This is a genomic window from Streptomyces sp. NPDC041968 (assembly GCF_055589025.1).
The window spans coordinates 1-163,417 of sequence record NZ_JBVJCB010000016.1 but is presented as its reverse complement, the minus strand read 5'-3'; the positions used below and the strand labels follow the sequence as shown (position 1 = coordinate 163,417).

The 163,417-nt window shown below is 70.0% G+C and carries 146 protein-coding genes and 13 pseudogenes; 73 read left to right on the top strand and 86 right to left on the bottom strand.

The genetic code is table 11. The features are described 5' to 3' along the window. Window positions 1-383: 383 nt before the first annotated feature. Window positions 384-780: pseudogene (locus ACZ6EG_RS31485) on the top strand (fic family toxin-antitoxin system, toxin component). Between the two features lie 209 nt (window positions 781-989). Here ACZ6EG_RS31485 and ACZ6EG_RS31480 read toward each other — a convergent pair. The 3 genes from ACZ6EG_RS31480 to ACZ6EG_RS31470 form a co-directional block, all read right to left on the bottom strand. Continuing rightward, a complete protein-coding gene (locus tag ACZ6EG_RS31480) occupies window positions 990-1,184 on the bottom strand; it encodes a hypothetical protein (protein ID WP_391971385.1) in 195 nt (64 codons plus the stop codon). Next, complete coding sequence (locus tag ACZ6EG_RS31475; protein ID WP_469609750.1) at window positions 1,168-2,295, bottom strand: hypothetical protein; 1,128 nt, start codon at window positions 2,293-2,295, stop codon at window positions 1,168-1,170. The genes ACZ6EG_RS31480 and ACZ6EG_RS31475 overlap by 17 nt, the downstream gene beginning before the upstream one ends. A 684-nt stretch (window positions 2,296-2,979) precedes the next feature. Next, window positions 2,980-3,591: a ScbR family autoregulator-binding transcription factor gene (locus ACZ6EG_RS31470; protein WP_391971387.1), complete on the bottom strand. Its 612-nt coding sequence runs from the start codon at window positions 3,589-3,591 to the stop codon at window positions 2,980-2,982. A 394-nt stretch (window positions 3,592-3,985) separates the two neighbouring features. On the opposite strand from ACZ6EG_RS31470, the gene ACZ6EG_RS31465 reads away from it, so the two are divergent. Then, window positions 3,986-4,696 (top strand): HAD family hydrolase, encoded by a 711-nt coding sequence (locus ACZ6EG_RS31465; RefSeq protein ID WP_391971388.1) that lies wholly within the window; start codon window positions 3,986-3,988, stop codon window positions 4,694-4,696. A 98-nt stretch (window positions 4,697-4,794) separates the two neighbouring features. On the opposite strand, the gene ACZ6EG_RS31460 is transcribed toward ACZ6EG_RS31465, so the two are convergent. Together ACZ6EG_RS31460 and ACZ6EG_RS31455 are read right to left on the bottom strand one after the other, a co-directional pair. Then, on the bottom strand, window positions 4,795-4,965 hold the full coding sequence (locus ACZ6EG_RS31460; protein ID WP_391971611.1) for a hypothetical protein: 171 nt from the start codon (window positions 4,963-4,965) through the stop codon (window positions 4,795-4,797). A gap of 640 nt (window positions 4,966-5,605) precedes the next feature. Further along, on the bottom strand, window positions 5,606-6,478 hold the full coding sequence (locus ACZ6EG_RS31455) for an alpha/beta fold hydrolase (RefSeq protein WP_391971389.1): 873 nt from the start codon (window positions 6,476-6,478) through the stop codon (window positions 5,606-5,608). 79 nt (window positions 6,479-6,557) lie between these two features. Here ACZ6EG_RS31455 and ACZ6EG_RS31450 point away from each other — a divergent pair, with 79 nt between their 5' ends. Next, the gene (locus ACZ6EG_RS31450) at window positions 6,558-7,115 is read left to right on the top strand and encodes a CGNR zinc finger domain-containing protein (protein WP_469609745.1); all 558 of its coding nucleotides are present in this window, start codon (window positions 6,558-6,560) and stop codon (window positions 7,113-7,115) included. 115 nt (window positions 7,116-7,230) lie between these two features. On the opposite strand, the gene ACZ6EG_RS31445 is transcribed toward ACZ6EG_RS31450, so the two are convergent. Then, window positions 7,231-7,740 (bottom strand): phosphotransferase, encoded by a 510-nt coding sequence (locus ACZ6EG_RS31445; RefSeq protein ID WP_391971601.1) that lies wholly within the window; start codon window positions 7,738-7,740, stop codon window positions 7,231-7,233. A gap of 342 nt (window positions 7,741-8,082) precedes the next feature. Here ACZ6EG_RS31445 and ACZ6EG_RS31440 point away from each other — a divergent pair, with 342 nt between their 5' ends. Both ACZ6EG_RS31440 and ACZ6EG_RS31435 read left to right on the top strand, forming a co-directional pair. Beyond that, window positions 8,083-8,346: a hypothetical protein gene (locus tag ACZ6EG_RS31440; protein ID WP_356609856.1), complete on the top strand. Its 264-nt coding sequence runs from the start codon at window positions 8,083-8,085 to the stop codon at window positions 8,344-8,346. A gap of 387 nt (window positions 8,347-8,733) precedes the next feature. Then, window positions 8,734-9,177: an excalibur calcium-binding domain-containing protein gene (locus ACZ6EG_RS31435; RefSeq protein WP_469609741.1), complete on the top strand. Its 444-nt coding sequence runs from the start codon at window positions 8,734-8,736 to the stop codon at window positions 9,175-9,177. A 160-nt stretch (window positions 9,178-9,337) separates the two neighbouring features. Here ACZ6EG_RS31435 and ACZ6EG_RS31430 read toward each other — a convergent pair whose 3' ends face one another. The 6 genes from ACZ6EG_RS31430 to ACZ6EG_RS31405 form a co-directional block, all read right to left on the bottom strand. Then, entirely contained in the window at window positions 9,338-10,612 is a 1,275-nt protein-coding gene (locus tag ACZ6EG_RS31430) for an FAD-dependent monooxygenase (RefSeq protein ID WP_469609738.1), read from the bottom strand. Then, window positions 10,609-12,006 carry an MFS transporter gene (locus ACZ6EG_RS31425; protein WP_391971393.1) on the bottom strand — a complete coding sequence of 466 codons (1,398 nt, stop codon included), beginning with the start codon at window positions 12,004-12,006 and terminating at the stop codon, window positions 10,609-10,611. The genes ACZ6EG_RS31430 and ACZ6EG_RS31425 overlap by 4 nt, the downstream gene beginning before the upstream one ends. A 215-nt stretch (window positions 12,007-12,221) precedes the next feature. After that, window positions 12,222-14,735, bottom strand: a complete 2,514-nt coding sequence (locus ACZ6EG_RS31420; RefSeq protein WP_469609733.1) for an FtsX-like permease family protein — start codon at window positions 14,733-14,735, stop codon at window positions 12,222-12,224. Continuing rightward, complete coding sequence (locus ACZ6EG_RS31415) at window positions 14,732-15,577, bottom strand: ABC transporter ATP-binding protein (RefSeq protein WP_391971395.1); 846 nt, start codon at window positions 15,575-15,577, stop codon at window positions 14,732-14,734. The genes ACZ6EG_RS31420 and ACZ6EG_RS31415 overlap by 4 nt, the downstream gene beginning before the upstream one ends. A 139-nt stretch (window positions 15,578-15,716) precedes the next feature. Then, on the bottom strand, window positions 15,717-16,391 hold the full coding sequence (locus ACZ6EG_RS31410; RefSeq protein WP_469609730.1) for a response regulator: 675 nt from the start codon (window positions 16,389-16,391) through the stop codon (window positions 15,717-15,719). After that, window positions 16,388-17,626, bottom strand: a complete 1,239-nt coding sequence (locus ACZ6EG_RS31405) for a sensor histidine kinase (RefSeq protein ID WP_391971397.1) — start codon at window positions 17,624-17,626, stop codon at window positions 16,388-16,390. Before ACZ6EG_RS31405 ends, ACZ6EG_RS31410 begins: the two co-directional genes overlap by 4 nt. A 1,242-nt stretch (window positions 17,627-18,868) precedes the next feature. Between ACZ6EG_RS31405 and ACZ6EG_RS31400 the strand changes: the two genes are divergently transcribed. The 7 genes from ACZ6EG_RS31400 (at window position 18,869) to ACZ6EG_RS31370 (ending at window position 26,706) form a co-directional block, all read left to right on the top strand. After that, window positions 18,869-19,531: an urease subunit gamma gene (locus tag ACZ6EG_RS31400; RefSeq protein WP_469609727.1), complete on the top strand. Its 663-nt coding sequence runs from the start codon at window positions 18,869-18,871 to the stop codon at window positions 19,529-19,531. Next, window positions 19,515-21,353: an urease subunit alpha gene (locus ACZ6EG_RS31395; protein ID WP_469609724.1), complete on the top strand. Its 1,839-nt coding sequence runs from the start codon at window positions 19,515-19,517 to the stop codon at window positions 21,351-21,353. The genes ACZ6EG_RS31400 and ACZ6EG_RS31395 overlap by 17 nt, the downstream gene beginning before the upstream one ends. A gap of 76 nt (window positions 21,354-21,429) precedes the next feature. Then, window positions 21,430-22,104 carry an urease accessory protein UreF gene (locus tag ACZ6EG_RS31390; RefSeq protein ID WP_469609721.1) on the top strand — a complete coding sequence of 225 codons (675 nt, stop codon included), beginning with the start codon at window positions 21,430-21,432 and terminating at the stop codon, window positions 22,102-22,104. A 28-nt stretch (window positions 22,105-22,132) separates the two neighbouring features. After that, the gene (gene ureG / locus ACZ6EG_RS31385) at window positions 22,133-22,831 is read left to right on the top strand and encodes an urease accessory protein UreG (RefSeq protein WP_356612821.1); all 699 of its coding nucleotides are present in this window, start codon (window positions 22,133-22,135) and stop codon (window positions 22,829-22,831) included. Window positions 22,832-23,088: 257 nt separating this feature from the next. Beyond that, window positions 23,089-23,760, top strand: coding sequence for an urease accessory protein UreD (locus ACZ6EG_RS31380; protein ID WP_469609719.1), 672 nt, complete (start codon window positions 23,089-23,091; stop codon window positions 23,758-23,760). A gap of 1,433 nt (window positions 23,761-25,193) precedes the next feature. Next, window positions 25,194-25,541: a hypothetical protein gene (locus tag ACZ6EG_RS31375; protein WP_391971398.1), complete on the top strand. Its 348-nt coding sequence runs from the start codon at window positions 25,194-25,196 to the stop codon at window positions 25,539-25,541. A 649-nt stretch (window positions 25,542-26,190) separates the two neighbouring features. After that, window positions 26,191-26,706 (top strand): ATP-binding protein, encoded by a 516-nt coding sequence (locus tag ACZ6EG_RS31370; RefSeq protein WP_469609716.1) that lies wholly within the window; start codon window positions 26,191-26,193, stop codon window positions 26,704-26,706. Here the strand turns inward: ACZ6EG_RS31370 and ACZ6EG_RS31365 are convergent. From ACZ6EG_RS31365 to ACZ6EG_RS31355, 3 genes are all read right to left on the bottom strand, one after another. Continuing rightward, window positions 26,670-27,533, bottom strand: coding sequence for a GAF and ANTAR domain-containing protein (locus ACZ6EG_RS31365; protein WP_469609713.1), 864 nt, complete (start codon window positions 27,531-27,533; stop codon window positions 26,670-26,672). The two genes, ACZ6EG_RS31370 and ACZ6EG_RS31365, sit on opposite strands and share 37 nt — an antisense overlap. Before the next feature lie 259 nt (window positions 27,534-27,792). Next, on the bottom strand, window positions 27,793-28,035 hold the full coding sequence (locus ACZ6EG_RS31360; RefSeq protein WP_469609710.1) for a DUF5133 domain-containing protein: 243 nt from the start codon (window positions 28,033-28,035) through the stop codon (window positions 27,793-27,795). Between the two features lie 143 nt (window positions 28,036-28,178). Next, a complete protein-coding gene (locus ACZ6EG_RS31355) occupies window positions 28,179-28,481 on the bottom strand; it encodes an STAS domain-containing protein (RefSeq protein ID WP_469609764.1) in 303 nt (100 codons plus the stop codon). 186 nt (window positions 28,482-28,667) lie between these two features. On the opposite strand from ACZ6EG_RS31355, the pseudogene ACZ6EG_RS31350 reads away from it, so the two are divergent. Continuing rightward, window positions 28,668-28,985 (top strand): annotated as a pseudogene (locus ACZ6EG_RS31350) (helix-turn-helix transcriptional regulator); the annotation flags it as partial. A gap of 624 nt (window positions 28,986-29,609) precedes the next feature. Here ACZ6EG_RS31350 and ACZ6EG_RS31345 read toward each other — a convergent pair. After that, window positions 29,610-30,709 (bottom strand): annotated as a pseudogene (locus ACZ6EG_RS31345) (IS701 family transposase); the annotation flags it as partial. A 1,141-nt stretch (window positions 30,710-31,850) separates the two neighbouring features. Between ACZ6EG_RS31345 and ACZ6EG_RS31340 the strand changes: the two are divergent. After that, window positions 31,851-32,372, top strand: coding sequence for a hypothetical protein (locus ACZ6EG_RS31340; RefSeq protein WP_391971407.1), 522 nt, complete (start codon window positions 31,851-31,853; stop codon window positions 32,370-32,372). 281 nt (window positions 32,373-32,653) lie between these two features. Then, window positions 32,654-32,758 (top strand): annotated as a pseudogene (locus tag ACZ6EG_RS31335) (IS21-like element helper ATPase IstB); the annotation flags it as partial. Between the two features lie 305 nt (window positions 32,759-33,063). Here the strand turns inward: ACZ6EG_RS31335 and ACZ6EG_RS31330 are convergent. From ACZ6EG_RS31330 to ACZ6EG_RS31320, 3 genes and pseudogenes are all read right to left on the bottom strand, one after another. Further along, entirely contained in the window at window positions 33,064-33,534 is a 471-nt protein-coding gene (locus tag ACZ6EG_RS31330) for a nitroreductase family deazaflavin-dependent oxidoreductase (protein WP_469609707.1), read from the bottom strand. Window positions 33,535-33,650: 116 nt separating this feature from the next. Next, window positions 33,651-35,108, bottom strand: a pseudogene (locus ACZ6EG_RS31325) (GMC oxidoreductase); the annotation flags it as partial. A gap of 9 nt (window positions 35,109-35,117) precedes the next feature. Beyond that, on the bottom strand, window positions 35,118-35,447 hold the full coding sequence (locus tag ACZ6EG_RS31320; RefSeq protein WP_469609704.1) for a hypothetical protein: 330 nt from the start codon (window positions 35,445-35,447) through the stop codon (window positions 35,118-35,120). 221 nt (window positions 35,448-35,668) lie between these two features. On the opposite strand from ACZ6EG_RS31320, the gene ACZ6EG_RS31315 reads away from it, so the two are divergent. Further along, window positions 35,669-37,051, top strand: coding sequence for a cytochrome P450 (locus tag ACZ6EG_RS31315; RefSeq protein WP_469609701.1), 1,383 nt, complete (start codon window positions 35,669-35,671; stop codon window positions 37,049-37,051). A 301-nt stretch (window positions 37,052-37,352) separates the two neighbouring features. Here ACZ6EG_RS31315 and ACZ6EG_RS31310 read toward each other — a convergent pair whose 3' ends face one another. From ACZ6EG_RS31310 to ACZ6EG_RS31280, 7 genes and pseudogenes are all read right to left on the bottom strand, one after another. Next, window positions 37,353-37,952: a hypothetical protein gene (locus tag ACZ6EG_RS31310; RefSeq protein WP_391971410.1), complete on the bottom strand. Its 600-nt coding sequence runs from the start codon at window positions 37,950-37,952 to the stop codon at window positions 37,353-37,355. Between the two features lie 213 nt (window positions 37,953-38,165). Beyond that, window positions 38,166-39,965 (bottom strand): polyprenyl diphosphate synthase, encoded by a 1,800-nt coding sequence (uppS, locus tag ACZ6EG_RS31305; RefSeq protein WP_469609698.1) that lies wholly within the window; start codon window positions 39,963-39,965, stop codon window positions 38,166-38,168. After that, window positions 39,917-40,711, bottom strand: coding sequence for an ABC transporter permease (locus ACZ6EG_RS31300; RefSeq protein ID WP_391971412.1), 795 nt, complete (start codon window positions 40,709-40,711; stop codon window positions 39,917-39,919). The genes uppS and ACZ6EG_RS31300 overlap by 49 nt, the downstream gene beginning before the upstream one ends. A 47-nt stretch (window positions 40,712-40,758) precedes the next feature. Next, window positions 40,759-41,364, bottom strand: coding sequence for an ABC transporter ATP-binding protein (locus ACZ6EG_RS31295; protein WP_391971413.1), 606 nt, complete (start codon window positions 41,362-41,364; stop codon window positions 40,759-40,761). A gap of 392 nt (window positions 41,365-41,756) precedes the next feature. Next, window positions 41,757-42,569: pseudogene (locus ACZ6EG_RS31290) on the bottom strand (IS5 family transposase). Window positions 42,570-42,724: 155 nt separating this feature from the next. Continuing rightward, complete coding sequence (locus tag ACZ6EG_RS31285; RefSeq protein WP_469609693.1) at window positions 42,725-43,033, bottom strand: CPCC family cysteine-rich protein; 309 nt, start codon at window positions 43,031-43,033, stop codon at window positions 42,725-42,727. A 126-nt stretch (window positions 43,034-43,159) separates the two neighbouring features. Continuing rightward, entirely contained in the window at window positions 43,160-43,297 is a 138-nt protein-coding gene (locus ACZ6EG_RS31280) for a hypothetical protein (RefSeq protein ID WP_391971415.1), read from the bottom strand. Between the two features lie 286 nt (window positions 43,298-43,583). Between ACZ6EG_RS31280 and ACZ6EG_RS31275 the strand changes: the two genes are divergently transcribed. From ACZ6EG_RS31275 to ACZ6EG_RS31265, 3 genes and pseudogenes are all read left to right on the top strand, one after another. Then, on the top strand, window positions 43,584-45,896 hold the full coding sequence (locus ACZ6EG_RS31275; protein ID WP_469609690.1) for a molybdopterin-dependent oxidoreductase: 2,313 nt from the start codon (window positions 43,584-43,586) through the stop codon (window positions 45,894-45,896). A gap of 134 nt (window positions 45,897-46,030) precedes the next feature. Beyond that, window positions 46,031-46,582 (top strand): EF-hand domain-containing protein, encoded by a 552-nt coding sequence (locus ACZ6EG_RS31270; RefSeq protein WP_469609687.1) that lies wholly within the window; start codon window positions 46,031-46,033, stop codon window positions 46,580-46,582. Window positions 46,583-46,828: 246 nt separating this feature from the next. Then, window positions 46,829-47,032, top strand: a pseudogene (locus ACZ6EG_RS31265) (IS256 family transposase); the annotation flags it as partial. A gap of 46 nt (window positions 47,033-47,078) precedes the next feature. Here ACZ6EG_RS31265 and ACZ6EG_RS31260 read toward each other — a convergent pair. Further along, window positions 47,079-47,507, bottom strand: a complete 429-nt coding sequence (locus ACZ6EG_RS31260) for a hypothetical protein (protein ID WP_469609770.1) — start codon at window positions 47,505-47,507, stop codon at window positions 47,079-47,081. Between the two features lie 953 nt (window positions 47,508-48,460). Between ACZ6EG_RS31260 and ACZ6EG_RS31255 the strand changes: the two genes are divergently transcribed. Beyond that, a complete protein-coding gene (locus ACZ6EG_RS31255) occupies window positions 48,461-49,615 on the top strand; it encodes a cytochrome P450 (RefSeq protein ID WP_469609684.1) in 1,155 nt (384 codons plus the stop codon). Between the two features lie 220 nt (window positions 49,616-49,835). Here ACZ6EG_RS31255 and ACZ6EG_RS31250 read toward each other — a convergent pair whose 3' ends face one another. After that, window positions 49,836-50,645 carry a leucine-rich repeat domain-containing protein gene (locus ACZ6EG_RS31250; RefSeq protein ID WP_469609681.1) on the bottom strand — a complete coding sequence of 270 codons (810 nt, stop codon included), beginning with the start codon at window positions 50,643-50,645 and terminating at the stop codon, window positions 49,836-49,838. A 42-nt stretch (window positions 50,646-50,687) separates the two neighbouring features. On the opposite strand from ACZ6EG_RS31250, the gene ACZ6EG_RS31245 reads away from it, so the two are divergent. Together ACZ6EG_RS31245 and ACZ6EG_RS31240 are read left to right on the top strand one after the other, a co-directional pair. Beyond that, window positions 50,688-51,221, top strand: coding sequence for a diguanylate cyclase domain-containing protein (locus ACZ6EG_RS31245; RefSeq protein WP_469609678.1), 534 nt, complete (start codon window positions 50,688-50,690; stop codon window positions 51,219-51,221). 11 nt (window positions 51,222-51,232) lie between these two features. Continuing rightward, window positions 51,233-51,511: pseudogene (locus ACZ6EG_RS31240) on the top strand (hypothetical protein); the annotation flags it as partial. Window positions 51,512-51,595: 84 nt separating this feature from the next. On the opposite strand, the gene ACZ6EG_RS31235 reads toward ACZ6EG_RS31240, so the two are convergent. From ACZ6EG_RS31235 to ACZ6EG_RS31215, 5 genes and pseudogenes are all read right to left on the bottom strand, one after another. Then, complete coding sequence (locus ACZ6EG_RS31235; protein WP_469609675.1) at window positions 51,596-52,294, bottom strand: cation efflux transmembrane domain-containing protein; 699 nt, start codon at window positions 52,292-52,294, stop codon at window positions 51,596-51,598. Continuing rightward, window positions 52,295-52,630 (bottom strand): ArsR/SmtB family transcription factor, encoded by a 336-nt coding sequence (locus ACZ6EG_RS31230; protein ID WP_391971422.1) that lies wholly within the window; start codon window positions 52,628-52,630, stop codon window positions 52,295-52,297. A gap of 27 nt (window positions 52,631-52,657) precedes the next feature. Then, window positions 52,658-52,828, bottom strand: a complete 171-nt coding sequence (locus tag ACZ6EG_RS31225; protein ID WP_391971423.1) for a hypothetical protein — start codon at window positions 52,826-52,828, stop codon at window positions 52,658-52,660. 328 nt (window positions 52,829-53,156) lie between these two features. Next, on the bottom strand, window positions 53,157-53,999 hold the full coding sequence (locus ACZ6EG_RS31220) for a MerR family transcriptional regulator (RefSeq protein ID WP_469609671.1): 843 nt from the start codon (window positions 53,997-53,999) through the stop codon (window positions 53,157-53,159). 190 nt (window positions 54,000-54,189) lie between these two features. Beyond that, window positions 54,190-54,414, bottom strand: a pseudogene (locus tag ACZ6EG_RS31215) (hypothetical protein); the annotation flags it as partial. Window positions 54,415-54,470: 56 nt separating this feature from the next. On the opposite strand from ACZ6EG_RS31215, the pseudogene ACZ6EG_RS31210 reads away from it, so the two are divergent. The 3 genes and pseudogenes from ACZ6EG_RS31210 to ACZ6EG_RS31200 form a co-directional block, all read left to right on the top strand. Continuing rightward, window positions 54,471-54,713: pseudogene (locus ACZ6EG_RS31210) on the top strand (alpha/beta hydrolase); the annotation flags it as partial. Between the two features lie 106 nt (window positions 54,714-54,819). Beyond that, complete coding sequence (gene sigJ / locus ACZ6EG_RS31205) at window positions 54,820-55,776, top strand: RNA polymerase sigma factor SigJ (protein ID WP_469609668.1); 957 nt, start codon at window positions 54,820-54,822, stop codon at window positions 55,774-55,776. A gap of 135 nt (window positions 55,777-55,911) precedes the next feature. Next, complete coding sequence (locus ACZ6EG_RS31200) at window positions 55,912-57,111, top strand: NAD(P)/FAD-dependent oxidoreductase (RefSeq protein ID WP_469609665.1); 1,200 nt, start codon at window positions 55,912-55,914, stop codon at window positions 57,109-57,111. Between the two features lie 16 nt (window positions 57,112-57,127). Here the strand turns inward: ACZ6EG_RS31200 and ACZ6EG_RS31195 are convergent, their stop codons facing one another. Together ACZ6EG_RS31195 and ACZ6EG_RS31190 are read right to left on the bottom strand one after the other, a co-directional pair. Further along, window positions 57,128-57,484, bottom strand: coding sequence for a hypothetical protein (locus ACZ6EG_RS31195; protein ID WP_469609661.1), 357 nt, complete (start codon window positions 57,482-57,484; stop codon window positions 57,128-57,130). Window positions 57,485-57,529: 45 nt separating this feature from the next. Next, on the bottom strand, window positions 57,530-57,871 hold the full coding sequence (locus ACZ6EG_RS31190) for a DUF5713 family protein (protein WP_469609762.1): 342 nt from the start codon (window positions 57,869-57,871) through the stop codon (window positions 57,530-57,532). A 191-nt stretch (window positions 57,872-58,062) separates the two neighbouring features. Here ACZ6EG_RS31190 and ACZ6EG_RS31185 point away from each other — a divergent pair, with 191 nt between their 5' ends. Then, entirely contained in the window at window positions 58,063-58,587 is a 525-nt protein-coding gene (locus tag ACZ6EG_RS31185) for a helix-turn-helix domain-containing protein (RefSeq protein WP_469609658.1), read from the top strand. A gap of 38 nt (window positions 58,588-58,625) precedes the next feature. Here ACZ6EG_RS31185 and ACZ6EG_RS31180 read toward each other — a convergent pair whose 3' ends face one another. Further along, window positions 58,626-60,434, bottom strand: coding sequence for a flavin-containing monooxygenase (locus ACZ6EG_RS31180; protein WP_391971429.1), 1,809 nt, complete (start codon window positions 60,432-60,434; stop codon window positions 58,626-58,628). Between the two features lie 174 nt (window positions 60,435-60,608). Here ACZ6EG_RS31180 and ACZ6EG_RS31175 point away from each other — a divergent pair, with 174 nt between their 5' ends. Then, window positions 60,609-61,622, top strand: coding sequence for an SMP-30/gluconolactonase/LRE family protein (locus ACZ6EG_RS31175; protein ID WP_391971430.1), 1,014 nt, complete (start codon window positions 60,609-60,611; stop codon window positions 61,620-61,622). 6 nt (window positions 61,623-61,628) lie between these two features. On the opposite strand, the gene ACZ6EG_RS31170 is transcribed toward ACZ6EG_RS31175, so the two are convergent. Continuing rightward, window positions 61,629-62,219, bottom strand: a complete 591-nt coding sequence (locus tag ACZ6EG_RS31170; protein WP_391971431.1) for a TetR/AcrR family transcriptional regulator — start codon at window positions 62,217-62,219, stop codon at window positions 61,629-61,631. Between the two features lie 559 nt (window positions 62,220-62,778). Here ACZ6EG_RS31170 and ACZ6EG_RS31165 point away from each other — a divergent pair. Then, a complete protein-coding gene (locus tag ACZ6EG_RS31165; protein WP_391971432.1) occupies window positions 62,779-62,985 on the top strand; it encodes a hypothetical protein in 207 nt (68 codons plus the stop codon). A 1,280-nt stretch (window positions 62,986-64,265) separates the two neighbouring features. Here ACZ6EG_RS31165 and ACZ6EG_RS31160 read toward each other — a convergent pair. The 6 genes from ACZ6EG_RS31160 to ACZ6EG_RS31135 all read right to left on the bottom strand — a co-directional run bounded on the left by ACZ6EG_RS31160 (window position 64,266) and on the right by ACZ6EG_RS31135 (window position 73,061). Further along, window positions 64,266-64,943: a response regulator transcription factor gene (locus tag ACZ6EG_RS31160; protein WP_359977235.1), complete on the bottom strand. Its 678-nt coding sequence runs from the start codon at window positions 64,941-64,943 to the stop codon at window positions 64,266-64,268. After that, complete coding sequence (locus tag ACZ6EG_RS31155; protein ID WP_469609759.1) at window positions 64,940-66,124, bottom strand: sensor histidine kinase; 1,185 nt, start codon at window positions 66,122-66,124, stop codon at window positions 64,940-64,942. Before ACZ6EG_RS31155 ends, ACZ6EG_RS31160 begins: the two co-directional genes overlap by 4 nt. A 94-nt stretch (window positions 66,125-66,218) precedes the next feature. Next, the gene (locus tag ACZ6EG_RS31150) at window positions 66,219-68,456 is read right to left on the bottom strand and encodes an MMPL family transporter (protein WP_469609651.1); all 2,238 of its coding nucleotides are present in this window, start codon (window positions 68,454-68,456) and stop codon (window positions 66,219-66,221) included. Between the two features lie 903 nt (window positions 68,457-69,359). Further along, on the bottom strand, window positions 69,360-70,922 hold the full coding sequence (locus tag ACZ6EG_RS31145) for a hypothetical protein (RefSeq protein WP_469609648.1): 1,563 nt from the start codon (window positions 70,920-70,922) through the stop codon (window positions 69,360-69,362). 503 nt (window positions 70,923-71,425) lie between these two features. Then, complete coding sequence (locus ACZ6EG_RS31140) at window positions 71,426-71,755, bottom strand: hypothetical protein (protein ID WP_426598067.1); 330 nt, start codon at window positions 71,753-71,755, stop codon at window positions 71,426-71,428. Between the two features lie 19 nt (window positions 71,756-71,774). After that, a complete protein-coding gene (locus tag ACZ6EG_RS31135; RefSeq protein WP_469609644.1) occupies window positions 71,775-73,061 on the bottom strand; it encodes an aromatic ring-hydroxylating oxygenase subunit alpha in 1,287 nt (428 codons plus the stop codon). Window positions 73,062-73,275: 214 nt separating this feature from the next. On the opposite strand from ACZ6EG_RS31135, the gene ACZ6EG_RS31130 reads away from it, so the two are divergent. From ACZ6EG_RS31130 to ACZ6EG_RS31120, 3 genes are read left to right on the top strand one after another with little or no spacing between them, the layout of a single operon-like run. Further along, window positions 73,276-74,586: a cytochrome P450 gene (locus ACZ6EG_RS31130; protein WP_469609641.1), complete on the top strand. Its 1,311-nt coding sequence runs from the start codon at window positions 73,276-73,278 to the stop codon at window positions 74,584-74,586. After that, window positions 74,583-74,774, top strand: coding sequence for a ferredoxin (locus ACZ6EG_RS31125; RefSeq protein WP_191887590.1), 192 nt, complete (start codon window positions 74,583-74,585; stop codon window positions 74,772-74,774). Before ACZ6EG_RS31130 ends, ACZ6EG_RS31125 begins: the two co-directional genes overlap by 4 nt. A gap of 25 nt (window positions 74,775-74,799) precedes the next feature. Then, complete coding sequence (locus tag ACZ6EG_RS31120; RefSeq protein WP_469609638.1) at window positions 74,800-75,105, top strand: DUF1330 domain-containing protein; 306 nt, start codon at window positions 74,800-74,802, stop codon at window positions 75,103-75,105. A 63-nt stretch (window positions 75,106-75,168) separates the two neighbouring features. On the opposite strand, the gene ACZ6EG_RS31115 is transcribed toward ACZ6EG_RS31120, so the two are convergent. After that, window positions 75,169-76,620 (bottom strand): MFS transporter, encoded by a 1,452-nt coding sequence (locus ACZ6EG_RS31115; RefSeq protein WP_469609636.1) that lies wholly within the window; start codon window positions 76,618-76,620, stop codon window positions 75,169-75,171. A gap of 199 nt (window positions 76,621-76,819) precedes the next feature. On the opposite strand from ACZ6EG_RS31115, the gene ACZ6EG_RS31110 reads away from it, so the two are divergent. Next, window positions 76,820-77,251 (top strand): MarR family winged helix-turn-helix transcriptional regulator, encoded by a 432-nt coding sequence (locus ACZ6EG_RS31110; protein WP_469609756.1) that lies wholly within the window; start codon window positions 76,820-76,822, stop codon window positions 77,249-77,251. Window positions 77,252-77,353: 102 nt separating this feature from the next. On the opposite strand, the gene ACZ6EG_RS31105 is transcribed toward ACZ6EG_RS31110, so the two are convergent. The 6 genes from ACZ6EG_RS31105 to ACZ6EG_RS31080 are packed head-to-tail and all read right to left on the bottom strand — an operon-like array spanning window position 77,354 to window position 82,905. Then, window positions 77,354-78,655 carry an amidohydrolase family protein gene (locus ACZ6EG_RS31105; RefSeq protein ID WP_469609632.1) on the bottom strand — a complete coding sequence of 434 codons (1,302 nt, stop codon included), beginning with the start codon at window positions 78,653-78,655 and terminating at the stop codon, window positions 77,354-77,356. Between the two features lie 29 nt (window positions 78,656-78,684). Continuing rightward, on the bottom strand, window positions 78,685-79,002 hold the full coding sequence (locus ACZ6EG_RS31100; protein ID WP_191887586.1) for a hypothetical protein: 318 nt from the start codon (window positions 79,000-79,002) through the stop codon (window positions 78,685-78,687). Beyond that, the gene (locus ACZ6EG_RS31095; protein WP_229830812.1) at window positions 78,968-79,387 is read right to left on the bottom strand and encodes a hypothetical protein; all 420 of its coding nucleotides are present in this window, start codon (window positions 79,385-79,387) and stop codon (window positions 78,968-78,970) included. The genes ACZ6EG_RS31100 and ACZ6EG_RS31095 overlap by 35 nt, the downstream gene beginning before the upstream one ends. After that, on the bottom strand, window positions 79,384-80,109 hold the full coding sequence (locus tag ACZ6EG_RS31090) for an ABC transporter ATP-binding protein (RefSeq protein WP_469609628.1): 726 nt from the start codon (window positions 80,107-80,109) through the stop codon (window positions 79,384-79,386). Before ACZ6EG_RS31090 ends, ACZ6EG_RS31095 begins: the two co-directional genes overlap by 4 nt. Further along, the gene (locus ACZ6EG_RS31085; RefSeq protein ID WP_469609625.1) at window positions 80,106-80,816 is read right to left on the bottom strand and encodes an ABC transporter ATP-binding protein; all 711 of its coding nucleotides are present in this window, start codon (window positions 80,814-80,816) and stop codon (window positions 80,106-80,108) included. The genes ACZ6EG_RS31090 and ACZ6EG_RS31085 overlap by 4 nt, the downstream gene beginning before the upstream one ends. Next, window positions 80,797-82,905, bottom strand: a complete 2,109-nt coding sequence (locus ACZ6EG_RS31080; protein ID WP_469609622.1) for a branched-chain amino acid ABC transporter permease — start codon at window positions 82,903-82,905, stop codon at window positions 80,797-80,799. Before ACZ6EG_RS31080 ends, ACZ6EG_RS31085 begins: the two co-directional genes overlap by 20 nt. A gap of 107 nt (window positions 82,906-83,012) precedes the next feature. Between ACZ6EG_RS31080 and ACZ6EG_RS31075 the strand changes: the two genes are divergently transcribed. From ACZ6EG_RS31075 to ACZ6EG_RS31060, 4 genes are read left to right on the top strand one after another with little or no spacing between them, the layout of a single operon-like run. Beyond that, window positions 83,013-83,429, top strand: a complete 417-nt coding sequence (locus ACZ6EG_RS31075) for a nuclear transport factor 2 family protein (protein WP_469609619.1) — start codon at window positions 83,013-83,015, stop codon at window positions 83,427-83,429. After that, on the top strand, window positions 83,426-84,520 hold the full coding sequence (locus ACZ6EG_RS31070) for an acyl-CoA dehydrogenase family protein (protein ID WP_469609616.1): 1,095 nt from the start codon (window positions 83,426-83,428) through the stop codon (window positions 84,518-84,520). Before ACZ6EG_RS31075 ends, ACZ6EG_RS31070 begins: the two co-directional genes overlap by 4 nt. A 6-nt stretch (window positions 84,521-84,526) precedes the next feature. Then, window positions 84,527-85,315, top strand: a complete 789-nt coding sequence (locus ACZ6EG_RS31065; RefSeq protein ID WP_469609613.1) for an acyl-CoA dehydrogenase family protein — start codon at window positions 84,527-84,529, stop codon at window positions 85,313-85,315. Window positions 85,316-85,325: 10 nt separating this feature from the next. Further along, entirely contained in the window at window positions 85,326-86,123 is a 798-nt protein-coding gene (locus ACZ6EG_RS31060) for an acyl-CoA thioesterase (RefSeq protein ID WP_469609611.1), read from the top strand. A gap of 327 nt (window positions 86,124-86,450) precedes the next feature. Here the strand turns inward: ACZ6EG_RS31060 and ACZ6EG_RS31055 are convergent. From ACZ6EG_RS31055 to ACZ6EG_RS31040, 4 genes and pseudogenes are all read right to left on the bottom strand, one after another. Further along, window positions 86,451-86,771: pseudogene (locus tag ACZ6EG_RS31055) on the bottom strand (protein kinase domain-containing protein); the annotation flags it as partial. Beyond that, on the bottom strand, window positions 86,668-86,943 hold the full coding sequence (locus ACZ6EG_RS31050) for a hypothetical protein (RefSeq protein ID WP_469609609.1): 276 nt from the start codon (window positions 86,941-86,943) through the stop codon (window positions 86,668-86,670). The gene ACZ6EG_RS31050 and the pseudogene ACZ6EG_RS31055, both read right to left, overlap by 104 nt. Before the next feature lie 290 nt (window positions 86,944-87,233). Next, window positions 87,234-88,367: a thiolase family protein gene (locus tag ACZ6EG_RS31045; RefSeq protein WP_469609606.1), complete on the bottom strand. Its 1,134-nt coding sequence runs from the start codon at window positions 88,365-88,367 to the stop codon at window positions 87,234-87,236. Then, a complete protein-coding gene (locus tag ACZ6EG_RS31040) occupies window positions 88,360-89,802 on the bottom strand; it encodes a class I adenylate-forming enzyme family protein (RefSeq protein WP_469609603.1) in 1,443 nt (480 codons plus the stop codon). The genes ACZ6EG_RS31045 and ACZ6EG_RS31040 overlap by 8 nt, the downstream gene beginning before the upstream one ends. Before the next feature lie 53 nt (window positions 89,803-89,855). Between ACZ6EG_RS31040 and ACZ6EG_RS31035 the strand changes: the two genes are divergently transcribed. Continuing rightward, complete coding sequence (locus tag ACZ6EG_RS31035) at window positions 89,856-90,623, top strand: SDR family oxidoreductase (protein ID WP_469609600.1); 768 nt, start codon at window positions 89,856-89,858, stop codon at window positions 90,621-90,623. A 251-nt stretch (window positions 90,624-90,874) separates the two neighbouring features. Here ACZ6EG_RS31035 and ACZ6EG_RS31030 read toward each other — a convergent pair whose 3' ends face one another. Genes ACZ6EG_RS31030 through ACZ6EG_RS31000 form a run of 7 tightly spaced genes read right to left on the bottom strand, consistent with a single transcriptional unit; the run spans window position 90,875 to window position 99,142 of the window. After that, window positions 90,875-91,918: a CaiB/BaiF CoA transferase family protein gene (locus ACZ6EG_RS31030; RefSeq protein ID WP_469609597.1), complete on the bottom strand. Its 1,044-nt coding sequence runs from the start codon at window positions 91,916-91,918 to the stop codon at window positions 90,875-90,877. Then, window positions 91,915-92,871, bottom strand: a complete 957-nt coding sequence (locus tag ACZ6EG_RS31025) for a TIGR03564 family F420-dependent LLM class oxidoreductase (RefSeq protein ID WP_469609594.1) — start codon at window positions 92,869-92,871, stop codon at window positions 91,915-91,917. Before ACZ6EG_RS31025 ends, ACZ6EG_RS31030 begins: the two co-directional genes overlap by 4 nt. A gap of 1 nt (window position 92,872) precedes the next feature. Further along, complete coding sequence (locus ACZ6EG_RS31020) at window positions 92,873-93,295, bottom strand: cobalamin B12-binding domain-containing protein (RefSeq protein WP_469609591.1); 423 nt, start codon at window positions 93,293-93,295, stop codon at window positions 92,873-92,875. Beyond that, a complete protein-coding gene (locus ACZ6EG_RS31015) occupies window positions 93,295-94,872 on the bottom strand; it encodes a methylmalonyl-CoA mutase family protein (RefSeq protein WP_469609588.1) in 1,578 nt (525 codons plus the stop codon). Before ACZ6EG_RS31015 ends, ACZ6EG_RS31020 begins: the two co-directional genes overlap by 1 nt. Window positions 94,873-94,923: 51 nt before the next feature. Then, window positions 94,924-96,369 carry a FadD3 family acyl-CoA ligase gene (locus tag ACZ6EG_RS31010; protein WP_469609585.1) on the bottom strand — a complete coding sequence of 482 codons (1,446 nt, stop codon included), beginning with the start codon at window positions 96,367-96,369 and terminating at the stop codon, window positions 94,924-94,926. Then, the gene (locus ACZ6EG_RS31005) at window positions 96,366-97,544 is read right to left on the bottom strand and encodes an amidohydrolase family protein (RefSeq protein WP_469609582.1); all 1,179 of its coding nucleotides are present in this window, start codon (window positions 97,542-97,544) and stop codon (window positions 96,366-96,368) included. The genes ACZ6EG_RS31010 and ACZ6EG_RS31005 overlap by 4 nt, the downstream gene beginning before the upstream one ends. Before the next feature lie 35 nt (window positions 97,545-97,579). Beyond that, window positions 97,580-99,142, bottom strand: coding sequence for an AMP-binding protein (locus ACZ6EG_RS31000; protein WP_469609579.1), 1,563 nt, complete (start codon window positions 99,140-99,142; stop codon window positions 97,580-97,582). A gap of 76 nt (window positions 99,143-99,218) precedes the next feature. On the opposite strand from ACZ6EG_RS31000, the gene ACZ6EG_RS30995 reads away from it, so the two are divergent. The 3 genes from ACZ6EG_RS30995 to ACZ6EG_RS30985 are packed head-to-tail and all read left to right on the top strand — an operon-like array spanning window position 99,219 to window position 101,707. Next, complete coding sequence (locus tag ACZ6EG_RS30995) at window positions 99,219-100,232, top strand: 2Fe-2S iron-sulfur cluster-binding protein (protein WP_469609577.1); 1,014 nt, start codon at window positions 99,219-99,221, stop codon at window positions 100,230-100,232. A 31-nt stretch (window positions 100,233-100,263) separates the two neighbouring features. Further along, window positions 100,264-100,983 carry an enoyl-CoA hydratase/isomerase family protein gene (locus ACZ6EG_RS30990; protein WP_469609574.1) on the top strand — a complete coding sequence of 240 codons (720 nt, stop codon included), beginning with the start codon at window positions 100,264-100,266 and terminating at the stop codon, window positions 100,981-100,983. Then, window positions 100,973-101,707, top strand: a complete 735-nt coding sequence (locus ACZ6EG_RS30985) for an alpha/beta hydrolase fold domain-containing protein (RefSeq protein ID WP_469609571.1) — start codon at window positions 100,973-100,975, stop codon at window positions 101,705-101,707. Before ACZ6EG_RS30990 ends, ACZ6EG_RS30985 begins: the two co-directional genes overlap by 11 nt. A gap of 48 nt (window positions 101,708-101,755) precedes the next feature. Here ACZ6EG_RS30985 and ACZ6EG_RS30980 read toward each other — a convergent pair whose 3' ends face one another. From ACZ6EG_RS30980 to ACZ6EG_RS30970, 3 genes are all read right to left on the bottom strand, one after another. After that, the gene (locus tag ACZ6EG_RS30980; RefSeq protein WP_469609568.1) at window positions 101,756-103,360 is read right to left on the bottom strand and encodes a GMC family oxidoreductase; all 1,605 of its coding nucleotides are present in this window, start codon (window positions 103,358-103,360) and stop codon (window positions 101,756-101,758) included. Between the two features lie 211 nt (window positions 103,361-103,571). Then, window positions 103,572-104,837: a metal-dependent hydrolase family protein gene (locus ACZ6EG_RS30975; protein WP_469609565.1), complete on the bottom strand. Its 1,266-nt coding sequence runs from the start codon at window positions 104,835-104,837 to the stop codon at window positions 103,572-103,574. A gap of 318 nt (window positions 104,838-105,155) precedes the next feature. Further along, the gene (locus ACZ6EG_RS30970; protein ID WP_469609562.1) at window positions 105,156-105,956 is read right to left on the bottom strand and encodes an NAD(P)-dependent oxidoreductase; all 801 of its coding nucleotides are present in this window, start codon (window positions 105,954-105,956) and stop codon (window positions 105,156-105,158) included. A 129-nt stretch (window positions 105,957-106,085) separates the two neighbouring features. On the opposite strand from ACZ6EG_RS30970, the gene ACZ6EG_RS30965 reads away from it, so the two are divergent. Further along, window positions 106,086-106,457, top strand: coding sequence for a carboxymuconolactone decarboxylase family protein (locus tag ACZ6EG_RS30965; RefSeq protein WP_469609558.1), 372 nt, complete (start codon window positions 106,086-106,088; stop codon window positions 106,455-106,457). Then, window positions 106,454-107,320, top strand: a complete 867-nt coding sequence (locus ACZ6EG_RS30960; protein ID WP_469609555.1) for an NAD(P)-dependent oxidoreductase — start codon at window positions 106,454-106,456, stop codon at window positions 107,318-107,320. The genes ACZ6EG_RS30965 and ACZ6EG_RS30960 overlap by 4 nt, the downstream gene beginning before the upstream one ends. Here the strand turns inward: ACZ6EG_RS30960 and ACZ6EG_RS30955 are convergent. The 11 genes from ACZ6EG_RS30955 to ACZ6EG_RS30905 form a co-directional block, all read right to left on the bottom strand. Next, complete coding sequence (locus ACZ6EG_RS30955; RefSeq protein WP_469609553.1) at window positions 107,296-107,934, bottom strand: TetR/AcrR family transcriptional regulator; 639 nt, start codon at window positions 107,932-107,934, stop codon at window positions 107,296-107,298. The two genes, ACZ6EG_RS30960 and ACZ6EG_RS30955, sit on opposite strands and share 25 nt — an antisense overlap. A gap of 102 nt (window positions 107,935-108,036) precedes the next feature. After that, the gene (locus ACZ6EG_RS30950; protein WP_469609550.1) at window positions 108,037-108,879 is read right to left on the bottom strand and encodes an NAD(P)-dependent oxidoreductase; all 843 of its coding nucleotides are present in this window, start codon (window positions 108,877-108,879) and stop codon (window positions 108,037-108,039) included. Next, window positions 108,876-109,376: a DoxX family protein gene (locus ACZ6EG_RS30945; RefSeq protein ID WP_469609547.1), complete on the bottom strand. Its 501-nt coding sequence runs from the start codon at window positions 109,374-109,376 to the stop codon at window positions 108,876-108,878. Before ACZ6EG_RS30945 ends, ACZ6EG_RS30950 begins: the two co-directional genes overlap by 4 nt. Further along, window positions 109,369-110,283, bottom strand: coding sequence for an alpha/beta hydrolase (locus ACZ6EG_RS30940; protein WP_469609544.1), 915 nt, complete (start codon window positions 110,281-110,283; stop codon window positions 109,369-109,371). Before ACZ6EG_RS30940 ends, ACZ6EG_RS30945 begins: the two co-directional genes overlap by 8 nt. Next, window positions 110,280-111,950 (bottom strand): thiolase C-terminal domain-containing protein, encoded by a 1,671-nt coding sequence (locus ACZ6EG_RS30935; protein ID WP_469609542.1) that lies wholly within the window; start codon window positions 111,948-111,950, stop codon window positions 110,280-110,282. The genes ACZ6EG_RS30940 and ACZ6EG_RS30935 overlap by 4 nt, the downstream gene beginning before the upstream one ends. Continuing rightward, the gene (locus ACZ6EG_RS30930; protein ID WP_469609539.1) at window positions 111,947-113,314 is read right to left on the bottom strand and encodes a cytochrome P450; all 1,368 of its coding nucleotides are present in this window, start codon (window positions 113,312-113,314) and stop codon (window positions 111,947-111,949) included. The genes ACZ6EG_RS30935 and ACZ6EG_RS30930 overlap by 4 nt, the downstream gene beginning before the upstream one ends. A gap of 31 nt (window positions 113,315-113,345) precedes the next feature. Beyond that, window positions 113,346-113,537 (bottom strand): ferredoxin, encoded by a 192-nt coding sequence (locus ACZ6EG_RS30925; RefSeq protein ID WP_191887561.1) that lies wholly within the window; start codon window positions 113,535-113,537, stop codon window positions 113,346-113,348. Window positions 113,538-113,574: 37 nt separating this feature from the next. Beyond that, the gene (locus ACZ6EG_RS30920) at window positions 113,575-114,957 is read right to left on the bottom strand and encodes an ABC transporter substrate-binding protein (RefSeq protein ID WP_469609534.1); all 1,383 of its coding nucleotides are present in this window, start codon (window positions 114,955-114,957) and stop codon (window positions 113,575-113,577) included. Between the two features lie 58 nt (window positions 114,958-115,015). Then, window positions 115,016-116,221 carry a CaiB/BaiF CoA transferase family protein gene (locus ACZ6EG_RS30915; protein ID WP_469609531.1) on the bottom strand — a complete coding sequence of 402 codons (1,206 nt, stop codon included), beginning with the start codon at window positions 116,219-116,221 and terminating at the stop codon, window positions 115,016-115,018. Next, window positions 116,218-117,684 carry an aldehyde dehydrogenase family protein gene (locus tag ACZ6EG_RS30910; protein ID WP_469609529.1) on the bottom strand — a complete coding sequence of 489 codons (1,467 nt, stop codon included), beginning with the start codon at window positions 117,682-117,684 and terminating at the stop codon, window positions 116,218-116,220. Before ACZ6EG_RS30910 ends, ACZ6EG_RS30915 begins: the two co-directional genes overlap by 4 nt. Then, window positions 117,681-118,412: an SDR family oxidoreductase gene (locus ACZ6EG_RS30905; protein ID WP_469609526.1), complete on the bottom strand. Its 732-nt coding sequence runs from the start codon at window positions 118,410-118,412 to the stop codon at window positions 117,681-117,683. The genes ACZ6EG_RS30910 and ACZ6EG_RS30905 overlap by 4 nt, the downstream gene beginning before the upstream one ends. Before the next feature lie 194 nt (window positions 118,413-118,606). Here ACZ6EG_RS30905 and ACZ6EG_RS30900 point away from each other — a divergent pair, with 194 nt between their 5' ends. Genes ACZ6EG_RS30900 through ACZ6EG_RS30890 form a run of 3 tightly spaced genes read left to right on the top strand, consistent with a single transcriptional unit; the run spans window position 118,607 to window position 120,641 of the window. Continuing rightward, window positions 118,607-119,413, top strand: coding sequence for a TauD/TfdA dioxygenase family protein (locus ACZ6EG_RS30900; RefSeq protein WP_469609523.1), 807 nt, complete (start codon window positions 118,607-118,609; stop codon window positions 119,411-119,413). Further along, window positions 119,410-120,123 carry an SDR family oxidoreductase gene (locus ACZ6EG_RS30895; protein ID WP_469609520.1) on the top strand — a complete coding sequence of 238 codons (714 nt, stop codon included), beginning with the start codon at window positions 119,410-119,412 and terminating at the stop codon, window positions 120,121-120,123. The genes ACZ6EG_RS30900 and ACZ6EG_RS30895 overlap by 4 nt, the downstream gene beginning before the upstream one ends. Beyond that, the gene (locus tag ACZ6EG_RS30890; RefSeq protein WP_469609517.1) at window positions 120,120-120,641 is read left to right on the top strand and encodes a carboxymuconolactone decarboxylase family protein; all 522 of its coding nucleotides are present in this window, start codon (window positions 120,120-120,122) and stop codon (window positions 120,639-120,641) included. Before ACZ6EG_RS30895 ends, ACZ6EG_RS30890 begins: the two co-directional genes overlap by 4 nt. Before the next feature lie 56 nt (window positions 120,642-120,697). Here the strand turns inward: ACZ6EG_RS30890 and ACZ6EG_RS30885 are convergent, their stop codons facing one another. The 4 genes from ACZ6EG_RS30885 to ACZ6EG_RS30870 form a co-directional block, all read right to left on the bottom strand. Then, the gene (locus ACZ6EG_RS30885; protein WP_469609514.1) at window positions 120,698-121,807 is read right to left on the bottom strand and encodes a hypothetical protein; all 1,110 of its coding nucleotides are present in this window, start codon (window positions 121,805-121,807) and stop codon (window positions 120,698-120,700) included. Window positions 121,808-121,997: 190 nt separating this feature from the next. Then, window positions 121,998-122,789: an enoyl-CoA hydratase gene (locus ACZ6EG_RS30880; RefSeq protein WP_469609511.1), complete on the bottom strand. Its 792-nt coding sequence runs from the start codon at window positions 122,787-122,789 to the stop codon at window positions 121,998-122,000. A gap of 10 nt (window positions 122,790-122,799) precedes the next feature. After that, on the bottom strand, window positions 122,800-123,957 hold the full coding sequence (locus ACZ6EG_RS30875; protein WP_469609508.1) for an acyl-CoA dehydrogenase family protein: 1,158 nt from the start codon (window positions 123,955-123,957) through the stop codon (window positions 122,800-122,802). Beyond that, the gene (locus ACZ6EG_RS30870; protein WP_469609506.1) at window positions 123,954-124,808 is read right to left on the bottom strand and encodes an acyl-CoA dehydrogenase family protein; all 855 of its coding nucleotides are present in this window, start codon (window positions 124,806-124,808) and stop codon (window positions 123,954-123,956) included. The genes ACZ6EG_RS30875 and ACZ6EG_RS30870 overlap by 4 nt, the downstream gene beginning before the upstream one ends. A gap of 165 nt (window positions 124,809-124,973) precedes the next feature. Between ACZ6EG_RS30870 and ACZ6EG_RS30865 the strand changes: the two genes are divergently transcribed. From ACZ6EG_RS30865 to ACZ6EG_RS30805, 13 genes are all read left to right on the top strand, one after another. After that, window positions 124,974-125,762, top strand: a complete 789-nt coding sequence (locus tag ACZ6EG_RS30865) for a TetR/AcrR family transcriptional regulator (protein WP_469609503.1) — start codon at window positions 124,974-124,976, stop codon at window positions 125,760-125,762. Between the two features lie 172 nt (window positions 125,763-125,934). Further along, complete coding sequence (locus ACZ6EG_RS30860; RefSeq protein WP_469609500.1) at window positions 125,935-127,101, top strand: acyl-CoA dehydrogenase family protein; 1,167 nt, start codon at window positions 125,935-125,937, stop codon at window positions 127,099-127,101. Window positions 127,102-127,130: 29 nt separating this feature from the next. After that, on the top strand, window positions 127,131-127,898 hold the full coding sequence (locus ACZ6EG_RS30855; RefSeq protein WP_469609497.1) for an SDR family oxidoreductase: 768 nt from the start codon (window positions 127,131-127,133) through the stop codon (window positions 127,896-127,898). A 65-nt stretch (window positions 127,899-127,963) separates the two neighbouring features. Beyond that, window positions 127,964-128,731: a FadR/GntR family transcriptional regulator gene (locus ACZ6EG_RS30850; protein WP_469609494.1), complete on the top strand. Its 768-nt coding sequence runs from the start codon at window positions 127,964-127,966 to the stop codon at window positions 128,729-128,731. 130 nt (window positions 128,732-128,861) lie between these two features. Then, the gene (locus ACZ6EG_RS30845) at window positions 128,862-129,662 is read left to right on the top strand and encodes an enoyl-CoA hydratase/isomerase family protein (RefSeq protein WP_469609491.1); all 801 of its coding nucleotides are present in this window, start codon (window positions 128,862-128,864) and stop codon (window positions 129,660-129,662) included. Between the two features lie 2 nt (window positions 129,663-129,664). After that, window positions 129,665-130,696 (top strand): acyl-CoA dehydrogenase family protein, encoded by a 1,032-nt coding sequence (locus ACZ6EG_RS30840; RefSeq protein WP_469609488.1) that lies wholly within the window; start codon window positions 129,665-129,667, stop codon window positions 130,694-130,696. Further along, window positions 130,693-131,841 carry an acyl-CoA dehydrogenase family protein gene (locus ACZ6EG_RS30835; RefSeq protein ID WP_469609485.1) on the top strand — a complete coding sequence of 383 codons (1,149 nt, stop codon included), beginning with the start codon at window positions 130,693-130,695 and terminating at the stop codon, window positions 131,839-131,841. Before ACZ6EG_RS30840 ends, ACZ6EG_RS30835 begins: the two co-directional genes overlap by 4 nt. A gap of 13 nt (window positions 131,842-131,854) precedes the next feature. Next, a complete protein-coding gene (locus ACZ6EG_RS30830) occupies window positions 131,855-133,441 on the top strand; it encodes a FadD3 family acyl-CoA ligase (protein WP_469609482.1) in 1,587 nt (528 codons plus the stop codon). Continuing rightward, window positions 133,438-134,625, top strand: a complete 1,188-nt coding sequence (locus tag ACZ6EG_RS30825; protein WP_469609479.1) for a CaiB/BaiF CoA transferase family protein — start codon at window positions 133,438-133,440, stop codon at window positions 134,623-134,625. The genes ACZ6EG_RS30830 and ACZ6EG_RS30825 overlap by 4 nt, the downstream gene beginning before the upstream one ends. Then, on the top strand, window positions 134,622-135,434 hold the full coding sequence (locus tag ACZ6EG_RS30820; RefSeq protein ID WP_469609476.1) for an enoyl-CoA hydratase/isomerase family protein: 813 nt from the start codon (window positions 134,622-134,624) through the stop codon (window positions 135,432-135,434). The genes ACZ6EG_RS30825 and ACZ6EG_RS30820 overlap by 4 nt, the downstream gene beginning before the upstream one ends. After that, window positions 135,431-136,567, top strand: a complete 1,137-nt coding sequence (locus ACZ6EG_RS30815; protein WP_469609473.1) for a thiolase family protein — start codon at window positions 135,431-135,433, stop codon at window positions 136,565-136,567. Before ACZ6EG_RS30820 ends, ACZ6EG_RS30815 begins: the two co-directional genes overlap by 4 nt. A 14-nt stretch (window positions 136,568-136,581) precedes the next feature. Further along, on the top strand, window positions 136,582-137,730 hold the full coding sequence (locus tag ACZ6EG_RS30810; RefSeq protein ID WP_469609470.1) for an acyl-CoA dehydrogenase family protein: 1,149 nt from the start codon (window positions 136,582-136,584) through the stop codon (window positions 137,728-137,730). A 4-nt stretch (window positions 137,731-137,734) separates the two neighbouring features. Then, on the top strand, window positions 137,735-138,505 hold the full coding sequence (locus ACZ6EG_RS30805; protein ID WP_469609468.1) for an SDR family NAD(P)-dependent oxidoreductase: 771 nt from the start codon (window positions 137,735-137,737) through the stop codon (window positions 138,503-138,505). A 12-nt stretch (window positions 138,506-138,517) separates the two neighbouring features. On the opposite strand, the gene ACZ6EG_RS30800 is transcribed toward ACZ6EG_RS30805, so the two are convergent. Both ACZ6EG_RS30800 and ACZ6EG_RS30795 read right to left on the bottom strand, forming a co-directional pair. Then, complete coding sequence (locus ACZ6EG_RS30800; protein ID WP_469609465.1) at window positions 138,518-139,762, bottom strand: amidohydrolase family protein; 1,245 nt, start codon at window positions 139,760-139,762, stop codon at window positions 138,518-138,520. Further along, window positions 139,756-140,781, bottom strand: coding sequence for a CoA transferase (locus ACZ6EG_RS30795; RefSeq protein ID WP_469609461.1), 1,026 nt, complete (start codon window positions 140,779-140,781; stop codon window positions 139,756-139,758). The genes ACZ6EG_RS30800 and ACZ6EG_RS30795 overlap by 7 nt, the downstream gene beginning before the upstream one ends. A gap of 48 nt (window positions 140,782-140,829) precedes the next feature. On the opposite strand from ACZ6EG_RS30795, the gene ACZ6EG_RS30790 reads away from it, so the two are divergent. Next, window positions 140,830-141,768, top strand: a complete 939-nt coding sequence (locus ACZ6EG_RS30790) for an enoyl-CoA hydratase/isomerase family protein (protein ID WP_469609458.1) — start codon at window positions 140,830-140,832, stop codon at window positions 141,766-141,768. Between the two features lie 228 nt (window positions 141,769-141,996). After that, window positions 141,997-142,851, top strand: a complete 855-nt coding sequence (locus ACZ6EG_RS30785; protein ID WP_469609455.1) for a hypothetical protein — start codon at window positions 141,997-141,999, stop codon at window positions 142,849-142,851. Window positions 142,852-142,870: 19 nt separating this feature from the next. On the opposite strand, the pseudogene ACZ6EG_RS30780 reads toward ACZ6EG_RS30785, so the two are convergent. The 3 genes and pseudogenes from ACZ6EG_RS30780 to ACZ6EG_RS30770 all read right to left on the bottom strand — a co-directional run. Further along, a pseudogene (locus ACZ6EG_RS30780) lies at window positions 142,871-143,029 on the bottom strand (LuxR C-terminal-related transcriptional regulator); the annotation flags it as partial. A gap of 53 nt (window positions 143,030-143,082) precedes the next feature. Continuing rightward, window positions 143,083-143,688 carry a TetR family transcriptional regulator gene (locus tag ACZ6EG_RS30775; RefSeq protein ID WP_469609452.1) on the bottom strand — a complete coding sequence of 202 codons (606 nt, stop codon included), beginning with the start codon at window positions 143,686-143,688 and terminating at the stop codon, window positions 143,083-143,085. Between the two features lie 288 nt (window positions 143,689-143,976). Beyond that, window positions 143,977-144,105: a hypothetical protein gene (locus tag ACZ6EG_RS30770; protein ID WP_469609449.1), complete on the bottom strand. Its 129-nt coding sequence runs from the start codon at window positions 144,103-144,105 to the stop codon at window positions 143,977-143,979. Between ACZ6EG_RS30770 and ACZ6EG_RS30765 the strand changes: the two genes are divergently transcribed. The 12 genes from ACZ6EG_RS30765 (at window position 144,104) to ACZ6EG_RS30710 (ending at window position 159,897) form a co-directional block, all read left to right on the top strand. Then, entirely contained in the window at window positions 144,104-145,657 is a 1,554-nt protein-coding gene (locus ACZ6EG_RS30765; protein WP_469609447.1) for an ABC transporter substrate-binding protein, read from the top strand. The genes ACZ6EG_RS30770 and ACZ6EG_RS30765 overlap by 2 nt on opposite strands. A 16-nt stretch (window positions 145,658-145,673) precedes the next feature. Beyond that, window positions 145,674-146,615: an ABC transporter permease gene (locus tag ACZ6EG_RS30760; RefSeq protein ID WP_469609444.1), complete on the top strand. Its 942-nt coding sequence runs from the start codon at window positions 145,674-145,676 to the stop codon at window positions 146,613-146,615. Between the two features lie 80 nt (window positions 146,616-146,695). Beyond that, window positions 146,696-148,441, top strand: a complete 1,746-nt coding sequence (locus ACZ6EG_RS30755; RefSeq protein ID WP_469609441.1) for an ATP-binding cassette domain-containing protein — start codon at window positions 146,696-146,698, stop codon at window positions 148,439-148,441. Then, window positions 148,438-149,289, top strand: coding sequence for an ATP-binding cassette domain-containing protein (locus tag ACZ6EG_RS30750; RefSeq protein WP_469609438.1), 852 nt, complete (start codon window positions 148,438-148,440; stop codon window positions 149,287-149,289). Before ACZ6EG_RS30755 ends, ACZ6EG_RS30750 begins: the two co-directional genes overlap by 4 nt. Before the next feature lie 2 nt (window positions 149,290-149,291). Continuing rightward, complete coding sequence (locus tag ACZ6EG_RS30745) at window positions 149,292-150,488, top strand: glycoside hydrolase family 1 protein (RefSeq protein ID WP_469609435.1); 1,197 nt, start codon at window positions 149,292-149,294, stop codon at window positions 150,486-150,488. Between the two features lie 5 nt (window positions 150,489-150,493). Then, entirely contained in the window at window positions 150,494-151,843 is a 1,350-nt protein-coding gene (locus tag ACZ6EG_RS30740) for an MFS transporter (RefSeq protein ID WP_469609432.1), read from the top strand. 61 nt (window positions 151,844-151,904) lie between these two features. Then, on the top strand, window positions 151,905-152,771 hold the full coding sequence (locus tag ACZ6EG_RS30735) for a hypothetical protein (protein WP_469609767.1): 867 nt from the start codon (window positions 151,905-151,907) through the stop codon (window positions 152,769-152,771). Beyond that, entirely contained in the window at window positions 152,675-153,121 is a 447-nt protein-coding gene (locus ACZ6EG_RS30730; RefSeq protein ID WP_469609753.1) for a DUF4982 domain-containing protein, read from the top strand. The genes ACZ6EG_RS30735 and ACZ6EG_RS30730 overlap by 97 nt, the downstream gene beginning before the upstream one ends. A 104-nt stretch (window positions 153,122-153,225) precedes the next feature. After that, a complete protein-coding gene (locus ACZ6EG_RS30725) occupies window positions 153,226-155,583 on the top strand; it encodes a glycoside hydrolase family 3 N-terminal domain-containing protein (protein WP_469609430.1) in 2,358 nt (785 codons plus the stop codon). A 139-nt stretch (window positions 155,584-155,722) separates the two neighbouring features. Beyond that, on the top strand, window positions 155,723-157,516 hold the full coding sequence (uidA, locus tag ACZ6EG_RS30720) for a beta-glucuronidase (protein WP_469609427.1): 1,794 nt from the start codon (window positions 155,723-155,725) through the stop codon (window positions 157,514-157,516). A 46-nt stretch (window positions 157,517-157,562) separates the two neighbouring features. Beyond that, on the top strand, window positions 157,563-158,498 hold the full coding sequence (gene kdgD, locus ACZ6EG_RS30715; protein ID WP_469609424.1) for a 5-dehydro-4-deoxyglucarate dehydratase: 936 nt from the start codon (window positions 157,563-157,565) through the stop codon (window positions 158,496-158,498). A 58-nt stretch (window positions 158,499-158,556) separates the two neighbouring features. Then, complete coding sequence (locus ACZ6EG_RS30710) at window positions 158,557-159,897, top strand: enolase C-terminal domain-like protein (RefSeq protein WP_469609421.1); 1,341 nt, start codon at window positions 158,557-158,559, stop codon at window positions 159,895-159,897. A 1,603-nt stretch (window positions 159,898-161,500) separates the two neighbouring features. Here ACZ6EG_RS30710 and ACZ6EG_RS30705 read toward each other — a convergent pair. After that, window positions 161,501-161,893 (bottom strand): IS5 family transposase, encoded by a 393-nt coding sequence (locus ACZ6EG_RS30705; protein WP_469609418.1) that lies wholly within the window; start codon window positions 161,891-161,893, stop codon window positions 161,501-161,503. A 43-nt stretch (window positions 161,894-161,936) separates the two neighbouring features. Continuing rightward, window positions 161,937-162,131, bottom strand: coding sequence for a hypothetical protein (locus ACZ6EG_RS30700; RefSeq protein WP_469609415.1), 195 nt, complete (start codon window positions 162,129-162,131; stop codon window positions 161,937-161,939). A gap of 217 nt (window positions 162,132-162,348) precedes the next feature. Between ACZ6EG_RS30700 and ACZ6EG_RS30695 the strand changes: the two are divergent. Continuing rightward, window positions 162,349-162,934, top strand: a pseudogene (locus tag ACZ6EG_RS30695) (polyprenyl synthetase family protein). Window positions 162,935-163,417: the final 483 nt, after the last annotated feature.

Below are 163,417 nucleotides of genomic sequence, written 5' to 3'. Positions count from 1 at the left end.
GAATACCACACCCCCCTCCACATCCACATCACCCCCCACCCCACCACCCCCACCACCACCCACCACCCCACCACCCACACCATCACCGGCACCCAGAACAACACCACCATCTTCACCACCACCCACACCACCACACCCACCCAACCCACCACCCAACCCACCACATAACCCCACCCCCCGCACCACCCACACCCCCAGCCCACGGACACCTTCGCCTACGACCGGGCGACGGCGGTGGAGCAGCGGTTCCTGGAGGGCTTCAAGGCGTCCATGGCCCGCAGCGGTGCGGCGTTCGCGGCCGAGCCCAGCAGCGCCGATCCTGGCGCGGAGCAGCGGGCGAGCGAGCGGGAGGCGCTCGGAGAGCTTCAGCAGCAGGACCGGGGCTGCGCCGCGCGAGCGAGCAGGAAGCGCTCCACCCGCTCGACGTCACGTTCCTGTTGCACGCCGCCGAGTTGCTCGACGGTGATCCGCAGGTCGACGACCTGGGGCCGCTCTATGCGGCCGTCGCCCCGGGTCAACGCCAGAGCCTTGGAGCGGGGCGTCTACGGATCGCTGCACCTCAGGGCCGCCGCCCTCCTGCAGACCCTGGCGAAGCTGCCGTGCCTGGAACACTCGAACGAGGCGTTCGCCTGGCACGCGACCGAGGCCTACCTGATCCTCAACGCGCACGCCCTGGACTATCCGCCCAAGGCGGCCGTCGCGCTGGTATGCGACGCATCCTCCGGCGTGCTCGGCGTCGCCCGGATCGCCCGGCAACTGCGCGACTGGGCTGCCACCTGACCCAGCCCATCTGACCCGGCAGCCGACTCCCGGTGAGTACGGAAACCGGCCACGGTCTGCAACGCACCTGTCCTCGGCTTCGCTGGGCGCAGCCCACACGCCGCGAGACTCCTCCCCGGCAGCCATGCCGGGCATCCTCGGCTCCCGGCCAGGCGGGGACTGCCCCAGGGCCGTGAAGGCGGCGACACGGAGCCGCGGCCGGTGTTGGCTCACATCCGCTGACACGCGGACCGGATCTCTTCCAAAAGGGTTCGGTAGTCCTCACCGTAGGTGGCCACGGCCGCGTACACCGCGTCCAAGGCCGCCTGGAGCGGGTCGGGTTCGGCGGCGCCGAGCAGCGCGGGCAGTGCCATGTGGGGCTGGGACATCCGCAGGGAGGGGTCCGGCTCACCGAACGTGACCATCACTGCGTAGGGCGCCGCTTCCCCGGGCTGTGGTGCCGGTGGTGCGGCACCATCCGGCGGCACCACCTGGGCGGCCGCGGGACCTGCGATCCTCGGGAGCGGCATCGGCTCTGGAGCCGGTGTGTGCGTGCCGTTGCGGGGGGGGCGGCTCGAAGGGGGGTCGCCCGGGCGGAACGGCCCGGCCGACGGTTCTGTCGGGGACGCGTGGGTCCGTTTCCAGTGCCCGCCACACCTGGTCCGAGTCGTCGAAGGGCGGCGGCAGCGGTCGGCCCTCGGCCAGGGCGGTGAGGCCTGCGGCGATCCAGTCGAGGTCGGTGAGTCCGGCCGCCTCACAGGCGTGGCGCGCGGCCAGCAGCGCTGTCGCCCGCTGGACCTGGGGCGTGGCGGCGTCGATGGCGTGGACGAGGTCGGGGTCGAAGGCGAGCAGACCGCGCACATTGCCGCCGACCTCGCGCAGGGCATGGCTCGGCTGTCGGCCGCCCCATTGCCACCGTTCGTGAGCGAGCCGGCGTTCTTGTTCGGCTTTCTCCTGCGCGAGGCGGGCCTGACGCTCGGCTTCGGCGCGTTCGGCCGCTGTGGGTGGGGCCGGCTGACGGCGGGCGTAGTCGTGCCAGTACCCGGCCGCCGCCGACGTCTGTTTCAGGATGCGGTCCGGTGCGGGCGGAGCGGGCCAGAACTGCAGCAGGTAGCGGTCCAGTTGCGGCTCGTCGTCGAGCCGCGTGTCCTGGCGGTGCGCCTCGTCCATGCCCTGGGCGCAGTAGCGCACCCGGTAGTCCGTCTCTTCCAGGTCCAGGGCCCAGGAGGCCTCCCCCGCCCACTGCACGAGAGCGCTGGCAGCCGAGACGGGTCGGAAGGACACCTCCACCACGTCCTCCCACGCCGGATCCAGCGGCGGGGCATGGTCGTGCACCTCGACGGTGAAGGCGACACTGCCCGTGTGCAGCCCGGTCGACAGCCACAGCGCGCCGGGTACCGCAGCCCCGCACAGCCCGGCGCTCTGCCCAGCGAAAGACTCCTGGAGGTCCAGGCCGAAGCTGCCTGGATCACTCTCGACATAGATTTGGCCGTAGTGAACGCGGACTACATCCTCAACAGGCCTGCGCACCCTCATCCCCCCTCACCGGGAACACGTGATTTCAGGCAACCTACGGCACGGCACTGACAGGGTGCCGCGCTGCTCCCGACCTCGCCAAGCACCCAGCCCGGTACCTCAGCACCCATGCCCGGCCCCACGACGCAGAGGCGCGTAATGCGCCTGCTCGAGTACGCCCTACTCAACCTCTCGTTGCCAGCCACGACCTGACGGTTCACGGCGTCGGCGGGCCTGCACGGTCCGACGGCGCCCGTCGCGGACGGACGGCGGGCATCGGGCCCAGCAGTTGCGCGGGCGGCGGTGAGGCAGTCGGCTTCACCGCGGATCGGGGGAACGTCGCCAGACTCGGCGACGAAGCGGTCGTAGGCAGGCGTCTCCTCACGGGGGAGATGAAGCACGGCTGCCTCACCTGCACGTCGTGTCGCCGCTGCCCGGACAGTCCGACCGGCACCCTGCGGGTGTCAGGCGTGCGCAACTTCCTGCTCTTCTCCAGGCCGCGTGGCGCTCTCCGATACTCGGCCTGTCAGGCGAAGCAGTCACGGTCACTGGTGGGCGGTGCCAGTATGACCCTTGCACTCACACCGGCGGCGCACTCGGCGAACCACTGATCGCGGCCCTCCTCCGGCCGCTACCAACGGCCTGGGGCCGGTAGACGTTCACACCGTCGAAGTCCATGCTGCGGTGAGGGTGCGTCGCCATGCGTCACCGGCCTGCCGGGAGGTTTCCGCGGGCCGGTTGCGGCCGGAGGGATGGCAGGGTCAGGTGCCACCAGTCGGTCAGGCGGTCGTCGAGGACGGTCGTACCCTCAAGGGCCTCAGTGAGGGTGCACAGGCCGAAGAACGCGCGCACCAGGGTCCGGGCCGTGCGGGCGGGGCGGACGCGCTCGTTGATATGCCCTGCTAGGCGAGCCTGCGCGAGCAGTCGCGTGGCGGCGGCGGTCCACAGCGCGAAGGGGTCGGGAACGGGAGCCGTGATGAATGTGCGCTCGGCCCACAGACGGGCACCGGCGCGCGTCACGGGATCACGGGCGAGGTCATGGGCGATTTCATAGCTGAGGGCAACGAGCCGTTCGAGCGGGGGGACCGTCTCGTCTCCGTAGCGTGCAGCGAGCTGAGACCAGGTGGCGAACCGGTCCTCGACGACGGCGACGGCGATGCCCTCCTTGCCGGTGTAGTGGAAGTAGACCGCGCCGCTGGTCCGGCCCGACCTTGCACTTATGTCGTTGACGCTGGTGGCCGCGTATCCCTGTTCAGCGAACAGTTGGGCAGCCGCTTCCAGCAGTGACCTGCGGGTTGCCTTCGCCCGTTCTTGCAACGTTCCATCCGCCCTCGCTCTGTTCTGATACCGGCCACGAATTTAGTGCGCCAGCGTACGCCCGGAGCCCAAACAGGCACTTTGATGGGGCAATTACGCAGTTCTTTCGAGCGCGAACACTTGCGAGTGGTAATGGACGCAAGGCGCTCCGGGCCCGGCGCGGCCAAGCACGCGTGTCAACTGATGGGCGAGCATGCGGTATTGACGGTCTCGGCAGCTGCGTCACGGCTGTCGCCGCGCCCCGGCCATACGCCCGTTTCCAACGCCCGTCGAGTCACCAAAAAGGGTTATTGCCCGATTTGCCTGGACGGAAATAACGTAGCGGAAACTATCTTTCCGCTTCTGTCGACACGGAAATACCGCATGCGTGCATGCGAAGGCATGGGAGGCCCCAGTGACCACCTCGGACCACGATCTGCTCGACTGGACGCCCGAAGCCGTCGTCTTCGACTGCGACGGCACCCTGATGGACAGCGAACGCCACTGGCAGGAGGCTCGCAGCCGGGCCTTCCGGGAGCACGGACTCCAGCCACCGCCCGGGTTCGCGGAGCAGGCCCTTGGCCTGCACTACGAGGACTGCGGCCGGCTCATGGCGCAGTCCGTGCACAAACCCGAACTGACCGAGGACCTGACAGCCGCGCTTCTCGACCACTTCCTGGCACTCGTCACCGACGAACCGGTGACGATGCCAGGTGCGGTCCGGCTCGTACGACTGCTCTCCGGCCGCCTGCCGCTGGCGGTGGCCAGCAACTGCCCGAGGGTCGTGGTCGAAGGCAGCCTGGAACGGGCCGGGCTGCTCGCGCACTTCCAGCACCTCGTCGTCCCCGACACCGGGGACCGCGTGCGCCCCAAGCCGCACCCCGACGTGTACGCCGTAGCGGCCCAGCTCTGCGGTGTCCCCCCGCACCGGGCGCTGGCGGTGGAGGACTCCCTGACCGGTATGGAAGCGGCCCGCCGGGCCGGCCTGCGGGTCTTGGGCGTCGGTCCCCGGCCACAGGGCGACGGCACCACCCGGGCCGACAGGTGGTTACCGGCGCTCGACGCTCCCGAACTACTGGCCTGGGCCCACGCGCTTGGCGGCCCGCGGGGGACGCGAGAGCCTTGACAGCCCGCCGAGATGCGGCAACGCCGAGCGCTCGCACTCCCCGGTGGCACGCTGGTGCGGCGGGAAGCACCTGATGCGGTGGGCCGGGCCAGGGCGCGTCACGGGTACCCGGGTTTCCGGCCCTCGCCCCGGGGCCGCGCGCCGGAGCTTGCCCAGGTCGCCTTGACCGTGGCCTTGATCGATGAGACGACGATCGCCAGCTCCGGGTCGCGGTCCTTGCAGTCGTCCATCGCGGCGAGGAAGTCGTCCGGGGTGAGGTCGACGCCCAAGGTCGGCCATCGCGCCGGATCATATACCCGTCTGGGGTATACATCAGGGTCTGGGGTGGTGCGGTGTCATCGAGTGTCCCGCTCCCGCCCGGAGCCGCCGATCGGCATCGGGTGGGAGCGGACACTCGCCTTGCCCGCTTCGAAGACGACGGAGCCTGGCGAGCCGCAGACCGGCCCCGAGATGCCTGCTGTGCGCGCCGGCCGCACGAGCGGTTGTTCCCCGACCTGCAGCGCGGCATGGCCTTGCGTTAGGCGGCGGCCGCGATCACGGCCACCGCCAGATGTATGAGCATCGCCGCGGCGACTCCGACGGTCCCGCCTTCGTCGAACAGCAGGAGATCGGGGATCCAGGAGACCGCCACGACGGCCGGAACGAGCTGTCTGAGCAGTGCTTCCTGCTCGTTCGATCATCTGCGCACCGCGGCCCAGCCGACAGCGCCCAGCGCGATGCCGACCGCGGCCGGAAAGAGGAAGGAGAGAGGGTTCAGCGGCCGGAAGCCGTCGGGTGCGTTCGCCGCGAGGGCACATGCTGCGAGGACCGCGTTGACCGCCCCGCCGGAGACACCGCCGCGAGCAGACTGCCCGCAACGGCCCGGGTGTGACCGCCGTACGGCGGTCACATAACGGTGGGCGGGCACGCTCACTTCCAGGTGCGGTCGAGGAAATCGGCGATCAGCGGAGCGATCTCCGGCAGGTGGGTTTCCAGGGCGAAGTGCCCGGTGTCGAGAAGGTGGAGCTCGGCGTCGGGCAGATCCCGGAGGTAGGCGTGGGCTCCGGGTGCGATGAAGAAGGGGTCGTGGGCTCCCCAGGTGATCAGGGCGGGCGGCATCTGCCGGCGCAGCCACGCCTGCCAGCGACCGTAGCTGCCGATGTTCGTTCGGTAGTCGAAGAAGAGCGCCAGTTGGGCTTCCTTGCGGCCCGGCTGGTCCAGGAAGTGCTGGTCGAGGGTCCAGCCGTCCGGGGGGATGAGCTCGGGGTCGGTGACGCCAGCCTCGTACTGATAGCGGGTGCCGGGCAGGGTGAGAAGGTCGCCGAGCGCGGCCTCGGTGCCGGGCTCCTGGGGGTCCGCGAGGAGCACGCCGCGGGCCGCGTCCGACAGCCCGTCCTCGTAGGCGTTGCCGTTCTGCACGACGAGGCCCGCGATCCACTCGGGGTGGCGTTCGGCGAGCCGGAAGCCGACCGGTGCGCCGAAGTCGAACACGTACATCACGAACCGGTCGAGGCCGAGCTGCCGGGCGAACCCCTCGGTGATGTCGGCGAGCCGGTCGAACGAGTAGGTGAAGCCGTCCGGGACCTGGGTGTGACCGAAGCCCGGGTAGTCCGGCGCGATCAGCCGGTAGCGGGAGCCCAGCACGTCGATGAGACGGCGGAACTGATGCGACCCGGACGGGAAACCGTGCAGAAGCAGCAGCACGGGAGCGTCGGCCCGGTCGGGCAGGGACTCGCGGTAGAAGACCCGGACCCCGTCGACCTCCACGTGGCGGTGGACGGTGCTGGCGACTGAAGCAGACACATCTAACCCCTTTATTGGCGGTGAATGCGTTAGGCACAGCCAGACTAACGGGTCATCGCATAGATGTAGAATTAGCTGCATGAGCGCGCCTGTACCTCCGACCGGAGAACCGCTGGCCCTGGACCTGGTCAACACCCGCCCGACCATCGGCGACCTGCTTGCCACCCCCGACGACCTGCGCGCATGGTGGGCCCTCCAGGCCGAGCGCCTCCCGGACGCAGCGCCCGAACAGGTCACGGCCGCGGATCTGGCCGCCGTCCGGGCCGTACGCGGACACACCGCCCGCGCCCTCGCCCACGTACGCCGGGGCGAGAAGCCCACGACTGTCGACCTGGCGGCCCTCAATGAGGTGCAACGCTCCGCACCCGCGATCAGCGAGCTGGCGTGGGACGGATCGGCGGTGACCGCCACGCGCAGACGCGACGGAACACCAGGCCAGCGCCTGGCCGCCTGGCTCGCGGAGGCTGCCGCCGACCTTCTGGCCGATCCGGCGGTCACCAAGATCCGGGAGTGCGAGGCACACGACTGCGTGCTGCTCTTCCTGCCCGCCCACCCCCGCCGCCGCTGGTGCTCGGCCGCCCGCTGCGGCAACCGCGTGCGCGTCGCCCGCCACTACCAGCGGCACAAGAACGGATAGCCCCCGCCCCTACCCTTGCGTGCGCACCAGAGCTGAAGCAGGACAGGTCCGTCATCCGGTGCCGCCCCTGACGGCGACCAATGAGGTCTTCTCACCGACCTTCTGTCGGGCTCTCTCAGCTGACGATGCGAGCCGTGGCGAGGTCAGCGTGGACCTGATCCACGGTTTGGTGGGGTGTCTGGTCCGACGTGTCCAGCCAGAGCCCGCGGGGCGGGGTGTCACGGCGTAGGACGTCGTCCAGGATGTCGACCGTCCAGGGGCCGCCGTAGCCGTTCTTGTGGCGGCCGGCCTCACGCGCTGCGACTGCCGGCGAGGGGGCAAGGACGACCAGATACAGGGGCCTCGCGGTCACGGCATCAAGGTAGGCATCCAAGTGCTCGCCGAGAACGACGTCTTGGACGACGACGGTCCATCCCGCCTGCGCGTACAGGTCTGCGACCGCAGCGGAGGCCTGGTAGCGCAGTCGCAGCTGAGCCGTTGCCTCGACGGTCGGCGGCAGCGTGAACTCCTCGCAACCGGACACGATCATCCGCCGGAAGCTGTCGCCACGCAGGTGCACGGAGCGTGGGAGCCGCTCGGCCAGCAGCGCCCGTCTGCCGGCCGTGCGACGACGCCGGATCGGCACTCCGCGCGACTCGCGGGCGCTCGGGCGCTCGGGCCGTTCCGGCAGGCCGTGCTGGTGCAGCGCTGGTTCCGGAAGCGTGACTGCGTGCACTGCCCTGCCCGGGACGCCAGGTTTCACATCGTCGAAGGCGCACCGAGCGAGCAAACGGCCGGATCTGCGGACTCAAGGCCACAGCACCAGGTATATGCCGTGCGGGCCACCGGCGCCCGTCGGACGCGCCCGATTCATGGCCCTGTGCCCCTGCCGACGAGATCACCAGTCGCATAACATGACAGAGCAGACGAATACCGGCACACGCCGAGGGCACTCCGTCCCCGACCCCCACAGGAATGGAGCCACCCAATGATCGTCAAGAAGATGCACGACATGGGCGTCAAGAGCGAGCACGCCTACCTGGCCGCATTCGCCTCCATCGGCCTCACCGTCGTGGCCTGGGCCGCCAGCCTCAAGGTCGAGCCCGGCGTCAACGTCGACCGCGCCGACCGCTGGGGCCTCTTCGTCGGCGAATGGGCGCCCACCTTCTTCGGCCTCGGCCTCGCTCTGTCCCACTACGAGCAGCACGACGGCACCCTCACCGACAGCGGCGTCCACGTGCGCGAAGTCTGACAAGCCGGCGAGACCGCAGCACCGCGGCAGCACCCGCGTACAGCGGGCGCTGCCGCGTTCGCATGCCGGCCTGTCAGTGCCACCAGCCAGTAGGAGCTACTCGCAGACCTGGACCGACGCCAAGGGCGTCCCCCGCGTGTCCGCCGCCGCCTGCGACAGGACGTCCGCCGGCCGACGGGAGGCCGAGCTGGAGAAGGTCGGCGCCACGGACACCGGGATTCCCGAGGTGAAGCCGGGGAGCTGCCGGCGCGACGATGAGGGCGGCGGCTCAGGACCGCCGCCCTACTGGCCTCATCCGTCACGGACGGACGACTTCTCCCCCGCGTCTTCACATTTCCTCCACACTGCCGCTACCGTCAACGCTTCAACAATCACCTCGGGGGGATCATGGCCAACCCATTCACACCGCCGACATCAGGACGACCCGCACCGAAGTGGGCGAAGAAGCGCTACGTCGTACCCGCGCTCGCCCTCGCCTTCTTCCTCGGCATCGGAGCCGGCGCCGGCGACACCCCACCGAAAGACGACGCCAAGACCGTCGCCGCCAAGCCTCGACCCACCGTGACCGTCACAGAAACCGCCAGCGCTGAACCCGAGCCGGCCCCCACCGTGACGGAAACCGTCGAGGTCGAAGTCGAAGTCACCCAGACCGTCACCGCCGCCCCCACCTACGACAACGGCGACAGCGACAGCGACAGCGACAGCAGCGTCTATTACGAAAACTGTGCAGCCGCCCGCGCCGCCGGAGCAGCACCCGTTCAAGCGGGAGAGCCCGGTTACGGCCGCCACCTCGACCGCGACGGCGACGGCACCGGCTGCGACTGGGGCTGACAGACAATGGCCCGCCGAGACGGGGGATGCTCGGCGGGCCTGCGGTCGGTTCGGCACGGTTCATGACAGGACGGGGGCCTCCGCATACCGTGATCGAGCGGTCGCCGAGTTCGCAACCACCTCCGGGGCAGGCTCTTCGGGATGCACCGCGACCGCACCTCTATGTACGGGGAGGGAGGGTACTGCGGTGCAGCGGCTCTTGGACCTGGTCGCATGCCATGGGCGGGACTTCGGGCAGGGTGAGGGCCGAATGGGCCGGTCGGGGCTCCGCCGAGGGCAGGGCGCTGAGCTTGCGCAGCCTGTCGTTGCGCTGTTTCAGGGCCTCTGGCGTGGTGGGGAAGAGCGTGGCATCGCCCTCGCCGACCAACTCCTGGTTCAGCGTCACGAACTCCCGGGTGTCGCGTTCGTAGGCGGCGAAGCCCGCGGCATGGTCTCCGGAGGCTGCGGCCAGGGAACTGGCGAGCATGTACGCGCCGACCAGCGCGAGGCTGGTGCCCTGCCCGGTCAGGAACGAGGGCGCGTATGCGGCGTCACCGACCAGCGCGACCCGACCGCTGGACCAGCGGGGCATGCGGATCTGGCTGACCGCGTCGAAGAACACGTCCTCGGTCTCGCGCAGGGCGGCAAGCAGGCCCGGGACCTCCCATCCGCCGTCGGCGAACACATCCGTGAGCAGCTGTCGTTGGGATCCCTCGTCGCGGAGCGCGTCGAACGGCGGTTGCGGATGGGCGAAGTTCAAGAACGCATGCACCTCGTCGGTCTCTCCCACGGCGTAGAGGGCCGCGGCCCTGCCCGGGGTGTTCCACATGACGGTCTCGTGGGAGAGCCCGAACGTGTTGCGCAGGGGGAAGATGGCGAAGCAGTAACCGAGATAGCGGTGGAACGGATCCTCGGCGCCGAACGCCAGCTCGCGTGTATGGGAGTGCGCCCCGTCCGCGCCGATCACCATGTCGAACGTGCGCGTGCCGCCGCCGCGGAAGGTGACGTCGACTCCGTGCCCGGGCTGGTCGAGGGTTGCGACGGAGTCGTGGAACATGAACTCCACATCGTCGCGGACCGCCGCGTACAGGGCGTCGGTCAGGTCTCCGCGCCGCACCTCCAGGTCTTGTCCTGCCACGCCGCCGGAGACGGCGTGCGGGTGGAGCGAGGCCACCGTGTCGCCGTCGCCCTCGAGGAACGTCAGCCGCCGCAGGTCGATGTGCGCCTCCCTCAGGTACGGCAGGAGGCCCATCCTCCTGACGACCTCGAGCGCGGTGCCGCGCACGTCGATGGGATAGCCGCCTCGGCGCAGCGTGGCCGCCTTCTCGACGACGGTGACCGCGAACCCGGCGCGGTTCAGCCAGAACGCGAGAGCGGGGCCCGCAATGCTGGCCCCGGAGATCAGAACCGTGCGCCTTTGCTTGCTGCGGATTTCTGTCGGGTCGATACGGGTCATTCCTTGACTCCTTTGCTCATGGTGCGGGTGATCAACAAGGCCAGGGCGGTGACTGCGCCGGCGATGACGAAACCGGTGAAGAAGGCCGACTCGGAGGGGACGTCCGCCCCGGAAGGGGTCGCAGCGGTGAGGAGGGCGCCACCGAGCTGTGCCCCCACGGCGTAACCGACCACGCGCGTCACCAGGACCAGGCTGGTGGCGATGCCGGTGTCGCTTTGATCGACGGAGGTGGCGGTGCTGGTCATCATCGCCGTGACACACAGGCCGTTGGCCAGCGCGATCAGCGCCTTGCCGAAGACGAGGTGCCAGGGCTCGGTGTGCACGGCCGCAAGGGCGGTCAGGGCGGCAACCATGGTCACGACGCCCACGGTGACCACGAGGCGCGAGCCGAACCGCCGCGTCCCGATCCCGCCGAGCGGCCCGGCCAGTGACGCGGCAACGGCGCCGGGAAGCAGGAAGAAGCCGATCTCGGTGGCACTGGCCCCGAAGCCGTATGCGTCAGTGGGCACCGCGAACAGCTGAGGGACGAGATAGACCGCCATGGACGTTCCGACGCAGATCACGAACGTCAGCACGCACGCCTTCCAGATCGCCGGCCGTGCGAGCATGCGCAGATCGACCATGGGCGAGGCCGCGCGGCGTTCCACGGCTGTCCATCCGGCCCCGAAGGCGGCCAACACCACGACGAGGGCGCCGAGCACGAGGGGCTGCGAGGTTGCGTCGGGAGCCAGCGCGAGCACGAGCATGAGCGTGGTCAGCGCCCCGCTCAGGAGGAACAGACCGGCCCAGTCCATGCGGACCCGGCCGGACCGGGCCGGCGGATCGTGCGGCAGCAACTTGCTCACTAGGAGGGTGGACCCGATGACGGCGCAGGTCGGCAGCGCGAACATCCAGTGGCGGGACAGCGTCTCCGCCACGGGCCCGGCCGACAGCGTCCCCGCCATCCCGCCCCCGACGAACAGGCCGCTGACCACCCCGATGGCCACCTTCGCCTCTCCCTGGGGGAGGTGTTTGCGGACGACGATGAACGACAGCGGCAGCGCGCCCACCATCGCCCCCTGCAGCACCTGGCCGAGCAGCAGAACGGGCAGATTCGGCGCCAGGGCGGACACCAGTCCACCGGCCGAGACCACCGCCATCAGCCGGGTCAGGACGCGTTTCCCGCCGTAGCGGTCGCCGAACTTTCCGGCGACCGGAGTGACGAGGGCGCCGGTGATGAGGAGCACGATGCTGAGCAGCGCCCCCTGCGCCGGAGTCATGTCGAGCTCGCGCTGCAGCAGCGGGAGCGTCGGCGTCACCACCGACTCCAGTGCGCCGGTGGCGAGCGCCAACAAGCCCACGGCTCCGACAGCGGCCTTCCCGATATGGACCGGGGGATCCAGGGTTGCGGTCATGAGTGTCCTCTCCGTCATGGCAGGTCGTCGGAGGCTTCGTGCGCGGCGCTGCCGCCTGGGGCAGGAGTGCGCGCCGCGGTCGGTAGGGATTGCGAGGGCGCGGTAGCGGCTCCCCCCGTTCAGGAGCCGTGCGTCCTGTGCCGCCATCGCGAGGGGCGGGATCCCGGCGTGGTGCTCGGTTCCCGCCCCGTAGCGGTGTGCGGTATCGAGGCGCGCTATGACCAGCGGCGCAGGGCTCGACGTGCCGGCAGCGTGACCGCGAGCAGCGTCAGCCCGCCGGCGGCTGCCGCAAAGGAGCCGTACACCAGCGGGGGCGCGTATGGCGCCTCCCCGGTCATGCCGCTCATCATCGGGAACAGCGTGGCCGCGGCGATCGCGGTGCCGAGGAGCACGCCGGAGGTCGACACCAGCAGGCTCTCCCAGCCGAGCATCCGCACGACCTGGCGGCGGGTGGAGCCGACCAGGCGCAGGGTGCCCAGCTCACGGCGGCGGTCGAGGACGGTCATCACCAGGGTGTTGGCGGCGGCGACGGCAGCGAAGCCGCCGAGAACCGCGGCCATGGTGTTGTTCATCCAGGCGCCCGTCCTGGCGTCGAGACTCTGCTCGGCGGCGTAGCCGGAGGCATCGGTGACCTCGCCCAGGGCGGCGAGCGACGCCTGCGTGCCGCCGCGTACGAGCAGCGTGCTGTCGAAGCCGGAGGTGGTGTGCCCGGCCAGGGAGGCGCGGTCCATGGTCACTGCCGGGAGGCCGAGGCCTCGGTCGTAGACCGCGACGACCTCCGGGCGAGTCCTGGTGCCGTCGGGAAGGTACAGCGGAAGCCGGTCCCCGATGCCGACGTCCGCCGTGTCCGCCAGGTTCTTTCCGATGGCGACGCGGCCGGTGCCGATACGCTCCAGGCTGCCCTGCGTCACGCCCAGGTCCTGCACCTCGGCGAGGTCGGCCGCCGACCCGGCGACGCCCTGGGCCGCCGCGCCCTGCAGTGCCTTGAACTCGCCGGAACCGGTCGGCACCAGCAGCTGTGTGTTCAACAGGCCGACGGCCGCGTCCACGCCGGGCACATGGGCCGCCCGCTGCACCGCGTCCACCGGGAGCCCGGCCGGGCCGGTGACCACGTGGTCCGCGGTGATGCCCGCGCGCAGCTGTTTGTCAGCGACGTGTCGCTCGCTCGTGTTCATGAACACGAGCGTCGAGGCGAAGGCCACGGCCAGCGCGATCGGGGTGATCGCGGAGGCGAGACGGCGGGAGTTGGTACGGGAGTTGGCGGCCGCGAGCCAGGCGGTGGGCCCGCTACCGCGCAGCGGCAGGCTGAACAGGGCCGTGCACAGCCGCGCGATCAGCGGGCCGAGCAGTCCGACGGCGAGCATGAAGGACATGACGACACCGAGGGCGGCGCCGGCGGCGCCGTCACCGGTGGAGCCGGCCGCGACGCCGGTGAGCGTCGCGCCACCGGCCAGGGCGACCACACCGAGGACGGTACGGACGACACCCGGCCGCAGCCGCTCCACCGATGCCTCGGCGAGCGCCTGCCCCGGCTTGGTCTTCGCCGGCCGGCGACCGGCGACCCAGCCGGCGCCGAGTGCGGTCAGGAGCCCGGCACCGACGGCGACAAGGAGGGGAATGCCGGAGACGTGCAGTTGTACGGCCCCGGGGACCGCGCCGCGGTCCTGCAGCTGCCCCAGCCACCAGCCGGCGAGCCCGATGCCGGGCAGTGCGCCGAGGATTCCGGCCAGTGGCGCGACGAGCAGGGCTTCGAACGCGACCGCGCGGCGGATCTGCCGCGGGGTGGCTCCGATGGCGCGCAGCAGGGCGAATTCGTGGGCGCGCTGTCCGACCGACAGCGCCACCGTCCCGGCCGCGGTGAAGATCGCGACGAGGGCGGCGATCCCGCCGAACGGGCCGCCGATACCGAAGAGGGTGTCCTTGGCGTAGGCGAGACCTGGATCCTCGATGGCGCCGCGGTCGTCGCCGGTGTGCACCTGTGCGCCGGATCCTGTCAGGGCCTGCTTGACGGAGCCGGCGAGGGCGTCGGCATCGGTTCCGGGCTTCGCGAGCACGGCGATGGCGTCCGCCTTGCCGGGATGGCCGGCGAGCGCGGAGGCCTGGCTGTCGGCGAACCAGGCGAGGGGCCCGGCCTCCTTGCTGCTGTCCGCCGGTCCGGCCGTGGCGATGCCCGCGACGCGAAAGTCCCGCTGCCCGGCGGCGGTCTGCAGCACGACGGTGTCTCCGACCCCGGCCTTCGCGGCGCGGGCCGTGTCGGTGTCGAGCACGACCTCGCCCTCGGCCGGCGCGCCTCCCTCGGTCAGCGCGGAGCCGGTGAAGGCGTGCGAGCCCCACCCGTGCGCGGTCAGCACGCCGCCCTCGACGGGCAGCTCACCTGTCGCCCGCACCGGGAAGGTGAAGTCGGGCACCGCCGCCTGCACCCCGTCCGCGCGAGCGGCCTTGTCCGCGAGAGCGGCGTCCACGCGTGCCGTGTCCGGCAGCGGCACCGCTTCCTTCTCGCGGTCCTCGCCGCTCCCTGTGACGACGTACTTGTACTGGTCGGCCGCCGCGACGACCGGCGCCTTCGCATAGCGTTCCGCCGGCACCGACGCGCGCAGGCCGGTCTCCAGCAGGATGCCGCAGGCCGAGACGATCAGTGCGGAGATCATCAGCACGACGAAGGTCCCCGCGAAGGAGGCGGGCTTGAAGCGGACGGCCGCGCGGGCGAGCCCGTTGGGCTTCAGTTTCACGCTGCCGCCCCCGCCATGGCACCCACGGGAGCGGTACGGGCGGTGAGCGCCGTCATCCGCGCCGCGATCTGCTGTGCGGAACCGCGTTCGAGACGGTCGGCAAAGCGGCCGTCGGCGAGGAAGAGCACTCGGTCGGCCCAGGCGGCCGCGGCCGGGTCGTGGGTGACCATCACGACGGTGGCACCGAGCTGGTCGACGGCGTTCCGGAGCAAGCCGAGGACCTCGGCGGCGGTGCCGGTGTCCAGGGCGCCCGTCGGCTCGTCCGCAAAGATCACGTCCGGAGACGTGACCAGCGCTCGGGCGACGGCCACGCGCTGCTGCTGGCCGCCGGAGAGCTCCCCGGGCCGGCGCCCCGCCTTGTCGGCCAGTCCGACCTGCGCGAGCACCGCGGCCGCCCGGCGGTGGTCCTGGTGCTGCCCGGCGAGACGCATCGGCAGCAGCACATTCTGCTCCACGGTCAGCGACGGCAGCAGGTTGAACGCCTGGAAGACGAACCCCAGGCGGCTGCGGCGCAGCTCGGTCAGCTCGTCCTCGCTCATGCCGGTGATCTCCGTGCCGCCCAGGAACACGGATCCCGCGGTCGGCCGGTCGAGCCCGGCGGCACACTGCAGGAAGGTGGACTTGCCGGACCCGGACGGTCCCATGACCGCAGTGAACGTGCTGCGCGGCAGGGCGAGGTCGACGCCTGAGAGGGCGTGCACCGTGCCCGCCCCGCGACCGTACTGCCGCCGGACGTCACGCAGCTCGACGGCGAGACCGGGCGTGGCTGCCGAAACCCCGGGCCGGTCGTCGACCTCCGGCCGGTTGTCCGCCTTCTGCGGTTTGCCCTTGCGTAGCCTCATGTCCCGTCTCCCTCTTACGCGCGCCTTCTGTGACGGGTGAAGAGTGCGGGGACGGCCGTGCGCCGGGCGTCATACCGAGGAGCCAAAGTGGAAGTGCTACCCCGGTAGGGGGTGAAGGAGGGCCGGGGGCGGGGCGGTCCTACTCGCCCGGGGTCACCAGCCCCGACTCGTAGGCGAAGACCACCGCCTGGGCGCGGTCGCGCAGGTCGAGCTTGGTGAGGATGCGACTGACGTGCGTCTTCACCGTCTGCTCTGCCAGCACGAGGGTCTGGGCGATCTCCGTGTTGGACTGACCGCGGGCGACCAGGGTGAGAACCTCGGTCTCGCGTTCCGTCAGCCCTTTGAGCCGCAGCGCCGGCCTGCCCCGTGTGCTGGGACGCTGCTTGGCGAAGTCTGCGATGAGGCGCCGCGTCACCGAGGGAGCGAGCAGCGCGTCGCCCGAGGCCACCACTCGGACCGCCGCGATCAGGTCGGCCGGCGGCGCGTCCTTGAGCAGGAACCCGCTCGCGCCCGCCCGGAGCGCCTCGTAGACGTAGTCGTCGACGTCGAAGGTGGTGAGCATCAGGACGCGCGGCCGGTGTGTGACGCCCGCCGGCGGGTCCAGGAGGCGGCGCGCGGCCTCCAGGCCGTCCATCTCCGGCATCCGGACGTCCATCAGCACGACGTCGGGATGGGTACGCCGGCTCAGTTCGACACCCTTGGCGCCGTCGGGGGCCTCCCCCACCACGTCGATGTCGCTCTGGGCGGCCAGCAGCGCGGCGAAGCCGGCCCGGACCATGGCCTGGTCGTCGACGACGATGACACGCGTTGTCACGTCAGGTCTCTTTCGGTCAGGGGAAACTGGGCGGCAACACGGAAGCCGCCGTCCGGGAGCGGACCCGTGTCGAGGGTGCCGCCGATGATCCGTACCCGCTCGCGCATGCCGACAAGGCCGTGCCCGGTGCCGCTTGCTTCGAGGGGCTCGGCGGGCGGCTCCGGCGGTGGCCCATTGACGACCAGGAGGGTGAGCCGCGCGCCCTGCTCCGGATCGGGCTCCGTCACCGACAGGGACACCTGTGTGCGGGCACCGGGCGCGTGCCGCACGACGTTCGCCAGGGCTTCCTGGGCGATCCGGTACGCGGACAGCCCGACCGCCTCGGGCACCTCGACGTCGCAGGGGGTGAACTCCACTGGCCCGCGGGCCCGCGCCGTCGCCTCCACCAGCTGCCCGATCTGCGCCAGGCCCGGCTGGGGCACCAGCTCGCCGTGTGCCTCCTCGTTGCGCAGCACGCCGAGGAGGCGCCGCATCTCGCCGAGCGACCCACGCGCGGTCGCCGCGATGGAGGTGAACTCCTCCCGCACATCCTGCGACAGCGTGCCGAGGCGGTACTCCGCGGTGTCCGCCTGCACCGTGATGACGGACATGTGGTGGGCCACCACATCATGCAGCTCGCGGGCGATCCGGGCGCGCTCCTCCAGCAGCGTCCGACGGCCCCGCTCAGCCTCGCTGATCGTCTCCTGCTCGACCAGCCTGCGCTGCACCTCGGACCGCTCGCGCAGCACCCCGCCGAGCAGCAGCGCCACGCCCCCGAGGATGGTGAGCAGCAGGCCCTTGGCGCTGAAACCGTGCGGCGCGGCGAAGCCCAGGGCCACGTTCGCTCCCGCTGTGGCCAGCCACACCAGCAGCAGCGCCCGGCGCGGCTCGCGCAGGCCGAGGGCGAGGCAGAGGCCGACGTACCCGACGATCTCCATGGGCGGGAACGGCCACAGCAGCCGCTCCTGGAAGTCGACGGTGAGCAGGACGAGCGAGCCCGCCACATCCGCGGTGAAGACCACGTACCAGGCCTGCAGCGGCCGTACGACGGCGAGCAGCAGCGGCGCGGCCTGCGCGACGGCCAGCCCTGCGGCGACTCCCCCGTTCAGGCCGTAGTCGGCGGTAAGGACCACGATGGTCGTGGGCAGCAGGGCGACGCACAGCACGAACGCCACCGCCCATGGCAGCAGCCGCACCCACCGACGCGAGGCCCCCGCGAGCGGCGCGCGCGGGCGTTCCTCCTCCACTGGGATCATGCGCACCAGCCTATGTGCGCGCGACGCGTTCGAAGAGGCGCAAGGCGATGGCTCCTCAGATGTCGGCACGCGGCGGTTCCGTCGATGCCCGGTCGCGATGGGCCGGGGTCCGATCGTCGACCCTGGCGGCGCGCCTCGAGAGCTTGCTGAGGGGCGTCATCGCGCGTCACCTGCCAGTGGTGTGATCAGTACGGCAGCGGTCCGGGTCATGCTGAAGCACCGCATTCGCTCGTCCCCCTCCGTCTTGGCCTCCTGAGGAAAGAGCGTAAAGAGCAGTGGACAGTTGGACGTCACTCCAGGGGGCCAAGTCGAGGGGGGTACCCCGGTAGGGGGTGGGTGAGGACCACGTCAGCGACAGGCAGGAGTTCGCCACGGTCAGGCGGCACTTCAGTCGCTGCGTCCCAGTAGCGGGTTCGGCAGATCTGGGGCAGAGATCCGCTGGGCTGGACGGCGGGCCGGGTGATGAGCTTCAACGCAGGTCTGTCGGCAAGCTCGGAGTGATCGCGGAGGCGAGACGGCGGGAGTCGGTACGGGAGTTGGCGGCCGCGAGCCAGGCGGTGGGCCCGCTACCGCGCAGCGGCAGGCTGAACAGGGCCGTGCACAGCCGCGCGATCAGCGGGCCGAGCAGGCCGGTTCTCAGGAATCGACCAAGGCGAAGCTGCCTCGGCAGGGGCGGACCCGGTTGACGACGTGGGCCTCTCTCAGCTCGCGGAAGCGGGGTACGCGCCCGGTCTCGGTGCTCAGCCCGGTCGTGGGCGGGCCCGTCGCAGTCCGGCGGCCGCTGCCGCGGAGCCGCCTTTCGAAGACCTCGCCCGTTGCTGGGCGGCCCTCGGCCTTACGGTCCCGGCCGCCCGGCCCCCGGTTGGGGCCACCTCACCATGTACCGGCTCTGGACACAACGGGCCCTCAAGGGCGGTCGGCGGAGGGTGGGCCGGGAGCCGGCCCAGGAGGGCCACGATGCTTCCCCCGGGGCGGGGCAGAGGTGTCCGCCATCGAGATGCGGTGGGCGTATCCGCGCGGGCATCCTCGGACGGGTCGGTCGTACACGGGGCAGGGCGTTGCGCCCCGTATGCACCCTGTGCCCCCGGTTCACTCCATCAGGGTTGACCTGTGCGTTTCCGGGCCCATGGGTTCTCTCCTCCCCGAGGATCGGTCTGCGGCAGGTACGGCGGGCGGCATCTTCCTTGCGCTTCGTGGTGCTTGCCGCATGGGTGTAGCGACGAACAGGAGAGGGGGATCGGCGTGCATCTGACTCCGCACGAGCAGGAGCGTCTGTTGGTCCACGTGGCGGCTGACGTCGCCCAGCGGCGGCGTGAGCGCGGTCTGCTGTTGAACTATCCCGAGGTCATGGCGCTGTTGACGGCACACGTCTACGAGGAGGCGCGGGCCGGGGCGACGGTCGATTCGGTGATGGAGTCCGGGCGCCACGTGCTGCAGCGCAGCGAGGTCATGGACGGTGTGCCGGAGATGGTCGACAACGTCCAGGTCGAGGCGACGTTCCCGGACGGGACGAAGCTGGTGACCATCAGCGATCCGTTCGATGAGGCGTCTGCCGAGGTGGGCGTGCATCCGGGCAAGCAAGAGTTGCTGCCGGACGAGGACGAGCACCGGGTGATTTTCAACGAGGGTGCGACGGCGGTGCCGCTGGTGGTGCGCAATCCCAAGGACCGTCCGGTCCAGGTGGGATCCCACTTCCACTTCGCCGAGGCCAACGAAGGGCTCAAGTTCCGCCGCGAGGCGGCCCACGGAATGCGGCTGAACATCCCGTCCGGTACCTCCGAGCGGTTCGAGCCGGGCGACAAGCGCACCGTGATGCTGGTGCCGATCGCCGGCGAGCGGATCGTCCACGGGCTTCAGGCCGACAAGAGCGAAGAGGAGAAGCACCTCGATGCCGGACAGGACTGAGAAGGACAAGCCCTGGGACCCGTTGCCGCGTTCCCGCTACGCCGACCTGTACGGGCCGACCGCCGGCGACCGGGTCCGGCTCGCCGACACCAATCTCGTGCTGCGCATCGACGCCGACTGGTGCGGTGGCCCGGGGCGCAGCGGCGACGAGATGGTCTTCGGCGGCGGCAAGGTGATCCGTGAGTCGATGGGCCAGTCGCACATCCCCCGCGACGACCCCCGTGAGCCGGTGGACACCGTGATCACCGGTGCGCTGATTCTGGACCACTGGGGAGTGGTCAAGGCCGACGTCGGACTGCGCGACGGCCGCATCCGTGCCATCGGCAAGGCGTACAACCCGGAAACCATGACGCCGCCCGACAACGACGACCCCCGCGCGTCGGCCTTCGTCGTGGGCCCGGAGACAGAAGTGATCTCTGGCAAGGGCCGCATCCTGACCGCGGGCGGCGTCGACACCCACGTGCATTTTCTGTGTCCGGAGCAGATCCACGAGGCGGTCGCGTCAGGTGTGACGACGCTGATCGGCGGAGGTACCGGCCCGGCCGAGGGCAGCACGGCCACCACCGTGACGCCCGGCAAGTGGCACATCCAGCGGACCTTCGAGGCGCTGGACGCCTTTCCGGTGAACATCGGTCTGCTCGCCAAGGGCAGCACCGTCTCGAAGAAGGCGCTGCACGACCAGATCGCGGCCGGTGCCCTCGGCTTCAAGATCCACGAGGACTGGGGTGCCACTCCGGCGGTGATCGACGCCGCGCTGAGCGTGTGCGAGGAGACCGGTGTCCAGGTCGCGCTGCACGCCGACTCGCTGAACGAGGCCGGCTTCGTCCAGAGCACCTACGCCGCGACCAAGAAGGACCGCCGGGCCAAGAAGGCAAAGTACCGCAGCCTGCACATCTTCCACATCGAGGGCGCTGGCGGCGGCCACGCCCCCGACATGATCAGCCTTGCCGGCAAGCCCAACGTGCTGCCCGCGTCGACGAACCCGACCCGGCCCTTCACGGTCAACACCGTCAAGGAGCACGTCGACATGATGATCGTGTGCCATCACCTCAATCCGGAGGTCGAAGCGGACATGGCGTTCGCCGACTCCCGGATCCGGCCCTCCACCATGGCTGCCGAGGACCTGCTGCACGACATGGGCGCCATCTCGATGATGTCCTCGGACGCCCAGGCCATGGGCCGCATCGGTGAGATGATCATGCGGACCTGGCAGACGGCGCACGTCATGAAGTCCCGCTACGGCCACCTGCGCGAGGACGACGCGCACGCGGACAACTTCCGTGCCCGTCGTTACGTCGCCAAGTACACGATCAACCCGGCCATCACCCACGGCATCGACCACGAGGTCGGTTCCGTCGAGACAGGCAAACTCGCCGACCTGGTGCTGTGGGAGCCGAAGTTCTTCGGCGTCAAGCCGCACATGGTCATCAAGGGTGGCCAGATCTCCTACGCCCAGATCGGCGACGCCAACGCCTCCATCCCCACCCCGCAGCCATACCTCCCACGGCCCGTCTGGGGCTTTGAGGGCCGGGCTCCGGCGGCGAACTCCCTCAACTTCGTGGCCGAGGCCGCCCTGGACGGTGAACTCGCCGAGATCGGGCTGCTCAAGCCCCTGCGCACGATCCGCTCTACCCGTGAGATCACCAAGGCCGACATGGTCCATAACAACAGTGTCCCGAAGATCGACATTGATCCCGATACTTTCGACGTCACCATTGGCGGGGCCACCACCTCCGATGTCCGCACCACGGTCGACGGGCAGGAAGTGGGACGAAATTACGCCACCGAGCTGCCTTTGGCGCAGCGGTACTTCCTGTTCTGACCCTCGCGGCCGGGTCGTGGCGCGCCCACGCGCGGTCGGCTCGGCTTCTCCTTGCGAAAGGTTGTCCCGTCACCCCATGAGCCGTACCGCTCTGCTCGTTCTGGCCGACGGCCGTTTCCCTGCCGGCGGGCACGCCCACTCCGGCGGGATGGAGGCCGCCGTCGCGTCCGGCCGGGTTCACGACACCGCGAGCCTGGAGTCGTTCTGCCGGGGGCGGCTGCACACCGCCGGACTGGTCGCGGCCGGTCTCGCCGCGGCCGCCGCCGACGGTTACGACGCCCTCGCCCTGGACGATGCCGCCGACATCCGCACCCCCGTACCGGCGCTGCGCCATATCGCACGCCGTCTGGGACGGCAGCTGATGCGCGCGGCCCGGGCCACTTGGCCCAGCGCCGACCTCGACCACCTCGCCCGGCACCGCCCCCAGGGCGCCCATCAGCCGGTCGTGCTCGGCGTCACCGCCCGCGCCGCCGGGCTCACCCCGCTCGACGCCGCCCAGGCCGCCGTCTACGAGAGCGTCGGCGGTCCGGCGACCGCGGCCGTGCGGCTGCTGAGCCTGGACCCGTTCGACGCGACCGGCGTCCTGGCGCGGCTCGCCGCCGAACTCGACACCGTCGCCGACGCCGCGGCCGACGCGGCGGTGCAGGCTGTGGCGCAGGGGGTCGCCGCCCTGCCCGCCGCGTCGGCTCCCCTGCTGGACATCACCAGTGAGCAGCACGCCGCCTGGACCGTTCGGCTCTTCGCTTCCTGACCAGCCCTGACCGTTTCCTGGAGCACCTGTGCATCTCGACCACCCCGTGACCATGCCGCACCGCCACACCCACAGCGCCGAACCGCTGCTCGCCGACGGCAGCCGCCGCGCGCTGCGCATCGGCCTCGGCGGTCCTGTCGGTTCGGGCAAGACCGCGACCGTGGCCGCCCTGTGCCGCGCCCTGCGCGACCGGCTCTCCATTGCCGTGGTCACCAACGACATCTACACCCAGGAAGACGCCGCCTTCTTGCGCCGCGAGGCCGTACTGCCACCGGAGCGGATCACCGCCGTGGAGACCGGAGCCTGCCCGCACACCGCGATCCGCGACGACATCTCCGCCAACCTCGAAGCCGTCGAGCACCTCGAACAGACCCTGCACCCGCTCGACCTGATCCTCATCGAGTCCGGCGGGGACAATCTGACCGCGACCTTCTCCCGTGGACTTGTCGACACCCAGGTCTTCGTCATCGACGTGGCCAGCGGTGACGACATCCCCCGCAAGGGCGGCCCCGGCATCACCACCGCCGACCTCCTCGTCGTCAACAAGACCGACCTGGCCCCCTACGTCGGCGTCGACCTGGACACCATGAGGGCCGACACTCGCAAGCAGCGCAAGGGTCTCCCCTATGCCTTCACCAGCCTCACCGCACCTGACGGCGTCCAACCGGTCGCCGACTGGGTCACCGGCTGCCTCACCTCCTGGCACGCCAACGGATCCACCCGGTGAGCCACACCACCGCGCAGACGCCGGCCGTGATCCCGACGCCGGCCGGCGGAACTCCCAAAGCCGACAGTGGGCCACGCGGCCGGCGCTCTGCCGAATCCGCCCCGATACACCCGTCCGGCGTCGTCGCCGCCGCCCGGATCCAGGCCACCCACAACGGCCGCACCACCATGGTCCCGCTGCTGCACAGTGACGGCCCCTTCCACCTGCGCCGGTTACGGGCCCGCGGAGAACAGGCGCATGTCTGCGTACTCGGCGCAATGAGCGCGCCGCTCGGCGGAGACAGGCTCGCCCTGGACATCACCGCCGAAACAGGCGCCCGGCTGGAGGTGACCAGTTCAGCTGCCACCATCGCCCTGCGCGGCCCCACCGTCGCACCGGCCACCTACGACGCGAGGGTCAGGGTGGGCGATCACGCAACCCTGCACTGGCTCCCCGAGCCCTTGATCAGTACCCGGGGCAGCACCCTGCACCAGACGTTCACCGTCGACCTCGCTGCCACCGCCCACCTGCTCATGCGAGAAGAACAGCTCCTGGGCCGCTCCGGCGAGGCGTCGGGCCACCTCACCACCCGTCTGACCGTCCGCCGCGGGGGGCGGCCACTTTTCGACCAGTACACCGCCTACGGCGACCCGGCACCGGCGTGGGACGGCCCCGCCGTCCTCGGAACCCACCGCGCCACCGGACAGCTCCTCCTGGTCGACCCCACCCTGCGCACTCCCCGGGGACCACACGTCATCGGCAACGACCCGGCCGAGGGACACGCGGTACTGACTCCCCTGGCCGATCCCCAGGTCCTCATCGCCACCGCCGTCGCCCCGACCCCGGCCCGACTGCGCCATCTCCTGGACACCGCGCTGGCCTACGCCTACGAGCCGCCAAGACCGGAATCCGAAGGCGAGTTGGGTGACATGGAGCCAACATCGCCGTAAAAGTACGCCACCCAGTCGAAAACGGGGTGAAATGTCACCGCACCCCGCCCGCGGCAGCGAGGAGTGCCAGCATCACGGGGAGCTGGACGAGACAGAACGGGGTCGGCGTGCAGCCGCTGAGGAGGGGCTGTCGCGGCCGACGGGGGATCCACGAGAGGCCGGACACGGACCGCCCCGTAGGCCCGAAGCGGTCGCCGCCCGCGTCCGGCCATCGCGTCGGTGTCATACTGCGGTTGCCCCGCCTGCACCAGGCTCGGGAGCAGCACTCGTTTCGATTCTCCTCGAATGCAGCAGGGCGGCTCAGGTCTCCCTTCTAGTCTCCAAAGTGCGAAGGCCAACCTGATACGGGCTGGTCGACCGACGACATCGGAGACTGCTGTGAGGGCGAAGAAACTACTGGTGACCAGCGCCGTGCTGGTCGGAACCGCCGTGGCGGGGGCCGTTGCTGTCTCGGTGCCGGCGCACGCCGCTGTCGCCTCGGCGTCTGGGCATGGCGCGCGGGCCGAAGTCCTGGACGGTGGCCCTCCCGGATGGGGTTACGTGCAGACCTTCACCAGCCCGCGGATCTGCCAGGGCACCGGGGACGAGGGTATCGCCGAGGGCAGGTGGACGGACTTCGTGTGCGTGTGGCGAAGCGGCGGCCCGGGCCACCAGGTGTGGGACCTGTATGTCCCGTAGGCCGGTTGGGGCGGTGTGCTGATCTGTGCCGCCGTACAGGGCGGGTTCCTCCGTGGCAGCGGCACTGCCACGGAGGAACCCGCAGGACTGGTGGTCGCGCATGGCCGCGCTGTTCGAGCCGGACGGCGTGTTCGCCTCATGCGACGGACCGTTTCGGCCGGCCGGTCCGGCTGGGGGGAGCCGGCCGCGCGGTGCGCACCGTTCCTCCAGAGTGACGAGAGGCCGTCCCCTCACGGGACGGGATGCAGTGGTCGGGCACGGAGCTGCAGGGGACGGAGTGGTTCATCTGCGGTGCGCAGTTCCCGATCGTAAGGCGCGTGACGATGGGCGTCCGCCGCTACGTCGGTCGTCCATCGACCGTCTCGTCCTGCCGTCCGCGGAGCGGGAGCAGGCGTTCCACCAGGTCGGGCAGGTACTGCCGGACAGGGGCATGATGGCCGCCGGCCGCCGACCTCATCTGCCGTCTCCTGCGTCGGCGCCATGGAGGCTGATGGCGACACCTCGCGCACCGAGACCGCGCTGGCAGGAGGCGGTAGCCGGGCAGCCTCTCCGGGACTGCAACTCTCCGTTCACGGGGTTCGTTGACAGGGAAGGTCACCGGGCGTTGACTGGCGGGGGACGGTGGAGGCCGGCCAGACGGGCCACGGGTGTCAAGGGCCCGCTCGTTTCGGGTCAGGCCCCGCGGGTCGGCTTGTTCCGGGTGAGGGTCCCGGTGGCACCCGGCCGACGCGACGCGACAGGGAAGTGGCCCACGAATGATGTATGACCAGGCACGTGCCCAGCAGCCTCCGGGCAAGGGTGTCGGATCGACCGCACGCCCGGCCCGGGGGCCGGAGCCGCTGCTGCCCGCCGATGACCGGGAAAGGGTTTCCCAGCGCCTGCGGCAGGCCCTCCTCGACTTCGCCGACACTCCGCGTGAGGCGCTGGAGGCGGCCGAGAGTGCCTTCGACGAGGCCACAGCGGAACTCGCGAAGGCGCTCGCCGAACGGCGACGCGTCCTGCGTGCGCAGTGGCAGGATCAGGACTCCGAGGAGCAGGCGGAGGATTTCCGACACGCGCTCCGGCAGTACCGGGAGATCACGGAGCGCATGCTGCGGCTGTAGCCGGGGAGCGGCGGCATCGGCTGCCGTAGGAGGCGGCCGCCGAGCGTAGTGCGCCTGCGGCACGGCACACCTCGTGTTCGCCGGCGCGGACGTCTTCTTGGGGCCGCGGTTCTGTATCGGCCTGACCGGAGCGAGTGTGGTGGTCGGCCCTTGACGGGGTCGGCCGACAGCGCCGGCTCCGGGCCGAGGTGTCGGTGCAGCGGTTGGCTTCCGCTCCCGGTCGGTGTGTTCGTGACGGGACATGCGTGGGCGAACGCCGGGGATTCGGGGGCGCCGGATGCGGCACTCACCACGCACGGGCAGGCGGACCGGTGGCCTGGACGCTCGGCGGCGAACCGGCCATGGCGCTGGGCTCCGCTCGTGCGCGATGCCCGGCACGGAGGTGTGCTCGTCACCGGGGCCGGGTGTGACCATCCCCCTTACCGGCCGAGGGCCGGCAACGGGAGCAGTCCGACGCCCGCGGCACACGTTCCGGACCACAGTCCCCTGGTGGACACCGGCCCCCCAGGGAACTGCCGGTCACCGCCTGCCACCCCGGTGCCCGGGCGATGGCTTCCATAACGCCGGGCGGAGTGGGTAGACGGTGCTCAGCCCGCGAGAGACGGGTCCTCAAAGGCACAGACATTTACGACTGAGAGTGACGATCTCCGTGTCTCAACCGCTTATGCAGCAGGCGGACGGGCAGGGACCGGACCACACTCTGCGTCGGCACCTGGCCTGGAGCGGTTTCCCGCCTCCGGCCGCCCGGGCACGGGCCCAAGCCGACGCACTGCTGTCCGCCCTGCACCGCACCCGCCGGATCACCGTGTCCCCCCGCGCCGCCGATGACGTCCGCCTCGTGGTCAGCGAGCTGATCGCCAACGCCGCACGGCACGCGCCCGGCCCCGGCCGCCTGGAGGTCCGGGCGGCCGAAGGCGGCCGGATCGTGCGGATCACCGTGTCGGACACCTCCCCGGCCATGCCCCGGCCCCGGCCGGCCGACCCCCATCGCGTCGGCGGACACGGTCTGGAGATCGTCACAGCCCTCAGCAGCCGTTTGATCGTCGAGCACGCCGGTGAAGGCAAGCAAATCAGCGCCGACGTTCCCCTTCACCAGGCTCGTTCCCCCGACACTCCTCCCGGCCAGTACTACGTCCACGGAGCGCCCGACGGGACTCTGGAGTAGAGGCCGTACGGCCGCGGATTCGGCCACACCGGACGTACCCGCGGGCACGACATCCGCAGGGCACGGCTGTTGCCCCGGTCAGCGTCGATGCTGGTCAGGGGAGGTCGTGCTCGGAGCGGAGCCTCTGCGCCACCTCGGGGAGTTGAGGTTGTGGTGCTGGAGAGGCGGCGCAGCACGTTGAAGGCGACGTCTTCGCTCATGCGGTGGCGTTCCATGAGGATGCCCATGGCTTCGCCGATGGCGTGGCGGGTTTCCATGGCGTGTTCGAGCTGGTCGATGGTGCGGGCGCCGGCCAGGGCGACGGCGGCGTGGGACGCGAGCATCCAGCCGGCGGTCTCGATGTCTTGGGTGAAGGTGCCGGGACGGCGGGCGTACAGGTTGAGGGCGCCGAAGTCTTCCTCGTCGGTGTAGAGGAGGATGCCGGTCATGCTGCCGATGCCGAGCTCGCGGGCCGCGTCCGCGGAGGCGGGGCAGCCCGTCTGGGGCTGGGTCATATCGGTGATCCGGTAGGTGCGCTCACCGTTCTCGCGGCGGGCGAGGTCGTAGCACGGCCCTTCACCGAGATCGCCCTGGATGCGGTCGGAGGCTTCGACCATCTCTCCGCACGAGGGCAGCGTGATCGCCCGGCCCTTGCGCACCGCCAGGATCCCGGCCGCATCACAGCCCTCCACCAGATCCACCGCTGCCACCGAGATCGCGTCCAGCGTCTCCCGGACCGACTTCTTCTCCAGCAGATCCCGCGCCGGCACAGCCATCTGCTCAGCGAACCTCTGCCACTGCGTTGCGCCACCACCCGCCTCGGCGTGCCCGTTGAGCCGTTCGCTCACCCCAACGTTCCAGGGCACGTCCACCGTCGAATGCGCAACCTGAACCGGGGCGGGAGGCAGTGCGCGCCCTCCACGCCGCCACTCGCCGGGACAGCGGGACGGAGCGCCATTGGGACGGGCAGGCAGTACGACGGGGAGGCAGTGGCACGGGAGGCGGTGAGGCAGCCGGCAGGACCTCCGCGCGTGGGCAACCGGCCCATCTCAGCAACGAGTCGCCTCTGGTGGGAGCCGGGAGCAGGGGTTTCCCGCCGCTCTGCGTTCAGGCGGCGAGAGTTTCGTCCTCGCGCGAGTCGCTGGTGCGGTGGGTGTACTGCTCCAGCAAGGTGTCCGCCGTGAGCAGGGCCTGTTCGGCGATGCGGGACCCGGTCATCACACACAGCATGTATGTGGCGTCTTCGAGCGCCCTGCTGGTGAAGCCGGTGGGACACACATCGTGGTCGATGCGCGCCTGGGCGAACCGGGCCAGAGTCGCCCGCAGCTCCTTCTCCGCCGGAAGGATCATGGTGACTCTCTTCCTCGAGCAAACGTCGAATGCTTCGCCTCGGCAAGGGCCCGGGGCGCTTCCCTGCCTGTGCGTAGGGCGTCTTTGTGCCCGGCTGATGGCAGTCGGGCAGGAGAGCCGCACCGTGGTGGGTGCGGGACGTTCTAGCAGGCAGCAGCCTCTTCCACCGTCTCCCCTATCTTCAGGACGGTGTCGACCGCGGTGAGCTGCAGCAGCCTTTTCAGTTGCTGCTCGGGGGCGGCCACGCGGAAGTCGGCCGCCTGGTGGGTGAGGATCAGCAGGTTCAGCAGCGCGGAGTCCGCGAAGGTGATGCCGGAGGCGTCCAGGACCACCTTCGGATGCTCCTTGACCGCGGTGTCCAGCGCGTCCGCCAGCGGCGTGACCGTAGACATGTCATAGGGGCCACGCGCGCTGACCACCCAGGCGCCGCAGCGTTCGTACTGCACCACCGTGGCCTCGTCCGTCCCCTGCAGCCGGCTCCCGTCGGCGCCCCTCGACCGCCTTGCTACCGCTTCGTCCACAGACACCTTGGGCCCCTCCTCTGGCTGTCCCGAACGGATCACGTCATCTGTTGCGCGAAAAGTATGTCATGTATCGAGTGTCACGCAAAGACGGTCCTTAGAATGCTGTTCATGGTTGAAGTGCCTGGCTCTCACAGGGGATGGACGTTCGTCACCAATCACGCGCGTGTGCTAGCGGCCATCGCCGACAATCCGAACATCCGGATCCGCGACATCGCCGCTCACTGCCGCCTCACCGAGCGCGCCGTCCAGCGGATCATCTCCGACCTCGAGCAGGACGGTTACCTCTCCCACACCCGCGACGGCCGCACCAACACCTACCGGATCCAGCCCGACAAGGTCCTGCGCCACCCCGCGGAAGCGGGCCTGCCCGTGGCCGCACTGCTCTCGCTGCTCGTGCAGGACGAAACCGACCACACGCGCGAGCCCGGCAGCCACACCTCCCACCTGACCAGTACCGGCGGCATGCGATGGCGAGAGGCCCCGGGCGCCGGCCGCGGCACCCGCCCGGCGACGCCCAAAGGGTGCGGCAGAGTGATCCAATCCCTCCGGGGTCCCGCGGCCGACGAGCGCGAGTTGCCCAGGCCGATGTGAACACCGAGATGCCGAAGCCGAGCAACCGCGCATCCCACGAAGGGCCCCACCCCGGCCACGGCTTCCGCCGCCCCCGACCATGGACTCGACCACCGCAGGTCACAGCATCGCGTGGCCTCAACAGCCCGGTGCAGCGCGGGGTGTCTGCGGGGTCACGGCGTCCGAGCAGCAGCATGCGGGGACGGTGACGGCGCCGGCGGTGGCGCGGCCCTTGTACTCGCCCCACCGCCGCACTCCCGGCTGTTGCGAACAAGGTCGCCGGGGCGGCCCGGCGGTGGGAGCAGAGCCAGGCCGTGAGGTGTGCGCCGTCCAGGTGCAGGACGTCGAACACGACCGGGTGCGCCGACCAGGTACCCGTGGCCGCGAGCGCTCCGGTGCCGAGACGGCGGGCCAGGCGCCGCTGGAGCCGGTCGAACGCGAGGGGGCCCGCCTCTTAATACTCCAGTGCGACTTCGTGATCTATCCGGTCACGGGGGCGGCGAGTCGTTGCTGGTAGTGGCTGCGCCGGGCTGTGGCCTGGTGGTTTCTGCGCCAGTTGACCAGTGCAGCGGCCCGCGCGGGGAAGTGTTCGGTGGGCTCAGCAGGGTGCCGAGCAGGTGGCGGATCTCGGGGACGGTCAGGGCGATGGGGTCGAGGCTGCGGGCGGGCCGGTTCGGCTGTGCGGTCCTGACTGGTGTCGCGTCGGTGGCGAGGTCGGCCAGGAATGCCAGGGCGAGCATGGCCAGGGTGATGTGCCGGTGCCAGGCGGTCCAGTGGCGGACCTGGTAGTGATCCAGTCCGACCTGGCTTATCGCGGCCTGGAAGCACTCCTCGATGCACCACCGGGTCCCGGCCACTCTGACCAGCTCGGACAGCGGCATCCGTTGTGGGGACCAGCACAGGTAGAAGGCGAGTTCGCCGCTGCTCGGGTTGCGGCGGATCAGCAGGTGCCGGTGGCCGTGGGCGCCGATCTCGATCCAGACCCAGTCGTAGCAGCGTGCCCCCTTCGCTCCGGCTCCTGCGCTCTGCCGGTACCAGGCCGAGGCGGGCAGGCGGTCGGCAACGGCATCCACCCGGGCAGCGGTTCGCCCCTGGTTGATCCGCACCCCGGTGCTGCAGGCGACGGCCAGGACGTAACCAGTCCGGCGAGACTCCAACAGCGCACGCAGGCCGGGGTCTTGGCCGTATGCCTCATCGCCGGTCACCCAGGATGCGCCGATGCCGGCGTCCAGCGCGGCCGCGATCACCTGCCCGGCCAGCGTGGGCTTGGTCGCGAACTCCACCTGGTCGGGCACCCCGGCACGGGTGCGGCGCTCGGCGTCCCGGGACCAGGACGTATCGGGCAGGTAGAGCCGGCGGTCGATCAATGCCCGTCCTCTGTTGGAGGCGTAGGCGAGGAAGACACCGACCTGGCTGTTCTCGATCCGCCCCGCGGTGCCGGTGTACTGCCGCTGCACGCCCGCCGAGGTGGCGCCCTTCTCAAGGAAGCCTGTCTCGTCGACGGTCAGCACGCCATCGTCGGCGCCGAGGTGCTCGTGGACGTAGGCGCGCACGTCGTCACGGAGGGCGTCGGCGTCCCAGTCGACGCCCTGGGCGGGGGGGTGGATGCCTTGCGCCAACGGGTTCAGGATGACCGCGCGTCCGTCCATCCGGCCCTCACCTCCACAACACGCCTGGCTGCCTACCCCGCAAGGTCATCGAACCAGATCACGAAGTCGCACTGGAGGGTTGGGCGCCTCCCCCGCAAAGGCGCCCCCCGGTCGGCCGCGGTACCCGATATCGACCAACGACCGACCGCCCCTCTTCGGTCTCGGAGTCCTAGAGCCCGGCCCGCTCGGCCTCTGGCGACCCCGGACGTGTATGCCCGCGTTCAGGCTTGTCAGGGCTGGCCACCCAGCACGACAAAGGGGTCTACACCCGAACGTGCAGAGCCCTTTCGCTCATCAGGGGGCTTTTATGCCTACTTCGGCAATACCGGTCCTTCGTAATGGTGGTGGTGCTGCCAGCGCCAACCTTGTCGGGGTCGTATCCGACACCGGCGTTGGAATCGATGACGACGTATTCCCGTCAAAGCGGGCCGTGACAGAGCTGGAGTAGCTCGGACCCTCGTGGATCATGAACATCTCGGTACGCATGCGGCCCATGCCGTGGTCCCTTTCGTTGATCTTGCGCTGTGCGGGCAGTACCTCGCGCACAGCCCAGGACCATCAGCCCGAACGCCGCCGCCACCGGCCGTTTCCAGATGATCTCGGCAGACGGGCCAGCAAGATCAACGGTCAGACAGTACACGCACCACACAAGTTGGACCAGAACCACAACCCGCTCGATAAAGCCAGCCGGCGTCAGTTCTCCGACAGGATCCGGACAACGATCGCTTTCGCCAGACGGTCCGCCTCCCGCGACATCGGCCCGCCCTCCTGCGAAAGGGGTTTTACTTGCCCCCACGCCCTGGCTCCGGCGCGGGCCGCCGACGCACGGTGCGCCCCCCGTACGCCAGGGCAGGCGCACCTGCGTCGAAATCCCCTGCTGGCCGGCAACACCACGCCCTGACACCATCGGGTGACGCGGCTCAACCATGGGAGTGACGGCGGCCGTCACCGCCCGCTCCCAGGTGATCAGGCGATCCAGGATCGGAGTCGCCGTCGTCTCCGGCGGACTGTGCATCGACCACGTCTGTGCCGTGCGATCGGTTCGACCACGGCTGATCGAGGAGCCCCCGCCATGCGTTCTCGCTTCCTGTCCGTCCTGGCCGCCGCCGTCGCAGCCACCTCGGCACTCGCGCAACCCGCCCACGCCGCCCCGCTCGTCGACGGGGTCTACCGCTTCGCGGCTCTCCAGGACGGCAAGTGCCTGGTCTGGCCCAAGACGCACGCGAACATCGGTGTGGTGTCCCTGGGCGCCTGCACTGAAAGCGCGTCGACCTCGGCAAACTGGCAGGTACGGCAACGCCCCAACGGAACCATGGAAGTCTCCACACCGGGCTCGGATCCTCGCACCTGTCTGATGGTGACATCGCAGCACACCGTGTCGGTGAACAACTGCAACGACAAGTACGCCGAGTGGACCGTCTCCTACGGCTCCGCCGGACCTGGCAGCGTGGTGTGGGCCGACATCGAGCACACGCCCGCCGACCGGTCCGGCTCGTACGGGAAGCTGGTGGACGATCCCGGTGTGAACACCCGGATCGTGGTGCGGCAGGCCCCCATCGAGCCCCACTACTGGGAACTGCAACCGGTCGGCTGACGAACTTATGCACGGGAAGAGGGGAGAAGTCGAGCCTGGATGGTCGATCATGGGAACTCGACGCGTGCGGTGATCATCAGCAATCGGCGGGCCACTGGTCTGACGGCCTCAGTGATTGCTGAACTCATCGAGAACGTCGACCTGTTGTGGCAGGAGCGTCACCAAACGAGATCGCCGCTCGACCGAGGAAGCGGGCCGTGGGAGCCTGCGCGAAGCACCGGCTGTTGTTCGTCGTCCGGCTCCTGGCCACGCTCTTCCATCTTCGTCACGGGGTCACCCATTACCGCGGCTTCCTCACTGAACTGCTGATGGCCGAGTGCGACGACCAGGCCCGCCGCCGCTCGGAGCGGCGGATCAAGGCGGCCGGCTTCCCGAGGGAGAAGTCTGCACCACCAGCCCGGTACCCTCCTTCCGCGCGGTGATGACAAATTCGCGGCCGGCACGGTGCCGGACCGGCCGGGGCCCAACCATGGCCGACCGATCCGGCGCCCGGCCTACGACCCCGCCGCGACCGTAGAAGGCTCGATCCACCCCCGCCTCAGCGCAACGCTGGCCTGCGTGCGATTGGCGTTGGTACGGAGCTTCCGTAGCCGCAGCCCGGACGCTCGACGGCGGACCACAAGGTCGGGCTTGGAAGAGGAGGCGGGAGACGCGTTCGGCGTGGTCGCACCATCTTGGACGAGAGGGCCCGTTAAGGCCGGGGTGTGAGGTGGAAGACGCGGATGTCGCGGGTGGTGCGGGCGGCGTAGGCGTCGTAGACGGGCAGGGCGGCGAGGATGCGGTGGCGGTGGGATGCCTTTTCCTCTGGGCTCAGCAGCCGGGCGGTCACGTCGTGGGAATGCCTGCCGGTGGTGATCCTGGCGGTGGGGGTGTGGAGGAGGTTGGTGCTCCAGGCGGGGTGGTGTGCTCTGCCGAAGTTGCTGGCGATGACGAGCCAGCTGCCGTCGGGGCTGTGGTGGGCGCACAGGGGGGTGCTGCGGGCTGTGCCGGTGCGGTGGCCGGTGGTGTGGAGGATGACGGTGGTGATGAACAGGCGGCTGGGGAGCAGGCGGCCGCGGGTGAGGCGGTGGACGGCGAGGTCGCAGGCCGGCAGGAGGTGGGGGGCGATGCGGGTGAAGAGGCGGGTGCGGCCGAGACGGACGATGAACGGGTGGTTTGGCACGGGACGGTCGGTGCTTTCAGTGGGGGCAGGGGTTGGTAGGGCTCGCCCTGGTGCGGTCGGGGGTCGCGGGCGCCGGCCGGGGGCCAAGCGGCGAGGGCCCGTTCGGCCATGGCGGTGATGGTCAGCGACGGGTTGTGCCCCAGGTTTCCCGGGATCGCGGAGGCGTCGGTGACGTGCAGGGTCGGGTAGCCGTGCACGCGGTGGTAGGGGTCGATGACGCTGCGAGCGGGATCGGCGCCGAGGGGGCATCCGCCCATCAGGTGCGCGGTGATCGGCACCCGGAGCAGTGTCGTCCACAGGCGGCGGGCACGGCCTCGGATGGCCGCCGCGTACGTGCGCGTGACGGTTTCCGCAGTGGGGCTGCGGACGGGTTCCGGCCGGGTGGTGCTGGGGCGGAAGACGAGCCGTCTACCGAAGGGCCTGGGCCGGTAATGGCTGGTGAGGGCGGAGTTGCGCAGTTCCATGGTGAACAGCAGTGCGGTGCGTCGGCCGAAACTACGGAACGGCAGGGGGAAGGGCCGGATCGCTGCGGCGAGGGGGTGTGTGCCGGGGCCGACGCGGCACAGCTGCAGGAGGGTGGTGGGGGTGGGGCGGATGGCGGAGGTGATGGCGGGGCCGGGGCCGGTGTCGAGGCCGGGTGCGGTGGCGGCGGTGATCACTTCGCGGTTGGTGCAGGTCCTGGTGCCCAGGGCTGGCGAGAGTAGGGGCAGGTGAGGCCGGGAGCGGTGGAGGAGTTCGGTGGTGCCCCAGGCGCCGGCGGCCAGTACCACCTGACCGGCTGTCAGGACCTCGCGTCTGCGGCGCGGGATTCCGTGGTCGAGCACGGTACGCAGGGTCTCGACCTGCCAGGTTCCGTCCGGCTGCGGGTGCAGGGCGACGGCGGTGGTCAGCGGGCGGATTTTGACGCCCGCGCGTTCGGCCAGGTGGAGATAGTTCTTGGTCAGGGTGTTCTTCGCACCGGTGGGGCAGCCGCTGGTGCACTGCCCGCACTGGGTGCAGCCCTTCCTGGCGGGCCCCTGTCCGGCGAAGTAGGGGTCACCGGTCGACTGACCGGGCGGTCCGAAGTGGATGCCGACCCGGGTGGGGTGGAAGGTCGCTCCCACGCCGAGCTCGACGGCGGTCTGTCGCAGCAGCAGGTCTCCCTCCGACGTCCCGGGGACGGTCGTTGTTCCGAGCATGCGCTCGGCCTCGTCGTAGTGCGGGGCCAGTTCGGCGGCCCAGTCGACCGCCGGATCCCAGCCCTCCGCACCGAATGCCTGAGGGGTGGGGCGGTAGTGGACTGCGGCGTAAGCCAGTGATCCTCCGCCGACTCCCACCCCGGTCAGCGCCAGGAGCCGGCGCCGCAGATGAATCCGCATGATGCCGCGCAGCCCCAACCGGGGAGCCCACAGCAGACGCCGGATTTGCCAGGGTGAGGTGGCCAAGTCCTCATCGGCGAAGCGGCATCCGGCCTCGATGACAGTGACGCCGTAACCCCTCTCGGCCAGGCGCAGAGCTGCAACGCTGCCGCCGAAACCCGAGCCGACCACCAGAACGTCCAGTGCGGCAACTGCGGTGGTCGAGGCCTTGGGCATGTTGAAGCCCTATCCGGTAGGGGAATCGTGACGGCTGCACCGCTCTGCCGGCCGCTCGTCGCAAGGGACGCTGCGTGGGCCGGTGCCGGGCCGGGATCCGGTGGCGAGGACAGCTAGGCCGGGGCCGCCCACGCTGCCGTCTTGCAGGCGATACATGCGGTCCAGGCGGGAGGCATCGTAGGCGAGGTGGTACACGACCAGCGCTGAGGAGCCGCGGTCCCGCAGGTTCTGGGCCAGGCAGAAGCGCAGGTAGGTTCCCCAGTCGAAGTCGGTGCTTCTACCCGCGCCGTTCTCGCCGCCGATGCCCGCCAGTTGCCCCGGGCGCAGATCGGATTTCACCCCTTCGAGTACCCGGCGGTGCCGGCAACTCCTGAGCACGTCCCGTAGGCATGGCACCGGTTCGCTCCCGCTCATCCCTGTTCTTGCAGGCCCGCGAGGGCGTAACGCCGCAGCGCAGCGGGCGGCAAGGTTGACGGGGCAGGACAAGGAAGGTTCATCACGCAGGGCACACTAAGCGTAACCTTCTGTGATAGTCCATTTGGCGTCAACGACGAGGACCCATGACCAGCCCAGTCACCACCCACCCCGTTCCCACAGCTCCGGGCGCGCTGCCGTTGATCGGCCACGGACACCACATGCTGTTCAGACCGCTGGCCTTCACCGCCTCGCTCTACGAACACGGCCCCGTCGTACGCATGCTGAGCCCCGGGCCCGATACCTACATGGTCACCTCGCCCGAACTGATCCACCGCGTCCTGGTGACCGAAACGCGCGACTACGCCAAGGGCCGCATGACGCAAGGGATCGGGTCACAGTTCGGTCTCAGCGTGGGGATGGACATGCAGTTCGAGGGACTGACGCTCTTCGAGTCCCACCGCCGCCACCGCCGCACCGTCCAGTCCGGATTCCACCGGCACCGCATCGCAGCTCAGATCCCCGCCGTCCGCGAAACAACCGAAGAGCAGACCGCATGCTGGCAGCCCGGGCAGAGCGTGCGAGTGGACCAGGAACTGGGACGGCTGGCCTGCACGGTCAACGCCCGCACCCTCTGCGGCGAGGGACCGACCGCCCAGGCGGTGGCCGACGCTCTGGCCGACCTCCTCCCGCAGGTCACCCGCGGGCTGTACTGGCGCCTGGCCCTGCCCCGCGTGGCCACCCTCCCCCATGTGCCGGGCACCGGGTCCTTCAACAGGGCCAGAGCCCGCCTGCAGAAGGCGATCACCGCTGCGATCGAGGCCCGCCGCCCCTCCGGTGACCAGGAGACCCCCGACGTCCTGTCCCAGCTCCTGACCGCCCGCTACGCCGACACCGACGAGCCCTTGGAGGACGTCCAGGTCGTCCGGGAGGTCATCTTCTATCTCTTCGCCGCAGTCCACGGCATCAGTGACGCCCTGCCCCACGCCTTCCACGAACTGGCCCTCAACCCTCATGTCGAGCAGCGCCTCCATGGCGAGCTCGACACTGTCCTTGACGGGCGCCCCGTCCAGCCCCAGGATCTGCCCCGCCTGGACTACGCGCGGCGTGTCCTGCAGGAAGTGCTGCGCCTGTACCCGCCGGTGTGGATCTTCGCGCGCCGCACCCTCGTCCCCGTCCAGCTCGGCGACGCCCACCTGCCGGCCGGCGCGGAAATCGCCATCAGCGCCTACCAACTGCAGCGCAACCCGCAGGTGTTCGCCGACCCGGAGGTCTTCGACCCCGACCGCTGGCTGCCCGAGCGAGCCAGAACCCTTCCCCCCTCCTCCTACCTCGCTCTGGGAGCCGGGCCGCGCAAATGCATCGGCGACAACCTCGCCATGACGCACTTGCTGGCCGCCCTGGCCACCATCAGCGCCCAATGGCGGCTGCGCCCCCGGCCCGGTCGACGAATTCGCCGGCCGACGCCCCGCATCTTCCTCTCCCCCGGCCCCCTGCCGATGACCCTGGAGCAGCGCAGCCGACCATGACTCGACGCAACGACCAGGTCACTTCCTCTTCCCGCACGATCGTGGCCGCGCCGGACCTCACGGCAGAGCTCCTGGCCCTCACCGACCGGCAGCCACCGGAAGGCGAGGGCCGGTGTGCGGTGCCGCCGACGGTCCGCACCCGCTCATCCCGGCCGGACTCCCGGCCGGGATGAGCGGGTGCGAGCGCCGACCTGCTGCGGCTGATGCGCCTGTTCGGCATCAACGAGCAGGCCGCCGTGCGTGGCACAGGTGTTTCCACGCCGGCGGCCAGCCCTTCGCCAGGTCTCGCTTCCCTGGGCGTTTACCAGCCTGCCTTGGCGGTGTTGTAGGACGTGCGGCAGGCGGGGTCGGCGGCCGTGGTGGAGAGCTTGGTCATGACGTCCTTCCAGACCTTCTTGGCCAGGGTCTGCTGTGCCGCGTACGCGGCGGGGAACTCCGGGGCGTGCTTCTTGATTGTCGCGAGGGTGGATACGGCCCACTTGTTGCAGGCCGGAGCGGCGGCGTTGCGGTAGCGGTTGTCGAGTTCGGTGGTCACAGCGGGGCCGTTGGCGACGGCCCACTTGTTCCAGGCCGCGCACGCGGGCTCGGTGAGCAGGGCCTGCTCTTCCTCGCTCAGGTTGCCCAGGGCGGCCAGAGTGGCGTTCCACGGCTCGTCGGGCATGGCGTAGTGGGTGGTGGGGAACTTGTCTCCAGTCTTGAAGATCGCCTCCTGGCAGGCGGGCGGCAGCGGGGCCGCCTGCAGGCGCGCGTCCTTGGCCAGGAACTGAGAGGTGTCCAGAACATGCGCGGACTGGGCGCTCGCCTGCATGGGGGTCATGGCGAGAGAGCATGCGCCCAGGAGGGCCGCGGAGAGGACCGTTGCGGCAACGGCGGGACGCTTGAGGATACGGGTGGGGTTCATAGCGGTCAGTAGGCTCCTTTTTGGGAAGGACTGGGCGAGCGCCGGCCCGGTACAGGCCACTGCTCGATAGAAGAACGGCCACGGTCCTTCACAGGACACGAAAGACCGCCCGGAAGAGGAAGGCTCGGTCACTGCGGGTGCGCGCTGGACAGCCCCGTCGCGCGGTCGCGGCGGGCACGGGCACTTGTACGTGCAGCCATATGCGGGATACGGCTAGGGGTGGCTTGCGATGCGGGCGTCCTGGTCGTGTTCCGCGGGCTGCGGCGCAGGGACCGCGCCGTAGCGGCGGGCGCGGTGGGTGTACTGGGTCATGGCCTGCCACAGGTCGCGGCGGTCGACGTCCGGCCAGAGTGTGTCCGAGAAGAGGATCTCGGCGTAGGCGGTGTGCCAGGGCAGGAAGTTTGAGATGCGGTGCTCACCGCCGGTACGCCACAGCAGGTCGACGTCGGGCAGGTCACTCAGGGACAGGTGGGAGCGCAGCAGATGTTCCGAGACCCTGGTTGCGTCGAGGTGGCCGGCGCGTGCGTCGCTGACCAGGGAGTCGGCGCCTTGGGTGAGTTCGCTGCGGCCGCCGTAGTTGAGGCAGACCGTCAGGCTGAGACCGGTGCGGTCCTTGGTGGCCTGCTCGTTGCTGCGCATCAGGTCGACGAACTCGCCCGGCAGGCCGTCAGGGGCTCCGGCCCAACGAATCCGCACGTCGTGGCGGAGGAGTTCCCCGGACAGTAGCTGTTCCCGTGCGCATGTCAGCACGTGGTCGACTTCCTCCCGCGGGCGCTTCTCCAGGTTCTCGGTGGACAGCACATACACGGTCAGGTGAGGCAGTCCGATCTCCAGCGCGCCGTGCACGACATCGACCAGCATGTCTCCGCCGGTCTTGTGACCGTCGCTGCGCGTGAGGCCGCGCGCGGTGGCCCAGCGGCCGTTGCCGTCCATGATGATCGCGACATGGTGAGGCATCCGCTCGGCACGGAGCTGTGGAGGGCGGGCTCCACTGTGATGGGGTCGAGGTGGCAGGAGTTCGGAGGATGCCGCTCGGTGTGCCGGGAGGATCGCGGGGGCGGGCGGGGCCGTGGTAGGGAATGCGGGGAGAGGGAAGAGGCGCCAGGCCGCGGCCGCCAGAATTCGGGCCTGGCCGGCGGTGCGCCAACGTGCGAGCTGGGACGGGCGCATCACGGTGTGGTGCAGGAGCGCGGGTCCGGCCTTTTCAGCGGCGCGCAGGCGGGCCTGGTAGAGGCTGCAGCCCGTACGCAGCATGACGGCGGGGCCGGGGGGCAGGCTGCCCCAGATCTGGGGTTGGTTCAGCCAGCTTCGGGCTTGGCGGAGGTGGCTGTTGATCAGCGCCTGGACTTGCGGGGTCCAGCGGCGCTGCAGGAGGTCTTCCTCGGTTACGCCGAAGCGCTGCAGTTCTTCTGCGGGGAACCTGATGTCGTTCTGGTCGAGGTCCTCGGCGAGGTCGGTCAGTGAGTCGGTGAGGAACAGGCCGTCGGACAGGCGCTGGTAGGCGTCCATGCGGGTGAGGTGGAGAGGGACGTCGAGGCCGGCGTGCCGCATCATCGTCAGGCACTGCTCGAGGAAGGGCAGGTAGTTGTTCCTGCTCCTGGTCCGCCACTCCTGCCACGGCGCCGCGATCGGGGCGGATCGCAAGGCGTCCAGGTGGTAGGCCGCGAAGGTGGCGTCCAGCTTGCGCATGTCGAGGTTCCAGTGGCGGGCGGCGTGGACCAGCGCCTGGCGGGCCGGGTCCTTGCTGGTGCCGCGCAGCAGATCGATCGCCAGGGCGTCCTGCCACGCTTGCAGGCGCTCGGAACCGTTGCCCTCGCTGATATCCACCAAGTCATCGGTGATGCTGATAGCGGCCAGCACGGCCCAGCACGCCGGGCGCAGCATCGAGGGCATCAACAGCGAGGCCAGGAAGTCATCGGCCCTGGTCGACCGCACATAGTCTCGGCAGACCGCGTAGGCGGACTTCAGTTCCGGATCGTCGATTCCGGCCCGCGCGCAGTCGGCAGCGAACACGGTGCTCCTTGGGTAGGGGACGGAGGCTGGCCGGTCACCGCGGACCGGGTTCGCCGGCGAAAGGCGAGGAGACTGAAGGCAGCGGCGCCGGTGAACCACGTCAACTGCACGCCCAGGCAGCTGAGGGGCATGGAGTGGGAGAAGCCGGCGGCCGAGGCGGACTGCATGGCGCCGTAGGAGGGCAACAGGCGCACCATGGCGCTGCCGGCCCCCTTGCTGGCGATGGGGTTCTGCAGGGTGAGGTCGATGACGCTGATCATCACGATGAGGAAGGCGCCCTCCAGCTCCCGGCGCACCACCGTGCCCAGGACCACGCCGACGGCTCCGTAGGTCATCGCGGCGCTGAACAGAGAAAGGGCCAGCACGCCGGGCTGACGGGGCGACCAGTACACGCACATGACGGCCGTGGCGTAGCCGCTGACAACGGCCGAGGCCAGAATCAGGGAGGCGACCTTCGCCAGCAGGAGCTGGGGGCGGGGGTAGCCGGCCATGGCCAGTCGCCGGTCGAAGGTGCCCGAGCTGAAGGTGGCCGAGAACATCGCGAAGCCGACGATCAGCGTCACGGCGTTCAACGCGCCGCTGATCTGCGTGAGCTCGTTGCCGGCCGCGATGACACTCTGGCCGGTGGCCCAGAGCCTGAACGACACCCGCACATCCACGATCATGAACTGCCCCAGCGAGATCCACAGGGGCACGAACAGGATCACCAGCGCCATCGCGAGCTGGTTGCGCACCTGCTCGATCACCGCGAACCGTGTGGCAAGGACGAACTGCGCCAGAGAGGGGGAGGGGCTCACGGCGCCACCACCGCCCCGGCGCGCAGCACGCCTTCCTCCAGACGCCACAGGACGTCCAACCGATCGACGTCGTAGGCGAGATGTGATACCACCAGCACGGACTGACCAGCACCACGCAACTGGGCGGCCAACTCCCAAAAGCGCAGATAAGTCTCCCAGTCGAAGCCCTGGTAGGGCTCGTCCAGCAGCAACACGTCCGGATCGTGCATCAGCGCCAGGGCCAGGTTGAGCTTCTGCCGAGTCCCTCCGCTGAGCACCCCGACCCGCTCCCCAGCGAACTCGCGAAAGCGCAGCGCCTCCATGATTTCCTCGGCCCGGCGCAGGTCGGGCAGCGAGTAGGCGGCCTTGAACAGCTCAAGATGCTGGTAAACGGTGAACGCATCGTTGAGCACCACCTGCTGCGGGCAGTACCCGAACCGTCCCTCGTGCCGCACCACCCCACGGTCGGGCCGCAGCTCACCGGCGAGGATCTTCAACAGCGTGGACTTCCCCGCACCGTTCTCCCCCACGATGCCGACCAGCGCGCCCCGCGGCAGCTCGACGTCTACCCCACACAACACCGCCCGGCTGCCGTAGGCGTGATGGATACCTGCCACCTTCATCAACGCCCCCTGTGATCAAACCCGTCTCCCACCAAGAACGCCGCAGACAGCCAATGGTCACGCCGGACGGCAGATACACGGTCGGAACAGGCGGCGCGAACCCACACGTCACCGCACTCAAGCAGCAGAACGTCCCCTGGCGGCGTTTGGCACCCGAAACGTCCGCCACCGCGTTGGTCCCATGGGAAGCCAAAGGAGGTGCGGGCGGACCCAGTGATGGTCTGGGATGTGGGTGCCCTTGGGCAGGTGCTGCACCAACTCTCCTGAGTGATCGCAGGCGTACGCATCCGGCCGTGTCAGGCCGGTGCGATGTCCAGGTCGCGCTCTGACGTCACGTCGGCGCGTCCGCATCATTGGGGGGTGATGGCGTCCTGGTCCCCCAACTGATCATTTCAGGATGACGTTCGCAGTCGTCGCAAGCAGATGATGCTGCAGGCGAGTTGCAACAGGCCGAGATGGAAGTCGGCGCGTATCTCGTAGCGGATCCGCAGTCGTTTGAACTGGTGGAGCCAGGCGAAGGTGCGCTCGACGACCCAGCGGGTCTTTCCCGGGCCGGAGCCGTGGGCGGTGCCTTTGCGGGCGATCTTCGGTGTGATGCCCCGGGCCCGGAGGAGGCTTCGGTACTTGTCGTAGTCGTAGCCGCGGTCTGCGAACAGCCGGCGCGGACGATGACGCGGGCGACCGCGCCGCCCGCGGATGCGGGGGATCGCGTTCAGCAGAGGCATCAGCAGCGTGACGTCGTGACGGTGTCCGCCGGTCAGGGACACCGCAAGGGGTGTTCCGTTCCGGTCGGTGATCAGGTGGTGCTTGCTGCCCGGGCAGGCGCGGTCGACCGGCGAAGGTCCGGTGTGAGCCCCCCTTTGAGGGCCCGGACGTGTGAGCCATCGATCGCCGCGTCGTCCATCTCCAGCAGCCCCGCCTTGCGCAGCTCGGCCAGGAGGAGCTCGTGCAGACGGGGCCAGACTCCGGCCTCGGTCCAGTCAGTCCCGCAGCTGCCGCCAGGCCGTCACGCCGCCGCAACCGATCCGCTCCGTGGGTACATCGGCCCAGCTCACGCCCTTGCGTAGCACGTAGACGATCCCGCGCAGGGCGGCCCGGTCGTCCACCGGCAGCCGCCCCGGATACCGGCGACGACGCGGCGGGCGAGGAGGGAGCAACGGGGATACGCGGTCCCACAGGTCATCAGGCACAAGATCATCCGACACCCGCAGAAGTCTGCCGCTGGCTCAGTCCACAACCAAGCCCTGGGCCAGCCTCATGGCTCTGTACACAGCTACAGCGCCCACAACGGCTGTTCCGTTCGGCATAGCGCGGTGCCGGAAAGGCTGAGGAGATTGCCGGTGTGGACCAATCCCTGTACTCAGATGCGACGACGGTTCGGGCGCGAACGCCACCTGCCTGGGCCGCCGTTGGCTGCCGATCTCGGATCTGTTGCCCTCGTTGTTGTGACGTACTGTTCGTAGCGACGACGCGCGTCGGTCAGGCTCTCCGCTCCGTTGGGGCCGCCCCAGACCTCGTCGGCGTTCGGGTCGTCCTGGCCATCGTCCTCCCAGCTGCACTTGGCACAGATCTGGAATTGTCCGCGGGCTTCCAGCGTCAAGAGCTTGCAGCAGCGACAGGCATACGGACCGGGCGCACTGGCTCTGGGCCGTTCTCCGGGCGGCGTCACGCGTCGAGTGTTGCATGATCGGCGAGGAAGCACTGGGCTGGTCACTCGTTCTGAAACGATCAGTTACTGACCGCTTCAGAACGAGCTGGACGTGGGATGCGACATCACTCCTGCTCGTAAGAGCCGTCAGCGGAACTTGGCGGTGCGGCCGGGCTCGTAGGGCGGCACGTTCTCGACGACGCGGGTGTCACTACCGATGGAATCGAAGCGGTAGATCCGGGTCTTGATCCAGCCGACGGCGAGATACACCTCGCCCTGGGCCATGAAGGGGACGTCCTTCCACGAGAGACCGAGGGACCATCCATGACTTGCGCACTCCCACCCGCACTACAAGTACTCTCTATGCTCGTTTCACCACAACGAGTCACCCCCAGCGAGTCGGCTCGGACGGCGCTTCTGTGCGGCCGTTGGAAGGCTCGTGCACCTACAGGGTTGGGCACCGGTCCGCAGGGGGAGTCTGTGTCCTGCGGACCGTCGACTGAAATGGAGCCCTTGTGACGTAAGTGGCCGCTGTCGGGGAGCCGGGGAGCTTCGGAGACGGAGTTGGTGCATGGTGGAACGACGTATGTCGGTTGCGACGCACTGGGGCAGTTTTGTCGCGGTGGTTGATGCCGGTCGGTTGGTGCGCATCGAGCCGAGGGGCGATGACCCCGCGCCGTCGCCTATCGGACCCGGAATGGTGACAGCCGCCGACGACAGCGCCCGCGTGTTGCGCCCCGCGGTGCGCAAGGGCTGGCTGAACGGCCTGCCACGCGCCCACGACACGGCCAGGGGCACGGACGCCTTCGTGGAGGTGAGCTGGGACGACGCGATCACCCTGGTGAGCGACGAACTGCGCCGAGTGCGTTCACAGCACGGGAACAGCGCCGTGTTCGGCGGCTCCTACGGCTGGGCGAGCGCGGGCGCGTTCCACAACGCGCAGGGTCAGCTCCACCGGTTCCTGGCGTTGGGCGGGGGATACACCGACTCCCGCAACACATACAGCACCGCAGCCTTGGAGGTCATTCTCCCCCATGTGATCGGCGGAGCTCCGTGGAGCTACCAGTCCCGGATGCCGATGTGGGACGAGATCGCCGAGAACTGTGAGCTTGTGGTGGCGTTCGGCGGGCTGGCCCTCAAGAACAGCCAGATCAACCCCGGCGGACTGGCCAGACACCAGACGCAGGATCTGCAGCGCAGGTGCCGTGCGGCCGGGGTGCGGTTCGTGAACGTCAGCCCCATCCGCAGCGACACCGCCGGCTTCCTCGACGCCGAGTGGCTGCCCGTCACCCCCAACACCGACACCGCCGCGATGCTCGGCATCGCCCACACCATGCTGGTCAACGGCTGGCACGACGAGGACTTCCTGCGCCGGTGCTGCGTCGGGTTCGAACGCTTCACCTCCTACCTGACCGGCGAGTTCGACGGCATTGCCAAGGATGCTGCCTGGGCGGCGAGGATCACGGGCATCAGCCGGGACACGATCACCGAACTGGCTCGCCGTCTGTCCACGCAACGTTCCCTCATCATGGTCAACTACGCGATACAACGGGAGGACCACGGCGAACAGCCGATCTGGATGTCGGTCGTGCTGGCTGCCATGACGGGCTCCATGGGGCGGCCCGGCTGCGGCTGGGGTGCGGGCTACGCGACGATGGACGCGACCGGCGTCGCCCCGGGCCGGCCCTCCGTGGCGTCGGTTCCTCGGGTTCCCAACCCTGTTGCGGATTTCATCCCCGTCGCACGGATCGCCGACACCCTGCTGCATCCGGGCAGGACCATCGACTACGACGGCCAGCGCCTGACCTTGCCCGAACTCCGCCTGATCTACTGGTGCGGAGGGAACCCGTTCCACCACCACCAAGATCTCCACCGGTTGACCCGCGCCTGGCAGACCCCTGACACGGTGGTGGTTCACGAAGCCTGGTGGAACACCACGGCCAAGTTCGCCGACATCGTCCTTCCCGTCGCCACCAGCCTGGAGCGCGACGACTTCGCCGCCGGATTCTCCGACCCCCACCTCGTCGCGATGCCGAAAGTCCGTGAGTCGGCGGGCGAGTCACGCACCGACCACCACATCTTCACCGCCCTGGCTTCCCGGCTCGGATACGAGTGCGAGTTCACGCAGTCGCGCTCCGAGATCGAATGGGTCCGGCACCTCTACGAGCAGACGAGAGCCAACCTCGGTGACGAGGGGGCCCTGCCGAGCTTCGACGACTTCTGGCGAAGCTCCTCGGCTGAGCTGCCGGCGCTGAGCGGACCGTTTCCCGGCAGCTTCGAGGCGCTCCGCGCAGATCCGCAGCGTTTCCCCCTGACGACCCCGTCGGGCCGGATCGAGATCTTCTCCGAGGAGATCGACTCCTTCGGCTACGACGACTGCACCGGGCATCCGGCGTGGTTCGAACCAGTGGAGTGGCTCCGTGCCGGCCTGTCGGAGCGGTTCCCGCTGCACTTGATCTCGAATCAGCCCGCCTCACGCTTGCACAGCCAGTATGACAACGGCGGCCACAGCCTCAAGTCGAAGATCCATGGCCGTGAGCCCGTGACGATCAATCCGCTGGACGCCGCGTCCCGTGGCATCGAGAGCGGCATGATCGTACGCGTCCACAACGACCGCGGCAGTTGCCTGGCGGGCGCAGTCCTGTCGGACGACGTCATGCCAGGCGTCATCCAACTGTCCACCGGGGCATGGTGGGACCCGGCCCAGCCAGGCCAGAGCGGCAGCTTGGACCGCCACGGCAATCCGAACACGCTCACGGCCGACCGGGGGTGCTCGCGCCTGTCCCAGGGACCGAGCGCCCACAGTGTGCTCGTCGACGTCGAGCTCTACGACGGACCCCTTCCGGATGTGCTCGCCTTCGCACCACCGCACCTCGAACACTGACACGCAAGCTGCCTGCTTCTTCGGACAGGTCCTTCATGATCACCGTCGTCAAGCGCGCAGCGGGCCGTCCCGGCCGCCAGAGGCTCCGCTCCTCGTTTTGCGATTGCGTAATCAACTGAATACTGTGCGCAGTCATGACTGCACTTCAAGACCTCAAGTACGGCCAGTGGTTCAGGGGCGCCGACGTCGACGGCGACGGGTTCATCACCCAACGGGACGTCCGCGCGATGAGCGAGCGCTACATCGCCGCCCGAGACACCGCGCCGGACTCCGCGACCGCCCGCCGACTCATCGAGGGAATGGACGGGTTCTGGACGAATGTGATCGCCCCGATGGACCAGGACGGTGACGGGAAGGTCGACCTGCGGGAGATGACCGAGGGCTTCCGGAGCGTTCTGACCGACCCCACCCTCTATCCCCAGCAGATCGCGCCGGTCACCAACTGCTTCTTCGACCTCGTCGACCTCAACGCGGACGGCAAGATCGACCAGGCCGAGTTCCAGCAGATGTTCGACTCGGTCGCCGGTGTACCCGGCGAGGACTGCGCCACGGTCTTCGCCGCTCTGGACAGGGACGGCTCCGGTGGGCTGAACCGCGCCGAATTCCACCAGGCCCTCACCGAGTTCTTCTACGGCAACGACCCGGATGCTCCTGCCAACCATCTCTTCGGCAGGGTCACCGCCTGACAGCCCGGGATGCGACCGCCCACACCACTGCTGTGTGGGCGGTCGGCTTCGAGGCACCCGGCCAGGTAGTCCCTGACGCGCCCCGTCGGTCGGCAGCCGACTCGTCGTACTCGTCCGGCTCCGTCGCGTCCGGGTCACGTAGGGGCGCAGGGCACCGGCGGCCGGGGGCGAGGCGGTGAAGCTGTAGCGGTCGAGCAGGTTCAGGTCAGATGCTTGAGCGGGGACAGCCGGGCGAAGGTCTGTACGGTGAGCGGTGCAAATCCCGCGCTGGAAGCGACAGCTGATGACGGGCTGGTCGCCGAGCTGGTGGCCCGGGCCCCCAGGCCGGCGGGGGTGAAGCTCACCGGGGAGGGTGGCCTGCTGCAGCAGCTGACCAAGCGGGTACTGGAGTCCGCCCTGGAGGGCGAGCTCACTGATCATCTGGGGCACGAGAGGGGCGAGCGGGTCGAGGGCGGTGGGGAGGACCACCGCAACGGGCACCGGTCCAAGACGGTGATCACCGAGTCGGGGCCGACTCCAGCAGTGGGTGAGCGGCGAAGCAGTTGCGTGCGGCCGCGTCGACCGAGAGGGTCAGAAACCGGTTCTCCCCATCGAGCGGGATGGGCTTCACCGTATCCAGCTCGACCTTGCTGGCCCCCGGATTGCCTTCGGTATAGGCAGCGACGGCATGGTTGGTGACCGGGTCGCCACCGGACCACTGTCCGAGTGCGCTTGCCATGGATTCCAGCGGTCCCCAGAGCGGGCCGCAACCGCTTCCGGGCGGGCCGCTGTCGAGATTGAGGGGAGAGACGATCCACCCGTTGCACCCGGTCAGCCACGCCGGGTCGACGGTGTACGTCTGGGAAAGCGGGGATGTTCCGGTGTAATGGGTGATCAGCCGAGGGACAGCGTCCTGCTCGTGCTCGAAGTCTTCTTCGAAGACCACAGCGGGCGCCTGCGGAACCCCGGGACTGCCCGGCGCCGTCTCCCGCGCCTGGGCAACGGTGGCCGGGCCAGAGAGAACCGCTCCCACGGCCAACGCCAGGACGGCTATGAAACCGGCGCCGTGCAGTGCGCGTCCGCGCGACCCGCTTCCTGTCGCAGCTCTTCTTGACGGTAATCGCCGGTACATCTGTGTGTCCCTTCGTCGCGTGGCCGGCTGTCTTCACGACGGGCGGATGCCGTGCCCTGTCGATGCCGGACAGGTGCGTACCCGAACACCCGGCACGATGCCGTCTCCGGGAAGATCTCAGATCCATGATCTGATCGGGATCGGGCACACTTGGCCATCGGTGTACCGGAGCCTGCCTGTGGTCGGGACAGTCTGGAGCTGTTCGAACACTGCCCGCAGGGACGCGCGCACAAGCGCAGGGTGCACATCCGGCGCGCGAACGTTCACACTCCGGCGCGCCCCTCAGCATCACGGGTTTGGCCGGTTTCGCCGGTTCACCCGGTTCCGGCGGGTGTATAGCGTCATGGCTCTGGCCGATCGAATTCATATCATCGGGCTGATCATGTGCTGCGACGTACGATGGCGGGCCGAAAGGCCGAGCCGAGTCGGGCAGCGGAGATCACCAACCGGGAGGAAGCCATCATGTTCTGGATCACCACCGGCCTTCGGGCGTTCAGCGGTGAAATGCGCGCACGCTGGCACGGATACTTCCTCGGATACGGGCAGCAGGACTGACGCGGACCGGACTGGACACCGCAGAGACTGCGTTGCAGGAGGACATCTATGGCGTGGCTCATGAAATGCGTGCAGACACTCAATGGTGAAATGCGCGCTCTTCACAACCAGTACGGGGGCAGATACGGGCGCAAGGCCTGAAAATGCCGCCGCGTCGGAAGGGGTCAGCCGGAGTCGCGGATCCCTTCCCCTCTCAGATCGCAGAGGACTTCGTGTTCCTGGACAGACAGAGCCTTTGGCATCACCTCCGCAAGTGGGAGAGCCTGGCGGCGAAAGCCGACGGACCGTTCAGGCTCCGCTTCGGGACCCTGTTCGTCGCCGATGCGGACGCGGCCCGGAACGTGCTGGTCCATTCAGCTGAAAATTACGTGCCGCAGTCCGGATTCTTCCGCCTGGGGCCGGCGCCTCTGTCCCAGGCGTTGCGAGCCGAGGCGTCACACGAGCTGCTCAAGATCCTGGCCGGTCACGATCTCAGCGCGTCGTTCGACATCGACTCCGCCATCCGCGAGGCAGGTGACAGGTGCGGCCGCCTGCGGCACCAGCGCTGGGGAGTCCAAGTAGTCCGGCGGTATTTCGCACCCGTGATAGCACACCGGCGGCACAGCGAAATCAACTCGCTCGTCGATGCTTACGTGACGTCGAGCATCGTCGCCGACGACATCGTCGGTCACGCGGTGAGGAGTGCTCACCGTTCGGTACCCGTCATCCGTGCCGGAATCACCGAGCAACTGGCACTGCTACCCGCAAAGAACGCCGAAGCCCAGGACCTCGTCGACATGGTGATGCGCCTGCCCGGGCAGCTTTCCCTCACGGATCGCGCGCAGCTGCTGCAGCGGCTCGTCCTTGCCACCGTCGGCTTCACCGGCGTGACCCTCGAATGGGTGGTAATGCTCGGTGTTCAGCACGGGTACAACGACCCAGCGTTACGACCGGAACAGGTCCGCCCCCTGGTCAAGGAGGCGTTACGTATCTACCCGACGGCGTGGCGTCTGGCCAGGGTGGCTGCCACTGATCATGAGGTAGCCGGCGTTCCGGTGCGGGCAGGCGAACACATCCTGATCGGCACCCACGCGATCCATCGGTCGGCGACCGTGTGGGACCAGCCGCTGGACTTCCGTCCAACGCGTTGGGAGAGACCAACCCGCGATCAGAAGCGGTCCTACCTTCCCTTCGGGAAGGGAGAGGAGATGTGCCCGGCGAACGGATTCGCGGTCCAGGCTCTCGAGCACCTCAGCTACCTCGCCCTTCGCAACTACCAAGGGACCGTAAGGCTGCGGAGGCAAAAGCCTCACGCCCGCACGCTCCTGGCTCCACCGGCGGGCTGGACCCGCCTCACCAGAAGAGCACAGGCGGATCGGCAGAACTGAACCGCTCCGGGTTCGGTAGGGACTCCGGAGTGTCCTGAGTTTGGTGGAAACGTGGCACGCCCCTGTGACTCACCTCGTTACCAGGGAGCACACCGAGACAGCCGATACACACGACGTCCAAGCTGATGCGGCTCTTCGGAATCACCGCGCAGACCGCCATGCGTTACGTCGCTGCAGCGTATCCAGAGCGGACAGCCCGGCTGCCCCGCTGACCGTCCGATTAATCCCAGTCGGACGGCGGCTGCTCGACCCTGCCGCCTGTATGCGGCAGCTGCACGTAGCCCTCGGCGCCGGAGGGCAGGGCGGAAACGCAAGCTGCTGAGCAGGCATTGACCAGGAGAGGCAGGACATCGGTGGCCACCCGCAGCGAGATCCACACTTGGTGGAGCCCACCCTGATTGATCGGCCGATCACAGACACTGCACCCTCGGATGGCCGTGGTACCCCAGCGCCGGGCATCAAGCGCTGACAGGTCGAGATCAGCAACTGGATCTCGCGGTGGCTGTAGTCGAGGGAAGGGAAGACGGAGCTTGCAGTTCCCGAACAGTGCGCGGGTGCTCACCGTGCTGCGGACCAGCTTTGAGCACGTGGTGATCTCGTAGGGGAACCAGTGCAGCCGGTACGAGGTGTAGGGGGTGAGCTCCTCCAGGCTGGTCATTGCACCGATCCCGGGCGGTATTCGGACCAGGTTGCTGCCGTGAAGCACGAAGTGCTTGACCGCCGTCAGCTTGGCGATGCTCGTCGGCAGAGTGACGACCTGCCGGCGCTCCTCGGCACTAAGTTCGACCAGAGGCCGGAACTCCTCCCGCCCATCTTCCGCCGCCTCGTCGATCAACTCCAGCAGATGTCGCCACCCAGCGGTCGAGATGTCCTGGCGTTCGGCGTGGAAACCGACACGGGCTCGCGGATGCGGCTTGGCCTGGTCAAAGCACACGCGCTCATCACGGTAGGAAGCGCGTCCTACAGATGCCGGGTCCGATGTGTCGCCCCACCGGTTCACAAAGAGTCTCGGCTCTCCCTCATCCACCATGCGGCCAAGATCCGGATCTTCAACTGACCGGCCCAGTGCCTAATGGCCAGTGGAACCCGCTCCCAGAGCCGCCTCCAACGGTGGGCAGGCGGCCGGGTTCGTCGTCACACCAGTCCCAGAATCCGCGAACCCGCGCGTTCCGACCAGGACCGCTTCAAGGGCGTGAACGACACGATGGGCCACGCCGCCGGTGACGCTGTCCTGGCCGCGACCGCCGCCCGGCTCACCGCGTGGGCGGGCCCGCGTGCGGCCGTGGGCAGGCTCGGTGGCGAGGAGTTGGCCGTCGCTCTGGAGCTGCCCGTAGCCCGCCGCGAACAGCACCTCGCGCAGCTGATCCGGATGTTGCACACGCTGGTTGTCCTGGACGACGGCCGCACCGTCGACGTCGCCGCCTCGGTCGGCGCCGCAACGCCGGACGCGATCGAGACCTGCAACCTGTCGGCGTTGCAGAGGGCGGCCGACGCCACTCTGTACGACGGCAAGCACTCCGGCCGCGCGGTCCCATCCACCGCCGCGCACACCACGGTCCGGTCCGTCAACGGGCGCCGGGCGGGCAGGCCGGGAACGGCCGTCTGAGGGCAGGCCGCATGAGCGCCGCGACCCTGCCGCAGGGCGACTGGATCCGCGGCATCAGCATCCAGCAGCCGCACACCACCTGCATCCTGACCGGCGCCAAGGGCATCGAGCACCGCCCCGCCCCTGAAGCCGGCGCGGCTGGATGCTCCTGCACACAGGCCAGCGGATCGACCGGGCCGCCCTGCGCGTCCCGCTGATCGCCCGCACGATCCGCGGCCCGCGAGCTGACCCCCGGAGCCGTGATCGGCATCGCGCGCCTGGTCGACTGCCACCAGGACCCCGCGGGATCTGCTGGTAGTTCCGGCTATCGGAAGTTGCGCAATAGACGCCCCGAGGTCGGCCCGGCAGAGCAGGGCCGACCTCGGGGCTGGTCATCAGCAGCAACTGCGGCCCGTCGCACAGCCGCAGGTGTCCGCGGCGGCAGTGGGGGCGTGGGCGGTGGGCGCGCAGCAGCCCTTGCCCTGCCAGGCGTCGCGGCCTTCCTTGACGGCGATCGCCGCGATGACGAGGGCGGCGATCGGGTCGGCCCAGGACCAGCCGAGCAGCAGGTTGGCCAGCAGGCCGACCAGGAGCACGGCGGAGAGGTAGGTGCACAGGAGGGTCTGCTTGGAGTCGGCGACTGCGGTGGCGGAGCCGAGCTCGCGGCCGGCCCTGCGTTGGGCTGCCGACAGGAAGGGCATGATCGCCAGCGAGAGAGCGGCGAGGACAATGCCGGGGATCGAGTGGTCGGCCTCGCCGGTGCCGGTCAGCGCGCGGACGGCATCGACGGTGACGTAAGCCGCGAGCGTGAAGAACGACACAGCGATGATCCGCAGGGTGCGCTGCTCACGGGCTTCGCGGACGGCGGGGTCGCGGGCGGAGAACTGCCAGGCGACGGCTGTGGCGGAGGAGACTTCGATGACTGAGTCGAGCCCGAAGCCGATCAGGGCGGTCGACGAGGCCATGGTGCCGGCGCTGATCGCAACTATGGCTTCGATGACGTTGTAGGCGATGGTCGCGCCGACGAGCAGGCGTATGCGCCGTGTGAGGGTCTCGCTGCGGGCTGGGCTGGGGCCGAGGGATATCGCGGTCATTCAGCAGCAGCCCTTCTCGTCCGCGTCCGGGCAGGTCTTGTCCGCCTCGACGGCGGCGACGGCTGTCCGCAGGTCGTCGAGCGCGTGGCCGAGGCGTTCGTCAGCGAGCTCGTAGCGGGTGCGTCGGCCGTCGGGGACAGTGACGACCAGGCCGCAGTCGCGCAGGCACGCCAGGTGGTTCGACAGCCGGGTGCGGGAGATCTCCAGGGCGTCGGCGAGGTCGGCCGGGTAGGCGGGGGCCTGGCGGAGGGCGAGCAGGATGCGGCAGCGGATGGGATCGGCGAGGGCACGGCCGAACCGCGCCAGCACCTCGATGTCAGCAGCGAGTGTCAGCACCCCTCGACAGTACATGTAATCCTGAATTCAGGTAACTGTGGATTGTTGGCGGCTGGCGACCTCGGCGGCGTAGGCCTTGTCCTGCCCGCCGATGCGCTTCCAGGAGTCGGCGGTGTTCCGGTGGACACCGAACAGTCGGCTGACCATGACGGCCGGCAGTTCGGAAGCCAGCTCGACGAGGGCAGTGTTGCGGGCCATGTGCGGCCGGATGCCGAGCGGGTGGAGGCGGCGGACGACCTGGCTGCGGCTGAGGTGCTGGGCCGGGGCTGTGCTCGGCATACAGCGTCAGGGAGATCTCGAACGGCCGAGGGCGGCGGGCTCCCGAGAGAACGGCTCCCGGGCACTCTCGACACCGTCCCCGTCCATCTCTCCGGGGCCTGGCCCCGGGCCCCTGCCGGGGGTTCCCGCCCCGTGACACGGTCATCGCGGGCCTGGTGGGAGATCCCCTCACACATCCTCAACGCCGCCACGAACTGGGCAGGAGCCCGCAGATCCGGGGGGGGACCTCACACACGGCCCCACCAGGTCAGCTGCCTGCGGAAGGGTCCCCGCCAAGGAGCTGTGCCGTCAGTTCCATGCATCGCGTCCGGGCGGCGGAGAAACCGTAGGGCATCTTGCCCACCGCTTCGAGGGCACTCATACGGGCGTCCTCTTCACCGCTCGTCCCGGTCTCGTGGATCTCGAAGAGTTTGTCCTCGGCCACGTCCAGTCCGGCCGCTTCAATGGCTTGGAGCAGGGCCGTGTGGTGAGCGAAGTGCTGCGCGGCGAGTTCCTCGACCTGCGGGTCGTAGGGGTCGACGGTGTCATCGAGGGCGGCGTCGGCAGCGTCGAGGCGGTCCGCCTCGGCCCGTAGGCCGGGATGGGTCGCCAGGATGATGAACACGCTGGCCTGGACCGCGGCTCCCAGCGGCCCGAAGATCCGTTCCGTGATCAACAGGGTGTCCAGGTCGCCGGGGCGTAGGGCTCCGGAGGGCAGGCGGCTGAGCCGGTCCGTGACCAGCGGGGACAGCAAGCCCAGTGGGCTGCCCACCCTCCGCAGGCGCTGGACCGCCGCGCGTTGACGCTTGATGTCGGCCTCCTGGACGGCCAGGGTCTCCTCCAGTCGGCCCAGGACGTCCTCCACGTCTCGGGCTTCGTCGAAGGCGGCCCGCATGTCGTCGAGGCTGATGCCGGCCTCGGACATCTTGCGGATCCACAGCAGGCGAATCATGTCGTCGTAGCCGTAGCGGCGACGCCCGTCCCCGCCCCGCTCGGGCTCCGGCAGCAGACCGATCTGGTGGTAGTGACGAATGGCGCGCGGGGTGGTCCCGGCGAAGGCGGCGGCATCGCCGATCTTGACCTCGTGGGGAGGCGTGGCGGAGGGGTACATCGCAGACAGTGCCTTTCGTGCTGTGGTGCCCTCGACGACACCACATACCGCTACGGCATGTGCAACTACACGCCACCCGGCCCCTGAAGAGCCATTGGACGATTCCTCACGCACGGTTTCCCCCGCACAAGGACCGGCGCATCGACTTCCTGGTCGCTACCTGTTCATCTTCGAAGCCGCGGTACCGGCCCGGGCACTCCGCATCTGCCGGACGAGACGGCACGACCTCCGCCCGAGGCACCGGAAGCACCGCCTCCCCCTCGGAGTACTGGCACTTCCAGCCCCTCTCCGCGACCAGATCGAGGACCGCCTGCCAGTCCTCCACCGAGGCTTTCGGGACACGCACGTCCGGCAATGACCCCATCAAGTCCGGATCGAAGAAGGAACTCATGTCCTCCCACCGCAGATCAGCCACGCCGCCATGCTCCCCGGCTCGCCGACCCTACGCACCCCCGTTTGCCTTGACCCGGGCGTGCCGCGCTCACCGATCCTGCCGCCCCGCCGCTCATCGGGATCGCCACCGCCCTCGTGCAGGGCAGCGAGGACGTGGACGTCCCGTACACCATGGCCGAGGCGTACGCGGACGCCGCGGCCAAGTCCGGTGATGCCGTGGGCCTCACCCTCCTTGAGGGCACCGGCCACTTTCCGCTCATTGCCCCCTCCGCAGACGCCTGCGCGGTCGTCGCGGAGGTGATCACCCAACTGGCTTCCTGACACGGCCGCCAGGCGCGTGCGCAAGCCCGCGCACAAACCCGCGCAAGCACCTGCGCCCAGGCCCGCTCACAGGTCCGTGTCCAGCCCCGTCGTTAGGATCGGTGCCATGCCGCTGACGATGACCGACGTGGACCGCTTCGAGGCCGCGCGCCCGCGCCTCGAAGCCATCGCCTACCGCATGCTCGGCTCCGCAGGCGAGGCCGAGGACCTGGTGCAGGAGACGTATCTGCGCTGGCAGGCGGCCGATGTCGAGCGGATCGAGGTTCCCGAGGCCTGGCTGACCAAGGTGCTCACCAACCTCTGCCTCAACCAGCTGACCTCGGCCCGCGCTCGGCGCGAGACCTACGTCGGGCAGTGGCTGCCCGAGCCGCTGCTCGAAGGCGATCGGATGCTCGGCCCGGCGGACACGGCCGAGCAGCGCGAGTCGGTCTCGTACGCCGTCCTGACGCTCATGGAGCGGCTTTCCCCCAACGAGCGCGCGGTGTACGTGCTCAAGGAAGCCTTCGCGTACGCGCACCGGGAGATCGCCGAGATCCTCGAGATCAGCGAGGCCGCCAGCCAGCAGACGTTCAGCCGGGCGAAGAAGCGCCTCGCGGAGGATAAGGCCGGCAAGGTGCGCACCGAGATCGACAAGGCGGCGGCGAAGCGGATCGTCGAGGAATTCCTCGCGGCCGCGACCAGCGGGCGGACCGAGCCGCTCGTGAAGCTTCTGACCTCCGACGCCATCGCGATCGGTGACGGCGGCGGGAAGGTCCCGGCGAAGGCCACGCCGTTCGAGGGTGCCCTGGCCGTGGCCACCTTCCTGCGCGGGATGTTCAAGCCCGCCGACAGCAAGCGCCGCCTGCTCGGCGGCGCACCACGGGCCTACGCCACCACGGCCAACGGCTCCCCGGCCCTCGTCATCGTGGTCGAGGGGCGGGTCTTCGGGGTCATGTGCCTGGAGCGCACCGAGGAAGGCATCGTCGCCGTCCGCAGCCAGGTCAACCCGGACAAGCTGGAGCGGGTCACGGAGGCCTGGGCCGCGTCGGAGCACGGGGAACCGCTGGTCCTGGAGGCCTGGTGACCGCACCCGAGGAGGTGTGACGCAGGTCACTGTCTCCGTCTGTCAGGAATCCGGGGGCTGCCCGGTTCAACGGGCGTAACCGCGAAGAGGGGCCCCGATCCGAGAGCTCGGGGACTGACAGACAGGGGCAGGAATATGACCGGTATCCGCAAGCACCGCATCGTCGTCCTCGGCGCCGGCTACGCCGGAGCGGCCGCAGCAGGCCGCCTCGTCAAGCGGCTGCACCGCGAGGATGTCGCTCTCACCCTCGTCAACGACCAGCCGGACTTCGTCGAGCGAGTCCGCAACCACCAGCTGGCCGTCGGCCAGGACCTCAAGCACCGCCCCTTCGACGCGATCTTCGCCGGCTCCGGCGTGGAACTGAAGATCGCGAAGGTGACCCGAGTGGACGTGGACCGCAAGGCCGTGACCGTGACCGGTACGGCGGGCGAGGAGGAGCTCGGGTACGACACGCTCGTCTACGCGCTCGGCAGCCGCTGGAACGACCACGGCGTGCAGGGCGCCGTCGAGCACGCCCACGAGGTGGCGAGCCGGACCGGTGCGCTGCGGCTGCGGGCGCGGCTCGCGTCGCTCGCGCCCGGCCGGAAGGTCCTGGTCGTCGGCGGCGGGCTCACCGGCGTCGAGGCCGTGACCGAGATCGCCGAGACCCGCCCCGACCTCGACGTCGCCCTCGCCGCCCGCGGTGAGCTGGGTGACTGGCTGAGCCGCAAGGGCGCCGCGCACCTGCGCAAGGTCTTCGGCCGGCTCGGCGTCACCGCGTACGAGCACACCGTCGTCGCCGGCGTCGAGGCGGACCAGGTGAAGACCGCGGACGGTGAGGCGATCGCGGCCGACGTGACCGTGTGGACCACCGGCTTCGCCACCCACCCGATCGCTGAGGCCAGCGGTCTTCAGGTCACCGAGGGCGGCCAGATCGTGGTCGACGCGATGATGCGCTCGGTCTCGCACCCTGACGTGTACGCGGTCGGCGACGCGGGCTACGCGATGGGCGCTAACGACAAGCCGCTGCGGATGTCCTGCGCCACCGGCACCCCGATGGCCTGGCAGGCCGCGGACGCGATCGTGTCGGAGCTGACCGGTCGCAAGCAGCCCAAGGTGCCGCTGCGCTACTTCAACCAGTGCATCTCGCTGGGGCGTGGTGACGGCCTGATCCAGTTCGTGACCGCCGACGACACCTCGGTGGAGCGGGTCCTGACAGGCCGGATGGCGGCGCGCTACAAGGAGCTCATCTGCAAGGGCGCGGCCTGGAACGTGGGCAACCCGGGAGCCACCGTGCTGGCGCGCGGACGGCGCGTGGTGCGTGGGCGGGCCGCGGCGGAACAGGCCACCGCCTGAAGCCGCCCGGCGGACGTCACGCAGCGGCGGACGTCCGCAGCCGACTCCCGGTGAGTTCGGAAAACCGGCCACGGTCTGCACCGCACCTGTCCTCGGCTTCGGTGGGCGCAGCCCGCACGCCGCGAGACTTCTCCCCCGCGGCCATGCCGGGCATCCTCGGCTCCTGGCCAGGCGGGGACTGCCCCAGGGTCGTGAAGGCGGTGACGCGGAGCCGCGGCCGGTGTTGGCTCACATCCGCCGCTGACACGCGGACCGGATCTTCCAAGAAGGTTCGGTAGTCCTCACCGTAGGTGGCCACGGCCGCGTATACCGCATCCAGGGCCGCCTGGAGCGGGTCGGCTTCAGCGGCGCCGAGCAGGGCGAGCAGGGCCATGTGGGGCTGGGACAATTGCATAGGAGGCGGTCTTCCCGCCGTCGTTCACCAGTCCCGGCCGGAGGTCAGCTTCTCCGCATCCGCGTCCATGAACCCGTATGTCGACGCGACAAAGCAAAACTCGTCACAGATCCACTCCCGCGCCACCGTCTCGATCCCGCTCCCGGCCGCCACGAACTCCCTGTCCAGCAGGTTGATCTCCTCCGTCGCAGCCTGGGTGAGCGCGTAGAGGTCCGCCAGATCCGACGGCTGATCGGCCTCAACGCGCTCGCACAGCCGCAGCAGGATCGCCTTCCCCTGATCAACCACACGATCAGGGAAATACGAGTCGTCGTACATCGGCCGCAGGAACGCGTGTCCCGCTACCTGCTGGTTTGTGATCGGCATGATGCTTCCCCACGGCTCCTGATCGTCGATCACGGTCGTGTGGTGGGGAACGGGTCTCGTGCAGTGATCGTCAGCGACCGGAGGATCACGGGCGGTCGGCTGACGTGATCGCTGAACTGGTTGCTGAGGTGGGGCCGTTGTGGCACGCACGGCACCAGGCCAAGCTCGCTTCCAGGTCGCGGAAGCGGGCAGTGGGCGCAGGTGCGAAGCACCGGCTGGTGTTCGTCCACCGTCTCCTGGCCACGCTCGTGCATCTGCGCCATGCCGTCACTCATGACGTGCTGGCCTGCTGGTTCGGTGTGGACCGGTCCACCATCACCCGTGCCATCGGCGAGGTGCGGCCCCTGCTCGCCGAGCGAGGGTGCGTCATCAGCCCGGGTGCGCGGCTGCGGACACTGGCCGAGGTCGTCGACCACCTCGGAACCAGCGGGAAGACCGGCATCATCGCCGGAACCGAGATCCGCGTCAGGCGCCCGGCCGCCGGCGCAAGGACCGGGACAAGTTCATATCCGTGTGGGTGCTGGTTCCGCCCCCACATCGCTTGTCGGGTCACTGGGGTGGCTGGGGTCACCTCGGTGCCGTGGTGCAGCCCGCTGACGGCGGCGGTGGACCGGTTCGCCACCCTCGACCGCGTGTCACAACCGGAGGAGCTGGCCGCAGCGATCCTGTTCCTTGACTTCGGCGTCGCCCCGTGCCGCTCACCGGCAGCCCGGTGAGCGGCGCACCTAGACGGACGGTGCGTCGGAGACCTTCCCTACAGCCGAGCAGTTCTCCTGGTCTGCAGCACTTCGCCCATGGACTGTGCACGCCACTGCTTCAGGAGCGCGTGGAAGGCGAAGGCTCCATGGGGGTAGGCGGTGGGGCCGTTCGGCCGGCCGCGTCCCTCGCCATTGTAGTAGCCGGGGGTGCACTCTGCGTGGAACCACTCGTGGTCGGGGGCGTCCTCGGCCAGGGTGGTGATCCAGGCGTCCTCGGCCTCGCGGGAGGGTTCGATGAGGGCTCCCTCCGCCTCGGCGGCCGCGACGAGTGCCGCGACGTGGACGGCGTGCTCGTCCAGCACGTGCGTGAAGTTGACGCTTGCCGCACTCTGCACACCGCCCAGCTGGAGCAGGTTCGGGAAGCCGTTGCTGGTGAAGCCGTGCAGCGTGCGCGGTCCTCGCGCGGCCCACGCGTCCTGCAACAGGGTGCCGTCCCGGCCGTGCACGGGCAGCCGGCCCGACTGGATGCCGGAGACGCCGACGGAGAAGCCGGTGGCGAAGATCAGGCAGTCCAGTTCGTACTCGATGTCGCCGACCACGACGCCGTGCTCGGTCATCCGCTCGATGCCGTGGGTGTCGGCGGTGTCGACGAGGGTGACGTTGTCCCGGTTGAACGCCTGGAGGTACAGGTCGGAGAAGGTGGGACGCTTGCACGCGTACCGGTACCAGGGCTTGAGCCTGTCCGCGGTCTCCGGATCGGTGACGATCTCCTCGACACGGGCACGGACCTCGTTCATCTTGGCGGCGTCCGCGACCTCGTAGGCCGCTTCGAAGGCTGCCCGGTCGCCAGGCCGACGGAAGCTCGGCAGGAGCTTCTCCAGGAGACCGGCCGACCGGGTCCACCGGTCCGCGACGAGGTCCTCCTCGGTGCTCTCGCCCGAGACGATGCGCAGGAAGTTGTCGCGGCGTTCGGTCGCCCAGCCGTGGTGGTCGGCGCCGACGTCCTGGGCGGTGGTGCGTCGGTTGGCGCGCACGTCCACCGTGGAGGGGGTGCGCTGGAAGACGTAGAGGTGCTGAGCGTCCTCGGCGAGCTTCGGGACTACCTGGATGCCGGTAGCGCCGGTGCCGACGACGCCCACGCGCTTGTCCGCGAGGCCGGTCAAACCGCCGTCCGGAGTGCCGCCGGTGTAGGCGTAGTCCCAGCGTGACGTGTGGAAGGTGTGGCCCTCGAACTTCTCGATGCCGGGGATGCCGGGCAGCTTCAGCTCGGTGAGGGTGCCGGTGGCCGTGACGACATACGTCGCCCGGAACCTGTCACCCCGGTCCGTCGTGACGATCCACGCCTCGGACGTGTCGTCCCAGGTCAGTGACGTGACCGCCGTGGAGAACAGGGCGTCCGCGTAGAGGTCGAACTTCTCCGCGATCCGCACCGCGTGCCGACGGATCTCCTCACCGGGCGCGTACTTCCACTCCGGCACGTAACCGGTCTCGTCGAGCAGCGGCAGGTACACGTGTGACTCGATGTCGCAGTGGATGCCCGGGTAGCGGTTCCAGTACCAGGTGCCGCCGAAGTCCCCGCCCTTCTCGATGACGCGGACGCTGCCGATGCCCCGCTGCCGCAACCGTGCCCCCGCGAGGATGCCGCCGAAGCCGCCGCCGACGACCGCGACGTCCACCCGATCCCGTACCGGTTCGCGCTCGGCCGGCTCGTCCGCGTAGGGGTCGGCGGCGTAGTAGCCGAACTCGGCGTCGGCACCGAGGTACTGCCGGGTGCCGTCGGGGCGCACACGCCGCTCCCGCTCGGCCCGGTACCGCTCCCTGAGTTCGGCGAGTACCTCGGGAGTCAGCTCCTGTGAGTCTGCCATGTGGGGGGACCTCGTTCCTTCCGGTTCGCTGCCATGAAGCCACCTCGTCCATGAACTGGAATCCAGGGCACGGGACTTGAGCAGCCATGCACTACGGTAACAAGAACCGGACAGTGTTGTCCGGATGGCCTCCAGGTTGCTTCCGCATACTTTCGGACAGGAAGAGTGATTCGCATGCGACGACTCCCGACCCGCCCGCTCGCCGGGCTCGCTGTGCTGGCCCTCACCGGATGCGGTACGCAGACGGCCGGCGCCCCGGCGGGCCCGGGCACCTACGGAGGGGACCGGACCCTCCGCGCGCAGCAGGTCATGCGGCTGACGCAGCCGCACGAGCAGACCGGGATGACGCTGCTGGAGGGGCCGGTCTTCGACAAGGACGGCAAACTGCTCGTCGTCGACGTCACCGCCCCGACCGGCGAGCCGAAGGTGCTGCGCGTGAATGTCCGGAAGAAGACGTCCGAGCAGTTCCACACCGACGACCGGGGAAACTACACGTCGGCCCAGTTCAGCCCGTACGACGGACGGATCTACCTGACCGACTTCTCCAGCGGCGACATCGTCAGCCTCGCCCCGGACGGCGGCGATCCGCGGACCTTCTTCTCCGGCGAGATCGACGGCGCGCCGATGAACCCCGACGACCTCGCCTTCGACCGGGAGGGCAACCTGTACGTCAGTGACTCGCGCGGCATGTCCGAGGGCGAGGCGAAGGGACGCGTGGTGCGCATCGACCGCTCGGGGAAGGACGCCACCGTCCTGGCGGACGGCCTCGCCGCACCGAACGGCATCTCCTTCGACGCGGACTACCGAGGACTGTGGTTCAGCGAGCTGACGCAGAACCGCATCTCCTACCTTCTCCTGGACGAGGAGGGGACCGTGGCCTCCCAGCACACCGCGATCCGGGTCGACGGCGGCATCGCGCAGACCGACTCCATCGCCGTGGACGCCGACGGCAACCTCTACCAGGGACTGCATGGCCGGCCCGCAATGGCGGTCTACAGCAAGAACGGCGAACGCCTGGCGACCGTGGAGCTCCCGGCCCGTGCCACCGACGGGCTGGAATCGGCGACCAACGTGGCGATCACGCCCGGCGCGACCCGGGCCTACATGACCGTCAGCGGGCCGGACGGAGGCTACCTGTACACCTTCGACGCGCTCGCGGAGGGAGTACGGCAGTCCAACGGCGGCTGACCCCGGTCACTCTTCGTAAGGCCGCACCGGCCCCACCTCGACACCGAGCAACCGCCAGGCCGCCCGTGCCCGGCGTTCCCGGTGCTCGCGGGTGGGGCCGGTGGCAGCCCCGGACACCATGGCGACAGCGATCATCAGGTCATCAGGACGGGCAGCGAGCCGGTGACCGCCCGGCAGGCGTGCCCGCACAGCCTGTTCGACACGCATCGACAGCGCGGCGGCATACGCGAGGGCACCAGAGCGGCTGGCCGCACCATGCACGTGGAGAATGCCCAGGAAGGCCGCCGACCCGGTTATATGCCAGGTGAGCACACCCAGAATTCTCGCGATGTCCGAGGCGTCCGCCGCCGCGACCTGCTCGATCTGCCTGACGTTCTCTTCCAACACCGCGGTACCTATGGCGGCCCGGTCGGGGAAGTGCCGGTACAGCACACCCTGACCAACGCCGGCACGGCGCGCGATCGCGGACAACGGTGCGTCCAGACCGTGCTCCGCGTAGATTTCCCGGGCGGCAGCGATGAGAGCGGCCCGGTTGCGAGCGGCGACCTTACGTCCCTGATTGCCGGAGAGCTGTTCGTCAGACAGAGGTCGTGTCACGCGAAGAGGGTACTCCCGCAAGGCGCCGCATCGCGCCCGCACCAGAAGCGCCACACTCCAGGAGGCACGCCGCCTCAAGCTGCCGCCATGGTCAGCGACCCCTCCCCTGCCACCGCACCAGCACCGAGTGCCGCGCCACCATCGCGGTCCGTGCAGGACAGCCCCGGCGCCGATCGAGACCAGGCATGAGCACCGGCTCCGGCTTCAACTCCGGAGCCTACGAACAGCAGCGGCGAAGAAATGGGCTTGTTCGCGGGCAACCCGTCGGCCTCGAACGATCCACTCCCGGCGCCTGCGCAGTGGGCGGCCCTCGCGGCCCTGGTCTCCGCCCTCATCATCGCCAGCCGGCTCCAGAACTCGAACCACCAGCCCGAGACCGCGACCCCGCGGGCAAGTCCAGCAGAGCGCGGCACCTGCGGGACCGATGTCCCTGCACACCGGCCCGATGGCTCCAGTGGAAGTCCGGCACACGCCGCGGTCATCACCTGCCCCGGCATCGTCCACACCCGCATCGACCAAGCCCGAGGTAGCACAGCCCCGAGGCGGTGGAGCCAGCATCGTGGTCTCAACCTCCAGCCACCTCTATCGCATCACCGCCGATAGGCAAGCGCAGGAGTACACCGGCAAAGCCAGCGTCCGGACCGTGCTGCGCAAATACACCGAGCGGGTCTTCACCAGCCCCACGACGCCGTACGCCACCGACACCATCAGCGGGAACTCCAGGAAGAGAACGGTCCAAGAAGAAGACCTGGACCGTCATCGGTGACCCCATCGATACCTCCGTCTCCGCCAAGGAGCGCCTCTACGCCGTCAACGCCGACCGCTCCAACGTCCACGAAACTCCGACACACCACAGACCTGGTCTCGGCAGACGAACACGTGCGGCCCCACACCTCAAGGAGCCTCGTCACCCGGTGCCCGGGTGCAGGTAATGACTCGCGGCTCTTCCTCACCGTTCTGGGCGAATGCGAGCACGGCCTCGTCCTTGGTGCCGGTGACCTGCAACCGCGGATGGCCCGATCCCTGCCCACCGTTGTCGATCAGTCCACCCACACCACGGTGTAGGAGCCGTCGAGGGCATCCTCGGCCTCTCCGGCATGTCACGGACGATGTACGGAACTCGCTCTTCCGCCGTGTAGGAGAGGCCACCGCCCTTGACGAACTCCCACGTGCCCTGTTCTGACTACTCGGAGCCATCCCCTCCGAACACCAGATACGTTCCATCGTCGAATACGTCGACCCAGCCCCTACCACTCCCGTCCTTGAACTCCCACCTACCCTCTAGGAACGCGACCAGCGTCCGGGAACCGGTGGATCCTTTGCCCGAGCAGGCCGCCGCAGCCGCCAGACCTGCCAGTCCGCAACAGAGCGGCTCTGCGCCCCGCCAGACGCACGAAGCCTTTGCTTTCCACCAGGCTCTCCCCCTCACACCGACGCCAGTGCACCTCCACACGACGCACACACTGACGCGGAGATGTGAAAGGAGCCGGTTGCCCGAATCCGCCGGGCCAGGCCACACCCCCCAACGCCTTGGGACCGCCCTATCGGGCCATTGCGCCGCCCCCTCCACGGCCTGCGCACCCGACCATGACTGTGCAGCTCCGACAAGTCACTGCCGACGTCCTGCACAGTGCGGCCGACCGCAGCGCTGCGCTGTCGGTTGCACAGGTGGGACGAGACGGATATGCGGCATCTGCACAAAGGAATCTGGGTCACGGACCGAACAACGGCGCCTCGTCCAGGGCCGGGTCGAGGGGAGGGCATGGCAGACGCACCGGGTGGCGCCAGCGGTCGACCCCGTCGCGGGCGACGTCCACGTCGACTATCACTACGGGGCGAAGGGGCGAACGAGGGTGACGGCCAGAACGTTGCGCGCACCCCACCCGGCAGTACACGTGCGCCCCGTCCACGGATACCCGCCCACTGCTGGCACCAGCACCCCCGCGAACGCGGCGGCCGACGCCCTGGCGAGCGGGACAGTCCGGCCCACGTAGCGCGGCACGGCCGTGTCATCGGGGCGAGTGGGCAACAACGTGCGAGGGGCGGTCAACCGCCGAGGCTCGGTCGGACAAGGCCGCTCTGGTAGGCGATCACGACCAGTTGAGCCCGGTCGCGTGCGTTGAGCTTGGTCATCGCGCGGGAGATATGGGTGCGTACCGTCAGATGGCTGAGGACCAGCTGGTCGGCGATCTCGTGGTTCGACTTGCCCAGCGCGGCCAGCGCCATGACCTCACGTTCACGCTCGGTGAGCAGGGTGAGACGTTCTGGCGCGGTGAGGGGCACCCGGTCGGCCGGGGAGGCCAGGAAGCGGGTGATCAATGCCCGGGTGGCCGTGGGGGAAAGCAGGGAGTCTCCCGCCGCCACCGTGCGGATGCCCGCCAGCAGGACGTCGGGGCCGACATCCTTGCCGAGGAAGCCGCTCGCCCCGGACCGCAGGGCGACGGCGACATTCTCGTCGTTCTCGAACGTGGTGAGGATCAGGACCCGGGTGCTCGACAGTTCGGTCCGGGCACAGATGTCGGCCGTGGCGGCCAGTCCGTCGGTGCCGGGCATGCGGATGTCCATGAGGACGACGTCGGGGTGGTGTTCGAGGGTCAGTTGTACGGCCTGCTGCCCGTCAGTTGCCTCTGCTACGACCGTCATGTCCGGGTCGGAGTCGATAAGGATGCGGAAGGTGGCGCGGAGCAGCGCCTGGTCGTCGGCGAGCAGAACGCGGATGGTCATGAGGTGCTCTCCTCGGAGCTGGGAAGGGGAAGCGCGCAGGCGACTTCGAAACCGCCTCCGGGCCGCGGGCCGGCGTGGAACGTTCCGCCTGCCGACAAGGCACGTTCGCGCATGCCGAGCAGTCCGAAGCCACGGGAGGTGGCAGCAGCCGAGGGAGGTGAGCCGGCTTCATTGGTGATGGTGAGTGTCAAATAGTGAGCGGTGTAGTCCAGCCGCACCCGCGCGGAGGGTGTGGCGGCGTGCTTGGTGACATTGGTCAGTGCTTCCTGGACGATCCGGTAGGCCGTGAGGTCCAGGCCAGGCGTAAGTGCTTGTGGCTGGCCCTCGGTGCTGACGGAGACGTCCAGACCCGCTGACGCGCAGGTCTCGACGAGCCGCGGCAGCTGATCCAGGCCCGGTGCGGGAGCCAGCTCCTGCGAGTCGGTTTCCTGGCGCAACAGGCCGACGGTGGCCTTGAGTTCACGGAGAGCCGAGGCGGTCACTTCCGGCAGCTTCTCGATCATGGCGATGGCCTGGTCGGGACGAGACCGGGCCAGATGGGCGGCGGTGCCGGCCTGGGCGTTGGCCAGAGCGAGGTGGTGGGCGACCACGTCGTGCAGTTCGCGTGCGATGCGCATGCGCTCCTGGATTACCCGCCGGCGCGCCTCCTCGTCGCGCTCCTGCGCAGCATGGTCGGCGCGGGCGACGGCGTACTCGCGGCGCACGCGTACGTAGCTGCCGAAGGACGCGACCATCAGGACCCAGGCCGCCGGATTGACCAAGCCGATGATCCACTCGTGCGGAGAGTCTGTGGTGATGAAGCCGGTGAGCGCGATTCCGGCGGCGGCTGCCAGGGCGGTGTACCAGGTGGTCCTACGATCAGGACGCAGACTCACGGTGTACTGCGCGAGCAGCATCGGCCCCATGAGTAGCGGCGTCATGAGATACCCCAGGAACCCCTCGGTCATGATGCATACCGTGGTCACCAGAAGTACGAGAAGCGGGTGGCTGCGGCGGCGCAGCAAAGTCGCGCAGGCCAGGACGGACAGCACAAGGCCGGGCCAGAGGACGAGCGGCCCCTCGGCCGCGACCGCCCGGGTGAGGAAGACACCACTCACGGTGAAGGCGAGCAGCAAGCCCGTAGTCACCACTTGAACCGTGTAGGGACGGTCAGCGGCGCGGCTTTCCCATCGTGCACTCATCGTCATACTCCGAGGTGAGACCAGCCGGTTCAGGGTGACAGACGCGCCGCGGCACCGATGCACGGCACCGCGGCGCGTCTGCGCCTGATTCGTCTCAGAACGTGCGGGCCGACTCCCGCGGGTGAGCCTCAGGGCCCGTCGGGGCCGACGCCTGAGCCTGTGAGGTGAGTCCGGTGCCCTCGACGTCGACTCGGGGGAGCGCCTTGTCGAGCCACCCGGGCAGCCACCATGCCTTGTCGCCCAGCAGGGCGAGTACGGCGGGCACCAGGGCCATGCGGACGACGAAGGCGTCGAAGAGGACCGCGACGGCGAGCCCGAACCCGATCGTCTTGATCATGGACTCTCCGGATCCGATGAAGCCGGAGAAGACCCCCATCATGATCGCGGCCGCGGCGACGACGACCCGGGCGCTGTGCCGGAAACCGCTCACCACCGCCTGGCCGGGGCGCTCACCGTGGACGTACGCCTCGCGCATGCGGGCGACAAGGAAGACCTCGTAGTCCATGGCCAGGCCGAACACGATGCCCACCAGGAAGATCGGCATGAGGCTCATGATCGGGCCGGTCTGCTCCACGCCCAGCAGTTCGGCACCCCAGCCCCACTGGAAGACCGCGACGACCGAGCCGAGCGAGGCGAGTACCGACAACAGGAACCCGAGAGCCGCCTTGACGGGCACGAGTATGGACCGGAAGATCACCAGGAGCAGCAGCAGGGACAGCAGCACGATGACGGCCAGGTAGGGCACGAGAGCGTCCTGCAGGGCCTGGGCGACGTCGATGTCCATCGCGGTGCTGCCGGTGACCTCGAAGGTCGCACCGGTGTCCCCCTCCAGACCGGGACGCTCCGCCCGGATGGTCTGGACGATGTCCTTCGTGGCCTCCTCGTTCGGTCCGGTGGCGGGCACAGCGGAGAAGAGGGCGGTGTCCCCGGCCTCGTTGAACCGCGGGGGCGAGACGGACACGACGCCGTCGGTGCCCTTGATCTGCTCGGCCATCGCGGTTGCGGCCTTCTGTGGGTCGGTGGCTCCCCTGACGTCGGCGACGATGGTCAGCGGTCCGTTGAAGCCCGCACCGAAGCCGTCGGCCAGCGCGTCGTAGGCACGTCGCTCCGTCGTCGACGTGGGCTTCGCCTCGGCGCCGGGCATGCCCATCTCCAGCTGAGCGGCGGGCAGTGCCAGGACTCCCAGCCCGGCCACACCCAGCACAAGGACCGCCACGGGCCGCCTCATCACAAAGCGAGCCCAACGGGTGCCGCCGTTGACAGCGGACCCGGAAGGGGATCCGGTGCCGCCGCCCCGCTTCCCTGTCTTGCGGACCTTCCGGGAAAGGACGGCGTTCGGCCACATCCCGAGGAGGGCGGGTACAAGGGTCAGGGCGACCAGGACGCCGATGGCGACCGCTCCGGCGGCGCACAGGCCCATCTTGGTCAGCATTGGCACGCCGACCACGGACAGGCCGGCGAGCGCGATGATCACGGTCAGGCCGGCGAAGACCACGGCAGAACCGGCCGTGCCGACCGCGAGGCCCGCCGCTTCCCTCGGATCGTGCCCGTTCGCGCGCTCCTCGCGGTAACGGGAGACGACGAAGAGGGCGTAGTCGATACCGACCGCGAGCCCGAGCATAGAGGCGAGCGTGCCGGTGGTCATGGACAGGCCAAGGGTGCTACCGAGAGCAAGGATCGCGCACATGCTGACACCGACGCCGATGACGGCGGTGAGCAGCGGCAGCCCGGCCGCGGCCAGGGAGCCGAAGGTGATCAACAGGACGACGGCGGCCAGAGCGATACCGATCGCCTCGGCAGAGCCTCCCGCGGCCGGCTGCGAGGCAAGAGCCGTGCCGCCCACCTCCACAGTGAGCCCCGAGCCGCGAGCCTGCTCGATGGCCTTCTCGAGGCTGTCCTTGCTGGTGTCGGTCAGGTCGCCGGACTTGACCTTGTAATTGACCGTGGCGTACGCGGTCGAGGCGTCCTTGCTGACCGCGCCGGCCTTGAAGGGATCGACGGCGCTGTCCACCTGAGAGCCCTCGGCCGCCGTGGACACCAGCTCATCGATGGCGGCGCGCTTGTCCTCAGCTGTCACCTTCTCCCCATCGGGGGCGATGAACACGATACGAGCGTCGGCACCCTTGGCATCCGAGCCGGGGAATCGCTCCCCGATCAGGTCGAACGCCTTCTGGGCCTCGATGCCGGGCATGAACGAGGCGCCGTCATCGCCCGCGGCCGGGGCCTTGACGGCGCCGAGACCGACACCGCCGAGGATCACCGCCCAGAGCAAGGTCACCAGCCAGCGCCGCCGGAAGGCGGTGCGGCCCAGTCTGTACAGGAAGGTAGCCACGAGAAGGGTCTCTCCAAAGTCTGTTCTCAGGTAGGTACCAAGGCTCTCCTTCCATGTGCTGCCGGGGCATCGTGTCAGTGCAGTGACCTGGTCCTCGTGGCTACGCAGCAGGCGCGGGCCATCCTCGTGCAGAACGACGACGTCGTTCTCCTACCTGAGGATGACCACTGGGGTGAAGAAGCCTGAGGGGGCCGAATTCCACCGGCCGCGGCACCGGGGTTGGTTCAGGCCAGGACGACCTGGCGCGGCAAGGGCGGAGCGCAGAAGTCCACCGCGCGCCTGATGGAGCTTTCAGGCACGAGGCCGTAGGCGGTGGGGACCGCTTCGCGCTGGCCGTACTGCCGCAGTGACGGAAGGCGACGACGCAAGAGACGCATCTGCTGATCACCCCAGATGCAGACCGAGCCGACACGGGGGGCGCCTGGCCAGACTCGGCGAGGAGGGGGTGGTGGACCGGGTGACGCTGCCCAGGCCAGTCGCATGCGCTGCTGGTTCCTCACCAGTACGGGACGCAGATCGCCTCCGCATGGCCCGGACTGCGTAGCTGGCGACCATCGCGGGCAGTGTCCGACCGCACCGTCGCCCGGCTGCGCGTCACACATGCCCTGGCGGTGTCCCAGGCCGGGCTCGCGTTCGTCCCGGGCGCCCGCGAACGGGGAGACGAGCCAGCCCCTGGACTGGGTCCCCGAGGCTTACCCCCTCGGAGGGTGTGGGGCCGTCGTCCCCGGGGCCCTCCTCTACCACCGGCTCAACGCCGACGACGGTGGTGGGGGCAGTTCTATGCTGAGAGCCTTCGCCGAAGCCGACCGGGCCACCATGGGCACCCCGAATGCCTCGCCGCCAAACTCGGCGCATAGGCCCGCCTCCACCACGCTGAGCGGCCCGCCCCGCCCGCCGCTTTGTCTACACGCGCTCCAAGACGATCAGATAGATCGCGTTGGGTGGCAAGTCGACGATCTCAGTGTGGGTCCTGCCGGGCCTGATGATCCTCTTGTCGACCATCTGAAGCTCTCCCTTGGCCGGATCGGCGAAGTAGTTGCTCGTCGTCTGGTCGATCCGGTACATGAGCCGGCGGACCGGACCGTGCCTGAGGTCCGACGGCATCCGGGACATGTCGATGGTGGCCCGGTAACTCCGGTCGTTCACGTGCTGCCAGTTCCAGACCATGAGGGACGCGCCGGTCCGGTCCTCCGACGCCAGCGCGTAGACGCCGTTGTCCCCTTCGAGGCTGTCCTTCGAGACGGCGGGCACCCGGGTGTCCTTCATCCTCGACTGCATCAGCAGCATGTTCCCATACGGCGTGAAGGTGTTGGCGGCCGGTCCGTACGGCGTGCGAGTCACCAACTGGTCCTTGCGTTCCTCGACGCGGTGCCGAACACACCAGTTGAACATGTAGGTGTCTGGCTGGTTCGCGAACAGGTAGCCGTAAGTGGCCATGCCGGCCGCCTGCCGAATGTAGTCCTTGCTGGGATCGGTGTCGTCGTAGGCCGGACCGGGATAGATACCCGTCTCGGTGACATAGCTCGGGATGTCCCGGCGGATGCGGCGCTCCTCCAGCCATCCGCGTAGGGTCTCCCGCTGCGACGCCACCACTCTCAGGTCACCGTTGTACATCGTCGGAACCTGGTAGTTGTCGTCCCACGCGAGGTAGGCGTGATACGAGAGGAAGTCCAGACGCTTGCGCGGGTCCTTGTCGGCTGCGAAGTCGTCGAGGAAGGGCTTCATCCATTTCGGGTCCATGTACATCAGCGCCGGTCCGCCGAGCTGGAGCCGGTCCGCACGCCGGAGGTGCCTGTTGACCTGATGGACGGCCTCGTAGTACGGCTCGTAGAAGCGGTACAGATCGCCGGGTTGCAACGTCGTTTGGTCCGCCGGGCGTCCCTGCTGGCGCTGCTTTCCGTGGAACTGCCAGTCCGGCTCGTTGAACGCCTCGACGTACTTGACGCGGGGGTACTTCTCCTTGATCCTCTGCAGGATCAGTCTGAGCATCGGCTCCAGGTCCTGCATCGGCCGCTTGCCCTCGACGAAGTCCGTCGGGTTCAGGTTGATCAGCAGCGAGTCGGACACCGTACTCGCCTCGGTGAGATAGGCGTCTAGCCTGGAGAAGTCGCAGGTCCGGGTCTTGAGGTCGCACTGGTTGAAGACGTTGTCCGCGGCGGAGGCATTGGGACTGCTGACCCACACGCGGTAGACGTCGCCGTGCAGCCCCTGCTTGTTCAGGAACTTCACGTCGTCGGCACGTTGCTTAGGCCATGCCGTGACGTTGCCGAAGTTGTTCAGCCGCTCCGGACGCGGCAGTTCGCCCTGCCGCGAGCCGAAATCGACAGATACCTTCGCCGAGGAGGAAGACGCGTGCGGCTCATCGGCCTGCGCCGCGACGGGCTGAATCGACGCAGTGACGAGGAGTGCGGCGATCGCTGCCGCTCCCAGCCCCCGCCTGATGGGGCACCTTCTGGTTGTCCGCATCTGGACACAACCTCACTTCCGGGAAGCCATGAGGACCATCGGGACACGGTGGGTAGGGCTGATTGGTGCTGGCCGAACGCGGCGTGAGTGACACGCCGGCGATGTCACGTTCATGTCATTGACGTACGCCACCGGGCCCATCCCCGGCCCCGGCACATGGCTGATTGTTCCCCTGGAGCGCACCAGAGGCCGCTCGGCCGTGAGCATACGGATCCACAAACACCGCGAGAAGACTGATGGCAGGTGCCAAGAATAGAATTCTGCACTGGGGCAAGTGACACGCTCAGGTACGAGCTCCAGACCTGCGCCGCTCCAAGGGGACGGGAACCGCCACTTCCCCGGCGCGATGGCCGCATAGGTCCTCGCCGAAGGCCGCGGCCTCCGCGCACCCCGGGGAAGCGCCCAGCAGCGCCTGGCGTACAGGTATGTGTAGAGGGCAAGGACGCCAGCGGCCCGCTAAGTGAGCCTACGGGCGGGTCTCGGCGCCGCCGTGCAGAGCCCGGTCAAACCGTCGGCTCGAGGATCGCGTCGATGCTGGAGGCGCCCGAGTCGGGCACCCGGGGCTGGCGCCACGCTTCGACGGAGAAGGCGACGGTCACCAGCGAGCAGAACAGCCACAGCAGGCGCTTGTCGGGCTCGGAGATGCCCTCCATCGGAGTCTTCTCCAGGTAGGCGGTGCCGGACTTCAGGAGAGGGAAGGCGACGTCGTAGAACGCGTCGAGCTCGTCCATCGTGCTGGAGATCCGCTTGGCGTAGCGGGCCTTCTCCGTCGGGATCGCCCAGTCGACGAACGGGTCCAGGGCTTCGAAGCCCTCGGGGAATGCACTGGCCATGGTGGGGCCCTCCTCGGGGTCAGGACACTGCCGGGGCGCCGGACGTACGGCGCTGGTACTCGCGGACATGCTCCTCGGCGGAGCGGTGGAGGTGCCGCAGGAGTACTTCCTGGTCGTTCAGCGGGAAACGGTCGACCGTGCCCGACTCGAGCATGGTCTGGGTCGCTTCCAGCGTGTTGCCGTCCTGGAGGCCGTACTCCTTGAACGACACGGCGGCCAGCTCCTGCTGCAGTCGCTCGAAGGCATTCTTGGGCGGGACGAAGTAGCACGTCCCCTCGAAGATGTGCGTGTTGTACGACGTCGGCCAGTAGTGGTACGTGAGCACCCAGTTCGGCCGCCAGACCAGGAGCATGAAGTTGGGGAAGAAGACGAAGGAGTCCATGCCCCAGCGCGGGTCACGTGTGGGGTTGATGGCCGGCGGCAGTTCCTCGGTGGTCATTCCGATGTCCGGCGCGTCCCACGGGCCGAACAGACCACTGCGCAGCGCCGCCTCGATGGGCTTGACCATCTCGCGGTCGTGCGGCGGGGCGATGCCGCCCCAGGACGACACCATGCTGTGCGGGCCGTCGATGTCGTAGTGGAGCCCTTCGTATCCGTACTTGGCGATCCGGCGGGCCTGGTCGGGCGTGTACTGGCCGGAGTGAAGGATCGGCGCGTGGTAGAACTCGGCGAACGCGTCGATGAAGAGCTTCCAGTTGCTGCCGATCTCGGCGCGGTACTTGTGCACCTGGGTCAGCTTGTGGAACGGGTACCCCTCGATGCCCTTGGCCAGCTCGCCCAGGTACTCCCGAAGTGGCGTGGTGTTCTCGGTGTCGAGGTTGACGAAGATGAACCCTTCCCACACCTCGGCCCGGACCCGCTTGAGACCGTAGTCCGACTTATCCAGATCGAAGAACTCGCCCTCCTGCTGGACGAAGGCGAGCTTGCCGTCCAGGTCGTAGCGCCAGGCGTGGTACTTGCACGTGAACTGGCGGCAGACGCCGCTGGTCTCCTCGCGGGGGAAGTCGTTCCAGACGAGCTTGTTGCCGCGGTGCCGGCACACGTTGTGGAAGGCGCGTACCTCGCCGTCGGTGCCGCGCACCACGATGACGGAGGTCCGAGCGGCGTCCAGCTCCTTGGTGAAGTAGCTGCCCTTGCGCGGGAGCTGCTCGACGCGCCCGACGTTGAGCCAGGTGCGCTTGAAGATCGCCTCCCGCTCCAGTTCGTAGTGCTCGGGCGAGGTCGAGTCGGCGTAGGAGACCGGCTCGGTGTCGACCTTGAGATGCTTGGTCCAACTACCCTCTTCGGGCTTCTTGAAATGCGCCATGGGGTCGGGTCCTCCAGTTGACGACGCCGCTCGTACAACTCGCTCGGTAACTGCAGTCTCTTGCTGCGAGAACGGTATTCTCTTTTCTTCGCAACAGTCAAGAACGCTGTATCGACTCTGAGGATGGTTCCGGCGGTAACTCTCTTCTCCGTCACAGAGATGCGGGCTATCGTTCCGGTTGACCGGGGCCAGACGAAGGAGGCGTTCTCACTCCATGACGGACCATGACGCGATCGACTTCTTCCGGGACGACGCGCTCGTCGCGGACCCCTACCCCTACTTCGAGCACCTGCGGGCGCGGTGTCCACTACAACGCGAACCACACCACGACGTGATCATGGTGACCGGCTATGAAGAGGCGGTGCAGATCTACAACGACCACGAGACGTTCTCGTCGTGCACGTCGGTCACCGGCCCGTTCCCCGGGTTCCCGGTCCCCCTGGAAGGGGACGACGTCAGTGAGCTGATCGCACGGCATCGCGACGAGCTGCCCATGAGCGACCAGTTGCCCACCCTCGACCCGCCCGTGCACACCGCGCATCGCGCCCTGCTGATGCGCCTGATCACGCCCAAGCGCCTCAAGGAGAACGAGGCCGCCATGTGGCGCATCGCCGACGGAGTCCTGGACGACTACCTGGCCCAGGGTGAGGGGGACCTCGTCCGCGGCTTCGCGGGCCCCTTCACCATGCTGGTCATCGCCGACCTGCTCGGTGTGCCCGAGGAGGATCGCGCGGAGTTCCGGGCCAGGCTCCAGGGCCCGGAGGCGCACGGGGCCGGTATCGGCAGCACCGGCGAAGAGGCCCTGGAGCAGTCGCCCTTGGATTTCCTCTACGGGCGGTTCACCACGTACATCGAGCAGCGCCGCCGCGAGCCACGCGAGGACGTCCTGACGGGGCTGGCCACCGCAACCTTCCCCGACGGCTCGATCCCCGAGGTCGCCGACGTCGTCCGTGTCGCCGCCAACCTGTTCGCGGCCGGCCAGGAGACGACCGTCCGCCTGCTCGGCTCGGCGCTGCGGACCCTCGCCGAGCGTCCCGAGTTGCAACGGCTGCTGCGGACCGAACGCCGTCGCGTCCCCGCGTTCATCGAGGAGTCACTGCGCACGGAAAGCCCGGTCAAGGGCGACTTCCGACTGGCGCGGACAGCCACGACGGTGGGCGGAGTCGATCTCCCGGCCGGCACCACGGTGATGCTCGTCAACAGCGCCGCGAACCGCGATCCGCGCCAGTTCACCGATCCCGGGGTCTTCGACCTCGAACGGGCCAACGCCCGGCGGCACATCGCCTTCGGTCGCGGCATCCACAGCTGTCCGGGCGCCCCGCTGGCCCGGGCCGAGGCGCGAGTGGCGATCAAATGCCTGCTGGACCGCACGACGGACATCAGGATCTCCGAGCGGGCGCACGGGCCGGCAGGCAACCGCCGCTACAGCTACGTCCCGACGTTCATCCTGCGCGGGCTGACCGAACTGCACCTCGAGTTCGACACCGTCAGGGCCGCCGACAGCACCGGGAGCGAGGCGCGATGAAAGTCACGGTCGACGACGACCGCTGCCGCGGGCACGGGGTGTGCTGTGGCATCTGTCCCGAGGTCTTCGACCTGAGCGACGACGGGTACTCCATGGTGCTGCTGACCGAGGTCCCCACCGAGCACGAGCAGTCCGTGCGCAGGGCCGCCGCCCTGTGCCCCGAGCGCGCCATCACGACGACGGGTTGACGACCCGCGCGGCGAAGGAGATCCGATGCCCAAGGCGTACGTCATCATGACCGAGGCCATCAGGGACGAGGAGGGCATGGCCGCCTACGGCAAGGCCTCCGCAGCGTCGATGACCGGGGCCGGCGCCCGTGTCCGGGCCGTAGACCCCCGCCCCCAGGTCCTGGAGGGCGAGTGGCACGGCGACAGGACGGTCATCGTCGAGTTCGACTCGGTGGAGGCGGCACGAGCCTGGTACGAGTCGGCCGGTTACCAGGAGGCGATACCGCTCCGCCAGGCCGCGGCCGTCACCAACGCCGTCCTCGTCGCCGGCCTGTCACCGCGTCTCGAGTGACCCCCGTACACGTCAGGGTCCGGTGGGCGCAGCCGGACGCTGCGCACCGGGCCCTGTAACGGTTCAGACGCGGGCCGGAGCCTGCTCCGCGGAGGCCGGCTCCTCACCGGCACGGTTCCCCTCGCCGCGGATGGCGGGGATCATGACCGCGACGGCGGCCGACACGAGCGCCACGCCGCAGCCGATCATCAGACCCGTGCGGAAGCCGTCCTCGGAGGCGAGCGTGTGGCCGCCCATGGTGATGGTCATCTGCGCCAGGACGACACCGATCACCGCCGAGCCGATCGTCGTGCCGAGCGAGCGCATGAGGGTGTTGAAGCCGTTGGCCGCCGCCGTCTCGGAGACCGGGACGGCACTCATGATCAGGGCGGGCATCGCGCCGTAGGCGAGGCCGACGCCGCTGTTGATGACGATGCCGACGATCATCAGGCCCCAGGCGGATCCCATGAGCACGAGCGCGAGCCCGTAGCCGGCGGCCATCACCAACGCTCCGAGGATCAGGGCGACCTTCGGACCGCGCGCGTTGATCAGCTTCCCGCCGAGCGGGGAGACGATCATCATCATCACGCCGCCGGGCGCCATCCACAGGCCGGTCGCCAGCATCGACTCGCCCAGACCGTAGCCGGTGGCCTCGGGGAACTGGAGCAGCTGCGGCGCGATCAGCATGAAGGCGTACATCCCGACACCGATGAGGATGGAGGCGCCGTTGGTGAGCAGCACGCGCGGGCGGGCGGTGGTGCGCAGGTCGACGAGCGGGTCGCGGGTGCGCAGCTCGTAGAAGCCCCAGACGAGCAGGGCCACGACCGCCAGGACGAACAGGCCCAGCGTGGTGCCCGAGGTCCAGCCCCAGTCGCCGCCCTTGGAGATGGCCAGGAGCAGGGAGACCAGGCCGATGGCGAGACCGATGGCTCCGGGGGCGTCGAAGCGCTGGCCCTTGGCGGCGGCGGGCACGTCCGGGATGACGACGTAGATCAGCGCGCCGATCAGCAGGGCGAGCCCGGCCGAGCCCCAGAACAGGACGCGCCAGTTGGCGTACTGGGCGACGGCGGCGGCGATGGGCAGGCCGAGGGCACCGCCGATGCCCATGGAGGCGCTGACCAGGGCGATGGATCCGCTCAGCTTCTCCTGCGGGACGACGTCACGCAGGAGGGCGATTCCCAGCGGCACCATGCCCATGCCCATGCCCTGCAGACCACGTCCGATGATCATCGGCAGGACGGACGAGGAGAGCGCGCAGACCACCGAGCCGATGACCAGGGGCACGGCGCAGACCAGCAGCATGCGCCGCTTGCCCACCAGGTCACCGAGGCGCCCGGAGACCGGGACGCACACGCCCGCGACGAGGAGCGTGACCGTGATCACCCACGCCGCGTTGGAGGGCGTCGTGTCCAGCATCCGGGGCAGATCCGCGATCAGCGGGGTCACCAGGGTCTGCATGATCGCGGCGACGGTGCCCGCCAGGGCGAGTGTGGCGACGACGCCGTTCGAGCGGGTGGTCGGCTGAGGGCCGTCCATGGTGGAGCTCCTCTGGGAAACGTCAACGGAGGCACCTCGCGTCGGGCGCCGATATGCATCATACACATGCTGTGTATCCACCACATTTCATGTGCGATGCATATGATGGACGGGAAGCGAACTCTCGGGAGTCGCGGCACGGAGGGAGACGGCAGTGGACACGGCAGGCGGGGCCACGGACCGGGTCGAGTTCGAGCAGATGCTGCTGGGCCGGTACATGCATCTGCACAAGGGCAAGGGCCGCCGTACCGGCGGTGTCCTGGACCGCAGCGCGTACATTCTGCTCAGCCGCATCCGTGTGGAGGGCCCGATGTCGATCGGGCAGCTCGGTGACGCCTTCGGACTGGACGTCTCCACGCTCAACCGGCAGACCGCCGCAGCGATGCGCGCGGGCCTTGTCGAGCGTATCCCCGACCCCGACGGGGGCATGGCCCGCAAGTTCCGCATCACCGAGGAGGGCGAACGGCGCCTCGACGAGGAACGCACGGGCGTCGTCGCCAGCCTGGACCGCATCATGGCCGACTGGCCGGAGGAGGACATCGCGGCGTTCGCCGACTACCTCCAGCGGTTCAACTCCGACATCGAGCGGCTGCACGGGATGCCGTGGCCCCGTCCGCAGAAGGTGGTCTGACTTCCCCATGTGCCGCCGGGCCGGCACGGCCCGCCGCCATGAGCCCACGCGAAACCGGCCCGGCGCCCTCGCGGGTCCGGACCGGTCCGTTCGGCTCGGAACTCAGTCCCGCGCCGCCGCCAGGGCCGCCTCCGCCTTCCTGCGGTAGTTGGCCAGCTTCTCCAGCGGAGCGACGGCCGCCTGCTTGCTGCGGGGCTGGACGGACACGTCGTGTCCCTCGGCGGCCTTGCGCAGCGCACCCACCGTGGCCTGCTCGCGCGGCACGTGCGCGAACGGGTCGAAGGAGTACCAGCGCATCGCGTTCTCGTGGGTCATCTTGTTGATCTCGTCGTCCGGCACGTTGTTCGCCGTGAGCACCTCGTGCAGCTCTTCCGGGGCGTTGGGCCACATGGAGTCGCTGTGCGGGTAGTCCGCCTCCCAGCAGATGTTGTCGACGCCGATGTCGTGCCGGAGCTTCACGCCGACGGGGTCGGAGATGAAGCAGGTCAGGAAGTGCTCGCGGAACACCTCCGACGGCAGCTTGCCGCCGAAGTCCTGGAGGGTCCAGGTGGCATGCATCTCGAAGGTGCGGTCGATCCGATCCAGGAAGTACGGGATCCAGCCGGTGCCACCCTCGGACAGCGCGATCCTGACGCCCGGGTACTCCTTCAGGACGCGGGACCAGATCAGGTCGGCCGCCGCCTGGACCAGGTTGATCGGCTGGAGGGTGATCATGACGTCCGGCGGGGCGTCGGGGGCGGTGATGGCGAGGCGCCCGGAGGAGCCGATGTGAAGGTTCATCACCGTGCCGCAGTCGGTCAGCGCACGCCACACCGGGTCCCAGTACTCCGTGTGGAAACTCGGGTAGCCGAGCGGGACCGGGTTCTCCGGGAAGGTCAGCGCGTGGCAGCCCTTCTCCGCGACCCTCCGGATCTCCTGGGCGCACAGCTCGGCGTCCCAGATCGCCGGCAGCGCCATGGGGATGAACCGTCCGGGGTGGGCGCCGCACCACTCGTCGATGTGCCAGTCGTTGTAGGCGCGCACCAGGGCGAGGGAGAAGTCGGAGTCCTCGGTGGCGAACATCCGGGCGGAGAAGCCGGGGAAGGAGGGGAAGTTCATCTGGGCCAGGACGCCGCCGGCGTTCATGTCGGCGACCCGCTCGTCGACGTCGTAGCAGCCTGGCCTGATCTCGGCCAGGCCCTGCGGCTCCATGCCGTACTCCTCCTTGGGACGCCCGGCGACCGCGTTGAGCGCGACATTGCCGACGGAGTTGTCCCGGAACTGCCAGACGTCGGTGCCGTCGTCTCGGTGGACCAGGCGCGGGGCGTCCTTCTTGTAGCGGGCCGGCAGGTGATTGGCGAAGATGTCGGGCGGCTCGATGATGTGGTCGTCGACGCTGATCAGGATCATGTCGTCGCGGTCCATGAGGACCCTCCTCGGGGCTCGGTCTCGGTTCAGTCGGAGGCGGGCAGCGCCTTCGGCGCTTTGATGGTCAGCGGTTCCCCTGCATAGGCGAGGTGGCCGGGGCCCGACGCGGTACAGAGGAGTTCGAGGGTGTCGGCCGGGTCCACGTACCGTTTGCCGATCAAGGTGCCCGTGGCCTCCCCGGCCGGGGCGGGGACGGGTGCCTGATCGGCGGGGACCATCGGGCTGCCGCCGCACTCGATCGGGCCGGCGGCCTGCTGCGGGGCCCGGATGACGATCACCCGTGTGGTGCCGGTGGCCGAGGCGAGCTGGTCACCGGGGCGCGGGGTCGGTGCGGGGGACGCCATGGCGTGGATCTCCTTCCGGGAGAGGGTGGGTCGGGAGTGTCGTGGTGAGCCGCTCCCCCAGCAGTTCCAGGTCGTAGGACTGGCGGGCCAGCCAGAAGCGCAGGAAGCCGGTGAGCGAGTAGCGCAGGAAGAGGGCCGCGCCCACCACCGCGGCGGCGATCCCGCCGAGGCCGACGGCAAGCGCATCGCCCTGGGCGAGCGAGTTGTCCGTGCCGTGGGCGAGAGGGAAGGCGACCGCGCCGAGCACGAGCCCCACGGCCATCAGCAGACCGCCGAGACGGAGCCACAGGGCGGCGCGCGCGGCGGCGGGGTCCGGGATCTTCAGCTCGGCGAGTTCGCGGGCGAACCGTTCCGCGCGTGGTCGCGGTGCGGGGCTGGACGTCATGGGGCGCTCCCCAGGTAGTAGGAGGAGAGTTCGGCGTGCAGGGACCTGTCGGGAGGTCCCTGCCACGGGATCCGGCCGCGGGCCAGGACGGCGACGTGGTCGGCGATCTTCAGCACGGCAGCGGCGAACTGTTCGACGATCAGGACCGCGACGCCCTCCCGGGCGATGCACGCGACCCGTTCGTACAGGTCCGCCACGACCAATGGGGCCAGACCCATGGAGAGTTCGTCGAGCAGGAGGACGGCGGGATCGGTGGTGAGTCCGCGGGCGAGGGCGAGCATCTGCTGTTCGCCGCCGGACAGGGTGCCGGCCGCTTGGGTGCGACGGTCGCCGAGGACGGGGAAGCGGGCGTAGGCGGCGTCCTCGATCTCTTCCCGGGTGCGGCCCGTGAAGGTCATCATCCAGAGGTTGTCCCGCACGGAGAGGTTGGGGAAGACCCCGCGCCCCTCGGGGATGAGGCAGACGCCGGAACGGGCGAGGTCCCCGGCGCGGGCGCCGGAGACGTCTCGGCCGCCGAGGTTCAGCCGGCCGGCGCTGGGCGGGTGAACTCCGGCGGCCACGTTCAGCGTGGTGGTCTTGCCCGCCCCGTTGGGGCCGAGCAGTGCCACGACCTGGCCGGCGTCGACCGTGAGGTCCACGCCGTGCAGGACGGTGATGCCGTCGTACGCGGCGCGCACACCGCTCAGTTCGAGGAGCGGTCCCCCGATGGCGCCCGTGGTCATTCCTTCCCCAGGTAGGCCGCGAGTACCGTTTTGTCGTGCCGGATCCGCGCGGGCGGGCCGCTGGCGACGACGATGCCGAGGTCGAGGACGTGGACCTCGTCGCACACGGTCATCACCAGGCTCATGTCGTGTTCGACGAGGAGTACGGCGGTGCCCTCCGCGGCGAGGGAGCGCAGCAGGTCGGCGAAGCGGCCGGTCTCCTCGGTGTCCTGGCCTGCGGCGGGTTCGTCGAGGAGCAGGACCTTCGGTTCCAGGACGAGCACGCGGGCGACCTCGACGAGCCGGGCCACGCCGGTGGGCAGGGCGTCGGCGGGCGCGTCGGCCTGGTCCGTCAGTCCCAGGTGGTCCAGGACCCGGTCCGCCGTACGGGCCGCCTGGCGTCGGCCGGGGCCGAGTTCGGCGGCGACGAGGAGGTTGTCGCGGACGGTGAGGCGTCCGAACAGCTCCAGGTGCTGGAAGGTGCGGGAGAGTCCGCGTCGGGCTCTGCGGGCCGGGCCCTCCCGGGTGATGTCGTGTCCGTCGAGCAGGACCCGGCCGGTGAGCGGCCGGCGCAGTCCGGAGATGACGTCGAACAGGGTGCTCTTCCCCGCTCCGTTGGGTCCGATGAGCCCGGTGACGCGGCCCGCTTCCGCGGCCACGGTCACCGTGTCCAGGGCGCGGCGCCCTCCGAAGGAGACGCTCACCTCCTCAGCTCGCAGCAGTGGCACGGCTCAGCACCTCCCCGTCCTCGGGCTTCCACGGTCGGCGCAGGCCCCACCACTCCAGGGGGATGTCCGGGGCCGGTTGTCGCCGCGCGGAGGCGCGGGCGTTGAGCGACAGGGCTGCCACGAGGGCCGCCACGAGTGTCAGGCCGCCGCTCACCGCGTTGGTGGCGGCGAGCAGCCAGCACAGGGCGAGCACACCGAGCAGTGCGGGGAACAGGGTCCGGTCACGGGCGAGTTTCGCCCACTCGGCGTGCATGCGGGGGGCCACTCCGGCCGGACTGTGCGCGAGGCCCATCCCGGCGAGTGCGATGAGCAGCGTCGAGAGGTCGTGGGCCCAGCTGCCGAGTTCCGCGAACAGCTGCGTCGGGACAACGAAGGCGAGCCCGGCAAACAGGCCCGTTCCCACGGCTCCGAGCCCTCCGATGACAGCGATGAGGAAGATCGGCAGGCCGGCGACGAGGCTGAACTGCTCGGCGGTGACGGTCTGCAACTGCATGCCGTAGAGGGCCCCGCCGAGGCCGGCGAGCCCGGCCGACAGGGCGAAGACGGCCACTTTGGCGCCGAGTAGGCGCCCGCCGAGGGTGGCGAAGGCGGCCTCGCTGTCGCGCAGGGCGATCAGCCGGCGGCCGATGCGGCCTCGGCGCAGCGCGGCCACGGCGAGCGAGGCGAGCGCGAGGAGGGCGGCGGCCAGCAGCAGCAGTTGGGTGGGGGAGGTGAGGTGCCAGCCGAACAGGTCGGGGCCGGTGACCGGCACGGATCCCTGGTCGAACAGGGTGATGCGCACGCCGAACACGTCGAAGGCGGGGAGGGTGAAGACCCAGCGGTCGAGGATGACGGCGAAGGCGGCGGTGCCGAGCGCCAGATAGACGCCGGAGAGGCGCAGCGCGGGAAGGGCGACGAGTGCTCCCACGCCTGCCGCGATCAGCACGGCGACGGGCAGCGCCCACAGCTCGCCGTGCGCGCCGAGGTGGCCCCACACCACCGCGCCGATGCCCGCGATGGACAGCTGGCACAACGAGATCTGTCCCGTGAAGCCGGCCAGCGGCACGAAGGACAGGGCGATGACGCCGAGGGAGAAGACCGTGCCGTAGGAGATGATCGCGTCCTCGGTCAGGACGGTGACCAGCACGACCGCGAGGAGCACGACGCTGCCCGCGAAGACGAGGCTGCCGCGTGCGGTGGGCAGCGGTACGCGGACCAGTCGGCGGTCGCGGCCGCGCAGTCGGCGGTGCGGGAAGGCGAGCAGCGCCAGGAGGAGGAGCAGGGCGGGGGCGGCCAGGCGAAGGCCGGGCAGGAAGTCGTTCCGCGGCAGGTAGCCGGCGAGGTAGGCCTCCAGCAGGCCGACCACGACCGCGCCGAGGAAGGTGAGCGGCAGGCTGCGCAGTCTGCCGAAGACGGCGGCGGTGTAGGCGCTGACGATCAGTAGGGAGAGCTGCTGGGCGTCGAGGGCGACGGTGGGCGCGATGAGGATGCCGCCGACGGCGGCGAGCTGGATGCCGAGTATCCAGGCGAGGCGGCCGGCCCGCAACGGGTCGGCGCCGGTCAGGCCGGCCAGGGCGCGGTCGTCGACCGAGGCGCGCATCTCCGTGCCGGCCCGGGTGCGGTGCAGCAGGAACCACAGTGCCGCGGCCACGGCGACCGCGACCGCCATGGTGACTGCCTGGTGCCAGGTCATGGAGGCGGGGCCGAGCCGGATGGCGGAGCGGTCGGCGAAGAACGGGGCGAGAGGCCGGGCGGTGTTGGGGTCCCAGACCCAGCGGGCCAGCGCGATGCATCCGGTGAGCAGGGCCACCGTCATGACGAGGCGTTCGGCCTCGCCGAGGGCCTGGACCGGGCGCATCAGCACCCGCTCGACGAAGAGGCCGAAGGCCGGCGCGAGGATGAGCAGCACGGTGGCGAGGGCGAGCGGCACCGGCCATTCCCAGCCGACGGCGAGCTGCCAGTAGGAGAAGGCCGCGAGCATGCCGGCAGCGCCGTGGGCGAAGTTGAAGACGCCCGCCGTGGTGTGGGTGAGTACCAGGCCGCTGCCGATCACGGCGTAGATCGCGGCGGTGCTCAGGCCCACCACCGTGAAGGCCAGGAATTGATCCATGACTTGGAAACTAGCTTCTCCCTATTGGAGAATCAACCATCCGTACACGATACTCATCAGTGAGAATCCCATTCTCATTCCGAACGGACGACGAGAGAGGCGGCCCCGTGAGCCCTACCGACGACCTGGTGGAGATCGAACAACTCCTCGCCCGCTACGCGGTCGCCATGACCCGCGGTGACGTGGACAGGGTGCTCGGCGTGTTCACCTCGGGCGGCAGTTACAGCGCGTTCGGCGACACGTATCCGCTCGACGAGTTCCCCGCGTTGATCGCCGCGGCCCCCAAGGGGCTGTTCCTCGTGGGGACCCCGGTGATCGAGCTGGACGGCGACACGGCCACCGGCACCCAGCCGCTGTGCTTCGTCGAGCACTCGGAGCACGCCCTGCGCATCGGCTACTACAACGACACGTATGTGCGGACGGCCGAGGGGTGGCGGTTGCGCACCCGTGCCATGACCTTCATCCGGCGCAGCGGCGACCACGACTCGGGCCGCCCGCACGCCTTCGTGCGCGCGCGCTCATGAACATTGCCGACTTCAGGCGGGAGTTGCGGGTCTGGCTCGACGCCCACGACCTGGCCCCCGGCGACGATCACGGCCTCGACGCCCAGGTGGCCCAGCTCGCCCGGGTCCGCCGGGCGCTGTGGGACGCGGGGTGGATGCGCCACGGCTGGCCCCGCGAGGTCGGCGGGCTGAGCGGGCCCGGTGTCCTGCGGGCGGTGCTCGGCGAGGAGATCGCCTCGCGCGACCTGGCCGAACCCGGCATCTGGTCGATGGTCGAGGTTCTGGTGCCCACGTTGATCGATTACGCGCCGTCGGCGCTGGCCGCCGACATGGTGCCCCGGCTGCTGAGCGGCCGGGAGCAGTGGTGCCAGGGCTTCTCCGAGCCGGGCTCGGGCAGTGACCTGGCCTCGCTGAGCACACGGGCCACGCGCGACGCGGACGACTGGGTGGTGTCCGGGCAGAAGGTGTGGACGAGCCTCGCCCAGTACGCCGCCCGCTGTGTCCTGCTGGCCCGCACCGGCGGACCGGGCCACGACGGCATCAGCGCCTTCCTGGTCGACATGGACTCCCCCGGCATCACCGTCCGCCCGCTGCGCACCATGCACGGTGTCGACGAGTTCGCCGAGGTCTTCCTCGACGACGTCCGCGTCCCGGGCGACCGCCTGCTCGGCGCGCCGGGTGACGGCTGGAAGCTGGCCATGGACCTCCTGCCGCACGAGCGCTCCACCTGCTTCTGGCACCGGATCGCTCATCTGCACAGCCGCCTGGACCGGCTGCTGGCGGACGGCTGCGAACCGGACGCCGAAGCCCTCGGCGCCGCCTGGCTCGACCTGCACACGGCACGCTGCCGCTCGGCGCACACTCAGCGGGCACTGGCAGAGGAGGGAAGGCTGGGGCCGGAGACGTCCGTGGACAAGATCCTCCTGGCCACCGCCGAGCAGCGGCTCTTCGACACCGCGCGCGACCTGCTGCCCGGCGCCGTCGAGCTGACGGACGCGGGAACGTGGCGCACCGAGTACCTCTACTCGCGTGCGGCCACCATCTACGGCGGCACCGCGGAGATCCAGCGCAACATCGTCGCCCGCCGCCTGCTGGGCCTCGGAAGGGAGTGACCACTCGTGGACGCCGACGAACGCGAACTGCTGGAGCAGACCTTGCGCAAGACGATGACGGGCACCTCGGGCACCGGCCTCGACACCGCCCTCGCCGACCTCGGCTGGACCCAGATGCTCGCCGAGGAACCGGACACGGCGGTCCCCGTGGTCTTCCGCCTGCTCGGCGAGACCGGCGCGCACGCCTCCGTTCTCAATGACGTGGTCCTGCGTGAGACGGGAGGTCCGCCGGGCCGGACACCGGCGCTGCCGTACACGGGCGGGCTGTGGGTGGAGTGGGTACGGGACGGCGACGCGGGCGACCGCCCGCTGGACCCCGGGCTGCCGCTGCGGCGCGTCGCCGAGGGCGGTCCCCTTCCCCTGGCCGGCGGGCGCCGGGCGCTGGGCTGGTGGCTGCTCGGGACCGGGCGGACGATGCTCGCGCTGGCCCGCCGCCACGTCCTGGACCGGCAACAGTTCGGACGCCCGCTCGCCTCGTTCCAGGCGCTGCGTCACCGCCTGGCCGAGACACACGTCGCCCTGGAGGGCGCCGAGGCGGTCCTGACGGCCGCCGGGGACGACGACACGTCCTCCCTCCTCGCCAAGGCGGCGGCAGGCCGGGCCGCGCTCACCGCCGCCCGCCACTGCCAGCAGGCGCTCGGCGGAATCGGCTTCACCGCCGAACACGAGCTGCACCTCCACGTCAAACGCGCTCTGGTCCTGGACGGACTGCTGGGCTCAGCCCGCGACCTCACCCGCGAGGCGGGGACGCTGCTGCTGCGCGAGGGCCGCACCCCGCGCCTCGTCGAACTGTGAGGAGGATCAGGTGCCCACCGATCTCTGGCACGACCTGCTCGGCTGCCTCGATCTGACGGCCGTGGACGAGCACACCTACGAGGGCGCCTCACAGCGGCTGGAGTACCGTCGGCTGTTCGGCGGACAACTGCTGGCCCAGTTCGCCCGCGCTGCGGCCCGGTCCGTGACCGGCAAGGACCTCAAGTCCCTGCACACCCAGTTCCTGCGCGAGGGCCGTACTGGCGAGCCGGTGCGCTACGAGACCGACGTACCGCAGCAGGGTCGTACGTTCGCGACCGTGCGGCTCGTCGCACGGCAGCGGCACGGGGTGATCGCGGTGGCGAACGCCGGCCTCCACGCGTGGGAGGAGGGCCCGGAACGCCAGACGACCGACCCGCCCCCCGCACTCCCCGGCCCGGAACGCCGGGTGGACCTCGCCCTGCTGCCCTGGGAGTCACGAGCGGCGACCGACCTCGCCACCGAGAAGGCCGAGCCGCCCGTCCACGAGCTGTGGACCCATGTCCCGAGAGCACCGAGGGCCGCCGCGCCCGCGCTCGTCGCGTACGCGACCGACCTCACGCCGATCGGCACTGCGCTGCGGCCGGTGCCCGGAGTGACGCAGACGGACTCGGGCACGGAGTTCGTCTCGGCCGTCACGGCGCACACCGTGTGGTTCCACCGGCCGTTCGACACAGGGCAGTGGCTGCTGCTGCGCCAGCGGAGTCCGCTGGCCGCACACGGCCGGTGCTTCGGACGCGGGGACGTGTTCACCGAGCACGGCCGACTGCTCGCGTCCTTCGCCCAGGAGGCGTTGCTGCGGTTCGGCTGAGGTGGAGGGTGCCGGATTTCGGGGCACTTCAGCACAGGTGCGGTAGGGCAGATCCGGGATGTCCGTACGGCATTCCCTGCGGGTGATGTCGCGGCCTGCCTTGCGAGATGAACGCGGCCTACGCGCGCTCCCCCAGGGGGCGGCGCTCTCGGTCGAGCCGTGGACCCCCTCCGACCAGGCCGGTGAGCAGGTCCGGTGCGTCAGGCCGTAGTTCGGGGTCCTTCGCGAGGGCTGCGGTGACAAGGGGGCGAATCCGGGCGGGGATCGCTCCGGGGTCGGGGTCCACGGACGCGGTCCGGTGAACGAACTCCCTACGTGGGCGCCGCGGAAAGGTTCGTCGCCGCTCGCCGCGAACACCACGACCGCGCCCCACGCGAAGATGTCGGACGCCGTGGTTGCGCGTCGACCGGACAACACCTCGGGCGCCATGTAGCCGAGGGTCCCCATGAGCGCACCAGTGGCTGTGAGAGACATGTCGGGAGCACGAGCGATACCGAAGTCGATGATGCGCGGTCCGCAGGGCCCAGGAAAATGTTGCCGGGTTTCAGGTCGCGGTGAAGAACCCCGGCGCTGTGGATCGCAGCAAGAGGGTGGGCCCGGGTATGTACTCGCTGACGATGCGCGGCACCGCACTCCAGGGACCGCCATTCTCCGCCTCCTCGGTGGCGGACACGTCGAAGATACGAGCGGTGCAGAAGGGAGCCACCTTCCTTGGCGCCTCGACCTCCTTCACGAAGCGCTCCCGCACGAACGGCTCGGCGTCGCGACGCAACACCTTGAGGGCGAACTGAGCGCCGTGCCCGTCGTATGCCTCGTACACCACGCCCTAGGCGCCGGAGCCAAGCCGTGCGGTGATCCAGTAATCGCCGAGCCGCTCCGGATTCTCCGGCATGAGCGGAGCTGTCGACTCAGCCACCCCGCTCGGACGTTGATGCTTCGGTGGTCAGATCAGCATGGCCTGGACTCTGGGACGTCTGAGCCTGAAGATTCGGTTCCGACAGCAGAGAAGGCGATCGGCCGCCCCGGGGAAGCGGCCCCGTCCGCGCCCGCATGGAGCACGGCTTCGTCCCGACGATCAAGCAGGAGAAGCTTGAGGGAGGTTGTGTGCGGTCAGGGTGCCGGGACCTCCAGGACCAGCGCACTCCCCATTCCGCCCCCGGCGCACATCGCCGCGACGCCCACTCCCCCGCCCCTGCGGCGTAGTTCGTGGACGAGGGTGACGACCATACGGGCGCCGGTGGCCGCGACCGGGTGCCCGAGGGAGCAGCCGCTGCCGTTGACGTTCACGGTGTCCGGATCGAGGCCGAGGCGGTGGACGGCGGCGACAGCGACGGAAGCGAAGGCCTCGTTGATCTCGAAGAGGTCGACGTCGGACACGGTGAGGCCCGCCCGTCCCAGTGCCTTCGGGATGGCCTGCACGGGGGTGAGGCCGGTCTCGGCGGGGTCGAGGGCGACGGAGGCCCAGGCGCGCACGGTGGCCAGGGCCGGCAGCCCGAGACCCGCGTCCGCCACCGCCACGGCGGCCGCCGCGTCGTTGGCGCCGCAGGCGTTTCCGGCGGTGATGGAAAAGCCCTCGATCTCGGGGTGGAGCGGTTTGAGAGCGGCGAGGCGTTCCGCGCTGGTGTCGCGGCGCGGGTGTTCGTCCGCCTCGAAGGGGCCGTGTGCGGTGTCGACGGGCACGGTCTCGTCCTTGAAGCGCCCTTCGTCGAGGGCGCGCACGGCGTTGCGGTGCGAGCGCAGCGCCCACGCGTCCATATCCTCGCGGCTGATCCCGGCTCGCACCGCAGTGTTCCAGCCCACCGTGATCGACATGTCGAGGTTGGGCGCGTCGGCCCGGTCCGGGTGGGACGGGGGCACCCACGGGCCTTCGACACCACGGAAGGACAGCTTGGGCGCGGTGGACGCGGAGTTGACGCCGCCGGCGAGGACCAGCCGGTCCATGCCAGCCCGTACCGAGGCGGCGGCGGTCTGCACCGCCGCCAGCCCTGCCGCGCAGTGCCGGTTGAGGGCGAGTCCCGGTACATGCGGCAGTCCCGCGGTCAGCGCGGCGTGACGGGCGACGACTCCGCCACCGTAGTGCGACTCGGCGAGGATCACGTCGTCCACCAGAGCGGGATCGAGGCCCTCCGCCACCGTCGCGACGATGCGGTCGGCGAGTTCGTGGGCTGTCGTGTCGCGCAGGCTGCCCTTGAAGGCGGTGCCGATGGGGGTGCGCAGGGCGGCGACGAGCACGGCGTCAGGCATCGGTGGTCTCCTCCGGTTCGGCGAGCTCGGCAACGAGGGTGCGGCGCAGCAGCTTGCCCGTGGCGGTGCGGGGCAGTTCGGAGCGGAAGACGACGGTGTCCGGGGTCTTCGAGGAACGCAGGCGGCGCTTTGCGAAGGACCGGATCTCCTCCGGGTCGCCGGCACCGACGAGCACCGCGACCAGCCGCTGGCCCCACTCGGGGTCCGGCAGGCCGAGCACGGCGGCCTCCTCTATGCCCGGGTGCTGAAGCAGGACGTCCTCGATCTCGGCGGGGGCGATGTTCTCGCCGCCCCGGATGATCGTGTCGTCCGCGCGGCCTTCGAGGAACAGGTAACCGTCCTCGTCCAGTCGCCCGCGGTCCCGGGTGGCGAACCAGCCGTCCCCTCGGCCGGAGCCGTCCGTGCCCGCGTACTCGCCGGAGATCTGGGCGCCGCGCACGAAGACGAGGCCGGTGTCCCCCGGCTCCAGCGTCTTGCCGTCCTCGTCACGGATCTCGACCTCGACACCGGGCAGCGGCCGCCCCACCGAGCCCAGTCGTGCGTGGACCGCCGGGTTCTCGGACGCTACCGCCCTCCAGTGGTCGTCGGGGCCCAGCACACAGACCGAGGATGCGGTCTCCGTCAGCCCATAGGCGTTGACGAAGCCGGTGTCCGGGAACTGATGCAGGGCCCGCTCAACCACCGGACGCGGGCAACGCGCGCCGCCGTAGGCGAGATTACGCAGGGTCGGGGTCTCGGCCCGTGCTGCACCCAGTTCGACGGTCAGACGGGCCAGCATGGTCGGGACCACCATGGCGTGGGTGACACCCTCACGGCGTACCGTGGCCAGCCAGTCGGCCGGCTGGAAAACCCCCTGGTAGATGACGCGGCGGCCTGCGTACAAATTCGTGAGCAGGTTCATCAGGCCGGCGACGTGGTACGGCGGCAGCGCCACCAGGCTGGCGTCGCTCGGTTCCGCCGATCCGAAGTCCTGGGTGTTGAAGACGTAGGCGAGCAGGTGACGGTGGCGCAGCAGGGCGGCCTTGGGGGCTGCGGTGGTGCCGCTGGTGTAGAGGACGACGGCGACGGATTCCGCGTCCTGCGGGGCGGGCAGCCACTCGGCCTCGCCAGAGGGAGCCAGCAGTACGTCGAGGTCGGCCGGGTTCAGCACCTCAGCCCCGGGATGCCGCGCGACCAGCGCGCCCAGTTGCTCCTCGCCGAGGCGGTAGTTGAGGGGGACGAAGGAAATTCCCGCCAGTGCGGCGCCGAACAGGGCGACCGGGTAGGCGAGGTGGTTGGGCGCCAGGTAGAGGACCGCGGTGCGGCCACGGAAGCGGTCGGCCGCGTGGCGCGCCAGGCGCTGGAGTTCGGCGGCGGAGAGCGTACGGCCATCTTCTGTGACGGCCGGCCGATCCTCCGCCGTGGCGGCCATTTCCAGGATCACGGCTATGTTCATGAGAATGGCATTCTCCTACACTCAGATCCACACTTTCAAGTGGAGGGAATGTTATGAACATCGACGGTTGTGCGGCGTTGGTGGTGGGCGGGGCGGGCGGGCTGGGCGAGGCCACCGTCCGGCGACTGTGTGCGACGGGCGCCCGGGTGGTGGTCGCCGACCTCGCCGACGACAAGGGCAAGGCCCTGGAGGCGGAACTCGGAGTGCGCTACGTCCGCACCGACGCCACCGACGAGGACTCCGTCCGGGCGGCGGTCGAAGAGGCGGTACGGGCCGGGGATCTCCGGATCGCGGTGGACTGCCACGGGGGGCCCGCGAGCGGCGGCCGGGTGGTCGGCAAGGACGGCTCCCCTCTGGGTCTGGAGGGCTTCCGCACCACCGTCGACGTCTATCTGACCGGGGTGTTCAACGTACTGCGGCTCGCCGCCGCGGCCATCGCGCGCACGACGCCCTTCGGCGAGGACGGCGGACGCGGCGTCGTCGTCACCACGTCGTCCATCGCCGCGTACGAGGGGCAGATCGGCCAACTGTCCTACGCCGCGGCGAAGGGCGGCGTGACCGCGATGACACTGGTCGCCGCCCGTGACCTGTCGCCCCTCGGCATCCGCGTCGTCTCCGTCGCTCCGGGTACCGTCCTCACGCCGGCGTACGGGAAGGCCGGCGGCCAACTGGAGGCGCACTGGGGCCCCCAGGTACCGCATCCGCGGCGAATGGGGCGGCCCGAGGAGTACGCCGCGCTGGTACAGCACCTGTGCGAGAACGACTACCTCAACGGAGAAGTCGTGCGTCTGGACGGGGCGTTGAGATTCCCGCCGAAGTAGCTCGTTCCAGCGCGGCGCGGTCTTCCCGGTCGTCCTTGGTGCAGCGTACGCACGGAGATGCGGTGGTGGGCGGTGACGGCCGCCGGCCACCAGCGCCGAACGGGGCCCGGCTCCGCGGGACCGGAGGAGCGGACAGCTCCGGGGAGTGATCCCAGGATCAGGTCGAACGGGGCGCCGGAGCCGGTCTCGGTGGGTAGTGGTTCACCCAGCAGGGCGACCCCGTGCCGACGGGACACAACGCGGCGCAGGGATCAGATGTGGTCGCCGTGCTCTCCGAGCCGCGGCGGCGGGCCGTACTCCGGCTCGCACCCGGCGATGCGGAACGGGCTGCCCACCAGCCGGTGATCGCCTGACTGGGCCACTGCCTCCGGTGCCTCGGCGAGGGCCTCGGGCAGGGTGCGCACGGCGCCCGCCGGGACCCCCAGCGGGCGCAACCGGGCCTCCCAGTTCGTCGCCGTGTCCGCGGCCAGGGCCTTCGTCACGGCGGCGACGACCTCGCCGCGGTGGGCGGCCCGCTCGGCCATCGTGGGGTAGCCCTCGATGCCCGCCTCCGTGGCGAACGCGCGCCAGAAGCCGTCGTGGGTGATGAACAGGGCGAGGTGGCCCTCGGCGGTCGGGAAGAGCTGTGCGGGGACGTAGTAGGCGTGGGCACCGCCGAGGCGGCGCGGGGATACGCCGTCGTTGAGCCAGGCGGCCGCGTGGTAGTTGAGCTGGGAGAGCATCACGTCGCGCAGGGAGACGTCGACCTGTCCGCCGCGCCCCGAGACGACCTGTGCCAGCAGACCGAGCGCGGCGGCCAGGCCGGCCGAGTTGTCCGCGGAGGAGTAGCCGGGCAGCTGGGGCGGGCCCTCGGGCTCGCCGGTGAGCGCCGCGATGCCGGTGGCGGCCTGGATGACGTAGTCGAACGCGGGCTGGTCACCGGCGTCCATGCCCCAGCCGGTGAGGGCGACGCACACAAGCCGTTCGTTCCAGTGCTTCAACGCCTCGTAGGTGAGGCCGTAGCGGTGGACGGCCGACGGCTTGAGGTTGACCAAGAGGGCGTCGGCGCCCCGCACCAGCTCGTGCAGCCGCTCCTGCCCCTCCGGGGCGGCCAGGTCCAGGCGGACGGAGAGTTTGCCCCGGTTGAGGCTGGCGAAGTAGGCGTCGGAGACCTGACGGGACAGGTCTCCGCCGGGCGGTTCGACCTTGGTGACCTGTGCGCCCAGGTCGGCCAGCAGCATGGTGGCGTACGGCCCGGCCAGGATGTGTCCGACCTCCAGGACACGCAGCCCGGACAGGGGCCTTGGACCGCTCACCGGAAGTCCGTGGCGATTGCCGCCACCGCGTCCCGGGTGCGGAGCTTGGAGGCGACCAGCTCCTCGCGTCCGCTGCCGATGGGCAGCAGGCGTACGGACAGGTCGGTCACGCCCGCGTCCGCGAACCGCTGGAATCGCGCCCTGATGGCGGCTTCATCGCCGGCCGCGCACAGATCGCCGACGTCACGGGCGTCGCCGTGTTCCATGAGGCGCTGGTAGTTGGGTGACACCTCGGCCTCACCGAGGATGCGGTTCGCGCGCTCTCGGGCCGCGTCGGCCTCGTGCGGCGCGCACAGGCAGACCGGGATGCCGGCGACGACGCGGGGTGCCGCGCGTCCCGCTTCCTGTGCCGCCTTGGTGATCGCCGGGACGACGTGGTCGGCCACCGTCCGCTCGTCCGCCAGCCAGAGCACGGTCCCGTCGGTGAGCGCCCCCGCGATCCGCAGCATCACCGGGCCCAGCGCGGCCACCAGGACCGGCAGCGGGGACACCGGGCCCACGGTGAGGGGGTTGTGCACGCGGAAGACGTCGTTCTCGACGTCCACGGACGCCGCCCCGCCGACCGTCGCGCTCAGGACTTCCAGGTAGGCGCGGGTGTACGCGGCCGGTTTCTCGTAGGGGAGGCCGAGCATGTCGCGGACGATCCAGTGGTGGGAGGCGCCTACGCCGAGGGCAAGGCGTCCACCGGCCGCCGCGTGCGCGGACAGGGCCTGTCGGGCCAGGGCGACGGGGTGCTGGGCGTGCACCGGTACGACCGCCGTGCCCAGTTCGATGCGGGAGGTGGCCCGCCCCATCAGGGTCACGGCCGTCAGCGCGTCGAAGTCGGTGGGCACCTGCGGTACCCACACCGTGTCGAATCCGGCCTCCTCGGCCCAGCGGGCGTCGTCGACCATGCGGTCCGCCTTGTGGGCGGCGTCGCCCCGCTCGGGGCCACTCATCACTCCGACTCGCATGTCATTCCTCAGAGGTCGAAACGGCTTCGGGTGCGGCGGTCAGGGCGCGGATATCGGCGACGAGGGCGTCCAGGGCCGTCCCCGTGGGAAACACGGCGGCGGCCCCGGCCTCGTACAGCCGGTCCACGTCTCCGCTGGGGATGGTGCCGCCTACCACGACGGGGATGTCCTCCGCGCCGGCCGCGCGCAGGGCCTCCAGCGTGCGGCGGGTCAGCGCGAGGTGGGCGCCGGACAGGATGGACAGTCCGACCAGCGCCACGTCCTCCTGTACCGCGGTGGTCGCGATGTCGTCGACGCGGCGGCGGATGCCGGTGAACACCACCTCGAACCCGGCGTCACGCAGCGCGCGGGCGACGAGTTTCGCTCCGCGATCGTGCCCGTCGAGTCCGGGCTTGGCGACGAGGACGCGTACCGGCGGCGCCATCAGAACACCACCGGCTGCCGGAACTCGCCCCACACCTCGCGCAGGGCGCCCGCCATCTCGCCCACGGTGCAGTAGGCGTTGGCGCAATCGATCAAAGGGCCCATCAGGTTGGTGTCTCCTTCGGCGGCGTGTTTCAGGGCATCGAGTCGGGCGCGGACGTCGGCGTTTCCGCGTTCCGCCTTGACCCGCGCGAGCCGCTTGAGCTGCCGCTCCCGGCCCTCGGCGTCCAGTTCGTAGGTGGCGAGGTCGGGCGGGGGCTCCTCGGCGGTGTAGCGGTTGACGCCGACCACCGGCCGTGCGCCGGAGTCGACCTCCTGGTGCAGCCGCCACGCCTCGTCGGCGATCAGGGTCTGCAGATAGCCGTCCTCGATACAGCGCACCATGCCGCCGTGCGCCTCCAGGTCGGCCATGATCCGTTCGATGCGCTCCTCGGTGGCGTCGGTCAGTGTTTCGACGAAGTACGAGCCGCCCAGCGGGTCGGCGACGCTTGTCACGCCCGTCTCGTGCGCCAGGATCTGCTGGGTGCGCAGGGCGAGGGTGGCCGACTCCTCGCTGGGCAGGGCGAACGGTTCGTCCCAGGCGGCGGTGAACATCGACTGGACGCCGCCGAGGACGGAGGCGAGCGCCTCGTAGGCGACGCGGACGGTGTTGTTGCGGGCCTGCGGCGCGTACAGCGAGGCGCCGCCGGCCACGCAGCCGAAGCGGAACATGCACGCCTTGTCGGTCTTCGCCCCGAACCGCTCCCGGACCAGGGTGGCCCAACGCCGCCGCCCGGCCCGGTACTTGGCGACCTCCTCGAAGAAGTCGCCGTGGGTGTAGAAGAAGAAGGAGATCTGCGGGGCGAACTGGTCGATGGTCATGCGGCCGCGTGCGAGCACGGTCTCGCAGTACGTCACTCCGTCGGCGAGGGTGAACGCCATCTCCTGCACGGCGTTGGCGCCCGCGTCCCGGAAGTGCGCACCGGCGACCGAGATGGCGTTGAAGCGGGGCACCTCGGCGGCGCAGAACTCGATGGTGTCCGCGATGAGCCGCAGCGACGGTTCGGGGGGCCAGATCCAGGTGCCGCGGGAGGCGTACTCCTTGAGCACGTCGTTCTGGATGGTGCCGGTCAGCTTCTCGCGCGGGATGCCGCGCTTCTCGGCGGCGGCGACGTAGAAGGCGAGCAGGATGGCGGCGGTGCCGTTGATGGTGAAGCTGGTGCTGATGCGGTCCAGGGGGATGGAGTCGAAGAGGATCTCGGCGTCGGCGAGGGTGTCGAGGGCCACGCCGACGCGTCCGACCTCGTCCGTGTACTCGGGGTCGTCGGAGTCGTACCCGCACTGCGTGGGCAGGTCGAGCGCGACCGACAGTCCGGTGCCTCCCTGGTCCAGGAGGTAGCGGTAGCGGCGGTTGGACTCCTCGGCGGTGCCGAAGCCGGAGTACTGGCGCAGGGTCCAGGTGCGACCCCGGTAGCCCGTGGGGTAGTTGCCTCGGGTGAAGGGGAAGGCACCGGGGGGCGGAGGATCGGCGAGCCGGTCCTCCGGGCCGTACAGGGGTTTCAGCGGAATGCCGGAGGCGGTGCGGGCGTCGTCGGTCATGACGGGGCGTCGTCCTTGTGTGAGGTGGGGCGTGGCCGGGCTTCCCCGTGGTCAGCGCAGTTGGTCCTTGAGCACCTTGCCGGTCGCTGTGAGCGGCAGCGAGGTACGGAACTCGACGTGGCGTGGCACCTTGAACCCGGCCATCCGTTCCTTGGCCCACGCGATCAGCTCGGGCTCGGTCACCTCGCCGCGCCTCACCACGAACGCCTGGCCGACCTGTCCCATGCGCGCGTCGGGCACGCCGACGACGGCGACCTGGGCGACGGCGGGGTGCTCCAGCAGGAAGCCCTCGATCTCGGCCGGGTAGGCGTTGAATCCTCCGACGATGAACATGTCCTTCTTGCGGCCGACGATTCTGAGCCGGCCCTCCTCGTCCAGTTCCCCCAGGTCCCCGGTGTGCAGCCAGCCGTCCGCGTCGATCGCCTCGGCGGTGGCCTCCGGGTCGTCGAGATAGCCACGCATCACTGAGTAGCCGCGGACCAGGACTTCCTTGTCCTCGGCGACGCGCACCTTGAAGCCCCGGCAGGGTTTGCCGACGGTCGTCGCGACGGCCTCGTACGGGTCGCCCGGGCGGGAGGCGGTGACGGTACCGGCCTCGGTGAGCCCGTAGCCGGTCATGAGGTGACTGAAGGGCAGCTCCGTGGTGATCCGGCGCACCAGTTCGACGGGGATGTCGGCGGAGCCGGTGACCGCCACCCGCAGTGAGGACAGGTCCCGTCCGCCGTCCGCCTCCAGGAGGGAGTGGTAGAGGGTGGGCGGGCCTGGCAGGACGGTCACCCGTTCCCTCTCCACCAGCTCCAGCACGCGGCCGACGTCGAAGACCGCGAGGGGCAGCGCGGTCGCGCCCCGGATCAGGGAGGCGACCAGTCCCGCCTTGTAGCCGAAAATGTGGAAGAACGGGTTGACCATCAGGTACCGGTCGCCCTGGCGGAGCTGTGCCAGGTCGCACCACTCCGAGTAGAGCCGCAGGGTCTGCCCGTGGGTGGTCATCACCCCTTTGGGGCGGCCCGTCGTGCCGGAGGTGTAGACGATGTCGGCCAGGTCGTTCTCGCCGACCTCGCGTTCCAGCGGCCGGCCGGAGGCGAGGAAGCCGTCGTTCCGCAGGTCGATGACGGGCACGCCGGGCGGGCCGGTGAACGTCCGGTCCAGAAAGCCGTTCTGGACCAGCAGCGCCTTGGCACCGCTGCGTACGACGATGTCGTGCGCCTCGTCCTCGAGGAACCGTGTGTTCACCGGCACGAGTACCCCGCCGGCGGTCAGCAGTCCGAAGGCGGCGACGATCCACTCGGCCGAGTTGGGTGCCCACAGGGCGACCCGGTCCCCCGGGCCGACGCCCGCCGAGGCGAACGCCCCCGCGGTGCGCCGGGCCCGGTCGGCCAGCTCCGTGAAGGTCAGGCGCTGCTCACCGTCGACCACGGCCTCGGCGTCACCGAAGCGATCGGCCGCGCTCCGTACCAGCTCGGGGATGCTGCGCCACCGCGTCGTCGTCGGTGTCATGCGTCGATCAGCCGGGCCAGGTTGCCGCCCATCACCTTGGCCTTGTCCTCCTCGCTGAGCTTGGTGAGGTGGTCGACATAGGTGACGGGGTCGGCGAGGCCCTCCGGGTGGGGGTAGTCGGAGCCGAACAGGACGCGCTCGATGCCGATGAGTCCGCCGAGCTGGGCCATGTCCTCCTCCCAGAAGGGGCTGATGTGTATGTTGCGCCGGAAGACCTGGACCGGGTCCTCCTGGAACTCGTGCGGCATCTTCTTGTGCACGTCGGCGAGCCGGTTGAGTACCGGCTCCACCCACGAGGCACCGTTCTCGATCACCGCGATCTTCAGCTCGGGGAATCGGGAGAGCGCCCCGTGGCAGATCAGGGAGGTGACCGCGTCCTCGATGGGCCGCCATTCGTTGACCTGGCGGAAGGCGTTGGGCTTGAACGGCAGGAACTCCCGCCGCTGGCCCTCCCAGTCGTTGGCGTAGTTCGCATAACCGGAGTCGGAGGAGTGCAGAGCGACCAGGACGCCGGTCTCGACGACCCGCTGCCAGAAGGGGTCGAACTCCGGCAGGGCGAAGGACCGTGAGCCGCCGTAGCCGGGAACGGGGGCGGGCCGGACCAGAATGGCCCGGGCGCCCCGCTCCACCACCCAGTTCAGCTCCTCGATGGCCTTCTCGACGACCGGGAGCGTGATGACGGGGACGGTGAAGATGCGGTCCTTGTAGGTGAAGCCCCACGTCTCGTGCAGCCACTGGTTCAGGGAGTGGATGACCGCGTGGATGAGTTCCGGGTCGTCCTTCATGCGTTCCTCGATGAGGCTCGCCAGCGTCGGGAACATCAGGCTGCGGTCCACACCGAGCTGGTCCATCAGCTCCAGGCGCGGGCCCGGTTCGCGGAACGCGGGGACGGAGCGCATCGGCTCACCGAAGATCTCCCGGCGGGTCTTGCCGTCGGGGTTGCCGACCTTGAAGTACTCCTCCATGGCACCGGGGCGGGCCACGACGTCGAAGGTCGGGTTGGGGATGTACTCGCTGATCTGCCCGCGTATCGCGATCTTGGTGCGGCCGCGGACGTTCACGTACTGAATGGCCCCGTCGTACTCCTTCGGAAGGTACTTGGTCAGTGCCTCCTGGGTCTCGTAGAGGTGGTTGTCCGCGTCGAAGAGCGGATACGTGAGCTCGCGAGACGGCATGAGATCCTCCTTCACTGATTGCGAGAATCGTATTCTCATCCAGCGGGAGTGGCAATGCGGTTGCGAAGGACGAACTTCTTCACCTTGCCGCTGGGCGTACGCGGGAAGTCCTCCACGTCATGGATCTGCTCGGGCCACTTCTGCCGTGCCAGGCCGGCCCGTTCGAGGTGCAGCCGCAGTTCGGCCAGGCCGGGGGCCTGCCACCCCGACCGCATGCGCAGTACGGCGGCGGCGCGTTCCCCGAGGCGCGGATCGGGCACGCCGACCACGGCGGCTTCCGACACCCCGGGCAGGCCGAGCAGTATCTCCTCGACCTCTAGGGCGCTGATGTTCTCCCCGCCCCGGATAATGATGTCCGCCTTGCGGTCGGTGACGGAGAGCCAGCCGTCCTCATCGAGGGAACCGATGTCACCGGTGCGGTACCAGCCCTCCGCGTCGAACGCCGCACGGGTCAGGCCGGGGTCGGTGTAGCCGAGACACAGGTCGGGACCGCGGGTGAGGATCTCACCGTCCGTGGCCAGCCGCAGTTCGACACCGGGCAACGCCACGCCGTCGGTGTGCAGACGTTTGCCGACCGGGCCGTCGTACGGGGTGCAGGTGACGGACGGGTGCTCGGTGGAGCCGTACGCGCGGAACACCGTGATCCCGAGGCTCTCCAGCCGGGTCGTCACCGCCGAGGGTACGGCCGCGCCGCCGAGGCCCGCGTACTTGAGTCCTGCGATGTGCGCCGGCGTACAGTCGGGGTGGTCGACGAGGCTCGTCATGTAGTAAGCCGCCCCTCCCCCGACGGCCAGCCCCCCGCCGCGGATCAGAGCGAGCGCCTGGCCGGGATTCCAGGTGTCGCCCAGGTTGACGGGGGTTCCGTCGAGCACGGGGATGAGGAAGGCGTTCACCATGCCGATGAAGTGACCGACCGGAGCGACGGTGAACTGCCGACCCCGATCGGGCGGATAGGAGGCGGCCAGCTGCCGCGTCTCGTAACCGAGGGTCTGATGACTGTGGATGACGCCCTTGGGATCGCGGGTGGTGCCGGAGGTGAAAGCGATCAGCGCGGGCGCGCCCGCGTCCACCGGGATCACGCCGGGCATCGGCTCCTCGGCCAGCAGCTCGTCGAAGTCACGGCCCACCACGCCGACGATCGGGACCGACGCGCACAGGTCCGGGCGGAACCGCTGCCTTCCGAAGCACTCGGCCGCGAAGAACGCCTTCGGGTGGGTGACCTCGAGTATGTACGCGACTTCCTTCGGCCCGTAGAAGTGCACGACGGGGACCACCACGGCACCAAGGAGGGCCGAAGCCCAGAAGACGGCGGCGGCCTCCATCCAGTTGGGCAGCTGCATGACCACCACGTCGCCCGGCCCGACTCCGCGTTCCCGCAGCCCCGCGGCCAGACGGCGGGCGACCAGCTCCACGTCGGCGAACGTCCCGGCCCACGGCCGGACGTCCGAGTGCACGCGGAACTCCACCCCCCGCGACCTGCTCAAGCCGCTCGCCAGCAGGTCCCCGAGGGTCTCACGAGTCCACCAACTCGACTCCTCATAGCGGGCGGCCAGTTCGGCCGGAACGGTCCGCAGCGCGGCGGGAGAAAACGTCGACATGTCCCGGGCACCTCTCTCACGCGTGACAGGTGTATGAGAATTGCACTCTCCCACGGAGAGAAGGTAAGTTCCATACATGGCACGCGACCACGGCTTCCATCCGGCGAGGATCACCCGGGTCATCGAAGAGGCGCCGGACGTCCGCACCTTCGCCCTCGACGTTTCCTTCCCTTACCGCGCCGGGCAGTTCCTCACGTTCCGGGCCTGCGGGGCTCTGCGCAGCTACTCGATGTCGAGCTCTCCCGACACCGACGGCGAGGTGTGCGTGACCGTCAAGCGCGTGCCCGGCGGCCTCGTCTCGCAGTGGATGCACCAGGAACTCCGGGCGGGTGACACGCTGCACGTGACCCGGCCCGCCGGTTCCTTCTGTCTGCGCGAGGGAAGGGGCGGACGTCCGCTCGTCGCCTTCGCCGGCGGCAGCGGGATCACACCCGTGTTCTCGCTCGTCAAGAGCGCCCTGGCCACCACGACCCGGCCGATCCGCCTGCTGACAGCGCATCAGAACCACCGGGCCGCGATCTTCTCCACCGCCCTGGACACACTCGTCGTCCAGCACCCCGCGCGCTTCGACGTACGGCATCACCTAGACGACCGGGACGGCCTGGTCACCGAGGACGAGATCCGCGCCGTGGTGGGGGACGAGCCGCAGGACACCGACTTCTACGTGTGCGGGCCGGCACCCTTCATGGATCTGGTGGAGCGGACGCTGTCCGGCGCGGGGGTGCCGTCCGAACGCATCGTCATCGAGCGTTTCACGCCGGTGGCGGAGCCCGCCGTGACGGTGCCGACGGCGGCCGACGAGCCGGTCACCGACGTCGGCACCGTCACGGTCGGTGTGCGCGGGCAGCGTCGTACGGTCCCACAGCGGCCGGGCGAGACCCTGCTGCAGACCGCCCGCCGGGCGGGCTTCTCCCCGCCGTTCTCCTGTGAGTCCGGGGACTGCGCCACCTGCATGGCGCAGCTGACGACGGGAGAGGTCAAGATGCGCGTGAACAACGCCCTCGACGCCGACGAGGTGGCCCAGGGCTGGGTGCTCACCTGCCAGGCCGAGCCGACCTCCCCCGAGGTGACCGTGGTGTATGAGGACTGATCCGTTCCGCCCGACGACCGGAAGGCCGCACATGGTTGAGCTGGAGCTTCAGGACGGCCTGGCCGTCGTCACGATCGACCGACCGCACGCCCGCAACGCGCTCGACCTCGACACCATGGGCGAACTGGAGCAGGCGCTGGACGCGGCCGAGGGGGCGTCGGCACTCGCGGTGACGGGGGCGGGCGACCGGGCCTTCGTGTCCGGCGGAGACCTCAAGGAGCTGTCCCGGCTGCGTACGGAGTCGGAGGCGTCGGGGATGGCGCTGCGGATGCGGGCGTTGTGCGACCGGATCGCCGCCTTCCCCGGCCCGGTCGTGGCCGCGCTCAACGGGCACGCTCTGGGCGGTGGGGCGGAGGTCGCGGTCGCCGCGGACATCCGGGTGGCGGCGGACGACACCCGTATCGGCTTCAACCAGACCCGGCTGGCGATCGTTCCCGCATGGGGCGGGGCCGAGCGTCTGGCCCGGCTGGTGGGCCCGGGGCGCGCCCTGCTGCTGGCGGGTACCGGCCGGGTGCTGGACGCCACGGAGGCGGAGCGCCTGGGCCTGGTCGATCTGGTGCTGCCGCGCGCGGAGTTCGACCGGCATTGGCGCGACGTGGCGCGCTCTCTCGCGACGCGTCAGGCCCGCGAGGTCAAGAGTCTGACCACACGCACCCGCTCGCCGCAGGAGGCCGCAGCGGTCTTCGCCCGGCTGTGGGTATCGCAGGAACACTGGCAAGCGGCGGAGAAGGTGATGTCCCGTGGCAAGTGAAGTCCGCGTGGAGGAGGGTCAGTTCGGCCCCGAGACCCGGCCGGAGGGCACTGCCGCCGGTCAAACCGTGCTGTACGTCCACGGTGATCCCCGATTGGCGGGCACCCCGCAGGACGCCTTGCCCACCGCCCGGGAGCTGACGCGACTCACCGGCCAGGCGGTCGTGTGCGCACGCTATCGCCCGCACTTCCCGCAGGCTCTGGAGGACGTCTACGCCACCTGGGAGTACTGCCATGACCGGGGACCGGTGGCGGTGGCCGGCAAGCGGCTCGGCGGGGCTCTGGCCGCGGGTCTGCTGCTACGGCTGCGGGACGCGGGCGCACCGCTGCCCACCTGCGCGGTGCTGACGTCGCCGGTGCTGGACTTCACCCTCGACGCGCCGAGCCTGTTCCTCAACGCGGTCGCCGATCGCACGGTGGACGCCGAGGCGCTGCCCGTGCGGGCGGCGGCCTACGCGGGGCCCACCCCGCGCGATCACCCCCTGCTCAGCCCGCTCCACGGCAACCTGCACGGTCTGCCGCCCGTACAGCTCCACGCGGCGGGCACCGAGGTGCTGCTGGACGACACCCTGTCGTTCGCCACCCGGGCCGCGCACTCCGGTGTCGCCGTGGACCTGCGTGTCTACGAGGACCTGTCGGCACAAGGGCTGCGACAACTCGGTGCCATGGCGGGGTTCCTCAACGCGTGGCACCGGTCGGCGTCGCTCAGTTCCTCGGACGTCTGAGCCGACGGCGAGAACGGCCGGCGGGGGCCCGCTCGCCCCCGCCGGTCCTCACCTGTCCGCGAGGAAGGACTCCGCCGCCCGCCAGGCCATCGCCATCACCGGCCCGTTGAGGTTGCCCGCCACCATCACGGGCAGGACGGAGGCGTCGACCACCCGGAGGTTGTCCACACCGCGTACACGGAGTTCGGGATCGGTGACATCCTCCGGTCCGGAGCCCATGGCGCAGGTGCCGATGGCGTGGAAGCCGCAATAGCCCCCGTCGAGGGCCGACCGGACGACGTCCTCCTCCGCATCGGACGCGACGGCCGGACCGGGGAAGGTCTCGCGCTGGATGCGGGAGGCGATGGGATCGGTGGCGAAGTAGTCACGCAGCCGCCGGAACAGGTCGGTGGCGACCTCCCGGTCGTGAGCCGTGGAGAAGTAACCGGGATCGATGTCGAGGCCGGCGTCGGAGTCGGCCGAGGTGATGGACAGCGAGCCCTCCGAGGTCGGCCGCAGCACCATCGCGCAGGCCGACACCCCCGGCTCCCGCTCCACCTCCGCCGGCTTGCCCGGCGTCAGCGCGCCCAGCGACCAGGGCGCCAGCAACACCTCGGTGTCGGGTCGGGCCGCATCCGGACGGGACTTGAGGAACGCCATCACGTCGTAGGCGGGCCGGGCCAGCGGTCCCTTGCGGGTGAGCAGGTAGGCGGCACCGGTGCGTGCCTGGGCGAGGGAACCGGCCAGTTGCCGGTTGGCGCCGAGGGGTGCGTTGAGGCGGAACCGCAGCGCCAGGCAGCGGTGCTCGCGCAGCCGTGCCCCCACCAGTGAGCGGTCGACGCGTACGTCGACGCCTGCGGCCCGCAGTGTCTCGGCGGGGCCGATGCCGGACAGCTGGAGCAGTCTGGGTGTGGCCAGGCTGCCGAGGCTGAGGACGACCTCCCGCCGGGCCCGGATGTCCTCACTCGTACCGTCGGCCTTGCGCACGCGTATCCCCGTCGCCTTGTCCCCGTCGAAGAGCACCCGGGTGGCGGTGGTGTTCGGGGCGACGACGAGGTTGGGCCGGGAGCGTGCGGGACGGAGGAAGGCGCGGGCGGCGCTGAAGCGCTGGCCGGCCTTGATGGTGGCCATGGCGTAGCCGATCCGCTCACCGTCGTACTCGTTGACGTCGGGGACCGCCCGCGCTCCGAGCGCCTCGCCGGTGGCGATGAATTCGTCGCACAGCGGGTCCGGGTCACGGACGGTGGAGATGTGCAGGGGGCCGCCGGTGCCCCGGGTGGGTGAGGCGCCCAGGGCGTTGTTCTCGATGGCGCGGAAGGCGGCCAGGACCGAGTCCCAGCCCCATCCGGGGTTGCCGAGTTCCTCCAGGCCGTCCCAGTCGGCGCGGGTGCCCCGGTTGTAGACCATGCCGTTGACGGAGCTCGAACCGCCGAGCACCTTGCCACGCACCCACATGTCCGGGTTCCCGCCGGGCCGCATGGGCCGGGTGCGGTAGTGCCAGGAGTAGGTCGGGTCGCCGAAGAGTTTTCCGACGCCCTTGGGGATGCGCAGGTAGGGATGGCGGTCGACACCGCCGGCCTCCACGAGCAGCACCCGGACGCCGGGGTCGCGTGAGAGCCGGTCGGCCAGCACACATCCCGCCGATCCGGCGCCCGCGATCACGTAGTCGTACATCTCGTAGGACTCCTTCTCGGCGGCTCGGGCGTACCCCGGCAGGAACCGGACCGGTGTCGCGCGAGCACTCGCGTCCGCGGGTCGCGACGCGCGCTGCCCGGCCGGCCACCGGCGCGTTTCCCGCGGTCGCCCTCACCGCCGTGGGACGGGGTCGCGGCCGGCGCGCGTCCCCCTGCTCCCCGCGGCTCGGCCGGCCGGGTGGTCGTGGGGGTCAGGGCTCCGGCGTGTCGTCGCGGTACACCTGACCGCCCTTCATGACGAACGCCACCCGCCCGGTGACGGAGACGTCCGTGAGCGGGTCGCCGGGGACGGCGATGACGTCCGCGAGCAGGCCTGGTTCCAGCCGTCCCCGGTCGTCCGCGTCGATCAGGTCGGCGGCGACCGTGGTCGCGGCGCGCAGGGCCTGGAGGGGCCGCATGCCCCGGTCGACCAGAGCACGCATCTCCAGTGCCCCCTTGCCGTGCGGAATGGCGGGGGCGTCGGTGCCGAGGGCGACCTTGACGCCGCGGCCGATCGCGCGGGACGTGGACTCGCGGGCGCGTGGGAAGACGTCCGCCGCCTTCGCCTTGAGGGCGGGGTCGGCGTGCTCGGTGTTCATCCCCTCGGTCAGGTAGGTGGTGGCGACCAGGAAGGTACCGCGCTCCGCCATCAGGTCCAGGGTGGCGTCGCTCGCCAGGAAGCCGTGCTCGATGCAGTCGATGCCGGCCTCGACCGCGGCCCTGATGGCGGAGTCCCCCATGCAGTGCGCGGCGACCTTCACGCCCGCCCGGTGCGCCTCGTCGACGATGGCACGCAGTTCCTCGTCCGAGTACTGCTGGGCACCGGTGGGGCCGGTGTGCGACATGACCCCGTTGGACGCGCAGACCTTGACGACCCGTGCGCCGTACTTGATCTGGTACCGGACCGCTTTGCGCACCTCCGCCGCCCCATTGGCGATGCCCTCCTCCACGGTGAGCGGCAGCACGCCAGGGGCGAACGCCTGGAACATGGTCGGGTCGAGGTGCCCGCCGGTCGGGGCGATCGCGTGGCCGGCCGGCACCACGCGCGGTCCCTCGACCCATCCGAGGTCGATGGCCTTCTTCAGCGCGACGTCGAGCAGGACGCCGCCCGTCTGCACGAACAGGCCGAGGTTGCGCACGGTGGTGTAGCCGCGCCTCAGTGTCCGGCGCGCGTTGGCCGCCGCGCGCAGGGTGCGCACGGCCGGGTCCTCCTGCACCGGGATCAACGGGCTGCGGTGGTCGGGACCTCCGAGGAAGAGGTTGACCTCCATGTCCATCAGGCCGGGCATCAGGGTGACGTCACCGAGGTCGCGCACCACCGTGCCCTCGGGAAGCCGGCCGGGCCGCCCCACCTCGGTGATGTGCTCCCCGACGACCAACAGCTCTCCCCGCTCAACGAGTTCACCCTTCGTGATGTCGAGCAGTCGAGCCGCCCGCAGCAGCACCGGAGGCCGCGGAGCCCTCTCCTGGGCCGGCATCACGCGGCCGCTTCGGCGCGAGGACCGAACACGGGGAACGTGGCGGTCAGGACGTGGATCATGTCGGAATCTCCGTGTCTGCTCGCTGGACGGCTCAGGACGTCAGGACGCTGCGGCCGACGCGCTCGAGCGGGCGCCGCCGCCGCACGTGGTGGTGCGCGGTGCCGCGTGCTGTGCCACGGCACCGCGCGCTCGCCGACCGGGCCCTGTCCACTCCGCATGGCCGGACGCTTCGACGATAACAGCGATCTCTTTCCTGGAGAATAGCGTTGCCATAGCCGCTCGGGATCACCGCGGCCCTCACGGCAGGCCGCACCCTCAGTCGACCTCGGGCAGCAGCCCCCGCAGACTGTGCACCGCGGGTTCCAGCGGCCCGAGTGACAATCCAAGTGCCCCGGTGAGGTCGGCGGCCACCGCGAGGTCCTTGCGGAGGAAGGGGCCGGCGCCGGCCACCAACCCGGCGACTCCGCCCCGGGCGGCGGACGCCGCAGAGGCGTTGCCCGCCGCGCTGCCCTGCGCCAGTGCCGCCAGGAGCACACTCTCCTCGACTCCGAGGTCCCGCCCGAGCCGCACCGCCTGGGCGAGCAGGCCCAACTGGGCGGCGAACAGCGTGTTGTTCACCAGTTTCACACTCTGCCCGGCACCGAGCGCACCGACGTGCAGCACCGGATCGGCGTAGGCGCACAGCGCGGGACGTACCCGCTCCACCGCCTGCTCCTCTCCCCCGGCGAAAACGGTCAGGCGGCCGGCCGTGACATCGTGCGGGCCGCCGCTGACGGGCACGTCCACGACGTCGGCGCCGCGGTGGGCCAGCGTCCGTACCGTGCGCGGGTCGCCGGTGGTGTGCACGGCGAGCACCGACCCGTCGGGCAGTGCCGGAACGAGAGCCCCGTCGAGGCACACCTCCCGGACCTGCGCGTCCGTGAGCACGCAGAGGAGGACGGCGTCCGCACCGCGCGCCGCGGCGGTGAGCGAGGTGACGGGCTCGGCGCCGTCGCGGGCGAGGGACGTACGCACCTCGGCATCGCGGACGTACACACGAACCCGGTGCCCGGCCTCGACGAGACGCCGCACCATGGGGCGGCCCATCCGGCCCGCACCGACGAAACCCAGCTCCACGACGACCTCCGCCTCTCGCGCCCGGCGAGCGCACCGACATCTTCCGGAAATGCCATTCTCGGATATCGTTAGCACAACTCTCACCCGAAGAAGCCGACTTTGAGAGCCACGACCTCGTAGGAGCGGTGGATGTACGACCAGAAGCAGCAGGAAGCGGCACGGGCGATACGCCGGGAGGTGATCGGCGACGACGACACGCAGGCCGACCCCACTGCCCCGGAGGGCTTCCGGGACTACCTGACCGCGACGGCGTGGGGGGTGTGGGCGCGCGGCGGTCCACTGAGCACCCGCGACCGCAGCCTCCTGGTCCTGGCGATGACCGCCGCCACGGGCCGCATGGGACAGTTCCGGGTGCATCTGGACGCCGCCGGCCGCGCGGGCGTCAGTGACGCCGAGGTGGACGAGCTCCTCTTCCAGATCACCGCCTACTGCGGTGCCCCCGCGGGGAGCGCCGCCCTGGCCGTCCTGCGTGAAGCGCGCGCCGAGCGGGAGGCGGCGTGAGCGGGCGAGGGGCGGCCGGTCACGAGGCGGTCGGGTTCGTCGGCCTGGGCAACATGGGCGGAGTGCTGGCGTCGAACCTCGTGTCGGCCGGGTTCCAGGTGGTGGCCCACGACGCCGCGGGACCGGCCCGCACCCCGACCGGCGCCCGATGGGCACCGGGTCCCGCGGAGGTGGCACGCGCCGCGGACGTCGTGGTGCTCAGTCTGCCCGACGGCATCGTCTGCACGTCGGTCGTGCGGGAGCTCGCTCGCGCCCGCGACAGCCGCGTCACGCACGTCGTGGACACCTCCACCGTCGGAGTCGCGGCAGCCCGCGAACTGTCCGGGCTGGGGCCCGCGTACGTGGACGCGCCCGTGTCCGGAGGGGCGGCGGGAGCCCGCAGGCGCAGTCTGATGGTCATGTACGCGGGGGCCGACGAGGACTGTGCGCGGGTCGAGCCCGTGCTCGCCGGGCTCAGTGACCGCCGGCGGCGGGTCGGTGACCGGCCCGGCCAGGCCCAGGCGCTCAAGCTGGCCAACAACTTCCTGTCCGCCACCGCGCTCGCGGCGACCAGCGAGGCCGTCGCCTTCGGGCAGGCTGCGGGGCTGGACATGGCCGTGATGCTGGAGGTCCTCAACGCCTCCAGCGGACGCAGTGGGGCCACCGCCGACAAGTTCCCCCAAGAGGTGCTCACCGGCCGTTACGCCTCCGGGTTCAGCAACACGCTGATGGCCAAGGACGTCGGCCTGTACCTGCGGGAGACCGAGGCTCTGGGTGGCGCGGCCGCGGTGGCCCCGGTCGTCCAGGCGGTGTGGGAGGCGTTCACTGCCGCCGAACCGGACGCCGACTTCACCCGGGTCTACCCGTTCACAGCGGGCGCCTGAGGCGACCCGTCGCCCTCCTCGTCGCGGTCCTCGTCTCCGGGCCCGTCTCCCGTCGGACCCAGCACGACCGAAAGCGTTTCCCGCACGATCTCCGGGTAGTGGTCCGCGTCCGGGTCGGGATCCATCAGCCACCACTGGTGAATGCCCTCGACCAGGGCGAGCACGGCGGTGGCGGCCGTCGACGCGCTCAGGCCGCTGGGCATGCGCTCGCCGTAGCGCTCGGTCAGTCGGGCGGTGAGGTGGATCTGCAGGGAACGCAGACGGTCTCCCACGTAACCGCTCGCGGGCTCCTGACCGGTGACCGCCTCGGCCATCACCACGCTGTGCACGGTGGCGAACGACGGGTGTCCCTGCTCGAAGGCCACGGCCGCGGCGAAGTGGGCGGGCAGATCCTCCCCGACGGGATGCTCCGCCAGATGCGCGCGGTTGAGCTGCTCACGGAAACTCAGCATCTCCAGGAGCAGCTTCTTCTTGCTCGGGAAGTAGTGGAGCACGCCCTGTCGGGTCAGCCCCGCCCGCTCGGCCACCGCGTCGATCGAGGCGTGCTTGAAGCCGCGTTCGGCGAAGACCTGCAAGGCCGCCTCCAGGATCTCCTGTCGCCGTGCAGAATCCACGTCGTCGTGCCCTTCCGCCGTTGGACAGTGACCGCACACACTACGCAGCCCCGGCGGGCCGGGGCGAGGAGCCGGGAGGCGACCACCGCGGCGGTCCGGGCGTCACTGCCCCATGGCGTCCAGGGCGGACCGGGCGGCCTCCCGCACCGGTCCCGGCCGTGACCCGCTGTCGGCGACGGTGGTCTCGGCGATGCTCGTGAGGAGCCGGACGTCCTTGGCCAGCAGTCCGCCCGCGTGCGCGGCGATGCGCCGCAGCGTTCCGCCCGCGTCGACGACTCGTTCGAGGGCGAAACTCGCCGCGCTGCCGCGCGGCAGGATCCGACCGAGCCCCTCGGTGTCCAACCCCAGCCGGTCGCCCAGTTCGAGAGCGTCCGCCGCGAGCCCCAGGTGGGCCGTGAAGAGGACGTTGTTGAGGAGTTTCGCCACCTGCCCGGCGCCGATCGGACCGAGGTGGACGACAGGGTCCCCGTACAGGGCGAACAGCGGACGGCAGAAGGCGAAGACCTGGGGGTCTCCTCCCGCCATGACGAGCAGGGAACCCTGTTCCGCGGCCCGCCCCCCGCCGCTCACCGGCGCGTCCAGGACCGAGACCCGCTGCACGCGGGCACGATCCTCCAGCCGACGGCAGGTCTCGGGATGGACGGTGGAGTGCACCACGAGCACGCCTCCCCGACGCATCCCGGCGAGGACACCGTCTCCCCCGGTGGTCAGCTGCTCGACGTCCGCGTCGTCGACGACGCACAGACACACCACGTCACTGACCGCGGCCAGCTCGGCCGGTGAGCCCGCCGTCCTGGCGGCGGTGCCGGCGAACGGGGCGAGAGAGGCGGAGCGGCGCGCCCACAACGTCGTCTCGTATCCCGCTTCGACGATGCGCCGTGCCATCGGCGCGCCCTGGCTGCCCAGTCCGATGAAACCGACCCGCATGTCGCGTCGTCCTCTCACGTCTTCTCCCGTGGCCGCCAGAAGGTGGCGAGCAGTCCGCCCGTCGCCAGCACACCCATTCCGAGCACCAGGCCGGCGCCTGCCCATCCGGTCACGGCGATGTCCGCGGCGCTGTCGACCGCGTACTCCCCCGCCCCCCACACGCCCAGCGCCACCGCGATTACGCCGAGCACGAGGACGTACTCGTAGCCTTCCTTGAAGACGAAGAAGCCGTGCGGCCGGTGGGCGAGCAGTCCCGCGACCAGCATCACCGACAGGACGGCCGCGCAGGCCAGGGGCGTGAACAACCCGACGGCCAGCAGCGCTCCCGCACCGATCTCCGTCCATACGCTCAGCCACGCCTGCAGGCGCGGGCGGCGCAGGCCGAGGCCGGCGAACCAGCCGGCCGTGCCGGTGATGCCGCCTCCACCACGCCAGTGGTTCCAGCCGTGCACCACCATCACCGCGCCCAAGACGAGCCGGACGAGGAGCAGGGCCGCGTCCGCGGGTTCACCCATCGCGGTGTCCCCTCTCCGACGGCAGGGCAGGCACGCCGAGCACGCACTCCTCGACGAAGGCCAGGACGTGCAGGTGGTACGCGAGGGCGGTGCGGCTGACGCTGGTGTTGTGGCCGGCGCCTGCCTGCTCGTGCAGCACCAGTCGGGGCGCGGCGGTGAAGAGCGAGGCGAGGTCGGCCAGTCCCTCAGGGCCGTTCGTCCAGACCTGTTCGTACTCGGCGAGCGTGATGTGGACGGGCACCAGGACCCGCCCGGCGAGCCGTGCGAACTCCTCCTGCCAGCCCTCGCGGCGGCCCTCGTACTCGGGCGAGCCGGCACCGATGCCGCGCCCGCCGTAGACGTCGTCCGGGTAGGCGTGCGGCGGGTCCCACAGTGCGTCGCGCAGATTGGGCCGGGTGCGGGACGGGTCTCGCCGCCACTCCTCCATCGCGGTGATCACCTTGGGGTGGTGGGTACGGCCCATTCCGGCGAGTTCCACCCCGAGCAGAGCGGTGCCGCGTGAGTCGCTCGCCATCCGGACGGTCAGCTCGCAGCCCGCCGAGTGCGCCCAGAGGAAGACCCCGAGGCCGGTGTCCCGTCCCCTCACGAGGGCGTCGACGGCGGCGAACGCGAAGTCGGTGCGTTGTTCGGGTGTCCGCAGACGTTCCTCGTGGCCGGCCGAACTGCCGTAACCGGGGCGATCGAGGGCGACGACGGTGAACCCGGCCGCGGCGGCGGTGCGCAACAACGAGAGCCTGGGGTGGCCCGGATGGTCGAAGTAGGTGGAGGTGGTCGCACCGCCGTGCACGGCTACGATCACGGCACGCGGGCGAGCGGCCTCGGCGACCAGGGCGGACGCGGGGACGCCGTGCACGTCCACCACCTCCCGGTGGACGCGGGTGGTGAGTTCGGGTTCGGTTGAGGTCATCCGTCCGTCCTGAGCAGGAGTACGCTGCTGGGGGTGAGTCCGCCGCTGGAGACCACGGCCGTCCGCGCACCCGCCACCTGGCGGGCGCCGGCCTCGCCGCGCAGTTGGACGACGGCCTCGTGGAGCAGGCCCATGCCGTGTGTGCGACCGTGGGAGAGCTGCCCGCCGTGCGGGTTGAGCGGGAGGATCCCGTCCCGGGCGATGTTCTTTCCGCCGTCCAGGAAGTCGCGGGCCTCGCCGATGCCGCAGAAGCCGAGCGCCTCGATCCAGGACAGGCAGTTGAAGGTGAAGCCGTCGTACAGCAGCGCCACGTCGACATCGGTGGGGCGCAGGTCGGTGCGCGTCCACAGGTGCGCCGCCTGGCCCAGCACCTGGGGTTCGTGGGTGAGCGTGGCCTGGTCCCATTCGGGGCGTTCGACGATCTGCGTTCCGACGGCCTCGACACGGACCGGGGCCTTGCGGAGGTCTGGCGCCGTCTCGGCGGCGGAGACGACGACGGCGGTCGCGGCGTCGCAGGGGACGTCGCAGTCGTAGAGGCCGAAGGGCGTGGTGATGGTGCGCGCCGACAGGTAGTCGTCCATGGTCAGCGGGTCGCGATAGACGGCGTGCGGGTGGCGGGCCGCGCCGGCGCGCTGGTTGAGGGCGATCCAGCCGAGTGTCTCGCGGGTGGAACCGTAGCGGTGCATGTGCCGCTGGGCATTCATCGCCAGCATGACGGCGGGTGAGACGGCGCCGAACGGCTTGAACCAGCCGTCGGCGGTGCCTGCGCGGGGAGGCCTGATCTTTCCTTGGCGGACGAGTTCCGCGTATGTCGCCTCCCACACCGTGCGGAAGCACAGCACGTGCCGGGCCAGGCCGCCGGCCACCGCGAGCATGGCGGCGATCACGGACCCGCCGGGACCGAAGGTCTCCCCGCCGCCGTTGTGCCAGACGGGGCGGATGCCGAGCGCCGACTCCAGCGCGGTGACCCCTCCTTCGGCGAAGCCGCCGTAGGCGCCGCCGCCGGGATAGGTGGACAGGCCGTCGACGTCGTCGAAGGTGAGACCGGCGTCGGCGACGGCCTTCTCGCACGCCTCCACGGTGAGGTGGAGGGGCGGGACCATGAGGCGGCGGCCGATGCGCGAGGCCCCGGCGCCGCTGATGACGGCGCCGTCCTCGAACCGGCGGGCCGTGGAAGCCCTGTGGACGTGGTCCCGCATGCGTTCAGGGGACGGGTCGTCGGGCGGCAGCGGGGCCGGCTCCGGCTGAGCCGCGGCCGGGCGGAACAGCGGCAGCCAGGTGTCGCCCACCTGCTCGAAGGCGACCTCCATGAGCATGCCGAGGCGCAGGTCCTCCGGCGCGCAGTCGACGACGTTGGTGGTGAGACGGACCCGTGGATCCTCCTCGATGGCGACCTGGGCGACGACGAACGGAGCGGGCATGCCGGGGAGGGGGAAGCGGTGGTTGACGGTGAAGCCGATCAGGGTGGCCCGGCCGGAGACCTCGCGGACCGTGGTGTCGTGGCCGTGGCAGTGGCGGCAGACCGGCTGCGGTGGGTGGATCAGGGCCGAGCAGGCGGTGCAGGAGCGGAAGCGGAGCCGCCCGTCGCGGCCGGAGGTCCAGAAGAACTCGGTCTCCTGGTCCGGTCGCGGCCGGGGACGAGCGGACCCCGCATGGGGCGCGCTCAACGGATCTTCGCCTCCGCCTTGCGCACCGTCACCGGCTCGGCCAGCCCCTGTTCGTCGCACGCCTGCTGGAGGGTCGCCAGCGTCTCCTTCAGGCCGGGGCCGAGACGCGGACCGGGCGTGAAGGTGGCGGGCAGGTGGCGCATGCCCTGGATGACGCCGATGGTCTCGTAGTGGACGGTGTTCTCGGCGTCGCAGACGAAGTCGGGAATGCGGTCCAGGACCTGGATCAGCATCCGCTTGAAGACCGTACGGGCCACGTTGGAACCGATGCAGCGGTGGTTGCCGAGGCCGAAGGCGGTGTGGCGGTTACCTCCGCGTTCGAGGTCGACGCGGTCCGGGTCCGGGAAGACGGCCGGGTCGCGGTTGGCCATCGCCCAGGACAGCCACACGCGTTCACCCTCCTCGAACTCCTTGCCCGCGATCTCGCAGTTCTCCGCGACCGTCCGGCCGTCGCCCGGCGCGGGGGTGAAGTAGCGGAGGAACTCCTCGGTGGCCGTGTCGAGCAGGGTGTCGCGCTCCCGGTCCAGCCGCGCTCGCTCGTCGGGGTGCTGGGAGAGCCACTCGAGGGAGTGGGCGGTGAGCGCGGTGGTCGTGTCGAAGCCGCCGCCGATGAGCAGGGCCATGGCGCCGACCAGGTCGATGTCGGACGGGGGCTTGCCGTCGATCTCCAGGCAGGCGAGGGCGTCGGCGAGGCCGGGACGCGGGTGGGCGCGGACCTCGTGGAGGGTGGCGGCGATGTCCTTGAGCATGGCCATGTGGGCCTCGACCACTCGGGCCATCTCCGGAGAGCCGGGCGGGGTGTAGACACCGGCGTGGGCCGGCTCGTTGTAGAGCTCCCACTTCTTCAGGGGCACGCCCATCATGGCGAGCGTGAAGACGGCCGGGACGATGTTGGCGAGGTCGTCGACGAAGTCGATCCGTCCGGACTCGATCTTCTCGTCGAGGCAGGCGCGGGCCACCTCGTCGATGAACGGGATCCAGCGAGCGATGGCCGCCGGGGAGAGGTAGGGGTTGAGGGCGTTGCGGTACGCGCGCTGTTCGGGCGGGTCCATCTCCAGGAACCCGCCGCGGAAGCCCTTGCCGCGGGCCGGAGCCGGGATGTTGATGCCCTGGTAGCCACGGCGCTCGCCGTTGACGTCGTGGTCGTTGGAAAGTTTCTGTCCGGCGCGGGCGAAGGCGAGCAGCTCGCGGTTGCCGGCGGCGACCCAGTGCCCGCCGTAGGTGTCGGACCAGGCTAGCGGGCAGCCGGCGTGGAAGGCGCGGGTCTGCTCCTCGAACTGGTCGCGGTACTCGGGGGCGTGCCGGTCGAAGTGGACGCGGGGCTGCTTGCGGATGTCGTCACCGTACGGCTCGGATACGGTCATGGCGGTTTCTCCTCGTGTCGGCCGCGCCCCCTCAGAAGACGCTGATCGCTCGCTCGGGGCAGGACCGGACGGCCTCCACCACCTGGTCCTGCTGATCGTCGGGGACCTCCTCGTTGATCGGGGAGGAATGGCCGTCGATCTCGCTCAGTTCGAATACCTTCGGGGCGCGCATGGCGCACAGGGTGTGCCCCTGGCAGCGCTCGGGGTCGACGCGTACCTTCACGTCACTCAGCTCCCGTTCACGTTCAGGTCGGGTCAGGTCAGGTCAGGTCGGACAGGGACTTGCCGACGGAGGCGAGGGTGGCGGGTTTGCCGTAGTCGCCCTTGTACTTGTAGACGGGGCCGTCGCAGCGGAAGACACCCTGGTCGGGCTTGAAAGCCGCGGGCTGCCAGCCGTCTGCGGTGGCCTCCACGACCGCGAAGCAGCTGGTCGGCTCCTTCGAGGTCAGGTCGAACGGGGCCTGCAGACCGCCTGCCGTCCAGTCGGTGTTCTTCCGCGCGTTCTCGTAGACGCAGGCGCGGGTGAGGGTGGTGCAGTCGCGGGCGGCGGTGGCGAACAGCAGCCAGGCGGAGAAGGCGCGCAGCGCGGGATAGCTGACTTCCTTCCCCGGCGCGTACTTCTCGAACAGGTCGATGGCCTGCTGGGTGGCGGGGTTGTCGGCCGCGCTCTCCAACGGTGCGGTGGCGAACAGCTCGGCGTAGTTGTGCTGCTTGGCCAGGGCCTTGCCCGCCAGCTTCGGGAACGCCGGGCCGTAGGCGTTGGAGTTGGCGTCGATCCAGTCGGGCGCGTAGTCGATGCTGGTGAGGGCCTGCTCCAGTTTGGCGAGGCTGGCGAAGTCACCGAGGAAGACGAGGCCCTTGACGTCCTCCTTCTTGATCGTCTGGGCGTACGGGGTCCAGTCGGAGACGCCGGACGCCGGGTACAGGTCGGTGTAGGAGACCTTGCCGCCGAGGCCGGCCACCGCTTCCTCGAACTGGGCCGACATCACCTTGGTGACGGGCGAGTCTCCGGCGATGATGCCGACCTTCTGTGCGGAGTCGGGGTACTTCTCCTTCATCAGCCAGTTGTAGTAGCCGGGGTACTGGAAGTACCCGGCGGTGGGCTGCGACGCGATCACCTGGAGGTCGGAGCCGATGGCGCCGATCTGGCTGGACTGCGCGGGAAAGTTGGGAAGCAGGCAGGTCAGCCGGTCCTTGACGCCCAGACTGTCCAGGGCCGCTCCGCCGCCGACCAGCGCGAAGTCCTCCTTGCACGCCTCAAGCGTCCGCTGGCGGACCTCTGTGAGCCGGGTGTCCCGGGTGACCGGTTCGAGGTCACGGCCGTTGATACCTCCCGCGTCGTTGCACCATGAGGTGAAGACCTTCGCCACGTCGACGAACTCGGACTTCTTGGAGAAGCCGACGTCGGACAGGACGCCGACCTGGAGCTTGTCGTCCGTGACGCCCTGCGTGGACGACTTCCCGGCGGTGCCGGGACCGCACACGTTCTTCAGGGTGCCGAAGTCACCTGACGCGGCACGGGTCTCCTGCACGGCGGGAGTGTCCTGCCGGGTGGAATCGGTGTCGTCGTCCGAGCGGGTGGAGCAGCCGGCGGCCAGCAGCACCGCGAGTACGGTGACACCGCCTGTGAGCAGCCTGCGCATGGTGCCTCCTCGTGTCGCCCGGACGTCGTCGTCCGGGGGAGGGGACGGGATGAGCGGGTCAGGTGACCGCGCCGCTCGCCTTGAGGGCGAGGATGCGGTCCCAGTCGTAGCCGAGCTCGGTGAGGATCTCCTCCGTCTGCGCGGCGAACTCCGGTGCGGGGCCGAGGACGGTGTCCTCGACGTCGAACTGGACGGGGCTGGCGACGAGCTCCAGGTCGCCGGCCTGCCCGATGTAGCCGTTGGCGCGCACCTGGGTGTCGGTGGTGGCCTGGAGGGTGTCCTGGACAGGCGCCCAGGGCCCGTCGAGTGCGGCGAACCGCTTGGTCCACTCGGCGAGCGGGCGGGTGGCGATCACCTCGCGCAGGATCTTCACCGCGTCGCCCGTGTGCCGGGTGATGGACTCGGTGGTGGCGAACCGGGGGTCGTCGGCGAGCTCGGGCCGGTCCAGGCATCGGCACACGTTGGCCCAGAACTTGGCCGGCTGGAGCATCACGAAGGTGATGTACCGGTCGTCAGCGGTGCGATAGAGCCCGGAGAGCGGGTTGGTGGGTGAGCCGTGGGTGCTGGGCGCGACGCCCTCCCAGGCACGGCCCAGGTGCAGGGACAGGCCGATGGAGTGGCCGAGTGCCCACAGGCCGCTGCCGAGCAGGGAGACGTCGACCACGGAGGTCTCCCCGGTGCGTTCGCGGCGCAGCAGCGCGGCGGCGATGCCGCCCGCCAGGTTGGTGCCGGAGATGGTGTCGCCGTAGGCCGGACCGGGCGGGCTGATCATGCCCTCCGTGCCGGGTGGGGTGATGCTGGCCGCCGTGCCGGCCCTGGCCCAGAAAGCGGTCATGTCATAGCCGCCCCGGCCCGACTCGGCGCCTCGGGGGCCGAGGGCGCTGCCTCGGGCGTAGACGATCCGCGGGTTGACGGCGCGGATGTCGTCGATGTCGATGCCGAGCCGGGCTCGGGAGGCGGGCAGGAAGCTGGTGAGGAACACGTCCGCGTCCCGGGCCAGTTCGTACAGCACCTCGCGGCCCTCCGGGGTGGTCATGTCCAGGCCCAGGGAGCGCTTGCCGCGGTTGGCGTGGGCGACGTTCGGGTTGGGGTCGCCCTCCACCCGGAAGCTGCCGGTCTGGCGCAGTCCGCGTTGTGGGTCGCCGGTGACCGCGTGTTCGACCTTGACCACGTCGGCGCCCCAGTCCGCGAGGACGGCTCCCGCCGAGGGCACGAAACCGTACATGGCGACTTCCAGGACGCGGATCCCCTCCAGCGGCCTCATGACTGCTCCTCGGGGGCGACGATGCGGGCGAAGGCCTTCTCCTCCAGGAACTCCTCGAACCCGGACCGGCCGCTCTCCCGGCCGATGCCGGACTGCTTGTAGCCGCCGAAGGGCACGTCGGGGGCGAAGTAGTTGCCGCCGTTGATGGAGAAGGTGCCGGTTCGGATGCGCCGGGCGATGCGGATGGCCCGCTGTTCGTCGGCGCTGTGCACGGCGCCGGAGAGCCCGTACCTGGAGTTGTTGGCGATGCGGACGGCGTCGTCCTCGTCGTCGTAGGGGATCACGGCGAGGACGGGGCCGAAGACCTCCTCCTGCGCGATCTCGCTGTCGGGATCGACCTCCGCGAGCAGGGTGGGCGCGTAGAAGTGTCCGGGGTCGACGCGTTTGCCGCCGCGGACCAGGACGGCGCCGTTGTCGACGGCCCGGCGCACCATGCTGTCGACCTTGTCACGCTGGTCCTCGCTGATCAGCGGTCCCATGTTCGTCCGTGGATCGGTGGGGTCGCCGACCCGGACCCGGTCCAGCCCGGCCGCGACCACCTGCACGATCTCGTCGTGCCGGGCACGTGGGACGAGCAGACGGGAGGTGAGGGCGCAGCCCTGGCCCGAGTGGGAGCAGATGGTGAAGGCGGCGAACATGGCGGCCTTGGTGACGTCGGCGTCGTCGAGGACGATCATGGCCGACTTTCCGCCGAGTTCGAGGAAGACCCGCTTCACCGATCCGGAGGCGGCGGCCATGATGCGCCGGCCCGTGCTGGTGGCTCCGGTGAAGGTCACCGCGTCCACGCTGCGGTGGGTGGTGAGCGCCTGGCCGACCTCGGAGGTCGAGGAGCTGAGTACGTTGACGACTCCGGGCGGGATGTCGGTGTGCTCGGCGATCAGTTCGCCGAGGGCGAGGGTGGTGAGCGGGGTCTGCGGGGCGCCCTTGAGGACGACGGTGCAGCCCGCGGCGAGCGCGGGGGCGAGCTTGGCCAGGGCGAGCTGGTTGGGGAAGTTGTACGGCAGGATCGCGGCGACGACGCCGGCCGCTTCCTTCTCCACCCAGCGGTGGTGACGCTGGCCGCGGGACTCGATCACGCCCAGGTCCTCGGCGAACTCGTAGCCCTCCAGCAGGTCGGCGTAGTACTTCACGATGCCGATCGGCTCGTCGAGCTGCGGACCGTGGGTGAGCTGACGGGGCGCGCCGACCTCGGCGATGGTCAGCTCGCGCAGCTCCTCGCGGTGCTCGTCGAGGGCTTGGTGGAGCCGGCGCAGGGAGCGCAGCCGCAGGTCCCTGTCGGTGGGCCAGTCGGTGGTGTCGAAGGCACGGCGGGCGGCGGCCACGGCCGCCTCGGCGTCCGCCGTGGTGGCCTCGGGCGCGTGCCCCACCAGTTCACCGGTGGCGGGGTTGTGGGACGGGAACGTCGCGCCGGTGGTGAGGAGCTTGCCGTCGATCAGCAGGGAGCTGGTGGGTGCCCTGTTCACAGCCGCACCACCGATCCGCCGTCCACCGCGACGACCTGGCCGGTGACCCAGCTCGCGGCGTCCGACAGCAGGAAGAGGAGCAGACCGGCTTGATCCGCCGGTTTCCCCATGCGTTTGAGGGCGAGTGACCTCACCAGCGCCTCGCGGACCTGCTCCGGGATGATGTCGCGGGAGCCCTCGGTGTCCGTCGGGCCGGGCGCGATCGCGTTGACGCGGATGCCCCGGTCGCCGAGTTCCGCGGCGAGGGACGCGGTGAGGTGGTTGATCCCCGCCTTGGCGAGGCCGTAGAAGCCGGTGGGCTGCCAGGCCGCGGTGGATGACTGGTTGACGATGGCGGAGCCTTCCTTCAGATGCGGCAGGACCGCCCGGGTCACGTGCAGTGCGCCGAGCAGGTTCACCTTGAGGAACCGGTCGAGGTAGTCGTAGTCGACACTGGTGATGCCCTCGCGACGCATGCCCTGGAAGACGGCGGCATTGTTGACGAGGTGGTCGATCGCTCCGAACTCGGTGATCACCGTGTCGGCGAGCGCCTCGGCGGACGCCGGGTCGCCGACGTCGGTCCGTACGAAGAGCGCGTCCCCTATCTCCTTGGCGACACGTTGCCCCTGTTCCTCGTTCAGCTCGGCGACCACGACCCGCGCGCCTTCGGCGGCCAGCGCCTTCGCGTAGCCCTCGCCGATGCCTTGACCGGCTCCGGTGACGATCGCCACCTTGTCCCTGAACCGCATCCCAGCCTCCCTGCTCGGTTGGTCGGAAACTACATTCTCCATTTCAGCGAATCAAGGATTCAGACAAGAGAGCCTGTTGCGCACCCATCATCCGAGCGAACACGCCGGCAACCCCATGACTCCTGGGCGCGCCACGGGACTTCCCCCACACTCAAAGTGAGAATATGCTTCTCACATACGGAAGGAGAGTTTTCATGATCGCATCGAAGGCCTTGAGCTCGTCGCTCGGGGTGGAGTTCACCGGCGTGACGGACCCGCTCGACGACGCCTTCGTCCACCGGGCGGCCGAGGCCCTCACATGGCGCGGGGTTATCCTCGTGCGTGGGCTGCACCTCGACGACGAGCAGCAGTTGGCGTTCAGCCGTACGCTCGGTGAGGTGGTCGCGCTGCGCGACCAGGAAGTCTTTCCGATCTCCATCAACCCGGCCAAGAGCAAGAGCGCCAAGTACCTGAAGGGCGCGTTCTACTGGCACCTGGACGGCACCAGCGACGATGTGCCCGTCAAGGCGACCACGCTCACCGCCCGCCATGTCGCCACGGTCGGTGGCGGCACCGAGTTCGCCAGCACCTACGCGGCGTACGAGAACCTGCCGGAGAAGGAACGCGAGCGGTACGAGTCGCTGCGCGTGGTGCACAGCTTCGAGGCGTCCCAGCGGCTGGTGAACCCGGACCCCACCGAGAAGGAACTGGCCGCCTGGCGGACCCAGCCCAACCACGAGATGTCCCTGGTGTGGCACCGCAGGGACGGCCGCCGTTCCCTGGTGACCGGCACCACCGCCGATCACGTCGTCGGGATGGACCCCGACGAGAGCCGCGCCCTGCTCGACGAACTGCTCGACTGGACCACCCAGGAGCGCTTCCGCTACACCCACGACTGGGAGGTCGGCGACCTCGTGGTCTGGGACAACACCGGGATACTGCACCGCGCGCTGCCATACGACGAGAACTCGGAGCGGCTGCTGCACCGCACGACCGTCGTCGGCGACGAGGCGTTCGCGTGAGCAGCGCGAGGACGGCCGTCGTCACCGGTGGCGCCTCCGGCATCGGTCGGGCGATCGCGCGGCGGCTCACCGCCGACGGTCTCCACGTCACCGTCTTCGACATCGCGCCGGCCGGGGAGGGCCACGCGCTGACCGTGGACATCACCGACCGCGCACAGGTCGACAAGGCGATGGAAGCGGTGCGCGACCGCTACGGTCCGGTCTCCGTCCTGGTCAACGCGGCGGGCAAGGACGGCTTCACCCGGTTCTCGGAGCTGTCGTTCGAGGAGTGGCAGCGCGTCATGGACATCAACCTCAACGGGGTGTACCACTGCGTGCAGTCGGCGCTGCCGGACATGTGGGAGGGGCGCTGGGGACGGATCGTGAACATCTCCTCGTCCAGCGCCCATTCCGGCCAGCCCTTCATGGCCCACTACGTAGCCGCCAAGTCCGCGGTGAACGGGCTGACCAAGTCCCTCGCCCTGGAGCTGGGCCCGCGGGGCATCACCGTCAACGCCGTGCCGCCCGGTTTCATCGACACTCCGATGCTGCGCACCGCCGAACAGCGGCAGCGGCTCGGCGGCACCATCGAGGAGCACATCGCCCGGACCCCGGTCCGCCGGGTCGGTCTCCCGGAGGACATAGCGGCGACCTGCTCCTTCCTGGTGAGCGAGGAGGCGGGTTACATCACGGGGCAGATCATCGGTGTGAACGGGGGGCGCAACACATGACGAGGTTGTCCCCCGTCCCGTACGAGGAGTGGGACGCCGAGACGCTGCGACCGCTGACGGGCGGACGGAAGGTGCCCCCCTCGAACGTCCTCGGCCTGCTGCTCCGCCACCCGGCGCTCGCCAGGTCGTTCCTCACCTTCTCCGCCCATCTCCTGGCCCGCAACACCTTGCCGGTGCGGATGCGCGAGCTCGCGATCCTGCGGGTGGCCTGGCGTCGCCGGTGCGCGTACGAGTGGGGGCAGCACGTGCTCATCGGCCGTGAGGCCGGCGTGACGGAAGAGGATCTGGAGCAGGTACGGACGGGCGCCGCCACGCTGGTGAACCGGGTCGTCGACGAACTGGAGACCGCATTCACCCTCTCCGACGCCACCTACGAGGAGCTGGCCAAGGAGCTGGACGAACGGCAGCTGCTGGACTTCGTGTTCACGGTGGGCGCCTACGGGACGCTGGCGGCGGCGTTGAACACGTTCCAGGTGGAACCGGATTCCGGTCTCGGTGACGAAGGGGGTCTTCGCTGAGGCCGGTGGTCACCGGCCCCGCACTCACGGGGCTCGACAAACGTGAGGGTCGGCCCTCACAGGACAGCCCGGGCGGTGGGCGCCTGACCGCCGAGCGCTTGCTGGACCCGATCGACGAGAGTGCGTGTCAGAATCTCGAGGTGGTCGCCGCCGTACGCTTCTGTCCAGGCGAGCGCCTCGACGTCATAGGTGACGCCGGCCACAACACTGCCGACCCTGACCATGGACACCACGGTCTTGGAGTCACTGCCGTGTCTGCTGACGGCGTGGCTTTCGTCTCCGAGGGTCGGCAGCGCCATGGAGGGCGGCGATTCCTGCCTCAGTGACCTGTAGGCCGCTTGAGCGGCTTCCACCCCTGCGAAGGGGTAGACCCTGAAGTGGGCCACGTTGTTCGTCGCCGGATCCTGGTATGCGGCTTCGCCACAGAACAGCAGATCGGGCTGTTCGCTGCCGCACTGCTCCGTGGAGGCTTCGAGCACGCTCGCGTCGTTCTCCTGCGTCCAGCCGCCGGGGACGGCATCCAACCCGGGAAGGACCGACTCGACGACCTCTTGGTCCTCAAGAACCGGACGTGGCTGCCCCTTGGCAAGCGGGTCTCCCACGCCGTCCGTCGGAGCGCCGGACCCTCCCACCGCTCCGGTGGACTCCTGCCAGGGCGCGGCGCCGACTCTCTGTCCTGGCGACTCGTCCCCGCCGATCGCACGAACGCCGCCGTACACGGCGAGTGCCACGATCCCCAGCATGACGGCGACAAGCGCGGCCAAGGCGCCCGGACCGCCCCGGGAGGTCGAGATCGTCAGTGGCCCAAGGGAGATGTTGCTACCGCGCAGCCGGTTACCGTCTCCGATGACCACGCTGCCGGTCGGTGCCGGCGGCACCGGAGGCGGCGGCGGTGCTTCGAGCAGCGCGATCAGTCGTTGGGCGAAGGCCGGATCCGCGTCGAGGGCATCCCGCAACACGGCATGGAGCCGATCGGCCGCCGCCGAGTCCTCGGGGTCCTGGTCCAGCCCTGTGAGGGCTGCCTGACCTTGCTCCGTGTCCCTCAACCGGTCCCTCACCAAACCGGAGACCACTTGTACTGTGCCCGTGCCGATCGCGGTCCCCGCACCCGTGACCGCGGCCACGACGAGTGGCACGGCCGCCGACGCCAACCCTGCCGCGTCCATGACATTCCCCCTCATGTAGAAGCAAGTATGAACTGCGGCGACCAGGAATGGGAGGGGCCAGACCCCGTGGGCACGCCGGGGCCCCAGGTGGCGGCGGACGCGCGTGAGACGCCCTCGCCGTGGCCCCGTGCTCAGGGCTCGTGCACGGGTCGGCCCGGCTTCGACACGGGCCGTCCCAGTAACGCTCTCCTCACCCCTGCTTCACGCGCTGCTTCATGTCCTCCAGGCGCGTCAGGATCGGAAACCCGCCCACGCTGAGCGCGTTGCCGTGCCCGGTCTGGTGGACGTCGAAGACGGACTGGAGCGCGGCGTAGAAGCCCTGGACGTCCAGGGTCTGGTTGACGGCCCGCTTGGCCTGACGCAGGCCGAAGGGTGGCATCCTCGCAATCCTTTCGGCCAGCTCGCGGGCGGATTCGTCGAGCCGGTCGAGCGGGACGACCCGGTTCACCATCCCGACCTGCTCGGCCTCGCGGGCGGTGAGGGGTCTCCCGGTGAACAGGATCTCTTTGGCCTTGCGCGGTCCCAGCTCCCACGTGTGCCCGTGGTACTCGACCCCGCCGATGCCCATGTGCACCACGGGGTCGGAGAACTCGGCGTTCTCCGCCGCGACGATCAGGTCGCACGGCCAGCACAGCATCAGCCCGGCTGCGATGCACTTGCCCTGTACCGCGGCGATGGTGGGCTTGGGGATGTTGCGCCACTTCAGCGAGTACTCGAGGTAGCGCCGCGCCTCCGTGTTGTAGATCCACTCCAGGGTGATCTCGTCGGGGTCGGGCCAGCGGTCCTTCAGATCGTGTCCGGCGGAGAAGTGCCGGCCGTTGGCGCGCAACACGATCACACGGACCTCCTCGTCCCCGGCCGCGCGGGTCCAGGCGGCGTCCAGGTCGTCGAGGAGAGCCATCGTCTGGGCGTTGGCGGCCTCGGGCCGGTTGAGCGTGATGACGGCGACGCCGCCTTCCGCTTCGTACAGGATTTGGTCCATGACCGGCGTCCTAACGCGGTAGGCCGAGGATGCGCTCGGCGATGATGTTGCGCTGGATCTCACTGGTGCCGCCGGCGATGGTGCCGGCGAAGCTGCGCGCGTAGCGTTCGAACCAGCTGGAGACGAAGTCCTCGTGGTGCATGTGGTGGTACGGGCCGGTGCGCGCGGGGTGCGCCAGCGCGTCGGCGCCGTGCGCCTCCAGGGCGTGCAGGGAGGCCGACTGGACGGCCTCGGAGCCCAGCAGCTTGAGTACGGAGATCTCGGCGGCGTTGCGGTTCGGGCCCAGTTGCCGATGGCCGAGCAGCCTCAGGGCCGTCAGATCCATGAGAAGGGTGGCGTACCACTCCTGGCCGGCGCCGGCGTCCCCGGCGTCGCGGACCAGGTCCTGGAGCCGTTCGGCGTACGACAGCCACAGCAGGGTGCGTTCGTGGCCGAGGGAGCCGTTGGCCACCCGCCAGCCCTCGTTGAGAGGGCCCACCAGATTCTCGCGCGGTACGCGTACGTCGGTGAGGAAGACCTCGTTGAAGTCGTGGTCGTCCTCGGCGGCGATCGATCCGAAGGGTCGGCGGGCGACACCCTCGGCGGCGGTCGATATCAGCAACGCGCTGATCCCCTCGTGCTTGGGGGCGCGGGGGTCGGTGCGTACGAAGGTGAGGAGCACGTCGGCGTCGTGGGCACCGGAAGTCCAGATCTTCTGCCCGTTCACCGTGAAGGTGTCCCCGTTGAGGACGGCCCGGGTGCGCAGCGAGGCCAGGTCGGAGCCCGCCTCGGGCTCGCTCATGCCGAGCGCGGCGGTGATCTCGGCGCGCAGGATCGGCACGGCCCAGCGTGTCTTCTGTTCCTCGGTGCCGAAGGTGAGCAGGGACGCGGCGATGATGCCCAGGCCCTGGGGGTTGAAGCTGTGGTAGATCCGGCGGCGGGCCAGCTCCTCCAGGTGGGCGAGCTGCTGCGGCAGGGTGGCCCCCCGGCCGCCGTACTCGGGTGGTTGCCCGGGCAGCAGCCAGCCGTGCTCGAAGAGGGTGCGCTGCCAGCGGCGGGCCCAGTCGGGTACGTGCGCACTGGAGTGAGAGCGTTCGCGCGCCTCGGCCTCGGTCGGGAGACGGGCGTCGAGGAAGGCGGAGAACTGGGCGCGGAACTCCTCCACCTCGGGGTCGTCGGCGAGCTTCATGCGGTCAGCAGGGCCTTCCTGTGAGCGGACGCGGTGCCGAGCAGCAGGTCGCAGGCCTGGGCCCGCTTGAGGTGCAGTTGCAGTTCGTTCTCCCAGGTGAAGCCCATGGCACCGAAGAGCTGCAGTCCGTGCCGGAAGACCAGCCGCTGGCACTCCCCCGCCGCCGCCTTCGCCATGTGGGCGGCCTTGGTGCGGCGCGGATCGTCCTCGGCGATCGTGAGCGCGGAGAAGTGGGTGAGGGCGCGGGCCCGCTCCACGGCCACGTGCATGTCGGCCGCCTTGTGCTTGACCGCCTGGAAGGAGCCGAGTACCTGACCGAACTGCGTGCGCTGCTTCACGTGTGCGAGGACCAGGTCGAGGACGCGGCGGCAGGCGCCGACGGCGGTGGCCGCGAGCCCGGTCAGGGCGAGGTCGGGGACGCCGGCGGAAAGGGCCTGCGCGTCGACGTGGGCCACATGCACGTGCGGGTCGAGGATGCCGACCCGCTGGGCGCCGAGGTCCGCTCCCGGGACGACGGTGACCCCACCCGTCGTGAGCAGCGCGACCTCGTCGGCGCGGTCGGCTTCCAGGACGTAGCGGCCGACGCCGTCGAAGACGGCCGTGCCACTGCCTTCGGGCAATCGGCCGGTCAGCGGTGCGAACCAGGTGGCAGTGGCCAGGAACGGGGTCGGGTCCGCCGCGTACCCCAGCTCTTCCAGGATGAGGGCCAGTTCCAGCGGGGGTGCCTCCAGCCATCCCAGACTCCGATAGGTCTCCCACTGCCGGTCCTCGGGCTGCGGCCGCACCTTCGCGACCGTCTCGCGCACCGTGCGGCGCAGCATCCGCTGCTCCTCGTCGAGTTCGAACTCCACGCCCGGCCTCCGCTCTCCTGCGGTCTTGGTGGCGTCCTCTGTGGCAGGAATCGAAGCGAGAATAGCATTCTCGGCAGACGGAAGTAAGAGTCTTGCTTCACGCGGAGGGCGATTCGGTAGGGGGGATGCCTCCTCTTTTCACATACGTGGAGTACCGTTCTACCCATGAGTGTCGTCCCCGCCGAACCGGTCGAGTCCCCTGAACCCGCGTGGCGGCAGCGTGCCGTCGAGCGATCCACCCGGGCCGCGAAGCTGCGCGCCGAGCAGCGCGTGCAGCGTTTCCTGGACGCGGCCCAGGAACTGATCACGGACAAGGGCACCACGGATTTCACGGTGCAGGAAGTCGTGGAGCGCTCCCGCCAGTCGCTGCGGAGTTTCTACCAGCACTTCGACGGCAAGCACGAGCTGCTGCTCGCCCTCTTCGAGGACGCGCTGTCGAGGTCGGCCACCGAGATGCGGGAGAGGCTCTCCACCGTGACCGGCCCACTGGACCGGCTCAAGGTCGCGGTGGATCTGCTGTACGACTCCTCCACGCCGCGCGAGGGACAGCAGTCCCCGCTCTTCACCGACTTCGCCATTCAGTTGCTGGTCAGCCACCCGGACCAGGTGGCCACCGCACACCTTCCCCTGCTCGCCCTCTTCACGGAGTTGGTGGAAGACGCGGTGAAGGCCGGCCAGGCCGTCACGCCCAGGCCACGCCGTACCGCCTCCTTGATCATGCAGACGGCGATGTTCACGGCCCAGGCTCCCGCCGCTCCGGTCGGGGCGCAGCCTTCCCGGATCGGCGCGGAGGACGTCTGGGAATTCTGCCTGGGCGGCATCACCGGGGCAGGACAGGCGACCGGCGGGGAGTCCGACACCCAGAGGGCCGTCGCTCCCAAGAAGGCGGCGACGAAGAAGACCACCACCAAGAAGTCCGCCGCCCCCAAGGGCGCCACGCGCACCAAGGCCTGACCCCACCCGTCGTTCCAACTGAAGGGCCCGTACCCGTGCGGGCCCTTCTCTCGTGCCGCACTGACCACTTCCCGCACTGCAACCGCCCGATACGTCAGGGCAGTTGACGCCTCTTTCGGTCTGACCTTTGATATGTTTCACACATCAGCAACCGGCAGAGGGGCTCCCCGCCGTGGATTTCGAGCTGACCGATGACCAGGAGACGATCCGCAAGGCTGTGGCCGGTCTTCTGCGCGACTTCGACGACCGGTACTGGATGGAGAAGGACCGCGACCACGCCTTCCCCGAGGAGTTCTACGCCACCGTCGCCGACGGCGGCTGGCTCGGCATCGCGATCCCCGAGGAGTACGGCGGCCACGGCCTCGGCATCACCGAGGCCACGCTTCTGCTGGAGGAGGTGGCCCGCTCGGGGGGCGGGATGAATGCCGCCAGCGCCATCCACCTGTCGATCTTCGGCATGCACCCGGTCGTGGTGCACGGTTCCGACGAACTGAAGCGACGCACGCTCCCCCGCGTCGCGGACGGTGACCTGCACGTCTGTTTCGGGGTGACCGAGCCCGGTGCGGGCCTGGACACGACGCGTATCACGACGTACGCCCGGCGGGACGGCGACCACTACGTCGTCAGCGGCCGCAAGGTGTGGATCTCCAAGGCCGTGGAGTCGGAGAAGATCCTTCTGTTGACCCGCACCTCCCGGCGGGACGAGGTCGCGAAGCCGACTGACGGCATGACCCTGTTCCTCACCGACCTCGACCGCGACCACGTGGACATCCGGCCGATCCCGAAGATGGGGCGCAACGCCGTCACCTCGAACGAGCTGTTCATCGACGAGCTGCGGGTCCCGGCCCGGGACCGGGTCGGCGAGGAGGGCCAGGGATTCCGCTATCTGCTCGACGGCCTCAACCCCGAGCGCATGCTGATCGCCGCCGAGGCCCTGGGCATCGGGCGGGTGGCGCTGGACCGGGCGGTGGCCTACGGCTGTGACCGTGAGGTGTTCGGGCGGCCCATCGGTATGAACCAGGGCATCCAGTTCCCGCTCGCGGACTCGCTCGCCCGGCTCGACGCGGCGGAGCTGGTGCTGCGCAAGGCGACCTGGCTGTACGACCGGGGGCGGCCCTGCGGGCGGGAGGCGAACACCGCCAAGTACCTGTGCGCGGACGCCGGATTCATGGCCGCCGACCGCGCGCTCCAGACGCACGGCGGGATGGGCTACTCCGAGGAGTACCCCGTGGCCCGCTTCTTCCGTGAGGCCCGGCTGATGCGCATCGCGCCGGTCAGCCAGGAGATGGTCCTGAACTATCTGGGGTCCCACACCCTGGGACTGCCGCGCAGCTACTGACCTGCACCATCGACGACCAGGAGCCAGGGATGACCGACCGTACGGGACTGTTCGATCTCACGGGGCGCTCCGCGCTCGTCACGGGTGCCGCCGGCGGGATCGGTTCCGCGGTGGCGGGAGCGCTCGCCCGCGCCGGAGCCGCAGTGCTCGTCACCGACGTGGACGGCGAGGCGGCGGCCGCCGTGGCCGGGAAGCTGTCCTCCGCCGGCCTGAGCACCGACAGCGCGCCTCTCGACGTGACCGACCGGACCGCCGCCGACCACGCGGTGTCCCGGGCCGCGGCACTGGCCGAGGGGACCCTGCACATCCTCGTCAACAACGCCGGTGTCACCGCGCCCGCTATGTTCGACAAGCTGGAGGAGGAGTCCGTCCGGCGACTGATCGACATCCATCTGATGGGCGCTTTCCACTGCACGCAGGCGGCCCTGCCGTTCCTCGCGACGGACGGCACCGGACGCGTCATCAACGTCACCTCGTCTGCCGGCCTGACCGGCACCCTCGGCCAGGTGAACTACTCTGCGGCGAAGGCGGGCATCATCGGGCTCACCAAGTCCCTCGCCAGGGAGCTCGCCCGCAGGCGCATCCTGGTCAACGCCCTCGCGCCGCTGGCCGCGACCCCGATGACCCAGACCATCCGCACCGATCCCAAGTTCGCGGAGCGCATGCTCACGCGCATCCCGCTCGGCAGGTGGGCCGAACCGGAGGAGGTGGCCGGGGCATTCGTGTTCCTCGCCTCGGACGCCGCCTCGTTCGTCACCGGTCAGGTCCTGCCCGTGGACGGGGGCATGGTCATGTGACAGGTCTCCCCCGGGCTGTGTTGAATGGTTCAGCCGAAAGGGACGCCCGACGAGAGGCCCGCACCGTGTCCAGCGCCGATTTCATCCCACCCGCCCCGCCCTTCGAGCCGCTCAGCGTGCCGAAGGCGTCGGACGTGCTGGCGGCCGAGGTGCGCGAGCGCATCCTCTCGGGAGAGTTCGGCGAGGGCACGGCGCTGCCGCCGGAACGTCAGCTCGTGGAGCAGACGGGGCTGAGCCGGGCGACGGTGCGCGAGGCGCTGCGCATTCTGGAGGTCGAGCGGCTGGTCGACATCCGGCCGGGCCGCGGAGGCGGCGCCTTCGTGCACCGGCCGGGCCGCGAATCCCTCGCCAGCACGGTGCAGTTGGTGATCCGGGGACAGCGGATCAGGCTGGAGGCGCTGCACGAGACACGTGAGGCGATCGAGCCGGCCTGCGCGGCGCTCGCGGCCCGGCGACGCACCGAGCGGGACCTGGCGGATCTGGACACCGCCCACGCCGAGTTGGTCGGAGCGGGCGACGACGTCCCGCGATTCCTGCGGGCCAACATTCAGTGGCACAACGCCGTGGCCAGAGCGGGCGACAACGAACTGCTCATCGGCTTCCTGGATGCCCTCTCGGAGTCCATCCACGCCTCCACCGACCTGGCACAGTTCATGGACGTCCGCATCCGCCGGCTCACCGCGCGCGCCCACGCGCGGATCACGGAAGCCATCCGGTCCGGTGACGAGGAAGCGGCCTACCGGCGGATGAGCCGCCATGTGTGCGGCTTCGCCCGCGCCGCCGCCGAAGTGGACGGCCGGGAGCTGGTGGACCTGCCGGAAGCCGACGACTGACGGCCGACGGAGGCCCGCCCGTCCGTAGGCGGGCGGTCGGTAGGAACCGCCGCGCTCAAACGAGAATGACATTCTCGTTTTTCAGCAACACCATTGACAATATCGGTCTGACCTTTACTACCATCGCCGCATGAGCGACGTGAGCCCCGTCCTGACCGTGGCCGCCGACGGCAACGTCCGCATCGTCACACTGAACCGGCCGGAGCACCTCAACGGAGTGTCGGAAGTACTGCACCGCCGGTTGTCCGAGGTGTGGCGGGAGCTGGCAGAGGACCCCGGGGCGCGCTCGGTCGTGCTGACCGGAGCGGGACGGGCGTTCAGCGCGGGCGGCGACTTCGACCACCTGCTCCGCCACCACGACGACCCTGCGCTGCGGGAACGCTCGATCCGGCTCGATCGGATCATCCAGACCGAGATGATCCGCTTCCCCCTCCCGCTGATCGCGGCGGTCAACGGCCCGGCGGTCGGACTGGGTTGCAGCCTGGCCCTCGGGTGCGACCTGGTCCTCATGGCCGAGGACGCCTACCTCGCCGACCCTCATGTGTCGGTCGGGCTGGTGGCGGGCGACGGCGGGGTGACCCTCTGGCCGCTGCTGACGAGCCTGCTGCGGGTCAAGGAGTACCTGTTCACCGGCGACCGGATCCCGGCGGCCACGGCGGTCGAGCTGGGCCTGGCGAACCGCCGCTGTCCGGCCGGTGACCTGATGAGCGAGGCTATGAAGCTGGCTCACCGGCTCGCCGCCCAGCCGGCGGAGGCGCTGCGTGCCACCAAGGCGGCCCTGGCTGCCGTGGTCGAGCAGATGTCCCGAGGCGGCATGGAGGCGGCCCTCCTGGCCGAGCGGTCCACGATGACCAGCCCCGACCACATCCGGATCGTCAACGAGCTGGCCTCCCGCACCCGCCGTCGCACAGTCGCTTCCGAGGAGGACTGAGCGTGCAGACCGAGGAATTCACCCTGGTCCGGGACATGCTGCGGTCGTTCGCGACCCGGCACCGCGTCGGGTCCGCCGACGAGGTGACGCCGCGGACCCGTGCCGCCGCGCGGCAGGCGCTGGACGAGCTGGGCCTCGCCGAGCTGCGCCACTCCTCCCCGCCCGCCGCCACGGTCCAGGAGTGCGCGCTGCTCGCCGAGGAGCACGGCAGGCAGCCGCTGACGACCTCTCTGCTCGGTACCGCCCTCCTCGCCCCCGAGTTGTCGCGCCTGCTCGGGATCACGGCCCCGGCGTCCCTCCCCACGATCGCACTCGCCCGCGACCTGCGCTTCCCAGGGCAGCACCCGTCACCGCTGGTCGCCTGGGACTGCGACGCGGCGGACAGTGCGTTGCACGTCGCCCCCGACGGGACCGTACGGCGGGTCGCGCTGGGCCCGCCCACCCGGACCGCCGACCTGCTGCGCAGTGTGCGCGCGGTCCCCGACGACGGCGAGGGCGAGATCGTCGGACGCCTCGGTGCCGAGGCCGGGCAGCGCTGGCAGTCGTACGCACTGGTCGTCGTCACCGCCGAACTGGTCGGTGCGGTGGACGCCTTCGTCGAGCTGAGCACGGACTACGCCCGTGACCGCAGGCAGTACGGGAAACGAATCGGTTCCTTCCAGGCGGTGCAGCACCTGCTCGCCGACGCGAGGGTCCTGGTCGAGGCGTGCGCCAGTGCCACCCGGTACGCCGCCTGGTGCCTGGATCACGAGCCGGCCGGCCGGGCGCTGGCGGCGGCCCGCGTGGCCAAGGCGGAGGTGAACACCTCGGCGGTCGAGGCGGTGTACACGGGCATGCAGGTGTTCGGCGGCATCGCCCAGACCTGGGAGCACGTCGCCCATCTGTATCTGCGCCGCGTCCTCGTGGGGGCGGACCTGCTGGCGACCACGGCCGACCTCCTGACCACGCTGGCCGAGCCCGCCTCTGCCGAGTCCCCGCCCGCCGATACCGGGGCGCCCACTTCCACCGCGGCCGAACCGGAGACGACCCGATGACCGACCTCCCCCTGGACTTCGGCGACCCCGCCGACCTGGAAGGCCTGCGCGGCGACTTCCGCGCCTGGCTCGCGGACCACCCCCTTCCCGCACGCGGCGCGGACGAGCCGGTGCCCGTCTTCCTGCACCGCTGGCATCGCATGCTGCACGCGGGCGGCTGGGTAGGTCTCGACGTGCCGCGGGAGTACGGCGGACGTGGACTGACCCCACTGCACCAGGTCGCGGTCAGCGACGAGCTGGGGGCCCGGGGCGCACCGGGAGTCCCTCGCATCGGCTATCTCGCGCACGCCCTGCTGGAGTTCGGCTCCGAGGAGCAGCGCCGCCGCCTGCTGCCGCGCATGCTCGCGGGCGACGACGTCTGGTGCCAGGGCTTCAGCGAACCGGGCGCCGGCTCGGACCTGGCCGGCATGAGCACCCGTGCCGACCGCGGAGCGGACGGCCACTACACCGTCAACGGTCAGAAGCTCTGGACCAGTTACGCCCAGTACTCCGACCTCTGCCTGCTCCTGGCCCGCACCGGTCCGAGCGCGTCCGCGCACGCCTCCCTCTCGGCGTTCGTGCTCCCGCTGGACCGCCCCGGCGTGACGGTACGCCCCCTGCGCGCGGCCAACGGCGACGACGAGTTCTGCGAGCTGTTCCTCGACGACGTCCGCCTGACCGAAGCGGACCTCATCGGTGCCGAGGGCGCCGGATGGAAACTGGCGATGACGACCGTCTCGTACGAGCGCAACGCTCTCGACACCGGCCACCTGTCCACGTACGGGCTGCTGGTCGAGCGGCTGCGCCGCCGCGCCCACGAGCGTCGCGGCAGTCTTCCCGACGGGTTGCTGTCGGACATCGGCCGGTGCGTCGTCGACTACGGGGTGCTGGTCGCCCACTCCCGCCGTCGCACCGCCGAACGCCTGGCCGGCCGGTCCGCGGGCCCGGAGTCGTCGGTCGACAAACTGCTGATGACCCGGACCGAGCAGCGGCTGTACGAGACGGCACTGAAGGTCTTCCCCGAGGAACTGCACGGCGCGGGCGGGGAGATCTTCGGCGACTACCTCTACTCCCGGGCCGCGTCCGTCTACGGCGGGACCTCTCAGATCCAGCGGAACATCATCGCCAAGCGACTGCTGCGCCTGCCGGCCGACGGCCGTGGCTGAACGGAGCCCCGTCATGCGACACGACCAGGAATTCCGGAGCATCCCCAACGTGGTCAGAGCCGCCGCGCGGCGGTTCGGTGACGCGACCGCCCTCGTCGACGGGAAGCGACGCATCGGGTTTCGCGAACTGGAGGGCCTCATGCTCCGCGCCGTCGCCTCGGCGCGGGCCCTGGGCATCGGTCCGGGCGACCGGGTGGGCCTGTGCGCCCCCAACTCAGTGGAGTGGATCGTGGCGGCCCTCGGCATCCAAGGGGCCGGAGGGATCGTCGTCCCCCTCAACACCCGCTTCAAGCAGCGGGAGCTCTCCTACATCCTGCGCAAGTCCGGGGCCAAGGCCCTGTTCGCCGCGGCGTCCTTCCTCGGCACGGACTACACGGCGGACCTGAAACGGTCCGACCCCGGGCTGCCCGCGCTGCGCACCACCGTGTCACTGCTGGGGGACCGCGGCCGCGCCGACATGACCTGGGACCGGTTCCTCGACCTGGGCACCGGGCCGTCGGCCGCGCACGAGGCGATCGACCGGCTCACCCCCGACCAGGTCAGCGACGTGATGTTCACCTCTGGCACCACCGGCCATCCCAAGGGCGTCACGCTCACCCACGGCCAGTCCCTGCGAGCCTACGGCTGGATGTCCTCGGAGTACGGCTTCGGCGCCTCGGACAGCTTCCTGGTCATCCCGCCGTTCTTCCACTGCTTCGGGTACAAGGCGGGCTGGCTCGCCTCGTTCCTGCACGGTGTGACGGTGATCCCGATGGCGGTCTTCGACGCGGGACGCGCGCTGGAGCTGATCGAGCGGGAGCGGGTCAGCATCCTGCTCGGCCCGCCCACCATCTTCCACGACCTGCTGCACCACCCCGGCCGCCCGCACCGCGACCTGTCGTCACTGCGGGTGTCCATGACCGGCGGCACCACCATCCCCGAGGCCCTGATCCGCGCCATGAAGAAGGACCTGACCTTCGACATCGTGCTGAGCGCCTACGGGCTCACCGAGTCGACGGCGCTGGTGACCAGCACCCGCGTCGGCGACACGGAGGAGACGGTGGCCCGCACCACCGGCCGTCCCATCCCCGACGTCGAGGTCCGTCTCACCGACGCCTCGGGGCAGGAGCTGCCACCGGGGGAGGACGGGGAGGTCCTGGTACGCGGCTACAACGTCACCCGCGGCTACTGGGACGACCCGGAGGCCACCGCCGCGGCGATCGACGGCGCCGGCTGGTTGCACACCGGTGACATCGGCCACCTCGACGGGGCGGGCAACCTCGTGATCGTCGACCGCAAGAAGGAGATGTTCATCGTCGGCGGCTTCAACGCCTACCCGGCCGAGATAGAGAAGCTGCTGCTCGGCTGCGAGCACGTCGCACAGGTGGCGGTGATCGGCGTACCCGACGCGCGCATGGGCGAGGTGGGCTGCGCCTTCGTGGTCCCCGCACCGGGCGCCGACCTCACCGAGGAGGACGTCGTGGCGTGGGCGCGCGAGCACATGGCCAACTTCAAGGTGCCCCGGCACGTGCGGTTCTTGGAGGCGCTGCCCCGCAACGCAGGCCTGAAGGTCCTCAAGGACGACCTGCGTGCCCGGTACGAGGACGGTGAGCGCCGATGAGTGACGGACCGCTGGCCGGCATCACCGTGGTCGCACTGGAGCAGGCCGTGTCGGCACCGATGTGCACCCGCACCCTCGGTGACTTCGGCGCGCGCGTGATCAAGGTCGAGAATCCCCGCGGCGGGGACTTCGCCCGGCACTACGACGACGTGGTGAGCGGCCTCGCGGCGCACTTCGTGTGGGTCAACCGGGGCAAGGAGTCCGTCGCGCTGGACCTGAAGACCGACGCGGGCCTCGCCGTGCTGCACCGGCTGCTGGAACGCGCCGACGTGCTGGTCTCCAACCTCACCCCCGGCACGACCGCCAAGCTGGGCCTGTCCCCCGCCGATCTGGAGGTCCGCCATCCGGACGTGATCGCCGTGGAGATCGACGGGTACGGCGCCGGCGGCCCCCTGTCCCACAAACGCGCCTACGACCTGCTGGTCCAGGCCGAGTCGGGGGCGTGCGCGGTGACCGGGCACCCGGGCGCACCCGCGAAACCGGGTCCGCCGGTGGCCGACGTGTGCAGTGGCCTGTACGCGGCACTGTCCGTCCTGGCCTTGCTGCACGGCAGGAGACGGGGGCGGCCCACCGCCTCCGTCGCGGTGAGCCTGTTCGACACGATGACGGAGCTGATGGGCTACCCGCTGACGTACACCAGGCACTCGGGCGTCGAACAGCAGCCGCTCGGAATGAGCTCGCCCGCCGTGTCCCCGTACGGCGCCTATCCCACCGCCGACGGGCACACGGTGGTCCTCGGCACCACCAACGACCGCGAATGGCAGCGCCTGGCACGGGAGTTGATCGACCGGCCGGACCTGGCGGACGACGAGCGGTTCCACACCAACGCCGGGCGGGTCGAGCACCGGGCCGTCCTGGACGCCGAGATCGGCACCTGGTGCGCGCGGCACGATCTGGCGGACATCCAGGACCGCGCGGACGCCGCCGGGATCGGCAACTCCCGCTTCAACACCCAGACCGACGTCCTGGCGCACCCGCATCTGGCCGCCCGCGACCGCTGGCGGGAGATCGGCACTCCGGGCGGGCCGGTACCCGCCCTGCTCCCGCCTCCCGTCATCGCTGGATACGAACCGCCGATGGGGGCGGTGCCGGCGCTGGGCGAACACACGGACGCCGTGCTCGGCGAACTCGGTTTCGCGGCCGAGGAGATCGCGGCGCTCCGAGAGCGGAGGGCCGTGCGGTGACCGGTCTCCTCATCGACGACGCCGACGGCGTACGGACCCTGACGCTGGACCGCCCGCACCGCAGGAACGCGATCGACGCCGAGCTGTGGGAGACGTTGCGCGCCGCCCTCGACGACGCCGGTCGGGACCGGAGCGTGCGCGCCCTGGTCCTCACCGGCGCGGGCGGTGCCTTCTGCTCGGGAGCGGATATCTCCAAAGGGCTCAGCAGCGCCCACCCCCTCTACCGGATGCGTCCATTGACCGACGTGACGCTGCTGCTGCACGATCTGCCGGTGCCGACGGTCGCCAAGGTGACGGGGGTGGCGGTGGGCGCGGGCTGGAACCTCGCCCTGGGCTGCGATCTGGTCGTGGCGACCCCGGAGGCGAGGTTCTCGCAGATCTTCACGCGGCGTGGGCTGTCCCCCGACTGCGGCGGCTCCTGGCTGCTGCCCCGGCTGGTCGGTCTCCAGCAGGCCAAACGGCTCGCGCTGCTGGCGGACACGATCGGCGCCGAGGAGGCCCGCGCCCTGAACCTGGTGACCTGGGTGGTGGACGGCACGGAGGTGGACGCCTTCGTCGACGGCCTCACCGCGCGCCTGGCGGCCGGCGCGCCCGTGGCGCTCGCCCAGACCAAAGCACTGCTGAACGAGAACGCCGACCGCACCCTGCGCGAGTCGCTCGCCGGCGAGGCGCGGGCGCAGGCGGCGAACTTCGCGACCGCCGACGTGCGCGAGGCCTACGCGGCCTTCGCCGACCGACGCGATGCCCATTTCACCGGCCGCTGGGCGGTGCCCGGTACGAGTGCCGGACGATCGGAGGACGAGACGTGACTCGGGAAGCGGTGATCGTCGGGGCGGTCCGCACCGCCGTCGGCAAGCGGGGCGGTGGACTGGCCGACGTCCACCCCGCGGACCTGTCCGCGGCCGTGCTGCGAGCCCTCGCGGAGCGGTCCGGGGTCGACCCGGAGGTGGTCGACGACGTCGTCTGGGGCTGTGTGTCCCAGATCGGTGACCAGTCGAGCAACATCGCCCGGTACTCGGTGCTGGCGGCGGGCTGGCCGGAGAGTGTTCCGGGGACGACGGTCAACCGGGCGTGCGGGTCCAGCCAGCAGGCGCTGGACTTCGCCGTGCAAGCGGTCCTGTCGGGCCAGCAGGAGGTGGTCGTGGCGGGCGGCGTCGAGGCGATGAGCCGGGTGCCGCTGGGGTCCGCGAAGGCCGACGGGACGCCGTACGGCCCGCGGGCCCTCGACCGCTACCGGGGCTTCTCCTTCAACCAGGGGATCTCGGCGGAGCTGATCGCGCGGAAGTGGGGCTTCTCGCGCGAGGAGCTCGACGCGTACGCGGCGCTCTCGCACGAGCGCGCCGCAGCGGCGCAGGACGCCCGAGCGTTCGCGCCGGAGATCGTCCCCGTGGCGGGGACCGACGCCGACGAGGGGATACGGCGCGGCACGAGCGTGGACACGCTCGCGAAGCTCAAGCCCTCTTTCCAGGAGGACGGTGTGATCCACGCGGGCAACGCCTCACAGATCTCCGACGGAGCGGCCGCCCTGCTCGTCACCACCGCCGACAGGGCGCGGGAACTGGGGCTCGCTCCCCTGGTCCGCTACCGGGCCGGCGCGGTCGTCGGCTCCGACCCGGTGCTGATGCTCACCGGGCCGATCCCGGCGACCGAGAAGGTGCTGCGCAGGGCAAACCTCGCCGTCCGGGACATCGGCGTCTTCGAGGTGAACGAGGCGTTCGCACCGATCCCGCTGGCCTGGCTCACCGAAACCGGCGCCGACGCGGAGCGGCTGAACCCCCTCGGCGGCGCCATCGCGCTCGGCCACCCGCTGGGGGCGTCGGGAGCGGTGCTGATGACCCGCATGATCCATCACATGCGCGCGCACGGCATCCGTTACGGCCTCCAGACCATGTGCGAGGGCGGCGGCACCGCGAACGCCACCGTCGTCGAACTCGCCGACTGACGAAGGGTGTCACCGTGCGCAGAGACGTCTTCACCGCCGACCACGAGGACTTCCGGGAGCTGGTCCGGGACGTCGTGGCCAAGGAGGTGGCCCCGCACTACGCCGAGTGGGAACGGGCCGGGCGGCTGCCCCGCTCCTTCTTCGAGCGGCTCGGCTCGATCGGTCTGCTCGGTATGGCGATACCCGAGGAGTACGGGGGCGGCGGACAGCCCGACTACCGCTACAACGTCGTTCTCCAGGAGGAGGCGGCCCGCGCCCTGGTCACCCTGGGCACGGTCCGCACCCAACTCGACGTGGTGCTGCCGTACTTCCTCGCCTACGCGGACCGGGGGCAGCGGGCGCGCTGGTTTCCCGGCCTGGCCTCCGGCCGGCTGCTGACCGCCATAGCGATGACCGAGCCCGGCACCGGTTCCGACCTCGCGGGGATGCGCACCACCGCTGTACGGGACGGGGACGCCTACGTCCTCAACGGCGCGAAGACCTTCATCACGGGCGGGCTGCTGGCCGATCTCGTGATCGTGGTGGCGCGTACCGCTCAGGATCCCGGCGACCGGCGGGCGGGGCTGACGCTGCTGGTGGTGGAGGACGGGATGCCCGGGTTCACTCGGGGGCGGGTGCTGGAGAAGATGGGCATCAAGGCGCAGGACACCGTGGAACTGGCCTTCGACGACGTCCGTGTGCCCGTCGTCAACCGGCTCGGCGAGGAGGGTGCGGCCTTCTCCTACCTCGGGCACAACCTGCCGCAGGAGCGCATGACCGTGGCGGTCGGCTCGGTGGCTCAGGCGCGGGCGGCGCTCGATGCGACCCTCGCGTACGTGAAGGAGCGGAAGGTGTTCGGCACCACCGTCGCCTCGTTCCAGAACACCAAGTTCGAGCTCGCCGCCGTGGCCGCCGAGGTGGAGGCCGCACAGGCCGTCGTCGACCGGGCCGTGCTGGAACTCGTCGACGGCCGGCTCTCCGGCGCCGACGCCGCCAAGGTCAAGCTGTTCTGCACCGAGGTACAGGCCCGCGCCGTCGACCGGTGCCTCCAGCTGTTCGGCGGGTACGGCTACATGCTGGAGTATCCGATCGCCCGGCTGTACGCGGACGCGCGCATCACCCGCATATACGCCGGGACCAGTGAGGTCATGAAGGTCATCATCGCCAAGTCCCTGGGGTTGTGAGGAAATGGAAGACTTCTCCTCCCGTCCCGGTACCGCCCTCGTCGCGGGCGGTACCGGTGGCATCGGGGCGGCCGTCGTACGGATGCTCGCGGCCCGCGGCAGCGACGTCGTGCTCACCTACCGGGCCAGTCAGGAGGCCGCGTACGCGCTCATCGACGAGGTGAAGGCGGCCGGGCGCAGGGCCGTGGCCGTCCAGCTCGACCTGACCGACGAGGAGGCGACCGCGCGGGCGGTGCGCGACGCGGCGGCGGACTTCGGCGGCCTCCACACGGTGGTGTACGCGGCCGGACCGCATGTGCCCATGACGCATCTCAGCAAGGTGACGCCCGGCCGGTACCGGGCGCAGCTGGAGGCCGACGCGGTGGCGTTCTTCAGCCTCGTCCACCCGGCGCTGCCGTTGCTGCGGATGAGCCGGGGCAGTGTCGTCGCCGTGACGACGGTCGCCACCCGGCGCTTCCCGGTACGTGACGGGCTGTCCTCGGGCGCCAAGGGGGCGGTCGAGGCGGTGGCCCGGGCACTGGCCGCCGAGGAGGGACGCTACGGCGTCCGCGTCAACTGTGTCGCCCCGGGCATGCTCACGGACGGCATCGCGGGGCGGCTGATCAGCACCGGGGAACTGGACGAGGACGCTCTCGCCGTCACGCGGCGCAACATTCCGATGCGCCGGTTCGGGCAGGCACGGGACATCGCGGAGGCGGTCGCGTTCCTCGCGTCCGACCGGGCCGGGTTCATCACTGGGCAGGCACTGGGGGTGGACGGCGGGTACAGCGTCTGAGCACGGGCTGGTTCAGGGAGCGATCTGACGTCCGCCGACGTACACGGCCCGAACGGTGTCGGCGGACAGGACGTGGAGCGCCTCCCGCACAGGCACGTGGAGCAGGCACAGGTCGGCCGGCGCACCGACCGACAGCCGGCGTGCGCGGGCGGGCTGCTCGGGCGCGCCGAGGAAGAGCCCCAGGGCGGCCTCCGGTGTCACCCCCTCGCCGTCCTCCCGGCCGACCGCGGCCCGCATGACCGCCCACGGGTCGTCGGTCCCGTACGGCGCGTCGGTGCCGGCGGCGAGCGGGATGCCCGCTTCGGCCAGACTTCGGCACCGGTAGAGGGGGTGGTCGTCCGGGCGGACCTCGGTGGCGTACTGGCGGCCCCGTTCCACCGGGAAGTGCGGCTGGGTGACGACCGTCAGCCCGAGTCGCCGGATCCAGGGCACGGTCTCGGCCGGAATCACCGCGCCGTGCTCGATCCGGTCCCCGGTGACCGGGCCGGTCTCCTGCACGGCGAGCAGGGTGACGAGCAGCTGCACGCGCGTGACGCAGTGCACGGCCACGGGTCGGGGCCGTGCCTCGCGCACCAAGGCGGCGAGTTCGCCCGGGGTGGGCAGGGTGGCGTCGTTGAGCATGATCTTGGTCGGGGAGTCGACGCCCATGACGGTGAGCCGCTGCGGCAGCACCGACAGGGTCCGCCGCAGGCCGGGCGCGGGTCGGGGGTCGGCGTTGGTGAAGCCCGTGACGCCGAGACGCGCGGCGCGTCGGCCCAAAGCCGCCAGATCGAGCCGCACCGGCGGGATCAGGTGCCGCAGCCGCTCGTCCTCCCGCCACAGCCTGCCATCGCCGTCCAACCCCGCCGCCCGCAGCGCAGGGGTGTTGAGGAACCACATCGCCCCGCTGCGGTGCTGCACCCGCACGGGCCGGTCGGCGACGATCGCGTCCAGTACGGAGCGGTCCAGGTTCCCCGCGACACTCTCGTGGTAGCCGACCGCCCGCACCCATTCCCCAGGTGGCCCGCTCCGCAGTGCCTGAGCGAATCCTGCGGGGGTACGGACCTCGGCCGGGCCCACGTGGACCGAGGAGGCGTCGGCGGCCAGTGCCATGAGGTGGACGTGGTGGTCGTGCAGTCCGGGCAGCAACGCCCCTCCGCCTCCGTCCACCTGGCTCTCCCCGGCGAGATGGCGCCCGATCTCGCTGATCCGCCCGTGGGCACCGATCCGTACGTCTGCAGGGGCGTACCCCTCGACCTCCACGTTCCGGATCAGCACGGTGCCGTCCGGCAGTCGGCGAGCGCGGCGGCACAGGCCGCCATGGACACGCACAGCAGCTCCGCGCCGCCGGTGGCGAGGGAGCGGACGGCCGCCTGCGCGGCGTACAGGCCGGTGACGGGGTCGGCGAGGGCGTCCCCCAGGAACACGGGGTCGCCGTGCGGGTCGCGGCCGACCAGGCCGCCGGCCACCGCCGCGTCGTCCCCGAAGGCGATCCGGTCGTCGTCGCGACCGTACCCGGTGATACTGACCCAGACCCGTCCGGGACGCGCGGTGAGGAACTCCTCTGCGAACAGCCCCAGTTGGCGTAGCGCTCGCGGCCGGGAGGCTTCGATGACGACGTCCGCCCGGTCCACGGCGTCCGCCAGAGCGCCGGACGCGAAGTCCAGGACCAGGCTGCCGTGTCCCTCGTGCAGCCAGCGGTAGAACTCCGGATTCCCCGACCGTGCGCCGTCCCGTCTGGTAGTGCTCTCCACCTTGGTCACCTGTGCCCCTGCCAGGCCGAGCAGTCGCGCGCACAGAGGTCCGGCCCAGAGGGCGGACAGGTCGAGTACGCGCAGGCCGGTGAGCGGGCGGCGCCGCCTCTCGCCGTAGGGCCGGGCGCGTACCGGGGCGCGGCCTGAACAGGCCGTTGCGAGTGCGGCGGCGGGAATTCCCACCGTCTGCGCGGCGTCGGCGAGTCGGAAGGCGGTGGTTGTGCGGGCACCACCGTCCAGGTCCGTGTCCCGCGCGCCGAGAAGGGCCAGCAGCGCGGGCAGTGACGCGTGGTCGTCGGGTCGGGCCAGGTTGACGGCGGCCCATCCGTCGGTGGTCCGCAGGAGTCGGCAGGAACCGCCTGCCGACGTCCGGCCCGGTGAGGGCAGCCCGGCGAGCCGTGCCCGCAGGAAGAGGGCCGTGGGCAGGTCCACGACGACGCCGGTACGGGCTTCCAGGTCGTCCGCGACGGCCCGGAGCGGGACGAGGTACGGCGCGACGCCGGACATCCACGGGCCGAGAGCGAGAGCGTCATTCTTGAGCACGTGAATTCCCTTCTCTCTGGCAGATAGGAAGATTACACTCAGGCGGCCATGGAGTCGCCGTGCCGCGTGATCGCCCTCGCCCCTTCGACACCACCGCCGCCCCGTGCGCACGACCAGGTTCTGGTGGGGGTGGCCAACAGGCCGGGTGAGGCCCCGGCCGCCTTCGACGTCCTCCTGACCGAGGGCACCGGCGCACCCCGCCCATGGGTCGCGTGCGCCGATCCCTGGGCCACCGCGCGCCGCATCGCCGACGAGGTGGAACGGCACCCCGCCGCCTCCGTCGCCCTCGTCCAAGTGCTGCGGATGGGTCCGGCGCTCGCCCCACCGGACAGGCTGCTGGTCGAATCCCTCGCCTACTCGGCCCTTCAGGGCGGTGCGGACTTCCGCACCTGGCTGGCCGCCTCCCCGCCCCGCAGGCCGCGGCCCTCGGCGGAACCGGTGCGCCTCAGCCGCGACGGCGACCACCTGGACGTCGTACTCGACCGCCCGTGGGCACGCAACGCCTTCGACGCGGCCACCCGGGACGCCCTCTGCGAAGCGCTCGACGTCGCCGCGGCCGATCCGACGATCACCCGCGTCGACGTGCGCGGCACCGGACCCGCGTTCTGCGCCGGGGGCGACCTCACCGAGTTCGGCACCTCACGGGACACCACCGAGGCGCACCGGGTGCGGGTGTCCCGCAGTCCCGCCGCGCTGCTTCTGCGCTGCGCCGCCAAGGTGACCGCGCACCTGCACGGTGCCTGTGTGGGTGCGGGCATCGAACTGGCGGCGTTCGCCGGGCGGGTGACGGCCGCGCCCGACACGGTGATCCGCCTGCCCGAGATCGGGATGGGTCTGATCCCCGGCGCCGGGGGCACGGCGAGCCTGCCCGTACGTGTCGGCCGGGAACGGACCGCCTACCTGGCACTGTCCGGTGCCGCGCTGACCGCGGCGGAGGCACTGCGCTGGGGACTGGTGAACGAGATCACGGAAAGCCGCTGGCGCTGAGTGGTTCGGCGAATCCACTCTGGGACGGCCTGGTCCTGGCCCACTTCAGCGCCCCCGGCTTCGGCTGCGGGCAGGCACTGGTGGACGGCGTCCACCGACTCACCGGCCAGAACTGGGTCGAAGGACTGGCCACCCTCAACCGGCCGGACAACGGCCTCTGACGGAACGGAAGCACGGACACATGACCGCACCGCCCTTCGACTGTCCCTACACCTCGCCGTCGTCGACATGCCGGACACCGAACACTCACTGACCGGTGTGCGCCCCGGTGACACCGTTCACGTGGACAACCGCAACTTCCTCGCAGCCCAGACTTATCACCGGCACCAAGTGCCGGGCCCCGAGTACCCGGTGTGGGACCAGTACCGCGACACCACCGGCGCACCGCTCCTACCCCAACGACCCTGCCTGCTCGCTCCGTTGTTCGCTGCCGCCGCGGCCGGACAGGTACCCGGCGGGAAGTTCACCGGCAAGATGATCGTCGTGTCCTGCCTGCTCGACCGGGAAGCCTTCCCCTGGCAGGCCGACTGGTACCGCGGCCGGGCCGCCGAACATCTCTGCGCCGCCCTCGACGACCATTTCCGGCTCTGGTACGTCGACAACGCGCTGCACGCCGATGCGGAGCGGCAGGAGCACCCGACTCACACCGTCAGCTACCTCGGCGTTCCGCACGAAGCGCTGCGCAGCCTTGCCGACTGGGTGGAGAAGGACATCCCACCGGCCCACGGCACCCGCTACGAGATCCGTGACGGACAAGTCGTCGTCCCCGAATCGGCCACCGAGCGCGGCGGCGTGCAGCCGGTGGCGCGGATCACCGCCGACGGTGCGCAGCGGGCCGATGTCCCCGCCGGCGCACGCGTGACGCTGACGGCGAACGTCGAGTGTCCGCCGGGGGCGGGGAGGATCGTGCGGGTCCAGTGGGACCTGGACGGGGACCCGGCTGACTCTCGAACGCCACCACACCTACGCCGTGCCGGGCACCCGCTTCGCCACCGTTCGGGTCTCGACGCAACGCGACGCGGATCCGGAGACACCGTTCGCCCGCATCGACAACCTGGCCCGGGCCCGGATCGTCGTGCGTGACTGACCACACCAGCTGTGCACGGTCGTGAGCCTGCGACTTGGACGTCGAGCGTCGGATGTGGCTGCGAACGGTCAAGGGGCTGAGGAGGAGTGCGTCGGCGATCTCACCGTCGGACTTGTCGAGCGCGGTGAGCCCGACGACCTCCCCCTCGGACGGGGCACGGACGTGACAACGCAGTGGCGGTTCACGGTCGCACCGCTCCGACAGCGATCACGTGACGACGTCGGCGGTCACTGCTCCCCTGGGGCGCTGATCAGCCCGAGAAAGGCGTTCAGTGATTCAGCCAGGTCGATCCGCGGATCCAGCAACCACTGCATCTGCAGGCCGTTGAGCACGGCCTGGAAGAGGACGGCCGCCTGCTCCGGCGACAGCCCTTCACGGAGCTTCCCCTGAGCCGACTGCTCATGGGCGGCGTGCGCCAGGTGCACGCGACTCCGCTCGTAGCGTTCGACGAAGTAGTCGTGCGCCGGATGGTCCGGACGGGACGACGTGGCCGCCAGCTCGAGCCACAGCCGCATCAGCTCGGGAGACTTCTGGTGACGGAGCAGCACGTCGACGAGATACCGGCCCAGTGATTCGGTGCGCCCGTCGACCTCCGCTTCACCCTCCTGCCATTCCTCGGTGTCCCTTTGCGCGAGCACCGCGGCGAGCAGGTCCTCCTTGGTGCGGAAGTGGTGCAGCAGACCGGCATGTGTGATGCCCGCCCGTTCCGCGATATCACGCAGCGAAGCTCCCGCGTAACCGCGGTCGGCGAAGCTGTCGCGCGCCGCCCGCAGAATGTCCGCCTGCCGTGCCGCCGTCTTCGCATACGGTCCACGCGACTTCGACTGCCCCACGGTGAACGTCTCCCTTCTCGGGCACCGCGATGGCACCCCTTCCGACGCGGCCGCACCGACGCCTCGCCCGAGGTCCCGACGCCTACCCGCTCAGCCCGGTGGCCCCAATGTTTACCACGTGGTCGCATTCCGCGCCGCTAGGTCCGCACCACTCCGGATTCCGCACAGAGCCACCGCCGCCCCCACCCACCGAATGTAACGCCTTTATCACGAAGGTTGACCACCATCTTCCGCACTCTCCCGACCTGGGTCAGAGTTCCGACCGAAAACCAACCTAGTGGTAAGCGTTCACGAAGCGCCTCGCACCGTGCCGTCCCACCCGTCCAGTGCACCGGCGAAGCCGTGGGCGTTGCGGCCCCACACCGGCACGACCACGACGTCCTCACGGACCTCCCGCAGTCGAAGGAGATTGCCCATGCGCATCCGCTTCCCGCTCGTACGGCCGTTGTCCCGGGTCGCACCCGTGGCCGTCGCCGGCGCGGTCCTGCTCTCGACGACGGCGTGCGACAGTCAGTCGGGCGATACCTCGTCGGGCTCCGGCCGGACCCTTTCCCTGGCCATCATCGGCACCCCGAACTCCTTCGACCCCACCCAGCTCGTCGAGGGCCAGCAGACGTACGTCTGGAACTCGGTCTACGACACGCTACTCATCCAGGACAACGAGGGCCGGTTGGTACCCGGCGCGGCGGAGAGCTGGGAGTACTCGGACGACGCGCGCACGCTGACGCTGCGGATCCGCAAGGGAATGAAGTTCAGTTCGGGCACACCGGTGACCTCGGCCGCGGTGAAGGCCACCCTGGACCGGATCGGGGCGACGCCCGGCGCGAGTCAGATGGGTCTGGCCGCCGTGGCGTCGGTGGAGACCAACGGTGACCACGGGGTCGTCATCAAGCTCAAGCGTCCGGACGGCTCCCTGCTGTCCGCACTCTCGGGCGCCCCCGGAGTCATCGGCGACCCCAAGACGATGACATCGAAGAGCTCCGCGCTCAACCCGGTCGGTTCCGGCCCGTACACCCTCGACAAGGGCGCGACGGTGAACGGCTCGGTCTACGTGCTGAAACGGCGCGACGACTACTGGAACAAGAAGGCCTACCCGTTCCCCACCGTCAAGGTGCGGGTCATCGCGGACCGCACCGCGGCCCTCAACGCCCTCAAGGCCGGCGAGGTCAACGCCGGCAGCGTCGAGGCCACGCACCTGGGCGCCCTCAAATCCTCCGGCTTCGAGGTCACGAACGTGGAGGCCACGTCCGCGGGTGTCCTGATGCTGGCCGACCGGGACGGTTCAAAGCTCAAGCCGTTGGGTGACGTGCGCGTGCGCAAGGCGATCAACATGGCCTTCGACCGGGAGAAGATCGTCAAGCAGATCCTCCAGGGCAGCGGCAAGCCCACCGTGCAGGTGTACAACCCCAAGGGCGACGCCTACGACCCGGCTCTCGAGAAGACGTACGCCTACGACCCGGCCGAGGCCAAGCGGCTGCTGGCCGAGGCGGGTTACGCGAACGGGTTCACCGTCCCGATGCCGAGCCTGGTGTACACCAAGCCCTTCGAGCCGACCATCACCCAGTCGCTGAAGGACATCGGCATCACCGTGCAATGGGAGACGGTGCCTGCCCAGCAGACCAACTCCGCGTTCATGTCCAAGAAGTACCCGATGTTCTTCACGATGGACGGCCTCAACGCCGCCCCCATCGAGACGCGGAACAACTTCAGCCCGACCGGCACGCGCAACGTGTTCGGCAACACCGACAAGCGGTTCGACACGCTCCTGAACCAGGCCAACAACGAAGTGGATCCGGCCGCTGCCGCCAAGATCTACAAGGAGATCAACGCTTTCACCGTCGAGAAGGCGTGGAACGCTCCCGTCTTCTACGTCGGCACCCACTGGGTGACCAAGAAGGGCATTCGCTACCTCGGCGACGGCTCCTCCACGTTCAGCACCGTTCGCCAGTTCGGCGTCACGGGCCAGTGACCGGAGGAACCGAACCATGATCACCTATGTGTTGCGCCGCCTGGGCACCGGCCTGGTCCTCGCCGTACTCGTCACCCTGATCACCTTCCTGCTACTGGGCACCTCCTTCGACGACGTCGCCGGCACCCTCCTCGGCAGCGGGGCGACACCGGAGAGCGTCCAGGCGCAGAAGGCCCACATGGGCCTCGACCGGCCCGTTCTCACCCAGTACGCGGACTGGCTGTCCCACGCGATCCGCGGTGACCTCGGCGCCTCCTACTTCACCGCCGAACCCGTCCGTTCCGCCATCACCGCCCGGCTCGGTGTCACCCTGTCCGTCGTCCTCGCCGCCCTGCTCTTCACCGCGGTGATCAGCGTGGCCCTCGGCGTCCTGGCCGCCTCCCGCGGCGGTGCCGTAGACCGGGTGGCCCAGGGTGCCTCGCTCATCGGCTTCCTCGTACCGAACCTCCTCATCGCGATCGCCCTCGTCTATCTCCTGGCGATCGAGCTGAAGTGGTTGCCGGCCACCGGCTACACACCGTTCGCCGAGGACCCCGGCAGCTGGGCGACGTCCATCGCCATCCCGGTGGCGGCCCTCATGATCCCGGGCATCGCCAACCTCTCGGCACAGATCCGCGGCGCCATGATCGGCGAACTGCGCAAGGACTACGTACGCACCCTCCGCACACGCGGCGTTCCCACCAGGTCGATCGTGTTGCGGCACGCCCTGCGCAACGCCGCCGGGCCCGCGCTGACCGTACTGTCCCTCGAATTCGTGCAGATGCTCGGCGGCGCGCTGATCATCGAGAAGGTCTTCGCCCTCCCCGGCTTCGGCAGCTACGCCTTCGACGCGTCGTTGCAGGGCGACGTCCCGATCATCATGGGTATCACCCTCTTCGGCGTGCTGCTCGTGGTCTGCGTCAACCTCGCCGTCGACCTCGTGAACGGCTGGCTCAACCCGAAGGCGAGAATCCATTGAGCGGCTCGGTCAAGGCACCTGAACCGAACACCCTTGAGACACCGGCCGACACCGACCGGAAGCCGGCCCTGCACACTCTCATGCGTGACCCGCAGGCCGTCATCAGCGCGGGCATCCTGGTCGTCATCGTGCTGCTGGGTCTGCTGGCCCCGCTGCTCACCGCGCACGGCCCCAACCACTCCTCGCTGGACGCGGTCAACGCCGCTCCGGGCACGGAGGGCTACCTCCTCGGCGGGGACAAGAGCGGGCGCGACATCTTCGCCCGGCTGCTCAACTCGGTCAATACGAGCGTCGTCTCGGCCCTGATCGGAGCGAGCATCGCCCTCGCCATCGGTGTCACCTTCGGTCTGGTCGGCGGCTACTTCGGCCGGCGTGTCCGCGGTCTCACCGAGTGGGTGTTCAGCCTCGTCATGACGTTCCCCGGGCTGCTGCTGCTCATCGTGCTGCTCCCGGTGACCGATGGCGACTACCGTGCCACGATGATGATCTTCGGGGTGCTGCTCTCTCCGGGCATCTATCGTCTGGTGCGCAACCTGGTCGTCGGTGTCAGCAAGGAACTCTACGTCGACGCCGCCCGGGTCTCCGGACTTCCCGACCGGCGCATCCTCAGCCGGCACGTCCTGTCCATCGTCCGCGGGCCGATCGTGATCGCGGCGGCGTTCCTCGCCGGGTCCTCCATCGCCGTGCAGTCCGGACTGGCGTTCCTGGGCATCGGTTCCAACGAGGTGTCCAGCTTCGGCGCGATGATCGCTGACGGTTTCACCAACCTCTACGAGGAGCCCCTGCAGTTCGTCTGGCCCAGCCTGTTCCTCGGAGTGATGACCGCGTCCCTGGTGCTGCTCGGCAACGCGCTGCGGGACGCGCTGGAGGGGGGCAGGCCGAAAGCGTCCGGCGTCGTCGGGGCCCGGCCCCGGACCGCCCCCACGGCCGGCACGGCGAAAACTGCGGTCACGAGTACCGCCTCCGGACTGCTCGTCGTGGAGGACCTCACCATCGCCTATCCCGCCCCTTCCGGGGAGTCGACGGAGGTCGTCAGCGGGGTCAGCCTCAGCCTGGAAGCCGGGGAGACTCTGGGACTCGTCGGCGAGTCGGGCTCCGGTAAGACCCAGACCGCGTTCGCCGCGCTCGGGGTGCTGCCCCCGGAGGCGACGATCACCCGGGGCTCCATCCGCCTCGACGGACGCGAACTCCTGGGACTCGCGGAAACCGAACTGCGCAAGGTTCGGGGCACATCGATCGGCTACGTCCCTCAGGAGCCCCTGTCCAATTTGGACCCGTCCTTCACGGTGGGATCGCAGCTCGTCGAGGGCGTCCGGGCGGCCACCACCCTGTCGCGGAGCGAGGCGCGCGAGCGGGTCCTCGCCCTCCTGCAGCGTGTGGGCATACCGGATCCCCGGCGGACCTTCGACTCCTACCCGCACCAGTTATCGGGAGGCATGGCCCAACGTGTGCTCATCGCGGGCGCCGTCGCGAGCCGGCCGTTGTTGCTCATAGCCGACGAGCCGACCACCGCTCTCGACGTGACCGTGCAGGCAGAGATCCTCGACCTGCTGCGGGATTTGCAGAAGGACCTCAACATGGCCGTACTCCTGGTCACCCACAACTTCGGCGTCGTCGCCGACAGCTGCGACCGCGTCGCGGTCATGCGCCAGGGCGAGATCGTGGAGACAGGAACCACCGAGGAACTCTTCAGCCGACCCTCGCATTCCTACACGCGGATGCTGCTCGACTCCATCCTCGACGACGGTGCCGTGCGCACCGACGGGCCGGCCGACGCCGTGGCCTCCGACAGCAGCAGCGCCGCTCCCGACACGGAGGCGTCATGACCACCCCCCTCCTCGACGTGACCGATCTGCGCGTCTCCTACCCCGGGCGGGGCCTGCGAGCCCGTCCGCACGAGGTTCTGCACGGAGTGTCCCTGCACGTGCGCGAGGGCGAGACCCTGGGGCTCGTCGGGGAGTCGGGGTCAGGCAAGACGACCATCGGCCGCGCCGTCCTCGGGCTGGTCAAGCCCAGCGGTGGGCGCGTCCTCTTCCAGGACCAGGACATCACCCACGTCCCGCCGAAGGCCCGCCGCAGCCTGGCCCGCGACATCCAGGTGGTCTTCCAGGACCCCTACACGTCCCTCAACCCGTCCCTCACCATCGGTGACATCCTCAGTGAACCACTCGTGGTACGGGGTGCGTCCGGCAGCGACGCCCGGACCCGCGTACGGGAGCTGCTGGACCACGTGGGCCTGCCCACGAACGCCTCCGCGCGGCTGCCCCGGGAGTTCAGCGGCGGTCAGCGGCAGCGGGTGGCGATCGCACGCGCCCTGGCGCCGAAGCCCCGGCTCGTCGTGTGCGACGAACCCGTCTCGGCTCTCGACCTGTCCACCCAGACCCGGGTCCTGGACCTGTTCATCGACATCCAGCGCCGCACCGGCGTCTCCTACCTGTTCGTCTCGCACGACCTGTCGGTCATCCGGCACATCAGCCACCGGGTCACCGTGCTGTACCGGGGTGACGTGGTGGAGACCGGACCGGCGGACCGCATCACCTCCTCCCCCGAACATGCCTACACACAGGCCCTCCTGCTGGCCGCGCCGGTCGCGGACCCGGTGCGGCAGCGGGAGCGCCGTTCGGAGCGCCGCCGACTGGCCTCGCTCGAACCGTCCGAGACGAAAGCGAACTGACCATGGCCTCCACTTCTCCGGGCTTCCTCTGGGGCGCGTCCACCGCGCCGCACCAGATCGAGGGGAACAACACCAACAGCGACTGGTGGGTGCGGGAGCACCGCGCGTCCGGCATGGAGCGCAGCGGCGACGCCTGCGACAGCTACCACCGTTATGCCGAGGACATGCGACTCCTCGCCGACGCCGGTCTCAACTCCTACCGGTTCGGCATCGAGTGGGCCCGTGTCGAGCCCGCCGAAGGGCACATCTCCCGGGCCGAACTCGCGCACTACCGCCGCATGATCGACACGGCCCTGGGCCTGGGGATGAAGCCGGTCGTCACCCTCAACCACTTCACTCACCCGCGCTGGTTCGCCGAAGCCGGCGGCTGGACGCACGAAAAGGCACTCGACCGCTTCACCTCCTACGTCCGCGCGGCGGCGACGATCCTGGACGGCGTCGAGTGGGTGTGCACCATCAACGAGCCCAACATGCTCGCTCTCATGGTGATGATGAGCCACGCCGCGCGGAGCGGCGGGGCGAAGAAGTGGCTCAGCCCCACCGTAGAGGGCGCCGCACGACCGGTACTGCCGGACCCCGACCCTCACATCGGGCTCCGCCTTGCCGAAGCACACCACGCCGCCCGTGAGGTGCTCCGGCAGCACACCGGCGCGAAGGTCGGCTGGACGGTCGCCTGCCAGGCACTGACCGCCACACCGGGCAACGAGGCCAAGCTCCGAGAGGTGCGGTACGGCCGGGAGGACCTGTACCTGGAAGCGGCTCGCGACGACGACTTCATCGGTGTGCAGTCGTACTCCAGCCAGGAGGTCGACGAAAACGGTGTCGTGCCGCATCCGCAGAGCCCCGACAACACGCTCACGGGCAACGCCTACCGTCCCGACGCGATCGGCATCGCCGTGCGGCACGCGTGGAAGGTCACCGACAACACCCCCGTCCTCGTCACCGAGAACGGCATCGCCACCGCGGACGACGAACGCCGGATCGCCTACACCTCCGAGGCCCTCCGCCACCTCCTCGAGGCCGTCGACGAGGGCGTCGACGTACGTGGATACCTGCACTGGAGCGCCCTGGACAACTTCGAGTGGGGCCACTGGGGGCCGACGTTCGGCCTGATCGCCGTGGACCGGGAGACGTTCGAGCGCCGTCCCAAGCCGAGCCTGAAGTGGCTGGGCGAGGTCGCCCGGCGCGGGCGGCCCTGACCGACATGGCGACGTCGCGCGAAGCCTCCTCGCCTCAGGAGAGCGCCGACCGGCCGGCCGGGGAAGGGGGCGGCGGCACCCTGTCCGTCTCCCCCGCCCCGGCCGGGGCCACCGGCACCGGCCTTCCTCCTCTGCCCGGCGGGCGCGTCGCTCTCCTGGTGGCGGCCACCTTCGGCGTGGCGATGGCGCTCATGGTGCCGATGGCCTTCTCGCTCGCCCTGCGCGCCGACCACCTGGCGCCGGGAGACGAGGCGGCCGTCGGCTACATCCTCGGCATCGGTTCGGCTCTCTCGCTCGTCACCGCTCCGCCGATCGGCACGCTCAGCGACCGCACCCGTTCCCGTCTCGGACGTCGGGTGCCGTACCTGATCGGGGGCGGCGTACTCGGCATGGCCGCCCTGGTGACGATGGCGTACGCGCCGAACATCACGGTACTGGGTTTGGGGTGGGCCATGGCCTCCCTCGGCTGGGGAACCGCGCTCGGCGCGCTTGGCAGCATCCAGGCCGACCGGCTGCCGCCCTCCCAACGAGGAAAGGTCGCCGGTCTGACGGGGGCCACCACCATGGTGGCGCCGGTCGTCGGTGTCCTCCTCGTGGGCACGGTGAGCCACGACCACCTGCTGGTGTTCCTCCTGCCGGGCGTGGTGGGCGCGGTGCTGCTCACCCTCCTGGTGGTGTTCTTCCGGGAGCCCGACTCCCGGAAGAACACCGTCCCGGCAGGGCTGACGACCGGGCACGTGTTGCGAAGCTACGTGTTCGATCCACGGGCCCACCCGGACTTCGCCTGGCACCTGCTGGCACGCTTCGTCTTCTACTACGGCCAGTCCCTCTACACGTCCTTCGTCACCTTCTTCTACGCCGACCGGCTCGACCTCACCCTCGTCGAGGTCTCCGGCCTGGTCGCCATCAGCGGCGGGATCAGCGTCCTGGCGATGACGGTGGGCACGCTGGGCAGTGGCTTCCTCTCCGACCGGCTGGAGCGCCGACGCCCCTTTACCCTGGTGGCCGCGGCGGTCTTCCTCTCCGGCGCCGTCGTCTCGGCGTGGGCGCACACGCTGGCCGGCCTGCTGGCCGGTGCCGCGCTGATGAACCTGGGCATCGCGGTCTTCTCTGCGAGCAGCCAGGCGACCGTGCTCGACATCCTCCCCGAGCGGGAGACCGACGCGGGACGCTTCCTGGCGATCGTGACGCTCTCCCAGAAGCTCCCCGGTGCGCTCGCCCCGCTCACCGCCCCACTGCTGATCACCATCGGTGCCACCGGCGAGGAGAACTACACCCTTCTCTACCTGTCGTCCGGCGCCCTGGGCCTGCTCGGCGGGCTGATCGCCTTCTTCCGGGTCCGGGGCGTGCGCTGAGCCACCGCCCGCCCCCCGCACCGCGTCCGGCCACCGCCGACGTTTCCTCAAGGAGCAACCGTTGCGCTTCACGTCCTTCAACTCCGGTTGGGAGTTCCGCCCCAAGGTCAACCGCTTCCTGGAGAAGGGCGGTCGCGCTCCGGCCCGCCGGGGCGTCACCCTGCCGCACGACGCCATGATGGAAGAGACCGTCGCCGTCGCCCGCCGGCGGATCAGCGAGTCCGCAGAGACCATGGTAGTCAACACGATGATGGCCACGATGGGCGACGTGCTCGACGAGCTCAGCAGCTCCGACCTCGTCACCCGGCAGACCACCGAGATCCTGTCGACACTGGACGTGGCCGGCTACAACTACCTGGAAAGCCGCTACGAACTCGACCGTAAGCTCTTCCCCCACCGCGTCATCATGGGGTCCGAGACCCATCCCACACGCATCGACCGGCTGTGGCGGTCGGTCCTCGACAACTCCCACGTGATCGGGGACTTCACCTGGACCGGCATGGACTATCTCGGCGAGGTCGGTATCGGCCGGACCGGCTACGCGGACGAGGACTCGGCTTCCGGTCAGGGCATCGCTGGGGCCTACCCCTGGCTGACCGCCCGCACCGGCCATCGACGTCACCGGCCAACGCCGCGCCGCCTCCTTCTACCGCGAGATCGTCTTCGGGCTGCGCACGGGCCCGTACATCGCCGTGCACCGGCCGGAGGATCACGGTCGTCGGATCGTCGCCGGCCCGTGGTCGTGGCCGGACACGGTGGCGTCCGGAGCTGGGTCGGGCGGAGGGCGCCCCGGTACGGGTGGACGGCTACAGCGACGCCGAGGAGGTCGAGCTGTACCTCGACGGTGCGTCGGTGGGGCGGGCCCCCGCAGGACCCGAACACCGCTACCAGACCACGTCCGACGTCACCTACCGGCCCGGTGAACTGATCGCCGTGGCCCGCGCGAACGGCCGGGAAAGCGGTCGGTGCCGACTGGTCTCGGCGCGCGGACCGCTGGTCCTGACGGCCACGGCGGACCGGCCGGAGAGCCGGGCCGACGACACCGACCTGAAGTTCGTCGGCATCATGCTCGCTGACGGCGACGGCAATTCCCGGTGCGGTGCCGACCGCACCGTCGGCGTCGAGATCACGGGCCCCGGAGTGCTCCAGGGCCTCGGCTCCGGGCGGCCCGTCACCGAGGAGACGTCCACGGGTGGCACACACCACGTACGACGGGCGGACCCTCGCCGTCGTACGGCCCACCGGGGCTGGCCCGTCCACCGTGACGGTCACCGCTGAGGGATGCGCGACGGCGAGCGTGACGGTGCGCGCGGTCGGCGCCTGACGGCCGCTGTACACCCACCATCCGCAACAACCAACTCAGCACAGTGAGAGGAACCCGCATGACCACTCCCGAAGACATCGCCGGTCTCATCGCCCGGCTCACCCTGGAGCAGAAGGTGGCACAACTGGGCGGCATCGCGCTGCCGGCTCTGCTCGCTCCCGGGGCGACCGGAGCGCCGACGCTCGACACCGGCCGGGTGGCGGAGCTGTGCCCCCACGGTGTCGGACATCTGTCGCTGGCCTGGTTCCTCGGCCAGGACACCGACAGCCTGCGCGACGCGTTGGCCCAGGTGCAGCAGGCAGTGCGCGAGGCGTCGCCGTTCGGAATCGGCGGGCTGGTGCACTTCGAGGGCATCAACGGCTTCCTGCACGCGGCCGGAGAGCAGTTCCCGACTGCCTGGGCACAGGCGGCCACCTGGGATCCCGACCTGGCCCGCCAGGCCTCGTCCGTCACCGCCGCGCACATGCGTGACCTGGGGGTCCAGTTGCTCTTCGCCCCGGTCATGGACCTCAGCCGGGACCCGCGGTGGGGCAGAGTACACGAGACGTACGGTGAGGACCCCGAACTCGCTGCGCGGTTCTCGGTCGCCTTCGTCCAGGGCATCCAGGGCGAGGACGAGGGCAGCGAACTCCTCGCCACCGGCAAGCACTTCCTCGGATTCGGGGCCTCGGAGGGCGGCCGCAACATGGCGACCACCCAGCTGGGACGCCGGACCCTCGTCGACGAGTACGCCGAGCCGTTCCGCCGTGCCATCGCCGAAGCCGGCCTGTCGGTGGTCATGAACTCCTACAACGAGATCGACGGCGTACCGGCCGCCGCCGATCACTGGCTGCTGACCACACTCCTGCGGGACGAACTCGGCTTCGAGGGCATGACCGTCAGCGACTACGACTCGGTCCCCATGCTTCGCACCCGGTACCGCACGGCGGCCACACCGGGCGAGGCGGCGAAGCAGGCCGTCGCGGCCGGCCTGGACGTCGAACTACCGCACGCGGTCAGCTACCCGAGCCTGGTGGAGGAGGTCGCCACCGGCCGTCTGGACGAGCGGGTGATCGACCGAGCCGTGGCCCGCGTGCTCACGATCAAGGCGCGCACCGGCCTGATCCCCGGATTCGGCAGACCGTCCCCGGCCCGGCCCGGCACGCCGGACCGCGCGAAAGCCGCAGCCGTCCGGCAGGCGGTCGCGGAACGGAGCACGGTGCTGCTGCACAACGACGGCACCCTGCCGCTCGCCGAAGGACAACAGCGGATCGTCGTGACGGGCCCGGCCGCCGACGAACTCCGCGTCCACTTCGGGGCCTACACCTCGGCGGCCGCAGCGGAGATGCCCGCCGCCGTCAAGGCCGTACGGATGGGCCAGGTTCCCGGCGTCGACTCGGCGACCTTCTCCTCGACCGACATCGTCACCACTCCCCTGCCGGGCCTGCAGCCTCGGTTCGAGGAGATGATCCGCACCCTGCACTCGGGAGCGCCCACGGTGTGGGAAGCGTTGCGGGAATCAGGTGCCGCCGTCGAGTACGTGTCTCTCGGATCCTTCACCGCCCACGGCAGCCGGCCGCTCGACGCTTCCGTGGTCGACGCGGCGGCGGCCGGTGCCGACGTGATCGTCGCCGTCGTCGGCGAGCGCACCGGGCGGGTCGGCGGCAACACCGCCGGGGAAGGCCGCTCCAGCGTGTCACCGTCTCTGCCGGGTGATCAGGAGGAGCTGATCGCTCAGCTGGCCGCGACCGGCAAGCCGGTGGTCACTGTGCTCGTCTCCGGACGTCCGCTGCTTTTGGACCGGGTCGTACGAGCGTCCGCCGCGGTCCTGCTCGCGCCACTGCTCGGCGAGGCGGCGGGTCCCGCGATCGCCTCCGCCCTGTTCGGCGCGACGAACCCCAGCGGCAAACTACCCGCCACCTTCCCCCGGCACCTTGGGCAGATCCCCGCCTACCACGGCCACCGCCACGGCAGCGGTTACGACCACCCGGCCGGCGAGACCTACGCCTACGTGGACCTGCCCGACCAGTCCCCCCTCTTCGTCTTCGGGCACGGGCTGTCGTACACAGCCTTCGAGGTGTCCTCCAACGCCGACGCGGAAATACGCGACGGGATGCTGTGGGTTCCCGTCACGGTCACCAACACCGGAGACCGTGATGGTGAGACGGTCGTGCAGTTGTACGCACGACACGAGTACGCGAGCGTCGTACGACCCGTGCGCCGGCTCCTCGACTTCCGCCGCCTGCACCTGGCGGCCGGGGACTCGGTGAACCTCGTCCTTCAGGCTCCGCTGGAGCGGCTCTCCTACACGCTGGCCGATGGACGACGCGGCTGCGAGGCCGGCGAGGTCACGCTGATGACCGGGTTGAGCAGCGACGACATCAGATGCACGGCGAGAGTCCTCGTCCCCGCGGTGTCCGACGGCGTGGCCCGCTGAGCCGTCCGGGCCCATCCTCCTCCGAAGCCACAAGAGCCACAAGCCCGGGCGACGTCATCCCCACCGGTCCCCCCCCTCGAACGACTTCCGCCGCACCGCCAGCGTGTGGACCACCCATACCGACACAAGGAGATCACCCATGTTGAAACCCCGTTGCACCGCCACCCGCGAACTCGTCGGCCTCGACGGCCTCTGGCGCTTCGCCACCTCCGCGAGCACCGGCCCCCAGCCGTGGACCGGCACGTTCGACACACCGCTCGAAGCCGCCGTACCGGCCAGCTACAACGACCTGTTCACCGACAGCGCGATCCGTGACCACGTCGGCTGGGTGTGGTACCAGCGCACGGCACGCGTACCGCGCGGCTGGGCCGGACAGCGGGTGATGCTGCGCTTCGACGCGGTGACGCACGAGGGGAAGGTGTACGTCGACGACCACCTCGTCGCGGAACACGTCGGCGGCTACACGCCGTTCGAGGCCGACATCACCGGTTACGTGGGACCGGGCGAGGAGTTCCGTATCACCGTCGGCGTCAACAACGAGCTGACGAACGTGACGATCCCGCCGGGCACGATCACGGTCGCCCAGGACGGCCGGCGCACACAGAAGTACCTGCACGACTTCTACAACTACTCGGGCATCGCCCGATCGGTGCGGTTGTACAGTGTCCCGGCCGTCCACATCGACGACCTCACGATCGTGACCGGTCTCGACGGCACCACGGGAACCGTCGACTACTCGGTGCAGACCAGCGCCTCCGCCCTTGTGCGCGTGCGGGTCCTCGACGCCGACGGCACCCAGGTCGCCGTCGCCGAGGGGGCCAACGGCACCCTGCGCATCGTCGACGTCACACCCTGGTGCCCGGGCGCGGCCCACCTCTACGACCTCGTCGCCGAGATCGTGGACGGTGACGAGGTGACCGACACCTACACCCAGCCCTTCGGCGTACGCACCGTCGAGATCCGCGGTCGTCAGTTCCTCATCAACGGAGAGCCCTTCTACTTCACCGGCTTCGGCAAGCACGAGGACACACCCGTGCGGGGCAAGGGACACGACGACGCCTACCTGGTGCACGACTTCCAGCTCATGGAATGGATCGGCGCCAACTCCTTCCGCACCTCCCACTACCCCTACGCCGAGGACGTCCTCGACTTCGCCGACCGGCACGGCATCCTCGTCATCGACGAGACCGCGGCCGTCGGTCTGAATCTGGCCGTCGAGGGTGGGCTCGCCGGGCGCCCGCACAAGCCGACCTACTCCCCGGAGACCTTCAACGACGACACCCGCGCCGCCCACGCACAGGCCATCCGCGAGCTGATCGCCCGGGACAAGAACCATCCCAGCGTCGTCATGTGGTGCATCGCCAACGAGCCCTCCTCCCACGAAGAGGGGGCGCGTGAGTACTTCGAGCCACTCGTGGAGTTCACCCGCAAGCTCGACCCCAGCCGACCCGTCAGTTACGCGGCCGTGATGTTCGCGACCTACAAGAACGACCGCATCGCCGACCTCTTCGACCTGGTCTGCCTCAACCGCTACTACGGCTGGTACGTCGCCACCGGTGACCTCGCCACCGCGGAGACCTACATGGACATGGAGCTGCGCGGCTGGGCGGAGAAGTACGACAAGCCCATCCTCATGAGCGAGTACGGCGCCGACGCCCTTCCTGGTCTGCACTCGGTGTGGGACATGCCGTGGACGGAGGAATACCAGCTCGCCTACCTGGAGGCCAACCACCGGGCCTTCGACCGCGCCGAGGCCGTGGTGGGCGAGCACGTGTGGAACTTCGCCGACTTCCAGACCTCGAACGGCATCCACCGCGTCGACGGCAACAGGAAGGGGATCTTCACCCGCGACCGGCGCCCCAAGACCGCCGCGCACTCCCTGCGCTCCCGGTGGAAGCCGCTCGGCGGCCGCAAGCCCTCGGCCACCGACTGACCCCAGCGCCACTCCACTCCGAACCGATGACAAGGAACGCAACGCGATGACTTCGCCTCTCAACCCCGCGGACCTGGGCCGATCCCTCGGTGCGGGACTGCTCTCCTTCCCCGTCACCCACTTCGGACCGGACGACCTGTCGTTCGACGAGAGGGCCTACCGCGCGCACGTCGAACGTCTCTCGGCGTACAAGGTGGGCGGCCTCTTCGCCGCCGGAGGCACCGGGGAGTTCTTCTCGCTCACCCCCAGCGAGGTGGAACGCGTCGTGACCGCCGCCGTGCGGAGCACCCCGGAGGACATGCCCGTGCTGGCGCCCGCCGGATACGGGACCGCCACGGCCGTGGAGTTCGCCGCCTCCGCGGAACATTCGGGCGCCGACGGAATCCTGCTGTTCCCCCCGTACCTGACGGATATGAGCCAGGAGGGCCTCGCCCGGCACGTCGAGGCGGTCTGCCGGGCCACCTCCCTGGGCGTGGTGGTCTACAGCCGGGCCAACGCCGTGTACACGGCCGAGACCTTGGACCGGCTCGCCGTGACCTGCCCCAACCTCATCGGCTACAAGGACGGGGTGGGCAACCTGGAGGCCATGGCCCGCATCCACAGCCGTCTCGGCGACCGGCTCACCTACATCGGTGGCCTGCCGACTGCGGAAACGTTCGCCGTGCCCTACCTCGAACTGGGGGTCACCACCTACTCGTCAGCCATCTTCAACTTCCTGCCCGAGTTCGCTCTCGACTTCTACGCCGCGGTCCGGGAGCGCCGACGGGACACCGTGCTCCGGCACCTGAACGACTTCGTGCTGCCGTACACCGCCATCCGCGACCTGGTCCGCGGATACGGCGTCAGCATCGTCAAGGCCGGTATGAGCGCCGTCGGTCGCCCCGCGGGACCCGTACGGCCCCCGCTGACCGATCTCACCCCGGCTGAACACGCGGCGCTGGCGCGTCTCATCGAAAAGCTGCCGGCCCACCTGCGACAGTGACGCGCTCTCCAGACCACCGCCGGGATCGCCGGCGAACGAGCCACTGAAGGAACTTCCCATGCCCCGTGCTTCCACCTCCTCCCGCCCGCTCGTCACCGCGATGCGCGTCATCCCCGTGGCCGGACAAGACAGCATGTTGTTGAACCTGAGCGGAGCACACGCCCCCTACTTCACCCGCAACCTGGTCGTTCTCACCGATTCGGAAGGCCGCACCGGTGTCGGCGAGGTACCGGGCGGCGAGTCCATACGCACCACACTGGAAGAGGCGCGTGAACTGGTCGTCGGCCGGCCGGTCGCCCACCACCACGCCGTCCTGCGTGACATCCGAACCGCCTTCGCCAACCGAGACACCGACGGCCGCGGCACGCAGACCTTCGACCAGCGGATCACCATCCACGCGGTCACCGCTGTCGAGACGGCGCTCCTGGACCTGCTGGGCCGGCACCTGGGTGTTCCGCTCTCCGCCCTCCTCGGTGAGGGGCAGCAGCGTGACCAGGTCCCCGTCCTGGGTTACCTGTTCTACATCGGTGACCGAGGACGGACCGATCTGCCTTACCGGGCGGAGCCCGAGGCCGACGACTGGCTGCGCCTGCGCAACGAGGAAGCCCTCACCCCGGACGCGATCGTCGCCCTGGCCTCGGCCGCCCAGCGACGCTACGGCTTCAAGGACTTCAAGCTCAAAGGGGGAGTGCTTGACGGAGCCGACGAGGCGGCCACCGTCCGCGCCCTGGCCGAGCATTTCCCCGACGCCCGCATCACACTCGACCCGAACGGGGCATGGTCTCTCCAGGAAGCCGTCCGCCTGGGCCGTGGCCTGCGCGACGTCCTCGCGTACGCGGAGGACCCGTGCGGCGCGGAGAAGGGGTACTCGGGCCGGGAGGTCATGGCCGAGTTCCGCCGCGCGACCGGACTCCGCACCGCCACCAACATGATCGCCACCGACTGGCGGGAACTGGGCCACGCCCTGCAGAGCGGCGCCGTCGACATCCCGCTCGCCGACCCGCACTTCTGGACGCTGGCGGGATCGGTGCGTGTCGCCCAGATCTGCAGTGCGTGGGGGCTGACCTGGGGATCGCACTCCAACAACCACTTCGACGTGTCACTGGCCATGTTCACCCACGCGGCAGCGGCCGCTCCGGGTGACATCACGGCGATCGACACCCACTGGATCTGGCAGGACGGTCAACGCCTCACCACCGAGCCCTTGGCCATCAAGGACGGCGTGCTCGAAGTACCGACGGGACCCGGGATCGGCGTCGAGCTCGACATGCAGCGGGTGGAGGAGGCACACGAGCTCTACACCCGTCTTCGTCTCGGCGCCCGGGACGACGCCACGGCCATGCGCTTTCTGGTGCCCGACTGGCAGTTCGACCGCAAGCGACCCGCTTACGTGCGGTGATCCGGCCAGTGGTGCGGCGGCCACGTGGATGAATCGGCGGCCTCGCGGCGTGGCTGCGCCAGCCGCTTCCACCGGCGGCCATCCACTCTCGAACCCCGCGGCTCCGCTGTGTTTCCGCCCGGGGAACGGCCCGAGACCCTCGCGGGGCGACGGGAGCTTCCTGCCGGACACACTGCGGCCCGCGAGCGGTGGCCCTCGGGCCGCCGCTCGCTCGCGTAGCGAGCGCCGCGCCGCGCCGCGCCGCGCCGACGCCGCCGTTGCCCGCGTGACCTGCACATTGTTTCCCACGTGTCGCCCACGTCAGCCGCGAGGATCGGGCGAGGCAGGAAAGCCCGGCGCCAGGCGGTGGTGGAGCCCGCTCCACCACCGGGGCCGAAGGATCACGTGAGGCCAGCCGCCGCGGCCAGAGCGGTGCGCACGGACGCTGCGGCGTCCACCCGGCCTGTCTCGGGACTGTCGTCGGGGTCGGCCTTTCGAATGCGTGGTGCTCGACCGCGGCCCGCGGGGCGGCGTTGCGCATGGCGGCTGGGATACCTCCGCTGGCACGTATGCGCGCACGGTCCACCTCTCCTCCGGGGACACCGCACGCGAGCACCGGCGCGATCGGAAGCGTCTTCAGGTTAGTGACACTCCCCGGCCACCGGACAATTCGGCGAACGTCGCAATGGACAGGCTCGCGGTACGGGCGATACCAGCTTATGGGAGAACTATGGCCAACCAAGTGTTCGTCAGTGAAGGCCTTTTCGGAGTCCTGGACCATGGAGAGATTCCCGTCGAGACGGCGAACTTATCCAACGGTTTGGCCGCTCCGATGGCTGCTGGAGCCCTCATCTTGACTGGGCTAACACCGGTTACGTCAACGTTGAGACGAGTGTTCTGCACAGGTGCCCCGACGTGGACACGGATGGCTGGGAGGAGGTCATGGAGATCAGCGTCAACGCCCCTGCTGGTGACCTGAAGGTCGAGTCGCTAGAGCGTGGTCCCGACACCGACGCACAGCACTCTCTTAGCCTCAAGGGGTCTGTCTGGTACAGGCTTCGAGTGCACGCGCGAGGTCGCGACGTCATGCGCGACAAGGTGAGCCTAGATCCGGTTCGAAGATTACCTACTCGTCGTGTGGCCAGCGCCTCCCACGGACGCAACTATTCTCCGTTCTAAAGCATAGGGCCGCCATTCAAGATAGGCGGTGAGGCGTCGAGTTCCTGACTGTCGATCATGGTCGTGTGGTGGGGTGGGGTGGGGTGGGGTGGGCCTGTCGGCCGCCGTGATCGCTGAACTCATGGCTGAGCTGGCCCCGTTGTGGCATGAACGGCACCAGGCCAGACTTGCGTCCTGGCCACGGAACGCGAAAGCCCCGGCCGCTGTGGGAGTGAGCCGGGGCTGCGCAGGTGGTCACAGGTCCTGGACGGCGCGCAGGGCGGCGTCCACGCGGGCCATGGCCGCAGCGTCGACCGGGCCAATGAGTTTGGCGCCGTCGAACCGGTGAACCCACCGTGCAGCACGATGCCGAGGACCGCCCCGTAGGCCTCTTCGAGGCCGGTCAGGCTGAGAACGAAGGCCAGTGACCGGCATTGGGCATCGGAAGCAAGGTGGATCTTTGTGCTCAGTCCACCCCGGGACCGGCCGATGGCGTGGTCCGCGGGTTCGCCTGCTGGGGCCCCCTTTTGCGGGCCCCAGCCGCGTGCTGGTGTGCGCGCACGACAGTGGAGTCCACCGAGACGGCCCGGTTGAGGTCGTTGTCGGCATCCGCCTGTCCGACCAGCGCTGTGAACACCCGCTCCCAGGTGCCGTCGACGGACCACATCCGCAGCCGGTTGTAGACGCCTTTCCAGTTGCCGTACTTCTCAGGGAGGTGGATCCACTGCGATCCTGTCTGGACCTTCCAGGCGATCGCATCGATCACTTCTCCGTGATCCCGCCACCGGCCGCCCCGTCGCGATGTCCGATCTGGGAGTAAGGGCTCGATCCGCGCCCACTGCGCGTCAGTCAATGGCACACACGTACAACGACCGAAGGTGCGGGTTGGAACGGCGCCGTAGTCAGGCCGTCGGCCCAGTGCGGAGCCGCCGCATGTCCCGCACCAGCGTGTACGAAGCGCTGAGGAAGATCACGACTCCAGCCACGAGCCAGAGAACCGACGCCCCGGAGCGGTACTCACGAACGGCAAGAACGAGCAGCATCACGCTAGCAAGGAGGCCGAAGGCCGAGATCAGAGCGCTGATGCGGTTAGTCACGAGGACATCATCAACGACAACCTCGGCTAGCGGAAGTGATCCAAACGAAAGGCCCCCCGGGCTGTCCTGTGCCGGTTGTTGCGCTGCCTACTGGGCTGAGGTGAGTGATGACGGCGGAGCCCTTGATACGCCCGGCCCGTGAGGTGGGGCAGGTGTTGTCCGATGCCGCCACGGTTACCGAGCCGGCACTGCGGGAGGCGGTTGCCCGGTTGCCGGAGTGGATCCGGCACCCAGTGGGAGTGCCCATGGGGTGGTGGCACGGTTCCGGCAGGCCACTTCAAGCGCGGGCAGAGAAGCTGATGCGGCACGCGCTGGTCCTGCTGGCGTGCGAGGCCGTCCGGGGACAGACCGCAGCAGAGTGCCGGCAGCTGTGGCGGTGGAGCTGGTGCACAACGCTTCGCTGTTGCACGACGACCTCATCGACGGTGACCGGCTGCGCCGCGGCATGCCGGCGGTGTGGTCCGAGATGGGCGTGCCGGCCGCGGTGCTGGCCGGAGACGCGCTGTTCTTCCTCGCCGTGCAGGTCCTCGACCAGGCCCCGCCCCCGCTGGGAGCTGCCAGGGTGAGAGAACCGACCGCGGCGGTGCAGGAGTTGGTTGAGGGCGAGTACGCCGATGGGCCGTACCGGGCATCTACGGGAGTTCGGTGCTCATATGGGACTGGCGTTTCAGCGGGCGGATGACCTGCTGCGCATCTGGGGTGATCCCGAGCGCACCGGCAAGGTCATCGAAAACACGTCATGGAAGGCGAGTGCCAACATAAGCGCAGGTCAGCGTCAGTTTCGGCCACCTCGATCAGTCTGACGAACACCCCCAGAGCGTCAAACGAGCGTCACGGCCAGAGCGACGTCCCCGCCGGTCATTCGTGACCCCGTGCGCCTCGGTTTCGAGTAGAGGGGCCCACCCCTGGCCAGTCCTCGCGGAAGAAGACGTGATCGGGTCCACCCCCTCGCCGACCACGATTCGTACCATGATCAGATCGACCTGTTCACAACCTCACGCCACTGGACCAATGCCGACTCGAGGAGTTCGACGCGGTCGGCGTGGATGTCGCACATGCGGGCATGTACGCGTTCCGTGACGATGTCGCGGAAGTCGGTGAGCCGGTTTTGCGGTGGGCAGCGCGCCGCGGCCCTTCTCGGGCTGTGCGGAGTCAGCGCGTCCAGCCGGCCCGCCACGGGGGCGGGCCGACCTTACTGATCTTTTCGTAAGTTCGGTGGGTGTGGTGGGTGGATGGTCAGGCCGGTATGGGCGAGGAATGACCATGGCAGTTGGGGGTTGGTGTTG

Bases quoted from the DNA above. Each gene is read 5' to 3' on its own strand.
- uidA (WP_469609427.1), top strand. From the start codon at position 155,723: ATGTTGAAACCCCGTTGCACCGCCACCCGCGAACTCGTCGGCCTCGAC.
- ACZ6EG_RS30930 (WP_469609539.1), bottom strand. From the start codon at position 113,314: ATGACCGTATCCGAGCCGTACGGTGACGACATCCGCAAGCAGCCCCGC.
- ACZ6EG_RS30975 (WP_469609565.1), bottom strand. From the start codon at position 104,837: ATGCCGGCCCAGGAGAGGGCTCCGCGGCCTCCGGTGCTGCTGCGGGCG.
- ACZ6EG_RS31080 (WP_469609622.1), bottom strand. From the start codon at position 82,905: ATGGATCAATTCCTGGCCTTCACGGTGGTGGGCCTGAGCACCGCCGCG.
- ACZ6EG_RS30875 (WP_469609508.1), bottom strand. From the start codon at position 123,957: ATGAAGCTCGCCGACGACCCCGAGGTGGAGGAGTTCCGCGCCCAGTTC.
- ACZ6EG_RS31105 (WP_469609632.1), bottom strand. From the start codon at position 78,655: ATGGACCGCGACGACATGATCCTGATCAGCGTCGACGACCACATCATC.
- ACZ6EG_RS30825 (WP_469609479.1), top strand. From the start codon at position 133,438: ATGAGTGACGGACCGCTGGCCGGCATCACCGTGGTCGCACTGGAGCAG.
- ACZ6EG_RS30900 (WP_469609523.1), top strand. From the start codon at position 118,607: ATGATCGCATCGAAGGCCTTGAGCTCGTCGCTCGGGGTGGAGTTCACC.
- ACZ6EG_RS31145 (WP_469609648.1), bottom strand. From the start codon at position 70,922: ATGCGGACAACCAGAAGGTGCCCCATCAGGCGGGGGCTGGGAGCGGCA.
- ACZ6EG_RS31115 (WP_469609636.1), bottom strand. From the start codon at position 76,620: ATGGACGGCCCTCAGCCGACCACCCGCTCGAACGGCGTCGTCGCCACA.
- ACZ6EG_RS31100 (WP_191887586.1), bottom strand. From the start codon at position 79,002: ATGGCGTCCCCCGCACCGACCCCGCGCCCCGGTGACCAGCTCGCCTCG.
- ACZ6EG_RS31000 (WP_469609579.1), bottom strand. From the start codon at position 99,142: ATGTCGACGTTTTCTCCCGCCGCGCTGCGGACCGTTCCGGCCGAACTG.
- ACZ6EG_RS30855 (WP_469609497.1), top strand. From the start codon at position 127,131: ATGACCGACCGTACGGGACTGTTCGATCTCACGGGGCGCTCCGCGCTC.
- ACZ6EG_RS31125 (WP_191887590.1), top strand. From the start codon at position 74,583: ATGAAAGTCACGGTCGACGACGACCGCTGCCGCGGGCACGGGGTGTGC.
- ACZ6EG_RS30750 (WP_469609438.1), top strand. From the start codon at position 148,438: ATGACCACCCCCCTCCTCGACGTGACCGATCTGCGCGTCTCCTACCCC.
- ACZ6EG_RS31250 (WP_469609681.1), bottom strand. From the start codon at position 50,645: ATGGTGGATGAGGGAGAGCCGAGACTCTTTGTGAACCGGTGGGGCGAC.
- ACZ6EG_RS30890 (WP_469609517.1), top strand. From the start codon at position 120,120: ATGACGAGGTTGTCCCCCGTCCCGTACGAGGAGTGGGACGCCGAGACG.
- ACZ6EG_RS31245 (WP_469609678.1), top strand. From the start codon at position 50,688: ATGGCCAGTGGAACCCGCTCCCAGAGCCGCCTCCAACGGTGGGCAGGC.
- ACZ6EG_RS31275 (WP_469609690.1), top strand. From the start codon at position 43,584: ATGGTGGAACGACGTATGTCGGTTGCGACGCACTGGGGCAGTTTTGTC.
- ACZ6EG_RS30865 (WP_469609503.1), top strand. From the start codon at position 124,974: ATGAGTGTCGTCCCCGCCGAACCGGTCGAGTCCCCTGAACCCGCGTGG.
- ACZ6EG_RS30835 (WP_469609485.1), top strand. From the start codon at position 130,693: ATGACCGACCTCCCCCTGGACTTCGGCGACCCCGCCGACCTGGAAGGC.
- ACZ6EG_RS31200 (WP_469609665.1), top strand. From the start codon at position 55,912: ATGACCGGTATCCGCAAGCACCGCATCGTCGTCCTCGGCGCCGGCTAC.
- ACZ6EG_RS31405 (WP_391971397.1), bottom strand. From the start codon at position 17,626: ATGATCCCAGTGGAGGAGGAACGCCCGCGCGCGCCGCTCGCGGGGGCC.
- ACZ6EG_RS31095 (WP_229830812.1), bottom strand. From the start codon at position 79,387: ATGACGTCCAGCCCCGCACCGCGACCACGCGCGGAACGGTTCGCCCGC.
- ACZ6EG_RS31110 (WP_469609756.1), top strand. From the start codon at position 76,820: ATGCTGCTGGGCCGGTACATGCATCTGCACAAGGGCAAGGGCCGCCGT.
- ACZ6EG_RS31415 (WP_391971395.1), bottom strand. From the start codon at position 15,577: ATGAGGCTACGCAAGGGCAAACCGCAGAAGGCGGACAACCGGCCGGAG.
- ACZ6EG_RS30915 (WP_469609531.1), bottom strand. From the start codon at position 116,221: ATGAGGCCGCTGGAGGGGATCCGCGTCCTGGAAGTCGCCATGTACGGT.
- ACZ6EG_RS31270 (WP_469609687.1), top strand. From the start codon at position 46,031: ATGACTGCACTTCAAGACCTCAAGTACGGCCAGTGGTTCAGGGGCGCC.
- ACZ6EG_RS31140 (WP_426598067.1), bottom strand. From the start codon at position 71,755: ATGGCCAGTGCATTCCCCGAGGGCTTCGAAGCCCTGGACCCGTTCGTC.
- ACZ6EG_RS31190 (WP_469609762.1), bottom strand. From the start codon at position 57,871: ATGCCGATCACAAACCAGCAGGTAGCGGGACACGCGTTCCTGCGGCCG.
- ACZ6EG_RS30920 (WP_469609534.1), bottom strand. From the start codon at position 114,957: ATGCGCAGGCTGCTCACAGGCGGTGTCACCGTACTCGCGGTGCTGCTG.
- ACZ6EG_RS31045 (WP_469609606.1), bottom strand. From the start codon at position 88,367: ATGCCTGACGCCGTGCTCGTCGCCGCCCTGCGCACCCCCATCGGCACC.
- ACZ6EG_RS30740 (WP_469609432.1), top strand. From the start codon at position 150,494: ATGGCGACGTCGCGCGAAGCCTCCTCGCCTCAGGAGAGCGCCGACCGG.
- ACZ6EG_RS30785 (WP_469609455.1), top strand. From the start codon at position 141,997: ATGCCGGACACCGAACACTCACTGACCGGTGTGCGCCCCGGTGACACC.
- ACZ6EG_RS31010 (WP_469609585.1), bottom strand. From the start codon at position 96,369: ATGACACCGACGACGACGCGGTGGCGCAGCATCCCCGAGCTGGTACGG.
- ACZ6EG_RS30980 (WP_469609568.1), bottom strand. From the start codon at position 103,360: ATGTACGACTACGTGATCGCGGGCGCCGGATCGGCGGGATGTGTGCTG.
- ACZ6EG_RS31475 (WP_469609750.1), bottom strand. From the start codon at position 2,295: ATGAGGGTGCGCAGGCCTGTTGAGGATGTAGTCCGCGTTCACTACGGC.
- ACZ6EG_RS30745 (WP_469609435.1), top strand. From the start codon at position 149,292: ATGGCCTCCACTTCTCCGGGCTTCCTCTGGGGCGCGTCCACCGCGCCG.
- ACZ6EG_RS31360 (WP_469609710.1), bottom strand. From the start codon at position 28,035: ATGATCCTTCCGGCGGAGAAGGAGCTGCGGGCGACTCTGGCCCGGTTC.
- ACZ6EG_RS30805 (WP_469609468.1), top strand. From the start codon at position 137,735: ATGGAAGACTTCTCCTCCCGTCCCGGTACCGCCCTCGTCGCGGGCGGT.
- ACZ6EG_RS30845 (WP_469609491.1), top strand. From the start codon at position 128,862: ATGAGCGACGTGAGCCCCGTCCTGACCGTGGCCGCCGACGGCAACGTC.
- ACZ6EG_RS31340 (WP_391971407.1), top strand. From the start codon at position 31,851: ATGCGTTCTCGCTTCCTGTCCGTCCTGGCCGCCGCCGTCGCAGCCACC.
- ACZ6EG_RS30790 (WP_469609458.1), top strand. From the start codon at position 140,830: ATGGAGTCGCCGTGCCGCGTGATCGCCCTCGCCCCTTCGACACCACCG.
- ACZ6EG_RS31135 (WP_469609644.1), bottom strand. From the start codon at position 73,061: ATGGCGCATTTCAAGAAGCCCGAAGAGGGTAGTTGGACCAAGCATCTC.
- sigJ (WP_469609668.1), top strand. From the start codon at position 54,820: ATGCCGCTGACGATGACCGACGTGGACCGCTTCGAGGCCGCGCGCCCG.
- ACZ6EG_RS31380 (WP_469609719.1), top strand. From the start codon at position 23,089: ATGAGCGCGCCGCTCGGCGGAGACAGGCTCGCCCTGGACATCACCGCC.
- ACZ6EG_RS31440 (WP_356609856.1), top strand. From the start codon at position 8,083: ATGATCGTCAAGAAGATGCACGACATGGGCGTCAAGAGCGAGCACGCC.
- ACZ6EG_RS31175 (WP_391971430.1), top strand. From the start codon at position 60,609: ATGCGACGACTCCCGACCCGCCCGCTCGCCGGGCTCGCTGTGCTGGCC.
- ACZ6EG_RS30945 (WP_469609547.1), bottom strand. From the start codon at position 109,376: ATGGGTGAACCCGCGGACGCGGCCCTGCTCCTCGTCCGGCTCGTCTTG.
- ACZ6EG_RS30770 (WP_469609449.1), bottom strand. From the start codon at position 144,105: ATGGGCAATCTCCTTCGACTGCGGGAGGTCCGTGAGGACGTCGTGGTC.
- ACZ6EG_RS31040 (WP_469609603.1), bottom strand. From the start codon at position 89,802: ATGAACATAGCCGTGATCCTGGAAATGGCCGCCACGGCGGAGGATCGG.
- ACZ6EG_RS30880 (WP_469609511.1), bottom strand. From the start codon at position 122,789: ATGGACCAAATCCTGTACGAAGCGGAAGGCGGCGTCGCCGTCATCACG.
- ACZ6EG_RS31435 (WP_469609741.1), top strand. From the start codon at position 8,734: ATGGCCAACCCATTCACACCGCCGACATCAGGACGACCCGCACCGAAG.
- ACZ6EG_RS31430 (WP_469609738.1), bottom strand. From the start codon at position 10,612: ATGACCCGTATCGACCCGACAGAAATCCGCAGCAAGCAAAGGCGCACG.
- ACZ6EG_RS31295 (WP_391971413.1), bottom strand. From the start codon at position 41,364: ATGAAGGTGGCAGGTATCCATCACGCCTACGGCAGCCGGGCGGTGTTG.
- ACZ6EG_RS31195 (WP_469609661.1), bottom strand. From the start codon at position 57,484: ATGGCCCTGCTCGCCCTGCTCGGCGCCGCTGAAGCCGACCCGCTCCAG.
- ACZ6EG_RS31120 (WP_469609638.1), top strand. From the start codon at position 74,800: ATGCCCAAGGCGTACGTCATCATGACCGAGGCCATCAGGGACGAGGAG.
- ACZ6EG_RS31280 (WP_391971415.1), bottom strand. From the start codon at position 43,297: ATGGCCCAGGGCGAGGTGTATCTCGCCGTCGGCTGGATCAAGACCCGG.
- ACZ6EG_RS31235 (WP_469609675.1), bottom strand. From the start codon at position 52,294: ATGACCGCGATATCCCTCGGCCCCAGCCCAGCCCGCAGCGAGACCCTC.
- ACZ6EG_RS31450 (WP_469609745.1), top strand. From the start codon at position 6,558: ATGAGCGCGCCTGTACCTCCGACCGGAGAACCGCTGGCCCTGGACCTG.
- ACZ6EG_RS30830 (WP_469609482.1), top strand. From the start codon at position 131,855: ATGCGACACGACCAGGAATTCCGGAGCATCCCCAACGTGGTCAGAGCC.
- kdgD (WP_469609424.1), top strand. From the start codon at position 157,563: ATGACTTCGCCTCTCAACCCCGCGGACCTGGGCCGATCCCTCGGTGCG.
- ACZ6EG_RS31480 (WP_391971385.1), bottom strand. From the start codon at position 1,184: ATGGTCACGTTCGGTGAGCCGGACCCCTCCCTGCGGATGTCCCAGCCC.
- ACZ6EG_RS30965 (WP_469609558.1), top strand. From the start codon at position 106,086: ATGTACGACCAGAAGCAGCAGGAAGCGGCACGGGCGATACGCCGGGAG.
- ACZ6EG_RS30725 (WP_469609430.1), top strand. From the start codon at position 153,226: ATGACCACTCCCGAAGACATCGCCGGTCTCATCGCCCGGCTCACCCTG.
- ACZ6EG_RS31090 (WP_469609628.1), bottom strand. From the start codon at position 80,109: ATGACCACGGGCGCCATCGGGGGACCGCTCCTCGAACTGAGCGGTGTG.
- ACZ6EG_RS31130 (WP_469609641.1), top strand. From the start codon at position 73,276: ATGACGGACCATGACGCGATCGACTTCTTCCGGGACGACGCGCTCGTC.
- ACZ6EG_RS31425 (WP_391971393.1), bottom strand. From the start codon at position 12,006: ATGACCGCAACCCTGGATCCCCCGGTCCATATCGGGAAGGCCGCTGTC.
- ACZ6EG_RS31155 (WP_469609759.1), bottom strand. From the start codon at position 66,124: ATGAGTGCACGATGGGAAAGCCGCGCCGCTGACCGTCCCTACACGGTT.
- ACZ6EG_RS30885 (WP_469609514.1), bottom strand. From the start codon at position 121,807: ATGGACGCGGCAGGGTTGGCGTCGGCGGCCGTGCCACTCGTCGTGGCC.
- ACZ6EG_RS30940 (WP_469609544.1), bottom strand. From the start codon at position 110,283: ATGACCTCAACCGAACCCGAACTCACCACCCGCGTCCACCGGGAGGTG.
- ACZ6EG_RS30765 (WP_469609447.1), top strand. From the start codon at position 144,104: ATGCGCATCCGCTTCCCGCTCGTACGGCCGTTGTCCCGGGTCGCACCC.
- ACZ6EG_RS31005 (WP_469609582.1), bottom strand. From the start codon at position 97,544: ATGCCGTCTCGCGAGCTCACGTATCCGCTCTTCGACGCGGACAACCAC.
- ACZ6EG_RS31395 (WP_469609724.1), top strand. From the start codon at position 19,515: ATGCCGGACAGGACTGAGAAGGACAAGCCCTGGGACCCGTTGCCGCGT.
- ACZ6EG_RS31220 (WP_469609671.1), bottom strand. From the start codon at position 53,999: ATGTACCCCTCCGCCACGCCTCCCCACGAGGTCAAGATCGGCGATGCC.
- ACZ6EG_RS30990 (WP_469609574.1), top strand. From the start codon at position 100,264: ATGGTTGAGCTGGAGCTTCAGGACGGCCTGGCCGTCGTCACGATCGAC.
- ACZ6EG_RS30905 (WP_469609526.1), bottom strand. From the start codon at position 118,412: ATGCGGTTCAGGGACAAGGTGGCGATCGTCACCGGAGCCGGTCAAGGC.
- ACZ6EG_RS31225 (WP_391971423.1), bottom strand. From the start codon at position 52,828: ATGGCCCGCAACACTGCCCTCGTCGAGCTGGCTTCCGAACTGCCGGCC.
- ACZ6EG_RS31375 (WP_391971398.1), top strand. From the start codon at position 25,194: ATGATGTATGACCAGGCACGTGCCCAGCAGCCTCCGGGCAAGGGTGTC.
- ACZ6EG_RS30710 (WP_469609421.1), top strand. From the start codon at position 158,557: ATGCCCCGTGCTTCCACCTCCTCCCGCCCGCTCGTCACCGCGATGCGC.
- ACZ6EG_RS31310 (WP_391971410.1), bottom strand. From the start codon at position 37,952: ATGAACCCCACCCGTATCCTCAAGCGTCCCGCCGTTGCCGCAACGGTC.
- ACZ6EG_RS31180 (WP_391971429.1), bottom strand. From the start codon at position 60,434: ATGGCAGACTCACAGGAGCTGACTCCCGAGGTACTCGCCGAACTCAGG.
- ACZ6EG_RS31035 (WP_469609600.1), top strand. From the start codon at position 89,856: ATGAACATCGACGGTTGTGCGGCGTTGGTGGTGGGCGGGGCGGGCGGG.
- ACZ6EG_RS31315 (WP_469609701.1), top strand. From the start codon at position 35,669: ATGACCAGCCCAGTCACCACCCACCCCGTTCCCACAGCTCCGGGCGCG.
- ACZ6EG_RS30995 (WP_469609577.1), top strand. From the start codon at position 99,219: ATGGCACGCGACCACGGCTTCCATCCGGCGAGGATCACCCGGGTCATC.
- ACZ6EG_RS30755 (WP_469609441.1), top strand. From the start codon at position 146,696: ATGCGTGACCCGCAGGCCGTCATCAGCGCGGGCATCCTGGTCGTCATC.
- ACZ6EG_RS31020 (WP_469609591.1), bottom strand. From the start codon at position 93,295: ATGGCGCCGCCGGTACGCGTCCTCGTCGCCAAGCCCGGACTCGACGGG.
- ACZ6EG_RS31025 (WP_469609594.1), bottom strand. From the start codon at position 92,871: ATGCGAGTCGGAGTGATGAGTGGCCCCGAGCGGGGCGACGCCGCCCAC.
- ACZ6EG_RS30760 (WP_469609444.1), top strand. From the start codon at position 145,674: ATGATCACCTATGTGTTGCGCCGCCTGGGCACCGGCCTGGTCCTCGCC.
- ACZ6EG_RS31070 (WP_469609616.1), top strand. From the start codon at position 83,426: ATGAACATTGCCGACTTCAGGCGGGAGTTGCGGGTCTGGCTCGACGCC.
- ACZ6EG_RS31160 (WP_359977235.1), bottom strand. From the start codon at position 64,943: ATGACCATCCGCGTTCTGCTCGCCGACGACCAGGCGCTGCTCCGCGCC.
- ACZ6EG_RS31015 (WP_469609588.1), bottom strand. From the start codon at position 94,872: ATGACCGACGACGCCCGCACCGCCTCCGGCATTCCGCTGAAACCCCTG.
- ACZ6EG_RS31390 (WP_469609721.1), top strand. From the start codon at position 21,430: ATGAGCCGTACCGCTCTGCTCGTTCTGGCCGACGGCCGTTTCCCTGCC.